Annotated in this window: 223 protein-coding genes and 4 pseudogenes (1 of these 227 running past the window's edge); 113 read left to right on the forward strand and 114 right to left on the reverse strand. The window is 61.9% G+C overall.

Going from position 1 to position 223,017, the window contains the following annotated elements; genetic code table 11:
• Window positions 1-478 precede the first annotated feature (478 nt).
• Window positions 479-1,627 carry a helix-turn-helix domain-containing protein gene (locus tag FHX06_RS06425; protein WP_112546566.1) on the forward strand — a complete coding sequence of 383 codons (1,149 nt, stop codon included), beginning with the start codon at window positions 479-481 and terminating at the stop codon, window positions 1,625-1,627.
• 166 nt (window positions 1,628-1,793) lie between these two features.
• Entirely contained in the window at window positions 1,794-2,243 is a 450-nt protein-coding gene (locus FHX06_RS06430) for a DUF4168 domain-containing protein (protein WP_112971887.1), read from the forward strand.
• A 148-nt stretch (window positions 2,244-2,391) separates the two neighbouring features.
• Here FHX06_RS06430 and FHX06_RS06435 read toward each other — a convergent pair whose 3' ends face one another.
• Window positions 2,392-3,156 carry an alpha/beta hydrolase family protein gene (locus FHX06_RS06435; protein ID WP_183878543.1) on the reverse strand — a complete coding sequence of 255 codons (765 nt, stop codon included), beginning with the start codon at window positions 3,154-3,156 and terminating at the stop codon, window positions 2,392-2,394.
• 251 nt (window positions 3,157-3,407) lie between these two features.
• Between FHX06_RS06435 and FHX06_RS06440 the strand changes: the two genes are divergently transcribed.
• The 3 genes from FHX06_RS06440 to FHX06_RS06450 all read left to right on the forward strand — a co-directional run bounded on the left by FHX06_RS06440 (window position 3,408) and on the right by FHX06_RS06450 (window position 5,263).
• Complete coding sequence (locus tag FHX06_RS06440; RefSeq protein ID WP_113016058.1) at window positions 3,408-3,965, forward strand: NUDIX hydrolase; 558 nt, start codon at window positions 3,408-3,410, stop codon at window positions 3,963-3,965.
• A gap of 232 nt (window positions 3,966-4,197) precedes the next feature.
• Window positions 4,198-4,701, forward strand: a complete 504-nt coding sequence (locus FHX06_RS06445) for a pentapeptide repeat-containing protein (RefSeq protein WP_112971890.1) — start codon at window positions 4,198-4,200, stop codon at window positions 4,699-4,701.
• Between the two features lie 7 nt (window positions 4,702-4,708).
• On the forward strand, window positions 4,709-5,263 hold the full coding sequence (locus FHX06_RS06450; RefSeq protein WP_183878545.1) for a GNAT family N-acetyltransferase: 555 nt from the start codon (window positions 4,709-4,711) through the stop codon (window positions 5,261-5,263).
• Between the two features lie 112 nt (window positions 5,264-5,375).
• Here the strand turns inward: FHX06_RS06450 and FHX06_RS06455 are convergent, their stop codons facing one another.
• Window positions 5,376-6,122: a glucose 1-dehydrogenase gene (locus FHX06_RS06455; RefSeq protein ID WP_112971892.1), complete on the reverse strand. Its 747-nt coding sequence runs from the start codon at window positions 6,120-6,122 to the stop codon at window positions 5,376-5,378.
• A 106-nt stretch (window positions 6,123-6,228) separates the two neighbouring features.
• Here FHX06_RS06455 and FHX06_RS06460 point away from each other — a divergent pair, with 106 nt between their 5' ends.
• Both FHX06_RS06460 and FHX06_RS06465 read left to right on the forward strand, forming a co-directional pair.
• On the forward strand, window positions 6,229-6,573 hold the full coding sequence (locus tag FHX06_RS06460) for an ArsR/SmtB family transcription factor (RefSeq protein ID WP_113016055.1): 345 nt from the start codon (window positions 6,229-6,231) through the stop codon (window positions 6,571-6,573).
• Between the two features lie 241 nt (window positions 6,574-6,814).
• A complete protein-coding gene (locus FHX06_RS06465; protein ID WP_183878547.1) occupies window positions 6,815-8,155 on the forward strand; it encodes an FAD-binding oxidoreductase in 1,341 nt (446 codons plus the stop codon).
• Between the two features lie 45 nt (window positions 8,156-8,200).
• On the opposite strand, the gene FHX06_RS06470 is transcribed toward FHX06_RS06465, so the two are convergent.
• The 4 genes from FHX06_RS06470 to FHX06_RS06485 all read right to left on the reverse strand — a co-directional run bounded on the left by FHX06_RS06470 (window position 8,201) and on the right by FHX06_RS06485 (window position 10,928).
• Complete coding sequence (locus FHX06_RS06470) at window positions 8,201-8,953, reverse strand: SDR family oxidoreductase (RefSeq protein ID WP_183878549.1); 753 nt, start codon at window positions 8,951-8,953, stop codon at window positions 8,201-8,203.
• 77 nt (window positions 8,954-9,030) lie between these two features.
• The gene (locus FHX06_RS06475) at window positions 9,031-9,435 is read right to left on the reverse strand and encodes a cupin domain-containing protein (protein ID WP_183846312.1); all 405 of its coding nucleotides are present in this window, start codon (window positions 9,433-9,435) and stop codon (window positions 9,031-9,033) included.
• A 50-nt stretch (window positions 9,436-9,485) separates the two neighbouring features.
• Window positions 9,486-10,241 carry an SDR family oxidoreductase gene (locus FHX06_RS06480; protein ID WP_113117376.1) on the reverse strand — a complete coding sequence of 252 codons (756 nt, stop codon included), beginning with the start codon at window positions 10,239-10,241 and terminating at the stop codon, window positions 9,486-9,488.
• A gap of 300 nt (window positions 10,242-10,541) precedes the next feature.
• Complete coding sequence (locus tag FHX06_RS06485) at window positions 10,542-10,928, reverse strand: VOC family protein (RefSeq protein WP_183846311.1); 387 nt, start codon at window positions 10,926-10,928, stop codon at window positions 10,542-10,544.
• A 158-nt stretch (window positions 10,929-11,086) separates the two neighbouring features.
• Between FHX06_RS06485 and FHX06_RS06490 the strand changes: the two genes are divergently transcribed.
• Window positions 11,087-11,296, forward strand: a complete 210-nt coding sequence (locus FHX06_RS06490) for a hypothetical protein (RefSeq protein WP_183878550.1) — start codon at window positions 11,087-11,089, stop codon at window positions 11,294-11,296.
• A gap of 57 nt (window positions 11,297-11,353) precedes the next feature.
• Here FHX06_RS06490 and FHX06_RS06495 read toward each other — a convergent pair whose 3' ends face one another.
• Complete coding sequence (locus FHX06_RS06495) at window positions 11,354-11,794, reverse strand: hypothetical protein (RefSeq protein ID WP_112971898.1); 441 nt, start codon at window positions 11,792-11,794, stop codon at window positions 11,354-11,356.
• A gap of 124 nt (window positions 11,795-11,918) precedes the next feature.
• Between FHX06_RS06495 and FHX06_RS06500 the strand changes: the two genes are divergently transcribed.
• A complete protein-coding gene (locus FHX06_RS06500) occupies window positions 11,919-12,119 on the forward strand; it encodes a hypothetical protein (RefSeq protein WP_112546581.1) in 201 nt (66 codons plus the stop codon).
• Between the two features lie 71 nt (window positions 12,120-12,190).
• On the opposite strand, the gene FHX06_RS06505 is transcribed toward FHX06_RS06500, so the two are convergent.
• The 3 genes from FHX06_RS06505 to FHX06_RS06515 all read right to left on the reverse strand — a co-directional run bounded on the left by FHX06_RS06505 (window position 12,191) and on the right by FHX06_RS06515 (window position 16,063).
• Window positions 12,191-13,459 (reverse strand): hypothetical protein, encoded by a 1,269-nt coding sequence (locus FHX06_RS06505; RefSeq protein WP_183878552.1) that lies wholly within the window; start codon window positions 13,457-13,459, stop codon window positions 12,191-12,193.
• A 152-nt stretch (window positions 13,460-13,611) separates the two neighbouring features.
• Window positions 13,612-14,643 (reverse strand): DUF1214 domain-containing protein, encoded by a 1,032-nt coding sequence (locus FHX06_RS06510; RefSeq protein ID WP_183878554.1) that lies wholly within the window; start codon window positions 14,641-14,643, stop codon window positions 13,612-13,614.
• 13 nt (window positions 14,644-14,656) lie between these two features.
• Entirely contained in the window at window positions 14,657-16,063 is a 1,407-nt protein-coding gene (locus FHX06_RS06515; protein WP_183878556.1) for a DUF1254 domain-containing protein, read from the reverse strand.
• A gap of 228 nt (window positions 16,064-16,291) precedes the next feature.
• On the opposite strand from FHX06_RS06515, the gene FHX06_RS06520 reads away from it, so the two are divergent.
• Complete coding sequence (locus FHX06_RS06520; protein WP_113211575.1) at window positions 16,292-17,005, forward strand: DJ-1/PfpI family protein; 714 nt, start codon at window positions 16,292-16,294, stop codon at window positions 17,003-17,005.
• Between the two features lie 50 nt (window positions 17,006-17,055).
• On the opposite strand, the gene FHX06_RS06525 is transcribed toward FHX06_RS06520, so the two are convergent.
• Together FHX06_RS06525 and FHX06_RS06530 are read right to left on the reverse strand one after the other, a co-directional pair.
• Entirely contained in the window at window positions 17,056-18,123 is a 1,068-nt protein-coding gene (locus tag FHX06_RS06525) for a D-alanine--D-alanine ligase family protein (RefSeq protein ID WP_183878558.1), read from the reverse strand.
• 80 nt (window positions 18,124-18,203) lie between these two features.
• Window positions 18,204-18,824: a C39 family peptidase gene (locus tag FHX06_RS06530; RefSeq protein WP_183878560.1), complete on the reverse strand. Its 621-nt coding sequence runs from the start codon at window positions 18,822-18,824 to the stop codon at window positions 18,204-18,206.
• Between the two features lie 166 nt (window positions 18,825-18,990).
• Between FHX06_RS06530 and FHX06_RS06535 the strand changes: the two genes are divergently transcribed.
• Entirely contained in the window at window positions 18,991-20,493 is a 1,503-nt protein-coding gene (locus FHX06_RS06535) for a PLP-dependent aminotransferase family protein (RefSeq protein WP_183878562.1), read from the forward strand.
• 478 nt (window positions 20,494-20,971) lie between these two features.
• A complete protein-coding gene (locus FHX06_RS06540; protein WP_183878564.1) occupies window positions 20,972-21,430 on the forward strand; it encodes an NUDIX hydrolase in 459 nt (152 codons plus the stop codon).
• Between the two features lie 19 nt (window positions 21,431-21,449).
• On the opposite strand, the gene FHX06_RS06545 is transcribed toward FHX06_RS06540, so the two are convergent.
• The 3 genes from FHX06_RS06545 to FHX06_RS06555 all read right to left on the reverse strand — a co-directional run bounded on the left by FHX06_RS06545 (window position 21,450) and on the right by FHX06_RS06555 (window position 26,158).
• Entirely contained in the window at window positions 21,450-24,062 is a 2,613-nt protein-coding gene (locus tag FHX06_RS06545; RefSeq protein WP_246715504.1) for an autotransporter outer membrane beta-barrel domain-containing protein, read from the reverse strand.
• A 634-nt stretch (window positions 24,063-24,696) separates the two neighbouring features.
• Window positions 24,697-25,548 (reverse strand): helix-turn-helix domain-containing protein, encoded by an 852-nt coding sequence (locus tag FHX06_RS06550; protein ID WP_183878566.1) that lies wholly within the window; start codon window positions 25,546-25,548, stop codon window positions 24,697-24,699.
• 58 nt (window positions 25,549-25,606) lie between these two features.
• Window positions 25,607-26,158, reverse strand: coding sequence for a carboxymuconolactone decarboxylase family protein (locus FHX06_RS06555; RefSeq protein ID WP_113016036.1), 552 nt, complete (start codon window positions 26,156-26,158; stop codon window positions 25,607-25,609).
• A gap of 258 nt (window positions 26,159-26,416) precedes the next feature.
• Between FHX06_RS06555 and FHX06_RS06560 the strand changes: the two genes are divergently transcribed.
• Window positions 26,417-27,067 carry a pyridoxamine 5'-phosphate oxidase family protein gene (locus FHX06_RS06560; RefSeq protein ID WP_183878568.1) on the forward strand — a complete coding sequence of 217 codons (651 nt, stop codon included), beginning with the start codon at window positions 26,417-26,419 and terminating at the stop codon, window positions 27,065-27,067.
• A gap of 47 nt (window positions 27,068-27,114) precedes the next feature.
• On the opposite strand, the gene FHX06_RS06565 is transcribed toward FHX06_RS06560, so the two are convergent.
• From FHX06_RS06565 to FHX06_RS06585, 5 genes are all read right to left on the reverse strand, one after another.
• The gene (locus FHX06_RS06565) at window positions 27,115-27,741 is read right to left on the reverse strand and encodes a LysE family translocator (RefSeq protein WP_183878570.1); all 627 of its coding nucleotides are present in this window, start codon (window positions 27,739-27,741) and stop codon (window positions 27,115-27,117) included.
• A 136-nt stretch (window positions 27,742-27,877) separates the two neighbouring features.
• On the reverse strand, window positions 27,878-28,612 hold the full coding sequence (locus FHX06_RS06570) for a phosphotransferase enzyme family protein (RefSeq protein ID WP_183878572.1): 735 nt from the start codon (window positions 28,610-28,612) through the stop codon (window positions 27,878-27,880).
• Between the two features lie 83 nt (window positions 28,613-28,695).
• The gene (locus FHX06_RS06575) at window positions 28,696-29,862 is read right to left on the reverse strand and encodes an MFS transporter (RefSeq protein WP_183878574.1); all 1,167 of its coding nucleotides are present in this window, start codon (window positions 29,860-29,862) and stop codon (window positions 28,696-28,698) included.
• A gap of 167 nt (window positions 29,863-30,029) precedes the next feature.
• Window positions 30,030-31,025, reverse strand: coding sequence for an alpha/beta hydrolase (locus FHX06_RS06580; protein ID WP_183846275.1), 996 nt, complete (start codon window positions 31,023-31,025; stop codon window positions 30,030-30,032).
• Window positions 31,026-31,172: 147 nt separating this feature from the next.
• Window positions 31,173-33,992, reverse strand: coding sequence for an ATP-binding protein (locus FHX06_RS06585; RefSeq protein WP_183878576.1), 2,820 nt, complete (start codon window positions 33,990-33,992; stop codon window positions 31,173-31,175).
• Window positions 33,993-34,307: 315 nt separating this feature from the next.
• Between FHX06_RS06585 and FHX06_RS06590 the strand changes: the two genes are divergently transcribed.
• Together FHX06_RS06590 and FHX06_RS06595 are read left to right on the forward strand one after the other, a co-directional pair.
• Window positions 34,308-35,549, forward strand: coding sequence for an alpha-D-ribose 1-methylphosphonate 5-triphosphate diphosphatase (locus tag FHX06_RS06590; protein ID WP_183878578.1), 1,242 nt, complete (start codon window positions 34,308-34,310; stop codon window positions 35,547-35,549).
• A gap of 58 nt (window positions 35,550-35,607) precedes the next feature.
• Window positions 35,608-35,775 carry a hypothetical protein gene (locus tag FHX06_RS06595; protein ID WP_183878580.1) on the forward strand — a complete coding sequence of 56 codons (168 nt, stop codon included), beginning with the start codon at window positions 35,608-35,610 and terminating at the stop codon, window positions 35,773-35,775.
• 50 nt (window positions 35,776-35,825) lie between these two features.
• Here the strand turns inward: FHX06_RS06595 and FHX06_RS06600 are convergent, their stop codons facing one another.
• Window positions 35,826-36,422 carry a TetR/AcrR family transcriptional regulator gene (locus FHX06_RS06600; RefSeq protein WP_183878581.1) on the reverse strand — a complete coding sequence of 199 codons (597 nt, stop codon included), beginning with the start codon at window positions 36,420-36,422 and terminating at the stop codon, window positions 35,826-35,828.
• Window positions 36,423-36,499: 77 nt separating this feature from the next.
• Here FHX06_RS06600 and FHX06_RS06605 point away from each other — a divergent pair, with 77 nt between their 5' ends.
• Entirely contained in the window at window positions 36,500-37,393 is an 894-nt protein-coding gene (locus FHX06_RS06605; protein ID WP_183878583.1) for an alpha/beta fold hydrolase, read from the forward strand.
• A gap of 79 nt (window positions 37,394-37,472) precedes the next feature.
• Here the strand turns inward: FHX06_RS06605 and FHX06_RS06610 are convergent, their stop codons facing one another.
• Window positions 37,473-37,997: a YybH family protein gene (locus FHX06_RS06610; protein WP_246715505.1), complete on the reverse strand. Its 525-nt coding sequence runs from the start codon at window positions 37,995-37,997 to the stop codon at window positions 37,473-37,475.
• Window positions 37,998-38,135: 138 nt separating this feature from the next.
• Here FHX06_RS06610 and FHX06_RS06615 point away from each other — a divergent pair, with 138 nt between their 5' ends.
• Entirely contained in the window at window positions 38,136-39,095 is a 960-nt protein-coding gene (locus FHX06_RS06615; protein WP_183878585.1) for a LysR family transcriptional regulator, read from the forward strand.
• 38 nt (window positions 39,096-39,133) lie between these two features.
• Here FHX06_RS06615 and FHX06_RS06620 read toward each other — a convergent pair whose 3' ends face one another.
• Window positions 39,134-40,468 carry an MFS transporter gene (locus FHX06_RS06620; protein WP_183879188.1) on the reverse strand — a complete coding sequence of 445 codons (1,335 nt, stop codon included), beginning with the start codon at window positions 40,466-40,468 and terminating at the stop codon, window positions 39,134-39,136.
• A gap of 179 nt (window positions 40,469-40,647) precedes the next feature.
• Here FHX06_RS06620 and FHX06_RS06625 point away from each other — a divergent pair.
• The 7 genes and pseudogenes from FHX06_RS06625 (at window position 40,648) to FHX06_RS06655 (ending at window position 46,915) form a co-directional block, all read left to right on the forward strand.
• A pseudogene (locus tag FHX06_RS06625) lies at window positions 40,648-41,546 on the forward strand (LysR family transcriptional regulator).
• A gap of 215 nt (window positions 41,547-41,761) precedes the next feature.
• Window positions 41,762-42,820 carry an ABC transporter substrate-binding protein gene (locus FHX06_RS06630; protein ID WP_183878587.1) on the forward strand — a complete coding sequence of 353 codons (1,059 nt, stop codon included), beginning with the start codon at window positions 41,762-41,764 and terminating at the stop codon, window positions 42,818-42,820.
• Window positions 42,821-42,831: 11 nt separating this feature from the next.
• Window positions 42,832-43,851 (forward strand): FecCD family ABC transporter permease, encoded by a 1,020-nt coding sequence (locus tag FHX06_RS06635; protein ID WP_409564340.1) that lies wholly within the window; start codon window positions 42,832-42,834, stop codon window positions 43,849-43,851.
• Window positions 43,841-44,629 (forward strand): ABC transporter ATP-binding protein, encoded by a 789-nt coding sequence (locus FHX06_RS06640; RefSeq protein ID WP_312866458.1) that lies wholly within the window; start codon window positions 43,841-43,843, stop codon window positions 44,627-44,629. The genes FHX06_RS06635 and FHX06_RS06640 overlap by 11 nt, the downstream gene beginning before the upstream one ends.
• Window positions 44,626-45,357, forward strand: a complete 732-nt coding sequence (locus FHX06_RS06645; protein WP_183878591.1) for a molybdate ABC transporter substrate-binding protein — start codon at window positions 44,626-44,628, stop codon at window positions 45,355-45,357. Before FHX06_RS06640 ends, FHX06_RS06645 begins: the two co-directional genes overlap by 4 nt.
• A 195-nt stretch (window positions 45,358-45,552) precedes the next feature.
• A complete protein-coding gene (locus FHX06_RS06650) occupies window positions 45,553-45,948 on the forward strand; it encodes a hypothetical protein (RefSeq protein ID WP_113211596.1) in 396 nt (131 codons plus the stop codon).
• 58 nt (window positions 45,949-46,006) lie between these two features.
• Entirely contained in the window at window positions 46,007-46,915 is a 909-nt protein-coding gene (locus FHX06_RS06655) for an AraC family transcriptional regulator (protein WP_183878593.1), read from the forward strand.
• A 16-nt stretch (window positions 46,916-46,931) separates the two neighbouring features.
• Here FHX06_RS06655 and FHX06_RS06660 read toward each other — a convergent pair whose 3' ends face one another.
• The 4 genes from FHX06_RS06660 to FHX06_RS06675 form a co-directional block, all read right to left on the reverse strand.
• Window positions 46,932-47,726, reverse strand: a complete 795-nt coding sequence (locus FHX06_RS06660) for a metallophosphoesterase (protein WP_183878595.1) — start codon at window positions 47,724-47,726, stop codon at window positions 46,932-46,934.
• 344 nt (window positions 47,727-48,070) lie between these two features.
• Window positions 48,071-49,198, reverse strand: coding sequence for an alpha/beta hydrolase (locus FHX06_RS06665; RefSeq protein WP_183878597.1), 1,128 nt, complete (start codon window positions 49,196-49,198; stop codon window positions 48,071-48,073).
• A 389-nt stretch (window positions 49,199-49,587) separates the two neighbouring features.
• Window positions 49,588-50,943, reverse strand: coding sequence for a hypothetical protein (locus FHX06_RS06670; protein WP_183878599.1), 1,356 nt, complete (start codon window positions 50,941-50,943; stop codon window positions 49,588-49,590).
• A gap of 226 nt (window positions 50,944-51,169) precedes the next feature.
• Window positions 51,170-52,072 carry a LysR family transcriptional regulator ArgP gene (locus FHX06_RS06675; RefSeq protein ID WP_183878601.1) on the reverse strand — a complete coding sequence of 301 codons (903 nt, stop codon included), beginning with the start codon at window positions 52,070-52,072 and terminating at the stop codon, window positions 51,170-51,172.
• Window positions 52,073-52,172: 100 nt separating this feature from the next.
• Here FHX06_RS06675 and FHX06_RS06680 point away from each other — a divergent pair, with 100 nt between their 5' ends.
• Genes FHX06_RS06680 through FHX06_RS06690 form a run of 3 tightly spaced genes read left to right on the forward strand, consistent with a single transcriptional unit; the run spans window position 52,173 to window position 54,373 of the window.
• Window positions 52,173-52,781, forward strand: a complete 609-nt coding sequence (locus FHX06_RS06680) for a LysE/ArgO family amino acid transporter (protein ID WP_183878603.1) — start codon at window positions 52,173-52,175, stop codon at window positions 52,779-52,781.
• A 39-nt stretch (window positions 52,782-52,820) separates the two neighbouring features.
• On the forward strand, window positions 52,821-53,456 hold the full coding sequence (locus FHX06_RS06685; protein WP_113016016.1) for a LysE family translocator: 636 nt from the start codon (window positions 52,821-52,823) through the stop codon (window positions 53,454-53,456).
• 14 nt (window positions 53,457-53,470) lie between these two features.
• Window positions 53,471-54,373, forward strand: coding sequence for a dihydrodipicolinate synthase family protein (locus FHX06_RS06690; protein WP_183878605.1), 903 nt, complete (start codon window positions 53,471-53,473; stop codon window positions 54,371-54,373).
• 79 nt (window positions 54,374-54,452) lie between these two features.
• Here the strand turns inward: FHX06_RS06690 and FHX06_RS06695 are convergent, their stop codons facing one another.
• From FHX06_RS06695 to FHX06_RS06705, 3 genes are all read right to left on the reverse strand, one after another.
• Window positions 54,453-54,803 carry a DUF2200 domain-containing protein gene (locus FHX06_RS06695; protein WP_112971939.1) on the reverse strand — a complete coding sequence of 117 codons (351 nt, stop codon included), beginning with the start codon at window positions 54,801-54,803 and terminating at the stop codon, window positions 54,453-54,455.
• Between the two features lie 63 nt (window positions 54,804-54,866).
• Window positions 54,867-55,832 (reverse strand): MBL fold metallo-hydrolase, encoded by a 966-nt coding sequence (locus FHX06_RS06700; RefSeq protein ID WP_312866460.1) that lies wholly within the window; start codon window positions 55,830-55,832, stop codon window positions 54,867-54,869.
• Window positions 55,833-55,871: 39 nt separating this feature from the next.
• Entirely contained in the window at window positions 55,872-56,198 is a 327-nt protein-coding gene (locus tag FHX06_RS06705; RefSeq protein WP_183878607.1) for a hypothetical protein, read from the reverse strand.
• A gap of 174 nt (window positions 56,199-56,372) precedes the next feature.
• On the opposite strand from FHX06_RS06705, the gene FHX06_RS06710 reads away from it, so the two are divergent.
• Both FHX06_RS06710 and FHX06_RS06715 read left to right on the forward strand, forming a co-directional pair.
• A complete protein-coding gene (locus tag FHX06_RS06710; protein WP_183878609.1) occupies window positions 56,373-57,116 on the forward strand; it encodes an SDR family NAD(P)-dependent oxidoreductase in 744 nt (247 codons plus the stop codon).
• A complete protein-coding gene (locus tag FHX06_RS06715) occupies window positions 57,113-58,015 on the forward strand; it encodes a sigma-70 family RNA polymerase sigma factor (protein WP_183878611.1) in 903 nt (300 codons plus the stop codon). Before FHX06_RS06710 ends, FHX06_RS06715 begins: the two co-directional genes overlap by 4 nt.
• Before the next feature lie 52 nt (window positions 58,016-58,067).
• On the opposite strand, the gene FHX06_RS06720 is transcribed toward FHX06_RS06715, so the two are convergent.
• From FHX06_RS06720 to FHX06_RS06730, 3 genes are read right to left on the reverse strand one after another with little or no spacing between them, the layout of a single operon-like run.
• Window positions 58,068-58,919 (reverse strand): SDR family oxidoreductase, encoded by an 852-nt coding sequence (locus FHX06_RS06720; RefSeq protein ID WP_183878614.1) that lies wholly within the window; start codon window positions 58,917-58,919, stop codon window positions 58,068-58,070.
• Window positions 58,920-58,939: 20 nt separating this feature from the next.
• Window positions 58,940-59,359 (reverse strand): GlcG/HbpS family heme-binding protein, encoded by a 420-nt coding sequence (locus FHX06_RS06725; RefSeq protein ID WP_183878616.1) that lies wholly within the window; start codon window positions 59,357-59,359, stop codon window positions 58,940-58,942.
• A 46-nt stretch (window positions 59,360-59,405) separates the two neighbouring features.
• The gene (locus FHX06_RS06730; RefSeq protein WP_210300470.1) at window positions 59,406-60,068 is read right to left on the reverse strand and encodes a DsbA family oxidoreductase; all 663 of its coding nucleotides are present in this window, start codon (window positions 60,066-60,068) and stop codon (window positions 59,406-59,408) included.
• A gap of 363 nt (window positions 60,069-60,431) precedes the next feature.
• On the opposite strand from FHX06_RS06730, the gene FHX06_RS06735 reads away from it, so the two are divergent.
• From FHX06_RS06735 to FHX06_RS06750, 4 genes are all read left to right on the forward strand, one after another.
• Window positions 60,432-60,770 (forward strand): hypothetical protein, encoded by a 339-nt coding sequence (locus FHX06_RS06735; RefSeq protein WP_183878618.1) that lies wholly within the window; start codon window positions 60,432-60,434, stop codon window positions 60,768-60,770.
• A 94-nt stretch (window positions 60,771-60,864) separates the two neighbouring features.
• Complete coding sequence (locus tag FHX06_RS06740) at window positions 60,865-61,218, forward strand: antibiotic biosynthesis monooxygenase family protein (protein ID WP_183878620.1); 354 nt, start codon at window positions 60,865-60,867, stop codon at window positions 61,216-61,218.
• A 130-nt stretch (window positions 61,219-61,348) separates the two neighbouring features.
• Window positions 61,349-63,355 (forward strand): ABC transporter ATP-binding protein/permease, encoded by a 2,007-nt coding sequence (locus tag FHX06_RS06745; RefSeq protein WP_183878622.1) that lies wholly within the window; start codon window positions 61,349-61,351, stop codon window positions 63,353-63,355.
• A gap of 105 nt (window positions 63,356-63,460) precedes the next feature.
• Complete coding sequence (locus FHX06_RS06750; RefSeq protein WP_112546703.1) at window positions 63,461-63,823, forward strand: hypothetical protein; 363 nt, start codon at window positions 63,461-63,463, stop codon at window positions 63,821-63,823.
• Between the two features lie 44 nt (window positions 63,824-63,867).
• Here FHX06_RS06750 and FHX06_RS06755 read toward each other — a convergent pair whose 3' ends face one another.
• Together FHX06_RS06755 and FHX06_RS06760 are read right to left on the reverse strand one after the other, a co-directional pair.
• Window positions 63,868-64,494: a cysteine hydrolase gene (locus FHX06_RS06755; protein ID WP_183878624.1), complete on the reverse strand. Its 627-nt coding sequence runs from the start codon at window positions 64,492-64,494 to the stop codon at window positions 63,868-63,870.
• Window positions 64,495-64,832: 338 nt separating this feature from the next.
• A complete protein-coding gene (locus FHX06_RS06760; protein ID WP_162728581.1) occupies window positions 64,833-64,979 on the reverse strand; it encodes a hypothetical protein in 147 nt (48 codons plus the stop codon).
• 199 nt (window positions 64,980-65,178) lie between these two features.
• Here FHX06_RS06760 and FHX06_RS06765 point away from each other — a divergent pair, with 199 nt between their 5' ends.
• On the forward strand, window positions 65,179-65,607 hold the full coding sequence (locus FHX06_RS06765; RefSeq protein WP_183878626.1) for a hypothetical protein: 429 nt from the start codon (window positions 65,179-65,181) through the stop codon (window positions 65,605-65,607).
• A 34-nt stretch (window positions 65,608-65,641) separates the two neighbouring features.
• Here FHX06_RS06765 and fabI read toward each other — a convergent pair whose 3' ends face one another.
• The 4 genes from fabI to FHX06_RS06785 are packed head-to-tail and all read right to left on the reverse strand — an operon-like array spanning window position 65,642 to window position 70,928.
• Window positions 65,642-66,427, reverse strand: coding sequence for an enoyl-ACP reductase FabI (gene fabI / locus FHX06_RS06770; RefSeq protein ID WP_112546626.1), 786 nt, complete (start codon window positions 66,425-66,427; stop codon window positions 65,642-65,644).
• 32 nt (window positions 66,428-66,459) lie between these two features.
• Window positions 66,460-67,632: an acetate/propionate family kinase gene (locus FHX06_RS06775; RefSeq protein WP_112971949.1), complete on the reverse strand. Its 1,173-nt coding sequence runs from the start codon at window positions 67,630-67,632 to the stop codon at window positions 66,460-66,462.
• Between the two features lie 4 nt (window positions 67,633-67,636).
• On the reverse strand, window positions 67,637-68,743 hold the full coding sequence (locus tag FHX06_RS06780) for a phosphate acetyltransferase (protein WP_281413351.1): 1,107 nt from the start codon (window positions 68,741-68,743) through the stop codon (window positions 67,637-67,639).
• Window positions 68,652-70,928, reverse strand: coding sequence for a DUF3141 domain-containing protein (locus tag FHX06_RS06785; RefSeq protein ID WP_183879196.1), 2,277 nt, complete (start codon window positions 70,926-70,928; stop codon window positions 68,652-68,654). The genes FHX06_RS06780 and FHX06_RS06785 overlap by 92 nt, the downstream gene beginning before the upstream one ends.
• A gap of 324 nt (window positions 70,929-71,252) precedes the next feature.
• Here FHX06_RS06785 and FHX06_RS06790 point away from each other — a divergent pair, with 324 nt between their 5' ends.
• From FHX06_RS06790 to FHX06_RS06800, 3 genes are all read left to right on the forward strand, one after another.
• Complete coding sequence (locus FHX06_RS06790) at window positions 71,253-72,086, forward strand: universal stress protein (protein ID WP_183878630.1); 834 nt, start codon at window positions 71,253-71,255, stop codon at window positions 72,084-72,086.
• Between the two features lie 113 nt (window positions 72,087-72,199).
• The gene (locus FHX06_RS06795; protein ID WP_183878632.1) at window positions 72,200-72,724 is read left to right on the forward strand and encodes a GNAT family N-acetyltransferase; all 525 of its coding nucleotides are present in this window, start codon (window positions 72,200-72,202) and stop codon (window positions 72,722-72,724) included.
• 84 nt (window positions 72,725-72,808) lie between these two features.
• Entirely contained in the window at window positions 72,809-73,282 is a 474-nt protein-coding gene (locus FHX06_RS06800) for a nucleoside deaminase (protein WP_112971952.1), read from the forward strand.
• A gap of 10 nt (window positions 73,283-73,292) precedes the next feature.
• On the opposite strand, the gene FHX06_RS06805 is transcribed toward FHX06_RS06800, so the two are convergent.
• The 6 genes from FHX06_RS06805 to FHX06_RS06830 all read right to left on the reverse strand — a co-directional run bounded on the left by FHX06_RS06805 (window position 73,293) and on the right by FHX06_RS06830 (window position 79,649).
• Window positions 73,293-75,098: a heavy metal translocating P-type ATPase gene (locus FHX06_RS06805; protein ID WP_246715523.1), complete on the reverse strand. Its 1,806-nt coding sequence runs from the start codon at window positions 75,096-75,098 to the stop codon at window positions 73,293-73,295.
• Between the two features lie 270 nt (window positions 75,099-75,368).
• On the reverse strand, window positions 75,369-75,863 hold the full coding sequence (locus FHX06_RS06810; RefSeq protein ID WP_183878636.1) for a GNAT family N-acetyltransferase: 495 nt from the start codon (window positions 75,861-75,863) through the stop codon (window positions 75,369-75,371).
• Window positions 75,864-75,882: 19 nt separating this feature from the next.
• The gene (locus FHX06_RS06815; protein ID WP_113211534.1) at window positions 75,883-77,097 is read right to left on the reverse strand and encodes an MFS transporter; all 1,215 of its coding nucleotides are present in this window, start codon (window positions 77,095-77,097) and stop codon (window positions 75,883-75,885) included.
• An 8-nt stretch (window positions 77,098-77,105) separates the two neighbouring features.
• Entirely contained in the window at window positions 77,106-78,197 is a 1,092-nt protein-coding gene (locus tag FHX06_RS06820; RefSeq protein ID WP_183879198.1) for a flavin monoamine oxidase family protein, read from the reverse strand.
• A 1-nt stretch (window position 78,198) separates the two neighbouring features.
• Complete coding sequence (locus FHX06_RS06825; protein WP_112546636.1) at window positions 78,199-78,900, reverse strand: cupin domain-containing protein; 702 nt, start codon at window positions 78,898-78,900, stop codon at window positions 78,199-78,201.
• Window positions 78,901-78,902: 2 nt separating this feature from the next.
• Entirely contained in the window at window positions 78,903-79,649 is a 747-nt protein-coding gene (locus tag FHX06_RS06830) for an SDR family oxidoreductase (protein WP_112546705.1), read from the reverse strand.
• Window positions 79,650-79,769: 120 nt separating this feature from the next.
• Here FHX06_RS06830 and FHX06_RS06835 point away from each other — a divergent pair, with 120 nt between their 5' ends.
• The 4 genes from FHX06_RS06835 (at window position 79,770) to FHX06_RS06850 (ending at window position 84,132) form a co-directional block, all read left to right on the forward strand.
• A complete protein-coding gene (locus FHX06_RS06835; protein ID WP_183878638.1) occupies window positions 79,770-80,687 on the forward strand; it encodes a LysR substrate-binding domain-containing protein in 918 nt (305 codons plus the stop codon).
• Window positions 80,688-80,787: 100 nt separating this feature from the next.
• Window positions 80,788-81,774, forward strand: a complete 987-nt coding sequence (locus FHX06_RS06840) for an HWE histidine kinase domain-containing protein (protein ID WP_312866462.1) — start codon at window positions 80,788-80,790, stop codon at window positions 81,772-81,774.
• Between the two features lie 6 nt (window positions 81,775-81,780).
• Window positions 81,781-82,164 (forward strand): response regulator, encoded by a 384-nt coding sequence (locus FHX06_RS06845; protein ID WP_183878640.1) that lies wholly within the window; start codon window positions 81,781-81,783, stop codon window positions 82,162-82,164.
• A 207-nt stretch (window positions 82,165-82,371) separates the two neighbouring features.
• The gene (locus FHX06_RS06850) at window positions 82,372-84,132 is read left to right on the forward strand and encodes an adenylate/guanylate cyclase domain-containing protein (RefSeq protein WP_183878642.1); all 1,761 of its coding nucleotides are present in this window, start codon (window positions 82,372-82,374) and stop codon (window positions 84,130-84,132) included.
• A 67-nt stretch (window positions 84,133-84,199) separates the two neighbouring features.
• On the opposite strand, the gene FHX06_RS06855 is transcribed toward FHX06_RS06850, so the two are convergent.
• The gene (locus FHX06_RS06855) at window positions 84,200-84,772 is read right to left on the reverse strand and encodes a TetR/AcrR family transcriptional regulator (RefSeq protein ID WP_113203177.1); all 573 of its coding nucleotides are present in this window, start codon (window positions 84,770-84,772) and stop codon (window positions 84,200-84,202) included.
• A 155-nt stretch (window positions 84,773-84,927) separates the two neighbouring features.
• Between FHX06_RS06855 and FHX06_RS06860 the strand changes: the two genes are divergently transcribed.
• From FHX06_RS06860 to FHX06_RS06870, 3 genes are all read left to right on the forward strand, one after another.
• Window positions 84,928-85,503 carry a DUF308 domain-containing protein gene (locus FHX06_RS06860; RefSeq protein WP_112546641.1) on the forward strand — a complete coding sequence of 192 codons (576 nt, stop codon included), beginning with the start codon at window positions 84,928-84,930 and terminating at the stop codon, window positions 85,501-85,503.
• 229 nt (window positions 85,504-85,732) lie between these two features.
• A complete protein-coding gene (locus tag FHX06_RS06865) occupies window positions 85,733-87,052 on the forward strand; it encodes a calcium-binding protein (RefSeq protein WP_183878644.1) in 1,320 nt (439 codons plus the stop codon).
• A gap of 250 nt (window positions 87,053-87,302) precedes the next feature.
• Entirely contained in the window at window positions 87,303-88,466 is a 1,164-nt protein-coding gene (locus tag FHX06_RS06870) for a M20 aminoacylase family protein (protein WP_183878646.1), read from the forward strand.
• Between the two features lie 228 nt (window positions 88,467-88,694).
• On the opposite strand, the gene FHX06_RS06875 is transcribed toward FHX06_RS06870, so the two are convergent.
• Together FHX06_RS06875 and FHX06_RS06880 are read right to left on the reverse strand one after the other, a co-directional pair.
• A complete protein-coding gene (locus FHX06_RS06875) occupies window positions 88,695-89,273 on the reverse strand; it encodes a TIGR00730 family Rossman fold protein (protein ID WP_183878648.1) in 579 nt (192 codons plus the stop codon).
• Between the two features lie 142 nt (window positions 89,274-89,415).
• Complete coding sequence (locus FHX06_RS06880; protein WP_183878650.1) at window positions 89,416-90,714, reverse strand: sensor histidine kinase; 1,299 nt, start codon at window positions 90,712-90,714, stop codon at window positions 89,416-89,418.
• Window positions 90,715-90,974: 260 nt separating this feature from the next.
• Here FHX06_RS06880 and FHX06_RS06885 point away from each other — a divergent pair, with 260 nt between their 5' ends.
• Both FHX06_RS06885 and FHX06_RS06890 read left to right on the forward strand, forming a co-directional pair.
• The gene (locus FHX06_RS06885; RefSeq protein ID WP_183878652.1) at window positions 90,975-91,901 is read left to right on the forward strand and encodes a LysR family transcriptional regulator; all 927 of its coding nucleotides are present in this window, start codon (window positions 90,975-90,977) and stop codon (window positions 91,899-91,901) included.
• A 147-nt stretch (window positions 91,902-92,048) separates the two neighbouring features.
• A complete protein-coding gene (locus tag FHX06_RS06890; protein ID WP_183878654.1) occupies window positions 92,049-92,621 on the forward strand; it encodes an EF-hand domain-containing protein in 573 nt (190 codons plus the stop codon).
• 98 nt (window positions 92,622-92,719) lie between these two features.
• On the opposite strand, the gene FHX06_RS06895 is transcribed toward FHX06_RS06890, so the two are convergent.
• From FHX06_RS06895 to FHX06_RS06910, 4 genes are all read right to left on the reverse strand, one after another.
• A complete protein-coding gene (locus FHX06_RS06895; protein WP_183878656.1) occupies window positions 92,720-95,059 on the reverse strand; it encodes a calcium-binding protein in 2,340 nt (779 codons plus the stop codon).
• A gap of 210 nt (window positions 95,060-95,269) precedes the next feature.
• Window positions 95,270-95,590 (reverse strand): hypothetical protein, encoded by a 321-nt coding sequence (locus tag FHX06_RS06900; RefSeq protein WP_112546651.1) that lies wholly within the window; start codon window positions 95,588-95,590, stop codon window positions 95,270-95,272.
• Between the two features lie 45 nt (window positions 95,591-95,635).
• A complete protein-coding gene (locus tag FHX06_RS06905; RefSeq protein WP_162710184.1) occupies window positions 95,636-96,295 on the reverse strand; it encodes a L,D-transpeptidase in 660 nt (219 codons plus the stop codon).
• Window positions 96,292-97,233, reverse strand: coding sequence for a glycine betaine ABC transporter substrate-binding protein (locus FHX06_RS06910; protein ID WP_183878658.1), 942 nt, complete (start codon window positions 97,231-97,233; stop codon window positions 96,292-96,294). The genes FHX06_RS06905 and FHX06_RS06910 overlap by 4 nt, the downstream gene beginning before the upstream one ends.
• Before the next feature lie 305 nt (window positions 97,234-97,538).
• Between FHX06_RS06910 and FHX06_RS06915 the strand changes: the two genes are divergently transcribed.
• Window positions 97,539-98,324: a YdcF family protein gene (locus FHX06_RS06915; RefSeq protein ID WP_183878660.1), complete on the forward strand. Its 786-nt coding sequence runs from the start codon at window positions 97,539-97,541 to the stop codon at window positions 98,322-98,324.
• A 17-nt stretch (window positions 98,325-98,341) separates the two neighbouring features.
• Window positions 98,342-98,443, forward strand: a pseudogene (locus tag FHX06_RS06920) (IS5/IS1182 family transposase); the annotation flags it as partial.
• 55 nt (window positions 98,444-98,498) lie between these two features.
• Here FHX06_RS06920 and FHX06_RS06925 read toward each other — a convergent pair.
• Window positions 98,499-98,930 carry a hypothetical protein gene (locus FHX06_RS06925; protein ID WP_183878662.1) on the reverse strand — a complete coding sequence of 144 codons (432 nt, stop codon included), beginning with the start codon at window positions 98,928-98,930 and terminating at the stop codon, window positions 98,499-98,501.
• Window positions 98,931-99,145: 215 nt separating this feature from the next.
• On the opposite strand from FHX06_RS06925, the gene FHX06_RS06930 reads away from it, so the two are divergent.
• Window positions 99,146-99,976 carry a glycosyltransferase family 25 protein gene (locus FHX06_RS06930; protein WP_183878664.1) on the forward strand — a complete coding sequence of 277 codons (831 nt, stop codon included), beginning with the start codon at window positions 99,146-99,148 and terminating at the stop codon, window positions 99,974-99,976.
• 55 nt (window positions 99,977-100,031) lie between these two features.
• Here the strand turns inward: FHX06_RS06930 and FHX06_RS06935 are convergent, their stop codons facing one another.
• Entirely contained in the window at window positions 100,032-100,508 is a 477-nt protein-coding gene (locus FHX06_RS06935) for a hypothetical protein (protein ID WP_112971972.1), read from the reverse strand.
• 293 nt (window positions 100,509-100,801) lie between these two features.
• Here FHX06_RS06935 and FHX06_RS06940 point away from each other — a divergent pair, with 293 nt between their 5' ends.
• Window positions 100,802-101,989: an arabinose transporter gene (locus FHX06_RS06940; RefSeq protein WP_183878666.1), complete on the forward strand. Its 1,188-nt coding sequence runs from the start codon at window positions 100,802-100,804 to the stop codon at window positions 101,987-101,989.
• Between the two features lie 90 nt (window positions 101,990-102,079).
• Here the strand turns inward: FHX06_RS06940 and FHX06_RS06945 are convergent, their stop codons facing one another.
• The 3 genes from FHX06_RS06945 to FHX06_RS06955 all read right to left on the reverse strand — a co-directional run bounded on the left by FHX06_RS06945 (window position 102,080) and on the right by FHX06_RS06955 (window position 103,637).
• Window positions 102,080-102,406, reverse strand: coding sequence for a helix-turn-helix domain-containing protein (locus FHX06_RS06945; protein ID WP_112546657.1), 327 nt, complete (start codon window positions 102,404-102,406; stop codon window positions 102,080-102,082).
• On the reverse strand, window positions 102,381-102,761 hold the full coding sequence (locus FHX06_RS06950; RefSeq protein WP_210300472.1) for a type II toxin-antitoxin system RelE/ParE family toxin: 381 nt from the start codon (window positions 102,759-102,761) through the stop codon (window positions 102,381-102,383). Before FHX06_RS06950 ends, FHX06_RS06945 begins: the two co-directional genes overlap by 26 nt.
• Before the next feature lie 183 nt (window positions 102,762-102,944).
• Entirely contained in the window at window positions 102,945-103,637 is a 693-nt protein-coding gene (locus FHX06_RS06955) for a TetR/AcrR family transcriptional regulator (protein ID WP_183878668.1), read from the reverse strand.
• Window positions 103,638-103,714: 77 nt separating this feature from the next.
• On the opposite strand from FHX06_RS06955, the gene FHX06_RS06960 reads away from it, so the two are divergent.
• The 5 genes from FHX06_RS06960 (at window position 103,715) to FHX06_RS06975 (ending at window position 106,585) form a co-directional block, all read left to right on the forward strand.
• Window positions 103,715-104,491 carry an FAD-dependent oxidoreductase gene (locus FHX06_RS06960; RefSeq protein WP_312866463.1) on the forward strand — a complete coding sequence of 259 codons (777 nt, stop codon included), beginning with the start codon at window positions 103,715-103,717 and terminating at the stop codon, window positions 104,489-104,491.
• Between the two features lie 32 nt (window positions 104,492-104,523).
• Window positions 104,524-104,856, forward strand: a complete 333-nt coding sequence (locus FHX06_RS36170) for an FAD-dependent monooxygenase (protein ID WP_312866464.1) — start codon at window positions 104,524-104,526, stop codon at window positions 104,854-104,856.
• A gap of 120 nt (window positions 104,857-104,976) precedes the next feature.
• A complete protein-coding gene (locus tag FHX06_RS06965; protein ID WP_183878670.1) occupies window positions 104,977-105,531 on the forward strand; it encodes an alpha/beta fold hydrolase in 555 nt (184 codons plus the stop codon).
• Between the two features lie 271 nt (window positions 105,532-105,802).
• A complete protein-coding gene (locus tag FHX06_RS06970) occupies window positions 105,803-106,120 on the forward strand; it encodes a hypothetical protein (protein ID WP_183878672.1) in 318 nt (105 codons plus the stop codon).
• A 177-nt stretch (window positions 106,121-106,297) separates the two neighbouring features.
• Window positions 106,298-106,585 carry a hypothetical protein gene (locus FHX06_RS06975; RefSeq protein ID WP_183878674.1) on the forward strand — a complete coding sequence of 96 codons (288 nt, stop codon included), beginning with the start codon at window positions 106,298-106,300 and terminating at the stop codon, window positions 106,583-106,585.
• A gap of 6 nt (window positions 106,586-106,591) precedes the next feature.
• Here FHX06_RS06975 and FHX06_RS06980 read toward each other — a convergent pair whose 3' ends face one another.
• Window positions 106,592-106,978 (reverse strand): hypothetical protein, encoded by a 387-nt coding sequence (locus FHX06_RS06980; RefSeq protein ID WP_113015978.1) that lies wholly within the window; start codon window positions 106,976-106,978, stop codon window positions 106,592-106,594.
• A 236-nt stretch (window positions 106,979-107,214) separates the two neighbouring features.
• Window positions 107,215-108,024, reverse strand: coding sequence for an SDR family NAD(P)-dependent oxidoreductase (locus FHX06_RS06985; protein ID WP_183878676.1), 810 nt, complete (start codon window positions 108,022-108,024; stop codon window positions 107,215-107,217).
• 47 nt (window positions 108,025-108,071) lie between these two features.
• Between FHX06_RS06985 and FHX06_RS06990 the strand changes: the two genes are divergently transcribed.
• The gene (locus FHX06_RS06990; protein ID WP_210300495.1) at window positions 108,072-108,452 is read left to right on the forward strand and encodes a winged helix-turn-helix transcriptional regulator; all 381 of its coding nucleotides are present in this window, start codon (window positions 108,072-108,074) and stop codon (window positions 108,450-108,452) included.
• A gap of 231 nt (window positions 108,453-108,683) precedes the next feature.
• Here FHX06_RS06990 and FHX06_RS06995 read toward each other — a convergent pair whose 3' ends face one another.
• Window positions 108,684-108,896 (reverse strand): cold-shock protein, encoded by a 213-nt coding sequence (locus FHX06_RS06995; RefSeq protein WP_007818490.1) that lies wholly within the window; start codon window positions 108,894-108,896, stop codon window positions 108,684-108,686.
• Between the two features lie 719 nt (window positions 108,897-109,615).
• Here FHX06_RS06995 and FHX06_RS07000 point away from each other — a divergent pair.
• Both FHX06_RS07000 and FHX06_RS07005 read left to right on the forward strand, forming a co-directional pair.
• Entirely contained in the window at window positions 109,616-110,221 is a 606-nt protein-coding gene (locus tag FHX06_RS07000) for a J domain-containing protein (RefSeq protein WP_113117685.1), read from the forward strand.
• A 367-nt stretch (window positions 110,222-110,588) separates the two neighbouring features.
• Window positions 110,589-111,425 (forward strand): annotated as a pseudogene (locus tag FHX06_RS07005) (dienelactone hydrolase family protein).
• Between the two features lie 53 nt (window positions 111,426-111,478).
• On the opposite strand, the gene FHX06_RS07010 reads toward FHX06_RS07005, so the two are convergent.
• The 3 genes from FHX06_RS07010 to FHX06_RS07020 form a co-directional block, all read right to left on the reverse strand.
• Window positions 111,479-112,198, reverse strand: coding sequence for an SDR family NAD(P)-dependent oxidoreductase (locus FHX06_RS07010; protein ID WP_183878680.1), 720 nt, complete (start codon window positions 112,196-112,198; stop codon window positions 111,479-111,481).
• A 71-nt stretch (window positions 112,199-112,269) separates the two neighbouring features.
• Window positions 112,270-112,683 carry a putative quinol monooxygenase gene (locus FHX06_RS07015; protein ID WP_183878682.1) on the reverse strand — a complete coding sequence of 138 codons (414 nt, stop codon included), beginning with the start codon at window positions 112,681-112,683 and terminating at the stop codon, window positions 112,270-112,272.
• A 71-nt stretch (window positions 112,684-112,754) separates the two neighbouring features.
• On the reverse strand, window positions 112,755-113,609 hold the full coding sequence (locus FHX06_RS07020; RefSeq protein WP_183878684.1) for a VOC family protein: 855 nt from the start codon (window positions 113,607-113,609) through the stop codon (window positions 112,755-112,757).
• Between the two features lie 177 nt (window positions 113,610-113,786).
• Here FHX06_RS07020 and FHX06_RS07025 point away from each other — a divergent pair, with 177 nt between their 5' ends.
• A complete protein-coding gene (locus FHX06_RS07025) occupies window positions 113,787-114,992 on the forward strand; it encodes an MFS transporter (RefSeq protein WP_246715507.1) in 1,206 nt (401 codons plus the stop codon).
• On the opposite strand, the gene FHX06_RS07030 is transcribed toward FHX06_RS07025, so the two are convergent.
• Window positions 114,969-117,872: an ATP-binding protein gene (locus FHX06_RS07030; protein WP_183878686.1), complete on the reverse strand. Its 2,904-nt coding sequence runs from the start codon at window positions 117,870-117,872 to the stop codon at window positions 114,969-114,971. The two genes, FHX06_RS07025 and FHX06_RS07030, sit on opposite strands and share 24 nt — an antisense overlap.
• A 159-nt stretch (window positions 117,873-118,031) precedes the next feature.
• Here FHX06_RS07030 and FHX06_RS07035 point away from each other — a divergent pair, with 159 nt between their 5' ends.
• The 3 genes from FHX06_RS07035 to FHX06_RS07045 all read left to right on the forward strand — a co-directional run bounded on the left by FHX06_RS07035 (window position 118,032) and on the right by FHX06_RS07045 (window position 119,556).
• On the forward strand, window positions 118,032-118,337 hold the full coding sequence (locus FHX06_RS07035) for a hypothetical protein (RefSeq protein WP_183878688.1): 306 nt from the start codon (window positions 118,032-118,034) through the stop codon (window positions 118,335-118,337).
• A 19-nt stretch (window positions 118,338-118,356) separates the two neighbouring features.
• Window positions 118,357-118,683: a hypothetical protein gene (locus tag FHX06_RS07040; protein ID WP_112971988.1), complete on the forward strand. Its 327-nt coding sequence runs from the start codon at window positions 118,357-118,359 to the stop codon at window positions 118,681-118,683.
• Between the two features lie 264 nt (window positions 118,684-118,947).
• Window positions 118,948-119,556, forward strand: a complete 609-nt coding sequence (locus FHX06_RS07045) for an exonuclease domain-containing protein (RefSeq protein WP_183878690.1) — start codon at window positions 118,948-118,950, stop codon at window positions 119,554-119,556.
• Window positions 119,557-119,564: 8 nt separating this feature from the next.
• Here the strand turns inward: FHX06_RS07045 and FHX06_RS07050 are convergent, their stop codons facing one another.
• The 4 genes from FHX06_RS07050 to FHX06_RS07065 form a co-directional block, all read right to left on the reverse strand.
• Window positions 119,565-119,951 (reverse strand): GNAT family N-acetyltransferase, encoded by a 387-nt coding sequence (locus FHX06_RS07050; protein ID WP_183878692.1) that lies wholly within the window; start codon window positions 119,949-119,951, stop codon window positions 119,565-119,567.
• A gap of 205 nt (window positions 119,952-120,156) precedes the next feature.
• On the reverse strand, window positions 120,157-120,624 hold the full coding sequence (locus tag FHX06_RS07055) for a DUF3828 domain-containing protein (protein WP_183878694.1): 468 nt from the start codon (window positions 120,622-120,624) through the stop codon (window positions 120,157-120,159).
• A 92-nt stretch (window positions 120,625-120,716) separates the two neighbouring features.
• Entirely contained in the window at window positions 120,717-121,682 is a 966-nt protein-coding gene (locus tag FHX06_RS07060) for a hypothetical protein (RefSeq protein WP_183878696.1), read from the reverse strand.
• Between the two features lie 346 nt (window positions 121,683-122,028).
• Window positions 122,029-123,303: a RelA/SpoT domain-containing protein gene (locus tag FHX06_RS07065; protein ID WP_183878698.1), complete on the reverse strand. Its 1,275-nt coding sequence runs from the start codon at window positions 123,301-123,303 to the stop codon at window positions 122,029-122,031.
• 195 nt (window positions 123,304-123,498) lie between these two features.
• On the opposite strand from FHX06_RS07065, the gene FHX06_RS07070 reads away from it, so the two are divergent.
• A complete protein-coding gene (locus tag FHX06_RS07070) occupies window positions 123,499-124,218 on the forward strand; it encodes a hypothetical protein (protein WP_183878700.1) in 720 nt (239 codons plus the stop codon).
• On the forward strand, window positions 124,187-125,149 hold the full coding sequence (locus tag FHX06_RS07075) for an AIPR family protein (protein ID WP_183878702.1): 963 nt from the start codon (window positions 124,187-124,189) through the stop codon (window positions 125,147-125,149). The genes FHX06_RS07070 and FHX06_RS07075 overlap by 32 nt, the downstream gene beginning before the upstream one ends.
• Before the next feature lie 60 nt (window positions 125,150-125,209).
• On the opposite strand, the gene uvrB is transcribed toward FHX06_RS07075, so the two are convergent.
• From uvrB to FHX06_RS07100, 5 genes are all read right to left on the reverse strand, one after another.
• Window positions 125,210-128,170, reverse strand: a complete 2,961-nt coding sequence (gene uvrB, locus FHX06_RS07080; protein WP_183878704.1) for an excinuclease ABC subunit UvrB — start codon at window positions 128,168-128,170, stop codon at window positions 125,210-125,212.
• A 352-nt stretch (window positions 128,171-128,522) separates the two neighbouring features.
• Window positions 128,523-130,313, reverse strand: coding sequence for a glycoside hydrolase family 15 protein (locus FHX06_RS07085; RefSeq protein WP_183879204.1), 1,791 nt, complete (start codon window positions 130,311-130,313; stop codon window positions 128,523-128,525).
• Between the two features lie 73 nt (window positions 130,314-130,386).
• Entirely contained in the window at window positions 130,387-132,228 is a 1,842-nt protein-coding gene (locus FHX06_RS07090) for an adenylate/guanylate cyclase domain-containing protein (protein ID WP_246715508.1), read from the reverse strand.
• A 164-nt stretch (window positions 132,229-132,392) separates the two neighbouring features.
• A complete protein-coding gene (locus FHX06_RS07095; RefSeq protein WP_246715509.1) occupies window positions 132,393-132,578 on the reverse strand; it encodes a hypothetical protein in 186 nt (61 codons plus the stop codon).
• A 410-nt stretch (window positions 132,579-132,988) separates the two neighbouring features.
• Window positions 132,989-134,707, reverse strand: a complete 1,719-nt coding sequence (locus tag FHX06_RS07100; RefSeq protein WP_183878708.1) for a BTAD domain-containing putative transcriptional regulator — start codon at window positions 134,705-134,707, stop codon at window positions 132,989-132,991.
• Window positions 134,708-134,966: 259 nt separating this feature from the next.
• Here FHX06_RS07100 and FHX06_RS07105 point away from each other — a divergent pair, with 259 nt between their 5' ends.
• The 4 genes from FHX06_RS07105 to FHX06_RS07120 all read left to right on the forward strand — a co-directional run bounded on the left by FHX06_RS07105 (window position 134,967) and on the right by FHX06_RS07120 (window position 141,315).
• Window positions 134,967-135,632, forward strand: coding sequence for a peroxiredoxin (locus FHX06_RS07105; protein WP_112971999.1), 666 nt, complete (start codon window positions 134,967-134,969; stop codon window positions 135,630-135,632).
• Window positions 135,633-135,920: 288 nt separating this feature from the next.
• Entirely contained in the window at window positions 135,921-136,958 is a 1,038-nt protein-coding gene (locus FHX06_RS07110) for an MBL fold metallo-hydrolase (protein WP_183878710.1), read from the forward strand.
• Between the two features lie 216 nt (window positions 136,959-137,174).
• On the forward strand, window positions 137,175-140,531 hold the full coding sequence (locus tag FHX06_RS07115) for an SIR2 family protein (RefSeq protein WP_183878712.1): 3,357 nt from the start codon (window positions 137,175-137,177) through the stop codon (window positions 140,529-140,531).
• Between the two features lie 406 nt (window positions 140,532-140,937).
• Window positions 140,938-141,315, forward strand: a complete 378-nt coding sequence (locus FHX06_RS07120; RefSeq protein WP_183879206.1) for a hypothetical protein — start codon at window positions 140,938-140,940, stop codon at window positions 141,313-141,315.
• 46 nt (window positions 141,316-141,361) lie between these two features.
• On the opposite strand, the gene FHX06_RS07125 is transcribed toward FHX06_RS07120, so the two are convergent.
• Entirely contained in the window at window positions 141,362-142,159 is a 798-nt protein-coding gene (locus FHX06_RS07125; RefSeq protein WP_183878714.1) for a class I SAM-dependent methyltransferase, read from the reverse strand.
• 292 nt (window positions 142,160-142,451) lie between these two features.
• Here FHX06_RS07125 and FHX06_RS07130 point away from each other — a divergent pair, with 292 nt between their 5' ends.
• Window positions 142,452-144,050 carry an EAL domain-containing protein gene (locus FHX06_RS07130; RefSeq protein WP_183878716.1) on the forward strand — a complete coding sequence of 533 codons (1,599 nt, stop codon included), beginning with the start codon at window positions 142,452-142,454 and terminating at the stop codon, window positions 144,048-144,050.
• A 200-nt stretch (window positions 144,051-144,250) separates the two neighbouring features.
• Here the strand turns inward: FHX06_RS07130 and FHX06_RS07135 are convergent, their stop codons facing one another.
• The 4 genes and pseudogenes from FHX06_RS07135 to FHX06_RS07150 form a co-directional block, all read right to left on the reverse strand.
• Window positions 144,251-147,409, reverse strand: a complete 3,159-nt coding sequence (locus tag FHX06_RS07135; RefSeq protein WP_183878718.1) for an efflux RND transporter permease subunit — start codon at window positions 147,407-147,409, stop codon at window positions 144,251-144,253.
• Between the two features lie 6 nt (window positions 147,410-147,415).
• Window positions 147,416-148,636 carry an efflux RND transporter periplasmic adaptor subunit gene (locus FHX06_RS07140; protein ID WP_183878720.1) on the reverse strand — a complete coding sequence of 407 codons (1,221 nt, stop codon included), beginning with the start codon at window positions 148,634-148,636 and terminating at the stop codon, window positions 147,416-147,418.
• Window positions 148,637-148,755: 119 nt separating this feature from the next.
• Complete coding sequence (locus FHX06_RS36175) at window positions 148,756-149,325, reverse strand: TetR/AcrR family transcriptional regulator (RefSeq protein WP_112545990.1); 570 nt, start codon at window positions 149,323-149,325, stop codon at window positions 148,756-148,758.
• A 69-nt stretch (window positions 149,326-149,394) separates the two neighbouring features.
• Window positions 149,395-149,496 (reverse strand): annotated as a pseudogene (locus tag FHX06_RS07150) (adenylate/guanylate cyclase domain-containing protein); the annotation flags it as partial.
• A 109-nt stretch (window positions 149,497-149,605) separates the two neighbouring features.
• On the opposite strand from FHX06_RS07150, the gene FHX06_RS07155 reads away from it, so the two are divergent.
• From FHX06_RS07155 to mctP, 4 genes are all read left to right on the forward strand, one after another.
• Window positions 149,606-150,976, forward strand: coding sequence for a cache domain-containing protein (locus tag FHX06_RS07155; protein ID WP_183878722.1), 1,371 nt, complete (start codon window positions 149,606-149,608; stop codon window positions 150,974-150,976).
• 41 nt (window positions 150,977-151,017) lie between these two features.
• Window positions 151,018-151,665 (forward strand): response regulator, encoded by a 648-nt coding sequence (locus FHX06_RS07160; protein WP_113211492.1) that lies wholly within the window; start codon window positions 151,018-151,020, stop codon window positions 151,663-151,665.
• A 205-nt stretch (window positions 151,666-151,870) separates the two neighbouring features.
• Window positions 151,871-152,071 (forward strand): DUF3311 domain-containing protein, encoded by a 201-nt coding sequence (locus tag FHX06_RS07165; protein WP_112546004.1) that lies wholly within the window; start codon window positions 151,871-151,873, stop codon window positions 152,069-152,071.
• Window positions 152,061-153,542, forward strand: a complete 1,482-nt coding sequence (gene mctP / locus FHX06_RS07170) for a monocarboxylate uptake permease MctP (protein WP_112545987.1) — start codon at window positions 152,061-152,063, stop codon at window positions 153,540-153,542. The genes FHX06_RS07165 and mctP overlap by 11 nt, the downstream gene beginning before the upstream one ends.
• Window positions 153,543-153,635: 93 nt before the next feature.
• On the opposite strand, the gene FHX06_RS07175 is transcribed toward mctP, so the two are convergent.
• Window positions 153,636-154,394, reverse strand: coding sequence for an adenylate/guanylate cyclase domain-containing protein (locus tag FHX06_RS07175; RefSeq protein ID WP_183878724.1), 759 nt, complete (start codon window positions 154,392-154,394; stop codon window positions 153,636-153,638).
• A gap of 72 nt (window positions 154,395-154,466) precedes the next feature.
• Window positions 154,467-155,381, reverse strand: coding sequence for a LysR family transcriptional regulator (locus FHX06_RS07180; RefSeq protein ID WP_183878726.1), 915 nt, complete (start codon window positions 155,379-155,381; stop codon window positions 154,467-154,469).
• Window positions 155,382-155,508: 127 nt separating this feature from the next.
• Here FHX06_RS07180 and FHX06_RS07185 point away from each other — a divergent pair, with 127 nt between their 5' ends.
• Window positions 155,509-156,384 carry an NmrA/HSCARG family protein gene (locus FHX06_RS07185; RefSeq protein WP_183878728.1) on the forward strand — a complete coding sequence of 292 codons (876 nt, stop codon included), beginning with the start codon at window positions 155,509-155,511 and terminating at the stop codon, window positions 156,382-156,384.
• 61 nt (window positions 156,385-156,445) lie between these two features.
• Here FHX06_RS07185 and FHX06_RS07190 read toward each other — a convergent pair whose 3' ends face one another.
• The gene (locus FHX06_RS07190; RefSeq protein ID WP_183878730.1) at window positions 156,446-157,183 is read right to left on the reverse strand and encodes an SDR family oxidoreductase; all 738 of its coding nucleotides are present in this window, start codon (window positions 157,181-157,183) and stop codon (window positions 156,446-156,448) included.
• A 96-nt stretch (window positions 157,184-157,279) separates the two neighbouring features.
• Here FHX06_RS07190 and FHX06_RS07195 point away from each other — a divergent pair, with 96 nt between their 5' ends.
• Window positions 157,280-158,182, forward strand: a complete 903-nt coding sequence (locus FHX06_RS07195; protein WP_183878732.1) for an AraC family transcriptional regulator — start codon at window positions 157,280-157,282, stop codon at window positions 158,180-158,182.
• 57 nt (window positions 158,183-158,239) lie between these two features.
• On the opposite strand, the gene FHX06_RS07200 is transcribed toward FHX06_RS07195, so the two are convergent.
• A complete protein-coding gene (locus tag FHX06_RS07200; protein WP_183878734.1) occupies window positions 158,240-160,303 on the reverse strand; it encodes a hypothetical protein in 2,064 nt (687 codons plus the stop codon).
• Complete coding sequence (locus FHX06_RS07205) at window positions 160,300-163,173, reverse strand: peptidoglycan-binding protein (RefSeq protein ID WP_112545981.1); 2,874 nt, start codon at window positions 163,171-163,173, stop codon at window positions 160,300-160,302. Before FHX06_RS07205 ends, FHX06_RS07200 begins: the two co-directional genes overlap by 4 nt.
• Before the next feature lie 390 nt (window positions 163,174-163,563).
• Here FHX06_RS07205 and FHX06_RS07210 point away from each other — a divergent pair, with 390 nt between their 5' ends.
• Window positions 163,564-164,016: a TspO/MBR family protein gene (locus FHX06_RS07210; protein WP_113015944.1), complete on the forward strand. Its 453-nt coding sequence runs from the start codon at window positions 163,564-163,566 to the stop codon at window positions 164,014-164,016.
• A 21-nt stretch (window positions 164,017-164,037) separates the two neighbouring features.
• Here the strand turns inward: FHX06_RS07210 and FHX06_RS07215 are convergent, their stop codons facing one another.
• Window positions 164,038-164,784: a hypothetical protein gene (locus FHX06_RS07215; RefSeq protein ID WP_183878735.1), complete on the reverse strand. Its 747-nt coding sequence runs from the start codon at window positions 164,782-164,784 to the stop codon at window positions 164,038-164,040.
• 173 nt (window positions 164,785-164,957) lie between these two features.
• Here FHX06_RS07215 and FHX06_RS07220 point away from each other — a divergent pair, with 173 nt between their 5' ends.
• The 3 genes from FHX06_RS07220 (at window position 164,958) to FHX06_RS07230 (ending at window position 167,812) form a co-directional block, all read left to right on the forward strand.
• On the forward strand, window positions 164,958-165,863 hold the full coding sequence (locus FHX06_RS07220; protein ID WP_183878736.1) for a glycoside hydrolase family 75 protein: 906 nt from the start codon (window positions 164,958-164,960) through the stop codon (window positions 165,861-165,863).
• A 31-nt stretch (window positions 165,864-165,894) separates the two neighbouring features.
• A complete protein-coding gene (locus FHX06_RS07225) occupies window positions 165,895-166,734 on the forward strand; it encodes an N-acetylmuramoyl-L-alanine amidase (protein ID WP_183878737.1) in 840 nt (279 codons plus the stop codon).
• Between the two features lie 274 nt (window positions 166,735-167,008).
• The gene (locus FHX06_RS07230; RefSeq protein WP_113213291.1) at window positions 167,009-167,812 is read left to right on the forward strand and encodes a class I SAM-dependent methyltransferase; all 804 of its coding nucleotides are present in this window, start codon (window positions 167,009-167,011) and stop codon (window positions 167,810-167,812) included.
• Between the two features lie 50 nt (window positions 167,813-167,862).
• Here FHX06_RS07230 and FHX06_RS07235 read toward each other — a convergent pair whose 3' ends face one another.
• From FHX06_RS07235 to FHX06_RS07245, 3 genes are all read right to left on the reverse strand, one after another.
• Window positions 167,863-168,150, reverse strand: a complete 288-nt coding sequence (locus FHX06_RS07235) for a hypothetical protein (RefSeq protein ID WP_183878738.1) — start codon at window positions 168,148-168,150, stop codon at window positions 167,863-167,865.
• Window positions 168,151-168,303: 153 nt separating this feature from the next.
• Window positions 168,304-168,993 carry a type 1 glutamine amidotransferase domain-containing protein gene (locus FHX06_RS07240; protein ID WP_183878739.1) on the reverse strand — a complete coding sequence of 230 codons (690 nt, stop codon included), beginning with the start codon at window positions 168,991-168,993 and terminating at the stop codon, window positions 168,304-168,306.
• A 115-nt stretch (window positions 168,994-169,108) separates the two neighbouring features.
• Window positions 169,109-171,961: an ATP-binding protein gene (locus tag FHX06_RS07245; RefSeq protein WP_183878740.1), complete on the reverse strand. Its 2,853-nt coding sequence runs from the start codon at window positions 171,959-171,961 to the stop codon at window positions 169,109-169,111.
• 279 nt (window positions 171,962-172,240) lie between these two features.
• Here FHX06_RS07245 and FHX06_RS07250 point away from each other — a divergent pair, with 279 nt between their 5' ends.
• The 4 genes from FHX06_RS07250 to FHX06_RS07265 all read left to right on the forward strand — a co-directional run bounded on the left by FHX06_RS07250 (window position 172,241) and on the right by FHX06_RS07265 (window position 175,322).
• Complete coding sequence (locus tag FHX06_RS07250) at window positions 172,241-173,557, forward strand: epoxide hydrolase family protein (RefSeq protein ID WP_409564345.1); 1,317 nt, start codon at window positions 172,241-172,243, stop codon at window positions 173,555-173,557.
• A gap of 73 nt (window positions 173,558-173,630) precedes the next feature.
• A complete protein-coding gene (locus FHX06_RS07255; protein ID WP_113147452.1) occupies window positions 173,631-174,173 on the forward strand; it encodes a hypothetical protein in 543 nt (180 codons plus the stop codon).
• A 16-nt stretch (window positions 174,174-174,189) separates the two neighbouring features.
• Complete coding sequence (locus tag FHX06_RS07260; protein WP_183878741.1) at window positions 174,190-174,834, forward strand: isochorismatase family cysteine hydrolase; 645 nt, start codon at window positions 174,190-174,192, stop codon at window positions 174,832-174,834.
• 68 nt (window positions 174,835-174,902) lie between these two features.
• Entirely contained in the window at window positions 174,903-175,322 is a 420-nt protein-coding gene (locus FHX06_RS07265) for an organic hydroperoxide resistance protein (protein ID WP_183878742.1), read from the forward strand.
• A 76-nt stretch (window positions 175,323-175,398) separates the two neighbouring features.
• Here FHX06_RS07265 and FHX06_RS07270 read toward each other — a convergent pair whose 3' ends face one another.
• A complete protein-coding gene (locus FHX06_RS07270; protein WP_112968367.1) occupies window positions 175,399-176,031 on the reverse strand; it encodes a PQQ-binding-like beta-propeller repeat protein in 633 nt (210 codons plus the stop codon).
• An 84-nt stretch (window positions 176,032-176,115) separates the two neighbouring features.
• Window positions 176,116-177,336 (reverse strand): helix-turn-helix domain-containing protein, encoded by a 1,221-nt coding sequence (locus FHX06_RS07275; protein ID WP_183878744.1) that lies wholly within the window; start codon window positions 177,334-177,336, stop codon window positions 176,116-176,118.
• Between the two features lie 117 nt (window positions 177,337-177,453).
• Here FHX06_RS07275 and FHX06_RS07280 point away from each other — a divergent pair, with 117 nt between their 5' ends.
• The 5 genes from FHX06_RS07280 to FHX06_RS07300 all read left to right on the forward strand — a co-directional run bounded on the left by FHX06_RS07280 (window position 177,454) and on the right by FHX06_RS07300 (window position 182,464).
• Window positions 177,454-178,236, forward strand: a complete 783-nt coding sequence (locus FHX06_RS07280) for a DUF899 domain-containing protein (RefSeq protein ID WP_183878746.1) — start codon at window positions 177,454-177,456, stop codon at window positions 178,234-178,236.
• Entirely contained in the window at window positions 178,236-178,520 is a 285-nt protein-coding gene (locus tag FHX06_RS07285) for a hypothetical protein (RefSeq protein ID WP_183878747.1), read from the forward strand. Before FHX06_RS07280 ends, FHX06_RS07285 begins: the two co-directional genes overlap by 1 nt.
• Window positions 178,521-178,753: 233 nt before the next feature.
• Window positions 178,754-179,665 carry an ankyrin repeat domain-containing protein gene (locus tag FHX06_RS07290; protein ID WP_183878749.1) on the forward strand — a complete coding sequence of 304 codons (912 nt, stop codon included), beginning with the start codon at window positions 178,754-178,756 and terminating at the stop codon, window positions 179,663-179,665.
• 182 nt (window positions 179,666-179,847) lie between these two features.
• Complete coding sequence (locus FHX06_RS07295; protein WP_183878751.1) at window positions 179,848-181,098, forward strand: MFS transporter; 1,251 nt, start codon at window positions 179,848-179,850, stop codon at window positions 181,096-181,098.
• Window positions 181,099-181,288: 190 nt separating this feature from the next.
• Entirely contained in the window at window positions 181,289-182,464 is a 1,176-nt protein-coding gene (locus tag FHX06_RS07300; RefSeq protein ID WP_113015675.1) for a GGDEF domain-containing protein, read from the forward strand.
• Window positions 182,465-182,512: 48 nt separating this feature from the next.
• Here FHX06_RS07300 and FHX06_RS07305 read toward each other — a convergent pair whose 3' ends face one another.
• Entirely contained in the window at window positions 182,513-183,616 is a 1,104-nt protein-coding gene (locus FHX06_RS07305; RefSeq protein ID WP_246715510.1) for a hypothetical protein, read from the reverse strand.
• 285 nt (window positions 183,617-183,901) lie between these two features.
• Between FHX06_RS07305 and FHX06_RS07310 the strand changes: the two genes are divergently transcribed.
• Together FHX06_RS07310 and FHX06_RS07315 are read left to right on the forward strand one after the other, a co-directional pair.
• Window positions 183,902-185,431: a DUF1800 family protein gene (locus FHX06_RS07310; RefSeq protein ID WP_183878753.1), complete on the forward strand. Its 1,530-nt coding sequence runs from the start codon at window positions 183,902-183,904 to the stop codon at window positions 185,429-185,431.
• Window positions 185,432-185,440: 9 nt separating this feature from the next.
• Window positions 185,441-186,613 (forward strand): DUF1501 domain-containing protein, encoded by a 1,173-nt coding sequence (locus FHX06_RS07315; protein WP_113211602.1) that lies wholly within the window; start codon window positions 185,441-185,443, stop codon window positions 186,611-186,613.
• A 60-nt stretch (window positions 186,614-186,673) separates the two neighbouring features.
• On the opposite strand, the gene FHX06_RS07320 is transcribed toward FHX06_RS07315, so the two are convergent.
• Together FHX06_RS07320 and FHX06_RS07325 are read right to left on the reverse strand one after the other, a co-directional pair.
• A complete protein-coding gene (locus tag FHX06_RS07320; protein WP_112968400.1) occupies window positions 186,674-187,258 on the reverse strand; it encodes a hypothetical protein in 585 nt (194 codons plus the stop codon).
• A gap of 4 nt (window positions 187,259-187,262) precedes the next feature.
• The gene (locus FHX06_RS07325) at window positions 187,263-187,646 is read right to left on the reverse strand and encodes an acyl-CoA thioesterase (protein ID WP_112547587.1); all 384 of its coding nucleotides are present in this window, start codon (window positions 187,644-187,646) and stop codon (window positions 187,263-187,265) included.
• A 299-nt stretch (window positions 187,647-187,945) separates the two neighbouring features.
• On the opposite strand from FHX06_RS07325, the gene FHX06_RS07330 reads away from it, so the two are divergent.
• Entirely contained in the window at window positions 187,946-189,766 is a 1,821-nt protein-coding gene (locus FHX06_RS07330) for a methyl-accepting chemotaxis protein (RefSeq protein ID WP_113211603.1), read from the forward strand.
• Between the two features lie 81 nt (window positions 189,767-189,847).
• Here FHX06_RS07330 and FHX06_RS07335 read toward each other — a convergent pair whose 3' ends face one another.
• A complete protein-coding gene (locus FHX06_RS07335) occupies window positions 189,848-190,279 on the reverse strand; it encodes a nuclear transport factor 2 family protein (protein WP_113211604.1) in 432 nt (143 codons plus the stop codon).
• Between the two features lie 268 nt (window positions 190,280-190,547).
• Between FHX06_RS07335 and FHX06_RS07340 the strand changes: the two genes are divergently transcribed.
• Window positions 190,548-191,906 carry an extensin family protein gene (locus FHX06_RS07340; protein WP_183878755.1) on the forward strand — a complete coding sequence of 453 codons (1,359 nt, stop codon included), beginning with the start codon at window positions 190,548-190,550 and terminating at the stop codon, window positions 191,904-191,906.
• A gap of 7 nt (window positions 191,907-191,913) precedes the next feature.
• Here the strand turns inward: FHX06_RS07340 and FHX06_RS07345 are convergent, their stop codons facing one another.
• Window positions 191,914-192,267 carry an ADP-ribosylation/crystallin J1 gene (locus FHX06_RS07345; protein ID WP_113211606.1) on the reverse strand — a complete coding sequence of 118 codons (354 nt, stop codon included), beginning with the start codon at window positions 192,265-192,267 and terminating at the stop codon, window positions 191,914-191,916.
• Entirely contained in the window at window positions 192,264-193,217 is a 954-nt protein-coding gene (locus tag FHX06_RS07350) for a cobaltochelatase CobT-related protein (RefSeq protein WP_246715511.1), read from the reverse strand. The genes FHX06_RS07345 and FHX06_RS07350 overlap by 4 nt, the downstream gene beginning before the upstream one ends.
• A gap of 266 nt (window positions 193,218-193,483) precedes the next feature.
• Here FHX06_RS07350 and FHX06_RS07355 point away from each other — a divergent pair, with 266 nt between their 5' ends.
• Both FHX06_RS07355 and FHX06_RS07360 read left to right on the forward strand, forming a co-directional pair.
• On the forward strand, window positions 193,484-193,867 hold the full coding sequence (locus FHX06_RS07355) for a response regulator (protein ID WP_112968356.1): 384 nt from the start codon (window positions 193,484-193,486) through the stop codon (window positions 193,865-193,867).
• A 137-nt stretch (window positions 193,868-194,004) separates the two neighbouring features.
• On the forward strand, window positions 194,005-194,499 hold the full coding sequence (locus FHX06_RS07360) for a sigma-70 family RNA polymerase sigma factor (protein ID WP_112968355.1): 495 nt from the start codon (window positions 194,005-194,007) through the stop codon (window positions 194,497-194,499).
• Here the strand turns inward: FHX06_RS07360 and FHX06_RS07365 are convergent.
• Window positions 194,493-195,257, reverse strand: coding sequence for a Crp/Fnr family transcriptional regulator (locus FHX06_RS07365; RefSeq protein WP_113147464.1), 765 nt, complete (start codon window positions 195,255-195,257; stop codon window positions 194,493-194,495). The two genes, FHX06_RS07360 and FHX06_RS07365, sit on opposite strands and share 7 nt — an antisense overlap.
• A gap of 228 nt (window positions 195,258-195,485) precedes the next feature.
• Between FHX06_RS07365 and FHX06_RS07370 the strand changes: the two genes are divergently transcribed.
• A complete protein-coding gene (locus FHX06_RS07370) occupies window positions 195,486-195,740 on the forward strand; it encodes a DUF982 domain-containing protein (RefSeq protein ID WP_112547581.1) in 255 nt (84 codons plus the stop codon).
• A 2-nt stretch (window positions 195,741-195,742) separates the two neighbouring features.
• On the opposite strand, the gene FHX06_RS07375 is transcribed toward FHX06_RS07370, so the two are convergent.
• Together FHX06_RS07375 and FHX06_RS07380 are read right to left on the reverse strand one after the other, a co-directional pair.
• Window positions 195,743-196,282 (reverse strand): DUF1772 domain-containing protein, encoded by a 540-nt coding sequence (locus FHX06_RS07375; RefSeq protein ID WP_246715512.1) that lies wholly within the window; start codon window positions 196,280-196,282, stop codon window positions 195,743-195,745.
• Window positions 196,269-196,442 carry a hypothetical protein gene (locus FHX06_RS07380; protein ID WP_183846113.1) on the reverse strand — a complete coding sequence of 58 codons (174 nt, stop codon included), beginning with the start codon at window positions 196,440-196,442 and terminating at the stop codon, window positions 196,269-196,271. Before FHX06_RS07380 ends, FHX06_RS07375 begins: the two co-directional genes overlap by 14 nt.
• Before the next feature lie 213 nt (window positions 196,443-196,655).
• Here FHX06_RS07380 and FHX06_RS07385 point away from each other — a divergent pair, with 213 nt between their 5' ends.
• The 9 genes from FHX06_RS07385 to FHX06_RS07425 all read left to right on the forward strand — a co-directional run bounded on the left by FHX06_RS07385 (window position 196,656) and on the right by FHX06_RS07425 (window position 202,970).
• Window positions 196,656-197,045 (forward strand): c-type cytochrome, encoded by a 390-nt coding sequence (locus FHX06_RS07385; protein ID WP_183846112.1) that lies wholly within the window; start codon window positions 196,656-196,658, stop codon window positions 197,043-197,045.
• Window positions 197,046-197,188: 143 nt separating this feature from the next.
• On the forward strand, window positions 197,189-198,007 hold the full coding sequence (locus FHX06_RS07390) for a cytochrome c oxidase subunit II (RefSeq protein WP_112968352.1): 819 nt from the start codon (window positions 197,189-197,191) through the stop codon (window positions 198,005-198,007).
• Window positions 198,008-198,059: 52 nt separating this feature from the next.
• The gene (gene ctaD, locus FHX06_RS07395) at window positions 198,060-199,829 is read left to right on the forward strand and encodes a cytochrome c oxidase subunit I (RefSeq protein ID WP_113202447.1); all 1,770 of its coding nucleotides are present in this window, start codon (window positions 198,060-198,062) and stop codon (window positions 199,827-199,829) included.
• Window positions 199,826-200,545, forward strand: coding sequence for a cytochrome c oxidase subunit 3 (locus FHX06_RS07400; protein WP_113211608.1), 720 nt, complete (start codon window positions 199,826-199,828; stop codon window positions 200,543-200,545). The genes ctaD and FHX06_RS07400 overlap by 4 nt, the downstream gene beginning before the upstream one ends.
• Before the next feature lie 26 nt (window positions 200,546-200,571).
• Window positions 200,572-201,291: a heme-copper oxidase subunit III family protein gene (locus FHX06_RS07405; RefSeq protein WP_113209271.1), complete on the forward strand. Its 720-nt coding sequence runs from the start codon at window positions 200,572-200,574 to the stop codon at window positions 201,289-201,291.
• A gap of 7 nt (window positions 201,292-201,298) precedes the next feature.
• Window positions 201,299-201,661, forward strand: coding sequence for a cytochrome C oxidase subunit IV family protein (locus FHX06_RS07410; protein WP_112968348.1), 363 nt, complete (start codon window positions 201,299-201,301; stop codon window positions 201,659-201,661).
• Between the two features lie 198 nt (window positions 201,662-201,859).
• The gene (locus tag FHX06_RS07415; RefSeq protein WP_112547573.1) at window positions 201,860-202,096 is read left to right on the forward strand and encodes a hypothetical protein; all 237 of its coding nucleotides are present in this window, start codon (window positions 201,860-201,862) and stop codon (window positions 202,094-202,096) included.
• A gap of 7 nt (window positions 202,097-202,103) precedes the next feature.
• Window positions 202,104-202,394, forward strand: coding sequence for a hypothetical protein (locus FHX06_RS07420; RefSeq protein ID WP_112547572.1), 291 nt, complete (start codon window positions 202,104-202,106; stop codon window positions 202,392-202,394).
• 93 nt (window positions 202,395-202,487) lie between these two features.
• Window positions 202,488-202,970, forward strand: a complete 483-nt coding sequence (locus FHX06_RS07425) for a GNAT family N-acetyltransferase (RefSeq protein WP_113015685.1) — start codon at window positions 202,488-202,490, stop codon at window positions 202,968-202,970.
• A gap of 31 nt (window positions 202,971-203,001) precedes the next feature.
• On the opposite strand, the gene FHX06_RS07430 is transcribed toward FHX06_RS07425, so the two are convergent.
• The 10 genes from FHX06_RS07430 to FHX06_RS07475 all read right to left on the reverse strand — a co-directional run bounded on the left by FHX06_RS07430 (window position 203,002) and on the right by FHX06_RS07475 (window position 211,032).
• Entirely contained in the window at window positions 203,002-203,658 is a 657-nt protein-coding gene (locus FHX06_RS07430; protein WP_113211609.1) for an NrsF family protein, read from the reverse strand.
• Entirely contained in the window at window positions 203,658-204,278 is a 621-nt protein-coding gene (locus tag FHX06_RS07435) for a sigma-70 family RNA polymerase sigma factor (RefSeq protein ID WP_112547569.1), read from the reverse strand. Before FHX06_RS07435 ends, FHX06_RS07430 begins: the two co-directional genes overlap by 1 nt.
• Window positions 204,275-204,778 carry a DoxX family protein gene (locus tag FHX06_RS07440; protein WP_113211610.1) on the reverse strand — a complete coding sequence of 168 codons (504 nt, stop codon included), beginning with the start codon at window positions 204,776-204,778 and terminating at the stop codon, window positions 204,275-204,277. The genes FHX06_RS07435 and FHX06_RS07440 overlap by 4 nt, the downstream gene beginning before the upstream one ends.
• Complete coding sequence (locus FHX06_RS07445) at window positions 204,775-205,575, reverse strand: DUF2063 domain-containing protein (RefSeq protein ID WP_246715513.1); 801 nt, start codon at window positions 205,573-205,575, stop codon at window positions 204,775-204,777. The genes FHX06_RS07440 and FHX06_RS07445 overlap by 4 nt, the downstream gene beginning before the upstream one ends.
• The gene (locus tag FHX06_RS07450) at window positions 205,575-206,549 is read right to left on the reverse strand and encodes a hypothetical protein (RefSeq protein ID WP_113211611.1); all 975 of its coding nucleotides are present in this window, start codon (window positions 206,547-206,549) and stop codon (window positions 205,575-205,577) included. The genes FHX06_RS07445 and FHX06_RS07450 overlap by 1 nt, the downstream gene beginning before the upstream one ends.
• 10 nt (window positions 206,550-206,559) lie before the next feature.
• A complete protein-coding gene (locus FHX06_RS07455) occupies window positions 206,560-207,447 on the reverse strand; it encodes a DUF692 domain-containing protein (RefSeq protein WP_113211675.1) in 888 nt (295 codons plus the stop codon).
• 156 nt (window positions 207,448-207,603) lie between these two features.
• A complete protein-coding gene (locus FHX06_RS07460; RefSeq protein WP_113015689.1) occupies window positions 207,604-207,936 on the reverse strand; it encodes a DUF2282 domain-containing protein in 333 nt (110 codons plus the stop codon).
• Window positions 207,937-208,073: 137 nt separating this feature from the next.
• Complete coding sequence (locus tag FHX06_RS07465; protein WP_113211612.1) at window positions 208,074-208,397, reverse strand: putative quinol monooxygenase; 324 nt, start codon at window positions 208,395-208,397, stop codon at window positions 208,074-208,076.
• A 110-nt stretch (window positions 208,398-208,507) separates the two neighbouring features.
• Window positions 208,508-209,914 (reverse strand): adenylate/guanylate cyclase domain-containing protein, encoded by a 1,407-nt coding sequence (locus tag FHX06_RS07470; RefSeq protein ID WP_113211613.1) that lies wholly within the window; start codon window positions 209,912-209,914, stop codon window positions 208,508-208,510.
• A gap of 173 nt (window positions 209,915-210,087) precedes the next feature.
• Complete coding sequence (locus FHX06_RS07475) at window positions 210,088-211,032, reverse strand: helix-turn-helix transcriptional regulator (RefSeq protein WP_113202451.1); 945 nt, start codon at window positions 211,030-211,032, stop codon at window positions 210,088-210,090.
• Between the two features lie 560 nt (window positions 211,033-211,592).
• On the opposite strand from FHX06_RS07475, the gene FHX06_RS07480 reads away from it, so the two are divergent.
• The 3 genes from FHX06_RS07480 (at window position 211,593) to FHX06_RS07490 (ending at window position 214,225) form a co-directional block, all read left to right on the forward strand.
• Window positions 211,593-212,519: an ABC transporter ATP-binding protein gene (locus tag FHX06_RS07480; RefSeq protein WP_112547562.1), complete on the forward strand. Its 927-nt coding sequence runs from the start codon at window positions 211,593-211,595 to the stop codon at window positions 212,517-212,519.
• Entirely contained in the window at window positions 212,516-213,277 is a 762-nt protein-coding gene (locus FHX06_RS07485; RefSeq protein ID WP_113211614.1) for an ABC transporter permease, read from the forward strand. Before FHX06_RS07480 ends, FHX06_RS07485 begins: the two co-directional genes overlap by 4 nt.
• A gap of 105 nt (window positions 213,278-213,382) precedes the next feature.
• The gene (locus FHX06_RS07490) at window positions 213,383-214,225 is read left to right on the forward strand and encodes an oxaloacetate decarboxylase (protein WP_113211615.1); all 843 of its coding nucleotides are present in this window, start codon (window positions 213,383-213,385) and stop codon (window positions 214,223-214,225) included.
• A gap of 63 nt (window positions 214,226-214,288) precedes the next feature.
• Here the strand turns inward: FHX06_RS07490 and FHX06_RS07495 are convergent, their stop codons facing one another.
• Window positions 214,289-214,831, reverse strand: coding sequence for an NUDIX hydrolase (locus FHX06_RS07495; protein WP_183879214.1), 543 nt, complete (start codon window positions 214,829-214,831; stop codon window positions 214,289-214,291).
• A gap of 114 nt (window positions 214,832-214,945) precedes the next feature.
• Here FHX06_RS07495 and FHX06_RS07500 point away from each other — a divergent pair, with 114 nt between their 5' ends.
• The 3 genes from FHX06_RS07500 (at window position 214,946) to FHX06_RS07510 (ending at window position 217,264) form a co-directional block, all read left to right on the forward strand.
• Entirely contained in the window at window positions 214,946-215,590 is a 645-nt protein-coding gene (locus tag FHX06_RS07500) for a DUF47 domain-containing protein (protein ID WP_183878757.1), read from the forward strand.
• Window positions 215,590-216,594, forward strand: coding sequence for an inorganic phosphate transporter (locus FHX06_RS07505; protein WP_112547558.1), 1,005 nt, complete (start codon window positions 215,590-215,592; stop codon window positions 216,592-216,594). Before FHX06_RS07500 ends, FHX06_RS07505 begins: the two co-directional genes overlap by 1 nt.
• Window positions 216,595-216,736: 142 nt before the next feature.
• The gene (locus FHX06_RS07510) at window positions 216,737-217,264 is read left to right on the forward strand and encodes an NUDIX hydrolase (RefSeq protein WP_183878759.1); all 528 of its coding nucleotides are present in this window, start codon (window positions 216,737-216,739) and stop codon (window positions 217,262-217,264) included.
• A gap of 67 nt (window positions 217,265-217,331) precedes the next feature.
• Here FHX06_RS07510 and FHX06_RS07515 read toward each other — a convergent pair whose 3' ends face one another.
• The 4 genes from FHX06_RS07515 to FHX06_RS07530 form a co-directional block, all read right to left on the reverse strand.
• Window positions 217,332-217,967 (reverse strand): DUF1062 domain-containing protein, encoded by a 636-nt coding sequence (locus FHX06_RS07515; protein ID WP_183878761.1) that lies wholly within the window; start codon window positions 217,965-217,967, stop codon window positions 217,332-217,334.
• A gap of 373 nt (window positions 217,968-218,340) precedes the next feature.
• Complete coding sequence (locus tag FHX06_RS07520) at window positions 218,341-219,081, reverse strand: SDR family oxidoreductase (RefSeq protein ID WP_183878763.1); 741 nt, start codon at window positions 219,079-219,081, stop codon at window positions 218,341-218,343.
• Between the two features lie 25 nt (window positions 219,082-219,106).
• Window positions 219,107-220,090: an aldo/keto reductase gene (locus tag FHX06_RS07525; RefSeq protein ID WP_183879216.1), complete on the reverse strand. Its 984-nt coding sequence runs from the start codon at window positions 220,088-220,090 to the stop codon at window positions 219,107-219,109.
• Entirely contained in the window at window positions 220,090-220,497 is a 408-nt protein-coding gene (locus tag FHX06_RS07530; RefSeq protein WP_112547554.1) for a cupin domain-containing protein, read from the reverse strand. The genes FHX06_RS07525 and FHX06_RS07530 overlap by 1 nt, the downstream gene beginning before the upstream one ends.
• Before the next feature lie 94 nt (window positions 220,498-220,591).
• On the opposite strand from FHX06_RS07530, the gene FHX06_RS07535 reads away from it, so the two are divergent.
• Entirely contained in the window at window positions 220,592-221,485 is an 894-nt protein-coding gene (locus FHX06_RS07535; RefSeq protein ID WP_183878765.1) for a LysR family transcriptional regulator, read from the forward strand.
• 70 nt (window positions 221,486-221,555) lie between these two features.
• Here FHX06_RS07535 and FHX06_RS07540 read toward each other — a convergent pair whose 3' ends face one another.
• Window positions 221,556-222,260, reverse strand: a complete 705-nt coding sequence (locus FHX06_RS07540) for a DNA helicase (protein ID WP_113209259.1) — start codon at window positions 222,258-222,260, stop codon at window positions 221,556-221,558.
• 81 nt (window positions 222,261-222,341) lie between these two features.
• Between FHX06_RS07540 and FHX06_RS36005 the strand changes: the two genes are divergently transcribed.
• Both FHX06_RS36005 and FHX06_RS07545 read left to right on the forward strand, forming a co-directional pair.
• The gene (locus tag FHX06_RS36005) at window positions 222,342-222,476 is read left to right on the forward strand and encodes a hypothetical protein (protein WP_281413358.1); all 135 of its coding nucleotides are present in this window, start codon (window positions 222,342-222,344) and stop codon (window positions 222,474-222,476) included.
• Between the two features lie 180 nt (window positions 222,477-222,656).
• Window positions 222,657-223,017, forward strand: partial view of an NIPSNAP family protein gene (locus FHX06_RS07545; protein ID WP_162710230.1) — the 5' portion only. Its footprint extends 8 nt past the window's final position; 361 of the gene's 369 nt are visible here — the first part of the coding sequence; the start codon lies at window positions 222,657-222,659; the stop codon falls past the right edge of the window.

Consider the following 223,017-nt stretch of genomic DNA (forward strand, 5'->3'; position numbering starts at 1 on the left):
GAAGACTCCGTAGCCGGTTATAAGTATTCTTTTTGACGGCTGCGGGTTGTGTGACGAAGAGTTTCCGCAATGGCCGAAGCCTATGCAGAACGCGCACGAATATTTCCCGGGCAGTTCATGACTGCCTCTTCATATCCTTGTGTTTTTACTTGGGTTCTTGCCGCTTCACCTGGGGCTGCTCCGTCCCTGTCGGGCGCTTTCAGGTGAAATATTCCGGTCTATTCCGTCTCCATCAGGGAATTGACCGTGCTTATTTAAATACAGCCATGGGGCGCAATTGTCGTTATCCGCCCGTCCTGAAAATTATCGTTGCGTACATTTCTGCTCCAAAGGGATTATGATAAACAACTTAAAGGGGTGAGCGCGCGCCGATTCCCGGCCAGGGCGGTTTCCGGTGGCGATCTTGCTGTAAATAAGCGATTGTTCATTTTCGATTTCAACGGCCCGGTCGGATCGGTTGGCACGCTGGAGGGATTGGATGGCTACGGGTTCTGGATCTGGAGATGACCCCGCTGCGGGGCAGGCGTGGCCGGCCCATCTGGAGCGGCGGCGGTGGCCGCGCGAGCCGGCCGCGGAGAAGGAGCTGCGTGCGGATGTCGCGCCTGCGCTGGTACCCCTGCGTTTCTCGACGAAAGATCTGCCGGCGCAAGACCAGTTCCAGGCCTGGCGTGCGCATATGGCGCCGCTCGTGGATGTGCGTCTGCCGGACGGAAAATCGCCCGAGGACGGGTTTCTTGCCGAACAGACCGGCTGGCATCTCGGCAGCATGCTGATCGTCCAGCAGCATACACAGGCGCATGGCTATAGCCGCGATCAATCCATGCTGCGTTCGAGCCCGATCGACCACTGGAATGTCGGCCTGCTTCGCAGCGGCCGGATCTGGACCGAGGTCAGCCGTCACGTCACGGAAACTGCTGCCGGCGAGGTGTTTTTCAGGTCTCTCGGTTATCCCTATCGCGGGCGCATGACCGATAGCGTCGCCGTGCTCGTCTTCCTGCCCTATGAACTGCTGGCCGTCGATGCAAGCATCCTCCAGGGCGCCAACAACACGCTTCTGTCCGGCAGCCTGGCTGAATTGCTCGTCAGTTATATCGCCGGCCTGGAAACGAAGCTCAGCAGCCTGACGACCGGAGAGGTGCCGCGCATCATCCAGACGATCGCCGATATGGTCGTTGCATGTGCGGCGGCCTCCATGAGGTCGGATGCGGGGCAGATGCAGACCGGCATGGGAATAATGGAGCGGGCGCATCGCTACATTCATCTCAACCTGCAATCGGAGAATCTGACGCCCGACGCCATCTGCCGCGCCGTGGGCATCTCGCGCACGCGGCTCTACCAACTGTTCGAAGCGAGCGGCGGAGTGCTGAACTATATCCGCAAGCGGCGGCTGCTGCAGGCCTATGCGGACCTGAGCAACCCGGCCGACGGCAGGCCGATCTCCGAGATTGCGGAGGCCGCAGGTTTTGCCGTCGCTGCCAATTTTACGCGCGCCTTCAGCCACGAATTCGGAGTGAGCCCGCGCGAGATCCGCAAGACCGTGGCAACCGAGCGCCCGGCTGTTCCGGCCCAGCGTTCCACGCGGCATCATGGGACAACGATCGGCGACTGGCTGACGCTTGCAGGCTGATCCCTGACACAAAGCTGCCGCTCAATCGTCAGCAAATTGCCCCGCCACCGCCGCACCGTGCCCTCTTGGCAGTCCATCGTTGCGACCTCGCCGGCCCCCAGCGGCTGAGCGATCGACCGAGGCGGTCCTGCTGCCGATCAAATCATGCACGTGAAAAGGAATGACTATGATCACTCGTTACACACCCGTCGCAACGATGACCGCTGTGGTCTTCAGCCTGCTTGCTCTCAGCCCGGCATCCGCCGAGGAGATGGCCCAGGCGCAACAGCAGCCATCGGCACAGGGCCAGGCGCCGATGCAGGGGCAGAGCGGCGACAATGGTGCAGCCGCACCCGTCAGCGATCAGAAAATCGAGGCCTTTGCCGTTGCCTATCTGCAGGTCGACAAGGTCAGGAAGGAATATTCGGCCAAGATCGGCGCGACGAAGGACGAGGCTTCGAAGCAGAAGCTGCAGGAAGAAGCCAAGAAGCAGATGGTCGACACCGTCGAAGCCTCCAAGGACATCTCTGTCGAGGAATACTCGTCGATCCTGACGGCCGCACAGAGCGACCCGGCTCTCGCCAAGAAGGTTCTGGAAAAGATCGGAACCCCGCCGCCGGCGCAGCAGCAGCAATAGGGCTGCGCGTTTCTGCATAATCCTTGAATTGCAGAGGATTACGTCGAGGAATACACCTCGATCTGGGGCGAGGTCAGCACCATCCTGGCCTGTCTCCCTCCGCCGCTGAGCAAAGGGAGGATCGACATCCTGTATGGCAGCCCAGCGGTTACAGACTCTCCATGTATTGATCGAGATGGTTCGCCCACAATGCCGGCTTGAACATCAGCGCATGGCCCGCGGCCGCCGCAATGAATTTGCCCTGTCCACCCGCCAAGCGGAACCTTTCGAAATTTCCCCGGCAGTGCTCTATCCGATAATACTGGTCATGCGTGCCGTGCAGCCAGAGCGTCGAAATCCCGGCTGAGGCTCCGCGTTCGAAGATCGCCGGGTTGACGATCTCATGATTGGCGCAGCCTCGGCCGAGCCAGCCGCCGTTGAAATTGACGGCACCCCGGAAGATCCCCGGGCGCATGCCCGCATAGGCGATCGACAGGATGCCGCCGCGCGAGACGCCGGCAATGACAAGCCGGCTCTGATCTACATCGGGCCGCTCGCGCAGATGGCGTACGACAGCATCCATATCCTCGACGGCGCGCTCGAAGCCGGCAATCGCGATTTCGACATTGCAGGAATAGCCGGAACCGTCAGGAGCAAGCCCCTCGCCATAGGCTCCGCCCGATTTGCCTCTGCCCCGACGCTGCGGAAAGAGGATCATCCAGCCCCGTTCGACGAAATGGTTTGCCACGACAGCCGGGCTCGCGGTTCTCGTGTAGAAGGACTTGTTGTGGCCGCGTCCGGTTGAACCGTGGTTGAAGACGATGGTCGGATATGGTCCTTCGTGCCGGGGCCTTGCCGCGACAATCTCCAGTCGGGCATCCGGCTCGCCGGAGGGAATGAAGTATTTCTCAAGCCTGGTGAGACCTGCCGCCATCTGGATTCGCGCCCGATTTCCACTGACGCAAACTCCCACACGCCAACCGAAAACTGCAATGAATTTCGCAAGGCATGAGCCATGGCCGACCGGCGCGCATCGACCTAAAGCGCGTGGCGATCCTCCAGATCCGCCTGCCGCGTTTCAGGTCCTTGTTTTTACGCATGTCGTTGCCGCAAAACCGCTGCACACTTTTGCGCGACATGCTTTAGTCTTCGGGATCGATGAGTTCGAAGCGGGAGAATTTTCGAATGGAGGACGACGGCTGGACGGTGATCAAATCCACGGCGATCCTGCAGGATCGGTGGCTGAATTTGCGGGCCGACGACTGCCTGACGTCGGGCGGCGTGAGGATTTCTCCCTATTACGTGCTGTCCTATCCCGACTGGATCAACATCGTCGCGATCACCACCGACGATCGCCTCCTGCTTGTTCGCCAGTACCGGCATGCGGCAGGCAGGTTCTTCCTGGAAATACCGGGCGGCGGCCTCGACGAGCAGGATATCGACAGTGAAAAGGCAGCCCGCCGCGAACTGGAAGAGGAGACCGGCTACATTGCCGAGAACTGGCAATTGGTCAGCACGCTTTATCCGAACCCGGCCTCACACACGAACCGTCTTCACACCTTTCTCGCAACCGGCGCCGAGCCCAGATATCAGCAAAGGCTCGATGCCGGCGAGGAGGGCCTGACCGTTCATGCCCTTCCGATACCAGAGGTGCTGGACGGATTGCAGTCCGGCCTGATCGGGCAGGCCCTTCATGTCTCGTCGATCCTTCTGGCGCTGCGGGCTGCCGGCCGGCTCGGATAATCATCGGGCAGGCCGGGGCCGGTGCCTTGAAAGGATCGGCAAAGCAGGCCTTTCCGGCTTGTTGACAATTGCGGGGCGGCAGGTAGTAATTTCGCCAAGGCCTTGTGTTGCCAGCCGCTCACGCCAAACCTGGTATGGTGAAAACACTTTTGATACCCCCTTCGACTTCCAGCCTTCGGCAGTCGGTCAGCAATGTGAGCTCTGACGTTTTGATTGCCCTGGAGGAACTGGAATGCTCAGGACACTTGGTATCAAGGGCATGGCGAAAGCCCTGCGGCAGGCTCTCAGCGATCGCAAGATCGAGCTGTCTCACAGCGATTGCCTGGAACTGATTGCAAAACAATTCGGCGTGAAGGATTGGAACACCCTTTCTGCTGCGGTCGGGCAGGATGCGGGCGACAAGCCGCTGCTCTTCTCGGTCGTCGGCGACGAGATCATGCTGCATCGGACGACGCAAAGGCTCGATGTCAATGACACCGACCTGTCGGGATCACGTTTCAACGATGCCAATCTCACGGGAACATGGTTCAACCAGATCAATTTTTCCGGTGCGAAATTCAACGACAGCAACATGACCGGCTGGTACGTGAACGACGTCAATCTGTCGGGATCACAATTCCAGAACATCAATCTCTCAGGTGTCACCTTTTCCAACTGCCGCATGCCAGGCGCCATGCTCGACGGGGTGCCGCTCGAAGAGATCGTTGCGGCCTACAGAAAATCGCAGGCGTCCTGATCCTGCCATGGGACATTCGACAAGCGGTTTTCCTCTGCTCCTCACAGACAGGTTGAAGTTGCGCTCGCCCGATATGGGCGACTGCGACGATTTCCACGAGCTTGTCCTGATCCCGGAGGTTGCCCGCTTTTCGAATTGGCCGGATGCCCCGAAAATAGCCCAGACCCGACGCTCGATAAAATGGATGTGCGAGGCCCATGCCAAGGGAAAGGGCTGCGCCTGGATCATGGAGGATCATATCTCGGGCCGGCTTCTCGGCGCCATCAGGTTCAACACTATCGACATGCATTGGAAATGGGCCGAGCTCGGCTTCGAATTGCACCCTTCGGTCTGGGGAAACGGGCTGATGACCGAAGCGGTGAGGGCCGTCACGAGATGCGGATTTGATCACTTCTCCCTGAACCGCATCGAGGCATGGACATTGCCTGGCAATGCGGCATCGGACCGTGTTCTGGAAAAGGCCGGGTTCAGGTATGAGGGGACGCTCCGTCAGAAAGCGTGGTTCAAAAACGCGTTCCACGATTTCAGGATGTTCGGCTGCATCGCCGGTCAGGCCATGTGAGACGTCGATTTCGGGAGTGCCCGCATCGATAGTCCCATGATGCGATCGCCCTTGGACGAAGCCGGGGCAGGGTGCGTGCCCGTGAAAGGGCACGCCCGCTATCAACAGGCGATCAGTGGAAACCGCCGGCGGCGACCAATTTTTCGCCGGTCAGCCAGCCGGCATCGTCGGAAGCGAGGAAGGTCGTGATCGTGGCGATGTCGTTGGGCTGGCCGATGCGGCCGAGCGGGGTCTGGGCGACCGCGTTGCTTTCGAAATCCGAGCCGATGACGCCTGCGGTGTGCGTGCCTTCGGTCTCGACGATGCCCGGGAGGACGGCGTTGACACGGATCTTGCGCGGGCCGAGCTCCTTGGCAAGCACGCCGGTGATGGCGTCCACGGCGCCCTTGGTGCCGGTATAGACGGCCGAGGCGGGCGGGGTGAGGCTTGTTACCACGGAGGAGATGTTGATGACGCTGCCGCCCTCGCCAATGTGCTTGACCGCGGCCTGGGTGGTCAGCAGCAGGCCGAGAACGTTCACGTTGAACTGGCGGTGATAGTGTTCCTCGGTGATCTCTTCGATCGCGCCGAATTCGTAGACGCCGGAATTGTTGACCAGTACGTCGAGACGGCCATATTCCCTGACTGCGGCGTCGATCAATCCCTTTGCCTGTTCCGCCTTGGAAACATCGCCCTGCACCGCGACCGCCTTGCCGCCGGCGGCAGCGATCGCCTCGACGACTGCGTCTGCACCCGCCTTGCTCGAGGCGTAATTCACCACCACTTTTGCACCTTCAGCGGCGAGTGCCTTGGCAATCGCAGCGCCGATCCCCTTGGAGGCTCCCGTCACGACGGCGACTTTTCCAGCAAGCTTAGACATATCAGTTCCTTTCGACCTGGATTGCCGCCGGGGTTGACGGCATTGTTCCATAGTTCAGAAATTCGGAACTGTTGATCTCGATTTCAAGTAGCCCTATATCAAATTCATGAGACCGCTCTTTCATCCAGCCATCGAGGACTTGAAGCCGGAGGCGATCCTTTATGCGCTCTCCGATCCGGAGCGCGTGGCGATCTTCGCACAGATCGCGGGCCTCGGCTCCAGCGGCACCTGCGCTGCGCTTTCCAAACTCGGCGGGCGCGTCATCCCCAAATCATCGCTGTCGCAACATATGAAGGTGCTGCGCGAGGCTGGCCTCATCCGCGGCGAACGTCAGGGTGTGGAGATGCGCAACCACTCGCGCTGCCAGGAAGTGGAGGAACGCTTCCCCGGCCTCGTCAGGGCCATCCTGAGCGCCTACGGACAGCCCACCGATGTCGCGAACGTAGGCTGATCTCCCTGGCCGTTGCCGTCTGGCCTTCGCCTGACGAGGTGTGCTGGCGAGTGCCCGGTTGCCAGCCGGCGAGGGCACCCAAACCCGTCGAGATCAGATCCTCTTCATCGAAGGTCGTCACATAAAAACGTAGGCCGGAGGAGATAGTTTGGCATATTAGTGACGCCTGATTTTTCGGTCGACTGATGCCCGGGATCGGGTCAGTATGTGCCGGAGGTTGTGCGACGTTGGGGGACGCGCCATGTCCAATTTGCTGCTGAGGGAACTTTCTCTGGTCGGCCACGGCTGCCCTGTCATCACGGCGGACCATCAGGATTACGAACGCTACCGCAAGGTATGGAATGGCATCGCCGACCGGCGGCCTGCCGCGATTGTCCGCCCGCGAAGCGTCGATGACGTCAGGAAAGCGGTACATGCGGCGGCTGCATCGCGCGCCCTGCTTGCGGTGCGCGGCGGCGGCCACAGTCTTCCGGGATTTTCGACCTGCGATGACGGACTTGTCCTCGATCTATCGGAACTGGCGGCGATCACGATCGATCGGGAGGCGCGCACGATCGAGGTCGGCGGCGGGGCACTGCTTGGCGATCTCGATCGCGCCACTGTTCCTGAAGGGTATGTGGTGCCGGCGGGCGTTATTTCACATACGGGTGTGGCGGGCCTGACCCTCGGCGGCGGCATGGGATGGATGAGCAGGAGATATGGCCTGACCATCGACAGCCTGCTCGGCGCGGAGATCGTGACCGCTTCCGGCGATGTCGTCTGGGCCAGCGAAACGTCCGACCCTGAACTCTTCTGGGGCATTCGCGGCGGCGGCGGCAACTTTGGCGTCGTTACGCGATTCAAATTCAGGATGCATCCGCTTGCTTCCATCGCAGTCGGCCGTTGGGACTATCCTGCGGCCAGCATGCGGCAAGCCCTGCTGGCGCTGCGCGACCGGACGCATGGTCAGCCGCGCGACTTTACCCTCGGCTTCACCGTGACCGCCACGGGTCTGAACGTGACGACGGTCTGGTCGGGGGCTGATGCCCTTGCTCACGCGGCCCTGTCGCCTTTCGGCGTGCTGGCCGATGGCGGCGTCGGGAGCATCGACAGGCTGCCCTATCTTACCCTCCAGAGCCGCAACGACGAGCACTTCGCCTGGTCGCGGCGATATTATTGCAAGGGCGGCTTCTGGTCCGATGTCAGCGATGAAGCAATCGATACGATGCTGCTCTCGGTCGCCGATGCGCCAACGCCGGATTCCGAGGTCTATGCGATCCAGCTCGGCGGAGCCATCTCCGACATCGCGGACGACGCAACGGCCTATACGGGAAGAGGAGCAGGCTATTACTGGATTGCAGAGCCGGTCTGGGACGACGCTGCGGATGACGAGCGCTGCATTACCTGGGGGCGGACCACCGGTAAATCGCTTTCGAAGCTCTCGATGGCCGGCAACTACGTCAACGAGCAGGCCGATGCCGGCTCGGTCGTCGCCCTGGATGCCTATGGCGCGGAAAAGTACCAGCGCCTTGCGCGCCTGAAGACGCGGCTCGATCCGCATAACCTGTTTCGTCTCAACCAGAACATCACGCCGCAGGCGTGAGTTTCTGTCCGTGACGGCCATGAGCATGCGGGCCGCGATCGAAACCTAATCGGCCATGGACCGGTTCAGCCAGTCCGCGAGCCTGACGGGACCGACATGGGCGGGCTGGCGCGGCAGCAATGTGTCGTCGTTCAGTTCGACGCCGTAGTAGCGCGCGGTCTCGTCGGTGATCACCTCGCGCGTGTCTTCGTTCGCGGCGACGAGGATGCGGGCGATTTCATCGAGGGCGAACCGCTCCGGCCCGGCTATTTCCACCGTATCGTTCACCGGAGGTTTCAAGGCCAGCCGGGTGAGCACGTCGGCGACATCATCGGCCGCGATTGGCCGCATGGAGGCGGAGGGAAGGCGGATATCGTTGCCATCAGCGGCCATGTCGATCACGCCGCTGATGAATTCGAAGAATTGCGTCGAATGGACGATCGTATAGGGCCGGCGCGCCGCCCTGATCAGGTTCTCCTGAACCATCTTTGCGCGGAAATAATCGCTCTCGACAAGGTGCGGGGTTCCGACGATCGACAGCGCGAGATAGTGCCCGACCCCTGCATCTGCAGAGGCGGCCAGCAGATTTCGGGTCGATGTCCGGAAGAATTCCAGCGCGGAATCGTCTCCGAAGGATGCCGCGTTCGTCACGTCGATGACAGTGTCCGCGCCGGTGAGCGAGGCCCTCAGGCCTTCCCTCGTCACGCTGTTCACGCCGAACGTCGGGGATGCGAGGACGACTTCGGCCCCCGCCTGCCTGAGGCTTTCCACGAGGCGCGTTCCGATGCGCCCGCTTGCTCCCATGACCGTCACCTTCATCGATCCGCTCCCTGTTTCCAAGTATCTGCAATCCACGCATCAGGCCTTCCGGGCTTCCGGCCGGCGCTGTCGCGCTGTCATTTGACGGGCATCACCACCGGAGCGCCCTTTTTCTTGACCAGCACGACGATGAACTTTGCCGGTTTCGTCTTGCTGGCGTTACGGCTGACCAGGTGAATGTCGGAAGGACTTTCGTAGAACGTATCGCCCGGATGCAGGGTCACTTCCTTTTCGCCTTTGACCTGCATCACGATCGAGCCTTCCAGCACGTAGACGAATGCGTCCGCCTCATGCTTGTGAATGGGCGAGGAGCCTCCGGGCCCGTAATCGACCGAGATCATGAGACCTTCCTTGCCCGGATAGTCGGGAAGATCCTTGCTCATGAGCGATTTTACCTTCGCCGTGTCCTCGGCGGCGATAGCCAGAGTGCCGGAGAGGCAGATGCCGGCTGCCACCAGCAATGCGGATAGGGCAGAATTCATCGTCGTAACCCTCTTCGTTGCCGTGCAAAAATGCGTGTCGGGAGCCCCGGCTAGCGGGGCTGCCCGGACAGGCGAAACCAGTCTGCAAAACCGATCTTGCCGAGCCTCGCGCCGGCGTCCGGCACGAGCGAGCGATCGTCGAGCTCCGAGCCGAAATAGCGCGCGTGGACATCCGCCTCGACCGTGCGCGGATCGTTGATCGCCTTCAGGTAACGGCCGATGATCTCGTTCATGCCGAAGCGTTCCGGGCCTGCGATCTCGATCATCCCGTTGATCGGCTTTGCAAGGGCGACGTCCGCCACGATGTCGGCAACGTCGTCAGAGGCTATCGGCTGGAAGGCCGCGGGCGAGAGCCGGGCGACAGTGCCGACGGTCGCTTCATCGGCGATGCCCTTGAGGAACTCCATGAACTGGGTGGAATGAATGATCGTGTAGGGAATGGCGGATGCCTTGATGAGCCTCTCCTGGGCAAGCTTGGCCCTGAAATAGCCGTTCTGCGGCAGCCGTTCCGATCCGACGATGGAGAGCGCGATATGGTGTTTCACGCCGGCGTCGCGTTCTGCGGCGAGCAGGTTACGGCTCGATGTTTCGAAGAAGTCCAGCACCGCCTGATCTTCCCAGGACGGCGAGTTCGAGAGATCGACGACCACGTCTGCCCCGGCCAGCGCGCTCGCCAATCCTTCCCCGGTGATGGTGTTGACGCCGGTTTTAGGGGAAGCGGCCAGCACCTCGTGGCCCTTCTCGCGCAGACGCGCCGCGGTCTTCGATCCGATGAGGCCGGTGCCTCCGATAAGGACGATTTTCATAACAGGTTCTCCTCCCGCGGCCCTCTTGGGCCGGAGTTCCAGGTTAGGATCGCAAGACCGACACAGCCGCGAGAATTTCAATGTCTGGATAGGTGGAACACATCGACTGTCGTCGCCTCGGTCGGTTTCGGCCGAGGGGCAATCTCGCATCGCGGAGGTATATTGTTCCCATATGCGATCGGGGGCAACCATATTTGGCGGAACCCGCCGCTCGCTTGCGGTCCGGGCACAGCATCAGGTCGAAAGCCGCGGAAGGGAATCTCAACCATCGTATAAACGATGCTGTGTAGTGCTTTGCTTCTACTGCTTTTTCGGCGGCTCGAACAATTCGATCGCATTGCCGGCCGGGTCTTCGACGAGGACCTGCTTGCCGCCGATCCCGACGACGATGTCGTTGCGAAAGCCGGCGCCTGATGCCTTCAGGCGCGCGACCTCGGTCTCGATGTTTTCGACCTCCAACTGGATGCGGTTCCATCCGCCGGGCTCGGGCCGTCGCCCGTCCGGCATCGGCTGCGAGGCGCCGCCGGGGCCCGTCGTGCCGTTCACGAGCAGGCGCAGATCACCCCGGGTCAACATGGCGAAGCTCGGAGCCGGGTGCATGGTAAGCGCGAAGCCGAGCGACTGCGTATAGAATGCAATCGCTGCATCGACGTCGTCGACGATATAACGAACGCTGACGGTAGCCATATCAAATCCTCCTTCGGATAGGCTTGGCGGTAGCGGACAAGGCAGGACATGGCATCGGATATAGCGTCCCGGACGGGACCTTGTAGCCGTGGTGCGCGATATCGGGAACCGGGACCGGTGGTCGAAGGTTTGGCTCGCAGAGCCCCAGGAGATTGCCGATGGACAACAAAGCCGATCGCGATCCGCGACGCCATACGCAGAAAATGCAGATGCGCCTTCAGGAAATGATGGACCATCTGCGGCAAGACATCGTCGATGTCGACGAGCCGCAGCTGAAGGCCATGTTCGAGACCGCAGCCGAAGTGCTGGGCGGGCTGAAGAAGGCGTTTGGCGACTACGAGAAGAAAAACGAACCCGCCTGGAAATAGGGCGCCGGAGATATCAGCTTGCAATGACCGTCCCTGGCGCCAGGCCGAGCGACGGCCTTACTTCACCGAGATGCTCATGCCGCTGATATCGGCGTTGATCTGCAGGCCTACCTGCTTGCCTGTCAGTTCCAGTTGAGCGCCCTTGTCATTGGTCATGACGATCACCTGGGCTCCTTTGCCGAGCGCGCCGCCGCCGCCCGCCGCACCGTACACACCCGTCACATCCTGAGCGCGGCGTATGTGGCTCACGGTACCCTGGAAATAGGTCTTGGAAGCACCGAAGGCGAGGCCGCCCGAAATGCCGCCGATCGAAATTGGATATCGGTGACCATGGAAGGTCAGCGTGCCGTCGCCTCCGGAGCCGCCGACGAAGAAGGCGGCCTTGTAGACGGAGAAGCGGATCGTACCGCTATCGGCATGCGCGGTGCTGGCAAAGCCAACTCCCGCAGTGGCAATGACGGCAACGGCGACCGAACGAAATCTGGACGAAATCTTCATGATGACAGGCTCCTCAAAAAGCACCGCTTACCCAGTCAGCCGGGCACGTCAGCGTCGTCTCAACGTCATAGCTTGAACAGTCTCGCAGGTCATTAGTTCCAAGGCCGTTTCAGGGCGCGGGGAGATGACGCACCCGACCGTTTCCGTTGGTGAAGAGCTTTCGAAAGCCAAAGGTCGCGTGTTTGGCAATAGCGGCCCGGAGTTGCTGGTATGGATGGAAAACGACAACGACCTCGACAGCCTGCGCCCGCTGCCGCGGTTTTTCGAGATCATGCTCGCGGCGGGGGCGCAGCTTCGGGATCAGGCCTCGCCGATTGCGCAGTGACCGAAGACCTCGCCCATCCTGTCGTTATCGCTTGCCGGATCGCCGACGGGCACGGCGACGATTGCAGCAGGTCAGTCTTCAGGGCATCTCATCCAATACCGTTTGAAGGCTGCAGGCCCAGTGCCGTAGCTGGAAGCCTGGCTCCATGGGTTCTTCGGGGTTTCAATAAACGTGTCGTCGTCGATCGAAACAAGCGTCACCGGCGATACGAAGGACAATGTCGCCTGACGGTAGCGCGCAATGGCTGCCTGTTGGAGGCGTTTGGCCACCAGGTCGTCTTTCGCAGCGGGTGGAGCGCGAAAACGTTCGGGATCCTGTTTCACCTCGGTAAGCGGATCATGCAGGGCCACCCGCAACAATTCACCGTCACCGGCGAGCCGCAATTCGAATTCATCCTGCAATGCCGGCACCGGGCGATCCTGCTCCGAAGAGGTGTCGGCGACGTGCGCGGTCAGGATCGGCAGAGGCTGATGATCCGGGCGCATCTCGACGCGGCGGATATGACATAGCTCAGCGAGTGTTTGGTTTCGCACCTCGGGGCGGGCGGGTTCATCGACCAATGTCCAGCTGCCCTGCATCTTGCTGACAAAGGGGACCGACCCATCCGGGCCATATGAGAAAAACGCGGCACGTTGCGCTAGCGTTTCCGCGATCGTGCTCACGGTCTGGATATTTCGTTCGGTCCTTGCCGTATCCTCGGGCTCACCCGGGCATCGGACGAGAAAAGTCGGCGTGGTGGAGGTGGCTGGATTGATAAAGCCGACCACATCATCGTTTACCGGAAAGACCTCGCCTTGCTGAACGCTGTTCTTTATGACCAGGTTGCGCCGCGTGCCGGCCATTTCAGTGGCTTCGGGCTTGTCGTAACCCAGCACATGCATCTCATCCTGAACATTGGAGATCCAGTAGATGGCTGCACCGACAGACAGGCGCAATTCAAATCGCCTGGCGATGCCCTCCGGGCCCCTCTGACCGTCAAAGATCGGATAGCGTGGATCGGTTTGCTTGAGATTGACGCTGTTGAACTTGCACCACGTCTTCAGTTTGTTTGCCGGCAGGCCGTGATCCGGCGGCAATATCGCCCAGTCGCCAGGCAAGGTCTCGATGAGCGTTTTCGGGCCTAGATCCGCACCGAAATCGAACATCTGCACCAGCGCCTCTGTCGCGGCCTGCACGCGTTCGCCGACGGTTCCGGCGTTATCAGTGACTGGCGCAGGAGCTGTACCCTGCGCCGCAAGCGGCGATGATCCGACCGCGAAGAAGGCGAGTCCCGCCAATATGCCAAGCGTCCTGTAAGCCAGCTTTGAGCCCGGAGATTTGCAATCAGTATTTGGCTGCATGCTCTAATCCATCATTGCGATGGTGGCGGGTGTTAACAGCCTGGCATTAACAATTCCCCAGTCGGCCCGTTAAAGTTGCCAATAGTCGCAAAACCACATCCATCGGTCATGGGTTGAGGAAGGGTCTTTCGAGGCGGCGGCATGCTGCCCGTTCAGTCCACCGGCTGCGGAGCCGGGAATTTCCAGCTTCCGTCGAGAATGGTCTGATGCGGCCGGTAAAGGCGGACCGTGTAGTTCCAGCCGGCCTCGATCGGCAGGCAGTTTGCAAGCTTGCCGTCGCAGCCGCCGAACTGGATGTCGACGGAGCCGTCCGCGCCCTTGGCGGCGGTGATATTGTTGACCGAATAGGCGTTGAACGGGTTCTCGACGAAATAGCCTGCCGCGTCGTAGCGGCTGATCGACCAGAAACCGTCCACCGGCACGTCACCGGGAACATGCAGCCTGTAGAGGGTCTTGCCATCGTTCCTCTCGGGCGTGACGCTCAGATAGGTCGCTTCGCTGTCCGGATTGCCGCCCCAGGCGGCGGCCGTTGCGATCAGGTGATGAACGGGATCGACCTCGCTCTTCTTGCCGAAGGCCTTGTTGAAACTCTCCATTGTCGTATTGAGCGCCAGCAGCGCGTTGCGCACCGTATCCTGGCTCGTCTTGTCCCAGGCGGGCATGTCCAGCGTACCAGGCCCGCCTGGTTGATCGAGCTTGATGGCATCCTGCAGCCTGTGCACCTCGTCGGCATCGCCTGATTTGGTCGGGTCGATCAGGGTGCGTACGGCAATCAGGACGTAACGCGTGCCCACGCCATCTCTTGTGAATGTGTGGCTGCCGGCCCCGTGAAAGACATCGGTGACATAGTGGTCTTCATTGACAACCATCAGCGACATGAAGCGCTTTCCCGCATCCGGCATTGATATCGCCACTGGTCCGGCATCGAGATCGAAGACACCGCTGGAATAGAGCGTGTCGCGATTGCCGCGAACGACCGTCTGGTGTTTCACATCGAAGGGTTCGCGGCGGTGGAAGAGTTTTCCGAGACCGGCTTCCCCTGACGATGCCGCCATGTACATGTCGCTCTCGGCGCGCACGAAATTATCCGGTGTGACCTTGATGGGATCGGCGCCGGATGCTGCGCCCGACATGAGGAGCAGTGCGACCGACGCGGCAGTGAGAGTTGTCTTCTTCGCAGCCATAACCTTGCTCTCCTCACATCGGTTCGACATCCGCCAGCGTCCAGGCCTTGTCGAACAGGCGCTGCGTTGGCCCGTAGAGGCGGAACATCAGCTCGAACTGGCGGCCGGGAATGGTCGGCACCCAGTTCGTTTCCATGCCTTCGGGCGCCTTCGGCCCGAAATAGATGTCCACCGATCCGTCGGCATTCTTCTTGATCTCGGCGGCATTGGAGGCGCGGCTGGCGCGATCGGCGCCCTTCAGAAGCGCGTGCGTCTCACGGTCGTAGACGGTGACGGACCAATATTGCTTTACCGGCACATCGGCCGGCACATGCAGCTTGTAGGCGCGGGCGCCGTCATAGCTCTTGCCGGTCTTGTCCTTGATGTTGATCAGGTAGAACTGGCCGACGCCAAGCCGCTTGATCGCGATATAGGCGTAGCTGTAGCCGATGCCGCGTGCATCCACGGCATATTTGTCCGGTTCGGCATAAGTGGTGGACTGGCCTTGAACGGCATCCGGCAGGGCCGGCATGGTCCAGTGCGTGCCTTCGAAAAAGGCCGGAAAGCCCGCATCATAACGCGCCTCGAGCCAGGCCCTGGCATCGGCAATGCCTTCCTCCTGGGCTTTTCTTGCTGCGGCATCGGGCGCGTAAGGCTTGCCCCTTTCGATGCCGATCGAGCGCAGCTGGTCGATCATCGCCCGGTCGCGCGGCAGCCAGGGCTCGCTCTGGACGACACGGTCAAGCAGCGTGAAGAAGCTCGGATCGTATTTGATGGTTGAATCGAAGTCGGCGTCCTTGATGTCGCGGTAGACCGTCTGCGGAGGCGCCTTTGCCTCGGACAGGGGGTAGAACCTGACGCGCTTGCCATAGGCGATCGATTTCTCGACATCTGCCTCGCCATGGCTCCTGAGGTTGGAGCGCATCAGGAAATAGCCGGTATTGGTGTCGGCGGCGAGCCGCTGGAGGCCCCTGGGCAGCTTGCCTTCGAAGCCCGGCGGCGTGATCACGAATTTGACGCCGGCGCCCTTGTCGATGCCGAGCAGGCCGGCATCTTCGAGCGAGGTCTGCCACAGGGTTACGAAATTGGCGTTGAGCGAGCCGTCGTCGCCGGCGGGCGGAATCTCCACCACGACAGGGCCGCTCTTGCCGAGATCGTAGAAGCCCATGAAATAGAGCGTATCGGGATTGGGCGTCAGCGTCTGATTGTGCCAGTCGAGCGGCCGGCCCCAATAGATGATCTCGCCGGCCTTGCCGCCGGCCGCGATCATCTGGTCGTACATGAGCAGGGTGTTGACCGCCGGCATGCCCCAGATCACCGCTTCCGTCGCCCGGCTGCGCGCCAGGCGCTCTTCCACTTCCTGCGCCGCGGAATGGTCCTGCGCGGCAGCCGCACCCGCCGATAGCAGGCTGATCGTCAATGCAAACAGCAGGCGCAACATGCGTCACCTCCAGCCCAGAGCTCCGGGGCCGAAGGGTGCCACGGCTGAAACTGCCGGCGGAAGTACGCAACCGTAAATGCCGGTGTAAATCGGGGTGTAAGCGTGCGGGCCACGCATGCTCGGCAGGTGGACGGGCAGGGCCGGCCGCAACAGCTCGCCATTGCAGCCACGGGCGGCAAATGCGATGATCGTCCAGGCAATCGCATGCATCATTTCGGGGGGAGTGGCATGGCTGATTTCAACATTGGTTTCGTGATCTTTCCCGGCATCACCCAGCTCGATTTCACCGGGCCGTTCGAGGTGCTCAGCCGGCTTTCAACACCGCCGTCGCTGACGGCTCCATCGCGCTTTCCTGACGTCAAGACGCATGTCATCGCCAAGAACCTGGAGCCGGTGGCGAGCGATCGGGGTTTGAGCTTCCTTCCGGGGCAGAGTTTCGAGACCTGCCCGGCGCTCGACCTGATCTGCATTCCGGGCGGCGCCGGTGTCGTCGATGCACTCGACGATGCCGAGACGGTGGATTTCATCGGCCACCAGGGGCGGCAGGCGCAATATGCGACATCCGTGTGCGTCGGGGCCTTCCTGCTTGGCGCCGCCGGCCTGCTCCGGGGGCGGCGGGCGACGACGCATTGGGCCTATACGGATCTGCTGCCGCTCGTCGGCGCGACACATGAGAAGGCGCGCACCGTGCGCGATGGCAATATCATCACCTCGGGCGGGGTCACGGCCGGTATCGATTTCGCCTTCACCATCATCGCCGAACTTGCCGGCGGCGATGTCGCCCGGGCAATCCAGCTCGGTATCGAATATGATCCCGCACCACCCTTCGATGGCGGCCATCCCGACAAGGCAAGCGAGGCAGCGAAGGCGCTGATGCTCCAGCGCAATGGTGCCGCGCATGGCGGGATGCGGGCGGCGCTGGAGGCGCTGGCTTTGCGGTGAGCGGGGTCTTCCGCCCCTTCTTCCCGGCGAGAGAAGGGGGAAGACAAGCTTCACGCCCCTCTGGCCAGCCCATGCTCCACCAGCTTGTCGATGACCTCGGCATAGGCCACGCCGCTTGCGGCCATCGCCTTGGAATACATGCTGATATCGGTGAAGCCCGGAATGGTGTTCACCTCGTTGACGACGAAGCGCATGTCTTCCATCAGGAAGAAATCGACGCGGGCCATGCCGTCGCAGCCGAGTGCGCGGAAGGCGCGGGCGGCCATGTCGCGGATCTTCGCTTCGACATCGGCGGGAAGCTCGGCCGGCACTTTCAGGGCAGCGCCATTCTCGTCGAGATATTTGGCGGTGTAGCTGTAGAAGCCGTGGCTTTCGGCGGGCGCGATCTCGCCGGGGCGGGAGACGAACAGGCCGCCTTTCGTATCCTCCAGCACGCTGCATTCGATCTCGCGGCCGGCGATGAATTCCTCGGCGATCAGCTTGCGGTCATGGCTGAAGGCATCAGCAAGGGCAGGGGCGAATTCCTGGCTGCCGGAGACTTTTCGCACGCCGACGGAGGAGCCCTGGCGGGCGGGCTTGATGAAGACCGGCAGGCCGAGCGCGGCTTCGAGGGTTTCGAGTGCAGGCGGGCTGTCCTGATCGAGCGTCACGGAGCGGGCCACCGGCAGGCCTGCCGCCTTCAGGAGCTGCTTGGCGATATCCTTGTCGAGTGCCGTTGCCGAGCCGAGGATGCCGCAGCCGGCGAGCGGCACGCGCGCCACCTGGCAGAGGCCCTGGACCGCGCCATCCTCTCCATGCAGGCCGTGCAGCACCGGGAAGACGATGTCGATCTTGCCGGCCTCGGTCGCCTTTCCGTCGGGACCGATCGCCAGCAGGCGGCCGTGGCCGCCCGGCAGGAGGCAGAGTTCGGTGCCGGAAGAGGGCTTGGCGAGTTCGCCATCGGCAAAGCGGCTTTGCAGCCAGCGTCCATCCTTGGTGACGAAGACGGGCAGGGCGTCGTATCTTTCCGGGTCGAGCGCACGCATGACATTGGTGGCCGACATGACGGAGACGTCGTGTTCGCTGGAACGGCCGCCGAAAAGCACGGCGATGCACAGCCTGGATGGGGAAGGGCTCATTGGAATTCTCCTGAAAAGTAAGCAATTCCGGCAAGAGTGTGCAGCGGTTCTGCCTCCGGAATTGCGCGAAAACAAAACCTCTAGAAGCTGACCGCGATGCCTCTGTTGGCGAAGAAGCGGTCGAAGGTTGCGAGCGGACGGGTGACATCGGCCTGGGTGGCGCGCTCGTGGCCGGAAGGGTTGTGGAAGCGCACGCTGTCTTCATCGGCGGCCGTCACCAGCACCAGGTGGCCGCCCTTGCCCGGCGGCTCGCGCTCCGGCCAGCGGATGGAGCTGCTGACCGAGGCGATGAAGAAGCGATGGGTCGCGAGGATTTCGGGGATGGTTTGCGTCGTGAGCCCGGTGCGCACCTCGGCGACAAGCCCGAAGCGCTCGCGCACGAAGGTGACGAAGGGCGCATAGATCAGCCCCTTGATCGAGGCATCGGCCTCGTTGACGACATAGCCGCCATAGCGGGTGCAGGCCCTCGCCAGCGAGAGGATCGGATGCGCCTCGCCGCGGGCCGCAAGGATCATTTTCAGGCAGGCCATGCCGCAGACATTGATTGCCCAGCGCGCATATTCCTCGATCGTTTCTGCGCCCGAGTTTTTCCAGTTGGCATCGCGGTGCAGCGCAACGGCGCCTTCGGCCAGCACCGGCAGTGTCATCTCGGGCGTTTCCCACTGGCTGAAATAGGGCACGTCGAGTTCTCGATGATCCATGTCGTCTCCGTCAGGCACTGCAATGCGAATCCCGTTAGAAAGTGGCTCATACTAGATGCAATTCCGATGTGTTTGACAGAGCCACTTTGTCATGTTCCTGTGGGCCACTTGGATCGCGTCAGGCGAGATGAACCACGGGAACAAGTGCATGGACGCAGGAGACCTGATGACTGCTGTGAGAAGACGCGAGGGGCCATCGGCGGCGTTCCGGCCTGACATCGATCCCTCGTCATCGGCGCCCTTGCCGCGCCAGCTCTACCTTGCGTTACGGAATGCCGTCGCGGAAGGGCGGCTTTCGGGCGGGCAGCGGCTGCCGTCGACGCGGCTTGCCGCTGCGGAATGGGCGGTCTCGCGCGGCGTGATCGCGGAGGCCTACGAGATCCTGATTGCCGAAGGTTTTGCGGTCGCCCGCCACGGCTCCGGCACCTATATCGCCTCGTCCATTCCCGAGGGGGCGGCGCGCATCGAACCGCCGGGCGCAGGCAGCAGCCAGCCGATCCGCCGCGGCGTGTCGGCCGCCGCCACGGCAATCCTTACGCGCGGGCCGAGCCTGGAGCCGCAGAAGGCGCTGCCCTTCGTCACCGGCCGCATCGCCCATGACGAGCGCACGGCACGGCTTTTGAACCGCATCGCGACACGGCATATGAACTATGCCTTCGAAGGCTATGGCGATATCCAGGGCGAATATTCGCTGCGGGCGGCGATCAGCGCCCATCTCGCCGTCTCGCGCGGGGTGCGCTGCAGCCCGGAGCAGATCTTCATCACGGCGGGAACGCAGCAGGCGCTCGACCTTGCCTTTCGCGTGCTGATGACGCCGGGTGACCGGGCCGTCGTCGAAGATCCCTGTTATCCGCCGGCCCGGCAATGCCTGGCGCTGAACGGCATCGAAGTCACCGGCCTGCCGGTCGACGGAGACGGGATCGATATTGTCCGGCTGCTCGACGGCACGATCGCGCCGCCCGCCGCCTTCTACGTCACGCCTTCCAACCAGTATCCGGTCGGTTCGGTGCTGTCGCTCTCGCGCCGGCTCGGGCTTCTCGCTTACGCGGAGGAGAACGACTGCTGGATCATCGAGGACGATTACGACAGCGAATTCCGCTACCAGGGCCACCCGATCGCCTCGCTGCACGGGCTCGATAAGGCGAGCCGCGTTCTCTATACCGGCACCTTCAGCAAGGCGCTGCTGCCGAGCCTGCGCATCGGCTATCTCGTCGTCCCCGCCGACTTGGTACCCGCCTTCCGCGCCGTGCGCCCCGCCGTCGACCGCTGCCCGCCAAGCTTCCAGCAGCGGGTGATCGCCGATTTCCTGGAGGAGGGCTATTTCCCGGCGCATCTGCGGCGGCTGCGCGAACGGCTGCGCGCATCACGCGACATGCTGGCGGGGTTTCTGCGGGAGCGGTTGGGGGAGCATGTGAGCGTGCTGCTGCCGGATCAGGGGATCAATCTGACGGTGCGGAGCACGGGCGGCTGGAATGATGACACCGCCGTCTCTGCTGCGGCGCTGAAAAGGGGCGTGGTGGTGATGCCGCTGTCGCGCATGAATGTGGTTTCGACGGATCGGTCGCGGCTGCTGCTTGGGTTCTCGGGGCTTTCGGAACAAGAGGCGGATATGGGGACGCGGGTGCTTGCCGAGGTTTTCGAGGGTGGGACGTTTTTGGCGGGAGGGTGAGGGCCGCAGAACCGTAGAACCGTGCGTCTATTAGGGTTGTGGCCCCATCACCTTGCCAGGTCGGATAACGAGCAAGGGAGTGCGTCCGCGGCCCCCTCATCCGCCCTTCGGGCACCTTCTCCCCGCTGGGTAGAAGGGGGAGCACGCGGCACGGCTTGCAACGAGAGATGCTTAGAGACGAGCGAGAGGCTTTGCAACGAGATCCCTTCGCCCCATCGGGGAGAAGGTGCCCGAAGGGCGGATGAGGGGGCCGCGAGCGCACCGCCTTGTTCGTTTTCTGACTTGACGGAGGAGCGGTGCGGGCAGCCACCTTTATCCCGTCCAGGGAGGCGGCGCGTTCTTCGCCTGCAGCACTGCGATGAACGCTATCGGCTCTTTCCGCGTGGGGTCGTTCACATCAGAATTGCAACTGCCCATTGCGGCCATCGGCCTGCTCTTCTAGTTTGCGCGCAATGTTCCTCTTGCGTGCAAAAATCCCATGAGTTCCCCCCGTACAAAAATCAATCTGAAAGCTCTTGGTCTCCATTGGCGCAACGGCTGTCTTCTGGCGGCCGAGGTCTATGACAAGAAGGGGCGGGTTGCCGGCGTGCGTCCGCTCGGCGGCAGTGTTGAATTCGGCGAGGGCTCGGAAGCTGCTTTGAGGCGCGAATTCAGGGAAGAGCTCGGCGTGGAGGTCGAGGTTTTCTCAGGGCCGCTTGTCATGGAAAACATATATGTCTTCGAAGGCGAGAGCGGCCACGAGATCATGTTCATCTTCAAGATCGGCTTCGTCTCGAATGACTATCAGGGTCAGGACGTGATCACCTTCCAGGAGAGCGATGGAACGTTCGGGGTCGCTCGATGGTATGACCCGAAAACGCTTGATCTCGACGGCTCGCCAGGCCTTTATCCAAAAGGCCTGAAAGCGCTACTGACGTCCACTCTGCTGGCCGAATGAGCAAACGCTTTTGCCGCATCTACCACTTCACGCGCAGGCCCGCGGTGCCGCTGAAAGCGTAACTGTCGCCGAAATCCTTCAGCGAGGATTTTGCGGCGACTTCGCCATAGAGCGAGTAGCGCTCGTCGTTCCAGGTGTAGGAGCCGCCAAACGTCAGGCCGGCCCAGACAGGGTCGTTCCTGCTTTCAAAGCCGGTGCCGGAGACATCGACGGCGGTGCCATCCAGGAACTCGCCGTAGAGATTGGCGATGCCATAGACCTTCGCCAGTGCCGTCTGGCCATCGGTGCGCTGCATTGTCTCCTCGTGATCGAGCGCCACGCCGAGCCGACCGATCAGGCTGTCGCCGTCATCAAGCGATACCCGTGCGCCGAAGCGATCATTGAACGTGTCGAAGTCGACGGAGGAATAGATGAGTTGGGCCTGCGGCGTGACCGACCACGGCCCGGAGGCCGCAAAGCGCCGTCCGGTCTCAAGGCTCAGCGCGTAGCCGAAACCATTGTTGCCGCTTTCCATGGCGCCGTCGAGGAGGTCGGATTTCAGGTCGGTGTCATACCAGGTGGCCTGGCTCTGGGCGTCGACATAAAAGCCGTTATCGCCATACCAGGTCAGCGTCGCGCCAAGCCCGAAGCCTGTCGTGTCGATATCGCCATTACCGTAGAAGGAGTCGATATCGCCTGATATCGTACCGTAGTGGACGGTGAGGCCGCCGATCAACCGGCCGCTCTGATCCTGATAGAGTTCGCCATCCAGGCCACCCTCCAGCTTGAACAGATCGTAGTCGTAGCTGTCGACGGCGGTGCTGCTGTCGGGCTCGATGCTCGCATGCATGCCCTCGGCGCGCAGCCAGACATTGTCGGGCCCTTTGGCCGATGTCGCCTTGTTGCCTTCCGTTCGGTAGCGGTCGCCGAGGCGCTGCTGCAGCGTGGAAAGCCCATTCAGGGCGAGCAGCAGCTGCGGATAGGCCTCGTAAAGCGGAACGCCGGGCTGGTACTGGGGGCCGATTGCCACTCCCGAGGGATCAATGAGTGCCGAGCGAAGATACCAGTCGCCGTCAGCAGGGGTCGCGATACCGTTCTGATAGAGCCGATAGGCGTATGCACCGCCGACAACGGCCTGATCGCCCTGAAAAACATAGTCGCCGAGCAGCGAGAAGCTGCCGGCCGAGGTGCCGCCGACATCGACGATCTTGATGCCTTCGACGGTCTGCGCCCCACCGCCGCCGAGATTAGTGACGCGCACATTGGTGGTGCCCGCCGTATTGCCCGTCACCACGAGCCGGTCGGTCGACGAGGCATCGCCGCCGAGCACGCTCTCGATCGCAAGCGTGCCGCCATTGCCGGTGTAGTTGCCGGCGATGGTCAGGGTGCCGATGGAATTACCCGGGGCAACCGTGCCGGAACTGGCGACGTCGCCAATGATGGTGCCGCTGCCTCCGAGCGTGCCGGCATTGGTGATGTCGCCGATAACAGAGGTCGGGGTTGTGTGATCGCCAATCAGCAGCGTGCCATCTGAGATGGTCCAGTCTGTTGTCGCCGAGCCGTTGCCGGTCAGAAGCCATGTGCCGGTGCCGGTCTTCTCGAACCTGTCGAAGTTCTGGTATTGGGCTGCTGCGCCGATCTTCGATACGTCGAAGCTGTCAGTGCCCGCGCCGCCGAGGCGGAAGGTATCGACACCCGCGCCGCCAACGACGTTGCCGATAATGTTGGAGCCGGCGTGAAGCTCCAGCGTCGTGGCGCCTGCGACAACGGAGATCGCGTTGCTGCCGCCGGCGCCGGCTTGAATGGTTCCGCTATTGATAATCAGGGCACTCGGCGTCTGGACGATGATCCCGGCAGCATTGTTCCCGCCAACGATCGTGCCGTTATTTTCGAAGTAGGTCGCGCCGACCCCCAGACGGACGCCTACGCCCCCACCGGCGCCGCCGTTGCCGCCGCGGATCGTGCCATTGTTGGTCAGGGAGGCCGGGCTGGCGGCCGTGGCCAACTGGCCCAGATTGACACCGGTGCCCCCGGTGCCGGAGACGCTGTTTCCGCCCTGGATCAAGCCGTTATTGGTGACCGCGAGCGCTCGGAGGGCGTTAATTCCCTCACCGCCAGACCCTGCGCCGCCATTGGAGCCGCCTTTTACCGTTCCGTTGTTTATGAAGGTGCCGGGGCCGGCGAAGGCGACGCCGGAACTGGTGGTCGAGCTTCCGTCGGCGCCGCCGGTGATCGAACCGTTGTTGACCAATGACGAGGCAAGAGTGCCGCTGTTGTACCAAAACCCGCGTTGAGCAATGTTGCCGACGATAGTGCCGGACAAGGTCAGAGTATTGCCGTTGGACGTTATCATCTGCAGGCCGGTCATGGTGAAGCCGTTGGTATTGATGCTGATCGGCTTCGTGGCATTGGGCAGTGCGGCAATGGTTCCTGCGATATTGCCCGTCAGCGTGATCGTCGCGCTGCCATCGGGGTCGCCATTGGCGGCTGTAACCGCGTTGGCGAATTCGGTGGCATTGCTGGCGGTGTAATTACCCGCAACCGCCGACATCGGGGAGAACAGACAGGAGGCGAGTGCCAGCGTCGCAAGACTTGCGCCCGCAAAAAGTTTTGCTTTCCTGGAAGCCTTCGTGTCGACAACGCTGCCACGCATGTCTGACCCCTTTAAATTGATGGAAATAAAACGCCGCATGGAATCAGGCGACAACAAGGATTAGTTGCTTTTCTACGTTTCCGTACCGTACCTGCTGAATGCGGAAAATAGTAATTTCTGGCGGGTTGGAAATGAGAGTAGGCTGATCGCAACTTACGGAAAATTCGCAAAACGAATATAAATCAATATGTTAAATTCTTATCCATTGCCGCCTGCAATCGGGCGGATGGCGTGAGGCGGGGGCGAAAGCACCGCGCTCAGTGAGGCTGAAAGCATCTACCTAAGCGAGAATAAAACAATCGGGCATGACGTTTGCCATCAAAAGTCATGCCCCCTTATATCTAGGGTGCAGTCGGTGACTCCTTGCGGGCGTGGTGTCGCGATGCAGCTGGTGTGACCGGCGATCCTGCTGAACGCATCGCTGTGTCTGGCAAAGGGAAGGTCCCTCCGCCGGCTTTCTGTCGGCCGGGCGCATTCCGCTGCGCGCTGCCAATCTCGCACCCGATCGGTGCTCTCAGGTTTCGTCATCGGCGGCGGCCTGTCGGTCATCGCGCTCTCTTCCATCGTGCTGTTGCGGTGACCCCGATCCGGCGATCTGCGGCAGCAGTTTATGCGGTCAGGACACTGCCGGTTCTCAAGGGCGATCTTGGCCGGCAAGGTCATTTCCGCTCATGAAGTCCGGATAGACGCTTTCGGTCTGGTCATCGGCCGGAAACATCGTTTCGATGCGTATTTCCTCGGCGGTCACCGTCTGCGGCGTTCCGACCGTTGATATCATCGAGAAGAGGTTGAGCGTATGGCGTTCGGTCCGGAACCTGAGCGGGATCATGGGCAGGGCATCCGGGACCGGTCCGGAGTGCGGGTCCTGCGGGACATCGGGATAGGCCATCAGTTCGGCGATGAGCGCCTGCGTGCGTTCGTCGGAGACATGACCGATCGCTTCCCTTCTGACCCGCGACAGAAGACTGCGGGCTGTTTCCTCCCAGCGCATCAGGAAGGGCCGCATGCCCTCGGGATCGAACATCAGGTGCAGGAGATTGCGCGGCCGGGGGTACCGCGAAAGATCGATGAACCGGTTGAAGAAGGCAGGGGCCGATACGTTCGTCTCGATCACGTTCCAATAGCGATCCATGGCGATTGCCGGAAATGGCTCGTGCTGCCGCAGCATTCGCCTGACCGCGCGATGGATGCCCTGCATCGAGGCGGCGTCGAGCGGGTCGTCGCGGTAAACCGGCGCGTATCCCGCGGCAAGGAAGATGGCATTGCGCTCGCGTAAAGGTATCTGCAGAGCGTCGGCAAGATCGATGATCATCTGCCGGCTCGGTGTCGCTCGTCCGGTTTCGACGAAGCTCACATGCTTTTGCGAGATGCCGGTATCGAGAGCGAGTTCCAGCTGCGGTTTGCCGCGGATTTCCCGCCACTGGCGCAGCAGCATGCCTGCTGACGCGGGATGGAAAGGCCGTGAGACGTCTGAAGCTGTGGTCATGGCGTGCGATCGATCCTGACGGAAGGCTGGCCGCCGGGGCGGCCGAGCGCATTCTATATCAGGGCTTTACCCAGGCGTAGGCATCAAAGGGCGGCTCCAGGGCAGGGCGGGTGACACTGCCGGCATAGTTGGTGATGGCAGAAGCGGCGATGACGGCGATCACCTCGAGCAGTCTGCTCTCGTCGAAGCCGGCCTGAAGAAACGCGCCCACGTCCGCCTCGGTCAATCGTCCGCGGGTCTCGATCAAGGTGCGGGCGAGGTTTGAAAGCGCTGCCGACTTCGGTTCGGCCGGCAATCCGCCGTTTCTAATGGCGTCGACATCGCTGGCCGCAATGCCGTTCTCGATTGCCAGGAACGAATGAAAGCCGACAGCCCATTCGCAGGCGTTGGTCACGGCGTTGGTCAGCAGCAGCACCTGGATCTGCGGCTCGGTGAAGCTGCCGCCATGCACATTCTGGAAAAGCGCTGCCAGGCAGTTGATGAGAACGGGCGATGTCGACAGGGCGCCCGCGATATTTGGGATGAAGCCGAAGGCATCCTTGAGACCGCGCAGGGCGGCTTGCGATGCGGCAGGCGCCGTTTCGAGGCTATGGATCGGAAAACGAGTCATTGCATGACCTTTCAGATATCAGGTTGGGGCTTACGGCTCCCATGGCCGCGCCTGACCGAACATCTGAAAAACCCGGTATTGCAGCAATTAACAGGGAGGTAATAGCCGCCGGCAAGATGCGTTCAAACCTTGCCGGTCATGACGCCGAGGCCGGCCGGCGGGATAGCGCGCCTTGACGAATACCCTATATTTGAGGTACGTACGTCATATAAGGGCGAGCGATCGTCCGACAAGAGGATGCTGTGGGAGGCAGATGCGATGACGGAGTTCAGTGTCGATCCAAAGTTTGTCGTGGGGGACGAGGAGGCGCTTCGGAAGCTGTTTCAGCCGACGCATGCGCTGGCGGCGCAGAAATGCATGGGTGCGCTCGACAAGCATGCCCAGGAGTTCATCCGGCGATCGCCGTTCATCTGTATCGGCACCCAGAACCGGGATGGCAAGGCCGATGTCAGCCCGCGTGGCGACCCGGTCGGCTTCGTGAAGATCCTCGATCCGCACACGCTGGCGATCCCGGACCGGCCGGGCAACAATCGGCTGGATACGCTGGCCAATATTCTCACCAATCCGAGCGTCGGTCTGCTCTTCATCATCCCCGGATTTGACGACACGCTTCGCGTCAACGGCGAGGCGAGGCTGGTGACCGACCCTGGCATCCTCGCGGATATGGGCGTCGGCGAACGCGTGCCGAAGCTTGCGATCCTGGTCAGGGTGGGCGAGGTGTTCCTGCATTGCGCCAAGGCATTCCGGCGCTCGCATCTGTGGGATCCGGAGCACTTCCAGGATCGCAACGAGATGCCCTCGCTTTCGAAGATCATCCTGGACCAGACGACCGGCGCTCCGGCCGATGACGGCGAAATGCGCAAGATAGATGACGCGCTCGAAGAGGCCTACAGGACGTCGCTCTATTGACGGGGAAGCGTTCGGCGTGGCGAACGTGAAAGGCGTGCGAGGCGCGCCTAGCGATGAGCCGTCGCGAGCTTTGCGGCGAGTCCGACGAAGACGAGGCCGGCAATGCGATTGAGAATGACCTGGCTTCTGTCGGAGCGCTTCAGCCAGGCGCTGATCGACCCTGCAAGCAGCGAGATGACGGCGAAAGAGGTAAAGGCGCAGAGGATGAATATGCCGCCGAGCTGGAGCATCTGGAAAACGATGCTGCCATTGGCGGTGGAGGTGAACTGGGGCAGAAATGCCAGGAAGAAGATTGCGACTTTCGGGTTCGTGACATTCATGACGACGCCGCGCGCCATCATCTGCCACATGGGCTTGGCTTTCGCGGTCCCGGCTTCGAGTTCGTCCGGCACGGCCCGGAAGGCCTTGTAGGCGAGGTAGACAAGATAGCCGGCACCGATGAACTTCAGTGCATCGAAGGCAAATTGCGACGTCTGGAAAATTGCCGCGACACCAAGCGACACGGCGACGGTGTGAAAGATGAGGCCGACGCACAGGCCCGCCGTCACCGACAGCCCGACACCCCGGCCATAGATCGCCGACTGCATCAGCACGAACAGATTATCGGGGCCGGGTACCCAGCATAGAACAGTGGCTGCGGCGGCAAACGTGATGACGGTCTCAAGCGAAAGCAATGTCGGAAACTCCTGCGGCTGACGCCCAATAGCACGCGAGCGTGGGCGAAACCATCGGCGTAGGCGTGGACACAGCGTTATCCGAAACAGGTCCGCGCCGGTGAGAGCTATCCGCCTGTCGATCTGCCGAAACGGCTCAGACCGGACGAACCTCGGCAAGCCGCCTGACTGCGTACTCGTCCCGCCAGCAGACGGCGGCCTCCCATGCGGCTGATGCCTGCGCGGCAATGTCATGCGCGCCGTCGTCGAGACCGGCGGCATTGCCGGGCAGTACCAGGTCGAGGTCGGGCACATCGACGTGAGACTCGTCCCAGTCGATCAAGGCGACCTGTTCGCCGGTCATGCGGATGTTGCCAGGGTTGTTCGGGTTGCCGTGGACGACGCAGGTCCGGCGTCCGGCCAGGCGCGCCCATGCGGCCCGGCATCGGATGACGGCCTCGGGCGGCATTGCGGAGAGGTTGATCCTCGTTCCGGTTTCGGCATGCAGGAGATCGGTCGACGACCGCCAGCCCGGCCGCTGCGGCCAGCCCTGCGTCAACCGGTGCAGCTCGCGGAGCGTGTCGGCGACGCGACGCCAGTCGGAATGCGTCTCCGGAGGTCCGCCTTCCATGTATTTCATCACCACCAGACCATCGGCGAAGAGCCGGCCGTCGCTCGTCGGGATCGGCACCGGGACGGCCATGCCTTCCCGGTCGAGATGTTGGAGCAGCGCGGTTTCCCATGCGAGATCGACGTCACTCCTGGAGCCGAGACGGCCGACCGCGACCTGACCGCGGATGCGGACCCTCCATACGTCGTTGGCAACTCCACCCGTAAGCGGTTCGATACGAACCGCGTCTTCGCCCCATTGCCCGAGTGCTTCCCATCCCATTGGCGATATTCCTGGCGGTCAAGATTGAATGACCTGAGACATGGCGAAAGTTTACGACGTCACGATGTACTCGCGAGCGGCCTTCAATCGTGGCCCTTGAGCGGGATCAGCGAAAGCAGCGCAAGCATCGAGATTGCCGCACCGGCAATCGCCAGCGGCCAGAGGCCGACGGAAATATAGGGCGCGACGGCAGTCGTTCCGAGCGCCGCTATGCCGAGGATCGCGGCGATGACGATTGCGGCGGCGCGCGAATGATCGCCGCGGGCAGCCGATATCGCCCGATGAAAGCCGATCGGCCCGCGGATGCCGAAGCCGAAATTCAAGGCGGCCCAAAGCGGGACCAGAACGAAAAGGCTGGACGCGCCGGTCAGAGCATAGGCGAAGATGGCGAGAAAGGCGCAGGGCATGATCGCCGTCCCGATGCGGATCGTTCTCAGCGTTCCGAATTTCGCGCCGAGCCAGGCGGAGGAATTCGCGGCCAGGATGAACATGGTTATGCCGCAGACCTGCAGGACGACGAAATCCCCGATTCCCCTGTCGAGGGGGCCGGTCAGCACAGCCGGCAGGCCGAAGACGAAGACCAGGAGCGCGCCGAGCGACAGGGCCTGGCTGGCGGCATAGAGGAGGAATTCGCCATTCTTCAATATGGCGAGATAGCTGTGATGCTCTTCCATCTGCTGCGGGTGCGGGAAGGCGGCGCGCTGCCAGAAGACGGCTGCCGCTATCAGCGCCGCGGATGCCGCCAGAAGCACGAAGGAAATCTCCCAGCCTCCGAACTCCAGCAGCCAGGCGCCCGCAATCGGCGCCAGCGCCGGCGCCAGGGACTCGACCGAGCCGAGCCGCCCCATGGCGGCGGCCGCCTTGTCATGCGGATAGAGGCCGTGGATGAAACCGGGCGCAAAGACGGCAGGGCCGGAGCCGAAGGCCCCCTGGGCAAAGCGCAGGGCAATCAGCCAATCGATCGAGGGAGATTCCGCGGCCGCCAGCGACGCAATGCCGAAGAGCGCAAGCGACCAGATCAGCAGCTTGCGCGGATCGAAGCGTGCGCCGAGCTCGCCGAAGGCGATGAGCCCGACCAGCGTGCCGAATGCATAGGCGGCCAGCACGAGCTGGGCAATCTCGATGCTTCCGCCGAGCTGCCCCGGCAGGCTCGGGACGGCCGGAAGCACCAGATCGGTGCCGGCGATACCGAGCACGGTTCCGCTGGCGATCAGGGTGAACAGGAATGAGGTCTTCGGGCGTGCGGTCATCCGCTCTCTGGTATCAGAGCCCGATCATGCGACCAATCGTCTCCGGTCGATGTGTGCCATTCAATCATTTGATCTTTTGAGCTGCTTCAGCACGCGGCACAGGTGCGGACAGGATCGATGGAAGCCGGCGACGCGGCGCACTGATGGCCGCCGCGTCGCCGCATCGATCAATGCGTTGCGGGTTCGAGATAGCGGCGCAGATTGTCGCTGATCTGTTCGATCGCGGCTTGCGTGGAAGGCACGTTGCGGATCGCGTTCAACAGGACGAAGTCATGGATCGTGCCGTTGTAGCGGGCGGCAGCCACGGTCACGCCGGCTTCCTTCAGTTTGCGGGCATAGGCCTCGCCCTCGTCGCGCAACGGATCGTTCTCGGCAGTGATGACGAGTGCCGGCGGCAGGCCCTTCAGCTGGTCGATGCTGGCGCGCAGCGGCGATACATAGGGGTTGTCGCGGGTCTTGGCGTCAGGCGCGTAGAGATCCCAGCCGTATTTCATGAAGGCGCGCGCCAGGAAACGCTGTTCTCCATATTCGTGATAGGAGCCGGTATCGACGCTGGCATCGGTCGCCGGGATCATCAGAACCTGCAAGCTGATCTTCGGTCCGTTGCGGTCCTTGGCCATGATGGACAGGGCGGCGGCCATGTTACCGCCGACAGAATTGCCGGCGACCGCGATGCGGCTGCCATCGGCGCCGAATTCATCGGCATGTGCCGCCACCCATTTCAGCGCGGCATAGGATTGATCGAGCTGCGTGGGGAAACGTGCCTCGGGGAGGGACGTATATTCGACGAAGACGCCGACCTGACCGGAGCCGACCACGAGATCGCGCAGCAGGCGCTGATGATTTTCATAATTGCCGACGATCCAGACGCCGCCGTGAATGAAGAGCAGCACGCCGGGTTTGCCGGTGATGTGCTCGGGCTTCATGATGTAGATCTTCACGCTCTGACCATCCTGGGTGATGGTCTGCTCCGTCGTGGTCACGCCCGACATGTCGACCGGCGTCATGTTCTGAAGCCCGGTCAGGATCTCCTGGGGCTTGGGCTGCGGCAGTTCCCAGAACGGGCTTGGATCCTTGTTGATCTCGGCAAGGAAGGCGCGGACCTGGGGGTCGATCCGCGGGTCGGTGGCAGCGTCCGGCGCCGCTTGAGCGGGCTGAATCATGAGATTTACTCCAAGGCTGAGGGTTGCGAGTAGGGGCAAGAGTTTCACGGTCTTTCTCTCCGGGAAGGTTGCACGCAGCCGCATTGGTAGCCCCCGGCCAGGAGCTTTCGCTTCTGTCAAATGACCAGTCCGGTGACAGGTCGGTGGTCAGCTTTCAGGCGTGATGGCGTCGGTCAGAATGGGACGCAGCGCCGAGCGCGACGTGACGCCGGTCTTCGCAAAGATGCGATGAAGGTGGTAGCCGACCGTGCGATGCGACAGATAGAGCCTGGCGCCGATTTCCTTGTTCGACAGGCCTTCGGCGGCAAGCTGGGCAATGTGCAGCTCCTGTGGGGTCAGCATTTCCCAGACATATTCGGTCCGCTTGCGGCTCGCTTCTCCCGAAGCGCGCAGTTCCTCGCGCGCACGCTCGCTCCAGGGCAGGGCGCTCAGCGCATCGAAGATGTCGCGGGCCTCGCGCAAAGGCGCTCTCGCATCGGCGGACCGGCGCTGGCGGCGCAGCCATATGCCATAGGCCAGCAGAAGACGTCCTCTCAGGAAAGGCCATTTGCCTGCGCCCGGCCCGAGACCCTGCAGATAGAACCGCTCGGCCTCCTCGGGTGTTGCGAGCAGCGCCCTGCCGTAGGACAGCATCGTTTCGACCCAGGGCACTGGCGACGGACCGGCGACACGCTGCATCTCCTCGATCACCTCCTCGGCCGTTTCGGCATGCCCGGAGAAGACCGCGGCCTCCACGAAATCGGCGAGACCGAAGAATTGCAGACCGGAATTGAAGGCCGGATCGGCAGGGATGAAAAGACGCCGCAGATGCTCATAGGCCTCCCAATGCCGGCCCGCGCCGATGGCGGCCGTGCCGCGCGCGATCTGCAGCATTGCCAGCAGGAAGCTCGCGCCGACAGAGACGACCAGGCGCTCGGCCTGGGCCGCAAACGCTTGCGACTGGTCCAGATTGCCCATCATGCCCGCAAGCCTCGCCTTGACGATCGTGGCCGCGGCAATCCAGAGCGTGCCTCCCGTTTCTTCGGCGAAGCGAACGGATTCTTCGGCCTCCCGCATCGCGCCCGTCCAGTCGCCGACTTCCATTTCTGCCCAGGCCTGAGCAAAGAGCACACGCGCGAGGTCGCTGAGCCGCCCCTGATCGCGCAAGGCGGCAGCCGAATAGGTCAGCAAACCGACGCCGAGGTCGAAGGCGCCGATGACATTGGCCGTACTGCCGAGAATGCGCGCCGCGACCGGATTGCCGCTGCTCGTGCCTGCAAGCTGCTTGAGCCTGCCCGATATCTCGCCGCCGAGGTGAAGCGGCTCGACGTAAGCGGATATGGCGATCAGGCGTGGATCGGTGTCGGGCAAGTCGAGCCTGTTTGCGGCCATCAGGATGCTTTTGCGAAGATCCGCCTGCGCATTGCTCCACCAGCAGCGCTGGGCAGCGCGCCAGAGCAGGTTGCTTGCCAGATCCGTGGCGCCGGCAGCATGGGCCTCGGCGGCGAGGCCAACCAGACTGGGGATTTTCGTGGGGTCGTTGACCATCGGAGGCTGGCCCATCTCGCGGCACCAGCCGATCCGTGCCGATGCGACAGGATCAGCCTCGCTGACATTGGCCTGGCGCAGCAGACGCTCCAGCAGGTCCGGCTGGCCGAGATCGGCGGCAAGCTCGGCGGCGCGCAGGAAACGGTCGCTCCTGGCTTTCGGCGTGCCGCTCAGCGCCGCCGCCCTTTCGAGAACCTCGATTGCCATGGCGACGGCACCTTTGCGCAAGGCGCGGCCGGCCATCGTATCATATTCGCCCGCCAGTTCTTCATCCGGTCCGATCGTCGCCGCCGCTCGATGCCATAAATGCCGGTCCAGCTCCTGATGAACGATCGCGGCAAGGGCGGCATGGATCCTGTGCCGCGTCGCCAGATCTGCCGCCTGGTGCATTGCAGAGCGCACCAGCGGATGCCGGAACCGCACCTCCGTTTCGTCAAGGTCGATCAGCCTGGCGGCAATGGCAGGCGTCAGGGCACTGACGTCCACTTCTGCGCCCAATACGGCTTTGCCGGCGCGCAGGATTTCGTGGAGCGATGTCCCGTCGTTTTCCGCCGCCACGAACAGCAGCATCCGGGTTGCAGCGGGAAGATCTGCCAGACGGGACGAGAAGGCGCGTTCCAGGCGTTCCGTCAGCGGAAGCCATGTCGGATCCCTGATATCAGCCGCTCGCCTGTCGCGCGGCAGTTCCAGGAGGGCGAGGGGATTGCCCGCGGCCTCCTGGAGGAAGCGGCTGCGCAGATCGGCCGAAAGATCAGGCGCATGGGCGTCCAGCAGGTGTTCGGCGTCGGCTTCGCCGAGCCCCGAAAGCCGAAGCCGCAGGTGGGAGGGATCGTCGAACAGGCGGTCAAAGCCGTCGCGCATGGCCACGAACAGAACGATAGGATCCGAACTCAGCCTGCGGGAGATGAAGGCCAGCACCTCATAGGTCGCCTCGTCCAGCCACTGGGCGTCATCGGCAATGAGCAGGATGGGGCTTCGCGCCGCACTTTCCGTCAGAAGGGACAGGGCCGCGAGCGCCACCAGGAAGATGTCGGGTGGGCCCGTGTCATCATGCATGCCGAAAGCGGAGAACAGGGCAGATCGCTGACGGGGGACCAGGTTGGCGGCCTCCTTCATCAGCGGGCGGAGCGCCTGCTCGAGCGCTGCGAAGGGCAGATGAACCTCGGCCAGAACGCCGGTCATGCTCAGGACCGTCAGATCGCGCTCGCGGGCCTGGTGCCTGGCCTGCTCGAGAAGTGCGGATTTTCCGATCCCGGGCTCGCCGCTGATCACGAGCGTCGACCCGCCCTGGTCGATCCGCGCAATCAATCTGTCGATCAGGGCAATGTCGCGATCCCGGCCCTGCAGGAATTCGGGGCCGGCGACGCGTGCAGACCGGGCGGGAGCGCCCTTGCCTTGTCTGCGCCGCGGCGCCCCGATCTTTTCCGACTGCTTGGCCATCAATTTAACGCTGCCTGCTCTGATCCGCGCGCAGGAATGCACACGAATCGAATCCCGGACCATGGTTCGGCAACTGCCGAAGCGTCGCCTTGTGATGGAGCGTGCCATTCGCGGGCATGTCCGTAAAGCAGCTTCCACACGGGCAAGGGAACCCGGATTTCACGAGGAGGAAAGAGCGCTGCCGCCGCGATCAAATAGTGCCGACGCACGGCGACGTTCGCAAATTTGTCATATCCGCTGGTTAGAAGCGGCGGCCTGCGCGCAGCCTGTCGAGGGACTCAGCTGCTGCGCCTTCCTTTTCCTGGAACGAGAGCCATGCAGCAAAACAATCCGGCAGTGATCATCGAGGGTGCAACCGTGGTTTTCGGCGACCGTCTGGAGAGCGCCTCCGTGCGTATCGAAGACGGGCGGATCACCGGTATCGACGGCGCGCGCGACGGCGCTGATGTCATCGATGGACGCGGCCATCTGCTCGGCCCGGCCTTCGTGGATATTCATGGCGATGCCTTCGAGCGGCAGGTCATGCCGCGGCCCGGCACGATGCTGCCGGTCGCTGCCGCGCTGCTCGAGACCGATCGCCAGCTTGCCGCCAACGGTATCGCCACGGCCTATCACGCGCTGACGCTCAGCTGGGAGCCCGGGCTGCGCTCGGTCGAAACCGGTTACGCGATCGTGCGTGCGCTCGACACGCTCACGCCGCGGCTGACGGTGGACAATCGCGTGCAGCTGCGCTGGGAAACCTTCTGCTTCGAGGCGATCGATCTCATTCGCGAGGCGCTTGCCGGTCCGCGCCTGCCGTCGATCGCCTTCAACGACCATACGTCGATGGTGATGCTGCATCCGTCGATCCCGCTGCAGGAGCGGCCATTCGACCTCGATCCGGCCTTCCCGACCGTGGATCCCGAAACGCCCAGCTTCACCGAGAAGATGGCCGAACGCGCCAAGCGGGCAAAAATTCCGGTGGCCGACATGGTGGCGCTCGTGCGCAGCATGTGGGAACGCCGTCCTGAGGTGCCCGGTGCGATCGAGGAAGTCGCGGCCCTCGGCAAGGCTGCGGGCGCACCGATGCTGTCGCATGACGACAGCCAGATCGAAACGCGCGATTTCTTCCGCCTTCGGGGCGCGCGGATCTGCGAATTCCCGATGAACCGGCGGGTGGCGCGCGCTGCCCGCGATGCCGGCGACTTCATCGTCTTCGGCGCACCGAACGCGACGCGCGGCGGCAGCCATCTCGCCTCGATCGGCGCGGCCGACATGATCCGCGAAGGGCTCTGCGACATTCTCGCCTCGGACTATTACTATCCGGCGATGCTGCTCGGCCTTGCAAGGCTGAAGGCCGACGGCGTGGCACCGCTCCATGCGCTCTGGCCGCTCGTGTCAGGCAACCCGGCACAGGCCTCCGGCCTTGCCGATCGCGGCGTCATCGAAATCGGCAAACGGGCGGATCTCGTGCTGGTCGACTGGCCTGATGGTGCTGCACCCGCCGTTCGCCGCACCTGGGTCGGCGGCCGCGAAGCCTATCGCGCGGCGCCCGCCGGTGAATTCGCAATGGCCTGAGACCGGCGGAATATCGCCCGGAACTGTCCGATCCATATCTGCGCGCTACATCGCAGATATGGAAACGCTCTATGTCCTGCTCATATTCGCTGTAGCCATCGCCGCCATCTATCTGGCCGGCAAGTGGAATACATCCGACGCCGACCACTATATGGGCTTCGGCAACCTGCGTTCGCGCGGCAAGCCCAAGGCCTCTGATGGCGACAGGGATGCGGAAAAGGAATGAAGCCCTCATGGGGATGCGACAGGTGGGCCTGATCGGGAAGGCGCGCTGTTTTAGCTGAACATTCTCGCCTTTAAACCCGCGATGACTTCGTCCGACACCTGGCGCAATTCCTCTCGCGAAGCACCATCATAGGCCTGGACGGACAGGCCCTGCAGGACGGCGACGAGATAGCGGGCCAGCGAGAGGGCGTGGTCGCGGTCCAGCCAGTGCTCGAGCGTTGCTGCGATCATGTCGCGCATCGTGTCGCGGCGTTCCGCCAGTTCGCGCGCGAGTTCCGCATGGTCTGGACCGCACTGGATCATGCCGCTCGAGATCATGCAGCCCCGCTCTCCGGCCGGGTCGATGACGGCGTCGATTGCCTTGTGGAGCAGGGTTTCGACGGTCTCCTGAAGGGTCGTGGTGGGTTTGATATCCCAGACAGGCCCGCGCAAGCCGAAATAGCGTTCGAGCGCCTCGCGGTAGAGGCCGGCCTTGCTGCCGAAGGCCGAGTAGAGGCTCGGGGGCGCGACGCCGATTGCCGCCGTCAGGTCGTTCAGCGAGACGCCCTCGTATCCATGCCGCCAGAAGAGCCGCATGGCGATGTCGATCGCCTCGTCCCGGTCGAAGGTACGCGGGCCGCCGCGGCGTGTTTTCACAACCTTATCCATAGCGATCACTAAAGACTGCTTGACAGCAAAAGGCAAGCGGTTAGTTTGTATCGATCACTAAACATAAGGATTTTGGCATGATGAGAATAATGCGCGGCATCTGGGTGGTGGTCCTGCTGGCGGGACTGTCTTCCGTGGCGATGGCCGCGGAGAAGAATTACACGGTGAAGGCGCCCGATGGCGTCGAGATCGCGGTTCAGGAAGCGGGCGATCCCGCCGGGCCGGCGATCGTTTTCATCCACGGCCTGCTCGGCAGCCATCTCAACTGGGACATGCAGGTCGGCAGCCCCGAGCTGCAGAAGTTTCGCCTGATCAGCTACGACATGCGCGGCCACGGCCTGTCGGGCAAGCCTGACGATGCCGAGGCCTATCGCGACGGGCGCCGCTGGGCCGACGATCTCTCGGCGGTTCTCAAGGAGACCGGTGTTCGCAAGCCCGTCCTCGTCGGCTGGTCGCTCGGCGGCGTCGTCATTTCGAACTATCTTGCCGCTTATGGCGACGGCGCCATTGCCGGCGTCGTCTATGTCGACGGCGTGATCGAACTCAATGCTGCGCTGATCACCGCGCATCCCGATGTCTATGCCGGCATGGCCTCGGATGAGCTGAAGGTGCATCTCGATGCTGTAAAAACCTTCCTGGCCCTGTGTTTTGCAACGCAGCCGGATGCGGCAACCTTCGAGCGCCTGCTCTCCAATGCCGCGATGGCCTCATGGATCATGACGCGGACAGTGCCGTCGATGACCGTTTCGGCTGCCGAGGGCCTGGGCAAAGCGCGCGTGCCGGTTCTGCTGCTCTATGGCGGCAAGGACGATCTGGTGAATGTCGAGCCGAGCATCGCCCGCGCCCGGGCGCTCAATCCGGCCGTTCGGGAAAAGATCTATGCGCAGTCGGGCCACGCGCCATTCCTGGAGGAAGCGCCGCGCTTCAACCGCGACCTGGCGGAGTTCCGGGACTCGGTTTCCGGCAAGTGAATTTGGTAAAGGGAGCGGGCAGGGTGCTCGCTCCCTTTCTGCTTCTGTCGCGACATCTTCTCTCGGCGCAAGGCACGCCTCAATATATGGCCCCACGCCCGAGTGCCGCCGATTGCTCCAACGTGATAGCATGGCCGAGCGGATCGGCGTGGCGATGGGCAAGCCGCCACTCTCCGTCCTCACGCCGATAGACGAGCGTCACCCGCAACGCCCAATCCTGTGCGGGCAGGCCGCCGACCTCGACGTGGGCGCGCTCGATGACGGCGAGTACGATCATGTCGGCGCTGGCATAGGTTTGGACGACTTCCTGTTTCAGCGTGCCGTTCCTGAAGAATTGCCGCATGCCATCCCAGGTCTTTTCGGTGAAGCCGGCCTCGTGGGACGGTGTGCCGCCGAAGGGCGACATCAGCGTGAAATCCTGCGTGCGCGGCACGAGCGCCCGGTAGGTGTCGACATCGCCGCGCATCAGCGCGGCATTGGCCTCTTCCGATATCCGGGCGAGATCGGCTGCCGGCATATCGGCCTTGATGTCGCGGACATTGCCGGCAAGGGAGGCAAGACCGGCGGTGCCGGCAACGAGAAGGGATCGTCTTGACGGTGACATGAGATTTCCTTTGCTAGCCTGGTCCTTTGCTAGTCTGGTCCTTTGCCGACCTGGGGTTCAGAAGCGCGGCTGCGGAGCCTGCATGTTCAAACAATGCCGGTTTTCGGATGCTGAAGCCAATGATATGATTTCAGCGATATGCTGAATGAAACTGATCTCGCGCGCGCCGATCTCAATCTCCTCGTGCTTTTCGAAGCCGTCGTCGAGGAGGGCCATGTCGGCCGCGCCGCCGACCGGCTGAACATCTCACCGTCAGCGGTCAGCCACGGGCTTCAGCGCCTGCGGCGGATGCTCAACGATCCGCTGTTCGTGAGGACGCCGAGAGGCGTGGTGGCGACGGCGCGCGCGACGGAGCTTGCAGCACCTGTTGCCGAGATTCTCGCCAGGGTGCGAAGCGTGATAGCGACGGCCGAGCCCTTCGATCCGGCGAGGTCGAGCCGCCGCTTCACGCTGGGGGCGCCGGATGGTGTTTCCGCGGTCTTCCTGTCCGCGCTGCTCTCGGGATTGGAAAAGTCTGCGCCTGAGATCGATATCAGCATACGCCAGCTGCTGCCGGAGCAGGGCGAAAGCGCGCCTGCGCGGGCCTGGCGCAATGCGTTTGGCGAGCTGGAAGCGCGCGCCATGGACATTGCGATCGTGCCTTCCGATGACATTCCGGCGCGCTTCCACAGCCTGACGCTCTATGAGGAGGACTTCGTCATTGCCATGCGCGCCGGTCATCCTTTCGCTGAGGAACCGACGCTCGAGCGCTATGTCGGGATGCGCCACCTCGTCGTTTCACTTGGTGGCGATCCGCACGGTTTCGTCGACACGGCCCTCGAACAGATGGGCTTGAGCAGGCGGATGGCGCTGACGGTGCCAAACTTCATGTTCGCGCTCGCCATCGCCGGCGAGAGCGACATGCTCGTTGCCGTCCCCCGGCGCTTTGCGGCACTCTACGCCCCGCGCTTCGGCCTCACGACGGTGGATGCGCCTTTGCCGCTGCCGCGTTTCCGGCTGAGCGCCGTCGCCCCGCGCGCCGCGATGATGGATGCGGGCCTCAGCTGGCTGTTCGGGATGCTGCAGTCGGCATGCGAGGGTTCTGCGGGATCGGCCTGACCGGGAACGAATGCTCTCGGCCCTGGCGAACAGAATGCTCATCGACTGCTCGCTCCAGATTGTCCCGCCAGTTCGTAGCGGGCGCGGCTCAGGCTGACCAGGCTGGCAATTGCCGCGCAGGCAGCCGACAGGACGACCGCAAATTCGAGCGCGGCAGAGAGCGGCAATGTCGCGAAGATGAGCGACATGGAGATTCCGCCCAGGGTCTGGCCGAGAAGCCGTGCGGTGCCCTGCATGGCGCCTGCCGCACCGCTTCTGGCTTTCGGAGCCGAGAGCAGCAGAATGCGGTTGTTCGGCGTCTGGAACAGGCCGAAACCCAGGCCGGCAATGACAGTGCCGACCAGAAACGCGATGCCTCTCGGATCGGGCGGGCAGAGAACTGCCACAAGGAGGCCGACGCTCAGCAGCGCGCCGCCTGTCGCGCAAAGCCATGCGGTCTTGACGCGGTTTGCCAGACGTCCCGAAAATGGCGCGATGATCGCCGTCGCAACCGGCCAGGGCATCATGTAGAGACCGGCCAGAACCGGGGTCATGTGCAGCCTGTGCTGGAGATAGAAGGGCAGCGCGATATAGCTCAGCATCTGGCCGCAGAAGCAGGATATCGAGGCGATGACCGCCACGCGGAATGCGGGTGCCGCCAGGAGATCGGTCGGAATGATCGGGGCATCGCTTTTGCGTTCCAGGCGCAGCAGGACGACAAGACAAGCTATCGAGGCGGCGATGAGGACCGTGCCGCTTGCCGGCGCGGTTGCTATCCGGTCGGTGCCGCAGAAGAAGAGGATGAACATCGACGTGTTGGCCAGCAAGGCCTTGACGTTCAGCTTTCGCTTCGTGCCCTGCATCTTCTCCAGCAGACCGCCGCTGAGCAGCACGATGATGCCGATCGGTATATTGACCGCAAAGAGCCAGGGCCAGGTCGTGACGGAAAGGATGGCGCCGGCAATGCCTGGACCGGCAGCGGAAGAAATCGCGATGACCATGGCATTGACGCCGATGATCGGACCCAGCATGTGCTGCGGCAAGGCCGAGCGCAGGTTCATCATGGCAAGCGCCATGATCGCGCCCGCGCCGAGGCCCTGGGCGAAACGGGCAAGGATCAGCAGGGAAAGGTCGCCCGCGAAGGCGCAGGCAGCCGAAGCCGCTGTGAACAGCGCGACGCCGATCAGGAAGACTCGCCGCGCGCCATAGACTTCCCCGAGCGCGCCACAGGGAAGAAGGGCGACCAGCACGGCCAGCTGATAGGCTGAGACGACCCATACGGTGCTGCCCGCTTCCACGTGCAGCGAAAGCGCGATCGAGGGCAGGGCGACGTTGGCAATGGCTCCATCAAGAACGACGAGAACAGCCGAGAGAAGGATGAGTGCGATGGCCATGTACTGTCGAGGCGATGCCGGGCCATCCTGAGAAATCGGTGCGGTGGAGGCGAGGGACATTGAGAAACTCCCAGTCGTTATTGGATGGCCGACCAGTTAGGCCTTGACGGCTGCAAGCGCCAGACGCAACGAAATCAAACGACTGTTGCATAAAACGCCATGCCTGAGTAAATTGAGTCATGTCCGATCTCGACCTCAATCTTCTGGTGGCACTGGATGCGCTGTTGCGCGAGAGAAGCGTATCGGCCGCCGCGCGCCGGCTTGGCCTCAGTACATCAGCCATGAGCCGGACACTGTCACGGTTGAGGGCTGCGCTCGGCGATCCGATCCTTGTGCCGGCCGGCGCGGCATGGTCGCAACGCCCCATGCCCTGGCGATTGCCGAAGACGTGCATTCGTTGAATGAAGCTGTGAAAGCGGTGCTCAGTCCGCCGTCGACAGTGGAAATCCGCGAGGTGCGCCGCGATTTCACCATCCGTGCCAATGAGGCGTTCGTGCTTATTTTTGCCGCGGGGCTGAGCGCTGCTGTGGCGAACGCGGCACCAGGCATAAGGCTTCGGTTTGCGCCGCGATCGGACAAGGACGTTCAATCCCTGAGAGACGCGGCCGTGGATCTCGATATCGGCGTCCTGCCGACGGAGAGCGGAGAACTGCGTTGCCAGACCCTTTTTCAAGACCGGTATGTGGGTCTTGCAAGGACAGGACACCCGATTTTCGATGCAGATCCGATCACGGTCGAGAGCTATTCCGCCTGGGGCCACGTACTGTTTTCACCGCACGCGGATTTTGCCGGCCCGGTCGACAGGGCGCTCGCCGAACTCGGCGTCTACCGCGATGTCAGACTGATCGTGCCAAGCTTTCCAACAGTAATCGCGGTTGCGGCGGCATCCGATTTGATCGGCGCGATTCCGAATTCTTATCGCAAATCCGCCGCAACAAGCCAGATCAGGACGTTCGAGCTGCCGGTCGCGGTGCCGGGTTTCGACATCGTCCAGGCGTGGCACCCGCGGATGGATGCAGATCCCGTTCATCGTTGGCTGAGAGCGCTGATCTTCGAGACGTTCAAGTCAATGAACTGAGCGCGCATTCGATAGTGAAAAGGACGGCTATCGGGGCAAGGCAGACGCTGCTCGTCGCCGTGCGCCGGCCGCTTTTGCGCGTGCCGCTTTGATCGCCGATTGACAGACATCACTCCTTGTTCCTGCGCGATCGACGTATTCAGTCGAATATAACGTCGTTGTATACGGCCGAATATCATGCTAGCGGTCGGCTCCATCCTCGAGGACCTACGCCCATGATCTCCCGTCTCGCTTTCGTTGCGAAAATCGCCATTGCTATCAGTGGTTTATTGTTGTCTGCTCCCGCCTGGGCCGACCGTCTGGTTACCGATCAGATCGGCCGACAGGTGCACATCCCTGACGTCGTCAGCCGTGTCGTCATCCTGCAGCACCAGACGCTCAATATCGCCGTGCAGATGGATGCGATGGACAAGGTGGTCGGTGTACTCGACGAGTGGAAGAAGCAGCTCGGCGCCAATTATGTGCGTCTCGCACCACAGCTTCCGAACCTTGCCATGCCGGGTGGCCTCACCAAGGTCAATATCGAGGAGTTGCTGAAGCTGAAGCCGGATGTGGTGTTCGTCACCAACTACGCGCCGGCCGACATGGTCAAGCAGATCGAGGATGCCGGCCTCGCCGTCGTCGCTATCTCGCTGCTCGACGTGCCGCCGGCCGAAGCCGTCAAGCTCAACCCGACGGTCAAGGACGAGCCGGCCGCGATCGACGCTGGTTTTGCGACCGGCGTGCGGCTGATCGCCGAGGTGCTTGACCGCAAGGAAAAGGGCGAGGCGATGATTGCGGTCACCAAGAAGACCCGCAAGCTCGTTGCCGACCGGCTCGCCGACATCCCGGAAGACAAGCGCGTCGCCACCTACATGGCCAATCCGGACCTCTCCACCTATGGCCGCGGCAAATATACCGGCCTGATGATGGAGCGCGCCGGCGCCCGCAACGTCGCGAACTCGATCGCCGGTTTCAAGCAGGTGTCGATGGAAGACGTCCTGACATGGAACCCGGCCGTCATCTTCGTCCAGGAGCGTTATCCGGCCGTCGTCGACGAGATCAGGAAGGCCGATTCCTGGCAGACGATCGATGCCGTCAAGAACGGCAAGGTCTACCTGATGCCGGAATATGCCAAGGCCTGGGGCTATCCGATGCCGGAAGCGATGGCGCTCGGTGAACTCTGGATGGCGAAGGAGCTTTATCCCGAGCGCTTCAAGGATATCGACATGCAGAAGGAAGCGGATGCCTATTACCGGGAGTTCTACCGCACCGACTATCGCCCTGCACAATGAATGACGACGTCTTGCCGCGACGCCCGCCATCGGTGATCATCGCCATACTGGCGGTCACTCTGGCGCTCGTCGCGGTCGCTTCCCTTGGCATAGGCCGTTACGACATTCCGTTCGCGCGGGTAATCGAGATCCTCTGGGCGCCGATTTCCCCGCCGGAGGTGCCGGTAACGCCGACGGAGGCGAATGTCGTCTTCACAGTGCGCATGCCGCGCATCCTGCTGGCGCTTCTGGCCGGCGCGGGTCTCGCACTTTCCGGCGCCACGATGCAGGGCGTGTTCCGCAATCCACTCGTGGGGCCGCAGGTGATGGGCGTCTCCTCGGGTGCTGCCTTCGGTGGTGTGCTCGCCATCCTCTTTAGCTTTCCGCGTTACGGGCTGCTTGGCTCGGCCTTCGTCTTCGGGCTTTCGGCCCTGGTTCTGGTCTATGCGCTGAACGGCATCGTCGCGCGCCGCAACATCCTGGCGCTGGTACTGGCCGGTGTCGTCGTCACCGGCTTCTTCGGTGCGCTCGTCAGCCTTGTCCAGTATCTGGCCGATACGGAAGACAAGCTGCCGGCCATGGTCTTCTGGCTGCTCGGCAGTTTCGCCACCGCCAATTGGGAAAAGTTCCTGCTGATCGCCGCGCCGGTACTGATCTGCAGCTTTCTGCTGCTCGGCCTGCGCTGGCGCATCAATCTGCTCTCCATCGGTGACGAGGATGCCCGCGCCCTCGGCGTCAATGTCGAGCTGCTCCGTTGGCTGATCCTGATCCTCGTCTCCTGCATCGTATCGGCGCAGGTGGCCGTCAGCGGCGTTATCGGCTGGGTCGGGCTGGTCGTGCCGCATATGGCGCGCATGCTGGTCGGCCCCGATCACCGGGTGATGATGCCGGCCTCGCTAATCATCGGCGCGCTTTACCTGCTGATAATCGATACCGTCGCCCGCACTGCCACAGCCACTGAAATCCCGCTCGGCATCCTGACCGCGCTGATCGGCACGCCGGTCTTCGCGCTGGTGTTGAAGCAGACCCAGAGAGGCGCACGTGGATTCTGATCCGGTCATGCTGCGCATCGAGGCCGTCAGCCAGTCCTATGACGGCGAGCACTGGCAGTTCCGCGATCTCGACTTCGACCTGAGGGCAGGTGAGATCACCGCTATCCTGGGGCCGAACGGGCGCGGCAAATCGACATTGCTGCGGGTTCTGGCGGGACTTCTGAAGCCGACCTCCGGCCGGATGGAGCTCAATCGGGGCACCGGCTTCGTACCGCAGGAATTCATCGGCTCCTTTCCCTATTCGGTACTGGATGTGGTGCTGATGGGCCGCGCCCGGCATATCGCGGTTTTCCAGACGCCGCGAAAGCGCGATGTGGAAAAGGCGATGGAGGCACTCAGCGCCACCGGCATGGCCGACTACGCGTCGCGCAATATCGAGGCTCTGTCCGGTGGCGAGCGCCAGCTCGTGCTGATTGCCCGTGCACTTGCGGGTGAGAATGCGGTTCTGTTGCTCGACGAGCCGGCTTCCGCGCTCGACCTGAAAAATCAGGATGTCGTGCTCTCCCTGCTCAGCGAATTGGCCGACCGTGAAAAGCTCGCCATTGCCTTTACCACTCATCAGCCCAACCACGCGGTTGCCGTGGCTGACAAGGTGCTGCTCATGCTGCCACAGACGAGAACCGTCTTCGGCGCGACCGAAGAGGTGATGACGGAAGCCTATCTGGAAGCGCTTTACGGCATTCCGATCCTGTCCGCGCGCCTCGGCAGCGGTGAGCGCGAAGAAACCGCTTTCGTACCGCTCTTCCGGCGAAGAGACCGAAAAGGAGAACGTCGATGACCCAATCCGTGAAGGTCCTCTCCGCCGGCAGCATGCGGCATGCATTTCCTGCCATCATCGGCGCTTTCGGGCAGATGACGGGTATCGGGATTTCGCTGTCACTTGGACCTGCCGGCCTGCTGCGCGAACGGATCGAGGCGGGCGAGGCATTCCATCTTTTTGCTTCGGCCAATATGGCGCATCCGCGACGTCTCGCTTCCCTCGGCATCACGGAAGAGCCTGTCTGCTTCGCGCGCAATCGGCTTTGCGTGATCGCACGCGCCGATCTCGGCCTCACGACGGAGAATTTTCTCGACATCCTCTCAGATCCCCAGGTGAAGATCGGCACATCGACGCCGGGCGACGATCCGTCCGGGGACTACGCCTTCGAGGTTTTCGACCTTGTGGAGGCGCAGCATCCAGGCATGGGCGTGGCGCTGAAAACCCGCGCGCGGCAACTGGTCGGCGGCCGCAATTCGCCGCCGACACCGCCCGGCAAGGGCGGCGGCTATCTGATCACTGACGGCGAGGCCGACCTTTTCCTGAGCTATTATTCCAACGCCCGGCTGCTGGAGACCGATCCAGCTTTCCGCGTCGTGGAAATCCCGGCGGAATTCTCTCCCGGGGTCGAATATGGTTTGGGGCTGTGCAAGGGCGCTCCGGACGATGCGAGAGAACTGCGGGATTTTCTCCTGTCGGATCAAGGGCAGGAGATATTGAAAGGAGCAGGCTTTTCGCGGGTCGGTTAGATTCTGCAGATGCAATCCTCATGTGCCTGACCGTTCGGTGGATCGCAGCCATACGCGATAACCGAAACGCCACCATTGAACTCTCTCGCAAAAACTTGGCCGATCCCCGGCATTTGTTGGCAGCTTCGCGAAATCCGGCTTCGGCGCGGAATGCTAGGCTCGTCTCACTTGCTTCACTCTCGAAAGGCCTTGCCTGTGCTTCTGGATCGTTCCCGCCTGCCTGTCGTCTTCATCCGCACCGAGGCTAATGCCGAAACTCCCATCAATGATCAGATCGAGGCTCTCCTGGAGGAGCGGCGGCCTTTCGTGCTGGTCACGGATCACGCACCCGACGATCATGACGAGGACACGCAGGAGGAGCGCAAGGAGCGGGCGCTGTTCTTCAAGAAGATCAAGGACCGGATGAGGGCCTATTGCCGCGGCATGATCGTCATCGATGGCGGCAGGCCGATGTCGCCCGCCATCAAGATCGCGGCGGTCACGGCCGGAAAGGCCTTCGGCTTCGCGATCGTCTTTGCCACGGACGAGGAGGAGGCGGAGCGCAAGGGGCGCAGCCTGCTCGGCAGCAGGGACGATGCCTGGTTACTCTGAATCCGGCTTCTGAGATAAAGCAATGCTCCGTCGGTTGAGCTCGCAATGGGGATCCGCAATGGATATTCCGGATAGATTTGACCCCGCGCGGATCGACGATGTGTCGCGCCCGGCCTTCAGCTTCATCACCGAGACGACATTCATCGGCGAGTCCGAGTCGCATCGCCACCAGAAGGCGCAACTGCTCTACGTGATCAGCGGCGTGCTGACGATGAGGGCGGCCGGCGGTGTCTGGACGGTGCCGCCGAATTGCGCGCTGTGGATTCCGGGCGGCACCGCCCATAGCGGGCGCGTCTGCGGCCATGTCAGGATCGGTAATCTCTATGTCGACGCGAAACTGACCGACGGACTGCAGGACGAGTGCGGCATTCTCTTCGTCCAGCCTTTCCTGCGCGAGCTGATCTTTCGGCTGGAGCCGCGCCCGGATGGTCCGGATATCGCGCCCGAACGGCTTAACCGTCTGGTGGGCGTGCTCCTCGATGAGCTGCGTGCCGCGCCGCTCGAGCCGATCCATCTGCCGATGCCCGCCGACCGCAGGCTGCAGCGGCTCGCCGAGGCGATGGTCGCCGAGCCCGGCCTGCGCTTCACCATAGACGAATGGGGCGCGCGGGTCGGCGCCAGCAACCGCACGCTCAGCCGCCTGTTCCAGCGGGAGACGGGCATGTCCTTCATGCGCTGGCGCCAGCAGCTGCATATCGGCGTGGCGCTTCAGCGGCTGGCGGCCGGGCAGCTCGTGACCGTGATCGCCGGCGATCTCGGCTATGAAAGCGTCAGCGCCTTCATCGCCATGTTCCGCCGCATGCTCGGAACGACGCCGACGCGCTATTTCAGCGACCAGATGCCGGCGAGCCAGCACAGGCTGGAAATCACGGCGGGCTTGCGGACGGAGCCGGGCGAGCGCGACGGCGGGGATGTTGCCAAGGGGTCGGCATCCAATCTGGTACCGTTCAGGCGGGAGCCGAATTGATATTTCCTGGCGCGGCCTAGAATAGCAGATCCACATTGTCATGAGACCGGGTGAGGGGCCGGCCTTCCAGGAAACGGCAAGGACCGGGGCCGGCTGCCGTTGCCTGCAGCACCGAGACATCGCCTGAAGGGCTGATGTGAAGCGCCGACAGGATATTCGTTGCAAAGGCGCCGGTATCGATGGCAATCCGGTTCGGGAAGATCTCGACGCGTTCGCTCGCGGTGATCGTGTGCCCGTGAACGACGATCTTGCCAAATGAAGCGCTGGCATTCAGGAACTCGCCGCGTATCCACATCAGCGCCTGCGCCTCCTGTTCGGCCAGGGCAATGCCGGGCTTCAGGCCGGCATGGACGAGGATGTGGTGGTCGAGCTCGACATAGCGCTCGGCATCGCGCAGGCATTGCAGGCGTTCGTCTCCGAACCGGCTCCGGATTTCCTCTGCAGTGATGGATGCCGCAAGGGGCAGGCCGAAGGAGAGCATCGTCTCGCTGCCTCCGAGATCTCGCCAGTGGCTGACAAGATCTGCCCGCGCGACCGGGTCCGTCTCGTCGAGGATCAGAAGCGGGATGGCGTCATGGTTGCCGCATATCAGTTTCGAGCCCGGCCTGTCGCGCAGCGTCCGGATGACGAGATCCAGCGCCCTGCGGCTTTCCGGCCCGCGATCCATGATGTCGCCGAGGAAGACGATCCGGTAATCGATCCCTTCGTCACGCGCCTTGCCGGCAATGCCTGAGAGCATCTCCTCCAGCAGGTCGGCGCGACCGTGGATATCGCCGATGGCGAATGTGTGCAGAGAAGCGTTCCCGGTCATCGATGGCTGGCTCCGTTATGGCATTTGGTATGGCATTGTTCGTGAGCCGCGCCAAGCTGGAGACCGGGGGAACAGGGCGGGCCGCCGAAATAGATTTGCGCGATGTTTGCGGGCGATTGTGGTTTGGAAAAGACCCCGCCCCAAACCCCTCCCCACAAGGGGGAGGGGCTTAACGTGCGGCTGCCTTTTTCCTTCACATCTTTAGCGTCTCGGGAGAGAAACGCCGCGCTCAGGGTCAGTCCCTCCCGCTTGTGGGGAGGGGTTGGGGAGGGGTTTTCTTTCGGGCTGCAGACCGGACAGAAAGTTCCGCCGGCTCGCCGGGGCCGAACGCCGAACCAATCCGCTCACGAGGGTTTCCCGGCCCTCTTGACCAGCCGCCACCGGCCTTGTCCGATCGCCTGGCGATTGGCGATCTTTTCGGGCGCAGTGCCGGTCAGCACGGCCTTTATGTCGTCGCGCATCTGCGGGAAGACCCGGTAATATTGATGGTTTTCCGGCTCCGATGCAGAAAGCACGGCGCTGACGTCGACGGCCGATACCTTGTCGCTGATCGTACCCATATTGTCGGGACCGTCGGCGCCGAGGCGCGGGCCGTTGAATTTCGTGCCGCTGCTGAGCGTGCTCAGGATCCAGTCCTTCTCGGAATAGTAGACGGTGATCGACCGGCAGATCCGGGGCAGGAACTTGAACTTCGCGGGATCGTCGAAGGCGTCGGCATCCTCGTCGGCGGCGGCCAGGATCACCTTGTCGAAATAGCGGCGGAGCGGCGATGACGGCGCGCCGTCGAGCGAGGTCATGGCGTTGACGGCCGAAAGCGTTGGGGAGGCGGGTTCGGGCAGTTTCATCAGCGCCTGCAGCGCGTTGCGCATCACATAATTGCCCATGCTGTGGCAGATCAGGTGGATGGCCTGGTCGCAGCGCTCCTCCTCGCTGAGCTTGTCGACGAAATCGCTGAGGCGGCGCAGGGTTCTGGCGATCGCGATGCCGGATGCCGCCGCGGTCTTGCGGTCATGGGCATAATCGCCGAAGGGTGTCGGTATGGGCAGGAGCGAGGCGAGCGACGGCCAGGAGAAGACGAACATGTTGACGTCGAGCCCGTAGAAGGCGCTCAGCCAGCCGGCGCGCTCGATGGAATCGACGAAACTGTTGCTGAAACCATGGATGAAGGCGATCGTCGGCTTGTTGTCGGCCTTCATCGAGGCGCGGATGGCATCGAAGATCGTGTCGCTGCCAAGCGTCGGCGCCTCGCCCTCGGCAAAGAGAAGCTGCTGGCTGGCCACGGCGAGCGAGCCCGGTACCATCACATTGGTCTTCCTCGACAGATTGACGTCGACCTTGGCGCTGCCATAGCGCACATCGATGCCGCTGGTCGGCCCGAGCTCGGTGCCGAAACCGATGATGCGCTGATGCTGCGGATCGGTGGGATCGAGCAGCGGCTGGCGATTGGTTGCGAAGTAAACCGTCTTGATCATGATCTTCTTCGCCTCTCGACGACGCGACCGTGCGGCTATCGTTGCATGATTAACGCGATAGCAAGCGGACAGTAAATCCCGCCACGACTGGCGTATTAGTTACGCCGATCCGTGTGGATTTGCAGTATTCAATTTTTCTTTGAATATTTCCTCAAGAATTAGCTAATGCATTCTAGTGAGGATTGCAACAGGAATCAGGTTATCCCGGAAGCCGTCCGTGAATTCATGTTGTTCCGGCTGATCCATGCGAAGAACCGCTGACGATCCACCAACTGATCTGACTTGGAGCGAATGACTGCTTTCGGCTCCTTTGCGGACACTCCAATGACCGGAGTTTCGCGCGCGGCCTCCAGAGCTGGCTCGACTGGCAGGATAGACGTCGATGAGGATTAGCGCTGCGTTACCGCTTGAGCGGGACACACGCTGCAACTCCTCTCGAGCTTTTCCAAAGCGCCAGCACCGGCCCAGCTTTCAAAGCCATATGCCTTGACGCGTTGTCTGATGAGGCAGCAGTCGGCGCGACCGGCCAAGGCCGGCTCAAGCGGATAATCGGTCCAAAACCTTTCTGCAGGCTTCCAGTAGCCCAGAACATCGAGCAGCGACACGCCGAAATAATATTCGTCTGCGAAGGAGTCCCCGTAACCAGGGTTGTGCCGATAGGTGCCGTCCGGGTTCAGAGTGTTTTCGAATGACCAAAGCAACATCTGGCGGATTTCATCGCGGGCCGTCCTGCGCTCCTCCTCGCTCATGTGGGGCCAGCCGAACTTGAAGATTGAGGCGACATCATAGAGGTTGTGGTTGGTAAACTTCCCACCGCTGCGCCACCCGAACGGATAGGGATCGTCCTTGATGGCAAGCGTCGTCCTGATGATCTCCGGCCAATGATCCACTTCGCCCTTGCTGTATCGCACGACATGAAATGTTATGCTGAGATCGGTGGTCTTGCGTATCTTGCCATCGATGACGTACCAGGCCCCCCAATAGCCAGTTGCGGTATCCTGTGAGCCGTGGATAAAAAACCATGCAGCCTCGCGTGCTTCATCCCAGTCTATGCTTTCGTCGAGCGCTACGTAGCCGGAAAGTATATCCTGGAGATCACGCTTGTAGGCTGCCGTCGAGTAACTCGTCATCAAGCTGCTTAGCTCGCCACGGTTGTCGATGCCGGTGTTTTCGATGTCCGAGATCAGCAGGCTCTGCAGATAGTTGATGAGTTCACGGCCGGTGCGCAGCCTCGGGCGCAAACGATAGTGAGGGGGTTCCCCCTGGCTTGTGAGAAGGCCGATCGCCGTTGCCGTCGCGCCTACTCGCATGAACCATTGATCGTAGCAAAGTCCCCAGAAGCCATCGACCGGCGATTGCTCGCTGGCAAAGTTCTGGTCTTTATCCTGCAAGCTCCGCTCGATGCGCTCCAGCTTGTCCTCCAGCGCATTCCAGTTTGCCGTATAGCCGAGCAGCCACTTTGCCTCGAGATACAGTTGCTCCGAGCATTGCAGAGTGTTGCCCGCAGCTTGTTCGGCAGCGATCCCGGCCGCGAGTGCTTCGAGGCGCTCCGCATAGTGCTGACGCCGTTCTCGATAATTGGGGTCAAACGCCTCGAACTCGCGAACAATGATGTCTCGCATGCCGCCTTGGTCCGCGAGCGCGACTGACGGGAAGCCGTAGAAAATTGCGACGACCCCCGAAAGCGCCAGCAGCATCTGCCGAAACCCTGCAGCAATGCGGCGACTCCACAGCGCATGTGCCATTGTCTCCTCCACATTCGCCAGGTGGTCCCGTTGCGCTACGACGACGGCTAGCCGCTTTGCTTTCGCGGAACTCCCACGCGTAGCTGTGCCAGAATTGCGTTCGATGACGTTAAGGGGAGATTATACTTCCAGCCCATGAAAAGAGGAAGATTTTACGACGGCGGGCGCAAAGCTCCCCGAGGATATGGAGAAGTGAGTTGACGGCGAATGCAGCCGATATTCGCGATCACCCTCGCACCAGCGACTGCCTCGCCACCTCGATCACCGTCCGCGTCAGGCCCGCAAGCCGGTCTGCGGCGAGCCGGCTGATCTGCCAGTAGAGGACGACATCGAGAGGCGTGTCCGGAATCAACTCGACGAGGCGGCCGGCCTTGATGTGGGCCTCGGTCAGCTGGATCGGGTTCATGCCCCAGCCCATGCCGAGCAGGGCGGCATCGAGAAAGCCCTGTGTGGCCGGCAGCCAGTGGGTCGGCACGTTGACGTCGGTCTTGAGCGTGCGGCGGATCCATTGCGCCTGCAGGCGGTCCTTCTGGTTGAAGGTGAAGGAAGGGGCGCGGGCAAGTGCTTCCGGGGTGACGCCGTCGGGGAAATAGCGGCGCACGAATTCGGGGCTGGCGGCGGCGTGGTAGCGCAGCGCGCCGAGCGAGTAGCGGCGGCAGCCGGCGACCGGCTTTTCCATGCTGGTGACGGCGGCGATGACGCGGCCGCGCTCCAGCCACTCGGCCGTGTGGTCCTGATCCTCGATGGAGATGTTGAGCAGGTAGTTCGAGCTTTTCGAGAAATCGGCCATCGCCTCCAGAAACCAGGCGCCGAGGCTGTCGGCGCTGGTGGCGATCTGCAGCGTGACGCGCTGTTCGGGATTGTCGCGGTCGCTCAGCGCCGGCAGGTGCTCCAGCAATTCGCTTTCGAGCATGCCGACATTTTCCATGTGGCGGCAGAGCCAGTCGCCCTTTTCCGTTGCCGTGCACGGCGTTGCGCGCACGACGAGGGCGGCACCGACGCGCTCTTCCAGCTGCTTGATGCGCTGGGAGACGGCAGAGGGCGTGACGTTCAGGATGGCGGCGGCCCTTTCGAAGCTGCCGGTCTGGACCACGGCAAGCAGGACACGAAGGGCAGGATAATCGATCATGGGTAAGCTGCGCTTAATTGACGTAAGGATGATTAATTAGCCTAATCCGGTCGATCGGTCTACGGAGCGTTGCAACAACGCGACGGAACCCTCTGATATCATGGACATCTCGACCTATTTCACCGGCATGGTGGCCGGCCTCAGCCTGATCGTGGCGATCGGCGCGCAGAATGCCTTCATCCTGCGCCAGGGCTTGCGCAACGAATATGTCTTTGCCGTCTGCCTTGCCTGCGCGCTTTCGGATGCGATCCTGATCGTCATCGGCGTCACCAGCCTGGCGCAGGTGGTGAAGCTCATGCCCTTTCTCGATCCGGTCATGCGTTATGGCGGGGCGGCGTTCCTCATCTGGTATGGGGCGAAAAGCCTCTATTCGACGGTCTGGTCTTCGGGCACGCTGCAGGTTGCAAACGGGGCAGGGGCAAGCTTCGGCAAGACCATGGCCATGTGCCTGGCGCTGACCTGGCTCAATCCGCATGTCTATCTCGATACGGTGATCCTGCTCGGCACGATCTCGACGCGTTTTGCCGGCCATCAAGCCGCCTTTGCCGCGGGGGCGGCGAGCAGCTCCTTCCTGTTCTTCTTTTCTCTGGGATATGGTGCGGCCTGGCTTCGTCCCATCTTTTCACGGCCGGTTTCCTGGCGCATTCTCGAAACCATCATCGCTTGCGTGATGTGGCTGATCGCGTTCAAGCTGCTGAACGGCATGTGACGGCCGCACGCGCACCAATCACGACCTTGGGAAACCGGAATGACCGTCGATCCGCACCACCTTGCCCTTGTCTTCACCGCCTATATCATCGCCGCAGCCAGCCCCGGTCCCAGCAATATGCGCATCATGGGTGTCGCCATGCATCAGGGGCGCCAGTCGGCGCTGATGATTGCCGCGGGCGTCGTCAGCGGCTCGCTCTTCTGGGGCTCGATGGCGGCAACAGGGGTTTCGGCCGTTCTGGCGCAATATGCCCAGGCGCTCGTTGTCCTGAAGATAGCCGGCGGGCTCTACCTCATGTTCCTCGCCTACAAGGCCGGCAAATCCGCCATGACCTCGGATGAGAAGCAGGGCAGGCCGCTCGACGCCCTCAAGCCGGCCTCGGGCTTCAGCCTTTATCGCCGCGGCCTGCTGATGCACCTGACCAACCCGAAGGCGCTGCTCGGCTGGATCGCGACCATGACGCTCGGTCTCGGCCCGGGTGCGACGCCGGCGACCGTCGCCGTCATTCTTGCAGGCTGCGCCATTCTCAGCATCACCATCTTCTGCGGTTATGCGCTGGTCTTCTCCACCGCGCCGATGATCCGCATGTATCGCCATGCGCGGCGCTGGATCGAGGGCACGCTGGCGCTCGTCTTCGGTGCCGCCGGCATGAAACTCCTGCTGTCACGCGCATAAGAAGGAAGTTCCCGATGCCGCTTTTCCATGGCCTTTCCGCCTTTCCGATCACGCCGGCCGATGCCTCGGGCATTGTCGATACCGGCGCGCTCGCCACGTTGCTCGGCCGCATTGAGGCCGCGGGCGCAGATTCCATCGGGTTGCTCGGCAGCACCGGCGCCTATGCCTTCCTGTCGCGCCAGGAGCGGCGCCGGGCGGTGGAAGCGGCCATGTCTGCCGTTGGCGGCAAGATCCCTGTCATCGTCGGTGTCGGCGCGCTCCGGACGGATGAGGCGCAGGCGCTCGCCAGGGATGCGCGGGAGCTTGGGGCGGATGGCCTGCTGCTCGCGCCGGTCTCCTATACGCCGCTCACCGACGACGAGGTCTACGAGCATTTTGCCGAAGTCGCCGATGCCGGGCAGCTGCCGCTCTGCATCTACAACAATCCGGGCACGACGAAATTCACCTTCAGCGCCGAGCTGATCGCCCGGCTTGCCAGGCTTGGCACCGTCAAGGCGGTGAAGATGCCGCTGCCGGCCAATGGCGATATTGCAGGCGAGATCAAAAGTCTCCGTACGGTGACGCCGGATGGTTTCGCGCTTGGCTATAGCGGCGACTGGATTGCGGCGGATGCGCTGCTCGCAGGCGCCGATGGCTGGTACAGCGTCGTTGCGGGTCTGCTGCCCGCCGAGGCGCTGAAGCTGACGAGGGCCGCGCAGGCCGGTGACACCGCGGAGGCGGGACGCATCAACGATGCCTTCACGCCACTCTGGGCGCTGTTCAAGGAATTCGGCAGTTTCCGTGTCATGTATACGATTGCCGATCTCATCGGCCTCGGCCGGTTTTCGCCGCCGCGCCCGGTGCTCGGCCTTGCCGAGGCCGCACGCGGGCGGGTGCGCGAGGCGCTTGACAGCCTTGGTGCGGCAGTCGGCCGGTAGAGCAGTTCCGCTGCCGGAATGCTCCGGCCAGCGGGAGTGGTTTCCAAGACGCGGAGTGATAGCCAGGGCCGGGCCGCGGCTATGCCCGCAGGATTTTCTCCATCGCCTTTCCCCTGGCGAGCTCATCGACGAGCTTGTCCAGGTAGCGGATCTCCCGCATGGTCGGCTCCTCGATCTCTTCGACGCGCACGCCGCAGACGACACCAGATATCAGAGACCGGGACGGGTTCATCGCCGGCGCCTGCGCAAAGAAATCCTCGAAGCTGGTTTTCTGCGCCAGCTGATCGTCCAGGCTCTCCGGGCTGTGCCCCGTCAGCCAGCAGATGATTTCATCAACTTCCGCTTTGGTGCGGCCCTTCTTCTCGGCCTTGGCGACATAGTGAGGGTAAACGCTTGCGACGCTGACCGAATAGATACGATGCTTCGTCATGCCTCCTCCGTGACGGTGCTGATCTCGCGATGGCGCAGACAGCTTTGCCGTTGCGCGATCTTCTCAGACGCCATGATAGACGAGGCGCGTGAACAATTCAGGGGTGACAAGGAACTGCCCCCATTTCGCATCGAATTCGGCTGTCGGCTTTGCGGCAAGGACCTCGTCGATCGGCTTTCCGGCGGCTTTCAGTTTGGCGACGTTCCCGCGAATATCGACCAGCATCGTCCTGTACTCGGTGAGTTCCGATTTGTTGCTGACGGGATGGCCGTGACCGGGGATGACGATCGTGTCGTTGGCGACATTGGCCAGGATGTCGTCGACCGCCTTGATCAGTCCGTCGATTCCGCCACCGGTCGAATAGTCGATGAACGGATAGATGCCGTACCAGTAGAGGTCTCCTGCGTGGACGATGTTTGCTTCGCCGAAGGTGACGGAGATGTCGCCATCGGTGTGAGCATTCGGATGATGCTTCAGCATCAGGGTGGATTTGTCGAGCTTGAGGGACATCTCGTCGCCAACGGTTTCCGAAGGCACGGCGGCGAGCGGCGGTCGCGGGAATTCGTAATCCCAGTCTTCGACCCTCACGACCGACATCAGGTGTTTGCAGGTGTTTTCATGCGCCAGAATGGCCGCGCCCTCGGCGTTCAGCCATGCATTGCCATCCGTATGATCGAAATGCCAGTGGGTGTTGATGAGGTGAGTGATCGGCTGTTTGCCAAGTCGGGCGAGGGCCTCGAGTACCCGCGGCCGGGACGCGGTGATGCCGCCATCGATAAAAACCTTTCCGTCGGCGCCGGTCAGGACGGCGATGTTTCCGCCCGATCCTTCGAGGATCGATACGCCGGCCCTTGCCTTATGGACCTTGATCGGCTCCTTGGCGGCGGAGTCGCGGATTATATCGACGATGCCCTGAGCCTTCGCGAATACCTGTTTCGGGCTGAGCCAGCCTCCGGATGCAGCGAATGTCGTGGCGGCCACGCAGCAGAGACAAAAACCGCGACGGGAAAGTCTGAAATCCTGGGTCACTTGGCAGGTCCTTTCCGGAATGGCGGCGGCGCTCCAGGGTCAGGCTGAAGCCGCTTCCCCGCCTTGGTTGATGATTTCGGGATGTGTGGAGCCCATGCCGTAGAGCAGGCGATTGCGCAGTTTGCGCGTGCTGTTTTTCTTGATCAGTTTGATAGACGAAAAGGCGATGCCGGCGATGAGAACGATCTGGTCGTCATCGTCGTGTCCGGGAGCCGCAGACGGCCCATCAGATCGTTGTTCCCCTCGCATGACAGACCCCGGACGGAAGCTTTCAATGCAGTCGCGGGAATGTACAATATCAGAAAATTGCACGCAATCATCCGGCCGACCTTCGCGGATACCGTTCTTCGGGTTGGCGGAACCCATGGCCGCTTGCGGTGATCCAGGCCGATATCGATCACTCTCGAATTTCGGTCGAGCCAGGTTCTTATACGCCGGCCGCCACAAATCGCAGATGGAGATGACTCTTTTTGCCTCGTTGGAACGTCGTTGTTGCGACCGTCGTCGAACGGTCGGACCCGACCCGAATGAGGATGAGAGATGGATCTGGACGGAAAGCGAATTGTTGTTGTCGGCGGCAGCCGTGGTTTGGGGAGGGGGCTTGCCGAGGCATTCGTGGCGCGCGCGGCCGAGGTCACGGTGGTTGCCCGGAACGTGACGGCCATGCAGGAGGCGGGCGAACAACCGGTCTTCACGGCCCTGTCGGCTGATGCAACCGATGTCGATGCGGCATGGCGCATCATGGAAGACAGGCGACCCGATCTCGTCATCATGAATGCCGGTGCGGAACCGCCCATGGAGCGGATCGACCGGATCGGCTGGGAGGCATTCACCACCAACTGGAATGTGGACGTCAAGGCCGCGCTGCATTGGGTACAGGCTGCCCTGACCCTGCCGATGGCGCCGGGCGGGCTTGTCGTGCTGGTTTCCAGCGGAGCCGCCGTGCAGGGCTCGCCGCTGTCTGGCGGTTATGCGGGCGCGAAGCGCGCGCAGTGGTTCATTGCGAAATATGCCGAGGGCCTGTCGGCGCAGCTTGGCCTGGGCTTGCGCTTCCGGGTGATCGTTCCCCGGCAGATGTTTGCCGGAACCGGTGTCGGCGATACCGGCATCGGAGCCTATGCCGTGGCGGCGGGTCGGACATTTGCCGAGCAGGCGGCCACCTGGCCGGACATGACGCCACGGGCTTTTGGCGATATGGTCGCCGACCTGATCGGCAGGACTGATCTCGCCGAGGCGATGGTCTACGCGGCGCGCGGAGATACGGGAGTGACGGTCATCGAATGACGGAAGACGCTGCCCTCAAGGACGAAGAGAGGAAAACTCTGCTGGCAGTGCTCGCGAGCGAAGCGGATGCGCTTCGCCCCGAGCTGCATCGCTATGCGGCGCGTCTGGTGGGGTCCGTCATCGACGGTGAGGATGTGATCCAGGAGGCGTTTGCCAGGGCATTTGCGACGGCGAGCTCGATCCCGCCGGATACGCCTCTGCGCCCCTGGCTGTTTCGCGTCGTCCATAACAAGGCCATCGATACCTTGCGCCAGCGCAGTACGCGCCGGGCCGAGCCCCTTGAGATGGCCATTAATCTCGCCGATATCGGCGCCGTCGGCCCGGAGGAGGCGCTGATCCGGCAGGATACGGTGCTGATAGCGCTCGGCCATTTTGCAGAATTGCCGGTGCCGCAGCGCAGCGCCGTCATCCTCAAGGACGTACTCGGAGAGTCGCTTGCGGATATCGCAGCGCTGCTCGACTTGAGTGTCGATGCCGTCAAGGCGCATCTGTCGCGCGGCCGGGCGAGCTTGCGCGCCGTCTCCGACATGCGGCGCGAGGTTGCGCCACCGCCCAGTCCGGAAGCCCTGAACTTTGCAGCGCTGTTCAACGCCCGGGATTGGGACGCCTTGCGCCGCCTGCTGGCCGACGATGTCCGGCTGCGTCAGGCGCGCCGGCCGGAAATCTCCGGTGCCGCCGATGTCGGCCGGTTCTTCACATATTATGCCGAATATCCGCCGGTCAGGATCGAGCCGGCCTGGCTGGAAGGCCGGGAAATATTGCTGGTATCGGCCGAAGCGCCCGACGGTCCGTCCTATTTCATGCTGCTCGAGTGGCGGGGGCAGAAGATAAGCCTGATCCGCGACCATCGCTATGCGACCTATGTCATCGAGGGTGCCGACGTCATGCCGGCAGCATAGTGGTGACCCGGAGTGATCGAGCGCTTTGCGGCGGTCGATGCCATGCCCCTGCCTATAGTGATGTGACGAGCGTTTCCGGCTTCAGATCATATGACCGCTGAACCAGGCCGGCACGCGTGCCGAGACCATCGGTTGTCGCCCGCGTCCATACCTGCAGCGACTGCTCGCGAACGCCGTCTGCGAGTTCCGGCGCAACGATGTTGCGGAAGAGCTGCGATTTGCCTGCGATCACGTCGGCGATGGCGTTGAAGACGGTCGACGGCTCGAACTGTTCGAAGGGGAAGGCCAGCTTGTCGTAGTCGAACACGCGCTCGTCCGGGTCGTCGTTCCAGCTCTTCGGGGCCAGGAACCCGGCATCGTTGAAACCGGTGAGATAGGGGCCGGGGTTGATGACCGCCACCTCCACGCCGAATTCCTGGAGCTCCATGGCCATTGTCTCTGCTATGGCCTCGAGTGCGTGCTTCGAGGCACCATAGGCGCCGACGAACGGGCCTGAAAGGATGCCGACGACCGACGACATGAAGATGATCCTGCCGCTGCGCCGCGCGACCATCTTGCGCGCTATTCCCTGGGTGAGCTGCACCGGGCCGAAGACATTGACCTCGAACTGTCGCTGCATGTTTTCAGGGGGGATGTCGATGATGGCGCCGCCCTCGATAATGCCGGCGCCGTTGACAAGCACGTCGATGTCCCACGATGCGGCGCGCCTGCGATCGCCCTCATTGGTGACGTCGAGCTTCTCGATGCGCAGGGCGAGGCCGTGGTTCCTTGCCTGGATCTCCAGCGCGCGGAGCTGCGGATAGTTCTCGACGCAGGCAATCACCTCGTGACCGCGCCGCACGAGCTCGATGGCCGCACCGTTGTTAAGGCCGCTGCCGGCACCTGTGATCATGATGGTGGTCATTGTTGCCTCCCGCAATTGGATCAGTTGCCCGAGAGGGCCTTGGCGGCCATTTGGGCCACGTCCTCGTCCTGCTCGCCGTTGCCGCCACTGGCGCCAACCGCGCCCACGACCTCTCCATCAATGCTAACAGGCACGCCGCCGGGAAAGATGATGGCGCGGCCGTCAAGGCCATTGGCAATGCCGTAAAAGTCTCCGTGGGGCTGGGCAATCGTGGCGATGAAGCTCGTCGCGAGGCGGGTGGAGATGGCGGTGTAGGCCTTGTTATAGGCCAGCGCGACGCTCGAAAGCGAGGCGCCGTCCATGCGCGCCTGCGCGATGACGGTTCCGCCGACATCGACAACGCAAATCGTGCTGGGCGAGCGGATCTCGGACGCACGGGCGATGCCGGCCCTGATGATTTGGTCCGCCTCGGCGAGACCGAGGCTCTTGAGCGTGATCATGGTCTTGTCCTCTCGATATCGATTGGGATGGATGGTGAATTGATGCCTATCCCGGCTGTTGGGCCGCTACGCGTCGCAACGCTTCTTCGTAGTCGCTCGGCCTGCTCGCTCCGGAGATGCGGTATTTCTGCTGAAGGATGAGGGTCGGCACGGAGCGAATGCCGCGGCTATGCCAATCCGCTTCAGCGGTTCGGACCTTGTTGGCGTAAGCGCCGGATGTGAGGATCTCGCGGGCCGCCGAAGGATCGAGCCCCACCACCTGCGCCGCATTGGCAAGGACATCGAGATTGGACACATCTGCACCATAGGTGAAGTGCGCTGCAAAAAGTACGAGCTCGAGGCCGATCTGGCGCTTCTCAAGTTCGGCCCAATGAACCAGCCGGTGCGCGTCGAACGTGTTGTAGAGACGCCGACTGTCGATCGACGCCATATCGAAGCCGACCTCGGCCGCTCTCGCACGGATGGTTTGACGATTGCGCGCGGCCTCCGCTGCCGACAGGGCATATTTCCGCCCGACATAGGCAGTGCTGTCTTCACCGCCTTCCGGCATTGCGGGGTCGAGCTCGAAGGGCTGAAATGAGATCTTCACCTCTATCGAATCCTGCACGCGTTTCAGCGCCGCAAGGAGACTGTGCAGGCCGATCGCGCACCAGGGGCAGACGATATCGGAGATAAACTCCACCTCGACCGATCGCTTCAATGAGATCATGGACCCTCCAGGCATGACGCCTTTCCTTGGCCGTCGGCCACGCGGATGTCCCGTGACAGCAACTCTTTGGCCACTGACAGACAAGATCGGGGAGCGGGGGCGAATATTCCCAAGCCATCGAAGAAAGATCGCAACCAACTGAAAACAAGAGGGGATTTTTGCAATCCTGCTGACTGTCCTTCGAAGCGAATGGCCGCGAGCTCTACTCGGCGTAAAGCTGGCTGTTGGATGCCAGTGACGTCCTATCGTTCGGGAGCGGCACGTAAAAACGAGGCAAGGGTCGCGATTTCTCTGAGGCTGCGCGGGCGATTGCCGACGAGTGGGTGTAAGCTGACGCACCATTGAGCACAGGAGGTAGCGTCAATGCCGCGTTTTCTTGCCGTTTACACCATGAAGCCCGAAGACTTTGCGTCCTTCCGAAAGCTGACCAAAGCCGAGCAGGATGCGATCGATACCGTTGGCGTTGCACGGTGGGCGGCGTGGGAGGAAAAAAATGCTGCGTCCATCCTCGATCGAGGTGGCATGGTCGGCAAGACGACACGCATAACCAGGGACGGCATCGCCAAAGCCTTCAATCCACTCTGCGGCTATCTCGTGGTGGAGGCGGAAACTGCCGATGCCGCCGCACGATTGTTCGAGGACCATCCGCACATCACCGTGTTTCCCGGTGACGGCGTGGATATCATGCCCTTCGTAACCTGAGCGCTTGCGGGCGAGCATCACCCATTTGCAGTCATCTCTCGAGCGGGCGAAGGCGGGCGACGTTTGCTTCCGTCTCGAAAACAGAGGAAATCACATGCAGATAGCCGCGCTACCGGAACCGCCATACTATATGGTCAGCTTCACCTCGCAGCGAACAAACGTCGACGATGGATATGGCGAGATCGGCTACTCAATGACCGAACTTGCGAGCCAGCAACCGGGGTATCTTGGCTTCGAAAGCGCGCGCGGGGCAGATGGCTTTGGAATACTGGTCTCTTTCTGGAAGGACGAAGACAGTATCCGCGCATGGAAAGCCCTCATCGACCATGCCGAAGCACAACGAAGAGGCCGCGAAGAGTGGTACTCGAAATACGAAATTCGCGTCGCTCTCGTGCAGCGCGCCTACGGATTTGACGGCGAGGGCCGACAGATGGCGAGTGCCACATAAAGGAAGCGGTTCGGCTTTTCCTGGACCTCTTGATCCGGTCACGGCCGTCTATTCACCTACCTGTTTCCAGCAGACACCAAGCTTGACCGCGCTCGTGAAACCTTTCGATTGGTAATCCGTTTTCGCTCACATGGCCGAAACAAAACTGAAATCGAAATCGGTCGACGGCGCCGAAGCTGATGGCGTCGAGGAGACGCATCAGGGGAAGGCATCAACCGTCGATGTCGCGCCGCCGCCAGATGTTATCGAACCCGATCCGGGGCTCAGCCCGGAGGAGGCCGAGGAGGCGCGCAAGAAATATCTGCTGAAGCGGTTCTGGATCAGCGCGCGCGGCTATTGGAGCCGCAAGGGCGATGGTTTCGCCTGGCCATGTTCCATCGGGCTGCTGATCATGATCGGCGCCAATGTCGGCTTCCAGTATGGGATCAACAGGTGGAACCGCGGCATATTCGATGCCATCGAGCGGCACGATGCGGGTACCGTCTATTATCTGAGCGCGATCTTCCTGCCGCTCGTGGCCGGCAGTGTCATTCTCGTGACGTCACAGGTCTATGTCCGCATGATGATCCAGCGGCACTGGCGCCGGTGGCTTGCAACCTCGCTGATCGCACGCTGGCTGGCGAACGGGCGCTACTATCAGCTGAACCTCATCGGCGGCGATCACAAGAATCCGGAGGCGCGCATTTCCGAGGATCTGCGGATCGCCACGGAATCGCCCGTCGATTTCGTCGCCGGCGTCATCTCGGCCTTTCTCTCGGCCTCGACCTTCATCGTGGTTCTCTGGACGATCGGCGGCGCGCTGACGCTGCCGATCGGCGGGATGTCGATCACCATTCCCGGCTTCCTCGTCGTCACGGCTGTGCTCTATGCCGGCATCACCTCGACGACGATTGCCGTCATCGGCCGGCGTTTCGTTCGGGTTTCCGAGGTCAAGAACCAGGTGGAAGCCGAGTTTCGCTATACGCTGACGCATGTGCGCGAAAACGGCGAAAGCATCGCGCTTCTCGGCGGCGAGGAGGAGGAGCGCAACGACCTCAACAAGACCTTCGACAATGTTCTCCATCAGTGGGCGCAGCTTGCGCACCAGTATATGCGCACGACCTTCGTATCGCATGGGTCGATGCTGATCGCGCCTGTCGTGCCGGTGCTGCTCTGCGCGCCGAAGTTCCTCGAAGGCAGCATGTCGCTCGGCGAGGTGATGCAGGCGGCATCGGCCTTCGCGATCGTCCAGACCGCCTTCGGATGGCTCGTCGACAACTATCCGCGGCTTGCCGACTGGAACGCCTGCGCACGGCGCGTCGCCTCGCTGATGATGTCTCTCGACGGGCTGGAACGGGCTGAACAGAGCGATGCGCTCGGGCGCATCCAGCATGGCGAGACCGGGAGCGAGGCGATGCTGAGCCTCAATGATCTGGCTGTGTCGCTGGACGATGGAACCGCCGTGGTTACGGAAACCCGGGTCGAGATCGAGCCGGGCGAGCGGGTGCTGGTTGCCGGCGAATCCGGCTCGGGCAAGAGTACGCTCGTGCGCGCCATTTCAGGTCTCTGGCCATGGGGCCACGGCAGCGTCGATTTCCATGCCGACAGGCGGTTGTTCATGCTGCCGCAACGGCCCTACATCCCCTCCGGCACGCTGCGCCGCGCCGTCGCCTATCCCAATGCCGCCGACGCCTGGTCGCTGGACGAAATCAAGAGCGCGCTCGACAAGGTGGGGCTCGGTTACCTCAACGAGAAGCTCGGGGAAGAGGCGCCGTGGGACCAGATCCTGTCGGGCGGCGAAAAGCAGCGGCTCGCCTTCGCGCGCCTGCTGCTGCACAACCCCGATATCATCGTTCTCGACGAGGCGACCTCGGCGCTCGACGAGAAGAGCCAGGACAAGATGATGGAGATGGTGATCCGGGAACTTCCAAAGGTCACCATCCTCAGCGTGGCGCACCGCGCCGAGCTCGAAGTCTACCACAGCCGCAAGATCACGCTGGAACGGCGCAAAGGCGGCGCCAAACTTGTCAGCGATATCGATCTCGTCCCGCGCAAGAGGAAGCGGAACATGCTGTCGCGCTTCCTGGACAGTCCGCGCTCCCTGGCGAAGGGCGGAACGCGCTCGGGCAAGACGGCGCTGACCGACAGCAGGAAGTAGAAGCCCGTCCGCGGCCTTCCGTCAGCCTTGCGCCAGTTTCACAACCTAGTGGTACGGGCGCGCTCAACGCGCGGTTTCAATCAGGGAATATTGAAGGTCGATTTCATGACAGCTCCAGTTACCGGAAACCCATTGTCGCAAATGCTCAACAATGCTTTCACGAAGCTTGATCGGGACGGTGACAACAAGCTGAATGCAGATGAGTTCGCGGATTTCAATCAGGTCCTGATGCCCGGACTGAAGCTCGATGACAACGGCAAGCCGACGGTCGACATGCAGGCCCGCATGGATCACAACGGCGACGGTTTTGTCGATCGCGACGAGATGAACACGACGGGCGTGCTTATGCCTGCGGACATGTGCGATCCGAGTCTCGGCTCCATTATCAACTACCTTCACCTGAAGGGTGACGACGCAGCGCTCCGGGCAATGACGATGCTGGAGAGCGACACGCAGGACGATTCCTGACGGCGGTCGCCATCTGAAGAGTTTGCCACCGAAGAGGGCCGACGTTAGCGCGGACGGGCGACGGCTGACAGGAAATCCTGCGTGTTCGACAGGATGGTGTCGCCCATGAAGCGAAGGGATTCTACGGATCGTCTAGCGGCGTCCGCGTCCCCATATCCGCACGCATCTTCGATCAGGATCGGGACGATGCCAAGGTCGGCGGCGTGGCGGCAGGTCGGCTCTATGCCGATCTCCATTGCAATTCCGCAGATCGCCAGTGCCGAAAGGCCGGCATCGCGCATGGCGATTGCGAGCGGCGTTCCCTCGAAAGCCGACATGCCCAGCTTGTCGAACACGAAATCCTGCTCCTGCGGATAGAGTTCCGGAATGATCCGAACCGCCTCGCTGTCCCTCAGAAACCAGGGTTTCACGGCCTCGGGGTCATCGGTGCGCTGCCATGCCATTGCCATGCGAGTCGCAAACAGCCCCATCCACGGCCTCGGCAGGGAAAGGTGGCGGCAGAAGGCAATTCTCATCCCGGCATGTCTTGCGGCAGCGACGATCTCGGCGATGCGGCGGCCCGTTTCTTCCGCTCCCGGTACCTGCCGGGCAATGCCGATCTGCATATCGTAGACCAGCAATGCGGTCCGATCGGGAGAAAGCCAGTCTGCAAGTGTCGTGGGTATCGTCATCGGCGCATTCCCTGACAATGGTGACCGCCCTTAGTTAGGGCGCGGCGGCCCGTTTGAACAGCGATGCGGCGCAGGCGCAGTGCAATTGCGCACCCGGCCATCTGGAGAAGTGAATTTCCGGCCCGCCTGCCTTTGATCGGAACAGGAGCGCATGGCCAGGTCCTGCCCACCCCATATTGAATTCCAGCAATGTATTGAGTACAAATTATTATTAACTGCTAATAATAAAGAATTCACCGATTTACTCTATAAAAAGGGATAAGCGAAAGAGGGAGGGGCCTCTGTTTATTGTATCTGTACTGGATGAAGGCGAAGAGAGAAACTTTGTTGCCGTCGCTCTACACATCAGCGACAGCGAGATTCACATCGATGTCGGCGGCGTCGAACATCACTTCAGACTGGCCGACCTGATCGACATTCTCTCGGTCGAACACCATCGCGCCCATGATATCGCAGGGCGCGGTCGCGCCCTTGCGCTGTGCCATTGATCACGGTCGGGCCCGATATCGATCCCATGCCACGCCATTGCCGCGCCCCGGAGGGGCGGGCATAAATCGCCTTTGTGGTCCGTTTTCGGACGCCGGGGCGCGTTGACTGACGTCCAAAACTTGTCGTGACGAGCGGAACCTCGGCGGATGTACCAAGTTGTGCCTGATGACCCATGAAGCGCAATGGAGGTTTTTCATGCTTCTCAAGCTCATCACCGCATCCATCATTTCCATCGGCCTCGCGACGTCAGCAATGGCGCAGACTTCAGGCGTCGGCGGCGGCACGGGCAGTGCGGGTAGCGGCACGGGCGGTGCCGGCGGTACGTCCGGCAGCGGCGTCATCAGCCCCGGCACATCCGGCACCGGCATGGGGACGGGCGCGGGCACCGGTACAAGTACAGGTACAGGCACGGGCACCGGCAATGCGCTGGCGCCGGACGCAAACAGCACGACCAACAGCATCGTGCCTGACCCCGATACGACAAATCCGTCCGTGCGCGGCGCCTCCGGCACAGGCAACGGCATGAGCAGGGGAACGCCGGATTGCAACGGCATGACCGGCACCGGCACCGCCTCGGGGCTTCCGGGATCGGACACGTCCGCGCAGATACGCCCGAACTGCTAGGGCACTTCCGGCAAGGCCGTCACCCATTGGTAACCTAGTCGATGATGTGATAACCGCCGTCGATATAGATCGTATCGCCGGTGATCAGCCTTGCTGCGTCATGCGCGAGAAAGGCGGTCGCCATGCCGACATCGTCGATCGAGACGAGGCTGCGCGTGGGGGCCGTTTCCTCGGCCTTGTTCAGGAGTTCGTCGAATTCGGGAATGCCGGATGCTGCGCGTGTCGCCAGCGGGCCGGGGGAGATGGCGTGGACGCGGATGCCTTTCGGCCCGAGTTCGGCCGCGATGTAGCGCACGGCGCTTTCGAGTGCGGCCTTTGCGAGGCCCATGACGTTGTAGTTCTTCACCACCATCTGGCTGCCGTAATAGGTCATGGTGAAGAGCGTGCCGCCGCGTTTCATCAGCGGTTCGGCAAGATGGGCCATGCGGATGAAGGACCAGCAGGATATGTCCATCGTCTTCAGGAAACCGTCGCGCGGCACGTCGACGACGCGGCCCTGCAGCGTATCTTTCGGCGAGAAGGCGATGGAATGGACAACGAAGTCGAGCTCGCCCCAATATGCGGTGATGTTCTCGAACACGGCTTCCAGCTGCCCCGGCACCGACACATCGAGCGGCAGGAAAATCGGCGCTTCCAATGCGTCCGCCAGCGGCTCGACATGGGGTTTGGCCTTGTCGTTGAGATAGGTGACCGCGAGTTCGGCGCCAAGCGCGCGGAATGCCCTGGCGCAGCCCCAGGCGATCGACTGGTCGTTGGCGATGCCCACCACCAGGCCACGCTTGCCCTCGAGAAGTTTGGCCTTCACGTCCGGGATCATCATCTGCCCCTCTTGTTGGTTGAAAGGTCTGCCGTTCAGGCGGCGACAAGTGCGAAAGTATGACGTGCGATCATCAGTTCCTCGTCCGTCGGCACGACGTAGAGCGCGATCCTGCTGTCGTCGCCGGATATGAGCAATTCGCCGGCATCGTTGGCCCTTTCATGAAGCGTTGCTCCCAGCCAGCCGAGCTTGCGGACTATGCGCTCGCGCATGACGGGCGAGTTTTCACCGACGCCTGCGGTGAAGACGAAGGCATCGATGCCGCCGAGGGCCGCAGCAAGCATGCCGGCATTGAGGCCGATGCGATGGACGAAATGATCGAGTGCGAGACCGGCTCCCGGCTCGTCGCTCGACAGCAGATCGCGGACATCGTTGCTGATGCCGGACAGGCCCTTGAGACCGGACTCCTTGTAGAGCAGATCCTGCAATTGCGCCGGGCTCATGCCGCGTTCCTGCAGCAGATAGAGCAGCACGCCGGGATCGATCTGCCCGCATCGTGTGCCCATGGGCAGGCCGTCGAGAGCGGTGAAGCCCAGTGTGCTCTCGACACTTTTGCCCTCATGGATCGCGCAGAGCGAGGCGCCGCTTCCAAGATGCGCAACGATGAGCCGGCCGCGGCCGATATCCGGTGCGATCTCGGCGAGCCTGCCGGCAACATATTCGTAGGAGAGGCCGTGAAAGCCATAGCGCCGCACACCCTCGGCGAAGTAATGGGCGGGAATGGCGTAGTGATCGGTCACCGGATCATGGCCGCGGTGGAAGGCGGTATCGAAACAGGCGACCTGGGCGAGCTGCGGCTGGTTTTCCAGCAATACGCGAATGGGCGCAAGGTTGTTCGGCTGGTGCAGCGGCGCAAGCGGCGTGTAGCGTTCGAGGTCGCGCAGCAGGTTCGCGTCGATACGCACCGGGTGCCTGTGGTCGGGTCCGCCGTGGACGACCCGATGACCGACGGCGACCAGCCGCCCCTCGTGCCGTTCCCGCAGCCATTGGCCGACCAGCCGCATGGCCGCCGGCAGGTCGGGAACGGTCTCGCCGGGATAGTCGGCGTCGGCGAGCTTTTCGCCGGCGGCGTTCTTGATCGTCAGGCGCGGCGCGGTGCCGATGCCCTCCATCTTTCCCTTCACCTGCCGCGCGAGCGGGTCCGAGGCGGCGAAGACCTCGAATTTCAGACTGGAGGAACCGGCATTGACGACGAGAAGCGTGTCCATGGCATTAACCGCCCTGAATCGGCGCCGTACGCCGGCGCGCTTCGGCAAAGAGCACGCCGACGGCGCAGGAGGCGAGGCGTGCCCTGACGTTGTCGGCGCGCGATGTCAGGATAATCGGCACCCGCGCGCCCAGCACGAGGCCCGCCGCATCCGCCCGCGCCAGGAAGGTCAGGTTCTTCGCCAGCATGTTGCCGGCTTCGAGATTGGGCACGACGAGGATCTGCGCCCGGCCGGCGACCTCGGACCGGATGCCCTTGATGCGTGCCGCTTCCGGATCGATCGCATTGTCGAAGGCGAGCGGTCCGTCGAGGATGCCGCCTGTTATCTGTCCGCGCTCGGCCATCTTGCAGAGTGCGGCCGCATCGATGGTCGAGGGGATCTTCGACGTCACCGTCTCGACCGCCGAAAGGATCGCCACCCGGGGCGTGCCGAGGCCGATCGCCGTGAAAAGATCGATGGCGTTCTGGATGATATCGCGCTTGGCATCGAGATCGGGGGCGATGTTGATGGCGGCGTCGGTGATGAAGAGCGTCTCGGAATAGTTCGGCACGTCCATGACGAAGACATGGCTGATGCGCCGTGCCGTCCTCAGGCCCGTGGCCGACGAGGTGACGGCCCGCATCAGCTCGTCCGTATGAAGGCTGCCCTTCATCAGCAGTTCGGCGCGGCCTTCGCGGATGATCTCCACCGCTTTCGCAGCCGCCGCATCGCTATGCGGCGCATCGACCAGCTCGAAGGGCGAGATATCGATGGCATGCGCTTTTGCAACCGTTCTGATCTTCTCCGCCGGCCCGACGAGGACCGGACGCATGAGCCCGTCTTCGGCGGCTTCGACCGCTCCGCGCAGCGATGACTCGTCGCAGGGATGAGCAACGACGGTGGTCATCTGCGGCGCTTGCCTTGCCTTGACAATCAGCCGCTCATATTTTTCGTGCTGCCTGGCTTCGCCAGGGTTTTCCCAATCCGGCATGTGCCTCCGCTCCCTGTTGAATGACCGTTTCGAGCCCTGATGCGCCCGGTTATTTTGCGCGCCTGACGGCCCTGAGTGGCGTCGGGCTGCTGGGTGTCGGGCTGATCGACGGTGGGCTGCCCGGCGATACCGGCCCGGCAAGGGGCGCTGCGGAAATGCCAAAGAGGTCGACGATCTTCTGCCAGCGCCGCTCGGCCTCGCCGGAGAGTGGGCCGCGCGCGTTCAACACTTCACGAAGCGAGGCGAGGGCATGACGGCGGGCTTCCTCGTCCGCCGGCAGGAGTTGCGGTATCGCGTCGACGGCAGCCTGCTCATCGATGACAAGCATGAGGAACTGGTCGCGGATCAGCGCCTTGAATTCGGCAAGCGTCATCGCCGGCATGTTGTTCTCGGCGCGCCGCATCCGGCGGATGGCGGCAAAGCCGCGCTCGTCGGCTGCGCCATGCGCCATGGCGACATGAAGCAGGCTGCGCGCCAGACCTTCCTGCAGGCCGCCCTTGTCGATCCGCGCCCTCAGCTCCTCGATCCTCGTTTTCAGCACCTGGGCATGCAGCGCTGTCTTGCTTGCGCGACGGTGCGGCTTCTCGCTCCATGGATCGATGCCGACCGCCGCCTGCAGGAACGGCGAGCCGTAGACGGTGAGGAACGCCGCCTCGCTGAGCGCCTCAATCCCTTCACGCCATGCGTCGAGTCCGGCGACGATCTGGTGTGAAACGATCTGCTCGAAGGCGAGGAAGGGATTGTTTGCGGCAACGGGACGACGCTCTTCCTCCACGTCGACCGCAAGGTCGGCAATGGGCGCCATCAGGGGATTGAGGTCGGAAAGCAGCTCGTATTGCAGCCGCAGCGGATGCAGCCTGCGCATCTCTTCGGCCGCCTGTTCCGGCACCATTGCGCGGATGAAAGGCTGGGCGAAGGTGCGGTAGAGCGACAGGTTGATTTCCGAGACCTTGGCCGCCGTCGCAAAACGCCTGTCATCGGCGGCATTGTTGCAGCCGAGCGCGCGTATATCGTCGAGCGTCCGCTCCTCGCAGCGCATGATCCAGTCGCCCTCGACAAGGTCGCTGCCGACGGTCGCATCCGTCCTGGCTTCGAAAATCGCCTCGTAGAGGCCGGGCGGCAATGCATCGATCAGGTCGATATTGCTGGAGAATTCCCCATGTTCCTTGCGGGCGACGCTGGCGGAGACGAAAATGCCGAGATGGCCGATCTTTTCGTGCACCGTGTAGACGATCGTCTGGCCATGCGAGCGGATCTCGTTGACGCTGTCATAGAGATCGGCGATCCAGCCGAGCGCCTGGGCGGGCGGGGTGATATTGTCTCCCTTGGAGCAGAAGACGACGATCGGTGCGCGGATATTCCTGAGATCGATCGTCTCGCCCTTCGAGGTCTCGATGCGACCGGCGGCGAGGTTGTTGCCGACAAAGAGCTCGTCGACGATGAACTGGATTTCCTGTGCATTCAGGTTGACGTGATTGCCCCACCATTGCTCGAAGCCGAGATAGCGCGGCGCCTCGGTATCGATCTTGGAATAGAGATTATATTGCTTGGTCCAGAGCGTATTGGCGGGGTTCTGGTTTTCGAAATTCTGCACCAGCCATGCCCCGTCGAACTTGCCGTGGCCGAGATCGCCGGTCAGCGCCGTCAGCCAGGTGCCGCCGAGCAGGCCGCCCGTATAGCGCATCGGATATTCGCCGCGCTTGCCGGCCCAGTAGGAAAGGGGGGCGCCGGCGATGATGATCGAGCCGAAAAGCTCGGGCCGCATGGCAGCGAGCATCATGACGGCCCAGCCAGCCTGGCAATTGCCGATCACGCAGGGCTTTGCGTCAGCGTCCGGATGCAGCGCAATGACCTTTTCCAGAAAGATCGCTTCGGCAAGCGCGATATCCTCGAGCGTCTGGCCAGCGACCGGGTCCGGCAGGAAGCCGATGAAATAGCAGGGGTGGCCGGCTGCGAGCGCAACACCGATCTCGCTATCGGCCTTGAAGCCGCCAATGCCCGGCCCATGCCCGGCACGCGGATCGACCACAACGAAAGGCCGGCGTGTTTCGTCGATATCCGTGCCCTCGGGCGGGACGATGCGAACCAGCGCGTAGTTGACCGGCCGCTCGAGGTCGCGCCCGTCCAGTAGCACCTCGGGCGTGAAGCTCAGCACATGGGGTGCTGCCGCTTCCGAATGGACACGATATTGATTGCCGCGCTTTCGCATCACATCCCAGAAGAGAACGCTGCGCTGGGTGGCGTCTCTGAGATAATCGAAGGCCATGCCGGCCGGGCCGAACTGGGTTGCAAAATCAAACTTCGAGAGATGGGAAGGGTACCACATGCCAAACATGTCAAACCTCCTGGCTCACCGCTCTCGGCGGGAGTTCAAAGACCTAATTGCTGGAAGTAATAGTCTCGATCCTCGTCCGCATTGCGCATGGGCGGCGCTGCCGGCCACGGAGTTTTGTTAGCACCTGCAGCATAGTTGGAGCGCCCCGCGGTGCAACGTATTTTACGGTAGGTTACGGGCCGTTTTCAGCTCGCCTTTCGACCCGTCATCCATGTCCGGCGGGCGGGCTTGCCGGCCGATCGTGTTGACCGATGTCAAAGACCATGGTGTGCCGGATCGCTACCGTGGGGATATCCATCACGGAGGGCAGCCATCATGGCCATCACCACAGTTCTTGGTATCCTCAGGAGCAGCAAATTCGAGCGCGACCTGAAAGGCGCGGCGGGTTTTTGCGCCACCTACGGGGCTCATCTGACCGCACTTGCCGTTTCCATCGGCGCGGCCCCGTCGCTCAGCCAGTACGATGCCATTTCCACCATCTGGCTGGATGAGAGGCAGCGCGAGATCGACGAACTCGCCACCACGACCGCGAAGATCAAGGAGACCCTGTCGGGCAGCGATCTCTCGTTCGAGGTGCAGGATCTCTACACGGAATTTGCATGGGCCGACGAGGATTTCGCCGAGCGTGCGCTTTATGCCGATATCGTGCTCCTGGGATCGGACGCGGCAGGAGATGCCGACCTCAGAAAGCGGATCTTCGATGGCGCGCTCTTCCAGACCCCGACGCCGATCCTGATCAACCGCGGGCAAAAGGCCATCGCCGCGTCGCCAAGGTCCGTGGTGCTCGCATGGGATTCCAGCAACGAGGCGGCGCGGGCGGCCCGCCAGTCGCTCGATCTTCTGGAAAGAGCCGAGATCGTTCATGTGACGATGGTCGACCCGGTCGCGCGCATGCGCACGAATGGCGAGGAGCCGGGCGCCGACATAGCGGGCTTCCTTGCCCGGCACGGCGTCAGGGTTCAGGTCGATCGGCTCTCGAGCGAAGGCAGAAGCGCCGATGCGATCATCACCCGGCATGCGGTGGACATGGGCGCGGACCTGATCGTCATGGGCGCCTACAATCATCCGAGATGGCAGCAGAGCCTGTTCGGCGGCGTGACCCGCAGGATGATCGAGGAATGCCAGCTGCCGCTCTTCCTTGCCCACTGAACCAGAGAACTTCGGCCTTCTCGCGCAAATGCCATCGGCAACAGGGAGGTGGATCCCTGTCCAGAATATTAGAAAATGTGTATGAAGGTCGAGCTGGTTCGGGGGACATGCGAATGCTGTCGATTTCGAGGGCATGCACTGCTGAGGATTTCACCATCAGTGGCGAATTGTGCAGGTCGTTTGGCGCCTGGGATGCCGAGGCATGCCGCGCCTATGACATCCCGCCGGAGGTGGTGGAGACCTTTTTCCATAGCGAGGACGACGAGGCGCTGGCAGCAAGGTACAGCCAGGCGGACGCTCCGCTTCTGCTGGCCCGATGGCATGGCGAACCGGCAGGGTGCATTGCCCTTGCACCGTTCGACGAGGGCGCGGCCGAGATCCACAAATTCTATGTAGACCCGGCCTTTCGAGGGCGCGGTATCGGCAAGGCACTCCTGCAGGCGATCATGGCCGAAGCCGGCAAGGGGCCGAGATCGATGCTGCTGCTTCATACGACGGTCTATATGAAGAGCGCGGTGTCGCTGTACGAAGCGTTCGGTTTCACGCCTTGCCCGCCGTTCCGGGACATTCCTGATGTGATCAGGCACACCGAGGTCTTCATGAAGCGGCCGATCGAGCGCGACAATTTCATTCGGTAGCCTGCTTGCTGCGATTGCTGCCCCTTGGAAATCTCCCGTATCCAAGCGAAGATCATCCCGCTCTGGCTCTTGGGGGAGATGCTGATGGAAAACCACGAGGCTTTTTTACGTGAGGCGATTGCGCTTTCGAAATCCGCGATGGAAAACGGCGACGAGCCGTTCGGGTCGGTGCTGGTGAGGGATGGCGAAGTCATCCTTCGCGCTGAAAACAGCGTCTTCACCGGCCACGACATGACGAACCATGCCGAGATGAACCTCGTCAAACTGGCGGCAAAACACTACGACACCGCCTATCTTGCCGACTGCACGCTCTACACCAGCACGGAGCCGTGCGCGATGTGCTCCGGGGCGATCTACTGGTCGGGCATCGGGCGCATGGTATTTGCGTGCTCGGAGGTACGGCTTGGCGAGATTGCCGGGATCGGGTTGAACGTGCCGAGCCGGGCGGTGCTGCAGACCGGCGCGCGCATTGTCACCGTCGAGGGACCGACGAACCTCGAAGAGGAAGCCGCCGCAGTCCATCAGGAATTCTGGCCGAAACATCTGGGCAAAGCTTAGGGCTTGTTATCTAGCGCAGTGCCCTGAGCGCGTTCAGGATCACGGCCACATCGATCACTTCCTGCAGCATGGCGCCGGTGACCGGCGGCAGGAAACCGGCGCCCGCGAAGAGCATGGCGACGAGCGAGAGGCCGATGCCGGCGAAAATGCTCTGGACGGCGATGGCGCGGGAGCGCCTGGCTATCTCGATTGCGGTGGCGATCCTGTTCAGATCGTTGCGGATCAGGACGATATCGGCAGCTTCCGCCGCAGCCGCGAGATTGGTGGCGCCGACGGCGATGCCGACATCGGCAGCTGCAAGCGCCGGAGCATCGTTGACGCCATCGCCGACCATCATGACCCTTCCAGCGGTACGCTCCCTGGCGACGACCTCGACCTTCTGGGCGGGTGTGAGCCGCGCCTCGACGGCATCCAGCGACAGCGATCCGGCAATGGCGGCGGCAACGCTGCGCTCGTCGCCGCTCGCAAGCACGATCCGGCGGACACCAAGCTTGCGGAGCTTGCCGACAAGCTCGACCGCATCGCCGCGCAGCCGATCCTCGAAAACGATTTCGCCGGCGAGTTGTCCGTCGAAAAAGACCTTTGCCTGCATCCGGCCTTTTTTCTCAGGCGGGCGGGAGGGCCTGCCATCCGCCGTGAAGTAATTATCGCCGCCGACGCTTACCCTGATCCCGTCGACAAGCCCGGAAATTCCGGCGCCTGCAAGCTCCGATACGTCCGCCGGGCGTGACAGCGCCAACTGCCGTCTCCGGGCTTCCCTGACGATCGCGCGGCCGACGACATGTGAGGATGCCTGATCGAGCGAAGCGGCAAGACGCAGGATCCTGTCCGGTCCTTCCGGCCCGTCGATCGAGACGACTTCCGGATCGCCCGCCGTCAGCGTGCCGGTCTTGTCGAAGACCGCGACGGAGGCGTCGGCCAGGATCTCCAGCGGGCCTGCGCCCTTTACCAGCACACCCGCCTTGGCCGCTTTCGAGGTTCCAGCCGCAAGCGCCACGGGAACGGCGAGGATCAGCGGGCAGGGGGTTGCGACGACCAGAACCGCGACGATGCGCGCCATGTCACCGGACAGGATGGCGGCGCCGGCCGCGATTGCCAGCGTCAGGAGCAGAAAGGCGATCGCATAGCGATCGGCCAGTCGCGCGATCCGCGCCTTCGAACGCCGGGATGCCTCGACCAGCTTGACGATGCCGGAATAGGTGCTGTCTTCGGCGCGGCTTTCGACCCTGATCTCGACCGCGTCTCCGGCATTGGTGGCGCCGCTCGAAATCCGCTCGCCGCTGGAGACGGTGACCGGAAAGGCTTCTCCGGTCAGGACGGATTGATCGATCGATGCGCTCTCCGACATCAGAGTACCGTCGGCAGGGATCACATCGCCCCTGCGGATCATCAGAACGTCCCCCACCGCGATGTCGGGAATGGGGACTTCCTCCAGCCCGTCTTCCATGAGGCGAAGTGCGGTGCGCGGCACCTGTGCCAGGAGGGCCGACATGCCTTCGTCGGCACGCCGATGCGCAAAGGCTTCCAGAAACTGGCCGCCGGCATACATGAGGGCGACGATCGCCCCGGCGAGATATTCGCCGAACCAGAGGGTCGAGCCCATGGCAAGGGCTGCGATCAGGTCAAGACCAAAATCGCCGTTTCGGAGCTTGGCACCAATGTCGATCAACAGGAAGGCAAGGGCAACACAGGTGCTTGCGGCAAGGGCCAGCCGGCTTGCCGAGCCGAAATCCAGCAGGAAGAGGACGAAAGCACCGGCCAGACCGGCCACTGCTGCCGCCGCCATGATTGTCGAGCGCAAGCCGATGTCGGGCATCCATGCGCGCGGTTCGCCGGAAATGCGAATTCGGGGCTGAACCTTCGGCTCGTCCGGAACGCTCATGGTCGCACGCCTCCCATTTCGGCTGGGTGTTTCTTATCGGGTGCGCAGGATCGATGCTTGAACTCGTTGCCTGGCGCCGTCATGCGCCCGGGAATGTGGCACGGTCAGCGGATTTTTCCTTGATCTCACGCAAGCTGCGCCTGACCGATGGGCACGACGACCTTGCTCCAACGGCTGACATGATGAAATGTCCCCTGTCGGACGTCAAAGCGTCATGACCATCTCGTGCCACACCATTCCACCATGATCGGAGGCGGACGGTTTGACGTAACGGTAGCCCATCTTCTCGTAGAGCGGCACATGCTGGTCCTTGCACATCAGGTGGATGGTCTCCTTTCCCATCCCGCGCATCTGCTGGATAAAGCGCTGCATGAGGAGTTTCGAATAGCCCTTTCCCTGTTCGGCGGGATCGACGACGACGGACATAATGACGACATTCGGAGCGGCCGGATCGTGGCCAACCAGCTCCTTGAGTTCTTCGTCCGACATAACGACGTCGAACGCGCAACCGCTATTGATGAAGCCGGCGATTTTTCCGCCGATGTCAAGAATCAGAAATCCTTCGGGGTACTGCGCAATACGCTTTTCTATCCTCTCCAGCGTTGCAGCCTCGTCGCCCTCATAGGCGGACGTTTCGATCTCGAAGCATCGCTCGGCATCATCAGGGATAGGGCGTCGAAAGGAGTGGGCGGAGGGCATCGTGATTGTTCTTTTGTGCCTAAACGGGGTTGGTGTGAAGAGTTTTGGCAGATCGCCATACCAACGGGACCAACACCAGAGCGGCCGCCGGCAGGACAACCCAATTGATCGTCTCCCATCCCGAATTGTGAAGGAGCGATCCCGCGGAGAATGATGCGCACGCGACGGTACCGAATACCAGGAAGTCGTTCGCGCCCTGAACTTTGCTTCGTTCCGCGGGCGTGTAGCAATCGGCGACCATCGATGTCGCGCCGATGAAGCCGAAGTTCCAGCCGACACCGAGCAGGATAAGTGCGATCCAGAAATGCGCGATGTCCAATCCGGAGAGTGCCACGGCCGCTGAGCAGCAGATGAGCAGAAGGCCGACAGCCGCTACCTTTTCCTTGCCCAATCGAACCATGAGCCTTCCCGTGAAGAAGCTTGGGCCGTACATCGCGAGGATATGCCACTGGATGCCAAGCGCTGCCTGGTCGACGGAATGTCCGTGACCGACCATGGCGATCGGCGATGCGGTCATGACGAACGTCATCAGTCCGTAGGAAACGACGCCTGTTGCGATAGCGAGGAGATAGCGGGATGTACCGAGAATCTCGAACAGAGGCCTCCCGCCTTCGGCTTGCGCGCCCGAGGACCGGGCAGACGGAGGCCGGGTGAGCATCAGGAGAACGGGGACGGCGAGCGTTGCCAGCGCGGCCTGGCTGACGAAGCTGCCAGCGAACGGTGTTCCTGGAAAGGCGTCGCGTGTCCAGATCACTAGCTGGGGTCCGATGATCGCGGCCACAAGGCCACCGATCAGGACGCGGGAGATGGCCTTCTGGCTCTCGGCTCCAGTCGCGTAGTCGGCGGCTGCGAAACGATAACTCTGCACATAGGACGAATAGAAGCCCGCGAGAGCTGTCCCGAAGCAGAAGACAACAAAGCTGCCGAGCGCGATCCCGAGCGCGGCGATGAGCCCGGAGATCGTGCCGATACCCGCTCCCACCAGGTAGCCCGACCTCCGCCCGAACCGTCGCATAACATAGGCGGCCGGAAGCGTGCCGAGAGCCAGACCGAGATTGAGCAGGCTTACGGGCAGTGTGATGAGATCGGGGGCAGGAGACAGGTGTTGGCCTACCAGGCCCCCGAGGGAAATCACGATCGGCGCGTTCGCGCCGCCGAGGGACTGGGCGATCGTCAGAACCCAAAGGTTTCGTTTGGCCGCCGACTGGTCGACGCCACTCTCCATCACGCTCATCGAAATTCCTACTTTGAAAGATAGGGGGAAACGGCCCGCTGCGCGGCAGTCACAGCCCCAGAGAGATAACCTGGTTCGGTGGGACTTGTCTCGCTTCCGGCCAAGCTCAGGCGTCCGTTCCACGGGCCGGTTACCCAAGCGTCGTCAAGAACAGCCGGATGTCCACCCCCAACAAGGTCGGCTACGGTTGCTGTCAAAGGATCGGCCGCCCAGTCCTTCAGCAGCGTCGCGACCGGGTCTCCAGCCGCGGGACCGAACAAGCGCACAAGCTGACTGACGCAGGCCGCCTTCAATACGTCTTCACCGACCGTGGTGCGCTGTTCGGCGGGGACGCCGATGAAGCCGAATATGGCGGCTTTTCCCGACGCCGTCGTCGCGTCATGGATTTCGACCAACGGCCCGACCATGCTCTGTGCGGTTCCGGACAGACCATTTGTTCTCCAGAACGGTCGATCATAGATCGCGAAGAATTTGGCATGCGGAGCCATCCAGGTTGCCGTATTGCGCCACCTCTTCGCGGTTCCGTCGTCCTGGGGCGGATCGAAGGTCACCGAGGCTTCCAGCAATCGTGGTGGCAGCGCCGCGATGACGTGTCGTGCCTCGATAGTTGTCGTTTCCCCACCGTCGCCTTGAACCGTCAAACGAACGGAACTGCCGCCGAGGGACATCGCCGTCACCTTGCTCCCGAGCAAGATTCGTTCTGCGGACAGTTCCCGGGAGACGGCACGAACCGCAGCGGCTGTCCCGCCCGAAAGCCGCATCGAACCTTGATCCGGCATCTGCGGGCTGTACCGCTGAGGACCTTCGCGGGACATGCGTTCGAAGACGACGTCGCCCTCACTGTTCTGAGCGAAGGATTGAAGACCAAAATCTGATATCAGCGAAGCCATGGCGGGCTGCATCGCCGGCCAATACCACGAGGGTCCGAGGTCGAACCCGTCGTCCGAAGGTTGGCCGCTCGCGTCGGCGGAGAAGATGCGACCGCCAAGACGGTTGCGCGCCTCGACGACCAGAAAATCTATCCCGGCAGCATTAAGTGCCCATGCCGCGTAGAGTCCGGCCAGGCCCGCGCCGACAACAGCAATTTCGCACGACTTCATTCTACTTTTCCTTCGTATTGTCAGCGTCTTCGAATTTGCAGACGTCGTCATGTAGCAACGGGCCGGACTTCATCCAGACACGTGCGCCCCCTTTGCCGACGACCGCGTCGAACGGCTGGCCGGCCGGCAGCCGCAACCATGTCCAGCAATCAAGGAGCTCGTCTTTCTCAGTAAGCTCTCCAGCCAGAACCAGAAGTTCAAGACCTTCGGGATTTTCGAGATGGATGGTGGCCTCGGGCTCCCAGTCTTCACGGAGGACGCGCTCGTCATCAGCGTCGTACAGCACGCGTGATGACACCGCACCGGATCGGGTTTCCTGTGGCACGCCTTCGCCGGGACGGCAAACGAGCCGTTCCTGATCTCCCGTCTTGAACTGCCAGAGCTTGACGAGGATCACACATCCGTCGGCGCTGCCGGGGGCATGACCCGTTCCGGGTGGATTGCGCACGTAGGTCCCGGCCGGGAAGTCTCCGGTCTCGTCCTGGAACACGCCATCGAGCACAAGAAATTCTTCGCCGCCTGGATGCTGGTGATACGAGAACCGGCTTCCCGCCGCGTAGCGCACGATGGAGGTCGCCCGAGCCTTTTCACCTCCGATCCGGAACAGCATGCGGCGGTCCACGCCCTTGATCGGGCTAGGAACCCACTCGATGCGGCCGGCATGGACAACTGCCCGCTTGGTGAGGTCTTCGTTGATCAACATGGTCAAAGCTCCGATCTTCCGCCGTCGATGACGATTTCCGAGCCAAGCATGTAGCTAGAGGCATCGCTCGCAAGGAAAAGCACGGCGGACGCGATCTCCTCGGGTTTGCCCATTCGTCCGATTGGAACCTGGCTGCCGACGCGATCGGCATAAACGCGGAATTCTTCTTCTGTCTGGTTCTTGCCGCGGTGGATCGGTGTCTCGATCGATCCGGGGCTGACCGCATTGACCCTGATCTTGCGATCCAGCAGTTCCGCGGACATCGTTCTCGCGAAGGATCGCACGGCCGCCTTCGAAGCGGAAAGTACAGCGCGCCCCGGAGTTCCGACCTTGTTGAGCCACGAGGTATTCAGGATGATCGATCCGCCTTCACGCATCATCGGGAGGACGGCCTGCACGGTGAAGAAGACACCCTTCACATTGGTGTCCATGATCTTCGAGTAGGTCGCTTCGTCGGCGGTCGCGAGCGGCGTGCCGATAGCGGTACCCGCATTCACGAAGACGATGTCGAGCCCAGTGAATTCCGCGCTGAGACGCTCGCCCATTCGCCTGAGGTCCTCGACCGAAGACACGTCTGCCTCAATGGTCAGGATGTCGTCGCCCAGTTCCGCCTGAGCCGCCCCGAGCTTTTCCGCCGAGCGACCGGTGATGGCGACGCGCGCGCCATTGTCCTTCAACATTCGTGCAGCCGCGAGACCGATTCCGCTCGAGCCGCCGGTGACGAGTGCTGTCTTGCCTACAAGTGTCATGTCCAAACCTCTCTTCGAAACCAATCCATGAACCTGCGGGCTTGTCTTGACGAGACAAACGAACAATATCGGATAGAAAGAAAATCTTTGTCGCTTTGGTGCGACGACAAGGCTGCACCCATGAGAAACCTCACCCGGCTCAAGTCCCTGCAGGCACTGGAAGCATCGGCAAGACACGGCAGCTTCGTCGGTGCGGCAACCGAACTCAACGTGACGCCCGCCGCTGTCGGCCAGCTCGTCCGATCGCTGGAAGACTGGGTCGGCTATCCACTCTTCAAGCGGTCTCGTTCGGGCGCGGAACGCCTCGCTCCGGTGGACGAGGCAAAGGAGGCCCTCGACGACATCGCGCAGGGGCTGGACCTCCTTGAGTCGGGTCTGCGGAAGCTGCGCGGCAGGAAGGCCCGCACTGTCGTCGTCGTGACGGCGTCGCAGGCATTGGTCGCCAACTGGCTGCTTGGACGGCTCGGCGACTTCACGACTGGACACCCGAACATCGATGTCAGGCTCGATGTCACGGATCGGGTGATCGACCTTGCGCAGGGCGAAGCAGACATCGGCATCCGCTGCGGGCTCGGGGACTGGAAGGGCGTGAAGTCCACGTTCCTCATGGGTGAGGAAATCATCGCCGTTTGCAATCGCTCGCTCCTCTCAGAGGACAGGGAGGTAACGCCGGGGTGGATCATGGAGCAAACGCTTATCCATGACGGCACGCCCCACCCTGGCGGAGACTTCCCTTCATGGAACGACTGGCTCGCCCGCGCCGGCGCCAACCGATCGCCAGAGGAAGCCGGGCTCAAGATCAACTCGACGGCGGCAGTAATTCATGCCGCCATCGCAGCCAAGGGCGTCGCTCTTGTGAGGAAGGCGCTCGTTGCGCAGGAACTGGTTGGCGGTCGTCTGGTCCACCTGATGCCAGACGTCCGATGGCCTGTGAAATGGGCGTATTACGCCGTCGCCGCACCGAAAGCTTTGCGCAGGTACGAGGTGACCGCATTCCATGATTGGTTGACGGCGTCAGTTGGGGCTGACGTCCGCTAAGGGTCGGATTGCGGCCATGAACCAGAAGCGGACATTGCCAGGTATCTGAAGTGGCCTATCTAATCGTCCAATGCCCTCATTTGGCGGTGGCGGGGACTGGATGGCAACGATGCTGCTGGAAGATTTGTATCGCCTGATGAAAACGGGGCATGTGCAGGCTCAGGGTGTGGTGGATACCATGACCCAGCCGGTTGTTGTCCTGGATCAGCACTTCTGCGTAACGACGGCGAACAATGCATTCATCAAGGCGTTCGAGGTCGACCGTGAGGACATCGTCTCGCAGAATTTCTTCGAGCTCGGGAACGGGCAATGGGATATTCCCGAGCTGCGACAGGTCATATCTGCCGTCATCCCGCGAGCCGCCGCCGTCATCGGCTTCGAAGTGAAGCACGATTTTCCGGCGATAGGGCAGCGGACCTTTCTCATCGATGCCCGACGCCTTGCTCATCCCGACAATAACAGCCCGAACATGCTGATCATCTTCGATGATGTTACCGAGCGGCAGCGACACGAAGCTGAAATGGATTTCATCGTCGCCGAAATGCGGCATCGATTGAAGAACCTTGCTGCCGTGGTTCGCTCTGTTGTGAAAAACACCAGGGCCGACGATCCTTATCTGGCGGACTTCAAGGAGGCGCTCCTCGGAAGGCTGGACACCACCTTTCAGGCTCAGGAGGTCGCTGCGCGCGGCGAGCCGATCGGGTACGAACAATTGTTAAGGGAAACGGTCGGACCGACGGTTGCGACCCGGCTCGAATGCTCCGGCACGCGCGTGGAACTGCAATCTTCGAAGATCGTTCCGGTCAGCATGATCATTCATGAACTCGCGACGAACGCCATAGAACATGGTTCCGTTTCCATGCCTGGCGGGAAGGTCAGGGTAAAATGGGAGCTGGAGGCCGGCGGGCGAGGACGAACCTTCCTCGCTTGCCACTGGCGTGAGGACGGAGGGCCACAGGTTTCTCCGCCCCAGCGAAAGGGCTATGGAACTGAACTCATCGAAGGTCTCGCCGCTCATTTAGGTGGAAGCGTGGAAATTACCTTTGCACCTGACGGTTTGACGGCGAACTTCAAAATTCCGATGTGAGGCGCTGTGAGCAACGTAACCAACGAAGAAGCCGAAGGCGCCTATCAAGTCCTCGTTGTCGAGGACGAGTTCCTGATAGCCGACGAGCTTCGCCGTGTGTTGATTGCTGGGGGATTTCGAGTGATGGGTCCGGTATCCTCCAATGAGGACGCGCTGGATTTGATCGATCAGGACAAACCGGACTTCGCGGTACTCGACGTTTACCTCGGCGCCGAGAAGGTGACCCCCGTGGCCCTGGAATTGCAACGGCTGAAGGTGCCGTTCGTGCTTGCGTCTGCGTCTTCCCCCCACGAACTGGCGTCCAGCCCTGTCCTTGCCGACGCAATCAACCTGGGAAAACCGACAGGATCGGGCCAGCGCATTGCGACCGTTCGCAAGCTGATCGGGTAGCTTCCTGGCCCAGGGCCATTGATCGAATGGCATCCTCTCGAACCGAAGGCGGTCATCGACGGGAAATTGCCGGCAATGAAGCGATTGCCATGTCAATTTCTCCAATCACCTGCTTGCCGCGGCCAGCATCGCCGATCACCCGTCGTCCACGCCCGCGAATGTGCTACATTGCTTCATGACAGGCTTCTGTTGCGGGAGGGATCGAGAATGCAGCGCAAGCTGGCCACGATCATGGTCGGGGATTTCGTCGGCTCCACCTCTGCGATGGAAACAGATGAAGAGGGAGCGATTACCCGGATCGATACCGTGCTCGAAACGGTTCGCACCGTCGTCCAGCGCCATGACGGCCGTGTGTTCGGCACGGCGGGGGATGCGCTGCTTGCGGAATTCGCCAGTCCCGTCAATGCGCTCCGGTCCGCCATCGAGGCGCGCGCCGAGATCGCTGCGCTTCCTGGAGCGAGCGGCGGCGACATGCGGTTCGGCCTCCATCTTGCCGATGTCGTCGTCGTCGGCTCGGACCTGCGTGGCGACGGGGTGAACATCGCCGCGCGCATCGAGGCGTCCGCGCCACCCGGCGCAATCGACGTTTCAGGGCTGCTTTACGACCAGGTGCGGCGGGTCTCGCCCTGCGGGTTCGAAGATATCGGCGAAAGACGGCTGAAGGGGATTCTGGAGCCGATCCGGATCTACCGGGTCACCGAACTGGTGGACCGCCACGTCTATCAGTTCGCTCCAACGCGCTCCGCCCCCAGCGCCGCCCAGTCTCCCCGGACCAACTCGATCGCGGTGACGCGCTTCGACGTGGCGTCTGGCGACGTTGCGGATCAATGGTTCCTGGCGGAGGGCATTACCGACGACCTGACGCTCGAACTCAGCCGCCTGAAAGGGTTATTCGTCAGTTCCCGCTCGGCGGCCGCCGCCCTGACGACGAAAGACCCGGTCGAGATCGGCCGTCTTCTCGGCGTTGGCTATGTCATCAGCGGCTCGATCCGGCAGGTGGGCGAGGACCTCAGGGTCAATATCGCGCTGACCGAGACGGGAGAGGGGCTCGTCATCTGGTCGGACCGGATCAAGCGCCCGTTTCGCGAATTGCTCGATGTGCTGGACGAGATCATCGCCCGTGTCGCGGCAACGGTCTCCGGACGCATCGAACAGTCGGAACTTGCGGCAGCACGGCTGAAGCGGCCGGAGAACATGACGGCCTATGAGTACTATCTACGCGGTCTCGACCATCACCGCCTGGTGGGCGTGGCGGATGTTCACATCCATGAAGCGATGAGCTGGTTCGAGCGGGCAATGGTGGCCGACCCCGGTTTCGGCCGTCCCTTCGCAATGCATGTCTGCTCTTGGAGCAACCTGCCGAGCTTCGACATGGACAAGGCCGAACAGCAGGTTGCACATGCGCTCGCCCTCGACCCGTCCGACCCGGAAGCCCATCGCATCATGGGCGCGATCAAGATGAAATCGGGCGATTTCGTTTCGGCCCGCTATCATCACATTCGCGCCCACGAACTCGCACCGAACGACGCCTATATTCTCGGCCGCAGCGCTGCCTTCTACGTCTATGCCGGTGAGGCCGAGCGCGCCCTCGAAATGCTCGATCGCGCCGAAACGCTCGATCCCTTCCTGCCGGTCTGGATCACCGAGGAGCGGGTGGCGGCGCTCTATGCGTTGAGCCGGTTCGAAGAGATGATGCGCGTTGCCGTGACGCTGCCGTTCCAGACCAGGCGCAAGTCGCTCTACCAGGTTGCCGCCAGCATGGCTTGCGGCAATGCCGACAGGGCCGAATCCCTGGTCCGGCAAGCGCTCTCGTTCGATCCGACCCTGTCGGCGGTCTATATCCGGATGCAGGAAACCTATGCGGACGAATCCGTCACCGAAACGCTGGTGGCGCGCAATTGCGATGCCGGCCTGCCGTTGACGCCGCGCAAGCCCGCGGCGCGGAAGAAATCGCTCTCGCTGAGATAACGATCGCCCGGGCTGCATCTGACTGCCGCAGCCCGTCTCCAAAGATCGGCGCAGGCCGCGAGTGCCTCTAGGCCTTGAGCCGGGCGAGCTGCGGGCCGACGATCGCGGCAAAGAGGCTGGGCTCGCCGAGAGCGCGGGCCGACAGCATGGCGCCATGGACGGAGGCCATCAGGATCTGCGCTTCCTCCTCGGGCGATCTGGCGAGCCGGAAGAGCTTCTGCTCTGCGCCGGCCTTCAGCACCGAGGTCAGCCAGGCGGCCAGGTTCTCGAAATGCCGGCGCACATTGGCTGCGACCGGCTCCGGCAGCATCTGCATTTCGGCCGCGAGCATGGCGCAGACGCAGAATGGCTCCGTGGCATCGAGAATGCATTTCTGCCAGTAGTTCACATAGGCCTGCAACTGATCGACAGGGCCGGGGACGTGCTCGCGCAGCGAGTTCAGGCCGGATTCGGCGCGCTGCGTATAGCGGTCGACCAGGACCTGCACGAGCTCGGCCTTGGTGGGGAAATGGTGGTGGATGCTTGCCTTGCGGATGCCGACCGCCTCGGAAATATCGGCATAGCTGAAGCCGTTATAGCCTCCCGCCACGACGAGGGACTGCGCTATATCGAGGATCTTTTCCGAAGTCGTCTGTTCCATGCAGCTTGCCTATCTGCAGGTAGGCAAGGCTGTCAAGCTGGCGCTGCGGGCTCGCTCACGCGCTTGTGTTCATCATGGCTGCGGGCGGCGCGTTTGGCGATTGACTCTCCAAAGTTATCTACCTACTAGTAGGAAGATAAAACAAGGAGCCTGTCATGCAAAACCAATCTTCCGCGCAATCGAGCTGGTTGCGATCCTACTATTTCGTCCGTGCGCTGTTCTCGATCGGCTGGATCATCGCCGCGATCCTTGCGGCCAGTCTGTCGGGAAGCCAATCGGCGCTCGCCTCGGTGCTGCTCGTCATCTATCCGGCCTGGGATGCGGTGGCGAACCTCGTGGACGCCCGCTCGAATGGTGGACTGAAGGCGAACCCCGCACAGACCTTCAACGTCGCCGTCAGCACGATCACCACGCTCGCCGTCATCATCGCCGTGCTTGATAGCACCTATGCCGTGCTCGCCGTCTTCGGCATCTGGGCGATCTTCTCCGGCCTGCTGCAGCTTTCGGCGGCCGTGCGGCGCTGGCGCATTTACGGCGCACAATGGGTGATGATCCTCAGCGGTGCACAATCGACGCTCGCCGGCGGCTTCATGATCAGCCGGGCCTATGGGACCGCGGCGCCGAGCATTCTTGACATTGCGCCCTATGCCGGGTTTGGCGCCTTCTATTTCCTGCTGTCGGCGGTGTGGATGACCGTTGCGGCCTATCGGAAGGCGAGCGTGCAGGGGTGAGGCGCGCGAGCCCCAGCCGGAATGAGAGAAAACTTCGATGGCATGGGCGCGGAGAGCCGCCCATGCCATCGTTTCCGTGGGATTCCAAAGCCGACGGTTGTGAAATTCAATGCGTACGACCCGACGCAATGCCCGCACAAGTTTATACCGGCATATGAGTGTTCAACTTTGGTGAGGGATGCGGGGGCGCGTCCCGCCATTCTGCATGGCGCCGCACGGGGGAACACGCATGACAGTCACCAGTTCGATCATGTCCGCAATCCTGCAGTCGTCGACGTACCGGTTTTCAAAGACGACGATCGAGGAGTGGCGGGCTGCCAGGTCCGGCGCCGGTGATGACCAGATCTCGGCCTATTCCAATGCGACGGTCGATGGCGGCGACGGCAGCGATTACATCAGTGCCTATGATCATGCGACCGTCAGCGGTGGCCGCGGCGACGACGTCATCGATACCTACGATCATTCCATCATCGACGCCGGAGACGGCAATGACCACGTATCCGTCTACGATCATTCGAAGGTGACCGCCGGGGCGGGCAACGACTGGGTGAGCGGCTACGATCATTCGACCGTCGAGGCCGGAGACGGCAATGACTACATCTCCGTCTATGGCGACTCCACGGTGGATGGCGGGGCCGGCAACGATGTCATCGAGACCTACGAACGTTCGGTCATAACAGGCGGCAAGGGCGCAGACCGGATACAGACCGGCGGCGGCTCCATCCTCAAATATGCCGCAGGCGACGGGCGCGATCAGATACGGGTTTCCGGCTCGGCCACCCTGCAGCTCGGCGAAGGCATTTCAGCAGATGCGGTGCAGGTCACCGTCAATGGCCGCACGGCGACCATCAGCATCAATGGCAATGCCGACGATGTCATTACCGTCGAGCTCTATTCCGCGGGATCATCATCGCTGACAATAGCGTTTGCGGATGGCAGCACGCGGCAAGTCACCGCCCAGCCGACGGGCGCAGGCGGCACACCGCATCTGCCGCCAAATTCTCAAGCCCCGATCCTTTTGCCTCCTGGCGAGCCGGCGATGTCAAAGGAAGCATTCGAAGCAATGATCCGTGACCCGAACATGTCGCAGGCGCAGAGAGAATATCTTGTCGGCGCGCTTGCGCCGGCCATTTATGGCATCCCGAGGTATGACTACTCCCATCTCGAGTGGCACTCATTGCCGCCGGGCGCGGCGCAGCCGATGTCAGCCGAGGTGAAAGCGGAACTCGCGGCCCGCGAAGCCCATGTCCAGCAGTTGAAGGCGGAATATGATGCCGAGACGGCCGCTCATCCGGAGCGCTACAATCCGCAGCCCGAGAGCAACGACATGTATGAGACCAATGTCGCAACATTGCCTGACGACGCCATCAAGCCGCGGATCGACTATATCACCTACCTCATTCAAAGCGGGGAGGCCGAGAAATACTCGTTCCATTCCGGAAATGGTGACCAGACCACCAGTTCCATCCACCAGTATCTCTACTGGCTGCAGCAGCGCGCTCGGGAACTGGAAAGCGATGGTGTCTATTCGCCCGGCATGTTCGGGTAAACGGGGGCCGAAGGGGGCTAGACTTCGGACCTCGTATACCTCCCTCAGTCCTGTGCTTGCCACAGAATGAGGGTGAGGATGATGGGCTGAGTGCTCAAAGCAAGCTCTTCATTCGAGGAGATGTCGATAGACGATTGTCGGTTTTCTCGCACCCCGGTTGGCAAACCGCCCCCTCAGCGGCTAATCTTGCGCCACCCCACCTTCGGCCGCCGCTTCCCACGCCCGGCCGCACCATCACGAGGACATCATCATGAGCACCATCGAAGCCGTCGCCGAAGAGGCCAAGGGCTGGCGCCGGCATATCCATCAGAATCCGGAGCTGCTGTTCGATCTGCCGGAGACGGCAGCCTTCGTCGCCGGCAAACTTGCGGAATTCGGCTGCGATGACGTCACGACCGGGCTTGCCAGGACCGGCGTCGTCGCCGTCATCGAGGGCACCAAGGGCCCCGGCAAGACGATTGCGTTGCGCTGCGACATGGATGCGCTGCCGATGTCGGAGCAGACCAATCTTCCCTATGCCTCTGTTAATGCCAACCGGATGCATGCCTGCGGTCATGACGGGCACACGGCCATGCTGCTTGCCACCGCAAAATGCCTTGCCGAAGTCAGGGATTTCTCCGGCAAGGTCGTGCTGATCTTCCAGCCGGCGGAAGAGGGCGGCGGCGGTGCGCGTGTCATGATCGAGGAAGGGCTGCTTGAGCGTTTCGGCATCGACGAAGTCTACGGCATGCATAACGAGCCGGGCCTGGAGATCGGTTCCTTTGCCACGCGCGCCGGACCGTTCATGGCGGGTGCGGATCGTTTCGTCATCACCATCAACGGCAAGGGCGGGCATGCGGCAGCACCGCAGATGACCCGCGATCCCGTTCTCGTCAGCGCCCATATGGTGACTGCGCTGCAATCGATCGCCTCGCGTTTTACCGATCCCTTCGATCCTGTCGTCGTTTCCATCACCTTCTCGGAAGCGGGTAACGACAAGGCGCTGAACGTCATTCCCGCCTCCGTGCGCCTCGGCGGCACGATCCGCACCATGCAGGCGGATACGCGCAAGGCCGTCGAGCAGCGGTTCCGCGAGATCGTGCATGGCACGGCGAAGCTGTTCGAGACGGAAGCCGAGATCGACTGGCGGCCGGGCTATCCGGTGACGGTCAATGATGCCGGCAGGACGTCAGCTGTCGTTGCGGCGGCTGCGCGGGTAGCCGGCGAGGAGCGGGTGGAAGCGGCCTACGTGCAGTCGATGGGCGCTGAGGATTTCTCCTACATGCTGGAGAAACGGCCGGGCGCGATGATCCTGATCGGCAACGGAGACAGCGCGGGTCTGCACCACCCGGCCTATGATTTCAACGACAAGGCGATTGCGCACGGGGTGCGCTACTGGATGTCGCTGGTCGGACAGGAGCTCGGGGGACGCTGAGGCGGACTGGGGTGGAGAGGAGCGTAGTTTCCTCTCCCTCATTTCTGCGTCCCTGGCGCCGGCGCCAGGGATATCAGAGAGGCCAGCCACCGCGCGTCCGTGCGGCGAATGACGCCCGACATATGCGGCAAGCGAAATAATCTCTCCTGCCCAAGGACTTTGGCAGGCTGGATCCCTGTGACAAGCACAGGGATGAGGGAGAGAGGAGGCGGTCGGAGAGCCTGTCCCTCACAACCACTTCGGCACGTCGACCCGTTGAAACGCCCTCAGGTCTCCAATCAGCCCGGCCGCATCGGCATTCACCGAAATCGAATAGCGATGCGCCGACGGCAGGAATTTCGTCTCCACCATGTGGTCGATGAACTTGAGAAAGGCATCGAAGAAGCCCGCAGAATTCAACAGGCCGACGGGTTTATCGATCTCGGAGAGCTGGTTCATCGTCCAGACCTCCATCAGTTCCTCGATCGTGCCGATGCCGCCGGGCAGCGCGATGAAGGCATCGGCGAGCTCGGCCATGCGCTGTTTGCGCAGGCGCAGGGTTGGCGTGATTTCATCCGTCGTGAGCTTCGGGTGCGAATGGCCGCGCTGATGCAGGCTTTCGGTGATGACGCCATGCGCCGTGCCGCCGGCCTCGAGCACGGCATCGGCGACGACGCCCATCAGGCCCTTGGTCGTTCCGCCATAGACGAGGCCGATGCCCTCGCTCGCCATGGCCCGGCCAAGCGCGCGGGCGCCATCGGCGAAATCGTCCGTTGCGCCGAAGTTCGATCCGCAGAATACCGCGATGGACTTGATGGAGCGTGTCATGATCGGTCGCCTTCCTGTGTTTTAGCTGACACGCAATAGCGGCCAGTCGCAGCAAAGGAAAGCGGTCAGGAGGCTCGGTCCGGCATCAGTGCCGATATGCACAACCTCGATCTGCAGTGTCAGTCCGACGCCGGCGTTGGGCCTACCGATCGGTCTCAGTTGCGGCCACCGGCAGCGAGACGGAGAAAAGGGCGCCGCCGCCATTGTGGTTGGCGGCGCTGATATCGCCGCCGTGGTCGAGGATGATGGACTGGCAGATGGAGAGGCCGACGCCGACGCCGTCCTGTTTCGTGGTGTAGAAGCAGTCGAATATCCGCCCGAGATCGACGGCTGATATGCCGTCGCCGTTGTCGCGGACGGAGAATTGTATCCTCTGGCCCGAGGCGCTGGTGGCGATCTCGATGCGGCGCGGCCGCTTGCCGCTGCTGACGACGGCCTCGATGGCATTGAGGAGCAGGTTGACGACAACCTGCTGCATCTGGATGCGGTCGCCGAGGAAGGCGGACAGGCCGGGAGTGCAGGCGACCGAAATGCGGATCGCGTGCATATCGGTCTCGTGGCGGACGAAGGACAGCGCATCCCCGATGATCTCATTGAGGTCGAGCGGCTTTCGTATCGTCGCCTGGCCGCTTGCCATGCCGCGGACGTGCTTGACGATTTCGCTCGCCCTATGGGCGCTCGCCGCCATGCGCGCGGCAATCTCCTTGAGCTTGGTGATGTTCGGCTCGTCACGTGACAGATGCAGCCTTGCGGTTTCGCAGTCGGTGACGATCGCGGCAAGCGGCTGGTTGACCTCATGGGCAATCGAAGTCGCGAGCCTGCCGAGCATGGAGAGCCGCGCCGTATGCAGCGGGTCGGCCTCGCGCTCGCCGGGTTGTCTCCGATCGGTGATATCCGTGAGCACGATGAGCAGCGGTTCGGGACTTTCGGCCGAAGGGAAGGTGACCGAGAGTTTGACATCCAGCATGGCGCCCTTGAAGCTGCGCATCTTCATCACCTCCGAGAAGAGCTTCGTCCCCTCGAACCATGCGCGCATCAGTCTCCTGCCGGTCTGGGGCGATAGGGCAAACAGATAGCTTGCCGGCCCCTGCAGGTCGTCGCACGAGGATGCCTGCAAAAGGGAAACGGCCATCTCGTTGGCGTCGCTGACGAAAAGGCCTGCCTGCGAAATGCCCGCCGTGAGAAAGTGCTCGGCATCGCCCCTGGCCTTCGATCCGGAAAGCAGTGCCCAGAGGCTCGTGGGATCGAGCTGCAGGACCGGGACCGGAAGATGATGGATGAGGGCTGTAGCGTGCGTCTCGCTGCGCGCACGCCTTGCCGGCAGATCGCCGTTAGCGCCGCCTTGGATGACGACGATCGGCGGCTGCGCGACAGAGCGCTCGCCATGTCTGGCGTCATCCCATCGAGCAGCGATGTTCCGCGCTATCGGCGTGTCGGCCATTTGCCCTTCCTATACGCTCAGCCACTATGTTTCAGGCCGGATGTTCCGGCGGGTGCAATAGTTTGTCCGAGACAATGCCTCTTCGTTGCGGACGCGCGCGTTCTGCTGGCGCGCATCCACCTGCGGCCGCCATTGGCGGCACCATATCGGTCATGATAGTAGCCATCAGGCTGAATAGAGTCGAAGCCAAGGTAAAGCGGGGCAAAGGGTGGCACAATGCCCGCTTCCGGCAACAGGGTGTTGCGCTCAGTGGAACATAGATGATCGACCTGGATGATATCAGAAGCTTCGTGGCGGTGGTCGAAAGCGGCGGCTTCAATCGCGCCGCCCAGAGCCTCGGTGTGTCCAAGTCGATCGTCAGCCGGCGTATCGCGCGCATGGAGACTGATCTTGGGGCGCGCCTGATAAATCGCAGCACGCGCGGTATCAGCGCCACGGAGGCCGGGCTCGAATTCAAGGCGCGCTGCGGGCGCATTCTCGCCGAACTCGAGGAGGCGCGGGATGCGGTCGCCACCTATGCCGGCGGCGATGTTACCGGGCGCCTGAGGCTCGCCGCACCGCTTGCCTTTGGGCAGCGCTATCTCGGCCCCATCCTGACCGAGCTTGCCGGCCGCCATCCGCGCCTCGAGATCGATGTCTCCTTCTCCGAGCGCGCCGTCGACCTCATCAACGAACATTACGATGCGGCGATCCGGCTCTTCGAGCTGCGCGATCCCTCGCTGATCGCGCGCCGCATCGCGCCGGTCAGGCCCTTCATCGTCGCCAGCCCCGATTATCTCGCCCGCAACGGTCGCCCCGAGAGGCCCGAAGACCTGCTTTCGCATGACTGCATCATCTATTCCGGGCGCCATATTCCGGAATGGAAGTTCCGTGCCGGCAAGCGCATCGTGTCGATCCGCCCGAATGGACGGCTTCTGACCGATAATGCCGAGGTGCACCTGGGCTGGACGATTGCCGGGCTCGGCGTGGCGGAACTGCCGTCCTTCATCGTCTCCGAAGAGATCCGCAAGGGCACGCTCGTGCCGCTTCTGGTCGAATATTATCTGGACGAGGGCGCGATCTACGTGGTGCGTCCGCCAGGGCCGCATGTGCCGGCCAAGGTGCGGGCGCTGATCGAGATCATGCTGGAGCGGCTCGGCGGGGAGGGCAGTGCCGCCTATCCCCCGGTTCTGCAGGCGGGAGAATAGGCGGCCCTGCCGTCCCGGGCGCTGCTGTTTCGGGAATTTCGTTACCGTTATAACACAAGGCGCCGACACAGGTTTTCGGCCAGTTTCATGCAAGCTCCGCTTTCCAGTTTGCGCGCATCAACACGCCAAACAGAAGGATGAGACACCGTGATCGTCGGTTCCGATAATTCAGTCCGCAGCGTTTTCAATGCCATGCCCAGGGTCGCCGTTTCCGTTTTCGGCGAGGAGAAATACGAGAAGACATCAGGGGAAGCGGCGAACGCGCTTCCTGCAAAATCGGACGACCAGTTGCTGGCCGACCTCTACGATCGTACCGCCCAGCAAACGCTCGATGACGCCGACATCGATGGTGACGGGATGATGAGCAAGGACGAATACATGGCCGCGCAAAAGCGGCTTGCCGATGCCGATAACAGGATCTTCGATATCGATGCCGCCGAAGACCGCTGGTCGACCTTCGATCCCGCCGGCAAGGGGGCAATCGACAAGGATGAGATCATCGAGGGGCTGAAGATCCTTTTGCCGCTCAAGGTCGGCCATCTCGATGCCGATATGGTCGAGCGCATCCGGGCGCAGGCCCTGGAGGCTTCCAAGGAGACGCTGCAGAATTTCCAGGATGCCATCGACGTAGAAAGCAAGAAGCCGGCAATGTCGGAAACGATCAAGACGACGATCGCCGCGCAGGCCTCGCTGCTCTCGCTTTATGACGAGTTCAAATAACCGGCTGCGGCCGGGTAAGGGAGACAAACGGGCGAGCGGTCGCTGAACCGCTCCCCCCTTCGCAACAGAAAAGCGCTGCCTGCCGTGGTCGACGCCTGTCAGGCGAACAGGAAGTCGCCGGACTGGAGGAGATAGGCTCCGTTCAGCATGGCAATGCCGACGGCGCCGTCTCCTCCGGTGCCGTCATCGTCCCAATAGAGCGTGCGGTCGGACGTGTTGAAGTAGAACTGCGCGTCCGTGCCAATGGCTGTTTTGCCGACATGGTAATCCAGGGTGGATGCCGTCATGCCCTGGAAGTCGCTGGACTTGAACGACAGGAAGTCGTCCGCGCCGAAATCGCCGATGAAAACGAAGTTCGATGGGCTCGGTGCGGCAAGGAGGAAAGTATCGGCGCCGCCGCCGCCGGCCAGGCCGTCACTGCCGCCGCCGCTGACAATCGTGTTGGCCGCGGCATTGCCTGTTATCTGGTTGTTGCCGGCATCGCCGATCCCGGTCACGGCGCCCGCCTGAAGGATCAGGCTCTCGGCTCCCGTTCCGGCGAGCGAATAGGTCTCGGCGGTGGAATAGATGATATCGGTGAAATACGAGGGGTCGTCGCCGGTGTCGTGGACGACGTCGCCGGCGCTGTCGACCTTGTACTTGTCGTTTCCAGCTCCGCCATCCATGGTGTCGTCGCCGGTGCCGCCAGCGAGTATGTCATCGCCGGAGCCGCCGTAGAGCGTGTCATTGCCGGCGCCGCCATCGAGATAGTCGTTGCCGTCGAGACCGGAAAGCGTGTCGTCTCCCGCTGCGCCGCCGAGACTATTGTTGCCGCTGTTGCCCGTCATGACGTTGTCGAGCGCGTTGCCGCTTCCATAGAGATTGCCTTCCGCGACGAAGGCGAGGTTCTCGACATTGGCCCCAAGCGAGTAACTGACCTGGGCAAGGATCGTGTCTGTACCTTGTCCCGCCAGCTCGATCACCCTGTCGGCAGCGGTGTCGACGACGTAGGTGTCGTCGCCGAGGCCGCCCGTCATCCGGTCGTGGCCGTATCCTCCGTCCAGATGATCGTTGCCGGCAAGGCCTGTCAGCGTGTCATTGCCGGAGCTTGCGTAGATGGCGTCGTCTGCGGGGGTGCCGACCAGGTTCTTGTCGGGATAGGTGCCGTAGATGCGACTGCCGGGAATCTCCACCGCATGGGCGTCGGTATCGAAGCGGACCTGGAAGATGCCGTCATTATATCCGTTGACGTCGTTGTAATCACTGTCGGACGCCCAGCTGACGACCCAACCGCCGTCATCGAGTGCTGCCACCTGGGGCATATCCTTGTAGGTATGGGTCAGCGTGTTGAGGAGCGTCTCGTCGCCGTTTTTCGTCCCGTCGGCATTAAACGCCTGCTGATAGACGTGATAGAAGGTCTCCGAACTGCCGATCACCGTCCAGGTCACCACCCAGCCGCCATCGGAAAGAGCCGTCACCTTCTGGTTCGAGGCATACATGCCGTCGGTATCGACCTGGGTCTCGACGCCTTGTGGCGTCCCGTTCGCATTGTAGGCCTGCTGCATCATGTGGGCGTCGCCCGAGAGCCAGATCACCACCCAGCCGCCGCCGTCCAATGCGGCGGAGGTATGGTAGCCCTGGTTGCCGTCGGTTGTGGTATTGACGCGTGTCTCGGTGCCGAACCGTGTTCCATCGGCATTGTAGGCCTGCTGATAGATCCCGCCGCTCGAACCGTCCTGGCCATTGGATCCCCAGATGACGACCCAGCCGCCGTCACGTGTCACCACCGTCGGGCTGCCCTGATAGGAATCGGTGTAGGTATTGACGGGGGTTTGCCCGCCGTGCGGCGTGCCGTCGGCATTGTAGATCTGCTGGAATATGCCGGTTTGCGAACCGTCCTGCAGGGTCCCGGTAACGACCCAGCCGCCGCCATCGAGCGGCGCCATCGAACTGGCGTTTGTAAGGGTCTCTCCACCGACCTTGGAGCCGTCGGCGGCGAAGGCCTGCTGATAGGTCCCGCCCTGGCCTACCGACAGCCAGCTGACGACCCAGCCTCCGTCAGAAAGCCCCATGACCGACCGTAGCCCCTGTCCGCCGCCTTCATAGGTGTTGACCTGGGTCTCGTTGCCGCGCGGCGTACCATCAGCGTTGAATGCCTGCTGATAGACCCCAGGCGTGGAGATGCCCTGGTCTCCCCAGGTAATGACCCAACCGCCATCGGTAAGGGCGGCGATGGCCGGCATCTCCTGATTTCCCTCGACGATGGTGTTGACTCGGGTTTCAGGACCGGAGGGGGAGCCTGTGGCGTCGAAGACCTGCTGGTAGACGCCGGTACCGCTGCCATCCTCCAGGGTGGAGGCCCATGTGATCACCCATCCGCCGCCCGGCAGCTGGGTGGTCACAGTACTGTACTGAGAATTGACCGTGAATGTGTTGACCTGAGATTCCGCAAACGGCATTTACCTTCCTCCTCAGACAGATAGTAACCGAATGAATGAATGGGGTGCTGCAGATCCGATCCGTATTGCTACCATACCGTTCTTTTTTGAAGATTACCCGACAGTCCGGATAATTTTCAAAAGAGAACGGCGGCAGCCGGGCGGCGAGCCCATCACCTCGCAACGGCACAGCGGTCTCTTCGGCGGTCTCTTCGGGAAGGCGGTCCGCGCCTAGGCGGAGGCGGGCTGAACGCTCCTCACCACGCCCGTGCGGTCGATGACGCAGGCGAACTTGCGGCCGGAGGCATCGAGATCGACGCTGAAGCCGCCGGCTTCGACCGGGCGCGAGCCGGTCGGCAGGATTTTCGCCCTGTCGAGACCGGCCTGCTTGGCGGCGGCATCGGCGCAGAGGAGCTGCAGGTCGGCGGGCGCGGTCTCGACCGCCGTGCGCGACATCTGATCGGGCGGCGGGGCCGACTGGCAGGCCGCCAATGCCGAGAGCGAGCAAAGGAGCAGGGCCGGAAGCGGCCGGCTCTTCAGGAAAATGCGCATGTTGATCCCCCGTTTGAAACACTCACGCTCCGATGCCATCCACCGTCAGACGCCCTTGTAGAGGGCCGCGCCCTGCATCAGGACGATGACCTTGGCGCCGACCTTGATCCGCGAGTGCAGGTCGATGATGTCGTCATTGTTCATGCGAATGCAGCCCGAGGATACGTCGAGGCCGATCGACCAGGATTCCGGCGTTCCGTGGATGCGGTAGATCGTGTCGGCGTCGCCGGCATAGAGATAGAGGGCGCGGGCGCCGAGCGGGTTGTCCGGGCCGCCGGGTTGGCCAGCTGCCCATTTGGCGGCGTTCGGATCGCGGGCCACCATTTCGGCGGGCGGGGTCCAGGTCGGCCATTCGGCTGTGCGCCCGACGCGCACGATGCCGGCCCAGCCGAAGCCTTCGCGCCCGACCCCGATGCCGTAGCGGATCGCCTGGCCGCCGGGCTGCACGAGATAGAGAAAATGCTGGTTGCCGTCGATGATGATCGTGCCCGGCTCCTCCGCCGTGCGGAAGGTCACGACCTGCCGGCGGAAGGCATCCGGAACCTGCTTGTTGCGGGCGAAGTATTTGCGGGCCGTGTTCTTGTCGTAATCGACCCATTGCCGCGTCTTGGGATCGTAGATCTGCGTGCCGGCAGCAAGGGCGACACAGGCGGCGAAGCCGAGCGCGAGCGCGGCGAGGGCGGCTTTTTGCAATGTCCGGCTCATGGCTTTGCCCATCCCTGGATGCGGGCGGCATTGTCGGCCACCCATTTTTCCGCATAGGCGGCAGGCGGCGTGCGCTCCACCTGCAGCGCGTAGGTCATCATGGTCACTTCCTGCGGCGTCAGGTCGACCTTCTGCAGGAAGGCGGCGACATCGGCATGTTTCTGACCGAAGGATGCCGACCAGGCGATGTGGAATTCCGATGGCGGCCAGGCGACATCGGCCTTTGAATGCTCGATCCAGAGAGGATCGCTGCCGGGTGCGATCTTCCATTCTGCGGGATCGTAGGCCGGTTCCTGCAGCCGTATCACCTTGTGCAGCTCGAAGACGTTGTGCGGCGCGTAGCAGGCAAAGACCATCGGCCTGCCGGTGGCGACTGCGGCATCGACGGCGGCCATGCCGACATCCTCTTCCGCTTCCACCAGCGCCAGGTTCTTGGCGTAGCCGTAGCTCAGGGCGCGTACCCGCTCGATGCTTGCCGAGGTCCAGGTCGGTGCACCAATCCAGAGTTCGCCGCGGCCATCACCGTCAGTGTCGAGCAGGGCGCCCTTTTCAGGGTCCGAGAGGTCCTTGACGCTCTTGATGCCGGCCTTTTCGGCGTCCTCGGTGGCGCAGAGGCCCTGCCAGGCGGCAACGGCGCGTTTTGCCAGAACTACCGCCTTCTTGTCATCGACATATTTTTCGATCGCCGCATCGAGGTTCGGCCGCCAGACCTCCGGGTGGATGTCAAGCTCGCCGCTCTCGAGACCGGCAAAGGCATTGAGCTCGCCCATCTCGCGCAGGTCGGCCTCAAGGCCGAATGTCTTGCCGATCGCAACCTTGAGAATATTGGCGGTCGCCTGGCCGGACGGCCAGTTGGGCACGGCGATGACGAGATCGGCGGCCTGGACGGCGTGCGCCGAGCCGGAAGCGATGAAGATCGATGCCGTCACGGCAAGCATGGCTCTCGCCCGAAAGCGGTGCCGTTGCGGATTTTCCCTCTGACGATGTCTCAAAGAAACCCTCCGTTTCCGCTCCCCAGCAGGCCCGAGTCCTAAGCACATTGTGCACATGCCGGGGAAGTACGTTACGGTAAACTCCGGCGTAAATTCAGGAGTTGAACCGCGAAGCGGGGAAGGCTTCGGGTCGCCGCTGCGCTCTGCGCAGACTTTCCTCCACCACTGCGGCCTCACACGAAAAACCGGACTTGCCCCGAATCCGCGAATAAGGTTTCGTGGCCGCGTTTCAGCAGGACCCCAGCACGCCCATGTTTGTTTTCGCCAAGATTTTCTGGATCGTTTCCCAGCCGGTGACGATCTTCTTCCTCCTGATGGCGCTCAGCGTGCTTCTGATGTTCTTTTCCTTCCGGCGCTCCGCCATCGCGGTCGGGCTCCTGTCGCTGGTCCTCATCTCCGTCAGCTTTTACACCACATCAGGTGCGCTGATCGTGCAGGAGCTGGAGGATCGTTTTCCGCGGCCGGCCGCACCTGCCGATGTCGCCTGCATCGTCCTGCTTGGCGGCGGGATCGCGACAAAGGTCGACGGCGTGCGCGGCGGCTACAACCTGGATGACGCGGCCGATCGCTACATCGAAACGGTGCGCCTGGCCGGCGTCTATCCCAATGCCAAGGTCATCATGTCCGGCGGCGACGGCAGTCTTCTCGGCGGCTACGTCAAGGAAGCGGACGTCATCCGCAGGATGTTCGACGATTTCCATATCGATCCGGCCCGCGTCGAATATGACACGCAGTCGCGCGATACCTATGAGAACGCCATCAATACAAGGGTGATCCTGCAGCGGCTGAACCTCAACCACTGCCTGCTCGTGACATCGGGTTTCCACATGCCACGGGCAGTGGCAATCTTCCGCAATCTCGGCATGGACGTCACACCCTGGGCCGCCGATTACCGCACGACAGGTGAAGAGGGCCTGACGCTGTCCGTCGGCCATCCGATTGACAATGTCGACCTGTTGACGACGGGCATCCGGGAATGGATCGGCATCGTCGCCTATTATTTCGCCGGGCGCGTCTCGACGCTTTATCCGCAGTGAGGGTACGTGGTCTTCGACGGCTCAAAGACTTCCGCCGAACAGAAACCCGGTACGATCGATCAGCGACGAGCTTCCTTGCAGCCGTCTGTGGCGCCGCCACTGTCACCGGCTGGTTGTGACTCGGGGCACGAATTCACGGCAAACAGCCGAACGAGAGCGGGATTTCCTCCGCTCTCACTTGGTGGCGCCAAGTAGGTAGCCCCCGTCCCAGTGATAGATCTGCTTGTCGTCGACCGTGACCTTGACGACTGCCTGGAAGCCGGCAAGCGTTCCGCTGCCGGCATGGAACGCACAGGTTCCCTGCATCGGGCTGGCAGTGTCGTAGGTGACGCAGTACCCGACCGCCGTGTCTCCGTTTCCGACTGCAATAACAGCCGTGCTGCTGCCGAAAAGGGGACTGCCGGTCACCGGCCCATAGTATAGGATCTTTGTGCCTGCCGGGATCGCCGCGAGGTTCGACTCCGTAATGGTGCAGAAGCTCGGGGTCTCGCCGGTGTACTGGCTGCATTCCTTGGAAATCTTTAGCGGTTGCATAGCCGGCGCAGCGGACGCCACGGACGCTAGTGCCAGGATGGCACTGGCTGACAGGATTAACAGTCTGCTCATTGGCCCACTCCCTATGGTCGAATTAACCTCCCGGATTCTACTCGCTATCTCTTCCCCCAGCAATTCGCCCCTTTGGATCTTCCGGGCGATGGGTTGCGGTATGCCTCACCGCCGGCCTGCCATGAGTGCGGACCCTGGCGAATTCCGCACTTTTGCTCGCATCGGAACATGGCTATATGTTTGCGCGGGGCAGTATCGGGCGCCAGGGAGCTCTCTTGAGAATATTGATCATCAGCAGGAAGGCGGAGGAGGTTCGGCGGAGCTTCCAGATCCGGCAGATGGCCGCACTCGGCCTTTCCTACGAGTTTCTCGACGCATTCGAGGCGGCGGACCTGTCGGACGAGGATTGCCAGACGGCCGCCAGCAACTGGCCGAGCCCGACGCGGCGGCAGGACATCGCCTGCTTCCACTCCCACCGCAAGGCCTGGCAAACAGTGGTCGAGCATGGTGCGAGGACACTCATCCTCGAAGACGATGCGGTGCTGTCAGACGATATCGCGGCCGTTCTTGCCAATATCGAAGCGCGCAACGAGGCATGGAACACCGTCTACGACCTCGAATTCGCCCCACGGCGTCATATCCTCAACCGCAAGCGCGCGTGGCAGGATGAGGCCGGCGGTTTTGGCGCGACCCGCGTCTATCAGAACCGGGTAGGGCTGGCAGGCTATGTCATCGGCCCCGAGGCGGCAAAACGCATGCTCTCCGAAACCACCACCTATTCGCTGATCGACGCGCATTTCTGGCACTGCTCCTGGCTCGCCGCCTACCAGATCGAGCCGGCGCCGGTCATTCAACAGCGGTTTCTGGAAACCGAGGCCGAGAGCGCCGATTTCGTGCGCCCGGAAAAGGACCTGGTCTTCCTGCCGCTCAGCAAGATACGCAGGTTCGCGCGCCGGATGGAGCTCGAAGGCATCAAGGCGAGAAACCTCATTGCCGGCCTGTTGTGGGGGAAGAAGCGGGATGTTCTCGTCGATCGCTCACGGTTCAACGAGGCCGTGGTGAAATCGGCCCAGCTGGGGCTGCTGCTGGTGCCGGTGGTCGGGTAGGAGCTGATTGAACCAGTGGCGCAAATGTCCGGCGTTTTGATCGGGGCTTGCCCCGTCAATGCGGCGAGGCATCCTCCGCCAGCGTGTTGATGATCACATTCGTGGCGACGAAAGTGAAGAAGTCGTCATGTTCTTTGTCGAATGTGGGACCCGCCATATCGAGGCAGAAAACACCTTCCCCGAGAGAGGGGCAAAGGCAATAGCGCCAAGAGGCGCCGGCGTCGGCCACTGCCACCGCATCGGCGGGAATGGGATCGCTTTTACGTGGGCCGAAGAGCGAAGCATAGGCAGGGGAGTTGTAAAGCTGATAGGATGTATGCTGCTTGACTGACGATGCGGGGTCGGGCTGGTAGACATACATGCCTCTTGCCGTTTCGCCGGTTCCGACTGCACGCAGGAACTCGAGATATTGTTGGGAAATGCCGGGGTGGCGTGCGGCGATTTCCGTGACAACGCTGTCGGGGACGGGATTCAGGGTAGAGAGTTGCTGTTCGGAGTCGAAGTGCAGAAGTTGCGCGAGATCTTTGATCATTGGATTCCAACAGTTTGTGCACGGCTTCGGCGGCGCGCGGGCTCTGCGGAATAGTGCATAAGTTACGGGATTCTTCCAGCCCGACAGATGCGCGTCGTTCGCGAGCCGGGCATTGTTTCGACTGCGACCACCCGAGCGCCACCGTTGACACTTCTCCACATATCCCGTATCTCCCGGCCCATGCCAGTCCTCTGGCCGTAAGCGTTTGACGTCAAGCAACGCACTTATCGATCCTCGCCGGTCGGAGTGCGTTTTTTTGTGCCCGTCGACGAGGGAACAGCCAGGAGGTTTTCATGGCTTTCCGTCTTAGCAGTGATCGCGAGCAGGCCAGGCTTTACCTGCTGACCGCGATCCTTTTCATCTCCTATCTCTGCGTCGCGATCGCGCTTCCCGTGGTGCCGGTCTTCGTGACGGGTGCGCTCGGCCTGAGTAATGGTTGGGCGGGTCTCGGCGTGGGCATTGCCTTTCTCGCCACCATCCTTATCCGCGGTTATGCCGGCGGGCTGGCGGATAGCAGGGGCGCCAAGGTCGCCGTGCAGCGCGGGCTCGCCTTCTATGTCGCGGGTGCGCTGATGTCGCTTGCCGCGGGGCTGTCGCTGCAGAACCCGGTCACGGCCTTCGCCATTCTCGTTGCCGGGCGGCTGTTGATCGGGCTTGGCGAAAGCCTTGTCGCCGTCGGCGTCATTGCCTGGGGTATCGGGCTTGTCGGGCCGCAGCGCTCCGGCCGGGTGCTGGCGCTCATCGGCGCGGCGATCTATGGCGCGCTCGGGCTTGGCGGGCCGCTCGGCCTGCTGCTCCTCGACGACATCGGCTTTGCCGGGACGATGGCCGTCGGCGCCGCGCTGCCTCTGCTGGGGCTTGCGGCAATCCGCAGCGTGCCGGCCGTCGCCGCCCATCCGGACAGGGAGCGGCCGCCGCTTGCCGCCGTCATCGGCCGCATCTGGCTGCATGGGCTGATCGTCTGCCTGCAGGGCATGGGCTTTGCGGCGATCGGCTCCTTCTTCACGCTCTATTTCCGCGATCTCGGCTGGGATCATGCCGGCCTCGGGCTGACTGCCTTCGGCTGCGGCTTCGTGCTGGTACGCCTCGTCTTCGGCCACCTGCCGGATCGTTACGGCGGGCTTGCGGTCGCCGTGGTTTCGCTTGCGGTCGAGGCGATGGGGCAGTTGCTGATCTGGACGGCGGCAGATCCCACCGTGGCGCTGATCGGCGCCTTCATGACCGGCCTCGGTTGCTCGATGATCTTTCCCGCCATGGGGCGAGAGGTCGTGCATCTCGTGGCCCCGCATCTGCGTGGCACGGCGCTCGGCGGCTTCTCGGCCTTTCAGGATCTCGCCTACGGACTGACCGGGCCGCTCGCCGGCGTACTGGCGGACCGGGCTGGTTATGGCAGCGTGTTTCTGGTCGGCGGATTGTCGGCAATCTGCGGATTTGTCGTCGCTGTGGTGTTGCGGAGAAGCAAGGCGGTCACTGCAGGGTGACGTGGCGGCCTTTCCGTTGATGGAGGTGAGGATGTTTCCTCGCCTCCATCTTCCTTCTGCTTGCCTCGGAGTGATGCAGAGGGAAGGGTGTCAGGCCAGCGTGATTGCCTGAACGCCCTTCTGCTTGACGAGCGATAGAACGAGGAGCGCAGGCCCTCCGGGTTTCTTCACACCGCGCTCCCAGTCGGAGAGCAAGTTCTTGCTGACCCTCAGATAGCGGGCGAAAACCGGCTGAGACATGTGTTCGCGCTCGCGAATGCTGCGGATTTCCTGCCCGGACAATGCTGTCGGTTCGACGAGGCTCACTTCGTCGAACTCTCTCATCGTGACCTTGTCGATGGCTCCGATCTCATGGAGGGCCTCCATGGTTTCATGGATCGAAGCAAAGGCCTCACTCTTGTATTTCTTTTTCGCCATTTCGCTTTACTTCCTTGAATTCCCTGGATTTCACGAGCTTTTCAAGCTGGGTATCCGACAGGTTCAAAACATGCTTCGCCATCTTCTTGAACGCGCGTTCTTCATCTTCCTCGATGTTGGCGCGCGCACTCTTGGGAAATCCGTAGACAAAGAAGGCGCGCTCTTCCTTCCTGTAGAGGATAACCGTCCGGTATCCTCCAGACTTTCCGCCTCCCGAACGCGCCACCCGCTGTTTGATGACGTGCCCGCCGAGATCCGCATCGATCGAACCTTGTTCCGCAAGCTCTATCGCTTTCCACAGGGCCGTCTGATCCAGCCCTTCCTTTTTCGCAAACCGCTCGAACCAGGCGTTCATGAAGACTTTCAAATGATCACCATTATATGTCACACCAAGTGTGATATTTCAAGGATGCGCCGATGGTCGGGGGGCAATTTCAAGGGCAAACCGTTAGCAAACACACGGCAGATTCGCCACGGCGAAGGACGGCGGGACGTAAAGTCCTGCAACGCAATCCTTCCGCGCCGCTTTGACCCCGGGTCAATCCGAAACCGTGAGGCTGCCGGCGATCCTTCGAGCGATCCCATCAAGAAAGAGGTCGATACCGGTCAGGAAGTCGGCGCGGTCGTCATGGTCAGGCACTTTCGGGGCGATGCTCTGCACGAAGGGGAAATCCTCGGGATCGAGGGCCGACAATCTCAGCGCGATCTCGCCGAGGAATGCGTCGCGCTCGAGATGCTGCATTCGCGCCATCTCGGCATTGGCCGCGTTCTGGCCGCCCACTCCGAGCACATAGTTCAGAAGCGCGGCCACAACAGTCCATTCATCGTCATGGGGCACGCCCATCGCCCGAACCTGCCGGCCGAGATGTTCGAGAATGCGGATCGTCGGCATCGATCCCGGTGCCTGCGCCAAGGCCGAGCCGAGCCATGGACGCTCGTCCAACGCGTCGAACAGGTCGAGGGCGAGGGCGCGGATCTTATCCGCCGGAGATCCGCCGGCCGAACACGTGGCGATCACGTTGATAACGATCGCATCGGAGGCGGCTACAAGGAGGTCGCTCTTGTTTTCGACATGCCAGTAGATCGCTCCGGCGCCTGTCTTCAGTCTTTTCGCAAGGGCCTGGAAGGTCAGCCCCTTTTCTCCGCCCTCGTCGAGAATGGCGATGGACGCATCGACGACGCGCTCCCTCGTCAGTGAATCCTGTCTTCGCTTTCCATCGGGTTTTCTCATGCCTCACCTTGACATGGATGGAACGACATTCCAACTATGGAATGACATTCCATTTTAAATAATTCCGGAGAGCTGACATGCATATACCTGTTGCCATCATCGGTGCCGGCCTCGGCGGCCTCGTCCTTGCGCGGGTCCTTCACATCAACGGCATCCGCGCTACGGTCTATGAAGGCGATGCCTCTCCCGAGGCGAGATTGCAGGGCGGCATGCTCGACATCCACGATTTCAACGGCCAGCTCGGCCTGAAGGATGCAGGCCTTTACGAACAGTTCCTCGAACTTATCCATCCCGGCGGACAGCAATCCCGCTTCTTCGACAAGGACGGGACGCTTCTCATGGACAATCCCGATGACGGGAAGGGCGGGCGCCCCGAAGTGCAGCGAGGCGAACTGAGGCGCATTCTCCTGGAGTCCCTGCCGGAGGATGCGGTGCACTGGGGCCACAAGCTCTCGTCGGCACGATCCCTCGGGGATGGGCGACACGAACTCATATTCGCCGACGGGCAGCTTGTGACGACCGATCTGCTGATCGGCGCCGACGGCGCCTGGTCGAAAGTGCGGCCGCTCCTGACGGATGCGACGCCGACCTATACCGGGCTGGTCTTCTTCGAGACATGGCTCAACGATGCCGATGTCCATCACCGCGAAAGCGCGCAGGCTGTTGGTGGCGGCTCCATGTTCGCGCTCGCACCCGGCAAGGGCATAATGGCGCATTGCGAGCCGGACGGGGTGCTGCACGCCTATATCGCCCTGAGAAGGCCGAAGGCGTGGGTCGACAGCATCGACGTCTCTACCGGGCAGCTGCCAAAAGCCGCATTGCCGCGGAATTCGACGGCTGGGCTCCATCGCTGACGGCGCTGATCACCGGATGCGACGTGGGGCCGGTGCCACGTATCATCCACACGCTGCCGGAGACGCATCGATGGAGCCGGGTTCCCGGCGTGACCCTTCTCGGCGATGCCGCGCATCTGATGGTGCCGTCGGGAGAAGGCGCCAATCTCGCGATCTATGACGGCGCCGAACTCGGCAAGTCCATCGCGGCATCGTCTGGCGATATCGAGGCAGCACTGCTTGCATATGAAAGGGAGCTCTTCGCGCGCAGCACGACAGCGGCAGTGGAGGCTTCCAAGCTCACCACGCTTCTGTTCGGCGAAACGGCCCCCTACGGGCTGGTCGAGGCTTTCGAGCAGGAGCTTCTCGGAATCCCGAATTCCTGAGATCGACGTCCGGGCAGGTTGCCTGAGCGAAAGAGAAACGCCATCGCGGTGTAGGCCGTCAATCTTGTCCTGCCGCTGCGATGACCCATCTCCCTGATGGCGACATCAGGGGACACTTCCATGCCAACACAGATCCTCTTCATCCAGGGCGCGGGCGAAACCACGCATGACCAGTGGGACAACAAGCTCGTCGACAGCTTGGCGCGTGAACTCGGCGATGCCTACGCCATCCGCTATCCCCGCATGCCCGATGAGGGCGATCCGCATTACAATGCCTGGAAAGCTGCTATCGTCGCCGAGTTCCAAACCCTTGAGGATGGCGCCATCCTGATCGGCCATTCCTTCGGCGGCACCGTGCTTCTGCATACGCTTGCCGAGGACTGGCCGGCATTCGAGCCAGGCGCGGTCATCCTCATCGCGCCGCCCTTCATGGGCGAGGGCGGGTGGGAGAGCGATGAGATTGCCGGGCGCGACGACTTTTCCGAAAGCCTGCCGGAGGGCCTGCCCGTGCTCATCTATCACGGCAGCGAAGACGATACCGTGCCCTTTGCCCATATCGAGCTCTACGCCAGGGCGATCCCGGATGCCGTCCTCTGCTCGCTGCCGGGGCGCGATCATCAGCTCGACAGCGATCTCGCCGACGTCGCCAAGGATATAGTCTCGCTGGACGGATAGGCGGCCGCTCCATTCCATCCGACAACCATTGCCATCGCATCCTCCTGCATCGCTGAAATCAAAGCCGATGCAGGAGCTGGCGCATGGTGTCTGAGCATTCCGGAACAAATTGTAGGGCGGCGGGGCACCCCGGCCGCCGCCCTCACGCCATCGGCATGATCCAGCCGCTGGCCGGCCTCTTTCTTGCGGCCGGCTTCGTGGTCCTGCTCGCCGGCCGCCATGAGTGGCAGCTCATCCGTGCGGAGCGCATCCAGCAGGAGGTCGTCGTTCGATGAACCCCTTCAGCCTGCGCTTCGATTTCGACGAACTCGTCATTCCCATTCTCGGCCGCAACGATAACGGCCTGCTGCTCTATGGCTCTGCCGAGCTTGCGGGCGATCATGAGGGCTTCAGCGTCGAGATGATCCATCTTGCCGAGGGCTCGGTACTTCGCCCGACCGGCAATGCCGAATCCGGCATGCCCGCGCCCTTTGCCGACGAACTCTTCCGGCGCATCGCCGCTGTCATCGGGAACGACAAGACGGTGTGCGGACGCCACGCGGCGATGGAATGGGCCGAGCTCGTGGAGCGCCACAGCGAGGCGGCCTGAGCGCCGCGTGCCGGTGCGAAACATCACCCTCTTTGTTTGCTATCGAGCGTCCCGAGCTTCCGAAAAAGTCTCGCTGATATGGATCGTGATCGAAGATAGGAATAATTTCCTTGATTGTTGTCCGCATTGGCGGATACAACCTTATGACGGCAGCGATATCCAGAGAGGGAGTTTTGCATGCAGGCCTGCCCGCTCCAACGGAGCGACGATACGGAGCTCGTCTTGCTCCGCAGCGAGCTGCACGAAGCGGCAATGTTTGCGGAACTGCGGCTGAAAGCGATGCCCGACTATGCCGATACCGTGGAGGAAGCGGCCGCCATCGAGGCGATCCTGCAGCGGGGTGAGGTGATCGCCGACCAGATGCTGTCTCTGCAGGCGGCGACATCGGATGGGGTCGAGGCCCGGCTGCGTGCGACGCTCTGGAAACGTGGCGAATATATCGGGACCTATCTGGGTGAAGAATAAATGAGGCTACTCGACCTTCCTGCCCTTGGAGACCGTCCAGGAATCTGCGTGGTTTTCAACGAGGAAGCCAATACGCTTGCTGTCGCCTATGACCGCGTGACACTGCCATCCCTCGCGCTTGTCTTCGGCCTCCAGAAGGCGGACATCCGTGATCACGTCGGAGCAGAATTTGTCGCCTTCGATCCTCCAGTGTCCGTTCGCTCTCTTGCTGCCTTTCTGGTAGATCGCCGTGCCGTCCGGATTGAAGTACTGAACCTCATTCTCGTTGCTGATCGAATTTCCCTCCAGCGCCGCCTTGATCTCCACGCTCGTCATCGTTTGCGCTAGAGCCATTCCGGCCGGCAGGACGGCCACGGCGGCAGCGAGCATCGTTGATGCCTTGAACCAGGTCATCTTATCTCTCCTCTCCGTTCATCCTCTTCCCGGAATGATGCGCCTGATGCCACGCGATCACAACCAGCATCGATGCTGCTTGCGGCCAATCGCTTTTATCGGCCGGCCGGCCGAGGCTCGTCAGATTGCCCACTGCAAACTGCGTCGCCACAGCACCGGAACTATGCCCATATCTTCGGTTCAATCTGTCGCCCATCTTTCAGTTGGACAGGGTGGGGTCTTCTGCCGCACCCACCCTAAATCGCCGGCAGCATCCCGCCATCCACCCTGAGATTCACCCCGGTAATATAGCCGGCGCGCGGGCTGACGAGGAAGGAGACCGCGTCGGCGATCTCCTCCAGCGTGCCCACGCGACCCATCGGCACTTCGGCGAAGAGCGGCAGCACGACCTGCTCGATCGTCTCCCATGCGGCATCCCCGGCAACGCCACGCTCGCCGGCGACCTCGCGGAAGCGGGCGTCGAGGCGGGCGCTGCGGATCGTGCCCGGCGAGATCGTGTTGACGGTCACGCCTTCGGTCGCCACTGCCTTGGCCATGGAAGAGGTCATGGCGTTCATGGCAGCCTTGCAGGCGGAATAATCCGGCCTGCCGGCAGGCGGCATCAGGCCTGCGAGGCTGGAAATGTTGATGACGCGGCCGAAGCCTGCCTTGCGCATCTCGGGCAGCAGCCTTGTGGTGACCCTCACGGCTGCCAGGACATTGCGGTCATAGGCTTCGGCCCAGGAGGCGGGACGGCTTGCCGCCCAATCCTCCGGCTGGCCGGAACCGCCGGCATTGTTGACGAGGATGTCGATGTGGCCGGCAAGCCCGCGTGCCTCGGCGATCAGTCCTTCCACCTCTTCGTCCAGGGTGAGGTCCCCGGTGACCGCATGGGCGCGGCCGCCTTCGGCAATGATCTCACGGGCCACGCGCTGTGTTTCGCCCCTGTCGCGGCCGTGGACGATCACGGTAGCCTTCTCGCGGGCGAGCCCTCGCGCGATCGCTTCGCCTATGCCTTTGCTGCTGCCGGTAACAAGCGCTGTCCTGCCGTCGAGTTTCAAATCCATGGCCGTGTCCCTATCTTGGAGTGGATGCAACACAGAAGAACAGGATGATGCTCGACACAATTACGCACTTAAAAGTGCCCATGGACCAGGAAGAGCGCTCCGCCTGCCTCGGGCCTGACGGCTCGGTTGCGCATGTGGCGCGGGTCATGAAGATGATCAGCGGGCGCTGGAAACTGCCGATCCTGTTCCGGCTCTTTGCCGAGCCCTCGATACGCACCTTGCAGCTGAAGCGGGACATGCCGGGTATTTCTCAGAAGATGCTGACACAGCACCTGCGGGAACTGGAAGAGGACGGGCTGATCGAGCGGCGTGATTTCGGCGAGAAGCCGCCACGCGTGGAATACCGACTGTCTCAGGCGGGCAGGGCGCTGATGCCGGTCTTGATGGCGGCTCGGGAGTTTTCGCGGGATTATTCTGCCGGGAGGTAGAAGAGGCATTCAGTCACGCGCTGCGAATGTGCGGCCCGCTCATCCGCCCTTCGGGCACCTGACCGGGGTCGAGCGACCTATCTCGCCCTTTCTTTCTTACCCGGCAAGAGGAGAGGGTTAGGGCGAAGGGCGCGGCCGCTGCGGTCAGGATAAGTCGTTGAACCCCGCAAACAAAAACGGCGCCCCTTGCGGAGCGCCGTCGCCTGCCGAAGCAGAAAGACCTGAATCAGATCAGAAGGCCTGGATGTTAACAGCCTTCGGGCCCTTGCCCATGCGATCCGGCTCGGTGTCGAAGGAAACCTGCTGGCCTTCGCGGAGCGACTGGATGCCAGAAGCCTGGAGAGCGGAGATGTGGACGAAAACGTCCTTCGCGCCGCCTTCCGGCGTGATGAAACCAAAACCCTTGTCCTGGTTGAAGAATTTTACGGTGCCCTTGGTGGCCATGGGGGATAGTCCTTTTCCCATTGGTAGTTAGTTTATCCGCACCCCCGGCGGTGGGGAGGCGGACGGCTTTAGCTTTCGCGTTTCGGCCTGGAAGCCGGACGCGAAGGGTCAGTCGAGACGTCACGTACGGGGAAAGAACATCTACGCACATGGGTGTCACCCATGCCGCCCAACCGGAATTGGCGCTCCAGCCGGACATTACCACTTCAGTCCAGTCACCGGCATGCGAAATGCCCGAGTGTCGCAGTTGGTGCCAGCATTTCGGGCAAAAAGCAAGCGGTAATATTGTGGCATGTCTTTCGCGGTTGCGAGAATTGATGATGATTCAAATGGTTGGCAGAGTGTTAGTCTATGCTGACGGATCTGTATCATTGCGGGACGGGGGGCGCATTTGCAACCTGGGCGTGGTTCGATACTACTGCTGGCCGAGGTATGCGGCGGGTCGGCCATGGCTTTTTTAGGCAGCGGCCGCACAAACTTCGCAACGAGGGGAAGGCCGTGCCGTGGGATCGAGCCTTTCTGCCGGCCACACCAGAGGGAAAACTCGTCGCATTAACCTTTCATCTGTGGGAAAATCGGCGCCGTTCCACAATTTCGTCCCGAGCTGCCGCAAATATGGCAGCGTGTTTCGGGGCTTGATGCGGCGTCTGCCAGCCGGTAGGTCTCGGAGGGACGAAGCAGTGAATGAAGGAAATGCCGGCGTGATCGATCCCTATGCCATGCTCGGACTGGAGCGCGACGCCAGTGGAGAGGCGATCAAGCTTGCCTGGCGCAAGGCCGCCAAGGGCGCGCATCCGGATGCCGGCGGCGATGTCGACAATTTCAACCGGCTGCAGATCGCCTATGAACTGCTGCAGGATCCCGTGCGCCGGCGTGTCTATGACGATACCGGCTACGATCCGCAGCTTGCCGATCCCAGGGATCTCGAAGGCGTCTTGATGCTGGAATCGCTGGTCAACGAGGTGATCCTCGACGAGCGCGAACCCGGCAGCTTCGATCCCGTGGCCGCCATGCGCCGCAAACTCTCCGACGACATCGTCAAGAGCCGCTTCCACATCCTGGAGCTCGAACGCCACCGCGCCCGCGTGCGCAAACACATAGACCGCCTCGGACGCCGCCCGGAAACCGACGTGCTCGGCTCCATGCTGCGCGCCCGCAGCGAGGCCATCGCCGACGCCATCCGCAAGACGGAAAAGCAGATCGAGACGATCGAGCACACCTATACGATGCTCGAGGGTTACTCGTATGAGGTGGAGGTTCTGGCGCCGCTGGAGGAGGTGACGGTGGAGGTGGTGGAGCCGCAGCGGGGGGAGGCTGCGGAGTAGGGCACGGTTTGCCCTTGTTTCTCCGCTCTCGATGAGTAACTGCAAACTGTGTGCGTGGCCCCCTCATCCGGCCCTTCGGGCCACCTTCTCCCCGCCGGGGAGAAGGGGCGTTGCTGCAACGCCTCGCTCACCACCAAACTACCTCATTTGATAGCAAATGGTGCCGCGGGTTCCCCTTCGCCCCAGCGGGGAGAAGGTGGCCCGAAGGGTCGGATGAGGGGGCCACGCTGCATGGCGCTATCCCCCATCTGATCTGAGGCCGGAGACCGGGCACTGCGCTTCTCTGCCGCACTGCCTTGACGGTGACTGCGGCGCATCCAAGTTGCCGCTGTGGGCTTAAGCCTGTCATCCGGAACGAGGTCATCCCGTGAAGTTCTTCCAGTTCCTCCTCTGTCTCACGGCCCCCCTTTTCATCCTTCCGCAGGCCCAAGCCGACGAACTCGTCCACTTCGACAGTGCCGTCGTGAAACCGAGCCCGTTTCTGGAGCGCAAGGCGAAAGAGCAGGGCGAGGTGTTGCCGGTACCGCAGGCGACCCCATTGATCGGTTATCTCACCCGCCCGCAAGGCGACGGGCCGTTTCCGGCTGTCGTACTGATGCACGGATGCGGGGGCATCCATCCGCATGTGAGAGACGTCTGGCCGGAGCGGCTGGTCTCCTGGGGGTATGTCACGCTCGTGGTCGACAGTTTCACCACGCGTAACATCGAGAACAGCTGCAAGACCTATCTTCCCGATCGGGTGTTCGATGCTTATGGGGCGCTGGACTTCCTGACGAAGAGCGGCTTCGTCGATGCCTCGCGCGTCGCGCTGATGGGCTTCTCGGCGGGTGGGATTGCGACGCTGGAGGCGACGAAGATCGAGGGGAACGAGCAGTTCATGGATGAGAAATTCAGGGCGGCGGTCGCCTATTATCCGGTCTGTGCGCCACATGAGAGCGATGCGACGGTGCCGACGCTGATCCTGAACGGCGATCTCGATGACTGGAGCCCGGCGTAGCGTTGCCGGCAGCGGATCGCCAATCTCAGCGGCAAGGGGCCGCCGGTCGAATTGCATATCTATCCCGGCGCGCGTCATGATTTCGATGATGAAGCCATGACCAAGCCGAAGACGGTCTTCGGGCATGTGGAGGAATATAATGCTGCCGCCGCGGAACAGTCGATCGCCAGCGTTCAAGCCTTCCTGAAGACATATATCGGCAAATAGCGCCTGCTCGGCGGCGATGACGAAGGCGAGGAGCAGGCCCGCATCGCCCGGCGCTACTGCGCGAGATAGCCGCCGTCGATGTTCAGTTCCGCCCCGGTGACATAGCTTGCCTCGTCGGAGGCGAGGAACAGGCAGCCATAGGCGATCTCGATCGGCTGGCCGCCGCGTTTCATCGGGGTCGTGTCGATGACGATCCTGTTCAGGTCCGGGTTCTGGGCGTCGGTCAGCGGCGTGTGGATGAAACCGGGATGGACGGAATTGACGCGGATTCCCTCGCCGGCATAGGTCATGGCGGCATTCTTCGACATGTTGCGCACCGCGCCCTTGGCGGCATGATAGCTATGGGCGCCCGAGACCGCGGCGCTGCCCCAGATCGAGGAGATATTGACGATGGCGCCTGCCTGCTGCTTGCGCATGACGCGCACGGCCTCGCGCATGCCGAGGAAGACGCCGGTCTGGTCGACGGCGATCATCTTCTGCCAGTCCTTCATTTCCAGCTTGTCCAGCGGCTCGTAGGCGATGATGCCGGCATTGTTGATCAGCACGTCGAGACGGCCGTGCTTGCGCACGATGGCGGCGACGGCCGATGCCCATTGTTCCTCGCGGGTCACATCGAGCATGATCGTCTCGACATCGCCGGCATAGGGTTTTGCCGGCGGCTTGATATCGGCGGCGATCACGATGGCGCCTTCGCTGGCGAAGAGGCCGGCCACCGCATGGCCGATGCCGCCTGCCGCTCCCGTGATCAAGGCAACCTTGCCCTCAAGTCTCATGTCGCCACTCCCTGATCCGTTGAGGATTGCGTCACCTGGCGGTGACGCTGTTTCCTTGCCTGTGGTTTGCGCTATTTGCCTGCTGGTGCGAGCACTTCCATGCGCATCACCTTGACGCCGCCATCGGCGAGATCGGGCAGCTTGGCGAACCAGTCCTTCACGTAGGGCATGGCGTTGTGGGCCTCGAAATCGGCCTGGTTGGCGAAGATCTCGTAGAAGATGAAATGGCCGGGGCTTTCCCGGTTTTCCTGCAGGAAATAGACGAGATTGGCGGGATCGCCGCGCACGAGATCGATCAGCGGCAGGGTGACGGCGCGAAGCTCGGCCTCCTTGCCGGGCTTGGCGCGCACTTCGGCGACGATCGAATAGGCGCCGTCAGAGATCTTCGCATAGCCGACGCCCGGTCCGCCCTCGGCGGCGGCGAGGCCCGGAAAGAGGCCCGCCAGCAGCAAGGCCGATATCTGCAGATAGGCAAGAGTTTTCATGGCATGTCTCCTTGTCCCGCGAAGGCTCGCAACGGAGCCGCGGTCTGGATGTCGGATATTGCGGGATGGGCTTAGTTGGCGCTCGCGAGGCGCATATGCGCTTCGTGCGCATCGGCGAAGCGCTTCTTCACCGGGCCGAGCGCTTTGACGAATTCCAGCTGTTCGCCTTCCGGGCCCTTGCAGTAGATCAGCTCCCAGCCATCGGAGGGGGCGACCGTCACCTTGTTGGTGTTGGTGTCCTGGGGTGCCGCCTTTCGTTCCTCTTCCGTGGTGACGCGGATGATGCGGTTTGCGCGCACCTGCGTCATGCCGCGCCGGGCGGATTCCGCTTCGAGATCGGTGATGAACTGGTTGAAGTCGACATCGTCACGCACATAGAAGCAGATATGCATCATGCGCGGGAAGGCAGGGCTCATGTGCTCCACCGGCTCGGCAAAGGCTTTCGGGCCGCCCATCGGCTGGTCGGCATCGCGATATTGCAGGAGTTCGATCACCACATTGTCGAACTGGATGAAGCGCACGTCGAGGCGCTGGGCGCCGCCACGCAGATCGGGCACGCCGATGGTGCGCGGATTGACGCCGAGCGTATTGGCAATGATCTCCTGGTCGGCCAGCAGCGTGTTCTGCACCGCATCGCCCTGGAAATCGCCGTGGCGGAAGACTTCCGTGCCGCCGAGAACGGCGGTGTAGAATTCATAGGCGCGCTCCATGTTCTGCACGGTGAGGCCGAAATGCTGGACGCCCTGCAGGCGGGCGCCGAGCGAACCGGGGTCGCGGGCAGCTGCCGGCGCCTGCTGCGCCGACACCTTGGTGCTGACCGAAAGGGCTGCGGCCATGCCGCCGATCGCAACGCCGCCGGCGGCGCGCAGTACGGTGCGGCGATCGGGGTTTTCGGGCTGGTTTTGGCTCATCTGCTCGTGTGACATGCTTTTCTCCTCGGGATATCGGATGGTTTTGCTGTTCGGGCAATTGATGGAATTCTAGATCGGCGGCGCTTGCGGCCGGGGTGAAGATCGGGGAAATTCGGTGAAGGCGCATGGGCCGTTTCACCTTTCACCGGGAGGAAACCGGCCGCTGGGGGCTGGCGCCCGGAGGGGGATGATATGGAGAGAAGGACAGCGTGGCTCGGGCCGGCGGCGATCGTGGTCGGCTCGGGGCTCGGCATGTATTTCAGTATCGGTATCGTGCTGATCTACGGTTTCAGCGTCTTCATCCTGCCGATTGTCGAGGATACCGGCTGGGACCGGACGGCGGTCGCTGCCGTCGTGGCGCCGATCGCCATCGTCAACGGGCTGATGTCGCCCGTCGTCGGCGCGCTGACGGATCGGTTCGGACCGCGCCGGGTGCTGATCGCATCCTCGATCCTGATGGCCCTCGGGCTGACCGCCGTCGGCATCACATCGCACAGCCTGCAGGCCTTCGTCGCCGCCGTCACCATCGCGAGCCTGCTCGGTGCTGCGCAGACCGGCGTGCCCTATACCTATGTGATCGTCGGCTGGTTCAGCGCACGGCGCGGCCTTGCGCTCGGCATCATGCTCTCCTTCGTCGGGCTCGGCATCGCCACGGTTCCGCCGGCACTTGCCTTCATCATTTCGCTCTGGGGATGGCGTTTTGCCTTCGTGGCGGCCGGCATCGCGGCAATGGCGATCACGCTGCCCGTCGCCTTCTTCGTCATCCGCGATCCGCCGGCGGCAAGCAAGGCTGCGCGCAGCGAGGGGCATGACGTGCCGCAGGCGTTGAGGACGTCGAGTTTCTGGCTGATGCTGGCGGCCTTCTTCCTCAATTATTTCGCGGCTGCCGCGGGTTCGATCTCGCTGCCGGTGCAGCTCGCCGATCGTGGTGCGGCGCCTGCGCAAGCGGCCTTCGTGATGAGCATGGTGGGGCTCTCCTTCATCGTCATGCGCCTCGGCTTCGGGGCGCTGCTCGACAGGTTTCCGCCGGTGCCGCTGACGGCGCTCGCCTTTCTCGCACCCGTTGTCGGCCATCTGATCCTTCTGAATTCGGAGGGGCAGGCGGCGGCCTATGTCAGTGCCGTGTTCTTCGGCCTCGCCACCGGGGCGGAGGGCGATGCGATCGGTTTCCTGCTGGCGCGGCGGTTCGGCATGCGCAGCTTCGGCAAGCTTTTCGGCATCAACTACATGGCGCTGACAATGGGGGCCGGCCTTGGCCCGGCCATGCTGCATTTCCTGGCCCAGGGAGGGACGCGCTACGATGAGGCGCTGACGGTCTTTGCGTGTATCGGGGCGATTGCGCCGCTTCTGCTGATGCTCGATCGCGGCATACGGTCACCCGAGCGCGTCGGGGCGTGACAGGCCCTGGTGCAGCTGGCCGGCGAGGCGGTGTCCGTCGCTTGCGGCCGGCAATGCATCGAGGAGCAGGCGGGCGCGGAGGAGGTCGCTGGTCTCGCAACCGTCGGCGAAGCGCCGATGGATGGGCGCCAGCAGATCGCTTGCCCTTGCGCCGTGCCCTTGCCAGAACCATTCCTCGGCAAGCGTCGTCGCGATGCGCAGCTCCCATGAGAGCGCGCCTTGCCGGTGGGCGAGATCGAGCGCCTGCAGATAGAGCGCTTCGCGGTCCTCTACCGTGCGTGCGGCACTTTCCCGGCGCAGCAGATCGGCCTTGATGCGCAAGAGCTCCGGCATGCACCAGAATTCACCTGTCGAGGCGGCGCGCGCGATGGCCGCCTCGATGGCCGCAAGCCCGGCCGAGGCATCACCGTGTTCGCCGAGCCCGGCCGCATAAATGCCTGCGTAGAAGGGGCAGCGCATGCGGAAGCCCACCTCATCCAGCTCGTCGAGAGCGCCCTTCATCAGAGTAAGCCCCGTGATATTGCCGCCCTGCAGCAGCCAGTCGGCACGCAGGCAGCGGCCCATCGCCATCCAGATCGTCATGGCATGTTCGGCCATGTGCAGCTCGATGGTGGCGAGCATGGGCTCGGCGCCCCCGAGGTCTCCGGTCCAGAGCGCGATGGGGCAGGTGGTGTGGATGAGCGCATTGCAGAGCGCCAGCGCGTGCTGGGCGGCGCGCGCCTCCTGCAGCTGGCGTTCGGCCATGGCGACGGCCTTTTCCGGATGGCCCTGCAGCCAGAGCACATTGGCAAGCGTGCCGCGGGCAGCCGAGCGCGGGTCGAGCTGGAAGCGGGCGATATCCGAACGTGTCACCGGCGGCACGTAACGGGCGATCATGCGTTCGAAATGACGGCGGGCCTTGCCGAGTTCGCCGAGATAGCGCAGCGCCGTTCCCGTCTGCCGCTCGACATTGGTGCGGGCGGCCAGATCGCCGATGCTCTCGGCGAGCCTTCTGATCCTTTCGGCGGTCGAGAGCGTCGTGCGGTGGTCGCCGGTCCAGGTGGCGTAGTCGCAGAGGCCCCAGAGGCAGCTCATCTGGCTTTCGACATCGCCGAGCGCTTCGGCGCAATCGAGCGCCATGGTCCAGGCGGCCTTCACCTCCGGAAGCGGCCCGCAGGTGTGAAAGAGCGCCGTGCCGAGCGCCAGATGCAGCTTCATCTCGTCGCGCAGGCTTCTGTGACCGGCAAGGGATTTGCCGAGCGCGCCCTCGACACGGACGCGGCATTCCTCGACGAGCGACAGATGCTCCCAGAAGGGAATTGCGGCGACCGTCAGCGCCACGGCGAGCGCGGTGGTGCGGCTGCCGGAAAAGGCCCAGCCGAGCGCCAGGCGGATATCATCGACCTTGCTGCCATATTCGGCCAGCCACTGTGCCGTCGGGCGGATCTTCCACTCGGCCTCGGCGCGTTCGGCAAGCGCCAGGAGGTGTTCGGCATGGCGCTGGCGCAACGCCTCGTGCTCACCGCTCTCCGCCAGTTTCTGCAGGGCGTAGCGGCGCGTCATGTCGAGCAGCCGGTATTGCGTGCCGAGTTCTCCGCGCTCGATGGCGATCAGCGATTTGGCGACGAGATTTGCCACGCCATGCATGCACTGTGCCCGCGCATGGCCCTTGTCGACCGCGACGGCGCAGGCCGATTCCAGGCTGAAGGCGCCGGCGAAAACCGAGAGCCGCCGCAGGAGCATGCGTTCGGGCTCGGCCAGCAGCCCGTAGCTCCAGTCGAGCGTTGCGGCCAGCGTATGGTGGCGGTCCGGGCCGGAGCGCAGGCTGCACAGATGCGACTGTTCGGCGAGAAGATCGAGCAGCTCACCGGCGCTGAAGGCATCGAGCCGGGGCGCGGTCAGTTCGATCGCCAGCGCCAGCCCATCCAGCTTGCGGCAGATTTCGGCAACGATAGGCGCGTCGGCATCCCCGAGTTCGAAACCGGCAAAGCTCTTGGCGGCGCGCTCGACGAAAAGCTCGACGGCCGGGAAGGCCAGCGCTTCGGCGGCGGAGAGCGCGATACCCTGCGGCGGGGTGTCGAGCGGCGGCAGCCGGTAGAGCTGTTCGGTAGAGGTACGCAGCGGCTCGCGGCTGGTCGCGAGAATGCGCAGCCTTGGTGCTGCGGCAAGCAGCATTTCGGTGCAGGCGGCGGCCGCCTCGATCACATGCTCGCAATTGTCGAGGATCAGCGTCAGTTCGCGATCGGCGGCAAAGGCGGCAAGCGCTGCCTCGATATTGGCCGAATGCACCCTGAGCCCGAGCGCCGCGGCAATAGAGGTCGGCACCAGCGCCGCATCGCTGACCCGTGCCAGATCGACGAACCAGATGCCGTGTTCGCAGGCGCCTGTCAGCTCATCGGCGGCGGCAAGCGCCAACCGGGTCTTGCCGATGCCGCCGGGACCGACGATCGTCACAAGGCGGGAATGGGCGAGGACATCCAGCGCCGTCTTCACCGCATCGCTTCTGCCCACCAGCCGGGTCGTGGAGACCGGCAGGTTATGGGCACGCGGCGGCATGGCTGCGGCAGGCGCCGGCTTTTCTCCATCCCAGGAGACCTGCACCGGCGAGACGAAGCGATAGCCGCGACCGCTCACCGTCGCGATATAGCTGATATCGGTGGCGGCATCGCCGAGCGCGCGGCGAATGGCCGAGACCGTGACCTTGAGATTGCTTTCCTCGACAAAGGTTTCCGGCCAGGCGCGCGAGACGAGTTCGGTCTTGCCCAGGATTTCGCCGGGCCGTTCCACCAGGGCTGCCAGAATCTCCAGCGCACGGCTGCCGAGGCGCACCGGCCGCTCGTTTTTCACCAGCGACTGCCGCTCAGGAGTGAGGATGTACGGCCCGAAGGAATAGGAACGCAAGGTCGAAGCTCCAGACACCAAGGCCCTGACGGGTCTCCAGGCCGCGATGATAACCGCCGCAAGGCGCAAAAACCATGGCCCTGGATTCTGATCCCACTGCCTTCCGGCGCCGCGCCGTGGAGCCCGAAAATATTGGCCGGTTTTGACGAGAGAAACGCGATGAACGGCACCGGCCTGCAGGCATGGCGGAGGGATGCGGGCGCGCTGCGGCAACTGGGCCAAGAAAAAGCCCGGCGGGGTTTTCCGGGCTGGAGGTGGTTTTTGGCGGGTGCGGCGGGTCGTTTCCTCCGCGCCTCTTATGCGGCCTGTTTCCCCTCTGGCCGTTCCGAAACGATCGATCATTGGCGATTGAGATCAGAGATGGTGCTTGCTCGAAAATTGAGAAGGGGGCAGAGCCCGGGCAGCATGATCAAATTCATGGGAACAATGTCTGCGATCGTCGGTTCCTTATCTACCAGCAACTGATCCCATCAGGAGAATATCGATGCGCACGAAAATTGTCGCAGTAACGCTGCTCGCCCTTGGCATGGCCACATCGGCCTTCGCCCAGTCCAACCCCGCCCCGACAGGCGCCACCATGGACAAGAACACCACTGATTCCGGCGGCGGCGCCGGCGTCAAAGCCAAGAAGCCTGTCGCAACGGACAAGATGAAGACCGGCAGCACGAAAATGGGCAGTATGAAGTCGAACAAGGTTCATTGCCCTGACCCTGCAAGCAGCAGCGGCACTGGTCCCGGCAAGCTGCAGACCCAGGGCGGCACCAGCAATGCAACACCGATGGACGAGGCCTGCGCAGCGCACAACAACTGAACCCACAAAGCCTGATACGGCGCGGGTCGAGAAGATGCCCGGTCATCATGTGGTGGCCGGGCGTTTTCGTGTCGGATGGGGTGATTAGGCGAGCAGCATCGCAGGCGGTTGAAAGGGAGGGCAGGTTGGGCGCCCGCATTTTAGCGCTCCGATACCAAGCGATTGCTCCGCGGAAGGAAGTGCGGCGCCACACCCCAAAGCCGATGGCAACGCGCAAATATCCCGCTATGCTCCTCAAACCACCGAAGCAGGAGCATACCGCGCGTGCCGCATATCTACATCGTCACCGATTGCGAATTCGACGGCCCGATACCGGGCAGCCATTCGATGCTGTCCTTCGCCTCCGTCGCCGTTTCCGAGACAGGGCAGATGCTCGGTGAATTCGAAGCCGTGTTGCAGCCGCTGGAGGGCGCTGGACGCGACCCCGTCACCACGGCCTTCTGGCAGGCGCATCCGCAGGCCTTGGCGGCCGCGACTGAAAATCCCGAGCCTGCGCCCGATGTCATGGCCCGTTTCACAGCCTGGGTGAAGGCCTTCCGGGCCGAGCCGATCTTTGCCGCCCATCCCGTGACGCTCGACGCTCCCTGGATAGATCACTATCTGAAGCGCTTCACCGGTCGGCCGCTATTCGAAGGGCCGTGGATCGCCGACCGCCTGTTCCGCCATCCGCCGCTCTGCATCATGTCGCTGGTGGCGGGCGCGACGGGGCGCAGCCCGTGGGAATGCGATATCGCCCATTATCCGCGCGAGTGGCTGGGCAACGTGCCGCACACACACCGCGCCATCGACGATGCCCGCGGCTATGCCAATCTCCTGCATTTCTTCCTGACCCGGCGCGAGCCCGGCGGCGGCTACCGTCCGCTTCTGTCTTAAGCCCGGCTCTAGGTCAGCCGTATCAAGCCGGCCTCCGTCGGCCTGAAACCGCAAGCGCGGTAGAAGCCGTGAAGATGCGGCTCGAAATCGACATGCAGCCATTCCGCCCCGCGCTCCCGGGCAACCCGCACAGCCTCCATCACAAGCGCTGTCGCGATACCCTGCCGGCGCAGATCCGGATGAACCGTGGTGTCGAGGAGGAAGGCATGGATGCCGCCATCCCAGGCGACATTGACGAAGCCGATCAGCCGCCCGTCATGATAAGCGCCGAGATGGGCAAGGCTGCGCGACAGGATACGGGTGAAATCCGGCGCCTCAGCACCCTCCCAGGCAGCCGGCCAGAGGGCAGCGAATTCTTCGGGCGAGGGGAAAGGGTCGATGCGGATGTCTGGCATGGGCTGTTTCCGGTTGTGGCGTTGGGAGGCGCAAGTCCCAGCATAGCGGAACGCGGCCGTAGCGCATCATCGACCGGACGGTTGGGGCCGCGAGAGGTCGCCTATGTGCGGGACGAAGCTTCCCCGCCGTTTTCGTGCCCTCGTGCCGATGCGAGGAGGGCATGAGGTCACTGGCGGGCACCCATCCAGGAGCCAACAGGACCCCCTACTGCGTTTCACTCAGCAGCGCACTCAGGCTCCACGGCTGTTCGCCCTGCTGGTCGGCGATATCCTCCACCTTCCAGCCGCCATGCTCCTTCACCAGCGTGTAATAGAGCGTCACCTCTTCGCCGTTGCGGAACTGCACCTCCAGCTCGGCCCGGTCGTCCAGCAGGATCGGCTCGCCGATCTCGACATTGCTTGCCTTGCCATCCTGTCCGGCAATGACGGGATCGAAATCGATCGCGCCGACTTCGCCATCCGGCGTGTTGTCGATATCGGCCTGCAGCATCTCGTTCAGATGGTCGGAGAAGAAGGCCGAATAGGGCGAGGGGCCGTCATCATCGGCCTTGTCCGTGTCGAAGCTGTAGAGGGCTTCAAGCAGCGCTTCCGGGGTCTTGTAGGTCGCGGCGAAACCCGAGGAGGCGATCAGCGCCGACAGGGCGAGGCCGAGGATGAGGGTGGACAGGCGCATGTGCGCTCCTTCTGCTGAGTGAGGATGTGTAGCAGGAGTCGCGGGTGCGGAGGGAGGGTGTTTCGCGAAAAGAAGTGCCGCCGAACGCGCCGTCACAGCGCCCGCGAAAGGCCACGGCTGGCAAGCACATTGCGGGCCGCCGTCACGCCCCATTCCTCGTCGAGGTCCTGTCCCGCAAGTTCGGCTTCGGTCACAGCGGTCACGCGGATCAGCGGCACGGCGCCGAAAGGCAGGCCCTCGATGCGACCGTGATCGCGGCTCAGCATGATGTGCTGAAACGGCCGGTAATCCTCCGTCAGCCGGCAGAAGAGAACGGCGCCGTGACGCTCCACATCGCGGGCCACCCGGTGGCCATCGGCCACGAGATCACCGATGCTGATCAGCAGGTTGCCCCAGCTGTCGATGCCCTCGGCATCCAGCGCGTTATCGTCAAATTCCATGAAGAGCTCGCATTCCACGCCGTTCTCCGGCTCGGATATGCCCGCCCAGGGCGTGGAAAGCCCGTCGGTGGCGAGCAGCAGCACCGCGCCGCCATCGCTGCCGCGACCGCGGATCGAAAGCACCCGGCGATGCGGGCCGAACCATTTCGTCTGGTTATAGCTGTTGGGCGTACCGCGCTCGGCGGCAAAGCTGTCATCGACGGCGCCGCGGGCCTGCCAGAAGGCACGCCGCGCCGATGCCGCCGCCTCATAGACGGGATCATCGATCCCGCGCGGCACGATCGACCGGTCGAAGCTGGTCTCGATCGTCACCTGAGCGCGCATGAAGGGAATTTTCGGCCTCTTCCAGCGGATCACCACCTTGTTGAAACCGGGGCCATCCGACCCATCGACCGCGCCGGCCGCCAGCTTCTCGACGATATCGGCGATGCGGCTCAGACTGTCCGGCCTGCTTTCCTCCACATGGTTGCCCTCGGCATCGCGAAAGCCGCCCGTGCGGGAGGAATGCCCGGCCTGCATGGTGGTCGCCTGCCATTCACCACTGACTGCGCCTGCCGGCGGTTTGGCGAGGATGGAACCAAGCTCCCGCATCGCGTCATCGGTCGTATAGGCCGCCATGTTGCCGCTCCAGGGTGTGGTGGTGTGCCCGCGGAGATGGGGCAGGGTGGAGGTAGGGCGGGGATAGTGGAGGGCAATGACGGGTGTGATTTAGTTTGAGTCTGGATAATGCGACAGCTGTACACCAACGTTGCGAGCAGCCGACCATGGATCGAGACGCCGTCTCCATCGTGTCCGTGCTCAAAACAAGGACTAAGCTTTCCCTTTTCTAGGACAGGACAAAGTGGAGGAGTCGTTCACCTGATGCGCGCATCACTGTATCCCGTAGTGGGCAAGAAAGAAAAGGCGCCGAGCCGACGTCAAATTTCACCAAAGCGTTCATCTCTCTCGAAATTGCGACCGGGCCTCAAAGCTGCTGTTCTACCAGTGATCTCTTTTTAATGTTGAGAGACACCGGCCCGTTTATCGAGTTTTGATTGAGGAACCCCTTATCTGCCAGGGCCTTCAACGAAGCCTCAAACGTCAAAACCGTTTGGCAATAATGATTCTTTAGCGTGTTAGGGGATATTTCCTTCTCTCCCCAGTATTTCTTTCTTGTCATTACAGCAAGAATTTGACGTGCGCCGACATCAAGTTCCATTCTTTCCGAGAATCCAATAATCGATTGATCAAGATTCTCAAGTATATCTTCAAAAGAATCAATGCCGAAATAATGACTATGCGTCTGTTTGACAGTAGCGATATCGGATGATCCAATTAGTACAACCTCGAACTTCCTATCTTCTGTATATTGTTTCTCATACTTGATATAGGTTTCGACAGCGGTTGCTGGATCGCGCCCAACGACGTCCCAAGTGACGAAATTTCCGCTCGACCAATCAAAAACCAATATCCAGTTATTCAACCCGTTTGGATTTTTCGCTTCTATCTCAATCAGTGTTTTGATGATGTCGTCGTTCACATAGCCCGCCAAGACGTTACCTCGGTCGGAATTTTTTATTATCTTTTCCGCGACTTCTCTTAAAGCATTAAGGCTCAATTTCTGTCGAACGCTCGGAAGACGTCCAGCCTCCATCTCGAAAAATATGTCTGAGAGTTCCTTGAAGTAGTTTATGACATTTGTATCACCTTCCTGCTCTTTGAGCAGGTAGCCGTATATTACAGAAGTTCTTTCAATGCTTTCCGCCCAATAATGTTGAATTTTACTCCTAATCTGCAACTCGAGATTTAGCTTCCCGCTTTCTATTATCAGATGCACAGACCTATAACCGGTTACATCCCGTCCTTTTTCGCGGTAATCTGTCTTTTTCTTTAAATACAAGCTCTTTTGCTGTTGTATTTTCTGTTCTAAGAATACTATTAGATTATCGACGTCGGTGTTCTTATCAACGATTATTCTCAGTCCTCCAATGTCTTGAAGTTGCGTCAATCGAACGCTAAACCTGTTGAGCTTTCTGAGAATCTGAGGCTTCCGCTTCAATCTCTGTGCAATGTAGTAACGTCCCCCGTATTCGGTGAGCATCTTCTGTATATCTAGTGTGAGCTCCGATAGAGGGGCGAGATGCCGTTTTCGAAAGTCATCGAAGGCATACTCCAATTCAATAGACTCTTCAGTAATTTCGGTCGGCGGCTTCGAAAGAACGGACCCGGCTTTATCAATTTTCGCTTTGGAATACATCATCAGGTTAAACTGCCATAGATTCGTAGCATTGCAACTCCTAGTTAACGGGAAGCTGGCATCCAGTGACAGTTACGCGCCGGTCTACAGTTTCAGTCTTGGCGCGCTTATCCTGGCCGTAACGATGTTTCGACAATAGCGATTGTGTGGTCAGCGAATCTGACTATTTTGAGTTGATTAGACCGCATCGGAATTGATATGCGCCAGATAACCGACCTCGAGTTTTCGCTAATTGAAAGTAAAGTAAAAAAATCCGCCGATAAAATCGGGCTTGATGATCGTTCGACTGGTTTCCTTTATCTGATATTGGACTCACTTTTTCCAAGGTCTGGAGAGGATATATCGTCACTTATCACCGACGGGGGGAGCGATAGGGGAGTTGACGCGGTATATATTCAAGAATCCGGCAACGTCGCACATATCAGCATTGTTCAAAGCAAATATGCTTCCACTATTAAAAGCGCTGGCAGAACTTTTCCTGGCAATGAAATTGATAAGCTAATCTCATTCATACGAGACTTAGTAGATAGAGTTGCTGGACTGCCTGAGTCTGTAAATCCGCTTTTGCGGGGAAAGATTGTCGATATATGGCGCCTGGTTGATCAAGGAAAAATGATATACATACATATCTTCCTTGTCTCAAATGCGTTGCCACTCGCAACCCATGAGCGGAAAAGACTGGATGCTTTTTGTTCGCAATACGAATTTATTTCTGTAGAAGAATTGTCCTATCAGAGCATCATAAGCTTAATATCTAGCGATGGGCGAACTAAAGAAGACGGTATACTTGATACTGTTGACGTACAAAAATATGAAAGAGCAGATTGCGACATTCGAGGATTAGTCGCAAATGTAGATGCCAGATCTTATATTGATATGATCTCGAATGAAGGTGGCAAAACGACATCTCTTCGATGAGAATATTCGTGGTTTTCTGGGTTTGGACGGAGGATATAACCGTCAAATTCATCAGAGTGCCCTTTCGGAAGAAAATCATCTTTTTTGGTATCTGAACAATGGCATTACGATTATCGCAAAAGAATTCACTCATCAGAAGGTGAGGGGATCCAAGATCCACCTGACTGACTTTCAGATTGTCAACGGAGCTCAAACTTCTTACTCCCTTTTGGAGGCCTACAAGAGGGATCCGGACAAAGTCGGAGAAGTTGTGCTGCTGGTGAAGATCTTTGCATCAAGCCGACCTGATATATCAGAGCAGATTGCGATAGCAACAAATAGTCAAGCCCGTATTGCGCCGCGTGATCTCAAGGCCAATGATGCAATTCAAAAGAAGATCGGCGCGGTTTTTGAAGATAACAGTTTGCTGTATGAGCGGAAAAAGAATCAATTTGAAATTGGAGATCAAAGAGATCGTATTGATTCATTGAAATTGGGCCAAGCAATTCTGGCATATCGCCTTCACGCACCGCATTTGGCAAAGACGGCGTCCGACGAGATTTTTGGATCTATGTATAATCTAATTTTTTCGGAGAAGTTAGACGGAGATTATCTTGTAAAACTGGCAAGACTGTATCTTTTCGTTAACTCTGTACGCGAGGCGGATCTCACTCTGTTACGAAAGCAAGAAAATTTTGACAACAGTAATGAGTTTATAGCCTATACCCAGTGGTACATAATGTATTGCATATCGTTGATGATGGGGGGTGAGGGTCTATTTCTTCCCTCCGAACATCAGTTTGAGGACTACTGTGAGCGCGCTAAATCTGTAGTTTCGAGTATTGCGGAGAAATATAAGTCTCAATCGTTTTATAGAGTATTCAGATCGGGAAAGACAAAAGAACTCATCATGGATGAGCTTGGAATTGGTCAGCTTAGATTTAACTTTTAATCATGTCCTGACCTTGGTAATAGCCGAATTGGCCGGATGGCTTAAGTATTAATTCAATTTTCACCGCCCCGGCCGCCCGGTCTTATTCTTCGTGCGCCCCTTGCGCCTCTGCTCGCCCGGATCCTCATAACTCCCGACACCCGTCTTCCCACGCACCAACGGCCGCACGTCGTCTCGCTCCGGCTGCCCCTCCAGCAGCGGCGAAAACCGGTTCGTGCTCTTGGCGGCATCCGGCTTTTCCGGCACATGCCCGGTCACCGGCTTTTCCGTGCGGCCGACGGTCATCTCATCCAGCGTGTTGCGGCGGAAGAGGGTCTTGTCGGCGGGGACCGGGCGGGCGTTGCGGCCGCCCATTTCGTCCAGTTCGGGTTTTGCGAAGTAGGAGGGTGAGGTGGGTGTGGCCCCCTCATCCGCCCTGCCGGGCACCTTCCCCCCGGTGGGGGGAAGGGACTCGCTGGTCGCCTTTGCGTTTCGCCTGATGCCTTCCATGGCCTTGGCTTCCTCGCGGGCGAGCGGGTCGTCCATGGCCGCCAGTTCCACCGCCTTGAGGCGTTTGATTTCGTCGCGCAGGCGGGCGGCCTTTTCGAAGTCGAGGTCGGCGGCGGCGTCGCGCATAGACTTTTCCAGCGCGTTGAGATGGGCCTGCAGGTTGTTACCGACGAGGTTGCCGCCATCGGCAAAGCCCTTGCCGGAGGCGCCGGAAATATCGGCGCGCACGTGGTCGCGCTCGTAGACCGAGTCGAGGATGTCGGAGATCTTGGCCTTGACGCTTTCGGGCGTGATGCCGTGCTCTTCGTTATAGGCCACCTGCTTTTCGCGGCGCCGGGCCGTCTCGTCCATGGCGCGCTGCATGGAGCCGGTAATGTTGTCGGCGTAGAGGATGACCTTGCCGTCGACGTTACGCGCTGCACGACCAATGGTCTGGATCAGCGAGGTCTCGGAGCGCAGGAAGCCTTCCTTGTCGGCATCGAGAATGGCGACGAAGCCGCATTCGGGAATATCCAGGCCCTCGCGCAAGAGATTGATGCCGACGAGCACGTCGAAAGCACCCAGACGAAGATCGCGGATGATCTCGATACGCTCCAGCGTGTCGATGTCGGAGTGCATGTAGCGCACGCGCACGCCCTGCTCATGCAGATATTCGGTCAGGTCCTCGGCCATGCGCTTGGTCAGCACGGTGCAGAGGGTGCGATAGCCCTTGGCGGCCGTCTCGCGGATTTCGCCGAGCACGTCGTCCACCTGGCTGCGGGCGGAGCGCACCTCGACGGGCGGATCGATGAGGCCGGTGGGGCGGATGACCTGTTCGGCGAAGACGCCGCCGGCCTGTTCCATTTCCCAGCCGCCGGGGGTTGCCGACACGGCGACCGTATCCGGGCGCATGGCATCCCATTCCTCGAAGCGCAGCGGGCGGTTGTCCATGCAGGAGGGCAGGCGGAAGCCATATTCGGCCAGCGTCGCCTTGCGCCGGAAGTCGCCCCGGTACATGCCGCCGATCTGCGGAATGGTGACATGGCTTTCGTCGATGAAGACGATGGCATTGTCTGGCACATATTCGAACAGCGTCGGCGGCGGGTCGCCGGGGTCGCGGCCGGTGAGGTAGCGCGAATAGTTCTCGATGCCCTGGCAGGAGCCGGTGGCTTCCAGCATCTCGATATCGTAGCGGGTGCGCTGCTCCAGGCGCTGCGCCTCCAGCAGGCGGCCGGCCTTTTCCAGCTCCACGAGGCGGCCCTTCAGCTCTTCCTTGATGGATTTGATCGCGGCATTCAGCGTGGGGCGCGGCGTCACATAGTGCGAATTGGCGTAGATTTTTACCGATTTCAGGTCGCCGGTCTTCTGGCCGGTCAGCGGGTCGAACTCGGTGATGGCGTCGATCTCGTCGCCGAACATGCTGATGCGCCAGGCCGCGTCTTCCAGGTGGGCCGGGAAGATTTCGATCGTGTCGCCGCGCCTGCGGAAGGAGCCGCGCTGGAAATCCATGTCGCGGCGCTTGTATTGCTGGGCCACAAGATCGGCCAGCAGCTGGCGCTGGTCCAGCCTGTCGCCGACATTCATCTGGAAGGTCATGGCCGTGTAGGTTTCGACCGAGCCGATACCGTAGATGCAGGAGACGGAGGCGACGATGATGCAATCGTCGCGTTCGAGCAGGGAGCGCGTCGCCGAGTGGCGCATGCGGTCGATCTGCTCGTTGATGGAGCTTTCCTTCTCGATATAGGTGTCGGAGCGCGGCACATAGGCTTCCGGCTGGTAATAATCGTAGTAGGAAACGAAATATTCCACCGCATTGTCGGGGAAGAAATTCTTGAACTCGGAATAGAGCTGGGCGGCCAGCGTCTTGTTCGGCGCCAGGATGAGGGCCGGGCGCTGCGTTTCCTCGATCACCTTGGCCATGGTGAAGGTCTTGCCCGAGCCGGTGACGCCGAGCAGGACCTGGCTGCGCTCGCCGGTCTCCAGCCCGCCCACGAGATCGCGGATCGCCGTCGGCTGGTCGCCGGCGGGGCTGTATTCCGAGGCCATGCGGATCGAGATGCCGCCTTCGGATTTATCCGGCCGGGCAGGGCGGTGCGGCGTCCAGATCTTGCCGTTCTTGTGCAGCGGGTTGCCGCTCTCGATCAGCTTGGAGAGCGCCTCGACGGTCGCGGTGACGCCGCCATTGGCAAGACTGCCGGCATCTTCAAGCGAGATATCGAGACCGGCCACCGGGTTCAGGCCCGCCGCCGCACGCGTCTTCGGGTCGCTCGACCCGCCGATGGAAACGCCGCGCGCCGTCTTGCTGACGGTGGCCTTCTTGTTGACGCTGACGGCCTCCGTATGCTTGCGCGCCTCGTTCTCCACCTTCTTGCGGTGCTTGCCCGCCTTGGAGGCGATTTCGCGCTGGCTTTCGACGCCTGCCTGCTCGGCATCGGCTTCGAGCTGCTTCACCCAATCGGCGACACTGCCGCTGAGCGGGGCGCCTTCAAAGGACGATTGGGGAGCTTCCTCGAAACCATTCGAGGCGGGGGATTTCTTCGGAGATTTTGCCATGCGCGGAATATGGCTGTTGTCATGCGGAAATGGAAGGGGTTGAGAGTACAAAAGGGAAACGAATGAATCGTTCGGGATTTTGGAATAGTGGGGTGGCGGCTTCGGCCGCTATCGAGTCAAAGAGATGGGCAAGGTTTGCGTCTGCGGCCCCCTCATCCGCCCTGCGGCCCCCTCATCCGCCCTGCGGGCACCTTCTCCCCGCTGGGGAGAAGGGGTGTCTGCCGCAATGCCCGGTGCAACTTCAAGCGTCTCTTGTTGCAAGCGGTGCCGCGTGTTCCCGCCTTCTACCCATTGGGGAGAAGGTGCCCGAAGGGCGGATGAGGGGGCTCCGGGTGATGCCGCCACCCACCCATCACGCCGAGCGCTGATCCGCCGGCCCCTCGGCCCGCGCCAGGTTCAGCGCACTGTTGATCAGCCCGATATGGCTGAACGCCTGCGGAAAATTCCCGAGCATGCGCTTTGACCCCGGATCATATTCCTCCGCCAGCAGCCCGACATCGTTGCAAATCGCCAGCAGCCGCTCGAACAGCTGCAGCGCATCCTCCTGCCGCCCGATCATGTAGTAGGCGTCGACGAGCCAGAAGCTGCAGGCGAGGAAGGCGCCTTCGCCGGGTGGAAGGCCGTCGTCCACTTCCTGCGTTTCGTAGCGCAGGAGCAGGCCGTCGCGCAGCAGCTTGCGCTCCACCGCCTCGACGGTCGCCACATAGCGCGGATCGTCCGGCGCGATGAAGCCGACCATGCCGAGATGCAGCAGGCTCGCATCCATCGCGCTCGAGCCGTAGGCCTGGGTGAAGCAGCCGAGTTCGGCGTTGAAGGCCTTTTCGCAGACCTCGGCGTGGATCCGGTCGGCAATCGCGCGCCAGCGGGCGGCTTCTTCTGGCTCGCCGTCCGCCTCGGCGATCTGGACGGCGCGGTCGAAGGCCACCCAGGCCATGACCTTGGAATAGGTGAAATGCTGGCGCTCGCCGCGCACTTCCCATATGCCCTCGTCAGGCTGCACCCAGACCTTTTCCAGGAAGGGCAGGATGGCGATGGCCAGTTCGCGGCCGCGGTGATGCGGCGGCAGGCCGCCCTTGCGGGCCTGCAGCAAGGCATCTGCCACCTCGCCATAGACATCGAGCTGCACCTGCTCGGCGGCGGCATTGCCGATGCGCACCGGCGCGGAGCCTTCGTAACCCTGCAGCCAGGGCACCTGCCATTCCAGCAGGTTGCGCTCGCCGGCGACACCATACATGATCTGCATCTGAGCCGGAGCACCGGCAACGGCACGCAGCAGCCAGCTGCGCCAGGCGCTCGCCTCCTCGTAGTAACCGAGCTTCATCAGGGCGAGCAGGGTCAGCGTCGCGTCGCGCAGCCAGCAATAGCGGTAATCCCAGTTGCGCGGGCCACCGATCTTTTCCGGCAGGGAGGTCGTGGCCGCGGCGACAATGCCACCCGTCGGCATGTAGGTGAGCGCCTTCAGCGTGATCAGCGAGCGCTTCACCTGCTCTGTCCACTTGCCCACCTTGGGGCATTTCGCGGCAAAGGATAACCAGAATTCCTCCGTATCCGGCAGCGCATATTCCACCTGCCGCTGGGTCGGCTGCGGCAGGTGCGAGGGGGACCAGGTCAGCGTGAAGATCTGCTGTTCGCCGGTCGCGACCTCAAAAGAGCCAACCGTGCTCAGCCCGCGGCCTTCCAGCGGCACGGCGCAATTCAGCGTCAGCCTGTCCGGGCCGGCAATAGCGGTGATGCCGCCATCCTCGCCATGCGTGACCCAGGGAACGGTGCGGCCGTAATCGAAGCGGAGATTGAGCTCCATGTCGAAGGCGACGGTGCCGCTCTTGCCCTCGACGATGCGCATCAGGTCGCTGGTGCCATCGCGCAACGGCATGAAGTCGGTGACGACAGCGGTGCCGGTCTCGGTCTGGAATTCGGTTTCGAGAATGAGCGTGTCTTCGCGGTAGCGGCGTGTGGTGGCGTATTTGCCGCCCGAAGGCGAGAGCGACCAGAAGCCATTCTCCTCCGTGCCGAGCAGAGCCGCGAAACAGGCGGGAGAGTCGAAGCGCGGAAAACACAGCCAGTCTATCGAGCCGTTTCTGGAGACGAGTGCTGCGGTCTCGCAATCGCCGATAAGCGCGTAATCCTCGATAAGTGCCGTCACCATAACCTCCTCAGCATGTCAGCCGGGGTTTAGGTAGGGCTTGTACGCGGAGGTCAACCGCGGGAACGGCGCGTCAGGTGCCTGCTGCCGTCATCTCCACCAGCCTCCGATACCGGGGGTGGTCGCGGATCGTGTCGAGGTCCGGATCGCTCGTCCACCAGTGGCGGTGCACGGAGGCGATCGGGAGGACCTTTTCCAGGAGATCGAGCGCCGCTTCCTGATCGCCCATGTTCAGATAGGCGCAGGCGATATTGTACATGGCGTTGAGATCATCGGGGTCTATGGCGAGCGTGCGGGCCGCCCATTCCCTGGCGCGGTCGCATTCGCCGAGATAGGCGAGCATCAATGCTCCAAGCTGGGCAGGGCTCGAATTCTCGGGATGCTGGCTGAGTTCGCGTTCGGCCCGCTCCAGGCCCAGCCGGCCGGCCCGCTGCATGTCGGCGCGGCGGCCAAGCTTGAGATAGATGCAGGCCAGGAGCGCGGCGGAGCGGTAGTCGTCGAACCGCAGCTGCGTGGCGCGTTCGAACAGGGTGGCGGCTCGTTCGAAATCGCCATTTTCGAAGAAGAAGCGCGCGAAGAAATAGTTTGCCTCATGCAGATCCGGATCGAGCGTGAGCGCCAGCTCGAATTCGGCGGCGGCTTCATCGCGCTGGCCGCCATATTGCAGGGCGAGGCCGCGCGAGGCATGGGCGTCGGCGAGATCGGGATCGAGTTCCAGCGCCCTGGCGCTCGTCGCGAGGATGCCCTCGATCGAGATATCGGCATATTGCCAGGAGTGGAGAACGGAATCGCAGAGCGCGATGCCGGCATAGGCGCGCGCATAATCAGGGTCGATCTCGGCCGCCTTCGAGAACATGCGCCGCGCCAGCAGCATGTAGGATCTCGAGCACATGTGCAGGAATTGCCGGCCCCGAAGGTAATAGGTGTAGGCCTTGACATCCTCCGTCGGCGTGGCGTCGATCGCCGCTTTCTCATCCGGCAGCAGCCTGACCTTCAGCTGCTCGATGATGGCGTGGGCGATCTCGTCCTGTATGGCGAAGATGTCGGTCAGTTCGCGGTCGTAGCGCTCCGCCCAGAGGTGGCTGCCATCCCGGCCGTCGACGAGCTGCCCGGTGATGCGCACGCGGGCGCCGGCCTTGCGCACGCTGCCTTCCAGCAGGAAGCCGACGCCGAGTTCGCGGGCTACCTGCTCGATCTTCACGGCCCGGCCCTTGTAGGTGAAGCTCGTGTTGCGGGCGATGACATGCAGGCCGGAGATTTTCGCGAGGTCGGTGATGATGTCTTCAGTGATGCCGTCGGAGAAATATTCCTGCTCCGGGTCGCCGCTCATGTTGCTGAAGGGCAGGACGGCGATCGAGATCCTTTTCAGCACTCGCGGCCCGGCGCGGGAAGACATTCCCTGATCGAACTTCACGCGGTAGCAGGCGATCGGCTCGGCAATGTTCTTGACCCGCTGCTCGCCCATCGGCTCGAAGATAAAGGCAAGCTTGCCGGAAACCTCACTCGAAACCTTGCCCGACACACAGATGCCGCCGGGCTCGGCAAGGGCCTGCAGGCGGGCGGCGATGTTGACGCCTTCGCCATAACGATCCTCGCCCTCGACGATGACCTCGCCGAGATTGATGCCAATCCGAATTTCCAGCTGCGTGTTTTCGGAAGCGCCGGCATTGCGCCTGATCATGCCGCGCTGCAGGGCGGCGGCGCATTCCACCGCATCGACGACGCTGCCGAATTCGGCCAACAATCCATCGCCCATCAGCTTGAAGATGCGGCCATTATGTTGGCGGATTTCCGGCTCCAGCAGCTCCTTGTGATCTGCCCTCAGCCGCTGGAACGTACCGGCCTCATCCTGCTCCATCAGCGCCGAATAGCCGGCGACATCGGCGGCGAGTATGGCTGCGAGCTTGCGTTCCATGCCGGTCCCCTCGATGAGCATGCTCTCGAGCGGGAGTGTAGCATAGGCGCGAAAGCCAGTCTGCTTCGCTGCAAAGATCGGGGCTGGGGCGGAACATGACGCAGGAGCGGCCGTCGGGTAGGGCTGCTAAAGGCAAATACCCTGCGCAATGCGCCGTCTTCCGCCTACAGCAACAGCCGCTCCAGGCTGCCCTGGTCCTTCACGCCATGCTGATAGAAATGCAGGATCTGGATCGCCAGTTCCTCGCGCTCGCCGTCCGTGGCGATATGCCGTGCCGCACAGATATGGTCATAGACGCTCTGGCAAAGAGCGACATCTTCTTCCTGCATCGGCGTCTGACTCGCCGACATTTTCTCTCTTATCATCGACATTCCCTCAAACGTCCCCCCGAACGTTCTAGGGCGCAGATTGTGTTCTTCAACAAAAAGTAGATCACGTCCTCGTGCAGCCCCGTCCGCCCTGGGGATTTCTTCAATGCCTGTTCACGATGTTACGCATGTAATAGCAACAGATCCGCGCTTGCGGTAAAGGAAGGAGAAGGGCCGCCCGGTTCAACAGGTTGGGCAACCCTTCTCCACTGGGTTTGCAGCATCCAGCGTGGAACATTGTAGGCCTGAATAATGGAACCGCAATTTCACTTTTTAAATCGCGGCGAAATTATTTCAGCTGTTGCTTAATAAATACCCGGCGGAGCTTTCCGCCGGGTATTTGTTTAATTTTTGCACAGTTAAAACGCAGACTTGGCAGGCTTTTTGACTTGTCAGACCGCCACAGCCATCTGCGCCTCATCCATCTGGGCGAGGCATCTCGCCTGATCGAGTGGCCGGCCGAGTTCCTCATAGCGGGCGGCGGCCTCGGCGAAGGCGGCGACGGCGCGGATTCTGTTGGCCTGGGCCTGGCGCTGGACGCCGCGGGCCTCCCAGAGAGCAGCCGCCCAGGGGCCGCCCTGCCACATGCCGGCAATGCGCTCGGCTTCGTTCAGGCGGCGGTCGACCTGGTCGAGATTGCCGGCCTGGGCGAGCGCGATCGCGGACGCCGTGCGCAGGCCCATGGAGCAGGGCTGGCAGGCGCCGGGGGTCAGCAGCCGGTCGCCGGTGAGGATGGCTTCGGCGACCTTTTCCTTGCTGGTGGCGGAGCGCACGGCGAGCGCCTGCAGGCGCAAGAGCAGGTGACCTGACAGCCAGGAGGCCTGCGCATCGGCAAATGCCTTCTGGATGAAGCGGGCGGCGCGCCATTTCTGGCCGCGGGCAAGCGCGATCTCGGCCAGCCGTTCCAGCACCAGCACCCGGCCTGATATGGCATTGGCTTCCACATGCAGGCGCTCGGCCTCAACAAGCAGGCGTTCGGCCTCATCGAGATTGCCGGCGCAGCGGGCGATCTCGCCGAGGATGAGGCAGGCGAGGCCGCGGCCGGCCACGGATTTCGCCTCGTCGGCGACACCGAGCAGCTCCTCGGCGCTCTCATGGATGAGGCCGTGGCCGCGGGCGTCACACAGGCAGAATTCCGCGAGGCAGAGATGGCCATCGAAGACGGCGGGCACGAAGGCGCTGCGTTTCCTTACCCATTCGGTGAATTCGCTGCGGAAAAGCTCTCGCCACTGGCCCTGCATATGGGCCGTGAGCCCGAGGATGGCGCCGGCTTCGCCGACTTCGCGGCCGAGGCCGGCATCCAGCGCGTCGGCGCGGGTCTGGTGGGCGAGATCGGCAGCCTTTGCGAATTCGCCGCTCTGCAGATGGACGAGGGCCCAGGCAAGGGCAGCGCGGATGCGCTCCACCGGGGCTGCCGGCTGCGCGCCCGATAGAGCCAGCGCCCTCTCGTAAAGCTCGATTGCCGGGCGGCTGGGGCCGACGCCGAGCTCGGCGTGCAGCTTTTCGCGCAGCTGGTCGAACTGGCGGATCGCCTCCGTGCGGTTGCCGGCATCGAGGGCTGCCTGCATGAGGGCGCATTGCGCCTCCTCGTCGGTCGGGTCGAGCGCGATCAGCCGGCGCCACAGCTTGCCAGCGCGCAGCGTCTCCACATAGAGCTGCTGCAGGCGCTGGCGGGGTGCGTCCAGCCATTCGAGGAAGCGGTCGTCCGGCAGCAGCGCGCCGCCATAGAGATCGGCCGCGGCCTCGCATTCGGCCGCATCCCTGCTGCGCAGCGCGGCCTTTGCAGCGCTCTCGAACCTGATGACATCGGTGTCGATTTCCACGTCGGGCAGGAAGGCCACGATTTCCTTCGTTATGCCGATCGCATCAGGCGCATCCAGCGCCTTGCGGGCGAAATGCAGCGCCTTGCGCAGGTTGGCGCCGGCGGCGTCCGCATCGAGATCAGGCCAGAAGGCCTCCATCGCCTGTTCGCGGTGGATGCGATGCTCGGGCGAGAGCGCCAGCAGCTTGATGATGGCGGCGGCGCGGTCTCGCTTCCAGGCGGCGGCCGGGATTTCGGCACCATCGACGCGAACCGCAAAGCGGCCGAGCAGTTCCAGAGAAATTTTCACATTATGCCCCTGTCAGATGAGGCCCGATCGCGGCCCGGAATGTCTCGAAAATGCCATGTCGAAAAAAAGCCCGTGCCGGCGTTCCCGCCCGCCGCAGCGAAAGCTGGCTCGGGGAACGCTGGAGGAACGGGCGCAAGCGTAATGTCGCCATCGTACATCCGGCGCTAGCGATGGCAACACACCCAGAGCAGCGCAAAGAGGATCAGCCCAGATTTCGCGACCCCGGCCAAGGTGCCGGCAAACCAAGAGGACCAAGACCATGTCACTGCGCATCAACGACATCGCCCCCGATTTCACCGCCGAGACCACCGACGGCATGATCAGCTTCCACGAATGGCTGGGCAAGGACTGGGGCATCCTGTTTTCCCACCCGAAGGATTTTACACCCGTCTGCACCACGGAGCTCGGCTATATGGCGCGGCTGAAGCCGGAATTCGACAAGCGCGGCGTGAAGATCATCGGCCTCTCGGTCGATCCGGTCGACAGGCATTCCGGCTGGGCGATGGATATTGCCGAGACGCAGGGGATGGCGCCGAACTTCCCGATGATCGGCGATCCCACGCTCGCCGTCTCGAAGCTCTACGACATGCTGCCGGCCGCTTCCGGCGAGACATCCGAGGGACGCACGGCTGCCGACAACCAGACGGTGCGCAATGTCTATGTCATCGGGCCGGACAAGAAGATCAAGCTCGTCATCTCCTACCCGATGACGACGGGGCGCAATTTCGACGAGATCCTGCGGGTGATCGACAGCCTGCAGCTCACTGCCAAGCATCGCCTGGCGACGCCCGTGAACTGGAAGCCGGGCGACGAGGTGATCATTGCCGGTTCCGTTTCCAATGACGAGGCGAAGCAGCTCTATCCGCAGGGCTGGAAGGAGCCGAAGCCCTATATCCGCATCGTGCCGCAGCCGATCCTGACCTGAAAGGTACTGCCTCCCGTAAGGGAATGAATAGCTTGCCCTTAGGGAAGGTCATCCGAAGAGGCGAGGGCGGGAGTGTGCATCCGTCCTCGTCCCATATTCCGCTTTTTTCCATGCGAGCGTATCATCGGCCACGGCGTCGGCCCGAAATTCGGATTCGATTTTCGGAAAGCCTGATGCGTAGATTGAAAAGACAGAGCGTCCCTTGTGCGTCCGAACGGATGCACGGCGCCCTGGAGCCGGTATCCGTTCGCTTGGCTAGATCGAGATGAGCACATCACGGAGACGACCATGATTTTCCGACAGCTTTTCGACAGTGTTTCCGGCACCTATACCTATCTCATCGCCTCCAGGCGCGGCGGCGAGGCGCTGATCATCGATCCCGTCCTGGAAAAGGTGGATCGCTACATGCAGCTCGTGCGCGAGCTGGACCTGAAGCTGGTCAAGGCGGTCGACACACACCTCCATGCCGACCACATTACCGGCCTCGGCGCGCTGCGCGACCAGACCCATTGCATCACCGTGATGGGCGAGCAGACCAAGGCCGATGTCGTCGCCATGCGCGTTGCCGAAGGCGACCGGGTGACGATCGAGGGCATGAGCCTCGACGTGCTCTATACGCCCGGCCATACTGACGATTCCTATTCCTACCTGATGGGCGACCGCATCTTCACCGGCGACACGCTGCTCATCCGCGGCACCGGCCGCACCGATTTCCAGAACGGCGACCCGCGCGCCCAATATGACTCGATCTTCAACAAGCTGCTCCGCCTGCCGGAGGAAACGCTGCTCTTCCCCGCCCACGACTACAAGGGCGACACGGTCTCCACCATCGGCGAGGAAAAACGCTTCAACCCGCGCCTGCAGGTGAAATCGATCGACGAATATGTCGAGCTGATGAACAACCTGCACCTGCCCAACCCCAAGATGATGGACGTCGCCGTGCCCGCCAACATCCGCATCGGGCTGCATCAGGAGGAGATCGCAAGGAAAGGCTGGGCGGTGAGTGCGCGGGATGCGCTGGGGCTGAGGGGGCGCAGCGATGTTGTCCTCGTTGATTTGCGCGAGCGGAGCGAACGGGAGCGGCATGGGGTGATCCCGGGCGCGCTGCATGCGCCCTATGCGGATCTGCAGGAGAACCTGTCAGAGGGTGGGATGCTGCATGAGCTGGCGGTGGCGACGGGCAAGAGGGTGGTGTTTTACTGTGCGTTCGGGGAGAGGTCGGCGATGGCTGTGCAGGCGGCGCAGGATGCGGGGATGGGGAGCGCGTGTCATATTGAGGGTGGGATTGATGCCTGGAAGAAGGCTGGGGGTGTGGTGGGGGAGTGAGGAAGGATCTGACGAAATCAGGCGACAGGCTTGCGATTGTTGAACAGGAAGCTGGTTGACTTGAAATATCTGCCTGGCGTCACGCGCGAATGTCGGGGCAATTGCGAACCAGAAACGTTGTTGCGATTTTGACTAAAAACGATTTATGCGTGTTGCAATTTTAAGACGAATTGATGACATGTTGCATGCTGAAAGCATTGCAAAGGATTCGGGAAATTGGTTGCGCAGACAAAGAAAGACACTAGGCCGAAGTATTTCTCCGATATTCAAAATGCGATATCTAACAAAAAATTAGTAATCGTTGTGGGTACGGGCGTAAGTCGAGCGCTTAGCGCGAATTCGGCCAATGTATTTTCTTGGAGCGGATTAATTCAAAATGGATTGGAATACTGCAAAACGCGGGCATGCGTTACGGATGCCCAATACGGCGCTTGGAAGACCCATCTAGATTCAAGCGACATTGATGATTTGCTAAGTGCAGCAGAGTTTGTGGGAAGAAAACTGGGCGCCCCCACAGGAAGCATGTACGCTCGTTGGCTTGAAGAGAGCTTCGGCGCGGCTGATGTTTTAAATAAAGGGTTATCTGACGCAATTTCGAGTATAGCTCAGCTAGAAATTCCTATCGCTACTTTAAATTATGATACACTTCTGGAGGAGGTTACTGGTCTTCCAACAATAAATTTCTCCGAAACCAAGAAGGTTACAGAGTGGGTTCGTCGTGAAACATCAGGGATATTGCACCTTCACGGTGTGTGGAGCGACCCTCAGAGTTGCATACTTGGAATTCGCGACTATCACACTGCCAGTCTGAGTGACGTTCGGCAATTTATTCAGAGGAATTTAAGTACCTTCGGAAGGATATTGTTTCTGGGTTGTGGAGATACTTTTTCGGATCCGAATTTTTCTGCGCTAATTTCCTGGATGCGTGCGGAAATAAGAGGGTCCTCACCGTTGCACTATGCTCTGGTGCGCGAGAGCGAGCTATCTACAAGGCACGCTGATGCCAACTGGCAAGGGTTTGTTGAACCCATAAGCTATGGCAAAGAATATAGTGATCTTCCGACATACTTGAAATCGTTACTACCTTCGCCTGAAGTCCTTGAATACATAAGTAAATCTCAACCGCCTTCGACTGAAAATCAGGTGCGCGACGATAAAGCTTTGCGCGAGTATCGATCTTTCTTGCTTCGCGATTGCGGACAAATGACGATTGAGGGAATTCGCACAGATATTGATACGGCGCAACGGAAGTTCGACCTTGAGAAACTGTTTGTACCGTTAAGTGTTACTCCTATTCCGCCGGAATTTCCTTTATCAGATAAGAAGAGAGATGTAAAACTCCGAAAATGGATGGAGGAGAACAATAAACAACTAGGGTTCGGCGAGATATTCACCAATCAACAGCGTATCGCTCTCCTTGCTCTACCTGGTGGAGGGAAAACACTTCTATTGAAGCGCCTGGCTGTAGCCTATGCAGATGAAAATAGACGAACAAACTCAAATGATTTTCTACCGGACCTCGACATTTATCCCGTTTTAATCAGATGTCGAGAATGGCGGGAGCATATCGCCCGCCCGATTCCGTTTATCCTGAAGAACATATCGAATATCACTGGCCAGTCAGGATTAGACAACTTTTATGAAGCCCTGCTTCCATTATTGAAGGCTGGAAAAGTAGTTCTGCTGGTTGATGGTTTGGACGAGATCCACAGCGACGCAGATAGAGCAACATTCGCGGAAAATCTTGAGAAATTTCTAGACGACTTCAAAAAAATTCGGCTCGTTGTAACAAGTAGAGAAGCAGGTTTTGGCCTCGTCGCGCCGACTGTGGCAAGATTCTGCGATAGATGGCGTCTTGCGCCGCTAGATGACGTAACAATCTCATCTCTCTGCGTCCATTGGCATAAGCTGATGGCCGGAGAGAGCGTCGAAGCTGCGGATGATGCTGCAGAGGTCTCAGAGCGTCTTCTACAGAATCCTGCTTTGCGAAGACTGGCGGAAAATCCACTTCTTTTGACCATGCTGTTGGTTGTGAAGCATGGCGCCGGTCGACTTCCTCCAGACCGAGTGAGCTTGTACAGCCGAGCAGTGGAAGTTCTGTTGGACACATGGAACATTAAAGGGCACGAGGCTCTAAATATTAAAGAAGCATTACCTCAGCTTTCATACGTAGCATACGAGTTAATGAGGCGTGGGAAACAAACGGCTACACAATCGGAACTGATATCACTTCTCGAGGAAGCCCGAGAAAAGGTTCCACGGATAAAGATGTATGCGAAAGATTCGCCCGTAGATTTTTTACGTCGGGTTGAACTTCGTTCGAGTTTGCTGATGGAGGCCGGCTACCAACTTGAGGGTAGTCGACCTGTACCGTTTTATCAATTTAGGCACCTGACGTTCCAGGAGTATCTGGCAGCTGAGGCTGCCGTAAATGGAAACTACCGGGAATATAGTATTGGTGACAATCTTTTAACCCCTTTAGCGTCGTGTCTAGAGCTTGAGGAATGGAAAGAGGTAATACCGATGGCGACAGTGCTTGCCCGCAGGCAGGCCGAGCCCGTTATGATAGAGCTTCTAAATAAGGCAAAGGCGCTTGCCGATGACCTCAAACATGGCGTTGATTTTGAGGGGAAGCGCGATTGGTCGAGCATGCGATTGCCTTCACCGGTGTCGCTACTACTGCAATGTCTTGCAGAAGAGGCTGAGGCATCCCCTCAAACATTGACCGATGCACTGTATATTTTGGCGGTGTTTGCTAAGGGATGTCGGAGTAATGCGAACTGGGATAGTCTTCTCAAGGGTATATACTCCGACGAATTCATTAATGTGATCTTCGAAATAAATCCGGCGGAGTGGCCGACAGAAATCTGGTTGCGCAATACGAAAGCTGTGGCACTGGCACTCTCTAAAGCAGGGGGATTTTGGCGATCGAATGACGGGATGGCGTTGATTCACTCTCAGCTCAACAGCAACAACGACAGCGAGATCGAGAGGGGGCTTCTAGCTTTAGCTGGGGTGTATTGGGGCCACTTGTATAACTTTGATATGGACGATGAGACGCTAAATATGGTCGAACAACACATATTTTCAGCCTCTCCGAGAGTATGGGAGCCAGCCATATGGGTTTTCGGGCTCGCACACTCCCATGATGAAAATGATAGGCCGTGCAACATTAAGACGTTGGACCGTTTGGCGGAAATCCTCATCGCCGACGGAACAGAGAATGAAGTAGCTTCATTTGCTTTGAGTAGATTGGCAAAGATCGATCGTGCTAATTGGTCGCCCAAGGTAGATGCCGATGGAAGGAAAAAAATTCTAGAACAAATAGATCCAACGAAGATCGCCTCCACCAACTTTTCAAGAGAACCGGGCTATTTCATCCTTGCATACCATATTCCTGATTTAATAGATGATGGTGACCTTTACTCCAGATTGAAAGGGGTCGAAAATGTGCCGTTTCCGAAATCTGTGATTGAGATCATAAGTGAGTTGGAAAACAAGCTTTTAGTCCCTCAAGATTATAGAATGTCTCCACGTCCAGCACGTACCCGGCGAAAGGTTAGGTCGAAATAGAAACTGGCAAAAGTCATGAGCTGATTTCTAAGTTGCTCATGATTATGATCACTTAGATCTAATTGATTCTGGGGTGTTTTTAGCAAGGCAGTCGTGTCTTCGCGCCGGGTTAATGCTCCCATTCCGGTCCGGCGGCAGTCTTCCATATTTCAATCGTCCACTTATGCTCTCTTTCAAGGGCGGAACTGGGAGACGATTGTTCACATTGCGTAGCTAAAGCGTGTCGCACTTATTCTGCCTCATATCCGGCTGCTCTGAAGAAATTCAGGCATTCGTCGACTGAGAAGAGGCCGACAATCTCACCGAGGGCTTTTGTCATTGCATCGAATGCTCCAGATATTATTCTCGTAAAACTTGTAGAAAATATTATGCGCCCTATGCTTTGTCTCTCTGGAGATTGAACTGAATTAGGACGACTGTACTTCTCTGTGCCGCCGCGATCACATTGGCCGGCTGCCAGACTCCGGCACCACAATCCGTTTTGGATTCACAGCGTCCTCCGCCCAGCTCGGTTAAACGCGAGTATGTGGACGCCCTGCGCGGAACCATCAAACCGGGAAATTTCGTGAAGGCCGAGATTTCGAGCGTGGTGCTGCTCGATCCTGAAAAGCAGATCTACGCCTATTGCACGCGGACGGCGGAACGTGCCTATCCGGACTGGTCCTATATCGGCCTTTCCTTGAAACAGAACGTGATCCTGGGCCTCTCAAAGAACGACTACCGCTGCCACGACAAACGGCTGCGTTACTACGATTTTCCTGAGCTGCGGAACATGAAGTTCTGACGGAACCGGGTTCAGTCACCAACGGGCAGGCGGCGCTAAGCTCTTCTTACGCGCTGCCTCGCACCGCCCAGGCCACACTCTCGAACCCGCGCGGCCCATCCTCGCTTCTCCCATCCAGATAGGCAGCCTTCAGCGCCTCCCGCAGCCGGCCCCGTCTCGCCTCCGGCAATGCCTCGAAAAAGGCTGAAAACCGTCCCTGCCCATAGACCTTCGGCAGGTAGAAATCCTCGAAATCGGCATAGTTCATCATGATCGTCAGCCTTGCCTCGGTGACATCGGCAAAACCGGCATTCGCAAAGAGCGCCCGCAACTCACCCTCCGCCGTCATCGGCCTCGGGCCGGAGGGGATGCCGTTGCCTTCGGCTTCGGGTTCGACGGCGCGGATCGTGTTCCAGAAGAGACGCCAGCTCGGCATGCCGTCATGGGACCAGACGGCAGCTGCGGCGGTGGCGCCCGGTGTCAGGACGCGGCGCATTTCGGCGATGGCCTTGTCGGCGTCGGAGACGAAATGCAGGACGAGCAGGGAATAGGCGGCGTCGAAGCTCTTGTCGTCATAGGGCAGAGCGCAGACGTCGCCCTGGCGGGCCGATATCCTCGGGTCATCCGTGCGGGCGCTGAGGGCCGTGACGAAGTTTTGCTCGAAATCCAGGGCTTCGATGGCGGTCAGTCCTGGATGGGTTGCGAGCGCCAGCGTCAGGCTGCCGGTGCCGCAGCCGGCGTCGAGGACGCGGCCGTGCGAGGGCACGCCGGCGAAGGCGAGGAAGGGGTCTGCAAGCTTGCGGCTCCAGCGGCCCATGCTGGCTTCATAGGCGTCAGCGCCCTTGGCGATGAAGGTGGATGGCATGGGGGCGCTCCCGGCAATGGTGCTTTTGCGGGGCGGATATAGGGCGGGGTGGATGCGGCGTCTATCGGAGGGCCGGGGTTTGCTCGGTTGCGCGGTGGACACACGCTCTGGGCTCCTGCCATCGCCCCATGACTTGGCCTCTGACGGCCTTCACGCCGCCGGTTTTCATGGCGGTTCCTGCGGCAGCTGAGAACAAACCCCTTGGCGATGCTTTCACGCAATGCCGACCGCTGGTTTGCCTCTTGATTAATGCTTGTTGATTATGTTCTTATAGTTGAATTATAGGTGACTCATGCAAGCCAGACGGTATCGTGTCATCACGCTGGGCATAGTACTTGCTGTCGTCGGGGCGGTCGCGCCGCTGGCGGTCATGGCCTATGCCTCATGGCAGATTGCCATCGGCAAGGAACTGTCGGGCCTTCAGCGACAGGCCGAAGACGCTGTCGAGCGGGCAAGTTTCACCTTTTCCGATGCGCGCGCCGCACTTGCCGAAGTGGATGCCGCAAATGTCACTCCCTGCTCGCCGCAGCATATCGCGCTCATGCGTGTGCTGACCATAAATACGGTGTCTGTGGAGGAGATCGGTTATTTCGAAGATGGCAAGCTTAGGTGCACGTCATGGGGCGTCACGGAAGCCGATATCGCGAAACCGCGTGTGGATTACACCACCGCTGACGGCGTGGAGGTATCTCTTCGCATTCTGCCTATTGTAAGCCGAGGCAAACATATGACGGCGCTGCACCTGGGCAATCACAATGTCCTTGTGACGCCTTCAAGGTTTGTCGATGTCGAGCTTGGCCGCGGCATATCGCTTGCGCTTTTCAACAACAGCGGGCTGCTGATCGATGGAAGCAACGATCCGGATATTTCGTTCGCCCGCCAGCATATCGACAACAAGGTCACGGGCATCGACGGAGAGAGGATGTTTGCGTCCGTATCCGGCGGTGGTGTCGTCGCTGTGACTTCGGAGCAGACAAGCATGGTCTACGGCCAGCTTCGCCGGGAGCTGACCTTGTTTCTTCCAGTCGGCCTTTTCATCGCCGCGTTCATCGTGGCTGTGGTCGTGGTGTTTTCCAGGGGAAAGCTGTCGCCGCGGGCCGAACTGGAGTTTGCGATCCATAGACGGCAGTTCATCGTGCATTATCAGCCTATCATCGAGCTGGCGACGGGTGTCTGTGTGGGCGCCGAGGCGCTGGTGCGATGGCGGCAACGGGATGGCAGCATAGTCCGCCCCGATCTCTTCATCCCGCTTGCGGAGGAAACGGGGCTGATTATGCCGATCACCGATCAGGTGGTCGAGGCGGTGGTAAAGGATATGTCGGCGGTTCTCGCCAGCGACAGGGGGCTGCACATCGCAATCAATCTCTGCGCGGCCGATATCAAATCGGGCCGCTTCATCGACATGATCGCCGAAAAGCTTCAGAACACGGATATTCACAACGAGCAGATCTGGCTGGAGGCGACAGAGAGGGGCTTCATGGACGTCGAAGCCGCCCGGACGAATCTGGAGAGGGCACGAAAAGCCGGCCACTCAGTTGCCATCGACGATTTCGGGACGGGCTATTCCAGCCTGCAATATCTCCAGGGTCTGCCTGTGGATGCGCTGAAGATCGACAAATCCTTCATCGACATGATTGGGCGGGGCACAGCGACGAGTTCCGTAACCCTGCATATTATCGAGATGGCACAGGAGCTTGGACTGTTCGCCGTTGCGGAAGGTGTCGAAACGGAAGAGCAGGCCGCCTATCTGCGCGAGCACGGCGTCTCGTTCGGCCAGGGCTGGCTTTTCTCCAAGGCGCTTGCGGCGCAGGACTTCCTGGATTTTCGCAAGACCTCGATCGCCAAATTCGGACCGGCGCCGGCGATCATTCGGCTCGTCAAGTCGATTTGATCCGGACATTCGAAATTTGCAACAACCGCTATCGGGCAGGCGATCACCTCACGCCGCGCACAGCCCTCCGACCTGCTATTCGTGGGAGATTGGGGCGTTCGCGTTCGGCCCCATGTGGCGCATTGCTATAGATCGGGCTTCGAAATTGCCTCCCGGGCCCTCAAGGGAGCCCGGGAGGCATGACGCACCGGCCGCTGCGGTCAGGGGTGGACGGTCGGGGCGTTTGGCGGGGTTTCCTGTGGTGCGGGCGTTTCCTGCTCGGTGACCGGTCGCTTCGTCCTCATCAGCTTCAGGACGAAGACGAAGAAGGCCGGGACGAAGAAGATGGCGAGCACCGTGGCTGATATCATGCCGCCCAGCACGCCGGTGCCGATGGCGTTCTGGCTCGCCGCGCTCGGGCCGGTCGCGATCGCCAGCGGCACGACGCCGAGGGTGAAGGCGAGTGAGGTCATGATGATCGGGCGGAAGCGGACGCGGGCGGCTTCTATCGCCGAATCCAGCAGGGATTTGCCTTCGGCGTAATAATCCTTGGCGAATTCGACGATCAGGATGGCGTTCTTGGCGGATAGGCCGATGATCGCAATGAGGCCCACCTTGAAGTAGATGTCGTTGGGCATATCGCGCAGCATCACCGCCGCGACCGCGCCGATAACGCCGAGGGGCACGACCAGCATGACCGAAAGCGGGATCGACCAGCTTTCGTAGAGACCTGCCAGAAGCAGGAAGACGAAGAGGATCGACAGGCTGAAGAGGATCGGCGCCTGGCTGCCGGAGGTGATTTCTTCCGCCGACTGGCCGGACCATTCGAAGCCGAAACCTTCCGGCAGTTGCGAGGCCAGACGCTCCATTTCGGCGATCGCCGCACCCGAGGACTGGCCGGGTGCCGGGGCGCCGGAGATACGCACGGTCGGATAGCCGTTATAACCGACGATCTGCGGCGCGCCCTTCTGCCATTGGGCAATGGCGAAGGAGGAGAGCGGCACCATGCCGCCGCTCGCATTGCGCACGTTGATCTTCATCACGTCGTCGATCTGCAGGCGGGCGCGGTCATCCGCCTGGACGATGACGCGCTGCATGCGGCCGGTATTCGGATAGTCGTTGATATAGGACGAGCCGAGATTGGCGGTGATGGCGTTGTTGATATCGGCGAAGGAGATGCCGAAGGTGTTGGCCTTTTCGCGGTCGATCACCATCAGCACCTGGGCTGCGTCCGGCATGCCTTCGACGCGCATGCCCGTCAGGACAGGGCTCTTGCCCGCCATCTGCATCAGCTGGCCGGCCGCCTCGACAAGTGCGGTCTGGCCCTTGCCGCCGCGGTCCTGCAGGCGGAAGGAGAAGCCGCCGGTGGCGCCGAAGCCTTCGATCGGCGGCGGCGAGAGCGCGAATGTGGTGGCGTCCTTCAGGGCGAAGAGCTGGCCGTTCACGCGGTTGGCGATTTCCTGCACGGTATTGCCGGGGCCGCGGTCCGCCCAGTCCTTCAGCGTCACGAAGGCAAGTGCTGCATTGGCGCCGTTGCCCGAGAAGGAGAAGCCCTGGATCGCGACGATATTTTCGACGGCGGATTCGGTGCGGAAGATCTTTTCCACCTGCTTGATGGATTCGATCGTGCGGTTGGCGCTCGCTTCCGGCGGGCCCTGGATATCGACGATCATGAAGCCCTGGTCTTCATCCGGCACGAAGGCGGTCGGCAGGTTGATGAAGAGATAGCCGAGGCCGACGACGAGGGCGAGATAGACGATCATCATGCGCCCGGCGCGGCGCGCCATGCCGGTGACGGTTGTCGAGTAGCCCGCGGTGATGCGCTCGAAATTGCGGTTGAACCAGCCGCCGATGCCGCGTTTGCCATGATGGCCCTGCTTGATCGGCTTCAGGAAGGTGGCGCAAAGGGCCGGCGTCAGCGACAGCGCCAGGAAGGCCGAAAACAGGATCGAGACGACCATGGTCAGCGAGAACTGGCGGTAGATGATGCCGGTCGAGCCGGGGAAGAAGGCCATGGGAATGAAGACGCAGGAGAGAACCAGCGTGATGCCGAGGATGGCGCCGGTGATCTGGCCCATCGCCTTCTGGGCGGCCGCCTTGGGTGAGAGCCCTTCCTCGGCCATGATGCGCTCGACATTTTCGACGACGACGATCGCGTCATCGACGAGAATGCCGATCGCCAGGACCATGGCGAACATGGTGAGCACGTTGATCGAAAATCCCGTCGCATACATGACCGCGCAGGTGCCGAGCAGCGCAACCGGCACGACGAGCGTCGGGATCACCGTGTAGCGGAAATTCTGCAGGAAGATGAACATGACCACGAAGACGAGGGCAACAGCCTCGATCAGCGTGTGGATGACCTTCTCGATCGAAGCCGAGACGAAGGGGCTGGTATCGTAGGGAACGGAATATTCGATACCCGACGGGAAGAAGCGCGAGAGCTCCTTCATCTTCGCGTTGACGGCGTTGGAGACGGCAACCGCATTGCCCGTCGACGAGAGCTGGATGGCGATCGCCGCACTCGGCTGGCCGTTCAGGCGGCTGGTGAAATTGTAGGATTCCGCACCCTGTTCGACGCGGGCGACATCCTTCAGGCGCACGGTGGAGCCATCGGGATTGGCGCGCAGGATGATCTCGCCGAATTGCTGCGGGGTCTGCAGCTGGCCCTGCACGAGAACGGTTGCCGTCAGGTCCTGGGTGACCGGGTTCGGCGCGGCACCGATCTGGCCGGCGGCGACCTGGGCGTTCTGGGCGGTGATGGCGTTGTTGATGTCGTCGGTCGTGAGATTAAGGCCGACCATCTTGTCCGGATCGATCCAGACGCGGAGCGCCCGCTGGGCGGCAAAGAGCTGGGCGCGGCCGACGCCATCGATGCGGCGCAGCTCGCCGATGATGTTGCGGGTGATGTAGTCGCCGAGCGCCACTTCATCGCGGGTGCCGTCCGTCGAGGTCAGCGCGATGAACATCAGGAAGCCCGAGCTTGCCTCTTCCACGTTGATGCCCTGCGAACGCACGGTCGCGGGCAGACGGGCTTCGACGCGGCGGATGGCGTTCTGCACGTCGACCGAGGCCTGGTCGATATCGGTGCCGGCACGGAAGGTGGCGTTGATGCTGACCGAGCCGGAATTGTCCGAGGTCGATTCGAAATACATCAGGCCTTCGACACCGTTCAGCTCATCTTCGATCTGGCGGGTGACGCCCTGATAGATTTCCTGCGGTGAGGCACCTGGATAGGAGGTGGAGATCGAAAGCTGCGGCGGAGCGACCTTCGGATATTGCGAGACCGGCAGGAAGGGAATTGCGATGATGCCGGCAATCGAAATGAACAATGCGAAAACCCAGGCCAGGATCGGCCTGCGGATGAAGAATTGTGCCATGAGCTCTTACTCCGCCGTCTTTGCCGGAGCAGGGGCACTCGCGGAAGCATCCGCTGGTGCGGCGGAAGTGTCCGCCGGGGCGTCCGGCTTCCAGGGTTCGGGCGCGACAGTCGCGCCGGGCTGCACTTTCTGCACGCCATCGGCAATCACGGTTTCGCCGGCCTTCAGGCCTGTCTCGACGACCCATTCGGAGCCGAGAACCTGGCCGAGCGTGACCGGCCGAAGCTCGGCCTTGTTGCCTTCGGCGAGCACATAGACCTGCGCCTGGCCGGCCTCGTTTCGCGTGACAGCCCGCTGCGGCACGGTCAGCGCATCCTGGCGCACGGCCTGTTCGATACGCACGCGCACATACATGCCGGGCAGGAGATCGCCATGCTTGTTGGGGAATTCGGCGCGCAGTGTCACCTGTCCGGTATTGGGGTCGACATTGGCGCTGGCAAAGAGCAGCCGCCCGGGCTCGGCATAGAGGCTGCCATCGTCGAAGACGAGTTCGACGCGGGCCTCGCCGGGAGCGGTGCTCGCGAGCTTGCCGTCGGCCACCGCGCGCTTGAGGTTCAGGAGATCCTGGGCCGACTGGGTGAAATCGGCATAGACGGGGTCGACTTGCTGGATGAGCGCCAGATTGGAGGTGCCGTCGGCGGTCACGAGCGCGCCCTCAGTCACCAGCGCACCGCCGATGATGCCTGAAATCGGCGCGCGGACTTCGGTGTAATCGAGATTGATCTTGGCTTCGTCGAGGCCGGCTTCGGCGCTTGCCACATCTGCATCGGCCTGGGCGACGGCGACGGCGGCCGTATCGTAATCGATGCCGGTCGCGATATTGCGCTCCTTGAGGTTCTGCTGGCGCTGCAGCTGCAGGCGGGCATTCTGCTGCGTGGCCTTGGCGCGCTGCAATGTGGCTTCAGCAGAGGCAACCCGCACGCGGAAGATGCGCGGATCGATGCGGTAGAGCACGTCGCCCTGCTTGACCAATGTGCCTTGCTCGAAGACGCGCTCCTGCAGGATGCCGGAGACGCGGGCGCGCACTTCCGAAACACGGGTGGCGGCAATGCGGCCTGGCAGCTCGTTGACCACAGGCACGGCATGGGCCTTCAGCTCGACGACGCCGACGGCGGCCGGCGGCATCTGCATGCCCTCCTGCGCCAGCGTCTCGCCAGCGGTGAATGCGAGGAGGGCGGTGGCTGCCATGATCGCCTTCAGGCGCGGCAGTCTGGTCTTGCGCAACATCAGTCTTTTCCCTTTTTGGCCGCCCCCGGGCGGCTTGTTCAGGTCATTTTTCCCAAGCAGTTCCCATCGGAAAGACCGCTCAACGGCATTCCCGGAACCGGTTTGGAGTTTAACTAGGGTCAGCTCTTCGTTTCAGGAGGCTCGCGAAACGTTGTGTAGACGTTACGGATATCCTCGAGCAGCTGCTGGCGCTCGCCACCGCTCCAGCGGTGGAAATCGAAAAGTTCGGTACAATAGAAGCCGGTCAGCGCCAGATAGGCCATCAGGGCTGCTCGCGGCTTCGGCCCGGCGGCCATGGCCGCCAGATCGCTCACCACCCATTTGCGGATGATCTGCTGCAGGTTTTCCTCGCTCGACATGGAGGCGCTGATCGCCATCGCCACGGCGCGGTCGGTATCGTCGAGCGTCTTGTCGGCAGCGGCAATGCGGCCGTAAAGCTCCGGGTGAGGGGTATCCGTCGCGGCGTCAACGCATTCCTGCATATGGGCGACATCTGCCCCGACACGGCGATCGACCAGCGCTTCCAGAAGCGCGCTCTTCGTCTTGTGGTCATAGACGACGCGCGACTTGCTGACGCCGGCTTCCTTTGCGACCGCATCGATCGAAAGCCCGGCCGCGCCAGCGCGCACGACCACGCGCTCTGCAGCATCGAGAATATCGTCAGTGGTGATCTTGCGCGTTCGCGTCACAGATATGGGCCCCGGTTTTCATGGATAAAAATACGAACGTTCGGATTTAAATGCAAGCGCTTTTGTTTTTTTGCCCGGCCGCGCCTGCGATTGCGCCTTTGCCGCCTGGTTGACCACGCGGCCGATCGCGGTGAAATTGCTGCGGAAGCTGGAGAATTCTCCGATCTGTATGTCGGCGCCAATGTCGAGCGGCTGGCCGGCGATGTTGTGGCGAAGGCAAAACTCCGTCACAAGGACCAGGGGCCGCTGTGCCGCCGGTTGAACGACGGGAAGAGTATCAATGACGTTCAGATCGAAAATCCTGGTCCTCGCTGTAGGCCCCCTGATCGTGGTCACGCTCGCCGTCACCATGCTGCTCACCTGGCAGTCGGCCAAGCTTGCGCGCAGCAATTCGGCCGCGTTCGAGGAAGCGATGCTGCGCTCGAAGGAAGGGGAGATCGCCAATCTCGTCGGTGTGGCAATGTCATCCATCCAGTCGACCTACGACGGCGCGGGGGTGGATGACGACGCCGCCAAGGAGCGCGTCGCAGCGATCCTGAATTCGCTCGACTATGGCAAGGACGGATATTTCTTCGTCTACGACTATGCCGGCAACAATGTCGTCCATCCCCGGCAGGCGTTCCGCAACGGCAGGAACTGGATGACGCTGGTGGACCCTGACGGCGACCGGGTCATCCGCGAGCTTGTCGCTGCCGCCAGAAGCGGCGGCGGCTATCACCGCTACAAGTGGCAAAAGCCCTCCACCGAGGCCGTCGCCGACAAGATCTCCTATGTGGTGGCGCTTCCCAAATGGGGCTGGGTGCTGGGTACGGGCGCCTATCTGGACGATGTCGCGGTCCAGACCTCGGCGGCCAACGCGGCGCTGCGCGAGCGCACGCGGCAGAGCTTCATCATCGTCGCGCTATTTGCAGTGCCGGCGGTGGTGATCGTCTTTTCGACCTGTCTCTATCTGACGCTCGACGAGCGCCGGATGGCAGACGGGGCGCTGAAGCAGCTGACGCAGCGCGTGATCGACACGCAGGAATCCGAGCGGGCGAGGCTGGCGCGGGAGCTGCACGACGGCATCTCGCAGGACATGCTCGGCGTACGCTTCGCGATGGAGCTTGCGGGGCGACATGCGGAAACGACGGAGCTGAAAGAGGCGATCGACGAAAGCGTCAAGGGGCTCAATGCCACGATCCGCGAGATCCGCGAAATCTCGCATGACCTGCGGCCGCGCGTCCTTGACGATATGGGGCTGGCTGCCGCCATCAAGAACCTGGCGGAGAAATTCTCGCTGCGCACCGGGCTGACGCTGACGATGGACATGGAGACCTTCGTGGACGATCTCTCGCCCGACGCGCGCACGGCTCTTTTTCGCGTTACCCAGGAGGCGCTGAACAATGTGGAACGGCATTCGAAGGCCACGGCGCTGGAAATCAGGCTATGGAGCGAGAACGGGCGCGCCAGGATGCAGATCGCCGATAACGGCCTCGGCCTGCCGTCCGGCTTCATCAGGCAGAACGAAGGGCTCGGGCTGCAGAACATCCGCGAGCGTGTTGCGCATTTCGGCGGGATGGTGATTATCGGCGGAACCGAAAAAGGCACGAAATTGCAGGTGATGCTGCCGCGATCGGCAGCACGAGCGGACGCTGCGACAAAAGCAGCATGAGATGGCCGCCTGAAGCGGCCGTGTGAAAGGGGCGGAAGAAGATGGCGCCGATCACCGTGTTCCTGGTCGACAACCATCCCGTCGTGGTCGACGGGCTGAGGAAGGTTCTCGACACCTACGACAGCGTCAGCGTCGTTGGCGGCGCAAACGACGTGGCCGAGGCGCTGCCGCTCCTGCGGGCGCTGCGCCCCCGCGTCGTGCTCCTTGATATCAACATGCCGAAGACCAGCGGCATCGACGCCATAACGCTGATCAAGGCCGAGAGCCCGGAAAGCCGTATCGTCATGCTGTCGATGCACGACAGCCGCGAGTATATTTCGTCTTCGATCATGCGCGGTGCTGCGGGCTACGTGCTCAAGGAGGTACCGACGTCAGAGGTCGTGGAGGCGATCGTGACGGTGGCGGGCGGGCAGACCTATTTTTCCAGCGGCGTGAGGGATCTGCTGCTCAACACCGGTCCGCTGCCGACAGGCGAACGCCTGACCCGGCGCGAACACGAGGTGGCGCGGCTGGTGGCTGCCGGCAAGAGCAATCGCGAGATCGGCGACGAGCTCGGAATCAGCGAGGCGACCGTCGAGACGCACCGCAAGCATCTCAAGCGCAAGCTCGGCGTCTCCACGACCGCTGATCTCGTGCGCTTCGTACTGGAGCATCCCGATGCGCTGGCGGAGCTACCCACCAGTGGGTAGTCCGGCGCCAACATCCCCGCCGCGCGTCTTGAGGCGCGTGCGCTGCCTGTTCTAGCAAGGCTTGCGCACAGCGGAGGATCTGTGCCCAGGGGAGAAAAATCCGCCAGCCATACGACCCGCCGCGGCTTTGTCGCGGGGTCGGCCCAAGATCTTTCTCCGTCTGGCCGGGCAGGCGCCCGGGCGCTCAGGACGAGAGGATATCATCGTGAATCAGAAATCGACCGGGAAGGCGGCGCTCTGGCTGCTGCTCATTCCCTATATCGGCCTCCTTTGGGTGCCGTTCTACAATTTCCGCGAGCCGGAACTCTTCGGCTTCCCCTTCTTCTACTGGTATCAGCTGCTCTGGGTGCCGATCACCGCAGCCCTGATCTGGGTCGCCTACAGGAGCACGCGCGATGGGGAGTGACATCAACGTAACGGCGCTCTCCGTCTTCATCTTCTTCTTCGTCCTGGTCACGATCATGGGCTTCGTCGCCGCCCGCTGGCGCAAGCCCGAAACGCTTGCCCATATCGACGAATGGGGTCTCGGCGGCCGCTCGTTCGGCACCTGGATCACCTGGTTCCTCGTCGGCGGCGATTTCTACACCGCCTACACGGTCATCGCCGTGCCGGCGCTCGTCTATACGGTCGGCGCCTACGGTTTCTTCGCGCTGCCCTATACGATCATCGTCTATCCCTTCGTCTTCATGGTCATGCCGGTGCTGTGGAAGCGGGCGAAGGAGTTCGGCTATGTCACCGCTGCCGACGTCGTGCACGGCCAGTACGGTTCACGCGGGCTGGAACTGGCGGTCGCCGCCACCGGCGTCATCGCCACCATGCCCTATATCGCCCTGCAGCTCGTCGGCATGACGGCAGTGCTCAAGGCGCTCGGCCTGCATGGCGAACTGCCGCTCGCCATCGCCTTCATCGTGCTGGCGCTCTACACCTATTCCGCAGGCCTCCGTGCACCGGCGCTGATCGCCTTCGTCAAGGACATCATGATCTATATCGTGGTGATTGCCGCCGTGGCACTGATCCCCTCGAAGCTCGGCGGCTACGCCAATGTCTTCAATGCCGCCGATGCCGCCTTCCAGGCCAAGGGCTCGGGAAGCCTGCTGCTCGCCTCCAACCAGTATGTCGCCTATGCGACGCTGGCGCTGGGCTCGGCTCTCGCCGCCTTCATGTATCCGCATACGCTGACCGGTATCTTCGCCTCCAACAGCGGCAACACGATCCGAAAGAATGCGGTGCTGCTGCCGGCCTACACGCTGCTGCTCGGCCTGCTGGCGCTGCTCGGCTACATGGGCCATGCCGCGCATCTGCAGCTGGACAGCGCCAACGACGTCGTTCCCGCGCTGTTCAAGACCCTGTTCTCCAGCTGGTTTGCAGGCTTTTCCTTCGCGGCCATCGCCATCGGCGCGCTGGTGCCGGCTGCGGTCATGAGCATCGGTGCGGCCAATCTCTTCACCCGCAATTTCTGGAAGGCTTACGTCGATCCCGCCGTGTCTCCGGCGGGCGAGGCCAAGGTCGCGAAGATCACCTCGCTCATCGTCAAGATCGGTGCGCTGCTCGTGATCCTCTTCCTGCCGACACAGTTTGCCCTCGACCTGCAATTGCTTGGCGGCATCTGGATCCTGCAGACGCTGCCGGCCCTGGTCTTTGGCCTCTATACCGGCTGGTTCCGCGCACCCGGCCTGCTCGCCGGCTGGTTCGTCGGCTTCTTCGGCGGCACCTACCTCGTCTGGGACGCGGGCTGGAAGCCGCTGCACGCAGTGACCATCGGCGGCGCGAGCTTCACCGTCTATACCGGGCTTCTGGCCCTTGCGGCGAACATTGTCGTCGCGGCGGTTCTGAGCGCGGCGCTGGCGAAGTCCACACGGCCTCAGACCCAGCAATGATCCTGACCGGTGGCGACCGCGAGGTCGCCGCCAACGCCCGGCCGCCCCGCTTGAGGGCGGCTGGACAGTCCCGATACGGGGGGGCATCCGCGCTCACTCCGCCTGTAAGATCCGCGCCTCCACCGGCTGCTCGAAGCCCTTCAGCGAGAGCATCCGCGCCTCGCTGCCGGTCATGAGCGCCGGCGCCTGACGGGCCGCTTCGGCCGAGACCACGATCTCGCCCGGCTGTGCCTGCGATTCCAGTCTTGCCGCCTGGTTGACCACGCCGCCGATCGCGGTGAAATCGCTGTGGAAGCTTGAGAATTCGCCGATCTGGACATCGCCCGTATGGATGCCGACGCCGATGCCGAGCGGCTCGCTCACTTCGATGCCGGCCAGCGCTTCGCCGCAGAGGCGCTGGATATCCCTGCCGGCCCGGATTGCAGCTGCGGCATGATCTTCGCGCTTGATGGGAAAGTTGAATATCGCCATCAGCCCATCGCCCATCTGCTTGTTGACGATGCCGTCGTTTGCCCAGATCGCCTCGGCTGCTCGGGTCTGGAACAGGCTGACGATCTGGCTGAGTTCGACGGCGCCGATGCGTTCCGACAGGCCGGTATAGCCCCTGATATCGGCAAACAGGATCGTCGCGCCCGAGGTGATGTGGCGCTGCTTCTTCACATATTGGAAGGAGCGCTCGCAGATCGTGCAGATATCGGGATTCATCTTGCTTCTGGTGATGCCGAAGGCGCGCAGCGGCAGCGAGAGCGGGCCACCGATCGGGATCGGCATATGCATCTGGTCCCAGCAGCCGCGGCAGATGCCGGCGCTGCCGGGTTTTGCATGATGTCCTGTGATGGTTGCTGTCGTCATGCCTGCCGTTACTCCCGTGTTGTGGCAGCTTCCGCCAGTCCGGCGCATTTGGCAACAGCGTGTGTCCGGGCGCTAGGAGACCGGCAGGATATTTTGCGCGTCGGCCTGATGGAGCCGCTTTTCGGCGAGTTCGATGAAGGCGCGGACCAGCGGCGAGAGGTGCTTGCTGCTGGGATAGACGACATGCAATCCGCCCGACGCCGTCCTATAGCCGTCGAGCACCCGCTGCAGACGCCCGTCGGCGATGCAGCCGAAGGCGACGCCGTAGGGCAGCTGCGCGATGCCGTAGCCGGCGACGGCGGCTTCCTTGACCGCCTGCATTTCATTGGCGGCGAAGCGCCCCGATACCGAAACCGCTTCCTGTCCGTGCGGTCCTTCCAGCAGCCATTGGACATGGCTGGCCGATGGCCCGGCGATGACGCAGTCATGGGCCGCGAGATCGGCCGGCGTCGCCGGTATGCCTGAACGGGCGAGATAGGCGGGGCTGGCGCAGAGCAGGCGGTAGGTGGTGCCGAGCCGCCGGGCAATCAGCGTGGAATCTTCGAGCTGTCCGGTGCGGAAGGCGAGGTCTATGCCGTTGTCGATCAGGTTCAGCCGCTCGTCGGTCAGGCGCAGCTCGACGCTCGCCTTGGCATAGGTCGCCAGAAAATCGAAGATCGCCTCCTGCAGGAAGTGGCTGCTGAAGCCGACCGGCGCCGATATGCGGATCGTGCCCGCAGGCTCGGCGCGCGCTTCGGCCAGCCGCAGGTTGGCATCCTCGATCCGCCGCAGCGCCTGGCTGCTTTCCTCGTAATAGAGCCGCCCTGCATCGGTCATGTTGAGGCTGCGGGTCGTGCGCTGCAAAAGCCGCACGCCAAGCTCGCGCTCCAGGGCGGCGATGCGGCGGCTCACGGTGGTCTTGGGCATGCCTAGCAGCCGGGCGGCAGCCGTGAAGCTGCCGGTCTCGATGACGCGGGCAAAGATCGCTATGTCGTTGAGATCGATCATTGGTGCTTGTGATGGGACGATGTTTTGCAGTTGTAGGCCATTATGGCTCAATGCGACAATGCCTAACTTTGCTTCATCAGCAACGACAGGTGGGAACACGGGTCCCGCCGCGATCAAGGAGCAAGCGATGAGCAATATCAGAACCATTCTCGTATCGGGTGCGACCGGCCAGCAGGGCGGCGCCGTCGCCCGCGCGCTCGCTGCACGCGGCCACCGCGTCAAGGGCCTGACCCGCAGGCCTGACAGCGATGCCGCCCGGCAGCTGGCCGCGACAGGCGTCGAAGTGGTCGCCGGAAATCTCGATGACAAGGCTTCGGTCGTGCAGGCGGCAAAGCGCGTCGATACGATGTACCTGATGGGCAACAGCTATGAGGCAGGCATCGAAGCGGAAACGCGCCAGGGTATCATTGCCGCCGATGCGGCGAGGGAGGCCGGTATCGGCCATCTCATTTACGGCTCGGTCGGCGATGCCGACAGGAAGACCGGCATTCCGCATTTCGACAGCAAATATCTGGTCGAGCAGCATGTGGCCGGGCTCGGCATTCCCTATACGATCTCGGCTCCGGTCGCCTTCATGGAAAATACCGTGGCGCCCTGGTCGATCGGCGGCCTGAAACAGGGCGTCTATGCCGCAGCCCTGCCGCCAGCCCGCAAGCTGCAGCAGATCGCCATCGACGATATCGGTCATTTCGTCGCCACCCTTGCCGAACGCCGCGAACAGGTCTTCGGAAAACGGTTCGATATTGCCGGTGACGAACTCTCCGGCGAGGAGCAGGCGAAGGTTCTGACCGAGGCAATCGGCCGGCCGATCCGCTTCCAGGAACTGCCGATTGCGGCCATGCGCCAGCAGAGCGAAGATGCGGCGCTGATGTTCGAATGGTTCGACCGCACGGGCTATTCCGCCGATATCGCGGGCTTGCGCCGGGATTTCCCCGAGGTCGGCTGGCACAGCTATGCCGCCTGGGCGAAGGGCTTTGACTGGAGTGTTCTCGACGGGAAATGATCTGCAGGCGACGATACCCCGCGAAGCGGACCGGCGCGAAGCCGGTCCGCTTCGTACCGGTTCACCCCTGCGCCGTCGGCCGTATGACGATATCGCCGACATCGACATCGTCGGGCTGCTCGATGGCAAAGGCGATGGCGCGGCCGACCGCATCGGGCGAGATCGCCATCTCCTCCATGCTTTTGGTAATGCCGGCTTTCACGGCCGGGCTGGTCAGGGAGTCTGCGAAATTGGTCCTGATGAAGCCCGGCGAGATATTGGTGACGCGCAGGTTCGGGCCGGCCTCCTGGCGCAGGCCCTCGGCAATGGTGCGCATGGCATTCTTCGTGCCGGCATAGACGGCCATGGTCGGCTTGATGGTGATGCCCGCCGTCGACAGCGTGTTGACGAAATGGCCGAAACCCTGGCGGCGGAAGACGGGCAGGGCGGCGGCGATGCCATAGAGCGGCCCCCTGATATTGACGTCGATCATTTCCTCCCAGTCCTCGACGCGCAATTCGTCCATCGGCGAGATCGGTCCAATGCCGGCATTGTTGATCAGCACGTCGAGCTTTCCGTAGGTGTCGCAGGCAAGTGCCACGAGAGCTTCGAGATCCGTGCGCTTCCTGACATCGGTGACGCGATGAATGGCCTTGCCGTCGATGGCGATGATGCGCTCGGCCAGCGCTTCCAGCTTTTCGTTGCGCCTTGCACCGAGTACCACGCTGGCGCCGCGCTCCGCCAATATCAACGCGGTCGCTTCGCCGATGCCGCTGCTGGCGCCGGTGATGGCGATAACCTTGTCCTTGATCGGTGACATATTCGTTCTCCTTGTTCCTTTAGCCAAGGATTGCAGCGACGGCTTGGAGAATCTATGCTGTAGGCTCTGTCATTTCGTCGAGATCGTCCAGAAATCATGATCGATCCATTGTCCGATATGTTTTCGCTCGTTGATATCGAGAGCGCCCGCTGCACGCGCTTCGAGGTGGGCGGGCAATGGGCCTTCCGCTTTCCGCCGAAGCCAGCATTGAAATTCGTCGCCGTCCTCAGGGGAGGTTGCTGGATCATCCTGCAGGGCGAGCCGCCTTTTGTTCTTCGGGCCGGCGATACATTCCTGCTCGCCAATGCGCCGGCCTATGTCATCGCCAATGACCTCGCGAGCGAGCCGGAGGATGGCATTGCCTTCTTCGACTGGGAGCATTCCGACATTGCCCGGCACGGCGGCGACGAGACGGCGCTGATCGGCGGCAGTTTCACGCTCTCCGGCGGCAATGCGCAACTGCTCATCGATGCGCTGCCGCCCTTCATCCATATCCCGGCCGACGATCGTGCGGCCGGCATTCTGCGCGCCACGCTCGCAACCCTCGACGAGGAGCTCGGTGCCGGCGACATGGGCTCGACGCTGATGACGCGACGCATGGGCGATATCCTGCTGGTACAGGCGCTGCGCGCCCATGTCTCCCGCGTCGGGTCGGAAAATGCCGGCTGGATCGGCGCGCTCGGCAATCCGCAGATCGGCAAGGCGATCAGCCTTGTTCATAACGACCCCGGATATCGCTGGACGGTGGGCGAGCTTGCAAGCCGCATCGGCATGTCGCGCTCCGCCTTTGCCGAACGCTTCCGGACGCAGGTCGGCATCGCACCGCTCGATTACGTCACCCGCTGGCGGATGCATCGCGCCCGGGAATCGCTTCGGCGCGGGCAGGCGACGGTTGCGGGCCTTGCGGCCGATCTCGGCTATTCCTCCGAAAGTGCCTTTGGCAATGCTTTCAAGCGCGTCTTCGGCCGCGCGCCGAAACGCTACTGGCGGGATACCTGACAGAGCAGACCTGCGACGCTTCCGAGGGCAGGCGGACGGCTGGGCTTGGAATTGAGCTCATGCCTTGAAATCCAGAGCTCCCGCCTTCAGCAGCGAAGCATAATTCACTTCCGTCCATTCCTGCCTGGCGATCAGGTTCTGGATGCAGACATCGTTGGCGGTGGCGATCGTCGCGCCGGGCTGCACTTTCGACAGATAGCCCCTGGTCTGCGCGATGTTGCCGCTGACGACCGTCGCCACGGCATCGATCTTCAATGTCAGCTTCGGGGCGTCGGGGAATATGCCCTGGACGAACCAGACACCACCGCCCTTGGATTTAACCGCGCTGCCGATGGCGCCGCGGCGTGGCGTAAAGCCGGCACCGTTGTGAACGATCGCGCAGCCCGAATTGATCATCACGCTGACGGCGCGAACGCCGAAGACTTCAACCATGATGGCGGTCCACAAATCAGGGATGCCGGCGAGCATGCCTTCGGTATCCGCCTGATAGGCGAAACCGCCGCCTGCATGATCGCTGCACACGTTCGAATCCGTGCCGATTGCCGCGGCAGTCGGCCCGAGGCGGGTGTCCTTGATCACCAGATCGACGTTGCGGGCCGACATGCCGCCGCCGCCCGCCACCAGCTTGCCCGAGGGGTCGTTGACTTCGGCGGTGTTTCCGAGCAGTTCGCAGCCGCTGACATTTGCCGCCGAGCCCATGGAGAAGCGCAGCCCGCCGCCGCTGCTGTCGGCGGTGTTCTGCAGCACCTTGCTCTTGGAAATGTCGACCCGCGACAGGACCGAGGCATAGAGCCCGCCGCCGTCGTCCGCGCACCAGTTCTTTGACAGCGTGCTGTCGGAAATGCTGACCGCCGTCGTCTGCGCACGCTTGATTTCATCTGCGTTCCACGCGTCCCACTTGTTGAGGCTGAGCGCCGAGGTGGAGGCGAAATAGAAGAGGTGGTCCAGCGCTTCGGACCAGCGCGCGTTGATCAGGTCGAGGATCACGGCCTTGATGCCGCGCACCGGCGGGCTCGGGGCAGCGGGATTGGCCAGCCATTTGGCATAGTTGATGATGTCCCAGACGCTGATGTAGGACAGCGGCGAGCCGATGATCGCCTTCACCGCCGCCAGTTTCGAGGTCAGGAACTTCACCATGTCGATCTCCGACAGGTTGCGCGGCAGCTTGCCGGGCAGGGCCACCTCGCAGCCGACGCCGCCGCCATCGCGACGCCCCACATTTCCCGACCGGTTGCCGTCGATCAGGCAGGCATCGAGCGTCGGCCATCCATAGCCGACCACGGCGATGCCTGCGCCGCGGCCTTCGGCACTGTTGCCGCGAAACAGGCAGCGGCGGAAGGTGGGGCTTGCCCAGACGGTTGCCGCGCCGCCGCCGAAGGCCTGTCCGGCGAGCCAGTGGTTCGGCCGGCCCGGTCCGAGCTTTGCGTCGAAAGCCTTGCCGACTTCCGTGAGGATCGTGGCGCGGCTGACATGTGCAAGCTTCGGATAACCGGCAAGGACGAGGGCGAAGTTGGCGGTGTCGATGAGCGTGTTGATGAAGGACTCGACCGTCGGCGTGAAGATCGCGCCCACCAGATCGACCACCGCGTCGCGAAAGGCCGTGCGATCGGCTTCCGGCCAGGAGCCGATCGGCGCGGTCTCGGTCTGATTGTCGGTGAAAACACAGCGCTCGATCGTGACATTGTCGATATCGACCACCGCGATGCCGCCGCCGGCGCCCTGCGCTGGTTCTGTGCTCGTGTGCAGGGAACGGCCGCCGCGGATGCGCAACCCCTTGATCACGACCGGTCCGGCGCTCGCGCGCGTCGCGGGCGTGCCACTGATGCGCAGGACGCGCGCACGCGTGCCCGACTTGATCGTCAGCTCAGGCAATTTCTTTGGATCGAACCCGGCCGCGGTCGGATCAGCCAAGGGATTGGCCAGAAGGAAACTGCTGACGAGAGTGAGCGGCTTGTCGATCACCAGCTCACCTTCCTTGTAGCTCTCGGCATCCTGGATCACGATCGTGTCGCCGGCGACGGCAACCTTGAGGGCGGCCGTGATGCTGCGCGCCGGGGTCAGGGCCGTGTCGAACTTGCCGCCGGTCTTGCCCGTCTTGGCATTGACATAGCGGGTCGTCACACCTGCCGTCCTGTCTTGGGATCGTATTTCACCTCCACCGGCACAACCTGGTCGGTCGGCAGGATCTCCAGCCACTGGTCGAACACTTCATAATTGCCGGTGACGTTGGCGCGGAAACCGTCCTTCAGCGGATAGAAGCCGTGCTCGTAGACACGATCGATCGGCGTCGAGGTTACCACATTATCCTCGTCGACCAGCGTCGGATCGGCGATCTCGCTTTCCTTCGGGTATTGGCCGTTTTCAACGCCTTCGGCGTGTTTGCGACGGATCTTCTTCGCCAGGTCGAGGATCACGTCGATCACCTTCTGGCCGTTGAGCGGATTGCCGTTGATATCCTTCTCGTCGGGATTGTTGGTCTGGTAGATGTCTGCGTCGCCGATGCCGTTGAACCCTTCGACGCCTTTCAGCCAGTTGATCGCCGCTTCCTCCTTGCCCGGACGGATCGGGATGACCGCCTTCACCCAGGGGGCGTTGAGGAAGGCGTTGCGCATGTCGTCGCCGTCGAGTTGCAGCAGCCAGCCGAGGGAGCTGCCGAACCTCGCGGGCTCGGAATCCTCGGTTATGTAGTAGTTGTCGCGGAGCGGATCATCGATGCCGCCCCAACCGATGGTGCTGGGAGCAAGCTTGGCGGACTGCTGGCTGGCGTTGAAGGAGTACATGGTCTTGGCGACCGCCTTCGTAACCGTGCTGAACGCGGAGGAGACGGACGCGGAGGAGGCGAGAAAGTTGTTCGGCGCCGCCTTGGTTTCGCCGAGCTGCTGGGTGTAGACGCGGAGCCGCGGCCGCCACCATTCGGGCGCGACGAAGTACAGCATCTTGTCGATGTCGAAGATCGAGTTGATCAGCTCGGCCACGACATGCCGGGTGCGATCGTCCGGCATGGTGATGCCGTGCATCAGCATGTCCTGGATGAGCTTGCGGTAGACGACGATGCGCTCTTCCTCACGCAGGTCTTCGCTCGGCCGCGGCTTGATCTGGTGCGTGAGCTTGATGCGGTCCTTGGCGTTCTGGACGAAGGCCTTCTGGTACTCGGCCTGCTCCTTGGCCTTGAAAGCCTCGACGTTTTCCTTGTTCTTCTTGACCGCCTCGTCATTGGCGCCGTCGGTCGGCGTCCAGTGCAGCAGGAGCTTCACCTGTACGCTGTTCTGGCCCTGGAAATCGGCACTGTCGAGATGGAGGGTGAATTTCGCCTTGTCGGCGTTGTTGACGATATCGCCCTTGCGCGAGGCTGCCACCGGCTTGCCCTGGCCGTCGAACTCGACGCCGGTCAGCGCGTAATTGCCCTTGGGGCAGATGCATTCGATCGGGAAATCGGCCTGGATCTTTTCGAGGTTGCCGAATGCCTCGGAATCGTCGACCTCGATGCCGTCCTTATAGACCTCGCCCTCATTGTCCGCGTCGGTATCCTCGACCGAGATGAAGGGGATCGTCACCATCTTGTTCTCGCTGAAGGGCTGCAGCATCGGGATCTCGTCCGGCGCGTGCAGACCGTCCAGTTCCGCCGGCTTGGCGATGTGCATGAGGTCGGCGATGCCTAACGATTCACCGGGGCGATCGACGTAGGTCTGCCAGCAGAGATAGGTGCCGACGTCCTGCACCTGCACGGCCACCTGGCGCATCTTCCGGCGCAGCTCGTAATTGATCAGCGCCTGCGTCGAGTTCGTGAGCAGGTAACGCTTGCTGGACGTGTCGGTCGTCTCGGTTACGGTGCGGAAGGTGGTCTTGTAGTTCTTGCGTATCTCGGTGGAGAGCTTCTCCGTCTGCTGGCGCATGCGCTTGTGCGACTCCTCGCGCGCAGTCTGCTGCGAGGTGGAATAGTCGAAGCTGGATGTGGCCGTGACGGACGCGTATGAAGCAGTCACGCTCGCGCCGAACTTGATGTCCTGCTTATTGTCCTCCTTGACCGCCTCGCTGATCTCGTCCTGCTCCGTCTTTTCGCTTTCCGTCTTGGTGACGGTTTCGGTGAACGTCTCCAGGCTCTTTTCGACCAGCACGCGCCGCGTCTGCACCTCGATCAGCTCGACGGTGGAACCGGGGCTCATCCAGACGTGACTGACCGGCGAGCCGAGGAAGGAATCCAGCTCGAAGAAATACTGGCGGAACAGGTGCACGACGCTGATCGGCGACAGCGCCACGCGGCGGATGTCCTCCTGGTCCTGCGGGTTCAGGTTGTCGATGCTCAGATAGCCGTCGACGAGTTCGAGCGCGCCCAGGATGGCGGAGAGGTTGGCGGCCTGCAGCGCGTTGTTCTTCAGGCTGTAGAAGATCTGTTCGAGCTGGGCATGGTGATTATGCTCAGTCAGGTAGAGCAGTGCGCCGGCTTGCGAGGACTCGTTGCGCAGCTGGCTCTCGAACGCCTTCAGGTACAGGACCCGCTGACTGTCGACATCGCCCCTGTCGGCCTTCATTGCGAGACGCACCGGCGTGGTGTTGCTGCGGCAATGCTCGGTGTAGAGCCGGCTGTATTGCGGGATCACCACCTGCGTGAAGATCGATTCAATGGTGTCGCGGCTGATGATGTCGCGCCAGATGTCCGGCTTGTACTGCTCGTGCGGCGGCAGTTTCTTGGCCACGGTTTCAAGCACGACGCTGTCGAAGGTGCGCGGCTCGCCGAGCTCCAGCGCCCCAGGCTTTATGTCGATGCCGACCTGGCAGCCTTCGCGATAGTTGATGCTGACCTGCGGATTGAACTGGGTTCTCAGCCGGTTCAGCAGCGACTGCTTGTCCTGCTTGAAACCGTCGTTGAACCGGTGTTCCAGCCGCTTCGACTTCCAGCCGAGCAGCGGCTGGTAGATGCCGAACAGTTCGCTGGCATAGGGTCGGACGGTCGTGTAGTCGATGAGCTCCTGCAAGGTCTTGTTTGACGGCATATTCGCCTCCGCTGGTGAATGAAATTCGCAGTGGTATCGGCACGAGATATGGCGAGAAATTTTTGCGTGCCCCGATCTTTGGCCGGGGTTGCTCACATTGCATCTGGAAGCAGATTGGCGAATTGTAGCCTAACTCAGCGGCCTTGCGTAGGCGCTCCCGGCATCTCCAACGCGATCAGGTGAACAAATCCCTGCGGTAGTGTGCGAGTCTGGTACGCTGCTCCGTCAGTGCGAAAGCGCCTTCGGGATGAGCGTCAAGCGCGTTTGCGGTGTGCACTCCAGCGTTATTGATCGAGACGCTCAGCGAGCGGGAAACCGGCAGCCGAGCAAGACGCTCTTGACGGCGGGCCGCCGGGCGCCACTTCAACCGTCACTCACGCGGGGGTTCTGTTGCACCGGTTCGATCACTATCTCGTCTTCATTCTGCTCACGCTCGGCGGCGGGCTTCTCATCGGTCTCATCAATCTGCCGGATGAATGGTACCAGTCGCTCGCCAAGCCCTGGTTCACGCCGCCGGACTGGCTGTTCGGCCCGGCCTGGACGATCCTCTATATCCTCATCGGCATTGCAGGCGCGCGCACCTATGCTCGCAGCAGGCGGTCACCCGTCATGACCTGCTGGATCGCCCAGCTCGTCCTGAATTTCGCCTGGTCGCCCGCTTTCTTCGGCCTCAAATCCCCGAGCCTGGGGCTGATGATCATCATCCCGCTGCTTTTGCTGATCCTTGCCTTCATCGGCCTGTCCTGGAAGCGGGACCGGATATCGTCGGTCCTATTCATGCCCTATGCGGTCTGGGTGGCTTATGCGACGGCGCTCAATGCCGCCATCGCCTCGATGAACTAGGCGGAAAACCGGAAAGCGCGGTCAGTGAAATTTGCCGTTCGCCTTGTCGGCAATAGCAGCGCCCGAGATCAGGCGGTTGCGGTCGGAGGTCCAGGCGGCGACGAATTCCTTGCGGACCGCATCTGGAAAAGCCGTGCCCGCCAGAGCGGACTCGTTCGCGGCGCCAGGGGCGAGCGCCAGCTCGGCCCTGGTGGTCGACGCGATCCGGCCATAGGTGAAGGCGCGGGTGATCGGATCATTTTCCGCAGATTGCGGAGCGCATTTGCCGCCTTGCGGCGGGCGTGACGTCACCGCGGCCGTCCTTACCGTGACGCCGTCGCGGAACAGAAAACAGTAAGCCCTGTCTGCCGGGCCACCGATCACGGACTGCGGCTCGATCACATAGCCGCGCACCGGAAACTGGGCATTCGAAGCCGACCAGATACGCTTCTCGATATGGCGCGCACAGGCCCGCATGTCGGTCGCTGCTGCGTCGCGGCAGGCGGAGACTGTCCAGCGCGCCAGCTGTGCGGCGCTCGGCAAGGCGAGCGTCACCGTCGCCTCGGTGTTCAGTTCCCTGTAGGTGCAGCGCTGGAGTTCGACGCCCGGCCAGTCGTCCGTCGTCGTCGGCGAGCACGATGATCTCATATACTGGCCGCCGCTGATGCGCGTCTCGAAGCGGTGTTCCATTTCGGCCGTCAGCGATGCCAGGTCGGTTTCTGCCGCCTGCGTGATACGCGTGGCGCAGGCAGCGAGCAGAATGGCAAGCCCGACGTTTCTCGAGGTCATAAGAAGCAGCCGCCGCATTTTACCGTCCTTGCGAGATTTTTGGAGGAAATACTTTCAACCTGGGGAGACAAAGTTGCTTTTATTGTCGTTAATATTGCACAATCCAAGATTAAATGAAATAGTGACTTGGGTCGTTCACGTTGCACCGAAGCCGAGCAGAGGAGCCGCAGACCATGTCTCTCTACATGCTTCAACTATCCCGCGTTTTAGTAACGCTTGGCATTGCAGTGCTTGCCTTTCACGCTTACGCCGCCGAACCGCCGACAAGCTCGGCCGACGTCCTCAAGGCCGTTGAATTCCCCGCGGCGACGCCGCTCGACGAGTCCTACCGGGGAGAGTTCGTCGGTTGCGACGGCGCGGCCGGAGCGAGCAGGAAGGACAAGTTTCTCGGTTTCAACCTAAGGCTTCCTGGTGTCGCGGAATCGAAACAGTACTATCTGTGCAGTCGCGACCCCAGCAATGTGAAGGCGTTGCTGCGCCTCAAGGACGGCGCGATCTACTGGCGCAGCAAGATGGCGCTCGACGTCGACGGATCCTGGGCGGCATGGAACGGTCTGCCCGGTGCTACCGATCTGAAGGAGACGTCGTACAAGTGGCCGGGCTCCTCCAATCCTTCCGCGCAGTCCGCACAAATCGATCCGGACCGCATTCCCTTCATCGTGATGCCGACGGCCGGCCTTTCCAGGATAACCGGCAACAAGAGCGGTGAAATGGGCCGCATGTTCGCTGAGAAGACCGGGCTGCGGCTCGGCGATATGGGCGTCGTCGTCTACAAGGACCGGTGGACGCCGGTTCTGATCGCGGATGGTGGTCCTTTCATGCGGCTCGGCGAGGGATCGAGCAGGGTCTTCGAGGCAATCGGCGAAAGCCGTTGCAAGAAGTGGAACAGCGATGGAACGGCCTGCGTCGGGCCGGGACACGTTTACCCCTACAAGAATTTCGGTCTCGGCCATGACGTGATCTTCATCGTCTACCCAGGCAGCCGGGACACCGCTCTCAAGCCGGAGAACGCCATCTCGAAAATGTGTGCCTTTGCCAAGGAGAAGCTCAACCTGACGGGCGGCGCAATGTGCCCGTGATGTTTCCACGCAAGCAGGAGAGGAGTTTGCGATGCGTTACCTTTTGCCATTGAGCATTTTGATACTTGCCGGCGCGACCGGCGAGCTCAGCGCGGCGACCTTTGGAAAATGCAAGTTCAATACAGAGACCATGGCCTTTGCGGGAAGCCCTGGGGAACAGGCATCCTGTCTGCTGCGCAAGGTGAAAATACTGGGAAATGTCGACGCCACACCCGCGCAGCTGCCGTCCAATCTCGCAGGCTTCATCGGCCAGCCGGTCACCATCTCCAAGCCGAAGCTGCGGCAGGCACTTTCCGGCCAGGGACTGACCGAGGCCGGGCTCGGAGGCAGTCTCGACGCGCCCTTGTCCCGCGGCAACACGAACAATCCGCAGGCACCGATGGCGCGCTACTTCGTCATTCACGATACGAGTTCGCCGAATTTCGGGAACGTGGCGCAGTTTCCCGCTGACATCGATACCAGCAACCAGGTCAATCGGCTCGACGGTTTCAAGAGCCCGTCGAACGCCAAGGCGCACATATTCCTCAACCGCCGGGGCGAGATCTATGTCGGCCATGATTTTGGCGTGCCTTGGCGCGCAACCAAGCTGGAACAGCAGATCGGCACTTTGTCGCGCGGCATGTTCCTGCACATCGAGAACGTGCAGCCGCGCAGGAAGCACCCGAGCCAGCCTGATGGTAACGCGCCAACGCCCGGTTTCTCGACAACCCAGTATGACCGGCTCGCGCTGCTTTACCTCATGGCAAGCATGCGCGCCCAAACCGGCCTCGTAATAGACCAGGGCCTCAGCGACGGGCATGACGACCCGCAGAATTTCAGCCTGGAGGATTTCGATGCCGCACTTGGACGCCTTCTCGCCAGTGTGAGTTAGAATATCGCTCTCGACTAGGCGTGGCGTAAACTGAAGTCGCTGGTTCCTTTTGGGTAGAGACTTCCGTTACGGGTGCTGCTGGAAGCATCGACGGTAAGCCATTGAATATCGAGGGAAAGGCGAGCGCTCGAAGCTGAGGAGCAATTCCGGCAAAACGGCACCGCGGTTTGTGGGCGTAATTGCGTGGAAACAAGAAGAGCCGATTTGCTTGCCGCGCAGCTCGCTCAGTCCTAAAGTCGAAGCGGACATTGTCCCGTTTTGAGGGAGAAGCGCGATGCCGTCGAGTTTCAATGTCGAAAGTGCCGATGGTTACGAGCAGCTGATGGGGCGCTGGAGCAAGAAGCTCGCGCCCGGGCTCGTCGATTTCGCCGGGCTTGCGGATGGGGAAAGCATTCTCGATGTCGGCTGCGGCACGGGAAGCCTCACCTTCACGCTGGCGAAAAATCCCCGCCTGAAGGCAATCTCGGCCATCGATTTTTCGCCGGTCTTCGTGGAGGCTGCAAGCCGGCGCAATACGGACCCGCGCATCGCTATTCGCGAGGCGGATGCCTGCGCGCTGCCCTTCGAGGATAACAGTTTCGACCGGGCGCTATCGCTGCTCGTGCTGCATTTCGTGCCGGAGGCCGGCAAGGCTGTGGCCGAGATGCGGCGCGTCGTGCGTCCTGGCGGTGTCGTTGCCGCCGCCGTCTGGGATCACTATGGCGGCATGTCCGGCATGCGCATGATGTGGGATACGGTGGCGATGATCGACGCGAATGCGCGGACGATGCGCCATCGCTATTGCTTCCAGCCGATGACGCAGCCGGGAAAAATGAAGGCGAGCTTTGTCGGCAATGGTCTCGTCGATGTCGAGGAGACCTCGCTGACGATTCGCATGGATTACGGTTCGTTCGCCGACTTTTGGGATCCGATCGCCTCGGGCGAAGGTCCGCTCGGCAAATATGTGGCTGGCCTGGATGCGGAGATGCGCAGGCGGGTCGATGCCTCGGTGAGGGATGCCTATGAGGCCGGAGAGCCGGACGGGCCGCGGTCGTTTGCCTCGGTCGCCTGGGCGTGCCGGGGCAGGGTGCCGGGATAGCCGCGGCAAAGCTTTGTTTCCACACCGCCATGCACCGTGCCGGAGCCGCTTTAGATCCCGGACCTCCGGCGATCGCGATACAAGCCGATGCTGATCACATTCGGTCCAAGGTCCCTTTTCTGCGGCAGTATCTTGGCCTGCTCAGTGGAGGCTTCGGCAGGCTGTTCCGCTCCGGCAGACTGTTCCATTGTCTGGGGAATGTCTGCCCGTTGGGCCTCCACCAGCGCCCTCAGGTCCCGCACATTGCCGTAGAGCTGCGCCACCAGCTTGCGATAATAATCGACGACCTGCTGATGCTCCTCGCGTGAAACGTAGCGTTCCCGAAACCACTGAACCATGTCATTTCCACCTGCTTGCTTACGGCAGGGAAACTTCCCGCCATGGGAAGCGGTTCCGAAATGGTCGGGTTATGGTTAAGGTTTCGTTGCCGTTGCGGGCTGGCCGGGCAGAGAGAGGGAAGCGCCCGATCGCGTTCCCTCAATCCGCTTTCGTCACTTGCCCTGCTTGCGAAGCGCTTCGAGCAGCACGCTCGCCGTCGGGCCTGACGAGGCGGGATTCTGGCCGGTGATCAGCTGGCCGTCGACAACGGTGTGAACACCCCAGTCCTTCACCTTGGAGAAGGTGGCGCCGAGGTTCAGGAGCTCGTCCTCGACGAGGAAGGGCACGACCTTGGTGAGGCCCACGGCTTCCTCTTCGCCGTTGGTGAAGCCGGTGACCGTGCGGCCGGCGACGAACGGCGTGCCGTCGGGCTTCTTCACGCGATGCAGGGTGCCCGGCGCATGGCAGACGAGGGCGATGGTCTTGCCGGCGGCGATGAAGCTCTCGATCAGCCTGATGGAATTCGGGTCTTCTGCGAGATCCCACATCGGCCCGTGACCGCCGGGATAGAAGACCGTGTCGAAATCGGCCTGATTGACACTGTCGAGGCGAACCGTCCTGGCGAGCTGCGCCTTGGCGGGTTCGTCGGCATTGAAGCGGCGCGTCAGTTCGGTCTGGAACATCGGCTCGTCGCTCTTGGGATCGAGCGGCGGCTGGCCGCCCTTGGGAGACGCGAGCGTTATCTCGGCGCCGGCTTCCTTGAAGACGTAGAAGGGTGCGGCAAGCTCTTCGAGCCAGAAGCCGGTCTTCTTGCCGGTGTTGCCGAGCTGGTCATGCGAAGTCAAAACCATGAGGACTTTCATGCTGCTTCTCCCTGTTGGCGTGGTTGATTGGCATGCGCTGAAAACTGGGGATTTCGAATGCCGGGGCAAGCCCCGGCGCGTCGCAATGTCAGGCCTCTCAGGGCTGCGGCCTCCTTCAGCCCAGCCTTGCCAGCACCTCGGCTGCGGCCTTCAGATCCGGTGTGTCTCTGCCTTCCGTGAAACTCTCGTAGACCGGCCGCAGCAGCGCCTTCGCATCTCCGGCACGCTCGCGTCCGGCCCAGTGGCTGGCGAGGTCCGTGGCGGTGCGGATTTCCCAGGCTTTGGCGCCCTGTATGCGGGCGAGTTGCAGCGATTGGGTGAAATAGTCCTCGGCCGACATGTTGCTCAGTTCGGGAGCCGAAAGCAGGATGGCGCCGCGCAGGCGCAGGAGTTCGGGCAGGTAGGAAGTATAGCCCTTCTCCTCGATCCCCTGGCTGGTTTCCTCGGCAAGCGACCAGGCTTCGGCAAGGTCGCCGCTTTCGGCAAGCGCCGTGGCGATGACGATGTTGAAGCGGATGGAGAAGAGCTCGAAGCGGGCGGCGTGGAGTTTCTCGAGGTGGCGCCGCAAGGTGGCGACACCGGTTTCGACATCGCCACGGCGTATGGAAAGCTCGGCCTTGAAGGCGTTGCCCATATGGAGATAGGGGCCGGTGGAATGGGTTTCGGCACGCGCGACGAACCAGTCCAGATGTTCTTCGGCGAGATCGAGATCGCCGACCCAGAGAAGAGCTGCCACTGCATTGATGACGATTGCGAAAGCGACGGGATGGCGCATGGCTTCCGCTTCCCCGACAGCCTCGTCGATCGCGTCGCGCATCTGTGCCGTATGACCCTGCAGCCAGAGGGCCGTGACCCAGCCGATGCCGGCCCAGCTGTAATGGTCGAAGCCGTAATGAATCTGGCGGCTGGCAAGTGGATTGTCGGGTTCTAGAACGGTTTCCAACTCGACTCGCGCGTTGGCCAGCCCTCCCATGACGCAGAGCGAGACGCCCATCAGCGTGTGGGAAAGTGCGGTTGCCGCCGGGTCTCCAAGCGTCGCTGCAATTTCGGCACAGCGTTTTGCCTGGAGCAGGCATTGCCTCTGTTCGCCGCTGCGCAGGTGATAGAAATAGATGGGTCCGATGAGGCGCACGGCATTGAGATAATCGCCGCGCATCTGCGCGATCTCGAAGCTTCTGTTCAATGCGGCAACGGTGGCTTCATGGTGGCCGCGCGTGAACATCATGGAGACGCCGAGCGAGGCCTGCAGCTGCATTTCCTCGCTGCCGCCACGGGTCGTCTCGTCCAGCGCCTGCAGCGCGCGTTCGGTCCAGCGGTGGCATTCCGGCAGCAGTCCCATTGCGCGCGAAACGGGGGCGGCCGCAGCGGCAAGGCCGATGCCGATCTGCCTGTCGCCGGAGTCGCCGAAGCACCAGTCGAGAGCGGCGCGCACATTGTTGATCGCTGCAAAATGCGGGGCGCGCTCGTTGGCGGTCGACAATGTCGACCATTCGCTGCCGTTCTGTTCCAGCCAGCGGCGGAAATAGGCGGCATGACGGCCGGAGAGCTCCGTCCATTCGGCCGTATCGGTGCAGAGGTCGATCGCATAGGCGCGGGTGGTGTCCAGCAGCCGGTAGCGCATCATGGCGCCGAGCGGGCGGGCGGCCACCATGGATTTTTCCACCAGGCTGTCGATTGCGGCAAAGACGGCAGCGCGGTCGAGCGTGTCGTTCGTGACCACTTCAAGAGCGGCATCCAGCGTGAAATGGCCGACGAAGACGGCGAGCCGCCTCAGCACCGCGCGCTCGAGATCCGAGAGCAGGCTGTAGCTCCAGTCGAGCGTGGCCTGCAATGTCTGCTGGCGCGGCGGCGCCGTGCGCAGGCCATGCCACAGAAGCGTCAGGCGCTGGTCGAGAAGGGCTGCCGTCTGTTCCAGCCCATAGGCCTCGACGCGGCGGGCGGCGAGCTCGATTGCGAGCGCCACGCCATCGAGCTTGCGGCAGATATCGCTGACAATGGCGGCTTCCGCATCGCTGACATCGAGATGCGCGCCGTTTGCCATGGCGCGCTCGATGAAGAGTTGCGTTGCCGGAAACTGCTCGATCGCGCTGACGGAAAAGCCGGGAGCCTCCGGCGGATAAGCCAATGCGTCCAGCCGGTAGATACGCTCACCCTCGATGCGCAATGCCTCGCGGCTGGTGGCGAGCACGTGCACTTCGGGCGCGGCCTCCAGGATGGTCTCGACCAGGGCGGCGATCGCCTCGACGAGGTGTTCGCAGGTATCGAGCACCAGCAGGAAGCGCTTGTCTCTCAGGAAACGGATCAGATCCGGCGTCGGGTCCTCGGCCTGCACCGACAGGCCCAGCATGGAAGCAATGGTGGTGGCCGCCAGTCCGGGATCTGTGATCACGCTGAAATCGACGAAGAGCACATGGCCAGCGAAATCCTCCGCCACCTGATGGGCGGCTGATATCGCGACCGTCGTCTTGCCGACGCCGCCGGGGCCGACGATGGTGACGAAACGGGAATCCGTCAGCTGTGCCGCGAGCTTCATCACGTCGACGTCGCGGCCGATCATCCGGCCAAGGCGCGGGGGTAGATTGGCATGTGAAAAATGCGGTGTGGCAGCGGATGGGCCGTTCCGTTCTGCAGGCGCCAGCGAAACGGGCGCGACGAAGCAATAGCCGCGCCCGGGAACCGTCGTGATGTAGCGCGCTCCGGCCTGGCCGTCGCCGAGCGCCTTGCGCAGGCCGGTCATGTGGAAGCGCAGGCTGCCTTCCTCGACCAGGGCATCGGGCCAGACCTGCGCCATCAGGTCCTTCTTGGAGATGATCTCGTTGGGGGCGGTCACGAGTGCGATGAGGATGTCGAGCGCGCGTCCGCCGAGCTCTATGGGAGCGCCGTCTTTCGTCAGCAGCCGTTCGCTGACGGCCAGCCGGAACGGGCCGAAGCGAAATCCGCCGATATCCTCGTCCACCCCATTCGCCACGGCGTTTCTTCCCCGCCAGCCCCTGTGCGGGGCGAACTTTAGAGCAAGTATCTGGCCTGCGCCATACGGCAATCGCCTTGTTTCGCCCTCGCGGTCCCGAGCTTTGCGACCTCTGATAAGTGCTTGCGCAATGAGTGCCCGTTTAGCGGATCTCCGCGTGCGGCTTGCAAGAGCTAACAGCCTCTAACAAGCCCTAACGGGCCATGCACCGCCTTCTCCCGTAGGTTCCTGCCAGCACAAAAGTGCAGCCGGAACATTCCCGAATTCAAGGAGATCGCCATGCATACCGATGTCGAAGAGATCGATCAGGACCGCCGCATGCTGCTGGGCGCTGCAACGCTTGGACTTGCCGCCGCCGGTACGATGGCGCTGATGCCGTCAGCTCTGGCAGCTGCGGCGGACCCCGAGGCGATCCGTCCCTTCCATGTGAAGTTCAAGGACGAGCAGCTGAAGGATCTGCACCGGCGCGTTGCCGCAACCCGCTGGCCGGACCGTGAGACAGTCTCCGACGATACGCAGGGCGTGCGGCTCGATACGATCCAGAAAGTCGCCAAATACTGGCGGGCGCATGACTGGCGCAAGGTCGAGGCACGGCTGAACTCCTTCCCGCAGTTCATGACCGAGATCGACGGGCTGGACATTCACTTCATCCATGTGAAGTCCAAGCATGAAAAGGCGTTGCCCATCATCATCACGCATGGCTGGCCGGGTTCGATCATCGAGCAGATGAAGATCATCAAGCCGCTGACCGACCCTACCGCCTTTGGCGGCACCGAAGCCGATGCCTTCCATGTCGTCATTCCCTCGCTGCCGGGCTACGGCTTCTCGGGCAAGCCGAAGGAAGCGGGCTGGAACCCGCCGCGCATCGCCAAGGCCTGGGCCGTGCTGATGCAGCGCCTCGGTTATACCAAATATGTCGCCCAGGGCGGCGACTGGGGCAATGCGGTGACCGAGCTCATGGCGGTGCAGGAGCCTGCCGGCCTCATCGGCATCCATACCAACATGGCAGCCACCGTGCCGCCCGACATCGCCAAGCTGCTGTCAGCAGGGGCGCCGGCGCCGGCCGATCTCACGGCCGATGAAAAACGCGCCTATGAGCAGCTCGACGATTTCTACAAGAACGGGCTCGGTTATGCGATCGAGATGAACAACCGGCCGCAGACGCTTTACGGCATCGTGGATTCGCCTGTTGGCCTCGCCTCGTGGATGCTCGACCACGACATCCGGAGCTACCGGATGATCGCCCGATCCTTCAACGGAGAAAAGGAAGGCCTGACGCCTGACGATGTCCTCGACAATGTCACGCTTTACTGGCTGACCAACACGGCGATCTCGTCTGCGCGGCTCTATTGGGACAATGCGCATTTCCCCTCCGGCGGCTTCTTCGATCCGCGCGGCATCAAGATCCCGGTCGCTGTCAGCGCCTTCCCGGACGAGATCTACCAGGCGCCGCAGAGCTGGGCCGAAAAGGCCTATCCGAAGCTCATCCACTACAACCGGCCGGCCAAGGGCGGGCATTTCGCCGCCTGGGAACAGCCGGAGCTGTTTACCGACGAGCTGCGCGCCTCCTTCAAGTCGCTGCGCGACCAGATCTGACGGGAGCTCGCGGCGCGGCAGCCCGCGCCGCTCTCCCTGAAAGCCAACCCTGTTTTCCCAAAGGAAAGAGATCATGAGCGATAACCAGATCGTCGATTCCAGCTTTAGCGCAATCATTAACGCGCCGATCGAGAAGATCGATATTCCTCGATGGTGCTTCACGCTGCCGGAGAAGGAATACCAGTCCTGCTCGCCCGCCCATATCGCCGCCGGCTTTACGACAGCGCCCGACGGCACGCGCATGTCGATCAATGTCGAGACGATCGGCGGCAGCCTGATGGTGCAGCATTATGTCGAAACGCTTGCCGAGAAGGATCACCTGATCCTCGATTCCGACTCCGACGTCTTCACCCCGACCGGCCGCCTCACCATCCATGTGACCTGGGAACTCAGCGTCAAGGCGATCGACGGCGGCAGGTGCGAGTTCACCAACCGGGTGCAGTCCTTCGCGACCGACGAAATGATGGCCTTCCTCGACCGGCAGGGCATTCCCTTCGAGGTGTTCCGCACGCAGCGCCAGCCGATGTCGATTGCCCACAACAAGGGCGAGACGCCGCTCTTTGCCGCCAGCATCGAGCGTTTCGCGCTGCGAAGCCAGCCGTCCAAAGCGGCATGAGCCCAGGGAGAGCAGGATGATAGACCTTTCCTATGAGCGCGACATTACCGGCCTTCTGGTGGTCGATCCCTATAACGACTTCATCTCCGAAGGCGGCAAGATCTGGCCGCGCATCCAGGCCGTGGCCGAGGCCAATAACTGCGTGCCGCATATGCTCGAGGTGCTGACGGCAGCACGCGAGGCAAAGCTTCCGGTATTCTTCGCCATGCACCACCGCTATCGCGAGGGCGATTATGAAAACTGGAAATACATCGCCCCCATCCAGAAGCTCGCCTGGAAACGCCGCACGTTCGAATTCGGCACCTGGGGTGGCGAGTTCAAGGCTGAATTCGTGCCGGCGTCAGGTGAGGTCGTGGCCTCGGAACATTGGTGCTCCAGCGGCTTTGCCAATACCGACCTCGACAACCAGCTCAAGCGGCGAGGCATTCACCGGCTGATCGTCATCGGCCTGATCGCCCATACCTGCATCGAGGCAACGGTCCGTTTCGCCGCCGAGCTCGGCTACGACGTGACGGTCGTGAAGGACGCGATCGCCGACTATTCCGACGAGATGATGCATGCCGCACTCGTCATCAACATGCCGAACTATGCAAGCGCCATCGTGACGACGCAACAGGTCGTCGCGGCGATCAAGGCGGCGCAGAGCACCGAGCCCGCGTGAACGGGCAGGGCGCCTTGCGCCCTTTTCGGCAGTCGCAGTTTCAATCAAACTTTCAAAGGAGAAAATCCATGGATCAGCATTCGAAGGTGCTCTACACGGCCAAGACCCATACGAGTGGCGGGCGCGAAAACGGCGTTGCGCGCAGCTCCGATGGCCGCCTCGACCTGCGCCTCTCCGTGCCCGGCTCGGCGCGGATCGGCACCAACCCCGAACAGCTCTTCGCCGCCGGCTGGTCGGCCTGCTTCGAAAGCGCAATCGGCATCATCGTGCAGAAGAGGAAGATCGCATTGTCAGGCGATGTCACGATCGATGCGGAAGTCGATCTCAATCTTTCCGATGCCGGCTATTTCCTGACGGCACGGCTCAATGTCGGCATTCCCGGCGTGGAGCGCGACGTGGGCCAGTCGCTGATCGAGGAGGCGCATCAGATCTGCCCCTATTCGAAGGCGACGCGAGGGAATATCGACGTGATGATCCGGCTGGTTTGATTGGGGCAGGACTGAAGGGAGGGTGTCTTGCCAGCCGCGCCCCGTTCAACGCCAAGGCCGCCTGCCACCCGAAACCTTACCGCGGCCGCCTGATCGCCCGCACCTTGCCGCTGCCGCCGCCGCCTGCGTAGAAGACATCGGCCCCATCGGATTCCAGCCCGGAAACACCGGTGCCCTCGGGCATCTCCAGCCGTTCGAGCACGTCGCCGGTCTTGGGGTCGATGCGGCGCAGGTCGCTCTTGTCGTCCTGCCAGGTGGCGTGCCAAAGCTCGCCGTCTACCCAGGTGACGCCGGTGACATGGCGCTTGGATTCGATAGTGCGCAGGATCTTGCCGGTCTCCGGGTCGATCTGGTGGATGCAGTTTTCCCGGTACTGGCCGACCCAGAGGCTGCCTTCGCACCAGGCCATGCCGGAATCGGCGCCTTTGCCGGGGGCAGGGATGGTCGCGACTACCGCGCCGGTCTCGGGATCGATCTTGCGGATCTTGTCTTCGGCGATCTGGAAGATGTAGCGCCCGTCAAAGGCGGTGCCGGCATGGGCGGCGACATCGATCGCACGCAGCTCGGCGCCGCTCTCAGGGTCCAGCGCCCGCAGGTTTTCTCCCGCCGCAAACCAGACCTTGCTGCCGTCATAGGTGACGCCGCCGATGTTGCGCGTGCCCTCGAACGGTCCGTATTCCCTGATGATCTCTGCCTGTGATGTCTTCATGGCGCTCCATCCCCTTTCTCACCGGCTCTTTGCCTGGTGCAATTCCGGTCGCAAAACCGCTGCGCACTCTTGCCGGAACTACTTTTAATCGCTGGGCAGCGGACCCGGGAGTAACAATGTTGTCGGGAAGCCGACGACCGGCGGCATCATCCAGCGCCGCGCCCTGCCATTGCCGAAATACTGCACCTTGCCGGCGTCCTGCAGCGCTTCCAGCGCCCGCTGCACCGTGCGTGGGCTCAGGCTCAGGGCAATTGCCAGAGCCGTGCTCGACCAGGATTCTCCATCGGCGAGAAGCGCCAGCAGCGAGGCGTGCTCCTCCTCGACCGGCGGGGCGAGCACGACGACTTTGCGCCCGTCCTGCGGCAGCAGCATGAAGCCGTGGCTCGTCGCCTTGACCTCGGCAAGATCGGCAAGTGCAGCCCGCAGCCGGCCGATCTCGACGCGCAGGCGCGCCCGGTGGGATTCATCGGCGTGGCGGGCGCGGAAGGCGCGGGCGAGGAGAACCGAGCGCAGGACATCTGACGGTGCGGCCTCGGCGAGCGTGCGGGCGAGCGCAAACAGCACAGGGCGGCTTGCGAGCGGCACGATCGCGCTGCCGGCGCGCACCACGTTGCGGCAGGCATCGATGACGAGCGTATCGGAGGCAAGCAGCGCTTCGACCTCCTGAAGCTGCAGCAGGCGCTGGGTGCCGCCGTCGATCAGGCGGGCGGCCGGCGCCTCCAGGGCCTTTGCCGCCTCTCTCACTTCGACGGCAAGTGCCGGTATGCCGGCTTTTTGCGCCGCGTCTGCCGCCTGGGCCAGTGCCTGGCGCGCAGGCTCCGTGCGCAGCCGGCGGATTGCGACACCGGCGACGGCAAGTTCATGGCCGGCGCGGGCAGCCGGCGGCAGCGGCGAGGGGTCGAGATCGGCGAGCAGCTTTTCGGCAGCATCGAGATGGCCGATCAGGAGGAGGCGGCGGATCTGCAGGTTGCGGGCGTGCGCCGCGTTGACGCGGTCGCCGCGTCTTTCGAGCGTGAGGCGCGCGCCTTCCAGCGCCTTTTCCGGCCAGGCGAGATCGCGCGAGACCAGAGCGATTTCGGCTTCGGCCACGATGCAGCGGGCGCGCGCCACGGCCTCGCGCGGGCCGAAGGCATGGGCAGCGCTCTTCAGCAGTGCCTTGGCGCGGGCGAGATCGCCGAGCTGGGCCATGGCGATGCCCCGAAGGGCGAGCGCCGGCGGGTCGTCGCGCAGCGCCACGCGCTTCATCGCCCCCAGCGCATCGCCCACCGCCAGCGCCTGTGCGGCAGCTGTAATCAGCGAGTCCATCGGAATCCCGTCACACTTGTAACTCCCACCCCTCGGCAACAAGACCTAGTTTATTCCCCATCGGCAGGCAACGGCCCGCCGTCGGATACGTTTCAACGCAATGAGAGGAGAAGACCCATGATGATGCACAAGACCGGAACACGGGCGGAATGGCTGCAGGCGCGAATTGCGCTCCTGGAACAGGAAAAGGAACTGACGCGCCGCAGTGACGAGATCGCTGCAAAGCGCCAGGAACTGCCCTGGGTGAAGATCGACAAGGAATACAAGCTGGAGACCGAAGCCGGCATCGTGCCGCTTGCCGACCTCTTCAAAGGCCGCTCGCAACTGCTCGTCTATCACTTCATGTTCGGCCCAGATTACACGGCCGGCTGCCCGTCCTGCTCGTCGATCGCCGATGGCTTCAACGGCGTCACCGTTCACCTCGAAAACCACGATGTCGCCTTCAGCGCCGTTTCCCGCGCGCCGCTCGACAAGCTTCTCGGGTTCAAGAAGCGCATGGGCTGGACCTTCGACTGGGCCTCGTCATCAACAAGCGATTTCAACCGCGACTTCAATGTCTGGTTCACGCCGGAGGAACAACAGAGCGGCGGCATCGAATATAACTTCCGCCGCGAACCGCCGATCCCGGCCGTGCTGCAGCAACAGAAGCCAGGTGGTGAGCAAAGCCCGGACGACCTCATCTCCTCGATGACCGGCACCGATATCAAAACCTTCGCCCGTGAGCGGCCGGGCCTCAGCGCCTTCGTAATGCAGGGCGGCGATATCTACCATACCTATTCCTCCTATGCCCGAGGGGTGGATGGCGTGTGGGCCATGTACCAGTGGCTCGATCGCGCGCCGCTGGGCCGCAACGAGGAAGGCGTCTGGTGGCGCCACCACGACCGCTACGAGGCAGCGTAATGCGCCCGTCAGTCTCCACAGGAGCCGGCAATTCCGCCGGCTCCATCCTGTTATCCGGCATTGCGCGCGGGCTAACTTTTGCGGCGGCGCCGACATTTGCCGTCATGGCCGCACTCTCGGCAAGCGAGCCGGCGGCCGACGTGATCTGCTCGATGGCTGGCATGCAGATGGATGGGTCACCGCTCTTCAGCGGCATGGTGCCGATGTATCTGCTGATGGGACTGTTTCATGTCGGTCCCTGGCTCAGATGGATGGGCGGCGAGGGAAGTTTCCGCCGCCCGTGAGACGGCACGAATTCGGTTTCCTTTACGGAAACCAGGACATAACGGCGTCTCGCTCTCAGGATGTCCAGGATCACCCTGATCGAGTTCTCTGCGACGGTGGCTGCAGGCTCGTTTTTTAATGGCGTTTTTCAAAAGCTTGACCGCCGCCAAGGCTGTCGAACCTGTTCCTGCTGTTCGGTCAAGGAGACAGGGTGTATATTAGTCGATCGTAATTTGCAGCAAGGAACAGCAAGATGCGCGGGCTCGTGGCAAGCGTGTTCATCTATCTGATTGCTCTTACAAGTTCCCATGCTGGTCCGCTTCATGACGCGGCCGGCAAGGGCGACCTGGCTGCGATCGCGGCAGCCCTTGATGCGGGGGCTGACATCGAGGAGCTGGACAAGGGAGCCACACCGCTATTTCTAGCCGTTCGCAGCGACCATCCGCAGGCAGCAGAATTGCTGATCGAGCGCGGGGCGAATGTGAACCACGAGTCGGCGATTGGCCTGCCTATTACGGGTGCCGTCCTGAAGGGTTCCCCCGAGCTCATCCGGATCCTGTTGGCGCACGGTGCCGATGCCAATGCGGCAGCGCGGGGCGAGCGCATGCTGCATTTCGCAGTCGCGAGCGGGTGTCTGGACTGCGTCAAGCTCCTGGTTGAAGCCGGTGCCGACGTCAACGCCATATGGGTCCGTGGCGATCCCGCGCGCCTGCCAAGCATCATCACTGCCTATCACCTTGCAAGGCACGACGATCATGCCGATATCGCCGACTACCTGTTGGCCCACGGCGTCATCATAAAGAAGCCCGAGCCGATTTCCGCAAAGCTGGCAAATGGCGACCCGGCGAAGGGTGCAACATTCTTCGCATCCAATTGCGCCGGCTGTCATGTCAAACGTCCGCAGGATGTGCCCAACAAGGGGCCGAACCTGTGGAACGTTGTGGGACGGGACAAAGCCTCGACGAAATTCCCAGGCTACTCGCGAACCCTGTCGGACTGGGAAGGGCCATGGACCTACGAGGACCTCAATATCTTCATCGCAGGACCCTCTCTCACGATGCCAGGCGTGAATATGGACGTTCGCGGCGCACCCGAAGAAGCCGATCGCGTCAACGTCATCGCTTATCTGAGAACACTCAGCGACAATCCTGTCCCGCTGCCCTGAACAGTTTCGAGGGCACGTTATGACCAACCCCCTCAATCCAATCGCGCCAACGTGATGGAACACGGTCAGCTATCCTGACGTTTCCGCCTCGCTGTCTGACGGCAGCATGCCCACCCTGACACCCCTTCCGACGGCATCCGGAATTGCCCGCTCGCCGCCGCTTTCGGACGGAGGAAATACATATGTCCGCATTGGCAAGCCTGCGCGCGCTCACCCCGCAGCAGTGCAATACCGTGATCGCCAGCTATCTCGGCTGGATGCTTGACGCCTTCGATTTCTTCATTCTCGTTTTCGTTCTCAAATATATCGCCGAGGAGTTTCATACCGACGTTCCCGCGGTGTCCGTGGCGATCTTCCTGACCCTTGCCATGCGGGCGCTCGGCGCTCTGATCTTCGGGCTTGCGGCAGACCGTTACGGGCGGCGCATCACGCTGATGGTGGATGTGATGCTCTATTCGCTCTTCGACTTCCTCACCGGTTTTTCGACCGGGCTCACCATGTTCCTGGTTTTGCGTGCCCTCTATGGCATCGCCATGGGCGGGGAGTGGGGTGTCGGTGCCTCACTCGTCATGGAGACAGTGCCGGAGGAGAGCCGCGGCATCGTGTCGGGCATTCTGCAGGCAGGTTATCCCTCCGGCTATCTGCTCGCCTCGCTGCTGTTCTTCCTGCTCTTCCCCGTCATCGGCTGGCGCGGCATGTTTTTCGTCGGCGTCGCTCCGGCGCTGCTCGTGCTCTATATCCGCCGCAACGTTCAGGAGAGCCCGGCTTTCGTGAAGCGACAACAGCAGGGGCGCCGGCCGTTTCTCACAGTGCTGCGCGAAAACATTCCGCTCTTCATCTGGGCGGTGCTGCTGATGACCGCCTTCAACTTCTTCAGCCACGGCACGCAGGATATCTACCCGACCTTCCTCGAAAGCCAGCGCAACTATTCAAGCTATACGGTTGGCGCGATCGCCATCGTCTACAATATCGGCGCCATTCTTGGCGGGCTGTTCTTCGGCGCGCTGTCGCAACGCATCGGCCGCAAGCGGGCGATCGTCATCGCCGCACTGATTGCCGTGCCCGTCGCGCCGCTCTGGGCCTATGCACCGGGGCCGGTGCTGCTCGCGCTCGGCGCCTTCCTGATGCAGTTCTTCGTCCAGGGCGCCTGGGGCATCGTGCCTGTACATCTCAACGAGCTTTCGCCAGACGAGGTACGCGGCACATTCCCCGGCTTCGCCTACCAGCTCGGCAATCTGCTGGCCTCGGGCAACGCCACGATGCAGGCGGACCTCGCCGCCCATTGGAACGGCGACTACGCTTATGCGTTGGTTACAGTGGCGGTGATCGTTGCCATCGTCGTCGCAGCGCTTTCGGGCCTGGGATACGAGAAGAAGGACGTCCGCTTCGGCACGGAGGAGGCCGAGGAGCCGCATGGCGCGATGCGAGTTTAGCGCTGCCTGTGGCTGTGAAGGCCGGCGGCCAGGGCTGCCGGCCTTTCCTTGTGGGCCACGGGCAGGCGTGCGCCAGGCGAGGCCTAGTTCTTCCAGGTATTTCTGATCCCGCCCGGTTTTTCCTTTTTTAAGATCATTGTCCTACCTTTTGCCGGCGCCGGTTCTATATTGCGTACCGCCGCGAGGGTTCATGGATAGTAATTTCGCCTTCCTGCTGCCGGTCATGATGCTGATTTTCGGCTGCACCTTTCTGATCGTCGGCCGGTTCGGGTCGCGGGAAGCGAAGTTGTGGGGGCCGGGTTATCTTTTCGCGTCGGCAGCCTTCTCCGTTCCGCTTTTCGACAGCCTGCTGCAGGAGCGCGTTGCTTCCGCCATCGCCGATGCGTTGTTCCTTCTCGCGTTCGTCTTCTATTCCGGCGCCATGCTGGCCCGATTCCAACGGCCTTCCTATCTCCAGCCGCGCCTTGCCTTTGCCGGTGTGACCTACGCGGGCATGCTCTATGCGGGGCTGGTGGCCGGCAATGTTCCGGCGGAGTTTCTGCTGAACGATCTCGCCTGTGCGGCGCTGCTCGGCTTTGCCGTCACCGTCAGCCTGCGGCACATGCGCCATACGGCCGACAAGCTGCTGCTTGTCGTCTCCAGCCTCGTCATTGCCGATACCATTATCCGCAATGTCATCTTCGTCTTCGTGGTACCATCCTATGGCGGCCACGGAGATTTCATCTCTTCGCAATATGCTTTCGCCATGCAGGCGTCGACATCCATCCTGGCGCTGATGTTTGCGCTTTCAGCCCTTGCTGCAACGACGGTCGACACCATTGCAATGCACCGCGATATCGCCGAGCGCGATCCGATGACCGGCATGCTGAACCGGCGCGGCTTCGACCGCATGGTGGCAGAGCGCGGCCGGGCCGAAGGCTCCGTCATCATCTGCGACATCGACAATTTCAAATGGGTCAACGATACGCTCGGCCACGGACCGGGCGACGAGGTGATCCGCGCCTTTGCTGAAATGCTGTTGGCGCGGATGCCGGAGGGCGGTTTCGCGGCGCGGTTCGGCGGCGAGGAATTCGTGATCTTCCTGCCGGCAATGCCGCTGGCCGCAGGCGCCGATTTCGCCAACCGGGTGCGGCTTGCCTTTGCGGCCGTCGACCGCAAGGCGAGCGGCTTCGACGGCAAGATCACCGCCAGCTTCGGTGTCGCCGGCGCCGACGCCGCCGATCATTCCCTCTACGAGCAGATCGCCCGCGCCGACAAGGCGCTCTATGCGGCCAAGGAAGCCGGGCGCAACAAGGTGATGGTCGAAGGCGAGCCGCCGCGCGACATGTCCAGCCCGCGGGTGGTGTCGGTCAATAGGGGCTGCTGAGCGACTGCGCTTGCTTCTGCCCGTCACGAGAGAAGTCGCCTTCACGCTCTATTTCTTGCTGCAAACCTTGACCGCAGCCTTGAGCGAAGCTTCATCCATCAGCGTGTCATCGCCGCTGACGGAAGCGCCTGCGTTCGCTACCGCAACCAGCGCCCGCAGATGCTCATCCGGTGAACCCGGAAAGCGTTTCTTGTTTCGCGCAAGGATATTGGCAAACTCGGTCGTCAGATATCGCTTGTCGCTTTCATCCAGCGGCAACGATTGAAGATCGATCTTGCCGAGAACGGTATTCAGGCGGCGTAAGGCATCCTGCTGACGTGTCTGCTGCGGGATATAGCCATAGCAGTTCGTCGTAAACATATAGCGGATCAGATCAGATACCGAGACGGGACCATCAAGCTTGAACAGCGGGACGATCCTGGCCTCGCACAGGCGCCCGCACGGGATTCCTTCCTCCAGATTGACGACCTTCCGGAACCCCTCGGTGCCGCCAAACACGTTCTCCAGATCGAGTTCATAAAGCTTGTAAAACCTTTCCGCCAGCGTCGTCGCCGGGTTCCGCGTCCTGATCACCTGCCACCACGGTGCGATCTTCTTCTCGAAACCGCGCATCTCCGCGATGTAGGAATTCTCGATATACTGTCTGCCGCAATTGCTCTGCAGCGCAGCTTCGATAGCGGGCCGCATCCTGTAGAAACGATCCCATTTGTTCTTGTCGCCCTTCAAGTCGTAAGTGGAGAAATGAGCATTATCTTTAAGGAACGTAAGATCCGCGTCGGAGATGCCTGGCGAGACATGCTCTTTACGTGAGCAGGCAATGATCTTGTTCAACGTCGACAGGCTATCCTTCGGCCGTGTAGCAAGGTCGAATTGCGAAAGCCCAAAGCTGAATCCGTTTGTATGGCTGTCCATTTTCGCGTCGGTAAACTGCAACGCGCCGCAGCCCCCGGAAAGCTCGTTGACCATCAGTATATCGTGAAAGTCACGCTGCAGGTCGTTATCGAGCCGGCCTCGGGCGTGGTCCGCCAATGCTTTCTCGATATCGCATTTCTGCTTGTTGATGTCGAAAGACGGAGTTTGCGCGGCAGCAAAAGGCGCGCTGAAAAGAACGAATGCAGTCAGAATCCAAGTAAATCGCATCTTGCCCCCCAAGAATATCCCCAGCGTTTCATAGCAGTGGTTGCTGCTGGTGTATTGGACTATCTTTGGTGGAAAAAGATAAATTTCGATCTTCGGGACTAGTCGAGCCGTGCCTGAAACTATGCAATCCGCTTTTTGGTGTTTGCAGTGGACGCATTCCTTCATTTCTGACGCCCATCCCAACGATTTCAATAGATTACAAATCGTCCATGTCGGAAAATCGCCGTATTTCCTACACCTTGCCGTCGCAATTGACTGAGACCCTGTCACGATCTGGTGATGAGGAGGTGAATGGTCATGAGCCTGTCTTTTCCGACGATGGCAGCGATCCGGTTCGGTTACGGGCTGCGGCCGGGCGAGGCTCTGCCGCAGACGAAGGATGATCTGATCGGGCAGGTGACGCGCGGCGCGAACAGCGTGCCGGGCTTTCCCGTCGGCGGTATCGAGGCGCGGCATACGCAGATCCTCGATCTGCAGGACAGGCTGAGACAGATCCGGCAGGCCGATGGCGACGATCTCGACCGGCGGCAGCAGCGGCGGCTGTTGCAGCGCCGCGCGCAGGTGCTTTTCCAGATGGATGCCAATGCGCGGTTGATGCAGGCGGTCCTTTCCCCCGATGGTTTCAACGAGCGGCTGGCCACGTTCTGGACCAATCATTTTTCCACCAGTGCCGCCAAGAGCCTGCCGATGCGGCTGATCGTGCCGCTTTACGAGGCAGAGGCGATCCGGCCCTATATGGGGGCCAGGTTTTCGACGCTGTTGCGCAGCGCCACCGAGCATCCTTCGATGCTGATCTATCTCGATCAGGCGCAGTCGCTGGGGCCGGAATCCAAGGGCGGCATGCGGCGCAACAAGGGGCTGAACGAAAATCTCGGCCGCGAGCTTCTGGAACTGCATACGCTTGGTGCCGGCAGCGGCTATACGCAGGCCGATGTTCGCTCTGCAGCCATGGTGCTGACGGGGCTCACTGTCGACCAGCAGGCGATGGAGACGGCTTTCAGGCCGCAGATATCCGAGCCCGGCGAACATCAGGTGCTCGGTGTCAGCTATGGCGGGGTCAAGCGCTCGCGCAAGGATTACCTTGCCATGCTCGACGATCTCGCGGTCCATCCGAAGACGGCCGCTCATATCAGCCGCAAGCTCGCAGTGCATTTCATCTCCGACCAGCCACCGGAGGAGATGACCCAGGCCATGAGCGAAGCATGGAAGAAGACGGATGGGGATCTGCCTGCCGTCTACCGCGCCATGCTCGACCATCCGGCCGCGTGGCGGGATGAGGGCGCCAAGGCGCGCCAGCCTTTCGATTATATCGTCACTGGCTTGCGGGCGCTGAACAGCGGTTCTGGCGCGGGCGATGTCGCGGCCTTCATGCAGGCCTATCAGCAGGACGATGATGACAGTGACGAGATGATGGCAATGCCGAAGAAGGATGCAGCGCCCGCTGCCGACGGGCAGGCCATGATGCAGACGCCGCCGAGCCCCGAGGACGAGGCGCTCATCAAGCGACGCAAGGCCTTCCAGATGGCGCGTGCGCTCGGGCAGGGCGCTCTGCGCCGCATGGGCCAGCCGACATGGCTACCGCCAAGCCCCGCCGGCTTCGAGGAGAGTTTTTCCGCCTGGATCACCGCGAGCCAGCTCTCCGAGCGACTGTCCTGGGCGCGGCGCGCCAGTGCCCAGTTCGGCAAGGATGTCGATCCGCGCGACTTCCTGAAGGCAACGCTTGCCGATGCCGCCCGCGACGAGACGATCCGCGTCGTCTCGCAAGCGCCGAACAGGGTGAGCGGACTGACACTGGTTCTCGCGTCCCCCGAATTCAACCGCCGATAGGAGCCCGTCATGACAGAGTTTATGCTTTCACGCCGTGGTTTTCTGACATCGGCTTGTTGCCTTGCCGCAGCCCCCATTTTTACACCGGTGACCTTTGCGGCGATGCCGGGCGACAAGCGCTTCGTGACGATCGTGTTACGCGGGGCGATGGACGGGCTCGATCTGGTGCAGCCCTATGGCGATGCCGGCTTTGCGGCCCTGAGGCCAACGCTGTCGCTGACGCCGGACAAGGGGCTTCTCGATCTCGACGGTCATTTCGGGCTCAATCCGGCGGCGGCCGACCTGATGCCGCTGTGGAAGAGCAAGGAGCTTGCCTTCGTGCATGCTGTTTCCACGCCCTATCGCGACCAGCGCAGCCATTTCGACGGGCAGGACATGCTGGAATCCGGCGGCGAGCATGTGGCCGAGGAAAAGACCGGCTGGCTCAATCGGGCGCTTGCCGTGATCCCGCGTTCGGATGCGCGCAAGGCGATCGACGTCAATACCTCGACCGAGCTGATCCTGACCGGGCCGAACAATGTCGACGTCTGGGCCTCGGATTCCAATCTCGGGCCGGCCAGGGACGAAATGCAGTTCCTCATGCGGCTCTATGCCGGCGACCCGGCGTTTGCGAAAGCAATGGATGAAGCGATGCGCGCCAACAGCGCTTCCATGATGGCGGAACCATCGGCCCAGCGCGGCGAGAAGATCACCGATGTGGCTGTTCTTGCCGGCAATATGCTGAAGGGCGAGTACCGCATCGCCAGCTTCTCGATTACCGGCTGGGATACGCATGTCGGCCAGCTTAACCAGTTCAAGCGGCCGGTGCAGGATCTGGCGCAGGCGATCACGACGCTGAAAGCCACGATGGGGCCGGATCTGTGGTCGAAGACGGTCGTGCTCGCCATGACCGAGTTCGGCCGCACGGTGCGTGAGAATGGTTCCGGCGGAACGGATCACGGTACGGGAGGCTGCGCGGTGTTGGCGGGCGGGGCGATCGATGGTGGGCGCATACTCGGCAAGTGGCCGGGGCTTGGGGATGCAGCGCTGCTCGACGATCGCGACCTCATGCCGACGGCAGATGTGCGCGAGCTGGCGGCGGCGATGCTCTACCGACAGTTCGATGTGTCGGCTGATGATCTGACGGGGAAGATTTTCCCGGGATTGAGTTTCGACAAGGGATCACAGTTCCTGCGGGCTTGAGGCGAGGATTTTCGCAACCTCCATCAGTCCCATGCTTGTCGCAGGACGGGAAGAGAGACCTCAAATCAAATCATACAGCCTGAAAATCCAGGTGATCTGATAGAGCAGGCCCGCACTTACGAATACAGCATGAAACCGCCGGTTCGCCGTCCAGGCCGCCACGATGCACAGCGCGATGAACACCGCATTCCTCGCCGGGTATTCCCAGCCTAGTGCTGCCAGATACGCCTTGCCCTTGAGCAGCGTATCCAGAAAATCCACCACATAGGTCACGGCCAGCATGCCGAAGAACCAGCGCCGCCGCGAGATGAAATATTCCTCGTAGCCGCCGTAATCCTCGATCGTCGTCGGAAAGATCAGCACGCAGAGGAAGAAGAACAGGCAGCAGAAGCTGATAAGGAAGAGGTAGACGCCGAAGGAGATCACGGCGAGCGACTGCAGGCGATATTCCCACCACCAGAAATGGATGATGAACAGGAACATCGAGGCGACCCAGCCGAGATGCACCCAATAGACCCGGAATTTGCCGGGTGATTGCACGATGCCGCCGAGGCCGGTCAGCAGGCGGGCGAGCGAGAGGCCGATCACCATCGACATCACGGTGCGGATGTAGACGTAGACTTCCGGTGTCGCCGCTGCCTGCATCATCTCACTCCTGGGGGACGACCTTGGGTTTGCCGTCTTCGTCGAGCGCCACCATGATGAAGGTGCCGGCGGTGACCTTTTCCTGCTGGTTATAACGCGAGCGGTGCGCCCAGGCTTCCACCCGCAGCGTGATGGAGGTGCGGCCGACGCGCTCCACATGGGTATAGATGGAGAGCGTATCGCCGATCTTGACCGGAAGTTCGAAGGCCATTTCCTTGACCGCGGCCGTGACGACGCGACCCCTTGCTCGCTCGGCGGCGCGGATGCCGCTTGCCAGGTCCATCTGCGCCATGACCCAGCCGCCGAAAATATCGCCGGCCGGATTGGCGTCTCCGGGCATGGCAAGCGTACGCAAGGTAAGTTCGCCTGTCGGCTTGGCATCGGTCATCAAGGGCTCCCATCTCGCCGGTGATTCATCTGGAATCACCCTAATGCAAAGGCCAAGTGGTGCGGAAGCCCGTAAAAACGCCGGATTCGACAATGCCCCCTAAAAAATGGTGGCCCGTCGCGGAAAAATCATGACCATCGAAATTTCCTTTTGATTCAGATACTTGAAGCTCAAATGCGTGCCGTGCCCATTTGCCTCACGTAGCGTTATTTCATCAAGATCTAATCAAGTTTTACCGTCCGGTAAGCGGCTCATATCAGTATCTGCTGATTGTCACACATGAGAGCTGCCGGAACCCCATGCGCAACATCAGGATTTCTACCCGCCTTTACGGCCTCGTCGCCTTCGCACTTGTCGTGCTTGCCGCGACGATGATCTTCTTCCTCAACTATTCCTATCGGCAGCTGGAAGCCGAGCGAAAAGCCGGCCTGGCACAGATGGATGCTACCGCGCTGGCCATCTTCGACAAATATTACAAGCTTGAGCAGGCCGGCACGATGACCCGCGAGCAGGCGCAGGCGGCCGCCAAGGAAGTGATCGCTTCCATGCGCTATGGCGGTGGCACCGGCTATTTCTGGATCAACGACATGCATCCGACCATGGTGATGCATCCGGTCAAGCCCGAACTCAATGGCACGGATCTGACGCAGAACAAGGATCCGAACGGCAAATTCCTGTTCGTCGAATTCGTCAATACGGTGAAGACAAGCGGGCAGGGCTTCGTGGATTACTACTGGCCGAAGCCGGGTGCCGATCAGCCGGTCCTCAAATATTCGCATGTGGCGGGCTTCCAGCCCTGGGGCTGGGTCGTCGGTACCGGCGTCTATGCAGACGACCTTGCAGCGCTCTATCGCCAGAACGCCACCTGGACGGCGGTGGTCGGCCTTATCGGCGCCCTCGTTACCCTCGCCTTCGCCTATGCGATCGTGCGTAGCGTGACGGCCCCGGTCGCCCGCCTGAAAGAGGCGATGAATGCGATTGCCGATGAAAATGCCAGCGTCGACATCACGGATGCCGATCGTCGCGACGAGATCGGCCAGATGGCGAAATCGCTGATCGTGCTGCGCGACTCCGTCGCCGAGCGGGCCGAACTGCGCGTTCGCGAAGATGAGCGCCAGCGGGAGATCGAAGGTGAGCGGCGCGGCAACGAGGCGAGCCTGCGCTCGTCCTCCGAGCGCCAGACGGCGGCGATGCGCGCGCTCGGCGCCGGGCTGGAGCGGCTTGCGGCCGGCGACCTGACGGTTTCGATCGACGATATCGGTCAGGATTATGCCAAGCTCCGTTCCGACTTCAACGCGGCAGTCGACGCACTGAACAGTGTCATCAACGCGATCGCGGAATCGAGCCACATCGTCAATGACAGCGCCCGCGATATCAGCGACGCGACCAACAACCTCTCCAAGCGCACCGAGCAGCAGGCCGCGGCGCTGGAAGAAACGGCAGCGGCGCTCGACGAGATCACCGCGACGGTCCGCACGGCTTCCGAGCGCGCCAACGAGGCACGCACCATGGTGGCGGAAACGAAGACGAGCGCCGGCAAATCCGGCGAGATCGTCCGCAACGCCGTCTCGGCCATGAGCCGCATCGAGGATAGCTCGAGCCGCATCAACCAGATCATCGGCGTCATCGACGAGATCGCCTTCCAGACCAACCTCCTGGCGCTGAACGCCGGCGTGGAGGCAGCGCGTGCGGGCGAAGCGGGCCGCGGCTTTGCCGTCGTGGCGCAGGAAGTGCGCGAACTGGCGCAGCGCTCGGCCAATGCGGCCAAGGAGATCAAGGCGCTGATCTCGAGTTCTGCAACCGAGGTCGAAGGCGGCGTGGCGCTGGTGCGCTCCACCGGTGACGCACTGGTCGAGATCGAGGCGCTGGTCAACCGGGTCAACGCCCATGTCGACTCGATTGCGACGGCCGCCCGCGAACAGGCGACCGGGTTGCAGGAGATCAACACATCGGTGAACCACATGGACCAGATGACCCAGCAGAATGCGGCAATGGTCGAAGAAACCACGGCCGCCAGCCAGACCCTGGCCGAGGAAAGCCAGCAGCTGCGGTCGCTGTTGTCGAAGTTCCAGCTGCGCGGGCAGGCCGGGCAGGGTGCGCGGTACGGCCGGGCTGCCTGATAGCGGGTGACGATCTGACGAGAAAGGGCCGCGGCATTGCGCGGCCCTTTCTTTTATTCCAAGGCAGATCAAAGGAAGGCGTCAGCCGATACCGTGCTGTTTCAGGAGTGCCTGCTCGTCGCCCGAAACCCAGCCGAAGACTTTCGCTTCTCCATCCAGAACCTGCACGAGATAGTGGACATCGAAGTCGATTTTCGTGTCCGGTTGGCTCCCACGGACATAAGTCGCCCTCCAGGCGACATGCGCCACACAATGGCTCTCATCGATCGATGAGAGACGGACATGGCGAAGCATCATATCCTTGGTGCCAATGGCGCGATAACGCTCATACCCCTTCGCCATCATGCGCTTGAGCTCATCGTCATTCTTGCCGGACATGACCCCGGAAGGCGAGGCGGCGATGACATCCGAGGCATAGAGGGAGGCGACCTCACCCATATCGGCTTTGCCCGCGAGCCCCTGGCGGAACAGGTGTTCATACCGCTCGAACAGTTTCCTTACTGCTGCTTCCATAGGCTGGTTTCCTGATGGACCGGGCTCATGATGCAGTAGCTATGGTGCTGGCCGGGAATACCAATAGGGCTCGAAGCGGGATTGGCATTTGCCGGGTCGGCCCGCCCTTGGTGCGGGAGCACATGAACCCACGGTGCGGAGATACCTCTCTAGCGAGTGCAAGCGCTCGGGATCAGCCAATCTCCACACGTAAAGCTTTCATTCACCGTTTTTAACTAAATTTGAATCGAGGTTTTCAGATCACAGGCCGCATGCGGAAGCGATAAGTATGGCGTTTCTTTCCCTTCTCCAGCGTACCGCCTTGCCACTCCTGCTTTCTGCGGCATTGACGACCTGTTCGATCAGCGACGGGCTGGTGCCGCCCGAGAATGTCGATAGCAGCACGCGCGTCAGTTCCATCACGCCGCCGCGGGGCGGAGCGTTGCGCATGGCGCCGGTCCAGAGCCAGCAACCTTATCCCGCAGCCAGCGCGCCGGTCGGCAATACGCAGGGACAGATCGATTATCTCGATACGCCGAACCTCGCCGGCACGAGCCAACAGATGCGCCCGCCCGGACAACAGTCGGCCCCGATGGCCGCGCCGCAACAGGGGCAGCGGCGCCTGCCCATGATCGACAGCGACGAGGCGCTCGCGCAGCAGGGCCAGCCGCAACAGGCGCCGAATGGCAACTGGGGCGGCGTGAAGCCGCTCGCCATCCCCCAGGGCGGCGTCAACATGGATTCGGAACTTGGTGCCGGGCAGGGCAACGAGCAGGTCGTCGGGCTGGCGCAGGACGAGCAGCAGCAGATCGCCGAGGGCAATGCCACCGAACCTGTCGTCGACGGTATCGGCACCGATAACCCGACACAGCTCAACCAGGGTCGCCTGCCGCAGCCGGTTGCCGCCGCGCAGATGAGCCGCGCGCCGATGCGCGCTGCCGGCAATCGCGCCCAGACCTGGAGCGACGGCAGCCCGGTGCTGGCGCCGACGCGCGTGCCGGAAGAGGATGAGCCGGAAGAGGTCGCCATGCTGCGGCCGAACAATCCGATGATGAGCGAACCTGCCGCACCGATCGACCCCGGCGTCATGCCGGCCTCGGAGCTCTCCTGCCGGCGCGAATTGAAGCGCATGGGCGTGATCTTCGATGACCGCCCGCCGATCTCCAACGGACCGGCCTGCCAGGTGCCTTATCCTGTGTCCCTGAAGGGCCTTTCAGGCAATATCGGCGTCAAGCCGGCGGTGACCCTGAATTGCCAGGTGACGCTTGCCTTCGCCAAATGGGTGAAGAACGAACTCGCGCCTTCGGCCCGCTTCCGTTACTGGACCGGCATTCAGACGATCGTCCCGCTTGGCGGCTATTCCTGCCGGCGCATGAACAACAGCCGCCAGCGATACAATCCGATTTCGGAACATGCGAAGGGCAACGCCATCGATGTCGGCAAGTTCGTACTGAAGAACGGTCATGAGATCGACGTGCGCAAGAAGGGCCTGTTCTCCTTCCGCGAAGGGCGGCTTCTGAAAGCCGTGCGCACCGACAGCTGCAATTACTTCACGACGGTGCTCGGCCCCGGCTACAATCCCGAACACTACAACCATTTCCACTTCGATCTCATGTCGCGCAGGGGCGGAAGATCCGTCTGCAAGTAGGTTGATATCACGGGAAGGTCTGCGTCACCTCGATCACGCCGACGATGGCAGCGTTGAAGCTGTCCATTTCATCAGCGGGTATCCAGTATTCGAGATGTGCCCGACCGCCGGCTTCCTGTACCGCGTATCCGTCGAGATAGTCCTTTCGGACCTCGAATCTCGTAACGAATCCTGCGCCGCTACGAGGCACGTTCCAGTCACGGGCGATCCTGACGGCATAGTCCTGAGAAAGCACCGGATAGAAGATCGGCTGGTCGGGCAGGCGGGGCGGAAATCCGCGCATGCCAAGATCGCGGATGAGCGCTAGTTCCTCTGGACCAACCGGACGCCAGAGGGTGATTGTTTCGATGGCGTCGCTCATGTCCTGTCCTCGTTGGTCGTCTCTTCGGTCAAGGTCTTTGCCGGCAATGCTGCGGTGTCGCAGATCGCCTTTTCGAGGGTCGAGATCAATACGGTGCCGAGATCGCTGACCGACTGGATGATCTGTGCATTTTCATAGTAACCGGTCGTATCGTGGCCGATGCGGAGCCCGTAAAGCCTGATGTCGTCGGCGGCTTCTACGCGTCCGATTACCTCGCGCAGGTGACGGTCGAGAATGGTGTCCTCGTTGTGGAAGAGCGTTGCATCATCGACAGGTGCACCATCGGAGAGGACAATCAGCGCCTTTCTCTTCTTCTTGTTTGCTGCCAGCCGATCCACCGCCCATTCGAGCGCTTCACCGTCGATATTCTCTTTGAGCAGGTCCGGGCGAAGCATGGGTTCCAACGCACGACCTCCGCCTGACCAGTGGGGTGCGGCCGCGGATTTATAAATGATATGCAGAGTATCGTTCAGGCGTCCAGGCAATCGCGGCCTGCCCCTGCTTCGCCAGAGTTGGCGGGATTTGCCGCCCTTCCACCGGACGGTCGTAAAGCCGAGCAGTTCAGTAGCGATGCCCAGATTCTTGAGGAAATCCAGCGCAATGTCGCACGCTGCTGCCGTGAGCAATATGTTCTGTCCCTTCATCGAACCCGATTGATCGACGAGAAGGGTGATTGCCATCTCCGACAACTCCTCAGCGGTCTTTGCCGCACGAATGCGGTCCGATGCCGCCAGTGCCTTGACGGTCGCGCCGGTTCGCCAATCCGTCAGCGCATAATTGAACGTTCGGCAGGCACCCAGATATTGGATCTGGTCGGCGCCTTCCAATTTGCCGAGAACCGTATGCAGCTTGTCTGCATCGATGACGATATCGAATTGCCGGGTGTAGATGCGATAGGCGTCCGCGTCGGGGTGCCCTTCGGGCGCCGCGACGGAACTGGCTCTGGTCATTTTCGTCTGGCTTTTAAAACAGGATTTAAGGCGTTGCAGAGCGCGAAACATGGATAAAACTTTTGGAGCGGCGGTACGACCGCTAGATGGCATGGAGAATTTGCCGAAGTCTACAACTTACTGTCGTGACAGCGGCATGTCGCATACTTCTGCCGTGCCGGCAGGCGGGTCCCGGATATCCTCGCATCCAGCCGGAAACCATTAAGGCACTTCGCAGTTAGGAATACTCGGCCTGATCCCGGGGGATGAGGCGACTGCGGGGAAGGATGGAGATCGGCGATCTCGGGCTCATGGCGGGAAAGCATCTGCTCATTGTCGAGAGCGGCGATCTGGTCGCCGACGAAGTGCGGCTTGCGCTGACGCAGGCCGGCGTCGTCATCGTTGGGCCTGCCGCCTCCGTCGAAATCGGCCTTGCGCTGCTCGACATCGTCAGGATCGATGGCGCCATCCTGGATATACGCATCGAAGGCGAAACCGCATTCCCGCTCGCCGAGCGTCTGCAGGACGCAAGAATATCTTTTGTTTTCGCGATGTTTCATGCCGATGCGGATATTGCACCAGAATATGGCGGCTACCGGCTCAACGAGAGCCCCGCCGCACTTGCCGAGATCGGCGAGGCTCTCTTTGCGCCGCGCGCAAACGGCGGCTGAAATCCGGCCTGGCTCGCAGCGGCATCCCATTGTGCGGTAGCGTACAAAGTGGCCCGCTGGCGGAACGAACAGCAGGTTGCCCCCTTTCTCCAGAATAAGAGCCCGCGGGTTCACATCCGGGGCCAGGGAGCCAGGACATGCAAGATTCCCACGAAATGCTTCAACAAGAGATGGTCGCCCATATTCCGGCGCTGAGAGCATTTGCCCGCACCTTTTACCGATCGTCCGGGGATGCCGACGATCTCGTACAGGAAACGCTCGTCAGGGCGCTTGGCAGCATCGGCCAGTTCAAGCAGGGCACCAAGATGAAATCCTGGCTGTTCACGATCATGCGCAACGCCTTCTGCACGCGCTTTCGCCTCAGGCAGCGCGAGACGCTGGGCTCGGAAGAATGCGCCTCCTCGCAAGGCAGCGTGCCGGCCGACCAGGAATGGCACCTGCGCGGCCACGAACTGGAGGCTGCCTGCGGACACCTGCCGGAGCCTTATCGCGCCGCCTTCGCCTTCGTCTTCGTGGACGGGCGCTCCTATGAAGAAGCCGCGGACCATTTCCATTGCCCGATCGGCACTATCAAGAGCCGGGTGAACCGCGCCCGCCGACGCATTGCGCATGATATCGGCTATTATCAATAGGCCTGATTATCGCCGGCCTGGACTTTCGCGAGAGCCTGCGGCTGTCTGAGTTCGCCGATCAGCCGGCGATATTCCTGCTCGGCGCGGCCGTAGGAATCGCCGGCGAACTCCTCGAGACCCGTCCGGTCGCGGACGGTAACCAAGCTGCGCTCCGACCAGATCAGCTGCCTGCCTTCCAGATCATGCAGGGCGGTGGTTATGCTGGCGCGCCTGACGGACAGCATGAGAGCCAGGAATTCGTGCGTGAGGCCGATGTGGTCGCCGTCGATACGGTCATGGCACATCAGTATCCAGCGCGCCAACCGCGCCTCGATGGAATGATTGGCGTTGGCAAGCGAAGTGAAAGCCGCCTGTACTATGAATGTCTGGACATAACGGTTCAGGAGCCTGCGCAGAGATGGCACGGCCCTCAGGGCCTCCTGCAGCGGCTCTACGGCGATGCGCGAGCCATGGCCTTCCACCTGCACGAAAATGTCGAAGGTCGCGTGGGTGCTGTCGAGGATCGGCGCCAGCGGCACGATACCTTCGCGCCCGACGATGCCGACCTCGCTTGATCGTTCGGCCACCGATCGCGCGACGATCGACGCGATGCCTTCCTCGATGAAATAACAATGTTTCAGCTGATGGCCCGAGGTCGAAAGCGCATAGCCACGCGGCAGGGCAAGCGGTTCCAGGTAAGGGGTGAGATGCCGTGTCGCCTCCTCGTCCATTCTTCCGCGCAATATATTATCGCCGGCTGCATAGATGGCCCTGTCCATGATCTTCCCCTTCGTCGTGCACCAGACTCGATACGACGGCCGAAGTTCCCGATTAGCGCCGATTTTCGCAGGAGTTGTGTCGGCAGTCGAGCTCCATGCAGCCTATGCGCACCGATGTTTCAGGCCTGTCACCAAATGGTGATCTTTCCTGGAATGCCGGGGCGGGAACTTTATTCGGGTCGCCGTGTTGGGCGCGAACGATCGATCCGGGGCAGCGCCGCTATTCACATGTCAGACTGGACCACACCCCTTTACATCCGGCTTCCGGACCAGGAGAGCCTTATCACCGTTCGCGGGACGGGCCATGCGGCAGCGCTTCTTGCCGACAAATGGCCTGTCACCCACGGCCCGGCCTTCGAGCACGCGCTGGCCTCCTTCGCGGCGGTCTCGGAAGGCCATCTCTTGCCCGACGAGGCGCGGGAAGCCTTCGTCGAAGCGGCGGATGCTGCCGGCGTCGGCTGGCTGAACTATGACGAGGCCTGATATCACGTGTCGCGACGCAAGCGTTGTGGCAAGAGCAGGGCTGCCGAGACGAAGAGGAAGCCAAAAGCCTTCAGCGCCGCCACCACCATATGACCGATTTCCCAGCGATGACGTACCGCTTCGAAATCCGCCGGCAGCGGCCCGGCCGCCCAGAGCGCCAGGACGGCATTCATGGGGGCAACGAGGATGAACCACGCCGCAAGCGCGGCAATGAAAAGAGCCGCCCCGACGAGAGCGAGTGCGACGGACGGCCGCCTGCCGTGCAGAAGGAAGGCAAGCAGGACGGTACAGACAATCGCCGCGAGATCGACCGGCGCACCGACGACGGCGAAATACTCGAACTGGCCGTTGAAGACAGTTGTTTCCCGCCAGAGCTCGGGCGACCAGATGGCGAGCCGCGGGCCTGCCTCAAGAACGTGGGCGTAGGACGGGCCGAGGCTGAGGGCGGCGAGAAAGAGCGTCGCAACGCCGAGACCGGGGATGAACCGTTCCGCACCGCGTGCGCGTGTGCGAGCTTGCTGTCGAGATTCATGTAAGCGCATGGACGACCAGCCCGAGCAGGACGCAGCCGGCGAGGCCGGCGATGAAGATCACGCGCCTCGTTTTCGTGCGCAGGATGATTTCTCCGCCCCGCGCATCCTCGGCGGAAAAGATTCTCGCCTTGGCACCGTCATCGACAGATCCGGATTCTTTCGCTGTCATGGTCATGCCTTTCCTTTCCCGACATTTGCCGAACATCCGAGCCAGCAGCAGGTTCCCGTCCGCCGCGTCCATCCGTCGCCCGGGCCGGAACTGCGGCGCCGATTGACTTGTTCCCGCGAAGGATTAAGCTTTGAGGCATCGCAACCACCATCCGCGCGAATGCCAGCGGAGGGTGCGAGTGGCGGGGCAACCTTGAGGAGGATGAGGTTTGCCGTGGATTACCGTGTTATTCTGCTGATCTGTGCATCCGTGATTGCCCTTTCGCCCGGCAGCGCCGGGGCGCAGGAGGGCGATGCGACAGCGGGTGCCGTTGTTTTCAAGAAATGCGCGACCTGTCATATCGTCGATTCCGATACGAACAAGGTCGGCCCGTCGCTCAACAAATTGTTCGGCCGACCGGCCGGAACGCATCCCAATTTCGCCTATTCGCCTTCGATGAAGGCCGCCGGTGAGGGCGGTCTCGTCTGGGACGAGGCGACCCTGCGCGACTACCTGCACAATCCGAAAGCAAAGGTGAAGGGCACGAAAATGGCCTTCGTCGGCGTCAAGGACGACCAGGAGATCACCAATCTCATCGCTTATCTCAAGCAATATTCCCAGTGACGGATCATAATCCAAATGCCGGGTGGTGGCTGACGGCACATGCCTAAATTGCCGTAATTGCAGATATTTTCCAGTTATGCGATAATAAATACGGACTTTTGCGGAATACGGTTTCACGGTCGACTGCTCAGGGAGGAGCGGAAATGGCTGTTGTGCTGATCCTTGTCCTTGTTGTCGTCGGCTCCGTGCTGTTCCATGTGCTGAGCCCGTGGTGGTGGACGCCGATTGCGTCCAACTGGAGCTATATCGACAGCACCCTCGTCATCACCTTCTGGATCACCGGCATCGTCTTCGTCGCGGTGATTTCCTTCATGGCCTATTGCGTCTTCCGCTTCCGGCACAAGCCGGGCAACCGGGCGCATTACGAGCCCGAGAACCGCAGGCTGGAAGTGCTGCTTGCCTCGGGAACGGCTGTCGGGGTCGCCGCCATGCTGGCGCCCGGCCTGATCGTCTGGAAACAGTTCATCACCGTGCCGCCCGATGCCGCATCGGTGGAAGTGGTCAGCCAGCAATGGCTGTGGAGCTTCCGCCTGCCTGGCGCGGACGGGAAGCTCGGGCGCGCCGAGACGCGTGACGTGACCCCCGAAAACCCGCTCGGCCTCGACAAGAACGATGCAAGCGGCCTCGACGACGTCATCATCGAGGGCGGCGAGCTGCATCTGCCCATCGGCAAGCCGGTGCACATATTGCTGCGCTCGGTCGATGTGCTCCACGATTTCTATGTGCCGGAATTCCGCGCCAAGATGGACATGATCCCCGGCATGGTCACCTATTTCTGGCTCACGCCGACGCGCACGGGAACCTTCGAGATTCTCTGTGCCGAACTCTGCGGCGTCGGCCATCCGCAGATGCGCGGAACCGTCATCGTCGACAGTGACGCGGACTACCAGACCTGGCTTGGTCAGCAGCAGACATTCACCCAGCTTACCGCATCGTCGGGAGAACCGCCGCCATCAAACTGAGGCGGCGGATGACGGCCGGGGGCCGCATCGGGAAAGGAAGGGAAGAGAGATCATGGTCGAGATTCCATCCGGCAGCATCCCATCCGCCGAAGTCGAGGATGTCGAGCTTTATCATCCGCACAGCTGGTGGACGAAATATGTGTTCAGCCAGGATGCGAAGATCATCGCCGTGCAATATTCGGTGACCGCCATCTCGATCGGCATGGTGGCGCTGGTGCTCTCCTGGCTGATGCGGATCCAGCTCGCCTTTCCCGGCGCTCTCTCCTTCATCGATGCCGATCATTATTACCAGTTCATCACCATGCACGGCATGATCATGGTGATCTATCTGCTCACTGCGCTCTTCCTCGGCGGCTTCGGCAATTACCTCATTCCGCTGATGGTCGGCGCGCGCGACATGGTATTTCCCTACGCGAACATGCTGAGCTACTGGATCTATCTGCTTGCGGTGCTGATCCTGGTCGCCGGTTTCTTCGCACCCGGCGGCCCGACGGGGGCGGGCTGGACGCTTTATCCGCCGCAATCCGTCCTGTCGGGCACGCCCGGCGGCAAGGACTGGGGCATCCTCTTGATGCTCAGCTCGCTGATCGTCTTCATCATCGGCTTCACCATGGGCGGCCTGAACTATGTGGTGACGGTGCTGCAGGGGCGGGCACGCGGCATGACGCTGATGCGCATGCCGCTCACCGTCTGGGGCATCTTCACCGCGACGGTGATGGCGCTCCTGGCCTTTCCGGCCCTCTTCGTCGCCTGCGTGATGATGATGTTCGACCGCGTGCTCGGCACCAGCTTCTTCATGCCCGCCATCGTCGAGATGGGCGAGCAGCTGAAACATGGCGGCGGAAGCCCGATCCTGTTCCAGCACCTGTTCTGGTTCTTCGGGCATCCGGAGGTCTATATCGTCGCGCTGCCGGCCTTCGGCATCGTTTCGGACCTGATCAGCACGCATGCGCGCAAGAACATCTTCGGCTACCGCATGATGGTCTGGGCGATCGTCATCATCGGAGCCTTGAGCTTCGTCGTCTGGGCGCACCACATGTATGTCAGCGGCATGAACCCGGCCTTCGGCTTCTTCTTCGCCACCACGACGCTGATCATCGCCGTTCCGACGGCGATCAAGGTGTATAACTGGGTGCTGACGCTCTGGCGCGGCGACATCCACCTGACGCTGCCGATGCTCTTTGCGCTCGCCTTCATCGTCACCTTCGTCAATGGCGGCCTGACGGGCCTTTTCCTCGGCAATGTCGTCGTCGACGTACCGCTGTCGGATACGATGTTCGTCGTCGCGCATTTCCACATGGTCATGGGTGTTGCGCCGATCCTCGTCATCTTCGGGGCGATCTATCATTGGTATCCGAAAGTGACGGGACGCATGCTGGACGAGACGCTCGGCCGGATCCATTTCTGGATCACCTTCCTCGGCACCTATGCGATCTTCTTCCCGATGCATTATCTCGGCCTGCTCGGCGTGCCGCGCCGCTATTTCGAGATGGGGGAGACGGCCTTCGTTCCGCCCTCGGCCCATACGCTGAACGTCTTCATAACGGTGATGGCGCTGATCGTCGGGGCGGCACAGATCGTCTTCCTGTTCAACCTGGTCTGGAGCCTTTTCCGGGGCAGGGAGGCGGGCGGCAATCCGTGGCGGGCGACGACGCTCGAATGGCAGACGCCGCAGACCCCGCCGGCGCATGGCAACTGGGGCAAGGAACTGCCTGTCGTCTACCGCTGGGCCTATGATTACAGCGTGCCGGGAGCGGCGGAGGATTTCATTCCGCAGAACGTGCCGGCAAGCGGCGGCGTCACACGGGAGGTTCCGGCATGAACGTCATGCTGATCTTCCTTGCCGCGGTAGCCGCCATCATCATCTGGTGGCTTTCCGGGCAGCGGCTGACCTCGAAGCCATGGCTCGAAACGGGGTCTGTGCAGCTGCCGGCGCATGACGATACCGGCCGGCAGCAGTCACCGGTGCCGGCGGTCAAGCTCGGCCTCTTCGTGTTCCTCGGCGTCGTCGGCGCGCTCTTCAGCCTTGCCGTCAGCGCCTATTTCATGCGCATGGCGTCGTCCGACTGGTGGGGAATGCCGGTTCCGCGGCTGCTTTGGATCAATACCGCAGCGCTCGCGCTCAGCAGTGCGGCGCTCCAATGGGCCAGACGCGAAGCGCAGCATGGGCGCATGGAAAGCCTGCGGCCGGCGCTCGTGACCGGGCTTGCGCTTGCCGTCTTCTTTCTGATCGGGCAGATCCAGGCTTGGCGGGAGCTGACCGCCGCCGGCTATGTGCTGACCGACAATCCCGCCAACAGCTTCTTCTACATGCTGACCGGCCTGCACGGCCTGCATATTCTCGGCGGGCTTGCCGTGCTCGCACATACGACGGTCAGAGCATTTTCGGCAAATGTTCAACCCGACAGGCTGCAGCTCAGCGTCGATCTCTCGGCCATCTATTCGCATTTCATGCTCACCGTCTGGCTTTTGCTTTTCGCGCTCTTTGCCGGCTGGGCGAATGACTTCGTCGATCTCTGCCGCACATTGCTTAACTAGAACCAGGGGCTGCTCAGGAGGCGCAGATGGCACAGACTATCGGGACACACGACGAAACAAGCCTCAGGCCAGCAGGCCTGCGCGGCGTCGCGGCCGATTTCAGCTCGGACCAGCGCGCCTTCAAGACCGCCTCCTGGGGCAAGGCGATGATGTGGATCTTTCTGCTCAGCGATACTTTCGTCTTCGGCTGTTTCCTGATCGCCTATATGACCGCCCGCATGTCGACGCCGGTCCCGTGGCCCAATCCAAGCGAGGTCTTCGCGCTGCATATCGGCGGCCAGGACGTGCCGCTGATCCTGATCGCGATCATGACTTTCGTGCTGATCTCGAGCAGCGGCACCATGGCGATGGCGGTCAATTTCGGCTACCGCCGCGAACGCGGGAGGACGGCGGCGCTGATGCTGCTGACGGCGCTTCTCGGGGCAACCTTCGTCAGCATGCAGGCCTTCGAATGGACGAAGCTGATCACCGAAGGTGTGCGCCCCTGGGAAAACCCATGGGGGGCGGCGCAGTTCGGATCGACCTTCTTCATGATTACGGGCTTTCACGGCACCCATGTCACCATCGGCGTCATCTTCCTCCTCATCATTGCCCGCAAGGTCTGGCGGGGCGATTTCGATGTGGAGCGGCGCGGTTTCTTCACCAGCCGGAAAGGTCGCTACGAGGCCGTCGAGATCATGGGCCTCTACTGGCACTTCGTCGACCTGGTCTGGGTCTTCATCTTCGCGTTTTTCTATCTGTGGTGAGGTCGTCATGAGCGAGACAACGGCACATGCGCAAAGCCCGACGGTACAGGCACAGGAACACGGACAGCAGCACCCGATCCGGCTCTATCTGGTGGTCTGGGGCCTGCTTTTCGTGCTCAGCGCCTTTTCCTACATGGTCGATTATCTCGGCATCCAGGGCCATCTCAGGTGGACGCTGATCCTGCTCTTCATGATGCTGAAGGCGGGGCTCATCGTCGCCGTCTTCATGCACATGGCCTGGGAACGGCTGGCGCTGGTCTATGCCATCCTGCTGCCACCGCTGCTGGTGCTTGTCTTCGTGGCGCTGATGGTTTCGGAAGCGGACTATACGATCTTCACCCGGCTCGCCTTCTTTGGCGCCGGGCAGTAGGGGCCCGGGAAAGGGAAACGCAGAAAGTTTCAATGCGTTTGTTTTTCCTTCCGGGGCGCTCGCGGGCTGGCTTGCAGGCCGTGATTCCGGCCCTGCGGAGCGACCCCGAGGAATATTTTTGCGTCCTGTTTTTTGTGTGGAACTCTCTGCCACCTCATGCGTTTGGCAGCATCTTTATGGAGCGATCGGGAGGAGATCATGCAACCGAAGATCGGAACGGATGCGCCTGCGGACCGCTGGATCGGTGCCGTGGAGCTTGCGATCGTGCAGAAGGCTTTCGACAGGCTTTGCGCGGAACGCGGCTTGTCGCGCGACTGCACGGAGGCACGTGAACTCGCGCGTGTGACAATCGACCTTTACCGGCAGGGTGCCGACAGCGAATACAAGCTGCACACCTCGCTGTCAGGCTCCGATTTCAAGACACCGGCCCTGTGAGCGGCCGATGAGCAATGTCGTGACATTCCCGCGCCGGAACCTCAGGTCGCACCACCCATACTATGTCGGCTCGGCGAGGCAGGTGGAAGGGCGGATCGCGATATTGGAGACAATCGCGAAGATCACCGTGCGCGACAGCGCGTTCACGCCCTATGAACAGGCGGCCCTGCTGGCAAAGCTGAGGACCGCCATCCGCGCGGAATGCGTCGCGCACAAGCTGTCGCCCGACGAGCAGTTCGAAACGATGCGTTATGCCGAGCGTCTTCTCGACGATATCCTCGACAGCATCCACGACTGAGGCATCTGCCGTCACGTTTTCTTGTTCCGCCGCCGCCCTACAGGCACCATGCCGCAGTTGCGGAGCAGCATCTGCTCATGCCAACATCCGGCCATGCTGATCCGACCTGCCAGAGCGGAAGACCGCAGCGCTATATGGACGATCCTGGAACCTGTCATCCGGGCAGGCGAAACTTATACGCTCGACCGCGACATGAGCGAGGCCGATGCGCTCGACTACTGGCTCGACCCCGGCAAGGAAACCTTCGTCGCCGATGACGGCGGCAGCATTATCGGCACCTATTACATCAGGGCCAATCAGGCGGGCGGCGGCAACCATGTCTGTAACTGCGGATATATGACGGCACCCGCGGCGGCGGGGCAGGGTGTGGCGCGCATCATGCACCAGCATTCGCTTGCCCATGCACGCCAGCGCGGCTTCCGGGCCATGCAGTTCAATTTCGTCGTCAGTTCCAACGAGCGGGCAGTACGGCTGTGGCAGTCGCTCGACTTTCAGGTGGTCGGCCGGCTGCCCGGGGCGTTCCGGCATCCGACCCTTGGCTTTGTCGACGCGCTCGTCATGTACCGGGATCTTTGACGAGGGGCGCGCTTTACACGTCAGCCTTTGATCAGGGAAGCGTGCGCCTGCCGCGCCGCGACGCGTTGCGCCCGACAAACGCGGCGATCGCCACGAAGAGCACTGCAGTGCCGAGATTCCAGCCGAGCACCATTATCGTTGCGTCCAGCGGATGAAACATGGCGAGCGCCGAGGATGTGATACCCGAGACGGCGAGGCTGCCAATGAGCGCGACGGAGACCGGCCGCAGGAAGGCGACATAGCGCAGCATGATCAGCATCAACAATGTGAGCGGAATGCTGGTGACCACTAGCGTCAGCAGGCAGCTGGACGCGGCTTCCACGGTAACGGCGCCCGGCGGCAGCGCCACCCAGCCGGCAAAACACTGATAGCCGATATTGGCCATCCAGAGGACGAGGGTCGGGAGTGGCAGCAGCATCCACCGGCGCGATTTATCAGGAAGGCTGACCATGAAGGTGGCGATGGCGGCGAGAATACCCGTGGCGAGCGATGACAGCATGCCCGTCAGGAAGATGATATCGGTCATGCGCTCGGCAAATTGCGGCCGCAGGCCATGGATCATGGTCAGGATGCCCATCAGCACGAAAGCGAGTGCAAGCCAGAGGGCGGCGCGCAGCAGAGGCGGCCGCAGCCGTTTCACCGGGCTGACATTGTCCGCGAGAGAACGGATGAGATCGGCGGTTTCCATTACGGCTCACCACGATCAAGCAGGATCTTGCGCAGGCTTTTCAGCGCCCGGTGCGTCGCGACCTTCAGCGACGTGATCGACATTCCGCTTTCGCTCGCAGCCTCCTTCAGCGACATTTCCTTCAGTTTCAGCATGTTGATCGCCTGCTGCTGGGCCGGCGGCAGGTCGCTGATTGCGCCTTCGAGATGAATCCGGTTGGCAGCTTCCTCGATATTGTCGCTGGTGGCAACAGCGTCATGTTCGCTCGACAGCGGAAATTCATGGGCGCGCTGGCGGCCCTGCCGGCGCAGCCGGTCGAAGGCGCGGCGGTTGGCGATGCCGACGAGCCAGGGGGCGAAGGGCCGCGTTGGATCATAGGTTTCGCGGATCGAATGGAGGGTCAGCAGGATATCCTGAACCGTATCCTCGACGTCTCTCGGATCGCGATGATAGCGCACCGCCAGCGAGCGCAGATAGGGCGTGATCTCCTGCAGCAGGCGAAGATAGGCGGCGCCATCACCATCCTGGGCACGGGCCATCAGGATCGTCCAGTCGAGATCGCGGTGGCGTGTGCTCCTGATGTCGGAGCCCGCCGGCCGGGAGGAGACGAGTTTCAGCCGGTCGCCGCGCTCCTCGCTCATGCAGGTGCGCGCCTTTCGCGCGGGCGGTCAAACAGGCGCGACACGAGATAGTCGAGCGACAGAGGTCCGGGGCCGAGCGTCACGACTGCGAGCGCAAGGGCTGCCCAGTAGAGGTGAAAATTCACCCAACCGTCCGGAAAGACCAGCTGGATCACTCCGGTCATGATCAGGAGCGCAAGGCCGACGAGGCGCGTGGCGAGACCGGCTAGCAGCAGGACCGGCAGCACGATCTCCGCACAGCCGACGAGAAAGGCGACCGTATCGGGGGCTGGGAACCCATAGAGATTGCCAAGGATGTGCAGCTTGAACTGCTCCTCGAAGAGGAATTGTGTGCCGATCGAGAGCTGCAGGAAGCCGTCCCAGCGGGTCAGTCCCGAACGCAGGAAGGGCAGGGCAAGCGCGATGCGCACGACCGGCGGGGCGACGGCGATGCCGATCAGGCCGACGATGTCGAGAAGCCGCAGGTAAAGTGCTGTCGGCGTAAAGCTCTTGTCAGTCATGCGCTGCCGTTCCCGGATGTGATGGCAAAAGTGGTGAAGGCGCTGGCCGCCATCAGGCCGGAAAGGCATGCCGGCAGATCGAAACGGGGGCTGTCGCCCAGCGCCTGTTTCATGGCGTCGATCATCGTCCGTCCCTTGCCGAGAGCGGTGATGAAAACGGCGGCGCCCGGCGGCAGCGCGCGCGCTTCGACATCTGGACCGGGGCGAAGGAGCAGTGTGTCTTCGCCGCCTGCCGATATATCCACCTCCGCCGGCTCGCCATTGGCGATGTTCATCTGCCAGATCGTCAGCGCAGGGAAGGAGGAGCGCACGATGCGTAGCGACGGATGCAGCGTCACGCGCATATATGGCAGGTCGCCCGCCCTGATCCGCGTGAAGGCGGCGCTCTCGATCGGTTCGGCCTCGGCTGCATGATAGGCCTCGACCCAGGCCCGCTCGATGCGCGCCACATCGGCAAGGTAGGGCAGACTTGCAGCCGGTTCGAAGGTTTCGATGAAATCGGCAAAGCCGCAGCCATAGTCGAGCATGATCGGCGAGGCCGGCGGATCGAGCGCCACATAGATGCGTCCCATGGCGAGGAAGAATTCCTCGCCGACGATGCGCGCCACGGCCGGAAACGCATCCTTCAACGTTGCCGTCAGGCCGGCGACCACATTGTTGCGATAGACGTTGAAGCGCTTCAGGCTGGGCCGGCCGTCTGGCCCGACCAGACCTTCGGGCAGGGGCTGCGCGGGGTCCAGAAGGGCAGCGGCAAAATCATGCTGGCGTTTGGCGGTCGAAGGTGTCGACGGCATCATCAGGTCCCCCGTGTGACGACATTGCGCCAGAACCGGCGCAGGTTATCGAGACCGCCGGCGGTGGAGCTCCAGAGCGTGGCGTCGGCGATGAGGAGATCGCCGCCGAAAAGGCCGGGACGGGATTGCAGCATCGCATCGAAAGTGGAGCGGCCATCCCGCGTGAAGCGATGCGAGGGAGCATCAGGATCTATCTTCTGGCAGGCGATCACATCGAGCTTGTCAACCGCTTCGCGGAGCCGCTCGAAATGCGGCAAATGCGGATGAAGGTTGAAGCTCGTCACGCCCGCAAGCAGCCCATGTCGGTCGAGATCATGCTCGACTGCAATCGGGCTCGGCGATCCATCCGGTTCGCTTGCCGGGTGGAGGCCGAAGCGGTTTTCGACGGGCAGACCGAGGCCGGAGAGAAGCGAGCGGGCAAAGCCGCCGAAGCGCTGCTGCGGCGGAATGGTGCGGTCGCCATGATGCAGGAAGTGTTCCGTCTGGATTTCGGTGCGGTCAGCCGCCGCTGCATCTTCGACATTGCCGATATCGTGATGCGGACAGATGAAGAGCATGTTGCCGGGCTTCGAAAGAAAGGTTGTGACCGCCTCGATCTCGCTGCTGTCGGCCCGCTGGCCTGTGCGCTGGGAATCGAAGGAAATGACGATGACCGTGTCGGCACTTTCGAGAATCCGGGCGTCGAGCCTGACGGTCACGCCTTCCTCGCCGCCGCGTTGCATTTCCAGCACTGCATGGCCGGTCTCGGCCTCTGCCTGCTCGACGAAGGCCTCGAAATTCCTGCGCAGGATTTCGTCGAGAAAGCCGGCGATGCCCTGGTCGAAACGCTCGGGGTCGGCCAGCTCCTCATAGTGCGGATAGAGGATACGGCGGCTTTCGAAGAGGGCCGGGAAGCGGTTTTCGATAATGCCCAAGGGCGCTTCGATTTCCCGCGAGCGATCCCAGGCGTAGTAGACAGCAACTCGGTGGCCGGTCATGGATCAACCCTCATTCGGCGGCCGAGCGTATCTCTCCGGATGCGGCCTCACGCATCAGGGCTTCGGCACGGGCTGCTTCACCGGCCAGAACCGGCCACTCCGGAAGGTCGGCATCCCATTCGATCAGTGTCGCCACCGGCCCGATGCGGGAGAGCACATGGGCGTAAAGATCCCAGACGATGGCATCGACTGGGCGGTCATGGGTGTCGATCAGCAGCGGCCGGTTTTCCTCGTCGGCTTCACGCGCATGGCCGGCCAGATGGATTTCTCCGACATGATGCAGCGGGTAGGCATCGATATAGGCGATGGGGTCCCAAAACTGGTTTGTGGAGGCGACATAGACATTGTTGACATCGAGCAACAGGCCGCAGCCCGTGCGACGCACGATCTCGGCAATGAAATCGATCTCCGACCAGGTACTTTCGGCAAAGGCCAGGTAGGTCGAAGGGTTTTCGAGCAGCATCTGCCGGCCGAGCACCTGTTGTACCTCGTCGATGTGGCCGGCGACGCGAGAGAGTGTCTCATTCGTATAGGGCAGCGGCAGGAGATCGTTGAGGAAGCCGGCATCATGCGATGACCAGGCAAGATGCTCGGAAAAGAGTGCGGGCCGATAGCGCTCGTTCAGCGCCTTCAGCCGCGAAAGATGCTTCCTGTCGAGCGGCCGGTCGGCGCCGATCGACAGGCCGACGCCGTGCAGCGACAGCGGATAATGTTCGCGCACGGCGGCGAGATAGCGATGCGGCGGGCCGCCTTCGCCCATGTAATTTTCCGCATGCACCTCGAAGAAACCGATATCGGGCAAGGTCAAGATGATATGGCGGTAATGCTCTGCCTTGAGGCCGATACCGGCGCGGGGCGGCATCTCTCCGTCAGAGAAGGCAACGTCTGGATTTTGCATGGGGCACCTGGCATCGGTCTGGATGGGACCGGCCCGCACGGAAGCGGGCCGGTCTTTTCGGGAGGCAAGTCTTCGGAGGATGTCGGTCCTCGGGGCAGTGTTCCGGCGGGCGGTCATCCGGTTCTGCCCGAGCAGGCCTCCCGGATCGGCGTCGGATCAGACCTTGGGAGTGAGGCTGCCGGCGCCCTTCGGCGTTGACATCGTCGTGCAGGTGCCCTTCGGAACGAGCTTGAAGGCATTGCCCTGATAATCGACGGTGCTCGTGCCTGCGCAGGTCGTGCCGGCGCCGGCATAGCAATCGTTCTGGCCCTTCAGCGCCGTGCCGAAGCAGGGCTCGACCTTGCCGGATTTGACCAGGGCCGTGTGTTCCGCCTGAATCTTCTTCTGCGCGTCGGTGAATTCTTCCGCACCGGCCGGCAGGGTCGAGAGGGCGCCGATGGCGCTGGCGAAGGCGCCGACGACAAGCGTGGACAACATGCGATTGGACATTGTTATTCTCCGGTTTTCGATGATGGACAGAGGACTGTTCAGTCGTCTGGGCGGTGTGACCCGCCTGTCTTGAAGTTCGCTCTGGCGGCAGAAAGGTTACCTGTGCCGAGCGGCTGTTCTGATCCGCGCCAGGATGCTCACATTTTGCCTTTTCCAGAGGCGAGTTTGCGTGCAACGACCGTTGCCGGATGGATGGAGGGCGGCTCGGCAAGCAGCGGCGGCACGCTCGCAAGGATCAGCTTTGCTGCATGCCCGCTCATATGCGCATCGCGGCTTTCAGGATCAGCGAAGAGATCGACGAGAAAGATCAGGTCGGGATCGGCCTCGGAGCGCAGCACGAGCCATGTCGTCGTGCCGGCCTCGGTTTCGACATGCGGCAGCGCGTCTGCAATCAGGCGCGCAACTTCTTCTCCGCTTCCGGTCCTGGCGCGGAACGGAATGACGGCGGCAAGTTCGTTCATCGTAGATTCCCCTCAGTGGCCCGTCCGAGCCATTAAGGGTGAAAAATCCGGGTCAGTATTGAAGGGTGTTGCGGTTTCTGGTGCCGGCTTGCTGCCGCCTGACGTTCAGTTCAGGCGGGAATGCCGTAGACCGGTATTTCGCCGCTGAGCCCCCGTAGAAAAGCGGTTGTGCCGTGCAGGCTGCGACCACGCGCGGCAAGCAACGTGCGCGCTTCCTCATCCTCGACCACCGGTGTCGTTGCAAAGATCATGTCCGGGGTGGCGATCGTCTGCAGGCGCGATGCCAGATTGACCGTCTGACCAAAATAATCCTGCCGCTCGTTCATCAGCACGGCAAGGCACGGGCCGCTGTGCAGGCCGACCTTCAGGAACAGGTCGTCGCGACTGTCGCGCCGGTTGAGTTCATCGATCACCTTGCGGATGTCGAGTGCGGCGGCCACGCCCTGCGCCGGAGTCGGAAAGGTTGCCATGATTGCATCGCCGATGGTCTTGACCACCGCACCGCCATGGGCGGAGACGACCTGATGCATGAGCTGGAAATGCGAGCGTACCAGATCGAAAGCGGCAAGGTCGCCGATCCGCTCATAAAGTTCGGTCGATCCCTTCAGGTCGGTGAACAGGAAGGTCAGGCTGGTGATCCTGAAGCGCTGGTTGAGATCGAGAACATTGGTACGGTAGATATCCCGGAAAGTCTGGTGCGTGAGGAGCCGCTTGGCGGTCAGGACAGGCACGCGCCGCGTCAGGATCGCTTCCAGCGTCTTGCCGGCGATCCACAGGATCGGCATTGTCCTCCGGTTCGTCCGGTTTTCGAGATCGAGCATCAGAAGGCCCGGTGCCACCCGCAGCGTTTCGCCGGCCTGGTGCGCATCGTCGAGCTCGATCGACAGGCGCTGGCCTTCGGCCGGTTCGCCGCTCACTTCCAGGAATCGCGAGCTGTGCGTCACGGGATCGAAGAGGATCGCCACGCCCTCGCGCATCTGAACCTGGCGGCCCATGCGCGCACCCGGCGCAATCTCGAACGCGTCGAGGACGACCTCGCTGACGATGGGCGCAAGATGCTCGGGCAGATCGCTGCCCGAACTCCAGAAAATCTGCCGCGTATAGTCCCAGAGCGGCAGGCTGTCGGGATCGTGGGCGGCGATGTGGCGGATGCGCGGGTCGACCGTGAAGGTGATCTCCACGGTCTCGTCGAGCGTCGGTTCGCAATCGAGCGCACAGAAGGAACAATTATAGTGATGCTGGTCGATGCCCTGCAGCGACTCCGCCTGATAAAGCACGCCGCCGCAGCTTTGGCAGACGACGTTCCAGGAGAGTTCGAAAAGGCCGTGCTGGGTGGCATGCAGGAAGGCGGCGATGCTCTCCTGTTCGCCGAGCCCGTTCGTGCGCGCAAAGGCCAGCGGATTGACGCGGTTCAGGCCAAAATCCGGCGCTTCCTCAATAAGACGCGCCATCGCGGCGGCAACGGTTTCGTCGACATGCTGGCGCACGGCCATGACGCGGTTGGCTATATCAGGCATCGCTCATCCTATCAGAATGCGGCCCGAAAAGCGGGGCCGAGAAGAACAACAATAGGTCGGCAATGGCAGGCAGGCGACCCGTTTATTTTTCGCCTTAAGGTAACCTTTCGTGCGCTGGAGCGAAACACGGACCGAACGTCCAGGCGGCCGCATGCTTCAAGCACAGTAGAGTCCTAGTTCGGCGGGCGCCGGCGCAGCCGACGTCCGTGCTCGCGCGCAAAAGCAGCGGGCGTGCCGCCCGTCAGGCGGTGGAAACGCCTTGTGAAATGGCTCTGGTCCGAATAGCCGGTCGCAAGGGCCACTTCCGCCAGCGACGTATCGGTTTCGGCAATCAGCATCCGGGCGCGCTCGATCCGGCGCTGCTCGACGAAGCCGATCGGGCTGACGCCGGTACTTTGCTTGAAAAGCCGGGCGAAGTGAAAGCGGCTGACATTGACGAGGGCGGCCAGTTCCGCAAGCCCGATCATCCGGTCGAGGTTGTCCTCGACATAGCTGGTGATGCGCTCGATCTCGGCCTTGCCGAGGCCGGGCAGCGTACGGCGCTCCGCAATGCCAAAGGCGTTATAGGCTCTCAGGAGATGCGCGGCGAGGGCGGCGGAGACCTGATCGACGATCAGCGCCTGGGCGGGATGGGCCTGCTGTTCCAGTTCGGCAAGCAGTATGAGTGCCATATGCTCGATCAGCCTGTCGCGGGTTTCGAATATATTCCTGATTTCGATGCCTGCCGCTGCGCGCGACCCAAGTTCCTCGCCGGCCGCTGCCACCAGTCGCGCCGGAACGCGCAACCGCGCCGATGTCGGCGTGCGGCCCTCCCAGGTCGATACGCAGCCCGCCGGCATCAGAAGCGACATGCCGGCCGAAATCGTGCCCTCATGGACCACCCCATCGCGCCGCTGGACCAGCCGGGCGCGGCCGGAGGGGCAATAGGAAATCAGATGGTGATCGAGAGCCGGATAGGTCTGTGAACAATCGAGCCGCGGCCGATAGAGATCGACCGTCACTCCGCTCCATCCCCGGTCCCGTGTCGTCGCCAGCGGCCTTCGCGGCTTGATGTCGACGATCTCTTCGATGGAGACGAGCTTTTGTCCTGACGGCGAAATGGTGTGCAGCTCGTTCATGACGGTTCGGCCAATCCAGGTTGCGCTGGGGTCAGGGTAGAGGTTTTTGGCGGCGGGTTGAAGTGTCCTGCTACCAGAAATGCAGGCGGCAGACGGGCAGGGCGCTGTGGGCCGGAGACCTTTTTTCGCGGATCGGTTCTCGTCTGCTGAAAAAAAGAAAGCCGGCCCAAGGCCGGCTTAGACGAACGCGGCTAAACAGGGGATACTGAGCCGGTTCCTTGCATTTCGTGACTGACAATAAATTTCACTGCAATGCCGAGGGCAGCAAAAGGCGTAACGAGATCGCCATGAGGGCGGCTCCGCAAAGGGGTGGGCGGCGGGCGGAGACCGGTGCTGTCCTCGGGCTTCCTTATGAAGGACGAACATCACCGCTTGATGACATGGGCCTCCGGCAGACGATTTTCTTTTGATCGTCCGATCTGGGCTGTGGACAGGCGTCCGGGCATTGTCGGCGGATAGGCTGATGGTGTGAATTCAGTGTTCGGCCCGCCCGGGATGTCAAACTTTCACAAAGGGGCTATATAGCGGCCGAAATCGCACGAAATCCGCAAAGAGCGCCTATGGCACCGATCATTTCCGTCCAAAATCTCACCAAGACCTATGCAAATGGCTTCCAGGCGCTGAAGGGCATCAATCTCGAAATCGAGCGGGGCGAAATCCTGGCGCTGCTTGGGCCGAACGGGGCGGGCAAGACGACGCTGATCTCGATCATCTGCGGCATCGCCAATCCAAGCGGCGGTACGGTCGTGGTCGACGGGCATGATGTGGTCAAGGATTTCCGCGCTACGCGCACCCTGATCGGCCTGGTGCCGCAGGAACTGACCACCGACCAGTTCGAGACGGTGTGGAATACGGTCAGCTTTTCGCGCGGGCTGCACGGCAAGAAGGCCAATCCGGCCCATATCGAGAAGGTGCTGCGCGACCTGTCCCTCTGGGACAAGAAGGACAATACGCTGCGCCAGCTCTCGGGCGGCATGAAGCGGCGCGTGCTGATCGCCAAGGCGCTGTCGCACGAGCCCTCCATCCTCTTCCTCGACGAGCCGACGGCGGGCGTCGACGTGACGCTGCGCAAGGACATGTGGCATGTCGTCGAGCAGTTGCGCGCCTCGGGCGTCACCATCATCCTCACGACGCACTATATCGAAGAGGCCGAGGAGATTGCCGATCGCGTCGGCGTCATCAACGGCGGCGAGTTGCTGCTCGTGGAAGACAAGCAGGCGCTGATGGCCAAGCTTGGCCGCAAGCAGCTGATCCTCGAACTCAACGACCCGCTTGAGGAACTCCCCGATTGCTTTGCCGGCAACGGCCTGTCGATCGAAGCCGAGGGCAATCGCCTCGTCTATGAGTTCGACACCCGCAACGAGCACGAGAGCGTAGCGTCACTTCTGACGCGGCTTGGCCAGAACAACATCCATTTCCGGGATCTCTCGACGCGGCAAAGCTCGCTCGAAGACATATTCGTATCGCTGGTAGGAGCCGCAAAATGAACTTCGAGGCGATCAAGTCGATCTATTATTTCGAGATGTCGCGCACGCGGCGCACGCTGCTGCAGAGCGTCATTTCGCCCGTCATTTCCACCTCGCTCTATTTCATCGTCTTCGGCGCTGCGGTGGGTTCGCGCATCCAGGAGGTTGAGGGCGTCTCCTACGGTGCCTTCATCACGCCCGGCCTCATCATGCTGACGCTGCTCGGCCAGTGCATCGGCAACGGCTCATTCGGCATCTATTTCCCGAAATTCACCGGTACGATCTACGAGATTCTCTCGGCGCCCGTCGCGATGACGGAAATATTGATCGGCTATGTCGGGGCGGCGGCGACCAAGGGCCTGATCATTGGCGTCATCATCCTCTTGACCGCCAATCTCTTCGTCGATGTCCGCATCGAGCACCCGTTCATGATGGTGCTGTTCTTCCTGCTGACGGCAATCAGTTTCAGCCTGTTCGGCTTCATGATCGGCATCTGGGCGACGAATTTCGAGCAGCTCAACCTCATCCCCATGCTGGTCGTGCCACCGCTGACCTTCCTCGGCGGCAGCTTCTACTCGATCAACATGCTGCCGCCCTTCTGGCAGGCGGTGAGCCATTTCAACCCGGTGCTCTACCTGGTCAGTGGCTTCAGGTGGAGCTTTTACGGGATTGCGGATGTGAACCCGCTGGTCAGCCTCGGGATGATCTCGCTGTTTCTGGTGATTTGCCTGAGCACGCTCGGGTGGATATTCAAGACCGGGTACAGGCTGCGGAACTGACGGGGGACCACCACCGGCAAAATCCGTACAGGCGGCACAAAGTTGTTCACATTTTGTTCGCGACTGTTAGTCTGACCCCGCTGTTACAGGCGGAGGAGGAGAGTCGTGGCGGAGCAACAGACGAAGTTCGAGCGGTTCAAGGCGCTGCATCATCGGGATGAGGCATTTGTCATTCCGAACCCATGGGATGCCGGCTCGGCGCGGATCCTGGCAGGCCTTGGTTTCGAGGCCCTGGCGACGACCAGCGCTGGCTATGCCTTTTCGAAGGGCAAGCGGGATTCCTTTGCGAGCCTGACGCGCGGCGAGATCCTCGACAATGCCGCAGAGATCGTCGGGGCGAGCGATCTTCCAGTATCCGCCGATCTCGAAGACGGGTTCGGCGCAGCACCCGAGATCTGCGCCGAAACGATCCGGCTGGCCACTGCGGCGGGGCTGGTCGGCGGATCGATCGAAGATGCCACCGGCGATCCGGCAAGGCCGATCTATGATCTCTCGCACGCCGTCGAGCGGGTCCAGGCGGCGGCAGAAGCCGCGCGGAAACTGCCTTTCCTGCTGACGGCGAGGGCAGAGAATTTTCTCTGGGAGCGGCCCGATCTCGATGACACGATCAAGCGGCTGCAAGCCTTCTCGGCAGCAGGCGCCGATGTGCTCTACGCGCCCGGACTGCCCGATATCGACGCCATCCGAACCGTCTGCGCTGCCGTGGACAAGCCGGTCAATGTGGTAATGGGGCTGAAGGGGCCGCGCTATAGCGTTGCCGAACTCTCGGCGGCGGGCGTGCGCCGGGTGAGCGTGGGCGGATCCTTTGCTCGCGCGGCGCTCGGCGCACTGCTGCGGGCGGCCGAGGAGGTGAAATCATCGGGGACCTTTGACTATGCGGCCGAGGCGATCCCGGCGGCCACGCTCAGCCGACTCATGTCGCAGGAGAAGCGGGGCGACCGGGAGTAGGGCTGGATCGATGGCATCTCATTGTGGATCGATAAGGGCTGACAAAATCCCGATGTCTGCCAGTCAGCCCTTCTTCTTGCCGTACCTCGGGCGGAAATCGACAAGCAAAGACTTCAGTTCGAGTTCGCGTACGCGTCGGGCCGCTTCATCCGGGCTCACCCAGTCCAGCACGCGCTGGCCGACCTCGCGGAACTGCCCCTGCGTGCGGTCTACCTCGATCTGGAAGATATCGACGATGCAGGGAACAACGTCGCCATCGTCCAGTTCCTTGAGATAGGTGTAGCGGCCGACCGGCTTTTTGCTGACCGTCCCGCGCACGCCGGCTTCCTCCCAGGCCTCGATGGCGGCCGCCTCATGCGGCTTCTTCTTTTTCATCGGCCAGCCCTTGGGAATGATCCAGCGGCCGCTGTCGCGGGTGGTGACCACGAGGACTTCGATTTCGCGATGAGCGCTTTCGGGATCGTTGTTTCGATAACGGAAGCAGAGAGCGCCATATTGCTGGCGAAAGGCGCCGGAGAAAAGCTTCTCGGGCCTTTCGGCAAGTTGCTTCAGCAGCGGCTTTGGGGTGGCGGCGCGAGGTTTTGCGCCTTTTTTGCTGGATTTCATGACATCAAGCATTGTCAATTTCTGCATTTTCGATCAATTGCCTGCGACGTTTTATGACAGATTTATGACAGTCTCTTGTGACTGCCATGTCCGCTTCAGGAAGGATCGCCCGAGATGATGAGCGTGTTTCGCAAGATGATGCCGCGGGAGGACCGCTTTTTCGAGATGTTCTGCCGGCATTCGGAAACGGTCGTCGCCGCCGCGCATGCCATGGAAAGGCTGCTGAAAGGCGAGGCGGTTCAGGAAAATTGCGATCGGATCATCGCGCTCGAGGACCAGGCCGACGAGATCACCCGCGAAGTGCTTGTGGCCGTCAGGCGCAGCTTCATCACACCCTTCGATCGCGGCGATATTAAGGACCTGATCCAGTCGATGGACGATGCGATCGACATGATGCACAAGACGGTGAAGATCATCCGCCTGTTCGAGCGGACGAGTTTCGACCCGCTGATGCAGGACATGGGCGGCGAGATCGTCAAGGCGGCGGCCCTGATGGCGGAGGCGATCCCGCTTCTCAACAAGATGGGCGCCAATGCGCAGCGGCTTGCCGTCATCGCCGAGGAGATCACCCGGGTCGAGGGGCGTTCCGACGAGTTGCATGACGAGGGGATGAAGGACCTCTATCGCCGGCATGGCGCCAGCGGCAATGCCATGGCCTACATGATCGGCAGCGAGATCTATTCCAATCTGGAAAAGATCGTGGACCGGTTCGAGGACGTGGCCAATGAAATCAGCGGCGTCGTCATCGAGAACGTCTGATGGAAGCCTCTCTCTCCCTTCCGCTGCTGATCGGGCTCATCGGTGTTGCGCTGTTCTTCGATTTCCTCAACGGGTTGCATGATGCGGCAAACTCAATTGCGACCATTGTCTCCACCCGGGTCCTCAGGCCGCAATATGCCGTCGGCTGGGCGGCCTTCTTCAATTTCATCGCCTTCCTGTTCTTCGGCCTTCATGTCGCCGAAACGCTGGGCACCGGCATCATCGATCCGGCCATCGTTTCCCCGCAGGTGATCTTTGCGGCGCTGATGGGGGCGATCGTCTGGAACATCGTCACCTGGCTGTTCGGCATTCCTTCTTCCTCCTCGCATGCACTGGTCGGCGGGCTCGTCGGGGCAGGGTGGGCGAAGGTCGGCTTCAGCTCCATCGTCTGGAGCGGCCTGTTGAAGACGGTTGGCGCTATCTTCATGTCACCGGCGATCGGCTTCCTGCTGGCGCTGTTCTTCGTCCTCGTCGTCTCCTGGCTCTTCGTGCGCCAGACACCGTTTGCCGTCGATCGCACCTTCCGCTTCATGCAGTTCGTCTCCGCATCGCTCTATTCGCTCGGCCATGGCGGCAACGACGCGCAGAAGACGATGGGCATCATCGCCGTTCTTCTCTTCAGCCAGGGTCAGCTTGGCCCGAGCTTCCATGTGCCGCTCTGGGTGGTCATTTCCTGCCAGTCGGCGATGGCGCTCGGCACGCTCTTCGGCGGCTGGCGGATCGTGCATACGATGGGCTCGAAGATCACAAGGCTCAATCCGATGCAGGGTTTCTGCGCCGAGACCGGCGGCGCGCTGACGCTGTTTGCGGCGACCTGGCTCGGCATTCCCGTGTCGACGACGCATACGATCACCGGCGCGATCATCGGAGTGGGAGCAGCGCGGCGTCTTTCGGCCGTGCGCTGGGGTGTCGCCGGCAATATCGTCATCGCCTGGGTCATCACAATGCCGGCTGCCGCTGCCATCGCTGCCGCCTGCTATGGAATTGCAAGCCTGTTTGCCTGAGGTCGACGGCCGCCGGATGCACCGGATACCTTAATTTTAGGGGCTACTATTTTCGATCCGATGTTGCGCTCTATTCTCCATGCAAGGAGAAGGCGAAGACGAGCGAAAGATGCATCCATACAGGCATTTATCGGAATTGAATGTGGAAACTCCGGCAAGGACAGGCCGCCGCGGGGTCGACCAGTGCGGTGTCATCTGCTGCCGCGTGGAAAGAGGCGGGAGGCTGAGCGTCCTGCTCATCACCAGCCGCGATACCGGACGATGGGTGATCCCGAAAGGCTATCTCCAGAAGAAGGAAAAGCCCTATCGCTGCGCCCAGCGCGAGGCATCCGAAGAGGCCGGCGTCAGGGGCAAGGTCAGGAAGAAGCTGCTCGGCTATTACAGCTATCTGAAGGACCAGGAGCAGCCGCTGACGGTTTCGGTGCATCTGCTGCGGCTGGAGAGCGAGACCACGCATTTCCGCGAATATGGGGAGAGGCAGAAGATCTGGATTTCGCCGGCGGACGCGGCCTCTCTCGTCGATGAGCCCGAACTGCAGGAGATCTTCCGCGCAATCGATGCGGACAATCCGCTGACGTCGCAGGACCGACTGAAACCCCATCGCATCCATGGACGGCGGCCGCGGGCCGATGCAGCCGTGTCGCTCGCCGCATTGCCAGGATTGACCTGATCGCCGCCGCCCTGGCGGGCAGGCGCAGTTGCAAAGGCCCGCCATTGCGGGCCTTTGCGTTGAGAGACTAGCGGGGACTGCCGGTTGCAAGAGGGCCCCAGGAGAGCTCACGGTCAGGGACGGCTGAAAGGTCGACCATCACCTCGACGCCGGTCCTGATGCGCCGCCGCAGGAGGCCGGCGCGATCCGGATGCGCCCGGAGCAGGCCTTTCTCGTGGAGCGCCTGCAGCCGTGTGCGCGACATCTCCAGCCCGGAGGCCAGCAGGCGGTCGAGGCGTATGCCGACAGGCAATGGCACCGCCAACTCGATCTCCATCCGTGTCCAGCCGGCAGTCTCGCGCAGCACCTCCCTGACGAGGTCGAATTCCGGGAATTCGTCGATGCGCTCGGTCTTGCGTTTCAGGGCTTCGATGTTGAAGCTCTCCGTCCGGATCCATTCGGGATCGTTGGACTGCAGCGCGTGCAGAACGGCCGGATCGATATCGCGGACATTCTGACGCTCGAAGAGCGGCCGGTTCCAGGTCTTGTCGCAGGCCAGGCATTTGTAGATGAGCCAGGCATCCAGCCGGCGGCCATTGGCATTGAGCCGGATCTTGTCGCTGGATCGAAAGGCTCTGAAGCCGCCGCATCCGCCACAGGCAATCCAGGGCTGGGGAGCGGTTTTCGGCGTGACGGTCCATCGGACCCGTAGGGTATCGCACATAAGTCTTGGTCTTCCGTTCGGAAGTTCACCAAGATGGCGCGAGAGAAAGCCCTGTCGGGCGCGGCGTGGCGATGCTTTTGGGTGGCTGAAGAGCAGAGACAGCGGGGCTGTTACTGGCGATCGGAACAATGCCAAACCGGTCTCTTGCCGCCACCCGATGAACGTATTCATACGCCGGCAGCCATAGCCGCCAGGCCGTACGGGTGAAACTGGGTTGAGACCGGTTCTTACTTAGGCAAAGTCTACCTCGATGCGCCAATGCTCTTCGAGCGGATCAATAGCAAACAATCGGCGGGAGAGGGAGACGTACGGCGCATGGCAGAGACGAAGGCTGCCCCATGCGGCATTTCTGCAACTTCCCGCTGAAGCTCTATCAAAGCTCCTGCGCCGTCGGGCGGAAGAGGATTTCGTTGATATCCACTTCCTCGGGCTGCGAGATCGCGAAGGCGACGACCCGCGCGAAACTGTCGGCGGGGATGGCATAACGTTCATAGAAATCGGCGATGCCGGCCGCGACATCGGCCTCGGTAATGCTCTGCGGCAGTTCCGACTCTACCGCACCGGGCGAGACGATCGTCGTACGGATATTATAGGGCTTCACCTCCTGGCGCAGGCCCTCGGAGATGACACGCACGGCTGTCTTGGTCGCCGCATAGACCGCGCTTCCGGGGCGGACCTTGTGTCCCGCGACCGACGAGACGTTGATGATATGGCCACTTTTCTGCGCCGTCATGTGCGGAAGGGCGGCGGCAATGCCATAGAGCACGCCCTTGAGGTTCACGTCGATCATCCGGTCCCAATCGTCGATCTTGCCGCGCTCCAAAGGCGAGTGCGGCATCAGACCGGCATTGTTCACGATCACGTCTATCCGCCCGTGCAGACGCGCGGCCTGATCGACGAGGTGTTTGACCTGTCCGGCCTCGGTCACGTCGGTTTCGATGGCGGAGCCTTCGGGGAGGCCGAGTTCACTGGACAGTGCCTTCAGGCGGTCGATCCGGCGGGCGCCCAGCACCACCTTGGCGCCGGCGTTGGCGAGACGACGGGCGGTCGCTTCGCCAAGGCCGCTGCTGGCGCCGGTGATGACGACCGTCTTTCCCTTGATATTGTCAGTCATGGTAATTCCTTTCAGTGCTGGCAGCCTATCGGCCGACGCGGGCCTGCAGGTGGGCCGGGTAGCGATCTCCCTGCACGGTGACACCAGACAATGCGGTCTCTATTTCCTGCAGATCCTGTGCCGTGAGTTCGATCGCTGCGCCGCCGATATTCTCCTCCAGCCGGTGCAGCTTGGTGGTGCCGGGGATCGGCACGATCCATGGCTTGCGGGCGAGCAGCCAGGCGAGCGCGATCTGCGCCGGTGTCGCCTTCCTGGCGGCGGCGATCCCACTCAGCACCGCAACGAGGCCCTGATTGGCCTTGCGGTTCTCTTCCGAAAAGCGAGGCACGACATTGCGGAAATCCGTCTTGTCGAAACTGGTGCTCTCGCTGATCGCGCCTGTCAGGAAACCCTTGCCGAGGGGGCTGAAGGGCACGAAACCGATGCCGAGTTCCTCGAGCAGCGGCAGGATCTCCTTCTCGGGCTCGCGCCACCAGAGAGAATATTCGCTCTGCAGGGCGGCGACCGGCTGGACGGCATGGGCCCGGCGGATCGAATCCACCCCGGCTTCCGACATGCCGAAATGCTTGACCTTGCCGGCAGCGATCAACTCCTTCACCGCGCCGGCAACCTCTTCCATCGGCACTTCGGGATCGACGCGATGCTGGTAGAAGAGATCGATCCTGTCAGTACGCAATCGCTTCAGGGCGGCATCCGCCACCTGCCGGATGCGCTCGGGGCGGCTGTCCTGACCCTTGCTGGAATCGCCGTCCCGAAAGCCGAATTTGGTGGCGATCACCACCTCTCCGCGGAACGGTTCGAGTGCTTCGCCGAGCAATTCTTCATTGGCTCCCTGGGCATAGGCTTCCGCCGTATCGAAAAAGGTGACGCCATGCTCGAAGGCAGTGCGGATCAGAGCAATCGCCGTATGCCTTTCCATTGCCGGGCCGTAACCGAAGCTCAGGCCCATGCAACCAAGGCCGAGCGCCGAGACTTCGGGACCATGCGTTCCGAGTTTGCGTTTCTGCATCATCGTGTCTCCATCCGGTGATATTCGTCGTCCGTGACCTTTTCCATCCAGTCGACCGGACTGCCGTTGAGCTTTTCGGCAATAGCGATATGGCTCATGGCGGTGGTTGCAGTGGCGCCGTGCCAGTGCTTTTCGCCGGGTGCGAACCAGACGATGTCGCCCGGCCGGATTTCTTCGATCGGGCCGCCGTCACGCTGTGCCCAGCCGAGGCCGGAGACGACGATCAGCGTCTGGCCGAGCGGATGGGTGTGCCAGGCGGTGCGTGCGCCCGGCTCGAAGGTCACGGTGGCACCGCCGACCCGGTCGGGATCGTCGCTGTCGAAACGGGCGTCGAGACGCACAGTGCCGGTGAAAAAGGCTTCCGGACCCGGAACCGAGGGTGCGAAGCCGCTGCGCTTGATCTGCATGGGCGTATCCTTTCCTGCCGATCTTCATTTAGCGTCTACGCAGTTCTGCTATTAGAAGCTAAAATCCGCATGAACCTATTAGGGCAGCTTATGAATGATCCGGACCAATCTCGACGATATCTCCGCTTTCCTGACCGTCGCGCGCGAGGGCAGCTTCACGCGAGCCGCCGCCTTGCTCGGCGTTTCGCAATCGGCTCTCAGCCAGACGGTGCGCGCGCTCGAAGAGCGCATGGGTCTGCGGCTGCTCACCCGCACGACGCGCAAGGTGTCGCCGACGGATGCAGGCGAGCGTCTGATCCAATCTGTCGGGCCTCGGCTTGAGGAGATCAGTGCGGAACTCGCGCAGCTATCCGCGCTGCGCGAAAAACCCTCGGGTAGCGTGCGCATTTCGGCGGGCGAACAGGCAGCCGAGTTGGTCCTCATGCCGGCCGTGCAGAAGCTGTTGCCGCAATATCCCGATATCGCGATCGAAATCGTTGTCGATAACGGCCTCACGGATATCGTCGCCGAGCGTCTCGATGCCGGCGTGCGGCTCGGCGAACAGGTTGCGAAGGACATGGTGGCCGTGCGGATCGGCCCGGATGTCAGGATGGCCGTCGTCGGCTCCCCCGACTATTTCGAGAAGCGAAGCCGCCCGCGCACACCGCATGAGCTGACGGAGCACAATTGCATCAATCTGCGGCTGCCGACGGCCGGTGGTTTCTATGCCTGGGAATTCGAGCAGGGCGGGCGTGAACTGCGTGTGCGGGTGGAGGGCCAGCTTGCGGTCAACAGCGGCGCGCTGGCCGTCAAGGCGGCCATTGCCGGTGCCGGTCTCGCCTTCGTGCTGGAGGACCGCGTCCGCGACGATCTCGAGGCGGGCCGCCTGACCCGCGTGCTTGCAGACTGGTGTCCACCCTTTTCCGGCTTCCACCTCTACTATCCCAGCCGGCGCCATCAGACGCCGGCCTTCGCCATAGTGGTGGATTCCTTGCGCTATCGCGGCTGAGAGCTGAAACGTCAACAGTCACGAGAAAGCCGGAGGCCGGCAACTGACGGATAACGGCCCCCGCGATGATTTAGGCTATGTGCTGAAGCTGGACTTCCCGGTTGTGCAGGAAGCACGCCTTGGTGAAAAGCCCGAGGTCGAGCTGGTTCGGCAGACGCACATCCCCAAGATCCGGCAAGCCCTTGCCGCCGGCCTCGAAGGACCGGTCGATCTGCGAGATGAAGGCCAGCACAACCCCCGTATTCCGGGCGAAGCTTTGAAGGGCCAAAACCTGCTCCGACAGGGCCGGCTTGCTGCGCTGCTGGTCGAGAAGCTGCAGATAGTCGATGACGGCGACTGTTCCCCGCGGCGCGCCCGCGAGATGGCGGATGATATAATCGGCACTGATCTCATCCGAGGTGACGATCTCGATCCTGTCCCCGATTGCTTCGCCTTCGGGCAGGGCATGGATGCGGTTCATGCTCTGCTGATGGGTATATTCGAGCGTGAAGAAGGTTGCCCTTCGTGCCTGGCTGACGGCATCGAGCAGAAGCTGCAGGCCAAGCAGGGTCTTGCCGTGGCCCGGACGGGCGGCGATCAGCAGCAGATCGCCATCTGCCAGTTGCGACAGCATGGATGATGCAGATGGCTCATGCTGCGAGGAAAGCAGGCTCCAGGCAGTAAAACCTTCCTCCTGCGCGATACGATCGAGCGCCTGATGAAGCGGGATCGTATCCGTACGCGCCAGCAATTTCGCCCGGCGCTTCAGCTGATAGATGGGTGCAGACAGTTTCATTCAAACCTCCATTGCGAGCCGGAAACGCAACCCCTCCTTATGCGGTGCTCGAACAGATGGTTCGATGGTGGATTGCCCCGCATGGACGATGCTTTCCCGGATGGAGGGAGGAGGCTTGGGTCGAGCCTTGCCCAAGACGTAGCGAGCGGCGCGATTCGCGGCAAGCTGGAAAATCCAGCGGTGTTTCTGGCGCTTGCTTCCTTCGCGCTCGCATGATGCTCCCGAGTGAACTTGATCAGCATCTGGCTTGCACACTGGCTGAGCAAGCGGCCCGCTCGTCGGCTCGATCCCCCTCCAGGCACCGGCCGCGCTTGCCGGAATTCCCTCAGATCCGTCTGCGTGTCCATGGCAGGTATCCGCTCGTGAACTATATGTGACGGGGGAGGAATGTCCTTGATGTCGAGCATGCCTGTCACCTGCGAGGTGCGTTACCGCCTCGACCCGAAGAAACGTATGGAATTCGAAGCCTATGCCGAGGTCTGGGTCCGGCTGATCGAGCGTTATGGCGGAACACATCACGGCTATTTCATGCCGCGCGAAAAGCCGGAAGGCGCGGGTTTGAGCTTTCCGGGTGCAGGGGCGGATGGGGCAGGCAATATCGCAATCGCTCTTTTCACCTTTCCGGACGAGCCGACCTATCTCGGCTACCGCGCCAGCGTCGCCGCCGATCCGGACAGTATCGCGGCCAATGCGCGCTTCGGGGCCGATCCGCCGTTCAAGAGCTACGAGCGCCTGTTTCTGCGACCGTTGCCGCGCA

Source organism: Rhizobium sp. BK512 (genome assembly GCF_014194915.1).
Taxonomy (GTDB): Bacteria; Pseudomonadota; Alphaproteobacteria; order Rhizobiales; family Rhizobiaceae; genus Rhizobium.

Coding starts and splice junctions, on each gene's coding strand:
- FHX06_RS06425 (WP_112546566.1), top strand. CDS start 479: ATGGCTACGGGTTCTGGATCTGGAGATGACCCCGCTGCGGGGCAGGCG.
- FHX06_RS06430 (WP_112971887.1), top strand. CDS start 1,794: ATGATCACTCGTTACACACCCGTCGCAACGATGACCGCTGTGGTCTTC.
- FHX06_RS06435 (WP_183878543.1), bottom strand. CDS start 3,156: ATGGCGGCAGGTCTCACCAGGCTTGAGAAATACTTCATTCCCTCCGGC.
- FHX06_RS06440 (WP_113016058.1), top strand. CDS start 3,408: ATGGAGGACGACGGCTGGACGGTGATCAAATCCACGGCGATCCTGCAG.
- FHX06_RS06445 (WP_112971890.1), top strand. CDS start 4,198: ATGCTCAGGACACTTGGTATCAAGGGCATGGCGAAAGCCCTGCGGCAG.
- FHX06_RS06450 (WP_183878545.1), top strand. CDS start 4,709: ATGGGACATTCGACAAGCGGTTTTCCTCTGCTCCTCACAGACAGGTTG.
- FHX06_RS06455 (WP_112971892.1), bottom strand. CDS start 6,122: ATGTCTAAGCTTGCTGGAAAAGTCGCCGTCGTGACGGGAGCCTCCAAG.
- FHX06_RS06460 (WP_113016055.1), top strand. CDS start 6,229: ATGAGACCGCTCTTTCATCCAGCCATCGAGGACTTGAAGCCGGAGGCG.
- FHX06_RS06465 (WP_183878547.1), top strand. CDS start 6,815: ATGTCCAATTTGCTGCTGAGGGAACTTTCTCTGGTCGGCCACGGCTGC.
- FHX06_RS06470 (WP_183878549.1), bottom strand. CDS start 8,953: ATGAAGGTGACGGTCATGGGAGCAAGCGGGCGCATCGGAACGCGCCTC.
- FHX06_RS06475 (WP_183846312.1), bottom strand. CDS start 9,435: ATGAATTCTGCCCTATCCGCATTGCTGGTGGCAGCCGGCATCTGCCTC.
- FHX06_RS06480 (WP_113117376.1), bottom strand. CDS start 10,241: ATGAAAATCGTCCTTATCGGAGGCACCGGCCTCATCGGATCGAAGACC.
- FHX06_RS06485 (WP_183846311.1), bottom strand. CDS start 10,928: ATGGCTACCGTCAGCGTTCGTTATATCGTCGACGACGTCGATGCAGCG.
- FHX06_RS06490 (WP_183878550.1), top strand. CDS start 11,087: ATGGACAACAAAGCCGATCGCGATCCGCGACGCCATACGCAGAAAATG.
- FHX06_RS06495 (WP_112971898.1), bottom strand. CDS start 11,794: ATGAAGATTTCGTCCAGATTTCGTTCGGTCGCCGTTGCCGTCATTGCC.
- FHX06_RS06500 (WP_112546581.1), top strand. CDS start 11,919: ATGACGCACCCGACCGTTTCCGTTGGTGAAGAGCTTTCGAAAGCCAAA.
- FHX06_RS06505 (WP_183878552.1), bottom strand. CDS start 13,459: ATGCAGCCAAATACTGATTGCAAATCTCCGGGCTCAAAGCTGGCTTAC.
- FHX06_RS06510 (WP_183878554.1), bottom strand. CDS start 14,643: ATGGCTGCGAAGAAGACAACTCTCACTGCCGCGTCGGTCGCACTGCTC.
- FHX06_RS06515 (WP_183878556.1), bottom strand. CDS start 16,063: ATGTTGCGCCTGCTGTTTGCATTGACGATCAGCCTGCTATCGGCGGGT.
- FHX06_RS06520 (WP_113211575.1), top strand. CDS start 16,292: ATGGCTGATTTCAACATTGGTTTCGTGATCTTTCCCGGCATCACCCAG.
- FHX06_RS06525 (WP_183878558.1), bottom strand. CDS start 18,123: ATGAGCCCTTCCCCATCCAGGCTGTGCATCGCCGTGCTTTTCGGCGGC.
- FHX06_RS06530 (WP_183878560.1), bottom strand. CDS start 18,824: ATGGATCATCGAGAACTCGACGTGCCCTATTTCAGCCAGTGGGAAACG.
- FHX06_RS06535 (WP_183878562.1), top strand. CDS start 18,991: ATGACTGCTGTGAGAAGACGCGAGGGGCCATCGGCGGCGTTCCGGCCT.
- FHX06_RS06540 (WP_183878564.1), top strand. CDS start 20,972: ATGAGTTCCCCCCGTACAAAAATCAATCTGAAAGCTCTTGGTCTCCAT.
- FHX06_RS06545 (WP_246715504.1), bottom strand. CDS start 24,062: ATGCGTGGCAGCGTTGTCGACACGAAGGCTTCCAGGAAAGCAAAACTT.
- FHX06_RS06550 (WP_183878566.1), bottom strand. CDS start 25,548: ATGACCACAGCTTCAGACGTCTCACGGCCTTTCCATCCCGCGTCAGCA.
- FHX06_RS06555 (WP_113016036.1), bottom strand. CDS start 26,158: ATGACTCGTTTTCCGATCCATAGCCTCGAAACGGCGCCTGCCGCATCG.
- FHX06_RS06560 (WP_183878568.1), top strand. CDS start 26,417: ATGACGGAGTTCAGTGTCGATCCAAAGTTTGTCGTGGGGGACGAGGAG.
- FHX06_RS06570 (WP_183878572.1), bottom strand. CDS start 28,612: ATGGGATGGGAAGCACTCGGGCAATGGGGCGAAGACGCGGTTCGTATC.
- FHX06_RS06575 (WP_183878574.1), bottom strand. CDS start 29,862: ATGACCGCACGCCCGAAGACCTCATTCCTGTTCACCCTGATCGCCAGC.
- FHX06_RS06580 (WP_183846275.1), bottom strand. CDS start 31,025: ATGATTCAGCCCGCTCAAGCGGCGCCGGACGCTGCCACCGACCCGCGG.
- FHX06_RS06585 (WP_183878576.1), bottom strand. CDS start 33,992: ATGGCCAAGCAGTCGGAAAAGATCGGGGCGCCGCGGCGCAGACAAGGC.
- FHX06_RS06590 (WP_183878578.1), top strand. CDS start 34,308: ATGCAGCAAAACAATCCGGCAGTGATCATCGAGGGTGCAACCGTGGTT.
- FHX06_RS06595 (WP_183878580.1), top strand. CDS start 35,608: ATGGAAACGCTCTATGTCCTGCTCATATTCGCTGTAGCCATCGCCGCC.
- FHX06_RS06600 (WP_183878581.1), bottom strand. CDS start 36,422: ATGGATAAGGTTGTGAAAACACGCCGCGGCGGCCCGCGTACCTTCGAC.
- FHX06_RS06605 (WP_183878583.1), top strand. CDS start 36,500: ATGATGAGAATAATGCGCGGCATCTGGGTGGTGGTCCTGCTGGCGGGA.
- FHX06_RS06610 (WP_246715505.1), bottom strand. CDS start 37,997: ATGTCACCGTCAAGACGATCCCTTCTCGTTGCCGGCACCGCCGGTCTT.
- FHX06_RS06615 (WP_183878585.1), top strand. CDS start 38,136: ATGCTGAATGAAACTGATCTCGCGCGCGCCGATCTCAATCTCCTCGTG.
- FHX06_RS06620 (WP_183879188.1), bottom strand. CDS start 40,468: ATGGCCATCGCACTCATCCTTCTCTCGGCTGTTCTCGTCGTTCTTGAT.
- FHX06_RS06630 (WP_183878587.1), top strand. CDS start 41,762: ATGATCTCCCGTCTCGCTTTCGTTGCGAAAATCGCCATTGCTATCAGT.
- FHX06_RS06645 (WP_183878591.1), top strand. CDS start 44,626: ATGACCCAATCCGTGAAGGTCCTCTCCGCCGGCAGCATGCGGCATGCA.
- FHX06_RS06655 (WP_183878593.1), top strand. CDS start 46,007: ATGGATATTCCGGATAGATTTGACCCCGCGCGGATCGACGATGTGTCG.
- FHX06_RS06660 (WP_183878595.1), bottom strand. CDS start 47,726: ATGACCGGGAACGCTTCTCTGCACACATTCGCCATCGGCGATATCCAC.
- FHX06_RS06665 (WP_183878597.1), bottom strand. CDS start 49,198: ATGATCAAGACGGTTTACTTCGCAACCAATCGCCAGCCGCTGCTCGAT.
- FHX06_RS06670 (WP_183878599.1), bottom strand. CDS start 50,943: ATGGCACATGCGCTGTGGAGTCGCCGCATTGCTGCAGGGTTTCGGCAG.
- FHX06_RS06675 (WP_183878601.1), bottom strand. CDS start 52,072: ATGATCGATTATCCTGCCCTTCGTGTCCTGCTTGCCGTGGTCCAGACC.
- FHX06_RS06680 (WP_183878603.1), top strand. CDS start 52,173: ATGGACATCTCGACCTATTTCACCGGCATGGTGGCCGGCCTCAGCCTG.
- FHX06_RS06685 (WP_113016016.1), top strand. CDS start 52,821: ATGACCGTCGATCCGCACCACCTTGCCCTTGTCTTCACCGCCTATATC.
- FHX06_RS06690 (WP_183878605.1), top strand. CDS start 53,471: ATGCCGCTTTTCCATGGCCTTTCCGCCTTTCCGATCACGCCGGCCGAT.
- FHX06_RS06695 (WP_112971939.1), bottom strand. CDS start 54,803: ATGACGAAGCATCGTATCTATTCGGTCAGCGTCGCAAGCGTTTACCCT.
- FHX06_RS06705 (WP_183878607.1), bottom strand. CDS start 56,198: ATGGGTTCCGCCAACCCGAAGAACGGTATCCGCGAAGGTCGGCCGGAT.
- FHX06_RS06710 (WP_183878609.1), top strand. CDS start 56,373: ATGGATCTGGACGGAAAGCGAATTGTTGTTGTCGGCGGCAGCCGTGGT.
- FHX06_RS06715 (WP_183878611.1), top strand. CDS start 57,113: ATGACGGAAGACGCTGCCCTCAAGGACGAAGAGAGGAAAACTCTGCTG.
- FHX06_RS06720 (WP_183878614.1), bottom strand. CDS start 58,919: ATGACCACCATCATGATCACAGGTGCCGGCAGCGGCCTTAACAACGGT.
- FHX06_RS06725 (WP_183878616.1), bottom strand. CDS start 59,359: ATGATCACGCTCAAGAGCCTCGGTCTCGCCGAGGCGGACCAAATCATC.
- FHX06_RS06730 (WP_210300470.1), bottom strand. CDS start 60,068: ATGATCTCATTGAAGCGATCGGTCGAGGTGGAGTTTATCTCCGATATC.
- FHX06_RS06735 (WP_183878618.1), top strand. CDS start 60,432: ATGCCGCGTTTTCTTGCCGTTTACACCATGAAGCCCGAAGACTTTGCG.
- FHX06_RS06740 (WP_183878620.1), top strand. CDS start 60,865: ATGCAGATAGCCGCGCTACCGGAACCGCCATACTATATGGTCAGCTTC.
- FHX06_RS06745 (WP_183878622.1), top strand. CDS start 61,349: ATGGCCGAAACAAAACTGAAATCGAAATCGGTCGACGGCGCCGAAGCT.
- FHX06_RS06750 (WP_112546703.1), top strand. CDS start 63,461: ATGACAGCTCCAGTTACCGGAAACCCATTGTCGCAAATGCTCAACAAT.
- FHX06_RS06755 (WP_183878624.1), bottom strand. CDS start 64,494: ATGACGATACCCACGACACTTGCAGACTGGCTTTCTCCCGATCGGACC.
- FHX06_RS06760 (WP_162728581.1), bottom strand. CDS start 64,979: ATGGCACAGCGCAAGGGCGCGACCGCGCCCTGCGATATCATGGGCGCG.
- FHX06_RS06765 (WP_183878626.1), top strand. CDS start 65,179: ATGCTTCTCAAGCTCATCACCGCATCCATCATTTCCATCGGCCTCGCG.
- fabI (WP_112546626.1), bottom strand. CDS start 66,427: ATGATGATCCCGGACGTGAAGGCCAAACTTCTCGAGGGCAAGCGTGGC.
- FHX06_RS06775 (WP_112971949.1), bottom strand. CDS start 67,632: ATGGACACGCTTCTCGTCGTCAATGCCGGTTCCTCCAGTCTGAAATTC.
- FHX06_RS06785 (WP_183879196.1), bottom strand. CDS start 70,928: ATGTGGTACCCTTCCCATCTCTCGAAGTTTGATTTTGCAACCCAGTTC.
- FHX06_RS06790 (WP_183878630.1), top strand. CDS start 71,253: ATGGCCATCACCACAGTTCTTGGTATCCTCAGGAGCAGCAAATTCGAG.
- FHX06_RS06795 (WP_183878632.1), top strand. CDS start 72,200: ATGCTGTCGATTTCGAGGGCATGCACTGCTGAGGATTTCACCATCAGT.
- FHX06_RS06800 (WP_112971952.1), top strand. CDS start 72,809: ATGGAAAACCACGAGGCTTTTTTACGTGAGGCGATTGCGCTTTCGAAA.
- FHX06_RS06805 (WP_246715523.1), bottom strand. CDS start 75,098: ATGCCCGACATCGGCTTGCGCTCGACAATCATGGCGGCGGCAGCAGTG.
- FHX06_RS06810 (WP_183878636.1), bottom strand. CDS start 75,863: ATGCCCTCCGCCCACTCCTTTCGACGCCCTATCCCTGATGATGCCGAG.
- FHX06_RS06815 (WP_113211534.1), bottom strand. CDS start 77,097: ATGAGCGTGATGGAGAGTGGCGTCGACCAGTCGGCGGCCAAACGAAAC.
- FHX06_RS06820 (WP_183879198.1), bottom strand. CDS start 78,197: ATGAAGTCGTGCGAAATTGCTGTTGTCGGCGCGGGCCTGGCCGGACTC.
- FHX06_RS06825 (WP_112546636.1), bottom strand. CDS start 78,900: ATGTTGATCAACGAAGACCTCACCAAGCGGGCAGTTGTCCATGCCGGC.
- FHX06_RS06830 (WP_112546705.1), bottom strand. CDS start 79,649: ATGACACTTGTAGGCAAGACAGCACTCGTCACCGGCGGCTCGAGCGGA.
- FHX06_RS06835 (WP_183878638.1), top strand. CDS start 79,770: ATGAGAAACCTCACCCGGCTCAAGTCCCTGCAGGCACTGGAAGCATCG.
- FHX06_RS06840 (WP_312866462.1), top strand. CDS start 80,788: ATGGCAACGATGCTGCTGGAAGATTTGTATCGCCTGATGAAAACGGGG.
- FHX06_RS06850 (WP_183878642.1), top strand. CDS start 82,372: ATGCAGCGCAAGCTGGCCACGATCATGGTCGGGGATTTCGTCGGCTCC.
- FHX06_RS06855 (WP_113203177.1), bottom strand. CDS start 84,772: ATGGAACAGACGACTTCGGAAAAGATCCTCGATATAGCGCAGTCCCTC.
- FHX06_RS06860 (WP_112546641.1), top strand. CDS start 84,928: ATGCAAAACCAATCTTCCGCGCAATCGAGCTGGTTGCGATCCTACTAT.
- FHX06_RS06865 (WP_183878644.1), top strand. CDS start 85,733: ATGACAGTCACCAGTTCGATCATGTCCGCAATCCTGCAGTCGTCGACG.
- FHX06_RS06870 (WP_183878646.1), top strand. CDS start 87,303: ATGAGCACCATCGAAGCCGTCGCCGAAGAGGCCAAGGGCTGGCGCCGG.
- FHX06_RS06875 (WP_183878648.1), bottom strand. CDS start 89,273: ATGACACGCTCCATCAAGTCCATCGCGGTATTCTGCGGATCGAACTTC.
- FHX06_RS06880 (WP_183878650.1), bottom strand. CDS start 90,714: ATGGCCGACACGCCGATAGCGCGGAACATCGCTGCTCGATGGGATGAC.
- FHX06_RS06885 (WP_183878652.1), top strand. CDS start 90,975: ATGATCGACCTGGATGATATCAGAAGCTTCGTGGCGGTGGTCGAAAGC.
- FHX06_RS06895 (WP_183878656.1), bottom strand. CDS start 95,059: ATGCCGTTTGCGGAATCTCAGGTCAACACATTCACGGTCAATTCTCAG.
- FHX06_RS06900 (WP_112546651.1), bottom strand. CDS start 95,590: ATGCGCATTTTCCTGAAGAGCCGGCCGCTTCCGGCCCTGCTCCTTTGC.
- FHX06_RS06905 (WP_162710184.1), bottom strand. CDS start 96,295: ATGAGCCGGACATTGCAAAAAGCCGCCCTCGCCGCGCTCGCGCTCGGC.
- FHX06_RS06910 (WP_183878658.1), bottom strand. CDS start 97,233: ATGCTTGCCGTGACGGCATCGATCTTCATCGCTTCCGGCTCGGCGCAC.
- FHX06_RS06915 (WP_183878660.1), top strand. CDS start 97,539: ATGTTTGTTTTCGCCAAGATTTTCTGGATCGTTTCCCAGCCGGTGACG.
- FHX06_RS06925 (WP_183878662.1), bottom strand. CDS start 98,930: ATGAGCAGACTGTTAATCCTGTCAGCCAGTGCCATCCTGGCACTAGCG.
- FHX06_RS06935 (WP_112971972.1), bottom strand. CDS start 100,508: ATGATCAAAGATCTCGCGCAACTTCTGCACTTCGACTCCGAACAGCAA.
- FHX06_RS06940 (WP_183878666.1), top strand. CDS start 100,802: ATGGCTTTCCGTCTTAGCAGTGATCGCGAGCAGGCCAGGCTTTACCTG.
- FHX06_RS06945 (WP_112546657.1), bottom strand. CDS start 102,406: ATGGCGAAAAAGAAATACAAGAGTGAGGCCTTTGCTTCGATCCATGAA.
- FHX06_RS06950 (WP_210300472.1), bottom strand. CDS start 102,761: ATGAACGCCTGGTTCGAGCGGTTTGCGAAAAAGGAAGGGCTGGATCAG.
- FHX06_RS06955 (WP_183878668.1), bottom strand. CDS start 103,637: ATGAGAAAACCCGATGGAAAGCGAAGACAGGATTCACTGACGAGGGAG.
- FHX06_RS06960 (WP_312866463.1), top strand. CDS start 103,715: ATGCATATACCTGTTGCCATCATCGGTGCCGGCCTCGGCGGCCTCGTC.
- FHX06_RS06965 (WP_183878670.1), top strand. CDS start 104,977: ATGCCAACACAGATCCTCTTCATCCAGGGCGCGGGCGAAACCACGCAT.
- FHX06_RS06970 (WP_183878672.1), top strand. CDS start 105,803: ATGAACCCCTTCAGCCTGCGCTTCGATTTCGACGAACTCGTCATTCCC.
- FHX06_RS06975 (WP_183878674.1), top strand. CDS start 106,298: ATGCAGGCCTGCCCGCTCCAACGGAGCGACGATACGGAGCTCGTCTTG.
- FHX06_RS06980 (WP_113015978.1), bottom strand. CDS start 106,978: ATGACCTGGTTCAAGGCATCAACGATGCTCGCTGCCGCCGTGGCCGTC.
- FHX06_RS06985 (WP_183878676.1), bottom strand. CDS start 108,024: ATGGATTTGAAACTCGACGGCAGGACAGCGCTTGTTACCGGCAGCAGC.
- FHX06_RS06990 (WP_210300495.1), top strand. CDS start 108,072: ATGCTCGACACAATTACGCACTTAAAAGTGCCCATGGACCAGGAAGAG.
- FHX06_RS06995 (WP_007818490.1), bottom strand. CDS start 108,896: ATGGCCACCAAGGGCACCGTAAAATTCTTCAACCAGGACAAGGGTTTT.
- FHX06_RS07000 (WP_113117685.1), top strand. CDS start 109,616: ATGCTCGGACTGGAGCGCGACGCCAGTGGAGAGGCGATCAAGCTTGCC.
- FHX06_RS07010 (WP_183878680.1), bottom strand. CDS start 112,198: ATGAGACTTGAGGGCAAGGTTGCCTTGATCACGGGAGCGGCAGGCGGC.
- FHX06_RS07015 (WP_183878682.1), bottom strand. CDS start 112,683: ATGAAAACTCTTGCCTATCTGCAGATATCGGCCTTGCTGCTGGCGGGC.
- FHX06_RS07020 (WP_183878684.1), bottom strand. CDS start 113,609: ATGTCACACGAGCAGATGAGCCAAAACCAGCCCGAAAACCCCGATCGC.
- FHX06_RS07025 (WP_246715507.1), top strand. CDS start 113,787: ATGGAGAGAAGGACAGCGTGGCTCGGGCCGGCGGCGATCGTGGTCGGC.
- FHX06_RS07035 (WP_183878688.1), top strand. CDS start 118,032: ATGAACGGCACCGGCCTGCAGGCATGGCGGAGGGATGCGGGCGCGCTG.
- FHX06_RS07040 (WP_112971988.1), top strand. CDS start 118,357: ATGCGCACGAAAATTGTCGCAGTAACGCTGCTCGCCCTTGGCATGGCC.
- FHX06_RS07050 (WP_183878692.1), bottom strand. CDS start 119,951: ATGCCAGACATCCGCATCGACCCTTTCCCCTCGCCCGAAGAATTCGCT.
- FHX06_RS07055 (WP_183878694.1), bottom strand. CDS start 120,624: ATGCGCCTGTCCACCCTCATCCTCGGCCTCGCCCTGTCGGCGCTGATC.
- FHX06_RS07060 (WP_183878696.1), bottom strand. CDS start 121,682: ATGGCGGCCTATACGACCGATGACGCGATGCGGGAGCTTGGTTCCATC.
- FHX06_RS07065 (WP_183878698.1), bottom strand. CDS start 123,303: ATGATGTATTCCAAAGCGAAAATTGATAAAGCCGGGTCCGTTCTTTCG.
- FHX06_RS07070 (WP_183878700.1), top strand. CDS start 123,499: ATGCGCCAGATAACCGACCTCGAGTTTTCGCTAATTGAAAGTAAAGTA.
- FHX06_RS07075 (WP_183878702.1), top strand. CDS start 124,187: ATGAAGGTGGCAAAACGACATCTCTTCGATGAGAATATTCGTGGTTTT.
- uvrB (WP_183878704.1), bottom strand. CDS start 128,170: ATGGCAAAATCTCCGAAGAAATCCCCCGCCTCGAATGGTTTCGAGGAA.
- FHX06_RS07090 (WP_246715508.1), bottom strand. CDS start 132,228: ATGGAACGCAAGCTCGCAGCCATACTCGCCGCCGATGTCGCCGGCTAT.
- FHX06_RS07095 (WP_246715509.1), bottom strand. CDS start 132,578: ATGTCGGCGAGTCAGACGCCGATGCAGGAAGAAGATGTCGCTCTTTGC.
- FHX06_RS07105 (WP_112971999.1), top strand. CDS start 134,967: ATGTCACTGCGCATCAACGACATCGCCCCCGATTTCACCGCCGAGACC.
- FHX06_RS07110 (WP_183878710.1), top strand. CDS start 135,921: ATGATTTTCCGACAGCTTTTCGACAGTGTTTCCGGCACCTATACCTAT.
- FHX06_RS07125 (WP_183878714.1), bottom strand. CDS start 142,159: ATGCCATCCACCTTCATCGCCAAGGGCGCTGACGCCTATGAAGCCAGC.
- FHX06_RS07130 (WP_183878716.1), top strand. CDS start 142,452: ATGCAAGCCAGACGGTATCGTGTCATCACGCTGGGCATAGTACTTGCT.
- FHX06_RS07135 (WP_183878718.1), bottom strand. CDS start 147,409: ATGGCACAATTCTTCATCCGCAGGCCGATCCTGGCCTGGGTTTTCGCA.
- FHX06_RS07140 (WP_183878720.1), bottom strand. CDS start 148,636: ATGTTGCGCAAGACCAGACTGCCGCGCCTGAAGGCGATCATGGCAGCC.
- FHX06_RS07155 (WP_183878722.1), top strand. CDS start 149,606: ATGACGTTCAGATCGAAAATCCTGGTCCTCGCTGTAGGCCCCCTGATC.
- FHX06_RS07160 (WP_113211492.1), top strand. CDS start 151,018: ATGGCGCCGATCACCGTGTTCCTGGTCGACAACCATCCCGTCGTGGTC.
- mctP (WP_112545987.1), top strand. CDS start 152,061: ATGGGGAGTGACATCAACGTAACGGCGCTCTCCGTCTTCATCTTCTTC.
- FHX06_RS07175 (WP_183878724.1), bottom strand. CDS start 154,394: ATGACGACAGCAACCATCACAGGACATCATGCAAAACCCGGCAGCGCC.
- FHX06_RS07180 (WP_183878726.1), bottom strand. CDS start 155,381: ATGATCGATCTCAACGACATAGCGATCTTTGCCCGCGTCATCGAGACC.
- FHX06_RS07185 (WP_183878728.1), top strand. CDS start 155,509: ATGAGCAATATCAGAACCATTCTCGTATCGGGTGCGACCGGCCAGCAG.
- FHX06_RS07190 (WP_183878730.1), bottom strand. CDS start 157,183: ATGTCACCGATCAAGGACAAGGTTATCGCCATCACCGGCGCCAGCAGC.
- FHX06_RS07195 (WP_183878732.1), top strand. CDS start 157,280: ATGATCGATCCATTGTCCGATATGTTTTCGCTCGTTGATATCGAGAGC.
- FHX06_RS07205 (WP_112545981.1), bottom strand. CDS start 163,173: ATGCCGTCAAACAAGACCTTGCAGGAGCTCATCGACTACACGACCGTC.
- FHX06_RS07215 (WP_183878735.1), bottom strand. CDS start 164,784: ATGACCTCGAGAAACGTCGGGCTTGCCATTCTGCTCGCTGCCTGCGCC.
- FHX06_RS07220 (WP_183878736.1), top strand. CDS start 164,958: ATGTCTCTCTACATGCTTCAACTATCCCGCGTTTTAGTAACGCTTGGC.
- FHX06_RS07225 (WP_183878737.1), top strand. CDS start 165,895: ATGCGTTACCTTTTGCCATTGAGCATTTTGATACTTGCCGGCGCGACC.
- FHX06_RS07230 (WP_113213291.1), top strand. CDS start 167,009: ATGCCGTCGAGTTTCAATGTCGAAAGTGCCGATGGTTACGAGCAGCTG.
- FHX06_RS07235 (WP_183878738.1), bottom strand. CDS start 168,150: ATGGTTCAGTGGTTTCGGGAACGCTACGTTTCACGCGAGGAGCATCAG.
- FHX06_RS07240 (WP_183878739.1), bottom strand. CDS start 168,993: ATGAAAGTCCTCATGGTTTTGACTTCGCATGACCAGCTCGGCAACACC.
- FHX06_RS07250 (WP_409564345.1), top strand. CDS start 172,241: ATGCATACCGATGTCGAAGAGATCGATCAGGACCGCCGCATGCTGCTG.
- FHX06_RS07255 (WP_113147452.1), top strand. CDS start 173,631: ATGAGCGATAACCAGATCGTCGATTCCAGCTTTAGCGCAATCATTAAC.
- FHX06_RS07260 (WP_183878741.1), top strand. CDS start 174,190: ATGATAGACCTTTCCTATGAGCGCGACATTACCGGCCTTCTGGTGGTC.
- FHX06_RS07265 (WP_183878742.1), top strand. CDS start 174,903: ATGGATCAGCATTCGAAGGTGCTCTACACGGCCAAGACCCATACGAGT.
- FHX06_RS07270 (WP_112968367.1), bottom strand. CDS start 176,031: ATGAAGACATCACAGGCAGAGATCATCAGGGAATACGGACCGTTCGAG.
- FHX06_RS07275 (WP_183878744.1), bottom strand. CDS start 177,336: ATGGACTCGCTGATTACAGCTGCCGCACAGGCGCTGGCGGTGGGCGAT.
- FHX06_RS07280 (WP_183878746.1), top strand. CDS start 177,454: ATGATGATGCACAAGACCGGAACACGGGCGGAATGGCTGCAGGCGCGA.
- FHX06_RS07285 (WP_183878747.1), top strand. CDS start 178,236: ATGCGCCCGTCAGTCTCCACAGGAGCCGGCAATTCCGCCGGCTCCATC.
- FHX06_RS07290 (WP_183878749.1), top strand. CDS start 178,754: ATGCGCGGGCTCGTGGCAAGCGTGTTCATCTATCTGATTGCTCTTACA.
- FHX06_RS07295 (WP_183878751.1), top strand. CDS start 179,848: ATGTCCGCATTGGCAAGCCTGCGCGCGCTCACCCCGCAGCAGTGCAAT.
- FHX06_RS07300 (WP_113015675.1), top strand. CDS start 181,289: ATGGATAGTAATTTCGCCTTCCTGCTGCCGGTCATGATGCTGATTTTC.
- FHX06_RS07310 (WP_183878753.1), top strand. CDS start 183,902: ATGAGCCTGTCTTTTCCGACGATGGCAGCGATCCGGTTCGGTTACGGG.
- FHX06_RS07315 (WP_113211602.1), top strand. CDS start 185,441: ATGACAGAGTTTATGCTTTCACGCCGTGGTTTTCTGACATCGGCTTGT.
- FHX06_RS07320 (WP_112968400.1), bottom strand. CDS start 187,258: ATGCAGGCAGCGGCGACACCGGAAGTCTACGTCTACATCCGCACCGTG.
- FHX06_RS07325 (WP_112547587.1), bottom strand. CDS start 187,646: ATGACCGATGCCAAGCCGACAGGCGAACTTACCTTGCGTACGCTTGCC.
- FHX06_RS07330 (WP_113211603.1), top strand. CDS start 187,946: ATGCGCAACATCAGGATTTCTACCCGCCTTTACGGCCTCGTCGCCTTC.
- FHX06_RS07335 (WP_113211604.1), bottom strand. CDS start 190,279: ATGGAAGCAGCAGTAAGGAAACTGTTCGAGCGGTATGAACACCTGTTC.
- FHX06_RS07340 (WP_183878755.1), top strand. CDS start 190,548: ATGGCGTTTCTTTCCCTTCTCCAGCGTACCGCCTTGCCACTCCTGCTT.
- FHX06_RS07345 (WP_113211606.1), bottom strand. CDS start 192,267: ATGAGCGACGCCATCGAAACAATCACCCTCTGGCGTCCGGTTGGTCCA.
- FHX06_RS07350 (WP_246715511.1), bottom strand. CDS start 193,217: ATGACCAGAGCCAGTTCCGTCGCGGCGCCCGAAGGGCACCCCGACGCG.
- FHX06_RS07355 (WP_112968356.1), top strand. CDS start 193,484: ATGGAGATCGGCGATCTCGGGCTCATGGCGGGAAAGCATCTGCTCATT.
- FHX06_RS07360 (WP_112968355.1), top strand. CDS start 194,005: ATGCAAGATTCCCACGAAATGCTTCAACAAGAGATGGTCGCCCATATT.
- FHX06_RS07365 (WP_113147464.1), bottom strand. CDS start 195,257: ATGGACAGGGCCATCTATGCAGCCGGCGATAATATATTGCGCGGAAGA.
- FHX06_RS07370 (WP_112547581.1), top strand. CDS start 195,486: ATGTCAGACTGGACCACACCCCTTTACATCCGGCTTCCGGACCAGGAG.
- FHX06_RS07375 (WP_246715512.1), bottom strand. CDS start 196,282: ATGCGCTTACATGAATCTCGACAGCAAGCTCGCACACGCGCACGCGGT.
- FHX06_RS07380 (WP_183846113.1), bottom strand. CDS start 196,442: ATGACAGCGAAAGAATCCGGATCTGTCGATGACGGTGCCAAGGCGAGA.
- FHX06_RS07390 (WP_112968352.1), top strand. CDS start 197,189: ATGGCTGTTGTGCTGATCCTTGTCCTTGTTGTCGTCGGCTCCGTGCTG.
- ctaD (WP_113202447.1), top strand. CDS start 198,060: ATGGTCGAGATTCCATCCGGCAGCATCCCATCCGCCGAAGTCGAGGAT.
- FHX06_RS07400 (WP_113211608.1), top strand. CDS start 199,826: ATGAACGTCATGCTGATCTTCCTTGCCGCGGTAGCCGCCATCATCATC.
- FHX06_RS07405 (WP_113209271.1), top strand. CDS start 200,572: ATGGCACAGACTATCGGGACACACGACGAAACAAGCCTCAGGCCAGCA.
- FHX06_RS07410 (WP_112968348.1), top strand. CDS start 201,299: ATGAGCGAGACAACGGCACATGCGCAAAGCCCGACGGTACAGGCACAG.
- FHX06_RS07415 (WP_112547573.1), top strand. CDS start 201,860: ATGCAACCGAAGATCGGAACGGATGCGCCTGCGGACCGCTGGATCGGT.
- FHX06_RS07420 (WP_112547572.1), top strand. CDS start 202,104: ATGAGCAATGTCGTGACATTCCCGCGCCGGAACCTCAGGTCGCACCAC.
- FHX06_RS07425 (WP_113015685.1), top strand. CDS start 202,488: ATGCTGATCCGACCTGCCAGAGCGGAAGACCGCAGCGCTATATGGACG.
- FHX06_RS07430 (WP_113211609.1), bottom strand. CDS start 203,658: ATGGAAACCGCCGATCTCATCCGTTCTCTCGCGGACAATGTCAGCCCG.
- FHX06_RS07435 (WP_112547569.1), bottom strand. CDS start 204,278: ATGAGCGAGGAGCGCGGCGACCGGCTGAAACTCGTCTCCTCCCGGCCG.
- FHX06_RS07440 (WP_113211610.1), bottom strand. CDS start 204,778: ATGACTGACAAGAGCTTTACGCCGACAGCACTTTACCTGCGGCTTCTC.
- FHX06_RS07445 (WP_246715513.1), bottom strand. CDS start 205,575: ATGATGCCGTCGACACCTTCGACCGCCAAACGCCAGCATGATTTTGCC.
- FHX06_RS07450 (WP_113211611.1), bottom strand. CDS start 206,549: ATGACCGGCCACCGAGTTGCTGTCTACTACGCCTGGGATCGCTCGCGG.
- FHX06_RS07455 (WP_113211675.1), bottom strand. CDS start 207,447: ATGCAAAATCCAGACGTTGCCTTCTCTGACGGAGAGATGCCGCCCCGC.
- FHX06_RS07460 (WP_113015689.1), bottom strand. CDS start 207,936: ATGTCCAATCGCATGTTGTCCACGCTTGTCGTCGGCGCCTTCGCCAGC.
- FHX06_RS07465 (WP_113211612.1), bottom strand. CDS start 208,397: ATGAACGAACTTGCCGCCGTCATTCCGTTCCGCGCCAGGACCGGAAGC.
- FHX06_RS07470 (WP_113211613.1), bottom strand. CDS start 209,914: ATGCCTGATATAGCCAACCGCGTCATGGCCGTGCGCCAGCATGTCGAC.
- FHX06_RS07475 (WP_113202451.1), bottom strand. CDS start 211,032: ATGAACGAGCTGCACACCATTTCGCCGTCAGGACAAAAGCTCGTCTCC.
- FHX06_RS07480 (WP_112547562.1), top strand. CDS start 211,593: ATGGCACCGATCATTTCCGTCCAAAATCTCACCAAGACCTATGCAAAT.
- FHX06_RS07485 (WP_113211614.1), top strand. CDS start 212,516: ATGAACTTCGAGGCGATCAAGTCGATCTATTATTTCGAGATGTCGCGC.
- FHX06_RS07495 (WP_183879214.1), bottom strand. CDS start 214,831: ATGAAATCCAGCAAAAAAGGCGCAAAACCTCGCGCCGCCACCCCAAAG.
- FHX06_RS07500 (WP_183878757.1), top strand. CDS start 214,946: ATGATGAGCGTGTTTCGCAAGATGATGCCGCGGGAGGACCGCTTTTTC.
- FHX06_RS07505 (WP_112547558.1), top strand. CDS start 215,590: ATGGAAGCCTCTCTCTCCCTTCCGCTGCTGATCGGGCTCATCGGTGTT.
- FHX06_RS07515 (WP_183878761.1), bottom strand. CDS start 217,967: ATGTGCGATACCCTACGGGTCCGATGGACCGTCACGCCGAAAACCGCT.
- FHX06_RS07520 (WP_183878763.1), bottom strand. CDS start 219,081: ATGACTGACAATATCAAGGGAAAGACGGTCGTCATCACCGGCGCCAGC.
- FHX06_RS07525 (WP_183879216.1), bottom strand. CDS start 220,090: ATGCAGAAACGCAAACTCGGAACGCATGGTCCCGAAGTCTCGGCGCTC.
- FHX06_RS07530 (WP_112547554.1), bottom strand. CDS start 220,497: ATGCAGATCAAGCGCAGCGGCTTCGCACCCTCGGTTCCGGGTCCGGAA.
- FHX06_RS07535 (WP_183878765.1), top strand. CDS start 220,592: ATGATCCGGACCAATCTCGACGATATCTCCGCTTTCCTGACCGTCGCG.
- FHX06_RS07540 (WP_113209259.1), bottom strand. CDS start 222,260: ATGAAACTGTCTGCACCCATCTATCAGCTGAAGCGCCGGGCGAAATTG.
- FHX06_RS36005 (WP_281413358.1), top strand. CDS start 222,342: ATGGACGATGCTTTCCCGGATGGAGGGAGGAGGCTTGGGTCGAGCCTT.